A 225320-nucleotide genomic window follows, 5' to 3' on the forward strand; every position below is an offset into this window, starting at 1 on the left:
CGGGCCAGATCTCGACCACGGTCTTTGACGGAGTCACTCCGAAAAAGCCCAGCGTCTCGACCGGGTGGCGATACGCGTCGCGCGCGAGATTTGCCGGCGTGCGGCTGGGCGCCGCCACGGCTTCGCGGATCGACTGGCGCTGGGACTTGGGCTCGCCCGCAGCGACGCTTGCGACGGCGGCTACAGTGGTGACGATTGCAAGGATTGGTAAAACCTGGCGCATAGAATTTCCGTTCCTAGAGCTTCATAGCAGATGCGGGGGCGAATCGGTTCGATGCAACAGCAATTATGGAGCGGCGCGGTTGCCGCAATGTTACTGGCCGCGGGCAGCGGGTTGGCCGAGCACCGGCGACGACGACGACGCGACGCCGACCGCGTCGGCTTCATGCCGTGGACTATGCTCCAGGTCTTGGCAATGCTGGTTGCGATGATCCTTGCGAGTCTTGCGCTTAACTTGCGGGGTTGAGGGACGGCTTTAGCGCGCCGGTCAGTAGAAGTTCGCGAGAGTCACCCTCCGCTCGCGGCCATCGCACAGCGACAGCCGCACTGTGCGGCCCGGCGCGCCCGCGGTCCAGGCGACGAGTCCCTGCGCATCGACCTGTTCGGCGACCGCCACGCCGTCCGCAGCGCAGATCGTATCGCCGTCGCGCAGCCCCGCCGCCGCTGCGGGGGAGCCGCGCATGACATGGACGATGCGGAGCGCGGTGCCGGTGAAATCGAGCAAGAGGCCTGAGGTCGAGCGTATCGCGGACGTCGTGGCGGTGGGGCCGGGTGCGAGCACCATATGCCCGGCGGCGGGATCGAGCAGCACGCGGTAGCGTTGCAGCGTGCCCATGCCGAGCCGCGCGGCCACGCCGATCCGGTCGAGAAAGCCGCGCGGCGGCTCGATCCGCACTTCGCTTTCGCGCGGGGGGAGGGTGCCCAATTCCAGCGAGGGCAAGATGGCGGTGTCGGTGACGGTGGCGCCGCCGATGCCCCAGCCGATCGTGGTGGTAACCGCCGATCCGCGATAGCCGGTCGCGACCCAAGCCGGGGTCGCCAGTGTCAGCGAGGCGCCGTCGCCGGTATCGACAACCACGGGCGAAAGCCGCTTTCCGGCGAGCGTCGCCGTCGCGAAATACAGCCCCGACGTGCCGCGGCGCAACGGCACGCTGGTCCCAGCAAACGGAATCCGCCCGCTGGGCAGGATGCGGAACCGGCGGCGTTCGAAATCGATGTCGAGCGCGCAGCAACCGAGGATGTCGCTGCCGATCAGCGCGTCGATTTCGAAGCGCGTCTCGCTCTGTGGCGGGAGGATGCCGACGCGCCCGCCGCTGCGCGTCACCCCGCCAAAGCGGATCGCGGGCGCATCGGCCCAGGTCACCGCGACATCGCCGCCGATCGCCTTTGCGCGGACCTGACGCCGCGGCTGAAGGCCCGCAGCGGCGGCGAAGGCGCTGCTGACGACGCTGTCGCTTAGCCCGGTGTCGAGGATCGCCCGTGCCGGGCGCCCGCCAATATCGAGGGTGAAGCGGATCTGGTTATAGCGGTTCAGCGTGAACGCGACCCATTGCGCCTCGGCATCAGGGGCGAGCCGTGTAGTCGCAGGCGACTGGGCGGCGGCAAGCACGGGGAAAAGCAACGCAAACACACCAAGACCCTAGCCGATCCGGCGCCGCCGCGCGAGCGTCAGAGGCAGGCTTCGAGCAACGCCTGGTCGAAGCCATATTGCTTGGCCTTGTCGAGCGTATAGGGGCGCAGGCCCTGCGAGCGATATTCGCCGATGATCTTGCCGTCGGTGCCTTCGTCGAGATATTCGAACTTGAACAGTTCCTGCGTCACGATCACCGGGCCTTCCATGCCGATGACTTCGGTTACGTTGGTCACGCGGCGCGACCCGTCGCGCAGGCGCTTCACCTGGATGATGAGATCGACCGAATCGGCGATCTGGCGGCTGATCGCTTCCTTGGGCACCTTGATGTCCGACATCATCACCATGTTCTCCATACGCGCCAGCGCCTCGCGCGGGGAATTGGAGTGGAGCGTACACATCGATCCGTCATGGCCGGTGTTCATCGCCGAGAGCATGTCGAAACATTCCGAGCCGCGGATTTCGCCCAGGATGATGCGATCGGGGCGCATGCGCAGCGCGTTCTTGACGAGGTCGCGGATCGTGATCTCCCCCTGACCCTCCAGATTGGGGGGGCGGGTTTCGAGCGGGAGCCAGTGCGGCTGTTGGAGCCGCAGTTCGGCCGCGTCCTCGATCGTCAGCACGCGCTCGCCGGGGTCGATCATCTTGGACAGCGCGTTGAGCATCGTCGTCTTGCCCGAGCCGGTGCCGCCCGAAATGACGATGTTGAAGCGGCTGGCGCCCGCGATCTTGAGCATCGTCGCCATTTTCTGCGACATCGATCCACCCTGCGCCATCATGTCGAGCGTGATCGGCTTGGCGGAGAATTTGCGGATCGAGATGGCGGTGCCGCGCAGGGACAGCGGCGGCACGATCACGTTGACGCGGCTGCCGTCCTTGAGCCGGGCGTCGGCGAGCGGCGTGGTCTGGTCGACGCGGCGGCCGACCGAGTTGCAGATGCGCTGCGCGATCTGGAACAGATGCTCCTCGTCGCGGAACTGGATATTGGCGAGTTCGAGCTTGCCCTTGCGCTCGATGAAGGTCTGTTCGGGACCGTTGACCATGATGTCCGAGATTGCGGGGTCGGACAGCAGTTCCTCGAGCGGGCCGAGGCCCAGCAGTTCGTCGACCAGCACCTTTTCGAGCGCGAACTGCTCGCGGCGGTTGAGCGTCAGCTTCAGCTCGGCGAGCACTTCGCCGATGATCGGGCGGAATTCCTCGGCCAGCTCGTCCTTGGTCAGCGTCGCCGCCGCTTCGGGATCGACGCGTTCGAGCAGGCGCGGGAGGACCTGTTCCTTGATCCGGTGGATCGAGGCCTCGAACCCCTCCATCCGCGACGCGCCGGCGTCGCCCGACTGCGCCTGGCGATCGGCGAGGCGCTGGAGCGCTTCGCTGCTGGCGGGGCTGACGGATGGTGCGTCGATCCCTTGCGGGAAGGTGGCGGCGCCGGGCAGCGGGACGCTGCCGAGCGGCGGGAACTGATCGCCGCCGGGCAGGGGCTCGGGGCGAGCAGGGCCGGGACCCTGCATCGGCCGGGCGACGCCAAAGGCGGGGCGCGTGCCGGTGCCACCTCCAAGGCCGCTGCGTCGTCCGAAAGCGCTCATCTAAAACCCGATATCAAAGGCGAATTCGGAAGGGGTAGCGGGCAAGGCTTGAGAATTCGCTAACCGCATCGGGCGGCACGCGAAGGCGGCGTTAACCTTGTTCGGGTAGAAGTGCCGGCATGACGTTGCCGGTTCCGAATAGGGTCCCACCGACCATGCCGTTCGCTCGCCTCAGGGCATTGTCCGCAGCCGAGATGCTCGCGGTGGCAGTGGGGTTGATACTGCCGCTGGCCGCCGCATTGCTCTTTCGGACCTACACGCTGGTCGTCAGTCCGCCAGCGTGGGAAGTCGCCCGCCAGTTGGGACTGCCTTTCGTCCTCGCGGAGATCGGCTTCCTTCTCTGCGCGCGGCGACAAGGGATGGAGCTTTGGACGATCCTCGCGGAATGGCCGCGCTGGCTGCGTTGGGCGCTGTGGGTTTTCGTCGGCAGCTTCTGGATCAGTTCGGCCTTTGTTTCCCAGCGGCCCGCGACGTCACTGGCGTTTACGCTGATCTGGCTGGTGCACCTGCTTTTCGCTGCGGCGGCATTTCATCTGGTGCGCGCGGCGGGCGGAGTCGATCCGTGGCGATTTGGCGGGTGGCTGAGCGCCGGGCTGGCAGCGATGGTGCTGGCGATCGCGCTGCATTTCCTGATCCTGCCCGCCGACCTGATCGGGCATCAGGGCGTGATCGATTGGGGATCGGCGGTGCCGGGCTTCATTTCGAGCCGCCTGTTCGGGGCGTGGACGGGGGCAGTCGCCGCATTCCTGGCGGGGCTCATCTGGCTGCGCGAGACCGGCGGACGGCGCCCGGGCTGGCTGTATCCTGCGTTCGCGCTGGTCGCGCTGCTGATGATGTGGAGCGGCACCCGCGCGGCGCTGATGGGATGCGGCGTGGCAATGCTGGGCGGCTGGGCAGTCGCGGGGCCGCCGCCGGTGCGTGCGATGATGGTGAAGGCGCTCCCGATCCTCGCTGCTGCGGCGCTGCTGGCGATTCCGCTCGCCCCGTATGGCCACCCGCAATTCTATATGTACATGCCCGGCGACGGCGCGTCGGTGGCGGGTTTTAGCAGCGGGCGAAACATATTCTGGGCCTCGGCGCTGCGGGTGTTTGTGCAGCATCCGCTGTTCGGGACGGGAGCGGCGTCGAGCTGGTGGCTGGTGCCGCTGGATGGTTTCTACCATGTCCAGCCGCACAATGCCGTCGTGCAGTTCCTGCTCAATTGGGGGATCGTCGCGACCGTGGCGGCATTGGCGCTGCTGGCGGGCGCGACCTGGTTCGCCCATCGCGCGGCGCGGCGAAACCGCGACCTGCTGCCTATGGTGATGCTGCTCGATTGCCTGCTGGCGATGAGCATGGTGGACGGGATGCTGCATTTCGTGCGCTTCGTCATGCTGATCGCGTTCGCGCTGGCAGTGTGCCTGGCCACCCCACCCAAGCCGCCTGCCGCTCTCGCGATCTGAGCGACGGCGGTTGTGCGCGATCTCGCGATGTGGGAGCTTCAGGCTATGTTGAGCGCGCTTTTTTCGGTCATCCTCGCCTCCGCGCCGGTGCCGCTATGGATGGTCGGCACCTGGTGCACCGCACCCACCAACGGGCGGCAGATGTGCGAGCGGTGGGAGGGCGATCCGCAGGGCGGGCTTTCGGGAGTTGCCGAGGTTCGGCGCGACGGTGCGGTCAGCCCCGGCGAGACGATGCGGATTGCGCAGCAGGGCGGGGTGTTGGTGTTCCACGCCGAGCCGCGCGGGCAGGCGCCTACCGATTTTCGCGCGATCATGGTCTCGGCGGATGCGATAACCTTCGAGAACCGCGCCCATGATTATCCGCAGCGCGTGCGCTATTGGCGCGAGGGGGCTGCGCTGATGGCCGAAATATCGCTGGCCGATGGCAGCAAGCCGATGCGCTGGACCTTCCACCGCACCGGCGAATAGCGGCTTATTCGGCCTTTTCGGCCAGCACGGTGAGCCCGCGCGCATTGACCTCGGCGAAGCCGCCTTCGATGCGGATCGTCTCGGGCGTGGTGGCGCCGCTCTTGTAGATTTCGAGCGTGCCGTCGCGGACGGTGCTCATCAGCGGGGCATGGCCCTCCAGCACGCCGAAATCGCCCTCGGTGCCGGGGACGACGACCATGTGCACGTCCTCGGAGCGGACGAGACGTTCGGGGGTGACGAGTTCGAAGTGGAGGGACATCTTTTTTATCCTAAGGCTCTAATCGCCAGAGTTATAATCTGTTGATGGAGGAAGACGGTTGTCGATTTCCCACACCAACTGGTCAATTTTCTCGTGAAGACTGTGGTCCGCTTCCGGGCGATCAGAGAGTATTTCCATTTGCTCACGCAGGCTATTCAGCTGAAGTTGAATGCTGATGTTCTGCTTGTACACGTCGGAGAATTTTGAGCGGATATAAAGCCACCCTCCAACCGCCGAGAGTACAAGCAGCATCTCAACCACAGGCTTTACGCCTCGTCGGCCAGCTTCTTGGCCTTGGCGATGGCGTCGTCGATGCCGCCGACCATGTAGAAGGCGCTTTCCGGCAGATGGTCGTACTCGCCGTTCACCACGGCCTTGAACGACTTGATCGTGTCCTCGATCTGCACGAACGCGCCGGGGATGCCGGTGAAGACTTCGGCGACGTGGAACGGCTGCGACAGGAAGCGCTGGATCTTGCGTGCGCGGCTGACCGTGAGCTTATCTTCTTCCGAAAGCTCGTCCATGCCCAGGATCGCGATGATGTCCTGGAGCGACTTGTACTTCTGGAGGATCGACTGGACGGCGCGGGCCGTTTCGTAATGCTCCTGGCCGACGACGCGGGGTTCGAGAACGCGGCTGGTCGAATCGAGGGGATCGACCGCCGGATAGATGCCAAGTTCCGAGATCGCGCGGTTGAGCACGGTCGTCGCGTCGAGATGGGCGAAGGACGTGGCCGGCGCCGGATCGGTAAGATCGTCGGCGGGGACGTACACGGCCTGGACCGACGTGATCGAGCCCTTGTTGGTCGAGGTGATCCGCTCCTGCAGTGCGCCCATGTCGGTCGACAGGGTGGGCTGATAGCCCACGGCCGACGGGATGCGGCCCAGCAGTGCCGACACTTCGGCGCCTGCCTGGGTGAAGCGGAAGATGTTGTCGACGAAGAACAGCACGTCCTGGCCTTCGACGTCGCGGAAATATTCGGCGATCGTCAGGCCCGACAGCGCGACGCGTGCGCGGGCGCCCGGCGGCTCGTTCATCTGGCCATAGACCAGCGCGACCTTCGAGCCTTCGCTGATCGCATTGCCGTCGGCATCCTTCGCGATGACGCCCGCGTCGAGGAACTCGTGGTACAGATCGTTACCCTCGCGGGTGCGCTCGCCGACGCCGGCGAACACCGAGGTGCCGCCATGGCCCTTGGCGATGTTGTTGATCAGTTCCTGAATGAGCACGGTCTTGCCGACGCCGGCGCCGCCGAACAGGCCGATCTTGCCGCCCTTCGCATAAGGCGCGAGCAAGTCGATCACCTTGATGCCGGTGACGAGGATCGAGCTTTCGGTCGACTGGTCGACGAACAGCGGGGCGGGGGCGTGGATCGGCGAGGTCAGCTCGGCATCGACCGGGCCACGCTCGTCGATCGGCTCACCGATGACGTTGAGGATGCGGCCCAGCGTCTTGGGGCCGACGGGGACGCGGATCTGCGAGCCGGTGTCGCGGACGGTCTGGCCGCGGGTCAGGCCCTCGGTCGCGTCCATCGCGATCGTGCGGACGGTGCTCTCGCCCAGATGCTGTGCGACTTCGAGCACGAGGCGCGTGCCGTTATTGTCGGTCTCCAGCGCCGAAAGGATCGCCGGCAGCTCGCCCTCGAACGCGACGTCGACGACGGCGCCGATCACCTGGCTGATGCGGCCGACATTGTTGGTAGTACCCGGACGGGTGATTTCAGCGGCGGTTGCCATCGTCTGCTTCCTTGCGGCTTAGCTGTTTGCGGGGGCATTAGCCCCGGTTCTGGTGAAAGTCACGGTGAGGTGCTGCGGCGTCGCGTCGATCGCATAGCCGGTGCCCGCGAGTGTGCCCTTGGAAGGCGCACCCTTTTCGATTGCGGCATGGACGGGCTTGGCGTCGATCTTCGACTGGAACAGATAATCGCGGACGAGGTCCGCCATGCGAGTGCGGGCGAGCTCGGCGCTGTCCGCATCGTTGATCGCGAGGTCGAACGCGATCGAATCGACCTTGTCCGCCGCGCCACCGGTCGCCGCGAAGGCGATGGTGCTGGGCTTCTTCGCATAGCTGTTGGCGATCGTCACCGGCCCGCCGACGCTGGCAAAGCCCTGCTTGGCTGCGGTGTAGGCCGATGGGCGGAAGCCGAACTGGTTCGCGGCGCCCACTGCCACGTCGGGCTGGAACGCGCGATCCCAGCCGGTGGCCTTGGCGACTTCGGCAGCCCGTGCCTCTTCCTGCTTGCGCACCGCATCGCCCTGTGACGCGCGACCGCAGCCGGCGAGTGCCAGCGCAGCGAGGAAAAGGGCGGCGGGCAGGCGCATCAGAGCGCTTCGGCGCCCGAGATGATTTCGACCAGCTCGGTCGTGATCGCGGCCTGACGGGCGCGGTTATACTGGATCGACAGGCGCTTGATTAGATCGCCCGCGTTGCGCGTGGCGTTGTCCATCGCGGTCATCTTGCTGCCCTGCTCGGACGCAGCGTTCTCGCGCATCGCACGATAAAGCTGGACCGCGACGTTGCGCGGCAGCAGGTCGGCGAGGATCGATTCCTCGTCGGGCTCATAGGTGACGGCGGCGTCGGCGGTGGCGCCGACCGCGGGTGCGGCGGCGGCGGGGACCGCGACCGGGATGAGCTGCTGCTCGGTCGGCTCCTGGGTCAGCACCGACTTGAAGTTCGAATAGAAGAGCGTCGCGACGTCGAACTCACCGGCTTCGAAGCGGGCGATCAGGTCGTCGGCATAGCCACGCGCATCGGCGAAGGTCAGCTTGCCGAGATCGCCGGGCTCGATCGAATGGACGATGTTCTTGGGGAAGAGGCGGTTGAGCACCGCGCGGCCCTTGCGACCGATCGTGTAGATCTTGACCGTCTTGCCCTCGGCCTCCAGCTCCTGCGCGCGCCGGCGGGCCAGGCGGGCGATGTTCGAGTTGAACGCGCCGGCCAGACCCTTGTCGCTGGTCGCGACGACGAGCAGTTGGACCTGGTCCTTGCCGGTGCCCGCGAGCAGCTTCGGCGAAGATTCGCTCACCGTGACCTTCGACGCGAGGCTCGCGACGACGCTCTCGAGGCGCTGGGCATAGGGACGCCCGGCCTCCGCCGCTTCCTGCGCACGGCGCAGCTTCGCGGCGGCGACCATCTTCATCGCCTTGGTGATCTTCTGCGTCGACTTCACCGAGCCGATGCGGACCTTGAGTGCCTTGAGAGAGGCCATTTTCTTCCTTCTTCGTCATCCCGGCGAAGGCCGGAACCGCATTCCCCAGGCCGTGTGCGTGCGGCCCGAGGCCCCGGCTTTCGCCGGGGTGACGCATGGGTTACGCGAAGGTCTTCGCGAACGCCGTCAGCGCGGCCTTGAGCTTGTCGCGGACGTCGTCCTTGAGGTCCTTGCTCTCGCGGATCGCAGTCAGGATGTCGGCGTGGCTGGTGCGCATCTCGGTCAGCATCGCCTGCTCGTAGCGGACCACGTCCTGCACCGGCACGCTGTCCAGGAAGCCCTGGGTGCCTGCGAAGATCGACACGGTCTGCTCTTCGAACGGCAGCGGCGAAAACTGCGGCTGCTTGAGCAGCTCGGTCAGGCGCGCGCCGCGGTTCAGCAGGCGCTGAGTCGAGGCGTCGAGGTCCGAGCCGAACTGGGCGAAGGCGGCCATTTCGCGATACTGGGCGAGCTCGAGCTTGATCGAGCCCGAGACCTTCTTCATCGCCTTGGTCTGTGCCGCCGAGCCGACGCGCGACACCGACAGACCGACGTTGATCGCCGGGCGGACGCCCGCGAAGAACAGGTCGGTTTCGAGGAAGATCTGGCCGTCGGTGATCGAGATCACGTTGGTCGGGATATAGGCCGACACGTCGCCGGCTTGCGTCTCGATGATCGGCAGCGCGGTGAGCGAGCCGCCACCGTTCGCGTCGCTCATCTTCGCGGCGCGCTCGAGCAGGCGGCTGTGGAGATAGAAGACGTCGCCGGGATAGGCTTCGCGGCCCGGCGGGCGGCGCAGCAGCAGCGACATCTGGCGATAGGCCACGGCCTGCTTCGACAGATCGTCGAACACGATCAGCGCGTGCATCCCGTTGTCACGGAAATACTCGCCCATCGCAGTGCCGGTGTAAGGCGCGAGGAACTGAAGCGGGGCGGGCTCCGACGCGGTCGCAGCGACCACGATCGAATATTCCATCGCGCCGTTTTCTTCGAGCGTCTTGACGAGCTGTGCGACGGTCGAGCGCTTCTGGCCGACGGCGACGTACACGCAATAGAGCTTCTTGCTCTCATCGGTGCCGGCGTTGACGGTCTTCTGGTTGATGAAGGTGTCGATCGCGACGGCCGACTTGCCGGTCTGGCGATCGCCGATGATCAGTTCGCGCTGGCCACGGCCGACGGGGACGAGGGCGTCGATCGCCTTCAGGCCCGACTGCATCGGCTCGCTGACCGACTGGCGCGGGATGATGCCCGGTGCCTTGACTTCGACGCGGCTGCGCTTCTCGGCGACGATCGGGCCCTTGCCGTCGATCGGGTTGCCGAGGCCGTCCACGACGCGGCCCAGCAGACCCTTGCCGACGGGGACGTCGACGATGGTGCCGGTGCGCTTGACGGTGTCGCCTTCCTTGATCTCGGCGTCCGAGCCGAAGATCACGACGCCGACATTGTCGGCCTCGAGGTTGAGCGCCATGCCCTGGATGCCGTTCGAGAATTCGACCATCTCACCGGCCTGGACATTGTCCAGCCCGTGGATGCGCGCGATGCCGTCACCGACGCTGAGCACCTGGCCGGTTTCCGAAACCTGGGCCTCGGTGCCGAAATTGGCGATCTGGTCCTTGATGACCTTCGAGATTTCTGCGGCGCGGATATCCATTGTCTTAGCCTTCAGCCTTTCATCGCGTGCGCGAGGGAGTTCAAGCGGGTCCGGATCGACGAATCGATCATCTGGCTGCCGATCTTCACGACCAGCCCGCCGAGGAGCGAGGGATCGACCGACAGGTCGACGGTGACGTCACGCCCGGTGCGGGTGCGAAGCTGCTGCTTGAGCGCATCGACCTGGGCGGCGTCGAGAGGATGGGCGGAGACGACTTCTGCCGTGGTCTCGCCGCGATGCTGCGCCGCGAGCTGGCGGAAGGCGCGGATGATCGCGGGAAGCTGGTTCAGCCGGCGATTCTCGGCGAGGACGCCGAGGAAGCTGGTCGTCGTCGCATCGAGCCCGAGCACCGGCGCGGTGGCGGCGATCGCCTTGCCCGCGTCCTTGCGACCGATCAGCGGGCTGGACGTCAGCGCCTTGAAATCGGGCGACTCGTCGAGCGCCGCGCGCACCGTGGCGAGGCTCGCCTCGACCTGGGGCAGCGTGTGCGCGTCGCGCGCGAGCGCAAACAAGGCGGTTGCGTAGCGTCCGCTTAGGCTGGCCTGGATACCGCCGGAATTCTCCACGCGATTACGTTCCTCTCGGAGGGTTCGGAGTTGGCCCCATGCACGTACAGGGCAGCGCCGGGAGGCGCGCCCGATGGGTTGGCGGGCTGCTAGCATCGGGTGACCGCCTATGCAACCCGACTCGACGCAGCATCGGCAAGGTTCCGGGACCGGCCACAAGCTCTCCGGCACTGCAACGCGAGGCCGCAGGACGTTTGCCCCCCTTGCGCTCAGTCATAGATCCACGCCGCAAGGCTCCACAGCGTATAGGCAAGGACACCCCATATCGCGACGACGATGGCGATTCCGGCGACGCTCACCGGATATTGTGTCTCGGCCCGGGCGACGGCGCGATATTCGGCGAGCAGGGCGGGCGGGACCATCTTTTCGAACAGCCACACGCCAATGGGGATCAGCACGATGTCGTCGAGAAGGCCGAGCACGGGAATGAAATCGGGGATCAGGTCGATCGGCGAGAGCGCATAGGCCGCGACCAACAGGCCGAACAGCCGCGCCGGCATCGGCGTGCGGGGGTCGCGCACGGCGAGCCATACGGCATGGGCTTCGGTGCGGATGCGGTGCGCGAGCGATGGACCCATGCAGCGGGCATCGCGCGAGCGCCGCGCGCGGTCAATGGCGCGCGGCGCGTTTCAGCGATGGGGGATCAGGATTCCGCGGTGGTCGGCACCTTGGCATGGCTGCCCGATTCGCTGGCGCGGATCGTGCCGCCGAACATCATCTTGACCTTGCCGGTCAGCGATATGTCGGATTGCCACAGCTCGGCATCGTCGATGTCGAAGCGGATCAGCGCAAGGTTCGGGTCCTGCTTGCCTTCGGGAAACCAGGCCTCGACCTGGTTGTTCCAGAGCTTGTCGATCATCGCGCGGTCATTGTCGATTCGGACGGTGCCGGCGAGGCAGGCGAAATAGTCATGCCCTTTCGACACGAACTGCGCCATCGCCGGGCCGCCGGGTGCCAGCCGATTGTCCTTGCCGACGAAGAAGAACAGCGTGTCGACCTGATCGGGATCGAGCTGCGCGGTCAGCGGCTCGCTATGGCCGCCGCTGGTGAGGCCGACCATCAGGAACGGGCTGGCGGACATCCTGTCCCAGAGCGCCTTTTTGAGTTCGGTGGTGTCGGCCATGATCTTCTCCTGTCGAATGGGTTTCGGCAGGATAACGAACCGGGTCGCTTTGGTTTCCGCTATTTAGCTGCCCGCATATGCGGCGGCGGCGCCGAGCAGTTCCAGGTCGCTGCGGGTGACGAGCGCGACGGGGACTTCGGCGAGCTGGCGGCGGAACGCGGCCTTGGCTTCCATACGGCGGCGGAAACCGGGGTCCTTGAGCTGCGGGAGCAGCGCCCGGGCGATCGCCCCGGTCAGGAACACGCCGTCCCACGCACCGAATGCGAGCACCAGATCGCCGGCAAAGGCGCCGAGATGCTCGCAGAACATCCGCACCGCGGCGGTGCTCGCCGGATCGCGCCCGACGCCGCGGGTGACGTCTTCGGGCCGGGCGAGCATCTTGCCCCCCGACAGCGCGGCATAAGCGAGCTGGAGCCCCCTGGCGCTGAGCAGCGTCTCGACGTCCAGCGGGTGCCCGTTCGCGGCGCAATGGCGGGCGAAGGCGTGCTCTTCGGCGGTCTGCGCGGCAAAGGCCATGTGCCCGGCCTCGCTCTGCACCGGCAGCAGCCGGTCGTCCGCGCTGACCAGGGCCGCGACGCCCATGCCCGTACCCGGGCCGAGGACGAGGTAATTGCCGCCTGGCGCGACAGGCTTGGGGGCGGGGCCGTGGAGCGACAGGAAGGCCCCGCTTGGCAGCATCGTCAGCGCGAGTGCATTGGCGGCGCATTCGTTCAGCGCACGCGGCGGCATGCGCAGCACCGCCTCGACTCCGGCGAGCGAAATATACCAGCGGCTGCCAGTCAGGTTGATCAGGTCGCCGCGTGCCGCCCCCGCGACCGCCAGCACGCTGGGTAGCCGCGCGTCGCGCAGCCCCAGATCGGTGAGATAGGCGACCAGCGCGCTGGTGAAGGTCGGATGTTCGGCGGTCAGGAATTTGCGGACGTCGCGGGGAGCCTGCCCGGCGTCACCGCCGGTCAGTCCGAACTGAACCGATTGCCGACCAATATCGGCCAGCAGCGCCACGCCCTCGGCCATGTTGGCCCCCTCCAAACGGCCCCGTTTTCGGGGTTCGCGACTGGTATCGCTAACAAGTTGTGGAGAAGCAACAAGAACCGGCGGGGCTGCGGGCATGTATCCGGGCGCGCCGCGGCGGGCGCGCCCGAAACGCGGTTTACAGGACTTCGAACAACCCGGCGGCGCCCATGCCGCCGCCGACGCACATCGTGACGACGACATATTTCGCGCCGCGACGCTTGCCCTCGATCAGCGCATGGCCGGTCATCCGGGCGCCGCTCATGCCGTAAGGGTGGCCGATCGAGATCGCGCCGCCATTGACGTTGAGCAGTTCGTTCGGGATGCCGAGCGTGTCCTGGCAATAGAGGACCTGCACCGCGAACGCCTCGTTCAGCTCCCACAGGCCGATATCGTCCATCTTCAGGTTGAAGCGTTCGAGCAGCTTGGGGATCGCAAAGACCGGGCCGATGCCCATCTCGTCGGGCTTGGTCCCCGCCACCGCCATGCCGACATAGCGGCCCAGCGGCTGGAGCCCGCGCTTCTCGGCGAGCTTTTCCTCCATCAGCACGGAGGCGGAGCTGCCGTCGGACAACTGGCTGGCATTGCCCGCGGTGATCGTGCCGTTCGGCAGCACGGGGTTGAGCGACTGAAGCCCCTCCAGCGTGGTGTCGGCGCGGTTGCCCTCGTCCTTGGACAGCGTCACTTCCTTGGTGGTGACTTCCTTGGTTTCCTTGTTGACGAGGTTCATCGTCGCAGTGACCGGCACGATCTCATCGTCGAACTTGCCCGCTGCCTGGGCGGCGGCGGTGCGCTGTTGCGACTGGAGGGCATAGGCGTCGGTGCGGTCGCGACCGATGCCGTAGCGCTGCGCCACGACCTCGGCGGTCTGGAGCATCGGCATGTAGATGTCGCCGTGCATCGCGAGCAGTTCGGGGTCGGCGGCGACACGCATCTGGGGCGTCTGGACCAGGCTGATCGATTCGACGCCGCCGCCGATCGCGATGTCCATATTGTCGGTGATGATCTCCTTGGCGGCGGTGGCGATCGCCATCAGCCCCGAGGCGCATTGGCGATCGACCGACATGCCCGCGACCGATACCGGCAGCCCGGCGCGGAGCAGCGCGTTGCGGGCGATGTTGCCGCCCTGGTGCCCCTGTTGCAGCGCGGCGCCGAAGATCACGTCGTCGACTTCGCCCGGATCGATTCCGGCGCGCTCGACCGCGGCGCGGATCGAGGCGGCGCCCAGCGTGGGGGCGGGCAGATTGTTGAACGCGCCGCGATAGGCGCGGCCGATCGGGGTGCGGGCGGTGGAGACGATGACTGCGGAGCGCATGGGAGCTTCCTTTTCGTTGCTCCCCTCCCGCGTGCGGGAGGGGCTGGGGGTGGGCGCCCGCTATCCACGGGCGGTGATTTCGTGGAGGGCGGGTGCCCACCCCCCGACCCCCTCCCGCAAGCGGGCAGGGGGAGAAGGGTTAAACGTAGATCAACGCGATCCACTCGGCGATCAGCGCGGGCTTGTCCTCGCCTTCGATCTCGAGCGTATAGTCCTGGACCTGCTCCCACACGCCGGGCTTGCGCTCGACGAATTTGCGCAGCGTGAAGCGGCCGCGGACGCGCTTGCCCGAGCGGACGGGGGTGAGGAAGCGGACTTTGTTGCCGCCGTAATTGACTCCCATCGTCGCGCCCGTGATCGACGGCGCGCCGCTGCGCGCGGCCAGCATCGGCATCAGCGACAGCGACAGGAAACCATGCGCGATCGTCCCGCCGAACGGCGTCTGCGCGGCGCGTTCGGGGTCGACATGGATGAACTGGTGATCGCCGGTCGCATCGGCGAACGTGGCGATCATCGCCTGTGTCACCTCTACCCAGTCGGACACCCAAGTGGTGCCGACGCGTCCGGCCATCTGCTCGACGGTGATGCTCTCCACGCGATTCGACTCCCGTTCCGGCACGCCGGTTCGCCCATCTAGGGATGGAGGCACCGCCTCTGCAAGCCTGAGCCGACCGAAAACCCGAAACTACCGGGTTCCCTAGCGTAAGCCATGCCCCTGATGCCCAGACCCGATGTTCAAAAACCGGCGAAGGGGTCAGGCGGGGCCCGCGGTCAGCGGTGCGTCGCCGCGCTTTCGCAGGTCGGCCAGCAGCACCTCGACCGCCCAGCGGCAGGCGATCCCGATCGCGTCGCCGGTCAGGCCCCATTGATCGCGCATCTCGCGCCATGCCACCTCGCTCGACAGCAGCTGCACGGCTGCGACGGCCAGCGTGCGATCGGGTTCGGGCAGTGCCCGGCTGGGCGCGTCGAGCATCGCGCGATAGGCCGCGACGCGATCGGGCGTGACTGCGTTGCGGATCGCGCGACCCTCGGCACTGGCCATCGCCACGGTCATCGCAGGCGCATTGGCGTCGAACTGCGCGAAGCGCGCGCGCATTTCGCCGAGCAGCTGGTCGAGCGTTTGCGGTATCCCGCCGGCGGGGGCCAGCTGCTTCCAGGCGCCCTGACGCAGCGCCGTCTGGTCGGGGAAATAGCGATAGACGGTGCGACGGGAGATGCCGGCGCGCTCGGCGACGGCATCATGCGTCAGCTTCGCGCCGTCGCCCATCACCGCGACTGCCGCGGCCTCGATCCGGGCGCGGGTCTGGGGGTTGTCCGATACACTCTGGCTCAGCGGCCTGGCGGGCCGTGGCGCCGTATCGGGCTTGGCGGGCGGGGTGGGGGTGGCCGGCTCGGCGGGGTCGGCGAGGAGGAACTTCCGTTTGTACATGGCGGTCCCGGCGGCGCTATCGCTCGCCGGGCTCCTTGTCGACGCGCATCACCGGCTGGACATCGGGATAGGGCATGATGATCGTGCCGTCGGGGGCGGCGGCGTAGCTCGTCTGGGTGGGATAGGCGAAGGCGATGCCGGCGGCGGTGAAATGGCGCAGCAGGTCGGTCGCGATCCGATCGCGCGCGGCATGGGCGGTGGGCCAGTCGCCGCTAGGCATTTCGACGATATATTCATAGTCGAGCGTGCTCGCGCCGAACGCCGCAAAGCCCCCGCGCACGGCATTGCCGCCATGCGCCTCGGCGATCTGTCGCAGCATTTCGGGGATGCGGTCGAGCGTGTCGGGGGGCGTCTCATAGGCGACGCCGAGCATGAACTTCAGCCGGATATGGTTCCGGTCGGAGATGTTCTGGATTTCCTTGTCGAGCAACTGGCGGTTCGAGATGATCCGCAGCTCGCCGTCGAACGACCGGATGCGCGTGGACTTCAGCCCGATGCCCTCGACCGTCCCCGTCGTCTGGTCGTAGCTGATGTTATGGCCCACCCGGAACGGGCGATCGAACAGGATCGACAGCGCCGCGATCAGGTCGCCGAAAATGCCCTGCGCGGCCAGACCGATGGCGATGCCGCCGACGCCGAGACCGGCGACGAGGCCGGTGACGTTCACCCCGAGGTTCGACAGCACCATCACCAGCGCGATCGCGAACAGCACGAAGGTGACCAGCAGCCGGATGATCCCCAGCGCGCTGGCCAGCCCGGCGGCGCGTTCGTCCTCGCCGCTGGTGCGGTGCTCGATCAGCCCGAAAATGACTTCGCGCGCCCAGATCGCCGCCTGGAACACCGCGGCGATCGTGAACAGGAAGGTCGATGTGGTGACCACCGCGGCGGGCGGATCGGCATAGGTCGTTACCAGCCGGATCGCGACCATGATGATGAAGAAGTTGCTCGTCTTCGCGACGGCGCGACCGAAGATCGCATACCAGTTTGCGACGCCATGCCCCCGCCGGCACAGCCGCGTGCCCCAGGACCGGACCAGGTGGAGCAGCAGCACGATGCCGAACGCGACGCCCGACGCGATCAGGATCTGCAGCCAATGCTCCTCCACCCAGAAGGTGGAGTCGCGGAAAAAGGACTGGGTGTGCGTTTCGAGATCGACCTTGGGCAGGATCGGGGCCGTTTTGTTGGTCATGCGCGGTCAGGCTGCCTTTGCTTGCGGCGCGTGGGCCGTCTCGTCGTCCAGAAACGCGATCAACCCGCGTTCGAAGCGGCTCAGGTACCGCGTGGTGCGCGGTAGCCGCAACCCTTCGCGGAACGCCGCCTGTGCCCCCTTGTCCTTGGCCAGCGCCACCAGCAGCGGATGGACATAGGATTTGCGCGCGATCGACGGCGTGTTGCCCAGCGCGGCGGTCACGGGCTCCAGCATCGCCTTGATCCCGACATAGCCCTCGGCACAGGCCAGCGCCTCGAACGCCAGCACGCTCGCGCCCCAGGTGCGGAAATGCTTCGCGGAGAAGGCGTCGCCGGTCGCCTCGCGGATATAGCAATTGACGTCGGACGAGGTGACGGGGTGGCTCTCGCCCGCGTCGTCGAGCCAGCGGAACAGATGCTGGCCGGGCAGGTCCTGGCAGCGTTTGACGAAGCGGCTGAGCGTGCCGTCGGTGATCGTCATGACGCGCAGTTTGCCCGATTTGGCGCGGAACTGGAGCTTGAGCGCGCGCCCCGTGACGGTGGCGTGGCGCTTGCGCAGCGTCGTCGCGCCGAAGCTCTTGTTCGCCTGCGCATAGCTTTCGTTCCCCACGCGGATCGTGCCGAGATCGAGCAGCCGGACGACCGCGGCGACGGCCTTGTCCTTGCACAGCCCGCGGCGTTTCAAATCCTGTTCGACGCGGGCGCGCAGCCGCGGCAGGCGGCGGCCGAATGCGCCGCAACGATCGTACTTGGCCGCCTCCTGCGCCTCGCGAAAGCCGGTGTGGTAGCGATATTGCTTGCGCCCCTTGTCGTCCCAGCCGACCGCCTGGATATGCCCATTGGGATCGGGGCAGAACCATGCGTCGCGATACGCAGGCGGCAGCCCGATGCGATTGAGCCGGTCGATCTCGTCGCGGTCGGTGATCCGCGCCCCCGACGCATCCCAATAGCCCCAGCCATGGCGCATCTTGCGGCGGGTGATCCCGGTTTTTTGCCCGTCCTGTCGAATCTCGACATAGACGATGTCGTCGTTGGCCATGGACATCCTCGCAGGTGGGCGTGGAATGCATATGCGACCCGCTTCGTTCCGAGCCCTGTGCAGGACGGGCGGAGGAACCTGCGGGGATGTGCAGCCGTTCTTTGGGAAAGCTCCCCTATTCAAAGGAAATTCCCATGGCCGATTTGTCCAGCGCACGCGTGCTGATGATTGCAACCGATGGCTTCGAGCAGGACGAACTGTTCGAGCCGCGCCAGGCGCTGCTCGACGCGGGGGTCCGGCTGACGCTGGCATCGCTCAAGACCGATGCCATCACCGGCGAAAAGGGCGGCGAGAAGGGCGACAGCATCACCCCCGACACGACGATCGACCAGGTCGAGGCGGGGCAGTTCGATGCGCTGGTGCTGCCGGGTGGGGTCCATAATCCCGACACGCTGCGGATGGAGCCGCGCGTGATCGAGACCATCCGCGCCTTTGTCGATGCCGGCAAGCCGGTGGCGGCGATATGCCACGCGCCGTGGCTGCTGGTCGAAGCCGATGCCGTCGCCGGGCGCCGGGTGACGGGCTGGCCGTCGGTGCGGACCGACCTGGCCAATGCCGGCGCGCATGTGGTGGACGAGGAAGTGGTGGTCGACGGCAATTTGATCACCAGCCGCAATCCGGGGGATATCCCGGCGTTCAATCGTGCGGTGCTGGCGGCGCTGGAGGAGGCGATGGCTGTGGCTGCTTAATATCCTCGTCGCATAGTTTTTTTGAGATTTTTCTCACACAAAGCCACGAAGGCACGAAGTTAGGAAGGCTTTTTCTATTTCGTGTCTTTGTGACTTTGTGTGATTTTGAGAAGATTTTTTCGCGCAAAGACACAAAGGCGCTAAGATAGAAGAAGAAGGCGCAGGTCGTTAAGATGCCCTTTCTCTTTGCGCCTTTGTGTCTTTGCGCGAAAAATCTTTCTTTCTGACGTTCGAGGCGCTTCCGCTCAGCCAGCGCTGCGCGGGGCGTTCGACCAGATGGTAGAGCGTTATCGACGCGCCCAGCACGAGCAGCAGGTAGAGCCCGATCAGCGGCCAGCCTACGGCGCGCGGGTCTTCGACCAAGGCGAGTTTGAACGTGAACCAGAGCAGATAGTGGCTGAGATAGGTCGCGTAGCTGATCATGCCGAGATAGTGGAGCGCTGCGCCCTCCAGCGGGTTGCCCGTGCGCCCGGCGGTGAGCGCCAGTGCCAGCAGCGCGGCGGCGAAGGCGGCGGGCATCGCCAGCGTTTCGGGTAGCACGCCGCCGATCCAGCTCGTGGCGAGCAGGATCGCGACCAGCCCCGCCAGCGCGGCGGGGGTGCGCCACGTCGCTCGCCAGCGCAGCCACAGCGCGCCGACGATCGTCCCGCAGCCGAATTCGAGGATGCACCGCGCGACGCCGAGCCGTGGGATGGCCTGCCCCAATTGCGTCGCGCCGTGCGATGCGAAGAGGCCGTGCAGCGCCAGCAGCAGCGCGATGCCGATCGCTGCCAGCGCGATGCTGGGCACCCGCCGCCAGTCGATGGCGAAGGCGAGGAGTGGAAAGACCAGATAGGCGGCCAGCTCGCACGAGATCGACCAGGCGGGGACGTTCCAGGCGAGCGCATCGGTGAAGCCCCAATTCTGGAGCAGCAGCAGGTGCAGCGGCAGTTCGGCGAACGGGAAGTCGGGCGCCGCCCGCCCGGTCGCGCGCATCGCCAGCGCCAGCGCGACCGCGCCGCCCAGCATGACGAGGTGCAGCGGCCAGATCCGCGCGACGCGCCGCCGCAGGAATTGGGGCACCGCGGCCCAGCCGCCGCTGCGCACCCGATCGGCATAGCTCAGCCAGATCACCAGCCCCGAAAGCAGGAAGAAGAAATCGACCGCGAGATAGCCATGCGCGAACACCGCCATCAGCGGCGCGGGCACGCCGATCAGCGCGTGTCGGAGGTGGAAGAGCACCACCAGCCATGCGGCGATGCCGCGCATGGCGGTGAGCGCGCGCAACTCGCCCATCATGCCGGCGCCGCGCCGCGCCGGGGCGTGTGCCATCCTCCCGCTGTCGCTTCGGCGCGTTTGCGCGCGACATAGGTGTCGAGCCCGATCTGCGCGCCGATCAGCATATAGACAAAGGGCTGGAACGCGATCGCGATGAAGGTCGCGCCGAGCAGGTAGATGAGGTGCGCGCTCTGGAGCGCGGAGGCGAGCGGGGCGACCCATTGCTCGTCCGGGCGGGGGTGGCGATAGCGACGGCGCAGCACCTCCATCCGCACCAGCCCGGCCAGGTTGAGGACCAGCCACAGCGCGAGGCCCGGATAGCCCTGTTCGCCCAGCATCTCGAAATAGGCGCTGTGATAGGCGCGCGCCTTGTCGATCTCCATGCTGCGCTGGATCTCGATCTGGCCGCCGACTTCGCGCGCGCTAACCTTTTCGTAGCGGATGCGGTTCTGGCGATAGGCCTCGAACCCGCCGCCCATCGGGTGCGCGCGGGCATAGTCCATCGTCCATTGCCACACCGCGAGCCGAGTCGAGGCCGACGCATCGCCCTGATAGGTCTTGATCGTCCCCATCCGCTCGGTGAACGACGCGGGGAGGAAGGGGATGGCGAGCAGCCCGGCACAGGCCAGCGCCGTCATATAGGCGACCTTGCGCTTCGAATCGCGCAGCATCAGCAGCGCGAGCAGGACGATGCAGAGCAGCCCGGTGCGCGTCGAGGTGCCCACCGGGATCAGCAGGCAGGCGAAGACGAGCGCATAAGCGATCGTCTTCACGCGCCAATCGGGGGGGAAGATCGTGCCGTGGCGGGTGAACCACAGGATCAGCGGGATGATCGCGATCGCCACGGTCGAGATCGTCGACCCCTCGTACAGCCCCGAATTATTGGAGACCATCAGGTTCAACTCGCCATAGCCGCCGCCCGACAGCACGGTCTTCAAGCCCCCGGTGATGATGATCGATGCCGCCGACAGCGTCATGAACAGCAGCAGCGCCTCGATCCGCAATTTGGTGCGCAGCGTCAGGGGGAGGAAGGCGGCGAAAGCGAGCGCCTTCCACACCCAATCCCATTTGTCCTTGGCTTCCAAAGGAAAATCGGCGTGGATCGTCGTCCAGAAGCAATAGCCGAGGAGCGCGAGGATCAGCAACTGGCGCGGGGCGACGCGCACGTCGCGCTTGTCGTCGACCGCCAGCCACCCCGCCACCGCCAACCCGACTGCGATCAGCGAGATCGGCACCGAATTGAGCAGCAAATAGGTCAGCCGCTGGGGCGAGACGATGTCGATATAGGCATAGGCCAGCACGAACAGGAACGGCTTGCGAAAGCCCATGCCCAGCAGCGCGACGAGGAACAGGATGAAGGCATAGTCACGCACCGGGCTTGCCCCAGCGGCGCTTCCTTGCGGGCGGCCGATCGCGCGGGCTCGGCTCGTGATCGAGATCGGGGCGGCGCAGCAGCTGAATCGCAGCGAGCATCATCAGCCCATGGCTGACCAGCAGCGAGATATTGTCGATCATGCCCTGCGAACCGCTCCTTGTTCGCGCCGCTCTACTCTCTTGCAGTTGACGCGCCGTTAAGGGACTGCATGGCAGAGCGCAGCCATGCGCATCCTGCATATCCTCGACCACGGCCTGCCGCTCCACAGCGGCTATACGTTCCGAACGCGGGCGATCCTGAAGGCGCAGATCGCGCGGGGGTGGGAAGTGGCGGCGGTCACCGGGCCGCGGCATGGCGAGAGCCCGGCGACGGACGAGGTCGTCGACGGGCTGCACTTCCACCGCACTGCGCCGACCCGGCCCGCACCGCCTCCGCTCGGCGAGTGGCGCGAAGTGCGCGCCTTTGCGCGGCGCATCGAGGCGGTGGCGCGCGACTTTCGCCCCGACATCCTCCACGCGCATTCGCCGGTGCTCGACGCGATGGCGGGGCAGCGCGTGGCGCAGCGGCTGGGGCTGCCCTTGCTCTACGAGATTCGCGCATTCTGGGAGGATGCGGCGGTCGGCAACGGCACCGGGCGCGAAGCCAGCCTGAAATACCGAATCACCAAGGCGCTGGAGACGCGCGCGGTGCGCAAGGCGCAGGCGGTCGCAGTGATCTGCGAAGGGCTGCGCGGCGACCTGGTCCGGCGCGGGATCGACGCCGCCAAGATCTTTGTGTCGCCCAACGGCGTCGACCTGACGCTGTTCGGCGAGCCGCTGCCGCACGATGCCGCGCTGGCGGCGGAGCTGGGGGTCACGGGCGCCGAGACGATCGGGTTCATCGGCAGCTTCTATGATTATGAAGGGCTCGACAACCTGATCGACGCGATGCCCGCGCTGGTCGCGTCGCGCCCGTCGATGCATCTCGTGCTGGTCGGCGGTGGCCCGGCGGAAGCGGCGTTGCGCGCACAGGCCGCCGCGTCGCCGGTCGCCGACCGGATCAAATTCGTCGGGCGGGTGCCGCATCACGACGTCGAGCGTTACTATAGCGTGGTCGATGTGCTGGTATACCCCCGCAAGCGGATGCGGCTGACCGAACTGGTGACTCCGCTCAAGCCATTGGAGGCGATGGCGCAGCGGCGGCTGGTCGCGGCGTCGGACGTGGGCGGGCATCGCGAGCTGATCCGCGACGGCGACACCGGCACGCTGTTCGCACCCGACGACCCCAGGGCGCTGGCGCGGTCGATCGCGGCGCTGTTCTCGGGCCGCGACCAGTGGGAGGCGCGGCGCAACCGTGCGCGCGCCTTTGTCGAGGCCGAGCGCAACTGGTCGGTAAATGTCGCGCGTTATGAGTCTGTTTACCAAAGGCTCGCAATGTCCGGGGCGATGAACGACTCGCCGTCCCGAACGCCCGTGGTGAAGGCATGAGACTCCGCAGCGCGCCGCTTGCGGCGACGGTGCTGGGCGTGCTTGCGGCGATCGGCGTGGCGGCGATGCCGGGCGCGACGCTCGAAAGCCTGGTGACCGAAAGCGGGCTGCCCTCCGTGATCGCCGCCGCCGAGCCGCCGCTGGGGATGACCGCGCGGGCGCTGGTCGCGCTGGGCGTCGGGCTGTTCGTCGCGGGGTTTGCCTGGCTGCTGGTGGTCGTGGCGACGGGCGGTGGCGTAGCGGAAGCGCCGGACGACGACGTCCATTTCGGCGACCTGCCGACGCCGGTGATCCGCCGCGCGGATGCGCATCCCGATGCCCCGCCGCGCCCGCCGCTGCGGGCGATGCGTGACCTGGGGACGCCGTTTCTCGAGGTGCGCGCCGGAGGCGAAGTTTACGAAGTTGAGGCTTCTCGCGGTGTCTCGCCGGCCCCGTCCATTGACGCCGTCGCGGTGGCACAGGCTGTGCCGGAGCCGGTCGCGGTAGAGGCCATGCCCGCCGAGCAGGCGCTGCCCGACGATCTCGAACAGCCGCTGGCGGCGTTCGACCCGCAGGCGATCCCGGCGGTGCCGATGCCGCCGCCGCTGTCGCTCAAGCCGCTGCGCCCGACGCCCGCGCCCGCGCAGTATGACGACCGCGATCGTTTCGACATCTTCGCGCTGAGCCCGCCCTGCCGCCGCCCGTCGCCGCCGCCCTCGCTGCGGCCCCGCCCGCGCGACGAGGCGGTTGCGCGGCCCGAGGCGGAGGCTTCGGTCCATGCTTTGCTCGAACGGCTCGAGCGCGGCGCGGTCCGCCGGGGCCTCGCCACCGGGATCGAGAAGACGATGCCGCCGGCGCGCAGCCAGCCGCCCCAGCCCGAGCAGCAGCGCGGGCTGGAAGAGGCGCTGGTCACGCTGCGCAACCTCGCGCGGCGCGCCTGACACCGCGCGGGGAGCGGTCACCGTTCCTCCACGGTCAGCGCCTCGATCGGGATAGCGCCGTCCTGCGCCGCGCCGACGACCAGATCGGCGATCAGATGCCCGCGTAGCGGCACGTCGCTGCCCGGAAGCGCTGCGAGCCAGGCGTCGAGCGCCGCACCCGCCGGCCCGGCCAGCGACACTCGGTGACGCCCGCCGGTAAAGGTCGCGCTGGCCCAGCGGGTCGAATCGGCCAGGGTCACCACCACCGGGACTCCGGCGCGCGCCGCGCTTGCGGCCAGCGCGCGTACCAGCAGCGTCGCTGCATCCGGCCCGCGGCTCACAGCGAGTCGTCCTGCGCATCGAGGAACGCCTCGATCCGCGCGACCAGGGCCGGACGCGGCTCGCGCCCCCGGCGCAGGTCCTTGACCAGCCGCGGATCACCCGCCGCCAGCCGACCGAAGCGTGTGGCGGACATTTCGGATGCCCGCAGAAACTTCTCGATCTTCCATTGCACCGACATTGCCTGGGTCTCCTCCGCCGCGAGTCGCTCAATGTGATCCTGTTTTGTTCTCCAAATCCTACTTGTCTAGGAAAATTCCTATTGCTATTGGGACAAGCATGGATGGCGATGCGCAACGCACTGCATTGGAAGGGCTGATGGCCGCGCACGACGTGGGGTTCGCGGCGCTGTCGCGCGTCATCGGGCGCAACCCGGCCTATCTCCAGCAATATGTCCGGCGGGGCACGCCGCGCGCGCTGGCCGAGGTCGATCGCGCGCGGCTGGCGGCCTATTTCGGCGTGGACGAGACGGTGCTCGGCGGGCCTGCGCAGATCGCGCTGATCGCGGTCCCCCGGCTCGACATCGGCGCGTCGGCGGGGCCGGGGCGGATGGCCGAGGATGCGCGCGCGCGGCGCCCGGCGATGCTGGCGCCGTCGCTGCTGCGCGAACTGGGCGTGCGGGCGGAGGCGGCGTCGGTGATCCGAGTCGAGGGCGATTCGATGGAGCCGACGCTGGCCGATGGCGACGAAATCCTGGTCGACCGCGACCGGCGCGAGGTGCGCGGGGGCGGGGGCATCTTCGTGCTGCGGATCGACGGCGCGATCCTGGTCAAGCGGCTGCGCGCGTGCGTCGGCGGGGTGGAAGTGGCGAGCGACAATCCCGGCTATGCGACGCGGGTGTGTGCGCGCGGGGATGTCGAGGTGATCGGGCGGGTTGCTTGGATGAGCCGGGCGCTGGTGTAGGGGCTGGGTTGGGGCCTTAGTTTGAAGCCGTCACCCTTGCAGTCGTAGAACGAATGAGGTGGGCACCTCCATTTACCTCTCGCCAAATTGGCGCAGTGATGATTCACTGTCGGCGGTCAGCGGGAGCGGACGATGCGGCAGGTTGGGCTTTTCGGATTATCGGACCACATGAAGCGCCTTTCAGCGGACGGCGATCCGCTGGAGGTGCTGGCGCGGATCGTGGACTTTGAAGCGTTTCGGCCGACGCTGGTAGCTGCACTGGGCTATTCCGACGGTACCAAGGGTGGTCGTCCGCCCTACGATCCGGTGGTGATGCTGAAGGTGCTGGTGCTGGCGGCGCAGAACAACGTGGCCGACGGGCGAATGGAATGGCTGATCCGGGATCGGCTGAGCTGGCTGCGCTTCCTGGGCTTCGATCTTGGCGCAGCGACGCCGGATGCGAACACGATCCGCATGTTCCGCGAGCGGCTGACTGCGGTCGGCGCGCTCGATACGCTGTTTGCCGATTTCGACCGCCAGTTGAAGGCGCGGGGCTATCTGCCGATGGGGGGTCAGATTGTCGATGCAACGCTGGTCGCCGCGCCCAAACAACGCAACACCGAGGCCGAGAAGGCCGCGGTGAAGGCGGGCCGGAGCGCTGCCGAGATCTGGCCGGACGAACCCGCCAGGGGGCAGTGTCAGGAATTTCGTGTGCGGGTGGGCGGATTGAACATTATGCCGCCATGGCTCTGATGAACCGCTCACCGAAGATAACGGCGAACTGTGCCTTGGCCATGGACCATTCCCGTGGTGGCATTTTCCACTCTTTTTCCGACCGGTTCAAGATCAGGTAGAGCAGCTTGGTGGCGGCCTCGTCGCTGGGGAAGTGCCCCCTGGCGCGGACGGCCCGTCTCAGCTTCGAGTTCAAGGCCTCGATCGCATTGGTCGTATAGACGATCCGGCGGACCTCGTCGGGGAAGGCGAAGAATGGGATCACCTCGGCCCATGCGCGCCGCCAGCTTTGGCCGATGGCGGGATAGCGGGTGCCCCAAGGCCCTGCCTCGAACGCCGTCAGCGCCTGTTCGGCGGCCTCGGCGCTGGGGGCGCGGTAGATTTCCTTGAGCGCCGTCGCCAGGCCCTTGCGGTCCTTCCAGGAGACGAAATCCATCGAGTTTCGCAGCAGATGGACGATGCACGTCTGCACGACCGCGTCGGGGAATACGGCGGTGATCGCCTCGGGAAAGCCTTTCAGCCCATCGACCACGGCCAGCAGGATATCTTCGGTGCCGCGGTTCCTGAGCTCGTTCATCACCCGCAGCCAGAATTTGGCACCTTCATTCTGCTCCAGCCACAGGCCGAGCACTTCCTTCGCGCCATCGGCGCGGACGCCCAGCGCGATGTGGATCGCCTTGTTGCGCACCATGCCTTCATCGCGGATCTTCACCCGGATCGCGTCGAAAAAGACAAGCGGATAGACCGGATCCAGCGGCCGCTGCTGCCAGCTGGCGACCTCGTCGAGCACCGCGTCGGTCACCGTGCTGATCAGGTCCGGCGAAGCGTCGATGCCGTACAACTCCTGGAGATGGCCGGCGATTTCCCGCGTGCTCATGCCCCGCGCATACATCGACACGATCTTCTCATCGAAGCCGGGAAACCGGCGCTGGTACTTGGCGATCAACTGCGGATCGAAGCTCGACTGACGGTCGCGCGGCACCGCAATCGAAAGGCTGCCGGTGTCGGTTATCACGGTCTTGCGGCCATAGCCGTTGCGCGTGTTGCCGGCACCGTCCTCGCCGGCGAGGTGGTGATCCATCTCCGCGTTCAACGCGCGCTCGGCCAGCGCCTTCTTCAGCGCATCCAGCAAGCCGCCGTGTTGCAGCGCCGCTGCCGCATCCCCGCCGGCCAGCAATTGGTCCAGCACTTCATCTGGTATCGTTGGTTCTTTGCGTCGGGCCATATCGGGTCTCCTTCTTACCCACTATGCCCGCCCGCACACGAAATTCCTGACACTGCCCGCCAGGGCGCGCCAGAAGGATGTCGATGCCCGCTGGACGCTTAAATTCGCCAAGGCGCGACCGACCGCCGATGGCAAGCCGCAGCCGGATATCGCAATCCCAAGCTTCGGGTATAAAAGCAGCATCTCGATATGCCGGACCTTCGGCTTCATTCGTAAGGGCCAGGTCACCGATGGCGCGCGCTACGACGGGCGCATGCTGCGCGACGTGGTGACCAGCGACAACACCGCATCGGATGTCTGGGCCGATACCGCCTATCGCAGCCAGAGCAATGAGCGTTGGCTGAAGGCCCAGGGCCGCGTCAGCCGCATCCACCGCAGAAAGCCCAAGGGCAGGCCGATGCCCGCCCATGTCCGCCGCGGCAACGCCACCAAGTCGAAGATCCGGGCCCGCGTCGAGCATGTGTTCGCGCATCAGAAGGCCGTCATGGGCCTGTTCATCCGCACCATCGGCATCGAACGGGCCAAGGCCAAGATCACGCTCGCCAACCTGGCCTTCAACATCCACCGCCTGATCTTCCACGAGCGACGCGCCGCCATGGGATAATTGCGTCCGCGCTCTACGGAAGCCGCTGAAAATCCCGGCAAACCCAGCGCCAAACCCCAGGGCTACCCAAAGCGCCACCTCGAATCCTCAATACGATCGCATCAACGGGTAAATGGAGGCGCCCAGGTGAATGATGCTCTGTGAGCACGAAGCCCCTCACCACGACGCAGTTCTTCCGGCAGTTTCCGGATGACGAAGCCTGCCTATCGCACCTGTTCAATGTCCGTTTCGGGCAGGGCCTCTCCTGCCCCTCGTGCGGGTGTCCGTCGAATTGGTATCGTATCAAGACCGAGCGGCGTTTTCTCCGGAAGTTTGGGGCTGATCGTGAAAGCCATTTGCGTGATGTCGATCAGGACTAGCAGGTTGAACAGGACGATCAGAAGCGCCGCGCCATTCGCCAGCGACGTTGCCACATCCGAGGGCCCAAACCACGGCTTTGCGACGATGAGCGCGAGAGCAATCAGCAGCATCCCAATAAGCCAGTAAGCGGATTGCCGAAGGCGCAGCCTAGTCTTGGGGAATCCAGCGGAGCCCGCCGCCTCCTCCATTTTGTTGAACTCGAAATGGAGGTTCGCGGTTGATGCCAAGGTTATCGTGACCACGACGCCGAGGAAGCTCAGCATATCTGCGCCGACAAATTCTCTCAGGAACGGGTTCTTGTCACTCATCCATTTGGGCGCCGCCAGCGAGATCACGGCCCACGCCGCAACAGCGGCAATCATCGCGCATCGTGCGATCGTTCTATTCACGGCCCAATATCCGCGTTGCCAATCTGGCGAGCCTCACAAGCGAGGGCTCGTCGGGTAAAATATCGGTATCTAATGTAGAAGTTTCGACTTTTTTTGTCGAGTTAAATCGCTTGCCGTTCTTAGTTTTTGCCTTGATAGTTCCGCATCCTTGAACAGCATAGTCAACCGCTTCCTTGGTTCTATTTGTGGAGGTATCCAAACCTTCTTTGCTCTTTAAAACGATCTCAACTTTCTCAGCATTTTCATTATTTCTAAATGCGCGAAGCTCTTCAGTTAGGTCATCGGAGCCGCCAAACATATTAGGAGCGATAAACTCAAACGTCAGGGAAGTGATCATTCCCTTATTCTTCGCTGCAAACTCCCAGAACGATTGAGCGTTGACGATTGGTTCAACCTCAATGTCCCATCGCGCATCGGTCGATGTGGTGTTGATCGCATCCGCCAATTCTCGGATAAGGCCGGAGGGACTACCGACTTTCGGATCCACCGCTACCGCGACTTTTTGCCCGTCATCATGATGACGGGGGTCAATCACCACGACCGACGCCTTCCATCCATCGTGTACGGTTTCAGCTAGGCCCTCCTCTGGCGGCCGGTTTTCTTCCACAGTTACGGCACGGCCAATGCGAGCCATAATTACGTCCTCGCGCGACTGCTCAGGCTCCGGAACGAAGTGAAAATCAGTTCCATAAAAGACGAACTGGCGTTGCTGACCAAAAACCAATCTTAGATATTGTTCTCGCGTTTGCGCGACGTCGGCAAACAGGGGCGGTTGTCGGCGTTCCAATACCGACAGCCGGAATAATTCGAATCTCTCTGACATAGTATCCTCCCCGCGAGGTGAAGACGCTATGCGTGCCGTGGTTTACGGTCAATTCACGTATGCGGAGAATAGACGCTAGCTTGCTTCACGGGCCGTAGTGTCGAACGCACTGCATTCGCCTCTTGCACGTTGGACCCTGAAACGAGTTCAGGGTGACGAGAAGAGAAAAAGCAACGATCGCTCCCGACGCATTCCCCCCGAACCTCAAGGATGATCCACCACCGCGGTCGACGGGTGGTGGCGGTCGAGGTGGCGCTTGATGATCCGCAGGTTGCGGGTGTTCGAGCGGAAGAAGAAATCGGGTACCGCGCCGACGAACGGGATCAGGCCGAGCAGCCAGTCGAACCCGATATTGCCCGCCATGCGGACCATCGCGCTTTTGGGCATGCCGAGGTTGCGGGCCTCCCACACCATGTAGCTGCCCATTGCGGCGGCGATGAAGCTGCCGCCGACGGGGATGAAGTTGAGCAGCAGGTCGAGCCCGAATTGCTGGTTGGTGCCGGGGATGGTGAAGCCGCGTTCGAGCAGCTTCTCCATCGCGACGACGCGCCCGCGCACCGAGGCGGCGTCCTTGCCCAGCGACAAGCCGCCCAGTCCTGATGCCATTCGCGTCGTTTTTACCACAGCGCTACTCCGTCTCGTTTCGCAGGTGGTTCAACGGGTGCCACGCGCGCGTGTTCCGTTGCCACGCCTTCAGCCGAAGCGCGACGATAGACCATCGCAGCGGCTGGGCGATAGGGATGTATCCCGAATCGGCGGTGAGCGCCGCATCGGCCTCTGCAATGCGGTGCGCGCGGTTGTAGAGATCGGGGGCGTCGCGCGCGGCATCGACCAGCGTCGCGGCATCGCCGGTGCAGCCGCCGCACGCCGTCGCGAGGAACCACCGCCCGCTGTCATAGGGCGCGACCGCGTCGATCAGGCGGAGGTCGGCGGGGGCATCGTGCGCCACCCGCTCGGGCGCGATGCCGATCGTGATCAGCCCGGCGGCGACATGGGCCCAGACCAGATTGCCGCCGGGACCCGCGGGAAGCGCGATGCGCAGCGCCAGCGGACCCGGATGCTCCGCCTTCCACGCCGCGACGCGCTGGCGCGCGGCGGCGCGGCGCGCGTCGAGGCTGAGCGGCTGCCACGAAGGGACGGCGGGGGGCACCGCCGAATCGAGCTGGGCGGGCAGCACATTTTCGACCGGGGTCCAGTCGGGCATCACCGCCTGAGTCAGCGCAGTGCGATCGATCGCCATCGCCACGGCGGCGCGATCGGCAGGGTCGGCGAGGAACCCCTCGCGGCGCACAACCTCCAGCCCGAACAGCCCGGTGGCCGGATCGACCTGGATAGTGTCGCGCGCGATTCCGGCGATGGCGAGGAGCGGCCAGTCGACGAAGCTGCCGCCCAGCACCAGATCCGATTGCCGCGCCTGGAACCGCGCAATCGCCAGCGATGCGCGTTCGCCGAACAGCCGGACGGTCTCCTCGGGCGCGGGCGCCGATTCGGGCTGCATCGGATCGGGGATCGGGCGGAGCAGCGTGCTGCGCGTGCCGGCCTGCGCGCGCAGCGGGCCGCTGCCCGCGGTGCCGCCGGTGCGGAACACCGCCAGTTCGGGCTGGGCGAACAGCTTGAGCAGGTCGGGGCGCGGGCGTTTGAGCCGGACTTCGATGACCTGCGGGGTCATCTCGACGATCTCGTCGATCACCGCGAGGAACGGGGCAAGCGGGTTGCGGCTGCCCGGCGCCGCGGCGCGGCGGAGCACCGCGACGACCTGAGTCGCGGTGACGGGCGCGCCATCGGGCCAGGTCGCGGCGCGCAGGCGGAAGATGTAGCTGCGGCCCTCGTCGATCACGATCCAGCGCTCGGCCAGCCCGGGCTCGATCTGGCCGCCGGCGTCGAAGCGGACGAGGCCCTGCGCGGTGGCGCCGAGCAGCACGCGCTGGGGGAAGTCGAGCGTGCCCTTGCTCGGGTCGGCGGGCTTTGCCGCGGCGCCGATCGCGCTGACGATGACGGGGGCGTCGTCCTTGCGCTGACCCTGCGGGCCGCACCCGCCCGCGATCAGCGCGAGGCTGCACAGCAAGGGAAGGGCGGGGCGGATCATCGGTGCTTTCGCTAAGGGGCGAGAGGCCGGGTGTATGGGCGGGGCGGCCTCCTGCCAACCCCCGTGCGGGGCAGGTCGCCGCATCGGGGCGGGTCGAGGGCGGTTTTTCGCCGCAACGCACCCTCGATCATGGAACTAGCGCGCGCGCGGTGCGATTTCCGTTGTGGCACAATAGCCTATGGAGGTTCCACCGATGCGTATCCTAGCCAAGACCGCCGCCGCAATCGCGACGCTTTCGCTCGCGACTGCACCCGCACTTGCTGCACAAAGCTCGGCATCGTCGCTGTCGCTGCGCGCCGCGACGAAGGCCGACAAGTCCGAGGACCTCGCCGGCGCGCCGCTGATCGCGCTTATCGGCATCGCCGCGATCGTCGCGGGCGGCGTGATCATCGCCACCGACGACGACGAACCGGACAGCAACTAACCCCGCGCCGGAGCGGGCCATTTGGTGCGGACGGCGGGACTCGAACCCGCACGCCCCGAGGGGCAGAAGATTTTAAGTCTCCGGCGTCTACCGGTTCCGCCACGTCCGCATCGCGGCACGCAAGCCGCAAGCTGCGGCGGGCGTCAAGCCGGCATCACTGACCAAAGGCCCGGCGGGAGCGATTCCGCCGGGTTTTGTTTGCGTTTGTTGCGAAATTCGCGAACGATCGAGTTTCGCGGCGGCGCCGGCCCGCGCCGCAATGCGCCGTAAGGCGCATCGCTCACACGTTATCGCTCACACGTTGAGGCGGACGCGCATTTCCTTGCCCGGCTTGAAATAGGGCACGCGCTTGGCCTCCACTTCGACGGTTTCGCCGGTGCGCGGGTTGCGGCCGACGCGGCCGTCGCGTGCGCGGGTGGAGAATGCGCCGAAGCCGCGAAGCTCGACGCGACCATCGCTCGTCAGGCGCCCGACGATTTCGTCGAAGAACACCGACACGATCTTTTCGACCTCACGGATCGACAGCCCAGGATTTTCCTGCACCAACATTTGAACCAGTTCCGAACGGATCATTCCGCTCCCTCCCATAGCGTGCGGCCTGCAAACCATTCCGCGACGCATTCCCGCGGGGACATTAGCGCCGTTCCACAATCTTCATCAACCCGCAGATTTACGGAATAGCGTATAAATTTCAGACAAAAAGGGGGAGCGCCGCATCGCGGCACTCCCCCCAATTCCGATTCGGTCGGTTGTGACCGGTATCAGTTCTTTTCGTTGCGGGCCTTCAGCGCCTCGCCGAGGATGTCGCCGAGCGACGCACCCGAGTCGGACGAGCCGTACTGCTGAACGGCCTGCTTCTCTTCGGCGATCTGCATCGCCTTGACCGAGAAGGTCGGCTTCTTCGAACGATCGAAGCCGGTGACCATCGCGTCGAACTTCTGGCCCACCTGGAAACGCTCCGGACGCTGTTCGTCGCGGTCGCGGCCAAGGTCGGTGCGCTTGATGAAGCCCGTCGCGCCATCGTCGCCGACCTGCACTTCGAGGCCCGCGTCGCGGACTTCGAGGACGGTGACCGTAACGACGGCGTTCTTGTTGACGCGATCGCCGCCCGTGGCGCCGCCGGCAGCGGCAGCGGCCGAGGGGCCACCACGCTCAAGCTGCTTCATGCCGAGCGAGATACGCTCCTTGTCCGGCTCGATCGCGAGCACGACGGCCTGAACGGTCTCGCCCTTGCGATGCAGGTTGAGCGCGTCCTCGCCCGAGATGCCCCAGGCGATGTCGGACATGTGGACCATGCCGTCGACGTCGTTGTCGAGGCCGATGAACAGGCCGAATTCGGTCGCGTTCTTGACTTCGCCTTCGACCGTCGAACCCACCGGATGCTCTTCGGCGAAGCGCTCCCACGGATTGGCCTGTGCCTGCTTGAGGCCGAGGCTGATGCGGCGCTTTTCCTGATCGACTTCGAGCACGACGACTTCGACTTCCTGCGAGGTCGAGACGATCTTGCCCGGATGGACGTTCTTCTTGGTCCAGCTCATTTCGCTGACATGGACCAGGCCTTCGATGCCGGCTTCCAGTTCGACGAATGCACCATATTCGGTGATGTTGGTCACGCGGCCCGACAGCTTGGCGCCCAGCGGATACTTGGCGGCGGCGCCATCCCACGGATCGCTCTCAAGCTGCTTCATGCCCAGCGAGATGCGCTGCGTGTCGCGGTTGATGCGGATGATCTGCACCTTCACCGTGTCGCCGATGTTCAGCACTTCGCTCGGGTGGTTGACGCGCTTGTAGCTCAGGTCGGTGACGTGGAGCAGGCCGTCGATGCCGCCCAGGTCGACGAACGCACCGTAATCGGTGATGTTCTTGACGACGCCGTCGATCACCTGGCCCTCGGCCAGGCTCTGGATCAGGCCCGAACGCTGCTCGGCGCGGGTTTCCTCGAGCACCGCGCGACGCGACACGACGATGTTGCCGCGCTTGCGGTCCATCTTGAGGATCTGGAAGGGCTGGGGGATGTCCATCAGCGGGGTGACGTCGCGCACGGGGCGGATATCGACCTGCGAACCGGGAAGGAACGCCACGGCGCCCGACAGGTCGACCGTGAAGCCGCCCTTGACGCGGCCGAAGATGACGCCTTCGACGCGCGCCGACTTGGCGAATTCGGTTTCCAGCTTGTCCCAGGCGGCTTCGCGGCGGGCGCGGTCGCGGCTGAGCATCGCTTCGCCGTTCGCATTCTCGACGCGGTCGACATAGACTTCGACTTCGTCGCCAACCTTCAGGTCCGCCTTCTGGCCCGGCGCTGCGAATTCGCGCAGCGGCACGCGGCCTTCGGACTTCAGGCCGACGTCGATGACCGCGAGGTCGTTTTCGATGCCGGTGACGGTGCCGATGACGACACGGCCTTCAAAGCTGTCCGCCGCACCGAGGGTTTGTTCGAGGAGCGCCGCGAAATCGTCGCGGCTGGGGTTTGCCGTAGTGGCCATAAGAGGATCGTTCCTAAGGTTTCGTCATTTCCGGCCGGCCGGTTGAATCCGGCGGTCTTTTAGGCCGAAATTGCCACGGTGGCCGGACGCCGGCCGCAGCATTCCACGGACAAGGGTCGCGGGGCGTTTTCACAGCTATTCGTCGTGAAAAGCGGCGCGCATGGCCGAAACCCGCGCGCGTCCCCCGCAAACATCCGCTCGCAGAACCGGCGCGCCATAGCCGAGCGGGCGGCGAACCGCAAGGCCGGTCGCGCGGGCGGCACGATCGCGGCGGCACCCCTCTATAATGGAAACAGGGCGAGGCGCGGCTTTGCCGGCGCGGCAAGGCAGGCGATGCGGATACTCTTCTATCTCCCGGTGGTGACGCCTTTCTGGTTCGAGACGCTGCTGCTGCCGATGCTGGCTGCGCTGCACGATCATGCCGAGCTGCATGTGCTGGCCCCGGCGGAATGGCAGCATACCGGCATAGGGGCGCGCGAACTGGCGATGGCTGCGCATCTCGACCGGATTCGCTGGCACATCGTCGGCGACGGCGACCATGGGTCGCTGCGCACCCGGCCTTCGGACCCGGAGGGGCTGATCGCGTTCGTGCGCGATCTGGCGCCGGATCATGTCCTGTGCCGCAGCGCGGAGGACGCGACTCCGAAGCGATTTCCGGGGCGGGTGCAATATATCATGGAGACCGGCGCATCGCCGCTCCGCAGCGATGTGTGGCTGCGGCTCCAGGACGGCATTTTCGAGCATGGGGTGATGCCCGCGCTGGAGCCTGGGATCGCGCAGCGGCTGGACGCACTATTCGCGCCGCGCTGGCAGGCCGCAGTGACGCGGTGCCGGTCCGAAGGCGCCTTCGCGCTGGATCGCGCGGCCGCGTGCGCGGCGATGGGGCTGCCCGACGATCGCCGCATCGTCGCGGTGCCGCTGGAATATGCGCATCCGGAGAATTTCTTCGACATCCACCATCGCTTTCCCGACAATTGCGCGCTGATCGATCATCTCGTGGCGCAATTGCCCCCGGGCTGGGTATTGGCGGCGACCGATCATCCGCTGAACGAAGCCTATTGCGACACCACCGCGCTGCGTGCCTGCATCGATCGGCACCAGGGCCGCGTGCGGCTCGTCTCGGGCGAGGATGCGACCGGGCTGATGGTCAAGCATTGCGATGCGCTGGTGGTCCAGAATTCCAAGACATTCGCGGCGGGTGCGTTCTTCGCAAAGCCGATTTTGCGCCTGTCGCATTGCCGCTCCGCCGATTGGCTGAACCTGTTCGACGATGCGCCGTCGCTGTTCGCCGCCGTCGAGCGCGGCGATGCGCCGGTCGCCGATCCCGATCGGTTCCGGCTGTGGGTCGCCTATCACCTGCTCGACGAAGCCTTTCTGCCCGCGACGCTGACCGGCGCCGACCTGATCGGGCGGATGACGCAGCCGGTCGACCCGGCACGCTGGGCCGACGCCCTTGATCGCTATGACGCATTCCAGCCCCGGAGCCTGCACCATGCCTGACGCCCTCAATCCGTACCGCGATATTTCGGTTGTGATCCCCGTGCGCGAGGGCAGCAGCCGCGTGCGCGAGAAGATATTCCTGCCCTTTCACGAACAGATGACGCTGCTCGACTGGAAGATCGCGCAGTTGCTCGAAGTGCAGAGCCCCGACCGCATCTTCCTCAGTTCCAATTCGGACCGGGTTCGCGCCGCGGCCGAGCGGGCAGGCGTGGGCTTCCTGCCCCGCAGCGACTATCTGAGCACCGGGCATGACGCATCGTTCAGCGAAGTGATCACGGGCATCGTCAAGGACGTGCCGACCGCGCATTTCGCCTGGGTAACGGTGGTCGTGCCGCTGATGACGCCCGAAGAATATCGCGAGGGGTTCGACCTGTACCTGCGCGACGTGGCCGGCGCGGGCAGCCATGACAGCCTGGTCTCGGTCAATCTGGTGAAGGAGTATTTCTGGAACGCGGCGGGCGCGCTGAACTATCGCGCCGATCGCGGCCATACGATCAGCCAGGAACTGCCCGACTGGTTCCGCGTCACCAACGGGCTGTACATGCGATCGGTGGCGGACACGCTGCGCGAAGGCTATTTCCTGGGTCCGCAGCCGGTGATGCACCGCGTGGGCAAGGCATCGGGAATCGATATCGACGAATATGAGGATTACGAGCACGCCGTGGCGCTGAAGGCCCGGTATCTGGAGGGGCGCGGCGGCGCGGGCCATGGACCGGCGCGTATCGCCGCCTGACCCGGCGAAATTCCGGCGCGCCGCCGCCGCGCGGCTCCTGTCCGCGCTATAATATCCGGTAGGGCGACACCCGGTGCCGGAACAGGGCGGGAGCATGATGACGACAGGGACGATCCTTCTTCACTCGCAACGGCGCGTGTCGCGGACTCGGCGCTGAATGCTCAAGCGCATCTCTCCCGCCGAAGTGACGCTCGGCATGTATGTCCACTCGCTCCAGGGCGGCTGGCTGACGCATAATTTCTGGCGCCCGCGCTTCCTGGTGCGCCATCCCGAACAGATCGCGGCGCTGCGCCAGAGCGGCGTTTCCACGATCGTCATCGATCTCGAACGCAGCCGCCCGGCGCGCGCCAGGGCCGGGGGGCGGCGTTCGGCGGCGACGGTGCAGGCGCTGCCCCGCGCGGCGCAGCGCATCGAGGCCGATCGCCGCTTTGCCAACGAGGTCGCGACCGAAGCGCGGCGCGTGATGAAGACCGTGTTCGACGGCGCCCGCCAGGGCGAGCTGGCGTCCCCGGCGGATATGGAGGTGGTGCTCCAGTCGATCGCCGAGGCGCTGGACCGCAACCGGCCTATGCTGTTCGACGTGCTGCGGCTGCGGGGGCGCGACGAATATACCTATTATCATTCGGTCACCGTCGGTGCGCTGATGGTCAATTTCGCGCAGGAACTGCGGCTGGAAGACTCGCAGATCCGCCTGATGGGGCTGGCAGGGCTGCTCCACGACATCGGCAAGATGCAGGTGTCGCCCGAGATATTGAACAAGCCCGGCAAGCTCGACGATGCCGAATTCGAGGAGATTCGCGCGCATCCGGCGCGGGGGCACGCGATGCTGGAGCGGATGGCGGATGTTCCTGCCGAGGCGCTGGAGGTATGCCTGCACCATCATGAGAAGATCGACGGCACCGGCTATCCCTTTGGCCTGGCGGGCGACGCGATCGGGCTTGCGGCGCGGATGGGCGCCATTTGCGACGTGTATGACGCGCTGACCTCGGCGCGGGCCTATAAGGCCGCGTCCTCCCCGGTGGCGGCGATCACGATGATGGCGCAGTGGAAGGGGCATTTCGACCCGGCGCTGCTGTTCGCGTTCATGAAGAGCGTGCGGGTATTTCCGGTGGGGCTGCTGCTCCGGCTCCATTCGGGGCACCTCGCCGTGGTGCGCGACAATGGCAGGCGCGTCAGCCGGGCGCGGCTGACCTGCTTCTACGACATCGCCGCCGGGCGGCTGGTTACGCCGCGCGACGTGTATCTCGCCGATGTGGTGGGGGAGGATATTATCGCCGGGCGCGCCAGCCCTCGCGAGCATGGTCTCCCCAACTGGCCGGGGCTGCGCGACCTGCTGCTCGCCGGGCGCGACCCGACCAGCGTGGCGGGCAAGGCCTGACGCGCCGTCAGCCGGCGGCGCCGCGCCGCTGCACCTTTGCCTCGACCAGTGCGATCGCGCGCTGAGTCGCGGCGTCGATCGACAGGAAGCTGGTGTCGAGCAAGGCGGCATCGGGCGCCTGGACCATCGGCGCCTCCGACCGGCGCGAATCGCGATCGTCGCGCGCGCGGATATCGGCCAGCACCTTGTCGAGGCTGGTGTGGAGCCCGGCCTTGCGCAGTTCGAGGTGGCGGCGCTGGGCGCGGATCATCGGCGTCGCCTTGACGAACAGCTTCACCTCGGCGTCGGGCGCGATCACCGTGCCGATGTCGCGCCCGTCGAGCACGGCGCCGCCGGGCTGGTGCGCGAATTTCTTCTGCCGCTGGAGCAGCGCGAGCCGGACCAGCGGATGCGCCGAGACGATCGACGCCGCCTTGCCGACATCGTCGGTGCGCAGCCACGGATCGTCGAGCAGATAATCCTCGAAGCTGCACGACGACACCGCATCGGCTTCGCTCGAAGGGTCCAGCTCCTCGCGCAGCACCGTGGCGGCGACCGCCCGGTACAACAGCCCGGTATCGAGGTGCGGCAGGCCATAATGGCGCGCCAGGGCACGCGCGATAGTGCCCTTGCCCGATGCGGCGGGTCCGTCGACGGCGATGATCATGGCAGGCAAGGTGGCTTACTCGCTGAGCGCGTCAAGGGTGGCGAAGAAATCGGGATAGCTGGTCGCAACGGGGCTCACATCGTCGATCGTGACCGGCGACGCCGCCACGAGTCCAGCCACCGCCATGCTCATCGCGATGCGATGGTCGAGTTTCGAGGCGATCCGAGCGCCGCCGGGCAGGGGCGCGCCGCCGGTGCCGGTGATCGACAGCCCGTCGTCATGCTCCTCCAGCACCACGCCCGCCGCCGACAGCGCCGCCGCCATCGTCGCGATGCGATCCGATTCCTTCACCCGCAGCTCGTGCGCGCCGCGCGCAACCGTCGTGCCCTCGGCCAGCGCGGCGGCGACGAACAGGATCGGATATTCGTCGATCATACTCGGCGCGAGTTCGGGGGGCACGGTGATCGCGCGCAGCGGCGCGTGGCGGACGCGCAGATCGGCGACATCCTCGCCGCCCACTTCGCGGCGCGCCAGCTCGGTGATGTCGGCGCCCATCATCCGCAGGGCAGTGAGAAGGCCGGTGCGCGTCGGGTTCATGCAGACATTGCGGATCGTCACGTCCGAGTCCGGCACGATCGACGCCGCGACCATCCAGAACCCCGCCGAAGAGGGGTCGCCGGGGACGACGATGTCCTGCGGCTGCAACTCGGCCTCGCCGGTGATCGAGATGACCTTGCCCTCGGGGCTGTCCTCGACGGTCAGTTCGGCGCCGAAGCCGCGCAGCATCCGCTCGCTATGGTCGCGGGTCGGCACCGGCTCGATCACGCGGGTGATGCCCGGGGTGTTGAGCCCGGCGAGCAGCACCGCCGACTTGACCTGCGCCGAGGCCACGGGAAGCGTGTACGCGATCGGGATCGCCGGCGTGCGTCCGCGCACCATCAGCGGCAGCCGCCCGCCGGGGCTGGCGGTGATCTCTGCCCCCATCGTCGACAGCGGCTCGATCACGCGGCCCATCGGGCGGCTGGAGAGCGAGGCGTCGCCGGTGAAGGTGACGGTGATCGCATGCGCCGCGACCAGCCCCATCAGCAGCCGAGTCGAGGTGCCCGAATTGCCCATGTCGAGCGCGCCCTCGGGCTGGAGCAGCCCGCCGACGCCGACGCCGTGGACGCGCCACACCCCGTCGTCGCCGCGCTCGACGCTGGCCCCCATCGCGCGCATCGCGGCGGCAGTGGCGAGCACGTCCTCCCCCTCCAGCAGCCCCTCGATCCGGCTTTCGCCGACCGCGAGCGCCGAAAACATGATCGCGCGATGGCTGATCGATTTGTCGCCGGGAACGGCGATGGCGCCGCGCAGCGGACCGCGCGCGGACAGGGTGAGAGGGCGAGGGTTGGCATGCGTCATGGTGCGGCGGCTTTGACAGCCGCCTTGCGCCATGGCAAGGCGCCCACCACTTTCCGGGACGACTCCCGAAAATCACGATATTTTGAAAGGCAAGAGGCAACACATGGTGAAGCCGGAATGGGGCACCAAGCGCGCGTGCCCAAAGTGCGGGACGCGGTTTTACGATCTGACCAAGGACGAGCCCGTCACCTGCATCAACTGCTCGTTCTCGTGGGAGCCCGAGCCGATCCTGAAGTCCAAGCAGCCGATGCCGTTCGAAGCCGCCAAGGCCGACCCGGCCAAGCCGGTGACCGAGGATTCGGATCTGGGCGATGAAGATCTGGACATCGTTGCGGCCGACGACGAAGAGCCGTCGCCCGACGACGATGTCGACCTGGGCGGCGACGACGATCTGGGCGTCGAAACCGGCGGCGACGACGACGAGCATTGATGCGATTCCCGGTGCCGTGCCCTGGCGGGGCGGCACCGGATTTCGGGCGCGCAGGAAGCGGGTTCGGAAAAAATTCGGCGAGGCGTGCAAGCGTCCTTGCCAAACGGGCGAGGGTCTTCTAGTGGCCTCGCCTCCTACAGGGTTTGGGGCCGTAGCTCAGCTGGGAGAGCGCTGCAATGGCATTGCAGAGGTCAGGGGTTCGATCCCCCTCGGCTCCACCATTCCCCCGTTTCGCGATCGATATCGCTGCAATGCAGGTCGGGCAGGCGTGTCATATTCGCCAGCCGGGGCGGTAAGGATACGGGGGTAAACGGTCGCTCAGAACTGTTTGATTGCCCTCTCCCATATCTCTGTCATTTTCAGGCCGTAGGCGGGTAGGTTCGCAAGCCGAAGCGGGATGAGGGAGCGGTGTGTGCAAGGGCAATGGATTGGAGATATTGAAGGCGAAGTCGGGGGAACGCTGAGGGTCGAGCTAGAACGTCGAGGCGGTTTTGTGGTTGGTAACGCCTACATTTTCTACGAGCCTCAACATCAGCTTCCCGGCTTTAAGTTCTTGATCCGTATGCCGGACGTTTCCCCATACAAAGCAGAGGTGGTGACGAGCTACTGTTACTCGGATGGCGGCATCATGACCTATGATGACCGGGCTAAAGCCGAGAGAGACATAGCAGAGAGGTTTGGCGGGCCACCTGTTCCTACAAACATCCATGCTGTCTTCACGGAAAAGGAAGATGGTAGCCTTAAAGTCGATTGGAGTGGGCAAGGGCAATTCGGCTCTGAGACGATAGCCGCATCCAAGGCCACCGGTGACTCGCTGCTAGTAGGTCGAAACGACTTAAAGACATGGAGCGACTTTCGACAATGGGCTGTCGATCAAGACCCTAGGCGGTTTATATTCCGGGGGCAGTCGAAGCCATTCAAGCTTACCACTACGTTTCATCGAACGTGGCGGAGTGACTTGAGCGCATGGGTGCTTGATGACGTTAGAAGGCTCTACGGCGCTATCATCGAAAGAGTGTCATTCCCTCTCCAGCTTGGTAATCTCGAACATAACGCAGTGATCTGGAGCATCCTACAGCATCACGGATATCCAACACCGCTTCTGGATTGGTCTTTCTCGCCGTTTGTTTCAGCTTTCTTTGCGTTCCATACTGTTAAAGCAGATAGCGATTGCAAGCCGCGAATATTCATCTTCGACAAAGCCGCATGGGAGGAAAGCTATGGTCGGCAAGCCTTCATAGTCGATGCAGCGCCTCCCCAGCTTGTAACCATTGAGAACATGGCCGTTGGCAATCCTAGGTATGCTCCACAACAGGCTCTCGCTGCGGTGTCCAATGTGACCGATATTGAGGCGTTTATTCGCAAGCGGGAACAGGCGGACGGGAAAAGCTACCTAGAGGTTTGCGACCTACTGCCCGCCGAAGGCCCCCGCATCATGAAGGAGCTAGAGCTAATGGGCATCACGTTCGGTTCGCTGTTCCCCGGCCTCGACGGCATCTGCAAAGACCTCAAGGACCGGTTGTTCGCTGAGCCGGTGTGAGTCCCTGACGCACCCAAGTTGGCCAGCCCCTTGCCTCAGCTAGTACAAAGAGCTAATGCAACCGTCCCGACGCTCAGGAAAATATCCTTTTTTTGTCAATGCTTACGGGTTTGCGAGCCGATCCCCCTCGGCTCCACCATTCCCCCGTTTCGCGATCGATATCGCTGCGTCGTGACGGCGGGCCCGGGCTGGTTCCCGGGCCGCGCGCTTTTGTGCCGCCGGCGCCTGTCCCGGCGCCTTGCTCAGTCGCCGGTGACGGCCCGCCCCTTGGCCGCAAGGCTGCGCGAGCGGCCATAGGCGAGGTAGACTGCGGTCCCCAGGATATTCCAGGCGACGAAGCGCGTGAGCGTCGTCGTCGGCAGGCTGGAGATCAGGTACAGGCAGCCGGCGATCGCGAGGGTTCCCACGAGGTACGGTGCCGGGCATTTGAACACCCGCTTCAGTTCCGGCGCGCGGCGGCGCAGGATCATCATGCATGCGGCGACCGCGATAAAGGCGACCAGCGTGCCGGCATTGGCCAGTTCGGCGATCTCGTCGAGACGGAAGAAGCCCGCGACCAGCGCGACGAACACGCCGGTGACGCCGGTGACCAGCGCCGGGGAGCCGGTACGTGCCGACACCCGGCTGAGGCTGGGCGGGAGCAACCCGTCGCGCGACATCACGAAGAAGATGCGGCTCTGGCCGTACATCATCACCAGGATCACCGACGGCAACGCGATCAGCGCGCCGAGACCGATCAACCACGCCGCGATCGGGTGCTGGAGCGTGCGCAGCACGAATGCCAGCGGCTCGACCGATTTGCCGAGATCGACATAGCTGACCGCCCCGATCGCCGAGACGGCGACCAGCATGTAGATCAGGGTGCACATCGCCATCGAACCGATGATCCCGATGGTGAGGTCGCGCCCGGGGTTCTTCGCCTCTTCGGCGGAGGTGGCGACCGCGTCGAATCCGTAAAAGGCGAAGAACACGATCGCGGCGGCGGCCATGACTCCGCGGGTGGTGCCGTCGGCGGTCACATGGCTGGAAAAGCCATAGGGCATGAACGGCTCGAAATGGGCGCCGCTGAACGCGGGCAGCGCAAGCACCACGAACAGCGCGAGCGCCGCCATCTTGATGACGACCAGCACGATGTTGAGCGTCGCGCTCTCGCGCGTGCCGCCGATCAACATGCCCGCGACGCCGAGCGCGACCAGCATCGCGGGCAGATTGACGATGCCGCCGGCATGCGGCCCCGCCATCAGCGCATCGGGCAAGTCGATGCCCGCGGCTTCGATCCAGCCGACCAGATAGCCCGACCAGCCGACCGCGACGGTGGAGCATGCGAGCGAATATTCGAGGATCAGGCTCCACCCGACCAGCCACGCCACCGATTCGCCGATGACCGAATAGCTATAGGTATAGGCGCTGCCAGCTCTGGGGATCAGCGTCGCCATTTCGGCATAGGCGAGCGCGGCGCACGCGCAGACCGCGCCGGCGATCGCGAAGGCGAGGATCACCGCCGGCCCCGCGCGATCCGCGCCGACTCCGGTAAGCGTATAGATTCCGGTGCCCACGATCGCGCCGATGCCCAGCGCGATCAGATGCGGCCAGCTCAGCGTCTTGCGGAGCGCCTTTTCCGGGTCCCCGTGCATATCCAGGGGTTTCAGCGGCCCCAATATTCCCCGTGCCATAACGCGACTTTCCCCTGTTAATTGCCGTCAGGTGACGGTGAACCCCGCCCAGAACGGGTCTTCCCGGTCGATCCAGATCGTGTTGAAGCCCGTGGCCATTGCCGATCCTTCGATCGACGGGATGATCGCGGGCAGGTCGCCGAGCGACGTTGCCGCCTCGACGCGGCCGATGAAGCGGCTGCCGATATAGCTTTCGTGGACGAAGCGGTCGCCGACCTGCAACCGGCCCGTCGCGACGAGCTGCGCCAGCCGCGCCGAGGTGCCGGTGCCGCACGGGCTGCGGTCGATCGCGCGTTCGCCGTAGAACACCGCGTTGCGGCCATCGGCGCCGTCTCCGCTGGGCATGTCGGCCCAAAGGACATGGGTGACGCCGTTTATGCCGGGGTCGAGGGGATGTACGGGCGTATAGACCTCACGGACCATGGCCCGGATCGTGCGGCTGAGTTCGACGAGGCGCGCCGCGCCCAGCGCGTCGAGTCCGGCATAGCTGCCCTGCGGCTCGATGATTGCATAGTAGTTGCCGCCATAGGCGATATCGATCGACAGCGGGCCGAAACCCGGAACCTCGATCCGCAGCCCGCGCAGCGCGAGATAGGCGGGGACGTTGCGGATCCTGACCGAGGTGACCTTGCGACCCTCCGTCGCATAGTCGATCTCGATCCGGCCCGCGGGCACTTCGACGGTGAGCCGGCCCGGCTCACGCGGCAGGATCAGGCCGTTCTCCAGCCCGAAGGTGATCATGCCGATTGTCCCATGCCCGCACATCGGCAGGCAGCCGCTCGTCTCGATGAACAGGATGGCGGCATCGGCATCGCCACAGGGCGGGTAGAGGAAACCGCCCGACATCATGTCGTGCCCGCGCGGCTCGAAGCACAGCCCGGTACGGATCCAGTCGAACCGGGCGATGAAATCCTGCCGCCGCTCCGCCATCGTGGCTCCGCGCAGCAAGGGCGCACCGCCGGCCACGAGGCGGACCGGATTGCCCGCCGTATGGCCGTCGATGCAAAAAAAGGTGTGCCGCATCAAGCCGCCGCCAGCGCCTTTAACGGGCGGGTGGCCGCGCATTTCTCGACCATCGCGATCACTTCGGCGCGGCGCGCGCCCGCGAGCGGCATGCGCGGCATGCGGACGGTTTCGGAGCCGCGTCCCATGATCTGTTCGGCAAGCTTGATCGACTGGACCAGATCATGTTCGGCGTCGAGGTGGAGCAAAGGCATGAACCAGCGATAGATGCGGCGGGCCTCGATCCAGTCGCCCCGCGCGACGGCGTCCATCAGCGCGACCGATTCCTGCGGAAACGCGCTGGTCAGCCCGGATACCCAGCCGCTGGCGCCCAGCAGCATCCCTTCGAGCGCGATATCGTCCAGCCCGGCCATCACCTGATAGCGATCGCCATAGCGATTGATCATGTCGGTAAACCGGCGGGGGTCGGGGGCGCTTTCCTTCACGGCGACGATGTTCTCCACTGGCACCAGCTTGTCCAGCGTCGCGAAGTCGACCGACACGCGATAGGCGGGCGGATTGTTGTAGAGCATGATCGGCAGCGAGGTCGCCTCGGCGACGGTGCGGAAATGGGTGTGGAGTTCGTCCGGGGTGGGGACATAGACCATCGCGGGGAGCAGCATCAGGCCGTCGATTCCGATCGCCTCGGCATCGCGCGCGAACGCCGCCGCGCGTGCGGTGGTGAACTCGGACACCCCGGACACCAGCGGCACGCGTCCGCCGACCGCCTCGACTCCGGCGCGCAGCACCGCGCGCTTTTCCTCGGCGTCGAGCGAATTGTTCTCGCCGCACGTGCCGAGCAGGATCAGCCCGGTGACGCCGTCGTCGACAAGCGCGCTGAGCACCTTTTGTGTCGCCGGGAGGTCGAGCGATCCATCGGGGGCGAATTGGGTGGTCGCGGCCGGATACACACCGGTCCACAAAGGCGCTTTGATTTTCACTGGGAACCTCCGTTGAACTTTTTTTCGTATACGATATAAGATTTGGCATGCCAAACGGAAATTCGCAGTGCGGCGCCCTGGTGATCGGCGGCGGTATCGTCGGGCTCAGCTGTGCGCTGGCGCTCCAGTCGCGCGGCATCGCCACGCATCTCGTCGCGCCCGCGTCGATGATCGGGACCGCGTCCTGGGGCAATGCCGGGCATATCGCCACCGAGCAGGTGGAGCCGCTCGCCTCGCTGGGGACGGTTCGCAGCCTGCCCCGGCGGCTGTTCGCGCGCGGCGGCCCGGTGTCGCTGCCGCCGGGGGAGGTCGGCGCATGGCTTCCCTTCGCGCTCCGGCTGCTCGCCGCCGCGCGACCATCGTCGTTCCGGCGAGGCAGCGCGGCGCTGGCGGCGGGCCTGGCCGAGGCGATGCCCGCCTGGCGGCGGCTGGTGCGGCAGATTGGGGCGGAGGACCTGCTGGCCGAGGACGGCCATTTCGTCATGTGGGAAAGCGCCGCCAGCGCCGCGCGGGGGCGGGCTTCATGGGCCTCGGCACCCATCGGCACCGCCACGGTGCGCGATGCCACCGGGGACGAACTGGCGCGTATCGGGTCGCTCGTCCGCGTGCCGATCGCGGGCGGGGTGCGGTTCACGGGGAGCGGCCAGATCGCCGACCCGACCGCGCTGGCCGCGGCGCTGGAGGCGGCGCTGCTGGCTGCGGGCGCGACTCGACGGGCCGGGCAGGTGCTCGCCCTTGCGCAGCGCGATGACGGCAGCATCGAAGCCACATTGGCGCAGGGCGGGGCGATCGTCGCGAAGCGGGTGGTGGTCGCCGGGGGCGCCGCGTCGGGCGACCTGCTCCGCCCGCTGGGGCATAGGGTGCCGCTGATCGCCGAGCGCGGATACCATATCCAGTCGGAGGCGCCGGGATGGCCGGCCACGCTCCCGCCGGTGGTGTTCGAGGATCGCGCGATGATCGTCACGCGCTTCCGCACCGGGCTTCGCGCGGCGAGCTTTACCGAGTTCGGCGCGGTCGCGACGCCCGCAGACCCGCGCAAATGGGCGCGGCTCCACGCGCATGCGAGCGATCTGGGCCTGCCGATCGGCGAGGACGCCGCGCGCTGGATGGGCGCGCGACCGACGCTGCCCGACTATCTTCCCGCGATCGGGCGCAGCCGCCGCATGGCGAACCTGTTCTATGCGTTCGGGCACCAGCATCTGGGCCTCACGCTCGGGCCGCTTACCGGCGAGCTGATCGGGGCACTGGCCACCGGCGACGCGCCAGCGGTGCGGCTGGAGCCCTTCGACCTGGACCGCTTCGAACGGCGCTAGTCGTTCGCGGCGAGCTGTTGCCGCAGGTCGTCGAGCGTCTTGGCGATATGCGCGATGGTCAGCGCGCGCAGCCGTTCGGTGTCGCGCGCCAGCCACACGTCGAGCATCTCGCGATGCTCCTCGTTCGCGCGCTCGTCGCGACCCAGCGGCTCGAGGTGCTTGCGGACATAGCGTTCGGACAGGACGTGCAGCCGCTCGAGGATGTTGACGGTGATGAGCTGTCCGCTCGGGCGGAGCAGCGCGAGGTGGAACGCGCGGTTGAACGCGCCGACGCCCTCGCCGCCCGCGTCGGTCACCTGATCCATCGTCGCGAGGTGGTCGATCGCAAGCTGGTGCTGTGCGGGCGTCGCCAGTTCGGCGGCGAGCGCCACGGCGTCCGGCTCCAGCTTGAGCCGCAGCGCATAGACTTCCTCCGCCTCGCGCGTGTTCAGCGCGCGCACGAAGAAGCCGCGATGCGTGTGCGACTCGACGAGCCCTTCCTGCTCGAGCCGTGCCAGCGCCTCGCGCAGCGGGATCTTGCTGATGCCCAGCTCCTGGGCAAGCGCGTCCTGGCGAATGGCGCTGTCGGGCGCCACCCGACCGGAAAGGATGCGGTCCCGAACGAGATTGACGAGCTGATCGGACAGCGACTGGATGATCAGGCTCATGGGCCCCTCATGGTGAAATCGACGGTGGCGGGTGGCGTGCCTGGGGCATCTGGTTGGGGCGACCGGTAGAAGATAGGGACTGCGGTGCATCAGCGCCACGGTCGTCCGCGGCGTTGCGCGCGATCCGTCGCCTTGGCAAGCCGGAGGTCAGCCGAACGGATCGTCGATCGATGGCGGCGGCGCGGAGAAGAAGCGCGGGCCGGACGGAGTCATGTAGAAACAATCCTCGAGCCGGATCCCGAATTTGCCGGGAAGGTAGAGCCCGGGTTCGTTCGAGAAGCACATGCCCGGCGCCAGCACCGTCTGCTCGCCATGCACCAGATTGACCGGCTCGTGCACGTCCATGCCGATTCCGTGCCCCGTGCGGTGCGATAGCCCGGGCAGGGCATAGCGCGGGCCATAGCCCTGCGCCTCGTAATAAGCGCGGACCGCGTCGTCGACGCTGCCGCAGGTCCGGCCAAGCCGCGCGGCGGCGATCGCCGTCTGCTGGCCCTGATGGACCTGGTTCCAGACCTTGCGCTGCTCGGCGGAGGGCGCGCCGAGCACCATCGTCCGCGACACGTCCGAGCGATAGCCGCCCACGCCGCAGCCAATGTCCATCAGCACGACCGATCCCTGGCCGACATTGGCCGGGACGCGCGATCCGTGCGGCAGCGCGCTGCCGGGCCCGACCTGCGCACTGCCCCAGGGCTCCGCACCGCCCAGCGCGACCATCGCCGCGCGCAGCGCCGCGCCGATTTCAGGCCCGCCGATCCCCGGCACGATCTGTGCCGCGACCTGGCGATAGGCGGCGATGGTGATGTCGGTGGCGCGCTGCATCAGCGCGATCTCGGTCGGCGACTTGATCATCCGGATGCCGTCGACCAGCGCGCCGCCCGATGCGACGGCCGCATCCGGCGCGGCAGTCCGCAGGCCTTCGATGACGAAGGCGCGCACGGTCTGCTCGATCGCGATCGGGCCTGAGCCGAGCCTGCGCTCGCGCAGCCAGCCGCCCAGCAGCGCGAAGGGCGATTCATCCTCCTGCCAGGTGCGGACTTCCGCGGGGACGCCAAGCATCTCGCGCACGCGCGGTTCTTCGAAGAAGGGGGTGACGACCAGAATCTCGCCTTCGACCGGGAGCAGCGCCCCGGTCAGCCGTTCGCTGCGCCCCCAGCGCACGCCGGTGAAATATTCCAGCGTCGATCCCGCCTCGACCAGCAGCGCCGCGATGCCGCTCCGGCGCATCGCCTGCTGCACCCGTGCGAGTCGCTGCGCGCGCTCGGCGGCATCGATCGGCGCGGCATCGGCGATGGGCGTCCGCTGCGCGCGGGACAGCGCGCGCGGTGCGATCGTCGCGTGGCCGGCACATGCAGCCGCGCCCAGGCCGAGCCGCAACATGCACCGGCGATTGAACGCTCCATCCTGTCGAACCTGCATCGGCACACCCCTTCGCCCAAAGTTCGCCATTGACAGCGAAACATTTGCAATACTTAATACCGTATACGATTAGTCGGTTCGCACAAGGGGGCAGCGATGATGCGCGTGTTGGGAGCGATTTGCATGACAGCGATGATGATGCCGGGCGAGGCCGGGGCGCAGGCTGCGGCCTCCAGCGCGGCAGCCACGGCGACGCCCGCGAGCCACGCCGCGTTCCTGCGGCTGTTCCAGGAATGGCGGCAGTATCTGGTGCCGCCGATGAAGGACTATCTGCCTGACTACAGCGCCGCCACGATGCAGCGGAAGGCGGCGGAACTGCCGTCCTTCCGCGCGCGCCTGAACGCGATCGACCGCAGCGGGTGGACGGTGGAAGCCGATAACGACTTCCGGCTGGTCGAGGCCGAGATGAACGGCGCCGACTTCAACTTCCGCGTGCTGACGCCCTGGCGCCGCGACCCGACCTTCTACGCGAACGTCTTCGCCGACTGGAGCGACGTGCCGCTCCATGAAGGGCCCTATGCCGAGCCGCATATCGACCTCTACAAGTTCAAATATCCGCTGAACGCCGCCGACCAGGCCAAGCTGACGGCGATGCTCGCGGCAGTGCCCGCGATGCTCCAGGCGGCACGAGTCAATCTGAAGCCGAGCAACGCCAAGGACCTGTGGACCTATGGCGATCGCGCGTTCAAGGAACAGAGCGCGACGTTGCAGGCGCTCGAGGCCGGGACGCTCGTCCTGCGCACGCTCGACGGCCCAACCCCCGCCCCGATCACCGGCGCGAAGCCCGCGCTGCTGAAGGCGATCCGCGACGCACGCGCCGCCACCGATTCCTTCGCCGCCTGGGTCAAGGCGGAGGCGCCGGGCAAGACCGGCCCCGCCGGCGTCGGCAAGGAGAATTACGACTGGTTCGTCAAGAATGTCGAGCTTCTGCCCTATAGCTGGGACGAGCAGGAGGTGCTGCTGCGCCGCGAGCTGGAACGCTCGATCGCGGCATTGCGCGAGGAAGAGGTCCGCAACCGCGCGCTGCCGCCGATCCAGCCGATCGAGGACCCCGTCGCCTATCGCAAGATGGCCGAGGCCAAGGCCGAGAAGTTCGCGCGCTTCATCGTCGAGACCGGGCTCATCCCGGATCGCGCCTATGTCCGCCCCGCGGTCGACGGCCAGACGGGCAATTATGTCCCGCCGGAAAAGCGCAATTTCTTCTCGCACATCACGGCGCTCGATCCGCTGCCGCTGGTCTCGCACGCGATCCACTGGGTCGATCTTGCGCGCGCGCGGGCAGAGCCGCCCGCCAGCCCGGTGCGCAGCGCGCCGGCGCTGTTCAGCATCTATGCGAACCGTTCGGAGGGCTATGCCACTGCATTCGAAGAGATTGCGATGCGCGCCGGGCTGTATGACGATATCCCGCATGGCCGCGAGCTGGTGTGGATCGCGCTGGCCAATCGCGCCGCGCGCGGGCTGGCATCGCTCTATGTCCAGTCGGGGCAGATGGACCTGGCGCAGGCGGGGCGCTTCCATGCCGAATGGACTCCGCGCGGCTGGTCCGATCCCGAGAGCCCGCTCGTCGGGTTCGAACAACTGCTCTATGCGCGCCAGCCCGGATACGGGCCCAGCTATGTCACCGGCAAGCTGCAGCTCGATCGGCTGCTCGCCAACGCGTCGCACGCGGCGGAACAGGCCGGAAAGCCCTTCGTGATGTCCGACGTGCTCGCGCGGACCTATGCGGCGGGAATCCTGCCCTGGCCGCTGATCGAACGGGAAGTGAACGGGACCCCCGCAAAATAACAAACGGATCGGGTCCAGGAGAGGGGACTGCCTGATGGCGACCGCAAACAAGGCAACCAAGCCGGCGGTCGACGATCAATCTGAACAAAGGGGCAGAGACAATGACAGCACGACGGACCAAATGGCTGGTTTCCACAGCCATGATGATTTCTGCGTTCACGACAGCCAGCGCCTTCGCGCAGACCTCGGCTCCGGCGGACACGGTGCCGGAAACCGCATCGAGTGAGGCCGACCAATCGGACGGCGCGCCGATCATCGTTACGGGATCGCGCATCCGCCGCGACCCGCTCGACGCGCCATCGCCGGTCACTGCGCTCGACAGCGCGGATATCGCGCGCACCGGCCTGTCGTCGATCGGCGACGTCCTGCAACGGCTCCCCGGCAGCGCCGGCGGCCTGAATTCGCGCTTCAATCGCAGCGGCAACAACGGCAACCCGCCCGACGGCGGCGGCGTCGGCGCAGGGTCGGCCGAAATCGACATGCGCTATCTCGGCAGCCGCCGCACGCTGGTGCTGGTCGACGGCATCCGCTTCATCAACGGCGCTTCCGCCAGCGGCATTCCCGGCGCGGTCGATCTCAACGCCATCCCCGAATCCGCCATCGAGCGCGTCGAAGTGCTGCGCGACGGCGCGTCGACCATCTATGGCTCGGATGCGATTGCGGGCGTCGTGAACATCATCACCAAGACGCGCCAGAAGGGTTTTCTCGCGACCGCACAGGTCGGTGCCTTTGACGAAGGCGACGGCGTCACCCAGAATTACAATGTGAGCTGGGGCACGGGCGACGACGGCAGCGGCGTCTCGCTGGTCGTCGGCGGCAACTATACCAAGCAGGACAGCGTCTTCGCGAGCGATCGCCCCTATTACAGCTTCCCGGTGCCCGGCGCGACCGCGTGTACCGCGACGTGCAGCGGCACCACGCCGAACGGGCGCTTCCGCATCATCAACCCGGCGGGCGGCGGCACGCTCGACCTCACGCTCCGGAATGCGCCGATCACCGGCGTCGCGCGCTACAATCCGGCCGATCCCTATAACAGCCTCGACTTCAAGCGCTTCGCGACCGCCGACCGGTTCAACTATCGCCCGGTCAATTATCTGCTGACGCCCAACGAACGCATGGGCGGCTTCCTGAATTTCCGTGGCGAAGTGAACGACTCCTTCTACGTCGCCGCAAAGCTCATCTACAATCGCCGCACCTCGGTGAACCAGGCGGCGTACATCCCGGTGTCGATCGGTCCCGATGCCGGCAACGGCAATGGCAGCCTGCTCGACCGCATCTCGATCGACGTGACCAACCCGTACAACCCGTTCGGCTATACGCTCACCGCCGGCGGAAACGGCGTCGCGCCGAACTATAACTCGATCCACCGCCGCTTCGTCGAGGCAGGACCACGCCGGTTCAGCCAGGAAGTGAACACGATGTACGGCAATGTGACGCTGGGCGGCGAGTTCACCCTGGGCGGCGGCAGCTGGTATTGGGACGTCAACGGCGTCTATGCGATCAACGACGCCAAGCAGCGCATGACCGGCAACATCAACGCGGAGAAGCTGGCGCGCGCGCTCGGGCCGGTGTCGGAATGCACGGGCGAGTGCGTGCCGTTCAACATCTTCGGCGGCCTGGGCACGATCACCCCGGCGATGCTCAACTATGTGAGCTTCGTCCAGAACGACAAGAGCGAGCAGGAGCTGGGCGATTTCACGGCCAATCTGTCGGGCTCGCTGTTCAACCTGCCGGCAGGCCCGCTGGGCGTGGCGATCGGCTATGAGCATCGTCGCCAGTCGGGCTCGTTCACCCCGGACCCGATCGTCGCGGCGGGGCTGAGCTCCGACATCCCCGCACAACCGGGCGGCGGATCGTTCAACGTCAACGAAGTCTATGGCGAGCTGAATGCGCCGATCCTGCGCGACACGGCGTTCTTCCAGTTGCTCGAGGCGTCGTTCGCGGCGCGCTATTCGGACTATTCGACCAGCGGCGGCAAGGCGACGATGAAGGCCGGCCTCAACTGGAAGCCGTTCGCCGACCTGCGCCTGCGCGGCACCTGGGCACAGGGCTTCCGGGCGCCAAGCATCGGCGAGCTGTACGGCGCGCTATCGCGCTTCGACGGCGCGGCCAGCGGCATCGTCGATCCCTGTTCGAGCCTCAACACCGTGACCAATGCGACGACCCGCACCGTCTGCCTCGCGCAGGGCGTCCCCGCGAATGGCAGCTATGTCGCGAGCGGAACCGGCTTCGGCCTGTTGACCGGCGGCAACCGCGCATTGCGGCCCGAGACGTCGCAAAGCTGGATCTTGGGCGGCGTCTATTCCCCCGGCTGGGCGCGCGACGCCGGCTTCGCGCGCGCGCTGTCGCTCGAAGTCGATTACTACACGATCAAGGTCGACGACGCGATCGGCGTGCCCGACCCGAACGTCCTGGTCGACAGCTGCTACAACCGCGGCGACAGCATCGCCTGCTCGGCCTTCTCGCGCACGGCGTCGGGAGCGATCGCGCAGGTCCGCGGCACCCTGCAGAACCTGTCGACGGTGCGCAGCGAGGGGCTGGACGTCCAGTTCAACTATCGCTCGCCAACGGTGTGGGGCGGCAGCTTCGGGCTGAACGTGTCGAACAACTTCCTGTTCGACTATTCGATCGAAGTGCCCACCACGACGGGCACCCGGCTGACGCGCTATGCGGGGACCGAGACCGGGTCGCCACAGGCCTATCCGCGGTACAAGGGCACGGCGGTGCTCGATTTCTCGGCCGCTGCCTTCAATGCTTCGCTCACGGGTCGCTATATCAGCAAGGTGACCGAGCCCGCGGCGAACAACTATCATGTGATGAACAGCATCCTGTACCTCGATGCGCAGGTGGGCTTCTCGCCAGCCTTCCTCAACGATGCCTTCACGGTCACGCTGGGCGTCAACAACCTGCTGGGCAAGCGGGCGCCGGACTGCCTGGCGTGTGGCGGCTTCGATCCGACCACCTACGACATGCCCGACCAGTTCGGCTACGCGCGCCTTTCGGTGCGGTTCTGACCTGAACGGAGCGGCGGGTCCGGGGGCGCCCGGGCCTGCCGCTCCCCTTTCTTGCGCTTTCGACCGAGTAGACGGAGTTGCCGTACCCATGATGTCCTTGTTCGCGCGCTGGGCGGCGCTGCTGCTGCTCCTCGTCCTGGGCGCAGTGCAGCCTGTCCGAGCCGATCCGGGCGAAATGCCGCGGATCGCGGTTCAGTCCGACGGGCACCGGACGCTGATGGTCGATGGCCGCCCCTATTTCGTGCTGGCCGCGCAGCTCCATAATTCCAGCGCCTGGCCGATGGTGCTCGACCATGCCTGGGACGAGGCGCTGAAGATGGCGCCCAACACGATCGAGGCTCCGGTCTATTGGGAGCAGTTCGAGCCTTCGCCCGGCCAGTTCGACACCCGCAACGTCGACGCGCTGATCGCCAAGGCGCGCGCCACCGACACGCGGCTGATCCTGCTCTGGTTCGGCACCTGGAAGAACGGCGAGAACCACTATACCCCGAACTGGATGCGCAGCGACCCCGCGCGCTATCCCCGCATGCTCGATCCGCGCGGCGAGCCGATCGACGTGCAGAGCCCGTTCAGCGCCGCCAATCTGGAAGCCGACAAGCGCGCCTATGCCGCGCTGATGCGGCATCTGAAGGCAGTCGACGGCAAGACGCACACGGTGATCATGGTGCAGGTCGAGAACGAGCCCGGCTCGCTGGGCAGCGTGCGCGATCACGGCGCCGCCGCCGAAGCGGCGTTCCAGGCGCAGGTCCCCGCCGCGCTGGCCGCCAAGCTCGGCAAGACGGCGGGCAGCTGGCGCGAAACCTTCGGTGCGGACGCCGACGAAGCCTTTGCGGCATGGTCCACCGCCAGTTTCATCGAACAGGTCGCCGCCGCAGGGCGCGCGGTCTATCCGCTGCCGGTCTATGTCAATTGCTGGATGCGCTACAAAGGGTTCAAGTCCCCCGGCACCGACTATCCCAGCGGCGGCCCCGTCTGGACGATGTTCGATCTGTGGCGCGCGGTGACGCCCAGCATCGACCTGATCGGGACCGACATCTACACCAGCGATCCCGGCGAATATCGCCGCGTGCTCGATCAATATGCCCGGCGCGACAACCCGTCCTGGGTTTCCGAGACCGAGTTCAGCGCGCGGACCGCGCCGTTCCTTTACTATGTGCTCGCTCGGGGCGGCATCGGCTTTTCGGTGTTCGGCATCGACAAGACCCACCCGACGCCCGAGAACGAGGCCGCCACGCGCGCGCATGCCGAGAATTTCGCGCTGCTCGATCCGATCCGCGAGACGATCGCCCGCGCCGCCGCCGAGCGCCGCCTCCACGCCGCCGTCGAGGAACCGGGCCGCGCGCAGCAATCGTTGCCGCTCGCCGATGGCTGGCGCGCGATCGTGTCGTTCGGCCCGCCGCCCTGGGGCGACACCCCCGGCGTGGTCGCCAACACCGCCGACATGGCCGGGCGCGTCTTCATCGTGCAGCTCGGCCCGGACGAATGGCTGGTCGGGGGATCGCAGGTGCGCGTCGAATTCGAGCGATCCGACGGCAAGCGCGGGCAGCTGCTGCGCGTCGAGGATGGCAGCTATTCGGCGGGCGCCTGGCAAGCGCGCCGCTGGTTGAACGGCGACGAAACCGATTTCGGGCTGAACCTCGTCCGCCCGGGATTGCTCCGCGTGAAGACGGGCATTTTCTAGACACTGTTTCCGTGAAGCTGCCGGTGCAGTTTCAGCGTTGCTTCCTGGTGATGGTCGCAGTGAAATCGGGGTCTTTCTTCGCGACCCAGTCGACAAATTTGCGGATGTTGGGATTGTCCAACAGACCCGACACGTCCGTTCCGTGACGTTGCAGTTCGGAATTGGTGAAGTTTGCGATCAGCGTCTGTTGGCAGATCGCGTGCATCGGCACGACGTCGCGCCCGCCGCGACTCTTCGGCACGGGATGATGCCAGGTAATGGTCGCCCCCGTCGGGCGGCCGCACAGCCAGCAGGCCACCGCCGCCGCGGGAGCCTCCTCCTCGCGGTCCAAGTCCTGGTACGGATCGTGCTTCGAATGCTTGCGAGCCATGCGCTTCCCAATGCCAGCGGGGTGTATCGGTCCCCTACACGGCGAGGCCGTGATTACCAATCTCCACAAGGTGCGGGGCTCCGCGATTTGGCGGCGGCGTAAAACTCTGCTCTGGACGGCGCGCTTCTCTAAATGTTAGGCAGCAACTCCTGTAAATCGTTCGATTTACGGTCACGGGGGGATAGTAAATGCGGATGTTTTTGGTGGCTCGTGCCGGGCGGGCCCGGCGTTGTACGTTCGCATTCGGTGCCAGCGCCTTCGCCGTCGCGATAGCAACTGCGCCCCCTGCCGCAGCCCAATGCACCCCCGATCCCGTGACCGCGGGCGGCACCACCAATTGCACCGGGACCGACGGGGACGGGCTCGAGGTCGCCACCAGCAGCACGCGCGTCGTCGTCGAAGCGGGTGCACAGGTGCTGCCGGGCGGTGCCGCCGCCGCGATCGTCAACACCGGCTATTCCGACACCTATCTCGTATATGGCTCGATCGCCGGCGGAAGCGTGCCCGGAATGGTGCTGAGCAGCGGCCCGGCCAGACTGGTGCCGTGCGATCCCTATGGCGGGGTGGCGGTTCGCTATTGTCCGAGCCCGTACGAGCTCGCCTATCCGTTGGGCTCGGCGACGATCACGATTGCGGAAGGCGGGGCGATCAGCGGGAGTTCCGCGATCCTGCTTCGGCGCCGGAGCGACATTGGAAGCACCAGCACCAATTATGTCCAGGCGACGATCGACAATGCCGGATCGCTCACCGGCACCGCCGGCCCGGCGCTGGTCGCGGAGGCGGGCACGACCTTCGTGCGCATCGACAATCGCGCGACCGGCACGATCAACGGGATCAGCGGCACCTTTCAGAACATCGACAATGCCGGGCTGATCGATGGCGGCAGCGGCAGCGCGATCACCAGTGCCAGCCAGGCGCTGGTCAGCAATAGCGGCACCATCGCGTCGAATTCGAGCCTCGCCACGATCCAGGGCACCCCGGTCAGCGTCACCAACAGCGGCACGATCCGCAACAGCGGCAGCGGCGCGGCGATCGATTCGGTCGGCGTGCTCTATCTGGAGAACCGCACCGGCGGCGTGATCGCCACCAATGGCGGCGTCGCGATCCGTGCCAGCGCGCAGGTCAGCATCGTCAATGCGGGGACGATCACCGGATCGATTGTCGCCGGCGCGGGCCAATATTCGGGCAGCACGATCGACAATCTCGCCGGCACGATCGACGGCAGCATCCAGTTCGGCGGCAGCAACGACACGCTCAAGGTGCGGTTCGATTCGGCGACGGGCCGGGTCGCGGGGGTCACCGGCACGATCGACGGCGGCGCCGGCGTGGACCTGCTCCAGCTCGGGATCAGCGCCGACGCCACGCTGGGCCAGGGCGCGCTGCCGACGGGCTTCGAGCAATTGTCGCTTCAGATCGCCAATAATTCGACCGTGACGATCGCGAGCGCGAACGGCACCGCCAACGGCATCACCGCGACGGGATCGGGGCGGCTGATCAACACCGCCACGCTGGTGACGACCGGATCGGCGATCACGACCAACTGGTCGAACTATGACAGCCGCCTGGACGTCGAGAATAGCGGATCGATCACCGCGACCGCCACGAGCCCCTATCTCGCCGCGGTCCGGGTCTATCCGGGATCGTTCACCAACAGTGGCAGCGTCGTTTCGAACGGCGGCATTGGCGTGCAGGTCAGCGGCGGCAGCCAGACGGCGCAGCTCGTCAACAGCGGGACCATCACGGCCACCGGCACCGGCGCGTCGCTCGATTATGCGCGGCTCGCCAATAGCGGCACGATCACCTCGACCGGGGGCACCGGCGCTACGCTGTTCCGCGGGCATGACAGCGAAGCCTCGGTCAATAGCGGCACCATCTCGGGTGCGACGACCGGCGTGTCGACCTATTCGGTACGGCTGATCAACAGCGGCACGATCCAGGGCGGGACGGCGGGGATCGTCGCCGACGATCTCCGGCTCGACAATCTTGCGAGCGGCGTCGTGCGCGGTGGCAGCCTCGCGATCGATGGCCGCAATGCGACGAGCTATGGCTCGGTGGTCCGCAATGCCGGGACGCTTGCGGGGACCGTCGATTTCACGCGCAACGGCTATGACATGACCGGCGATATCTTCATCGATCGGGGCGGCGTGATCGAGGGCGCGCTGCGGATGGGCGGCGGCAACGACCTGCTCGTCGTCGATCTCGGTGGCGCGGCGGACCGGCCGCTCGCGGGGGCGACGGGCGGAGTCGATATGGGCGCGGGGGTCGACACGATCCGCTATGTCGCCGGCACCAGCCAGAGCGCGGCGATCGCCGTGCCCTCGGGCTTCGAGGCAGTGGCCTATGAAGTGCGCGATGGCGCGCGGCTGACGCTGACGGCGGCCGACACGCTGTCCGCCGGGCTGGGCTTCAGCGGCACGGGGACGATCGACTTCACTGCGACGCTGGCGACCGCGGGCACCGCTGCGATCGACCTGAGCGGCGCGACGTCCGAGGCTCTGCTCAACGGCATTGCCCCGCCCGGATACGGCGTGGGCGGCGACAATGCCGCGCTCAGCGTGATCAGCCGGGGCAGCATCGCCTTCGCGCTGGGGAACTCGCCCTATGGCGGCGGCAGCTGCGCGGTCGAGGCGGCGGGCGCGGCGTTCGAGAATGCCGGGTCGATCACGACCGCTGCCAGCCCAAATTCGTGGTACGCACCCACGGCGATCTGCGGCGGCGGCACGGTGACCAATAGCGGCACGATCCGGATCGACGGCGGACACGGCGTGTACGGCGCCGGCAGCTTCATCAATAGCGGGACGCTGAGCGATGTCGCCGGGTCGGGCGGGTACGGCGTGTATGCCGCGGAGACGATCGTCAATTCGGGCACCATCGTCACCGACGGGGTGGCGATCTCCGGCGGCTATGTATCGGCGGACATCACCAATAGCGGGCTGATCGAGAGCCGCGCCGACATCGCGATCCAGTTCGGCGCGGATGGCCGCGTGGTCAACGAGGCCGGGGGCATCATCCGCGCGTCCGAGACCGCGATCTGGGGCCTGAGCGGCGAAGTGATCAACCGCGGCGCGATCGTTGGCGACGTCGAGTTGCGCAGCAGCCTGACGCCCGCCGCCCCGGTCACGGGCCTGACCAGCCTCGCCGTCGCCGCGGCAGCGGCAGTGCCGGGCAGCCGCTATGTTGCGGACGGCGGCACGCTGGCGGGCAATCTCCGCTTCGGTCGCGGCGACGATGTCTTCGTGCAGACCGGCGCGATCACCGGCGTGAGCGGCGTCATCGACGGCGGCGCGGGCTATGACCGCATCGAGCTTTCGACCACGGGGCAGGGCCGGTTCGAGGGCGCCGCCACCGGGTTCGAACGGCTCGACGTCGTGGGCGGCACATGGACGCTGGGCAGCGCGCTGCCCGTCGCCGAAACCGGGATCGCCGCCGGGGCGACGCTGATCGGCACCACCATCTCGCTCACCGGCACAATTATCGACAGCGGCACGCTGCGCATCGAGCAGGATTTCGACGGCAGCTTCGGCGGCGCCCTGCAAGGGAATGGCGCGCTGGTGAAGGCGGGCACGGGCACCGTGACGATGGGGGACCAGCTTGGCTTTTCCGGCACCACGTCGATCCTCGGCGGCCGGTTGCTGCTATCGGGACGCTCGGCGGCGCGGCTGAGCGTCGTCGGCGGTACGCTGGGCGGCACCGGAACCGTTGGCGCGCTCAGCATCGGTAGCGGCGGGACGGTGGCGCCCGGCGATGCGGCGATCGGCACGCTCAGCGTCACCGGCAATTTCGCGCAGACCGCGGGATCGACCTATGTCGCGACCGTCACGGCATCGGGCCTGTCGGACCGCATCGTTATCGGCGGCACCGCGACGCTGGGGCAGGGCTCGCGCCTTGCGCTGGTCGGCAGTGTCGGCGGGATCGGGACGCGCTACACCCTGCTCTCCGCCGCCGGCGGGCTATCGGGCAGCTACAGCGTCGTCGAGCAGCCCGGCGGCAATTTCGAACTGCGCCTCGTCTATTCGTCGACCAACCTGTTCGCCGATGTCGCGCGCAGCGCGGTCGGGCTGACGGCGCTGGCGACCAGCGCCAACCAGCGCGCGACGGCGCGCGGCCTGACCGGGCTGACCGCCGCGAACGCCGCCTATGCCGCGATCACGCTCGAGCCGAGCGAGGCCGCAGCGCGTGCCGGGCTCGACCAGCTTTCGGGGCAGGTCCATGCCTCGCTGGCGACGGTCATGGTCCAGGATGCCCGGATCGTCGAGGACGCGGTGCTCACCCGCACGCTCGCCGACGGGGCCAAGTCCGGGTTATGGGGCGCGATGATCGGGAGCCGCGGCACCGACGATGGCGATGCCGGCGCGGCGGCGTTGCGCCGTGCGACCATGGGGGGCGTCGGCGGAGTCGATCTCGGGCTGGACGGCGCGCGGGTCGGGCTGGCGGGCGGCTATACCCGCACCGAGCTGAGCATGGCCCGCTATGGCAGCGAGGGGCGCAGCGAGACGCTGCACCTGCTCGGCTATGGCGGTGGCACTATCGGGCCGGTCACGCTGCGGGCCGGGATCGGCTATGCCTGGACCGATACGCGGATCGACCGGCACGTCGTGTTCGCAGGCGTGGACGAGCGGCTGCGCGCCGATTACGACGGAAGCACCTTCTACAGCTTCCTCGAGGCCGGGCATGGCTTCGCGGTCGGCGGCGGCTCGCTCCAGCCTTATGTCGGCTTCGAGAGCTATCGCGTGAAGACCGATGCCTTTGCCGAGACCGGCGGTTCGGCGGCGCTGCGCGGCGCCGCGCGGACCGCGAGCTTCACCTTCTCGAAGCTCGGCGCGCGGGCCGAGACGCCGATCGTCGAAGGGCTGAGCGCGCGCGCCAACATGGCGTGGCTCCGCCGGCTGGACGGCGCGACGCCGAGCCTGCGGCAGGGCTTTGTCGCCGGGGGCACGGGCTTCGACATCCGCGGGGTGCCGCTGTCGCGCGACGCGGCAGCCGCCGGGCTCGATCTCGTCTGGAGCCCCGTTGCAAATATCCGGATCGTCTCGGGCTATACGGGCCGGATCGGCAGCGGAAGCGGCGACAGCGGCTTCCGCGTGGCGGCCAATATCGGGTTCTGAGGGGCTGGTTGGAAATGCGCTTTGGCGCATTTCCCGGCACCTTCCCGCTCCCCCGCCCGGCCACCCGACGACGATATTCTAGGGGTGGCCGGGCGGGGGAGCGGGCAGGTGCCGCCCTGAAACTCGCTCTTTCGCGAATTTCCAAACAGGTTTCGCCCGCGCGTCAGGCGCCGAAGCGGCGGTGCGACACGCAGTTATTGTCGACCAGGTCCCAGTCGATATCGATCCCCAGGCCCGGCCCGGTCGGCGCGTGGATGTTGCCATCGGCATCCATGAAGTCGCGCAGGCTCTGCTTCATCGGGACCTGGAAGGTGTCTTCGGGCACGAACAGCTCGAAATATTCGGAGTTGCGCACCGCACAGGCGACATGGACGTTGGCGATGTCCATCGGGCCCATCGTCGTGGTGTGCAGCTCGCAATTCATGCCATGCGCCTCGGCGAGGTGGCAGACCTTGAGCGTGCCGGTGATCCCGCCCTTCCACGACACGTCGGCGCGAACCATGTCGACGGCGTTGTCGCGGATCGCCTGCGCCACGCCCCAGGGGCCGCCGCGCGTGGTTTCGGTGCCGACGATCGGGATGTCGACCGCGGCGCTGAGCTTGGCATATTTGTCGAGCTCATAGTCGCGGAACGGCTCTTCGAGCCAATAATAGTCGAGGCTCTCCATGTGCCGCGCGACCTTGATCGCCTCGTGCAGCGTATATTCGGAGACGGGGTCGCTCATCAGCACCATCTCGGGCCCCACTGCGGCGCGCACCGCGGCGTGGATTTCCATGTCGAGGCGGCTCGGCCCGCACGGATGGACCTTGTACGCCTTGAACCCGCGCGCCTTGTACGCCAGCGCCTCGCGGACATAGTCCTCGACGCCGGGCAGCCACAGGCTGCTGGCATAGACGGGCAGGCTGGTGCGGTAGCTGCCGATATACTGGTGCAGCGGCAGGCCCGCGGTGCGCGCCGCGGCATCCCATAGCGCGACGTCGATCGGGCCGGGCAGGAACACCGGGAAAAAGGCGCCGTGGCGATCGATGTTCCAGAAATCATGCCAGATCTTCTCGCGATCATGGATGCTGCGGCCCAGGATCACCGGTGCGATCACGTCGGAGAGATAGGCGTCGGTCACCGCGCCCGATCGCGCGGCCCAGAAGGTGGCGATGCCCTCGATCCCGTCCGATGTCGTGATCCTGCCGACGCCATAGCTCCACGGCATCGGCGCCGCGCCCTGGCGGTCCTCGTCGAACAAGCCCTTGGGGCGATTGCAGATCCAGGTCTCGAACGTCTCGATGCGCATCGCGCATTCCCCTCCCGATAAAACTTGTCTTACAGGATAGGGCGGCTACACCCGTGCGACAACCGCAAAATCGGGAGAGGACATCGTGGGCGCATCGCCATTGCTGCTGGCAAATGCAGAATTCGGCCGCCGCGCCGTGACCCTGGGGCTGGGCGCGGCCTTCGCCGCCGCCGCGATGCCGGTGCGCGCGAGCGGGGCGTTGCGCGGGTTTCACGACGTGCGCGACTATGGCGCGCGGGGCGACGGCAAGGCGATCGACAGCCCCGCGATCAACCGCGCGATCCTCGCCGCGGCGCGCGCCGGGGGCGGCACGGTGATCGTCCCGCCGGGGCGCTATCTCTGCTTCTCGATCCGGCTGAAGGACAATATCACTTTGGTCCTGTCCGCCGGATCGGTGATCGTCGCCGCCGACCCGGACACGCATGGCCGCCACTACGACCTGCCCGAAGCCGCGTTCGAGGAGCAGTTCACCGATTTCGGCGTGTACCATAACCACACCAGCCTGATTTACGGCGACGGCGCCAGCAATGTCGCGATTATCGGCAAGGGGATGATCCACGGGCTGGGGCTCGAGCGCGAAGGGCCGGGGCCGCGCTGGCACGGCATGCCCGGCTTCCGCTCGCCGCAATCGCTCGGCCTCACCCCCGAACAGGCGCGGCTGACCAACCCGGCGGAACGCGAGCAACAGGGGCGCGGCAACAAGGCGGTGGCGTTCAAGGAATGCCGCAACATAGTGCTGCGCGACTTCACCGTGCTCCAGGGCGGGCATTTCGCGGTGTATCTGCTCGGGTGCAGCAATGTGACGCTCGACAACCTCACCGTCGATACCGACCGCGACGGCATCGACGTGGACTGCTGCCGCAACGTCCGAATCTCCAATTGCGTCGTCAACGCGCACAAGGACGACGCGATCTGCCTGAAAAGCTCCTATGCGCTCAATCGCCGGATTGTATGCGAGGACGTGACGGTGATCGGGTGCAAGACGAGCGGCTATGCGCTGGGGTCGGTGCTCGACGGCAGCTATCGCATGTCCGATTACCTCTCGACCGACAAGGTCGGCGTGCTCGGGCGGATCAAGCTCGGCACCGACAGCGTCGGCGGTTTCCGAAACGTGCTGGTGACCGACTGCAATTGCGAGAACAGTCGGGGACTCCAGATGGGCGCGATCGATGGCGGCACGCTGGAGGATGTCACCTTCTCCAACATCACGATGCGCAACATCGTCAACCATCCGCTGTTCGTCCGGCTCTCCGCAAGACAGCGCGCGCCCGAGGGGGCGCCGGTGGGAACGGTGCGGCGCGTGCGCTTCTCCGACATCAATGTATCGGGCGCCGACGGGCGCTATCCGTGCGGGATCGTCGGCATCGAGGACAAGGCGATCGAGGACGTGACGCTCGCGAACGTCCATGTCCGCTGCTCGGGCGGCGGCACCGCCGAGGACGCCGCCCGCGTCCCGCCGGAGCGGCGCAATTCGAGCCTGGAGCCGAGCTTCATGGGAACGCTGCCCGCCTTTGGCCTGTACGTCCGGCACGCGCGGGGAATCGCCGCGACCGATGTGAGCTTCACGACCGAACGCCCCGACGCGCGCCCGGCGATCGTGCTGGACGATGTGAGGGGCGCGCAGATCGGGGGGGTGCGGACTTCCGCGCCTGTCGGCGGGGCGGTGAAGGCGATGGGGAGCAGCGACGTTGAGGTCGGGCGGGTCGCGTTGATCGGGTAGGGTGGGGCGTGAGGGTGTGGCAGTGATGGATTGCCGGCCGGCCCGCCCGGATCAGTCCGACTTGCGCACCAGCCATATCGTCCGCCCGCCGCTGGTCGGGTCCTCGTGCGCGAAGGCCACCTCCACCAGCCCTGCCTCGGCGAACCGCGCGCGATAGGCGGACGGGGCGAGGCTGGCATGGTAGAGCGGATCGCCGAACTGCGCGCCGACGACCTCGCCATGATCGGGGCCGGTGTTGAACAGGAACGGCGCGCCCGGTGCGAGCCAATTGCCGATCCGGGCGATCATCGCGACCTGGTCGGCGGGGGCGAGGTGGAACAGGCTGTCCCAGGCGAGCACCCCGGCGAAGTGGCCGTCGATCGCCGCCGTCCGCATGTCGGCGCAGAGCCAGCGCTGGGCCGGGAAGCGCGTGCGGGCGAGCGCAATCAGGCTATCGGACGCATCAACGCCCAGGACCCGGCGCCCGGCATCGATCAGGTGGCGCGCGACCGGCTCGCCGCCGCCGCACCCCAGATCGAGCAGATCCGCGCCCGGCGCGACCAGCATCAGGAACCGATCGAGCCACGCGCGTTCGGGGAAGCGGCGATCGCGCGCGGCGTCGAACGCTGCGGCATGACGTTCATAGTGGTCGGCAATCCGATCGGGCATCCGGAACCCCCTGGCAACATGGCCGTTCTATTCCTGACGGTACCACAGGCGCACCCCCCGCGTCTGTCCGCAACTTGGAGTAGATTTTCATGGGCGAGCTAACCGACAAGATCAAAGGCAATGTCAACGAAGCAATTGGCAAGGCCAAGCAGAACAGCGACAACCCCGAGACGCATGACGAAGGCGTTGCGCAGGAATTGAAGGGCAAGGGCCAGCAGCTCGGCGGCAAGGTCAAGGGCGCGCTTGGCGACGATATCTGATCCGCTGACCGGAAATACTAAAGGCGCCGACCGCGCCTAGCCTCAAGGGCCGTTCCGTGTTGCGGGGCGGCCCTTTCTTTTGGAATGCGCTTCCGTTCAGTCGGGAATGTAGAAGGCCCAGAGCTGGCTGGGCAGCTTGCTCGCGGCGAAGCGCACGCTGCGGCGGTTGGTGCCGGTCTCGCAGATCATGAACGACTGGACCTGCGCGGGTTCGAGCGGGTTGGGCAGGGTGACGGTCTTCGCGTCCATCCAGCGCCATTCGCTCTGCCACAGGCGCACGCCGTTGATCGCGACGCGATCGCCCTGCTTGCCGATATGGAAACTCCGCCAGCCCATGCACCCGCTCCTCTCTCCGCATTATAGCGGAGGCGCGGGGCGGTTAGGTTGTGGGGTGATAAAAGCGGTGTGTCGGCTACTGTCCAAGCGCAGTCTTTCCAATCCTTCCCCGCCAGGGGGCGGTGGCAGGCGCAGCCTGACGGTGGGGGCGGAAGCACGTCGCTATGTTGGTGCTTCCGCCCCCACCGACGCCTTCGGCGCCACCTCCCCCTGGCGGGTGAGGATTTCGTAACGACAACGTCCGCCCCATGTGTGGACGTTCGTTGAGGTGGTTCAGCCTCCGTCAGCGAAGAAATTGACTAGCTTGCGCACCCCCCACCACGTTCCTGCCAGCAGAAACGTTAGCGCAGCCAAAGCAACATAGAGAGCCGTGTCGTCCGGTTCACAGGGGCTCGGTCGTCCCTCGCATCCCCCTCCTGATTGTAGGACGATCACCATCATTGGAAACCCGATGAACAGGAAGACCGCGACCGTTGCAAGCACACCGGTCACCGCTCCGGCGCTTGGCAGCCAGCTTTTACCGGAACGATTCATGCGGAAAGTATGCGAGCCTCAGTGTTGATCGTCAACGACTGCCTTCCACCACACTCGCACGTTCGGCCCCTCGGCTAAAGCGGTCGTTTAGGGAATTACGGCCTAGCCGCCGCGCAGCCGCGAAATCGTCGTCGCGGGGGAGATGATCTCGACATCGGTCTTGAGGTGGAGCAGCCGCACCCCGCGTTCCGCCAGCGCGCGGTCGAGCGCGGGGGCGAAGTCGGCGGTGGTCTCGACGGTCTCGGCCCAGCCGCCATAGGCGCGGGCGAGCGCGGCGAAATCGGGGTTGCGCAGTGTCGTGCCCGACAGCCGCGCCGGATATTCGCGCTCCTGGTGCATGCGGATCGTGCCATAGGCGCCATTGTCGACCAGCAACACGATGAGGTTCGCGCCGTGCTGGATCGCGGTCGCCAGTTCCTGTCCGTTCATCAGGAAGTCGCCATCGCCCGCCAGCGCCACGACCTGGCGATCGGGGAAGCGCAGCGCGGCGGCGACGGCGGCGGGGACGCCATATCCCATTGCGCCCGCCGTTGGGGCAAGCTGCGACGGCTGCGCGCCATAGCGCCAATAGCGGTGCCACCAGCCCGAGAAATTACCCGCGCCGTTGCAGATCACGGTGTCGCCCGGCATCACCGCCCGCATCGCCGCGACGCACTGGCCGAGGTCGAGCGCGGCGCCTTCGCGCGGTTGCGGCGTCGACCATTCGAGCCATTCGGAATGCGCCGCCGCCGCCGCGCCGCCGCGTACCGGCGACACATCCTCCAGCGTCGCCGCCGCCGCGAAGCTGGCCATGTCGGCGCAGATCGCGACATCGGCGCGGTAGACGCGGCCCAGCTCGGCGGGGTCGGGATGGACGTGGATCAGCGTCTGCCCGGGATGATCGGGCGTGATCAGCGTATAGCCGTCGGTGGTCGCCTCGCCCAGCCGCGCGCCGACCGCGAGGATCAGGTCCGCGCCCTTGATCCGCGACACCAGCTTGGGATTGGGGCCGTAGCCCAGATTGCCCGCATAGACGGTGCAGCCGGGGGGCAGCGCGTCCTGGCGGCGGAAGGCGGTGGCGACGGGGAGCGCGATCCGCTCGGCAAAGGCGGCGAAGGCGGCGCCGGTGGCGGGGGTCCAGCCCGCGCCGCCGACGATCGCGACGGGGCGCTCGGCCTGCTTTATGAGCGCGGCCATCGCGTGCATCGCGTGGCGATCGGGGACCTGCGCGATGCGGGGGAGCGGCGGGCGGTCGGGCGTCGAGACCTCGTCGCGCAGCATGTCCTCGGGCAGCGCGATCACCACCGGCCCGGGCCGGCCCGAGGTGGCGACGTTCCACGCGCGCGCGACATATTCGGGGATGCGCGCGGCGTCCTCGATCCGAGTCGCCCATTTGGCGAGCGGGGCGAACATCGCGGGCAAGTCGATTTCCTGAAAGCCTTCGCGGTCGCGCATTCCGCGATCGACGTCGCCGATGAACAGGATCATCGGCTGCGAATCCTGCATCGCGACATGCACGCCGATGCTGGCATTGGTCGCGCCGGGGCCGCGCGTGACGAAGGCGATGCCGGGCCGCCCGGTCATCGCGCCGTCGGCGCACGCCATGAAGCCGACGCCGCCCTCCTGCCGGCACGTCACCACGTCGATCGCGGGCGTATCGTGCAGCGCGTCGAGCACCGCGAGAAAGCTCTCACCCGGCACATGGAAGATGCGGTCGCAGCCCTGTGCGACCAGAGTATCGACGAGGACGCGGCCCCCGGTACGTTTGGCGATCATTGGGCCTGTCTAGCGAGTGCGCGGACGCTTGCTAACCCCAAAGCGGGTATTGCGATCGCATGGATACGCGATAGATTGACGGCATGGGGGAACAACTAAAAGCGCTCGCCGGAGTTGCCATAGTATTTGGCATCGCCTTCCTGCTTATGCGTGCGATGTGGCGCCAGATGCGGCGTGTGAATTCGCACACCGCCGAGGTTGGCAGGCAGCGCGCCGAAGAAAACGCAGCGCCGCCCGTCGAGGAGTGGGATGCCGAGCGCGGGCAGTATGTCCGTGTCAAGGGCGACCCCAACGAGGAGTTGTTGCGCCACGGCGAGCGTGCTCGTTCGAGCGGCTGGTATCTCGAACCCTGACCGCAAGAGCGCCCGGGCCATCTCGATTCCGTCTCGATTCCGTGGGCTTGGATAGAAAAACCCGTGATTGCGAGGACGTGCGCGGCGCTCACGTCCGGGGTGAAGCCGTCGCGGCCATGCTCGCATGGTCGGTGTCCTCGCCACGCAAGGCGTGACGGGACCTGCCTTCGCCCATCGCGGTCGCTGTCCACTCCGCGTGGAACCCCCTGCGGCTTCGCTTGACCCCGCCGCGCGCGGGGGACTATCGCCCGGCGCAAGCTCAGGAGAATCGCGCATGAACAAGCTCTATCCCAACGCCCAGGCAGCGCTGGAAGGGCTGCTGTTCGACGGCATGACGCTCTGCGCCGGCGGTTTCGGGCTGTGCGGCATTCCCGAGCGGCTGATCGACGCGATCCAGGCTTCGGGGGTCAAGGACCTGACGATCGCGAGCAACAATGCCGGGATCGACAATGAAGGGCTCGGCAAGCTTCTCCGCAGCCGCCAGGTGAAGAAGATGATCTCTTCGTATGTCGGCGAGAACAAGGAATTCGAGCGGCAATATCTGGCGGGCGAGCTGGAAGTGGAATTCTGTCCGCAGGGCACGCTGGCCGAGCGTTGCCGCGCGGGCGGGGCGGGGATTCCGGGCTTCTACACCAAGACCGGAGTCGGCACCCAGGTCGCCGAGGGCAAGGAAGTAAAGACCTTCGACGGCGAGGACTATATCCTCGAACGCGGCATCCGCGCCGACGTGTCGATCATCAAGGGATGGAAGGCCGACGAAAGCGGCAACCTGATCTTCCGCAAGACCGCGCGCAATTTCAACCAGCCGATGGCGACCGCGAGCCATATGTGCGTCGCCGAAGTCGAGGAAGTGGTGCCGGTGGGCAGCCTGGACCCCGATACGATCCACTTGCCCGGCATCTATGTGAAGCGGATGATCGTCGGCAGCCCCTATGACAAGAAGATCGAGTTCCGCACCGTCCGGCCGCGCGAGGCGGCATGATCGCGCGCGCCGCCAAAGTGACGCTGGGCGCGGCAGTGGCTTCGATGCTGCTGTCGGGGTGCGTCGCGGCGGCGGTGCCCGCAGTCGCGGCGGCGGGGCTGTACAAGACGCGGCAGGACAGCCGCGACAAGGCGCGCAAGTCGCCCAAGCCCGCCGAGCCCGTGGCGGCGGGACAGGTCGTGACTGCGCCCGACGGATCGACGCTCCGGATCACCAGCCTCACCGCGCTGCCGCCCCCCGGCGGCCAACCCGTCGCCGGGCCGCCGCCCGAGATGCAGTATCTCTATGGATCGGGCGAAGCGGCGGCGCTGAGCGTCCAGGCTTATCGCGCGATGTATTCGTTCCTGCGGAACGAACTGGGCCATTTGCGCGACAAGCGCGATGCGCGATCGGTGGTGCTCGCGCCCGGATCGACGATCGAGGACCCCAGATTCTATCGCTGCGGCGCGTTGCCACAGGCTGTGGTGCTCGACATCGACGAGACGGCGTTGCTCAATTTGGGGTTCGAAGCCGATGCCGTGGCGCGCGGCGGCGGCTATGACGCGGCACGCTGGGCGCGGTGGGAACAGACCGGTGCCGACAAGGTCGCGGCGGTCCCCGGCGCCGCCGAGACGCTGGCAGCGCTGCGTCGCGACGGCTACACCGTGATCTTCAATTCGAACCGCGCGACGTCGAGCGCGGCGCAGACGGTCGCGGCGCTCGACCATGCCGGGCTCGGCCCCGCCGTGCTGGGCGACACGCTGTGGCTGCGCGGCGATGGCGAGGCCAGCGGCAAGGATACGCGCCGCGCGAAGATCGCCGAACGCTATTGCGTCGTCGCAATGGCGGGCGACCAGCTCGGCGATTTCACCGACCTGTTCAACGCCCCCGCGACGAGCGTGCGCGCGCGCCGCAACCTGACCAGCGAGACCGCGCTGGCGCCCTTATGGGGCGCGGGCTGGTTCATGCTGCCCAACCCGGTTTACGGCTCCGGCCTCAAGGGCGGGCTGGACGATATTTTTCCGCCAGAGACGCGCTGGACGGACCCGCAGGAGAAGAAATGATGCCCTGGACCCGTGACGACATGGCGGCGCGCGCGGCGCGCGAGTTGCAGGACGGCTTCTACGTCAATCTGGGGATCGGCATCCCGACGCTGGTCGCGAACCATATCCCGGAGGGGCATGAAGTGACGCTCCAGTCGGAGAACGGGATGCTCGGCATCGGTCCGTTTCCGTTCGAAGGCGAGGAAGACGCCGACCTGATCAATGCGGGCAAGCAGACCATCAGCGAATTGCCCAGCTCGGTCTATTTCAGCTCGGCGGACAGCTTCGCGATGATCCGCGGCGGGCATATCGACCTGACCGTGCTGGGCGCGATGGAAGTCAGCGAGGGCGGCGACATCGCCAACTGGATGATCCCGGGCAAGATGATCAAGGGCATGGGCGGGGCGATGGACCTCGTCGCCGGGGTCAAGAAGATCATCGTGGTGATGGAGCACACGTCGAAGAACGGCGACCCGAAATTCATTCCCGAATGCACGCTGCCGCTGACCGGCCGGAACGTGGTGGACATGATCATCACCGACCTGGCGGTGTTCCAGCGCGTGGACCATGCCAGCCCGTTCCGGCTGATCGAGCTGGCGCCGGGCGTGACCGCTGAAGAGGTCGCGGCGAAGACGACGGCGCAGTATGAAGTGGCGCTGGTCGCGGCGTGATTTGCGCTTCCGGGGCCGCGTTGACGCGTCCCCGGGGCGGGCCTAGCGTCCAGCGATGCTGACTGCGCTGCGCACCCGGTATCTCGACCTGCTCGGGTCGATCTACCTCTATAACGAGCATCGCGGCTATACGAGCATCGACCGCGTGCTGGCGGCAGTGCGCGCGCGGGCGCCGGGGGATGTGGCGCTGATCGCGGCGATCGAGAAGCACCGCGCCGACGAGCGCAAACATTATGCGATGTTCAAGCGCTGGTTCGAACTGCGCGGCGTGATGCCGCTGAAGGTCGACCGGATGTGCGGGCATATCGACCGCTTCGTCGAGATCGTGTTCGGGCGGACGATCGACGCGCTCGATACCAACCGGATCATCGCCGAGGACGCGCAATTCGAGAAGCTGTGCCGCGTGATCGCGCTGACCGAAAAGCGCGGTCACCGGCAGGTGCATATCCTGCTCCGGCACCCGATCGTGCGCGGCGACAAGATTCTGATGCGCATTTTCACGATCATCGAGAAGGACGAGCCGAGCCATTGGGCGCCCTATGACGGCTGGCTCGCCGCGCATGGGATGCGGGTTTCCAACTGGCGCGACCGGGCGATCGACCGCTTCATCCATTCCGAGCTGTTGTTCGTGAAGCTGCCTGCGCTGTTCGTGAGCCCGTGGCTGGCGCGGCGTAGCGATTGGCCCGATGCGGGGGATGGGGTGGAGCCGGCGGCTGCGGCGGTGCCGATCGCGGCGTGATGGGGCTTGTCCAGGCATTGCGCCCAGCTTCGAGGGGCTGGCGCCAATCGCAGACATGGGCCAAGTCGCTGTTATGGAAGTGACGGGGTTCATCGCTGCCGGCGAATCTGCAACGGCACTGGCCTACATTAAGGCGCGACGGGGTTTGTCGCCGCGCCAGATAATGCTGATCATTTTGATTTGTACCCTTGCGGTGGGTATCCCTGTGGGAGCGGGGTTATCGGGTTCTTGGTTCGCTGCTGCAGTGTCGGTCGAGTTTGCTTTCATCGGTACCTTGGTGGGCTCACTGATAGTCCAAAGGCTTACAGGCCCAATGATGCGACGGGCCCTCGCCGAGCGCGGGCAGGCATATGAGCACCCATTTACGTTTCGGTTGACGCCCGAAGCGCTGGTCTATGATTCGGTGGACCTCACCATGACCGCGCGTTGGTCTTGCGTCACGGACATCTATAAAACCCGGAAATACTGGGTTTTTCTCGTTCAAAGCAGCGCCATTATCCTTCCCCGTCGGTTTTTCAACACGCCTGAGGTTGAACGTGCCTTCATCGCCGAAGCTACGGCTCGGCTTACCGAGGCGGCACGTTTGCGCAGTCCAGACACTGCTGCGTTCCTGCGCGATTAACCTGGATTTCGAATGCGAAGCGCGATCGGGCAATCCAAGCGCCGGCGTTCCATCGACAGCATAAAATTGCGTTCAGCCTTGCCTCTGCGCACGATTGGACTAGATCGCGCGCATGTCTAGCCAACCGCGCACGCTGTATGAGAAGATCTGGGCCGACCATGTCGTCGAGCGCCGGGACGATGGGACCTGCCTGATTTATATCGATCGGCACCTTGTCCATGAAGTCACCAGCCCGCAGGCCTTTGCCGGGCTCAAGGCTGCCGGGCGGCCGGTGCGGCGGACCGATCTTACGCTGGCGGTGCCCGATCATAACCTGCCGACCACGGCGCGAGTCGATGCGGCGGGCAATGCGTTGCCGATCGCCGATCCGGCCAGCGCGCAGCAGCTTTCGATGCTGCGTACCAACGTCGCCGAATTCGGCGTGCCCTATATCGACGCGCTCGATGCGCGGCAGGGGATCGTGCATGTCGTCGGGCCGGAACAGGGCTTCACGCTGCCGGGCACGACCCTGGTGTGCGGCGACAGCCATACTTCGGCGCATGGCGCGCTGGGGGCGCTGGCGTTCGGGATCGGGACGTCCGAAGTCGAGCATGTGCTGGCGACGCAGACTTTGTTGCTGGCGCAGGCCAAGACGATGGAGGTCCGCGTCGACGGTGTGCTGGGCTATGGCGTCAGCCCCAAGGACGTGGTGCTGGCGATCATCGGGCGGATCGGCGCCGCCGGTGGCACGGGACATGTCATCGAGTTCACCGGCGACGTCATTCGCGCCATGTCGATCGAGGGGCGGCTGACCGTTTCCAACATGTCGATCGAGGGCGGCGCGCGTTCGGGGCTGATCGCGCCCGATGAGAAGACCTTCGCCTATCTGAAGGGCCGCCCGATGGCGCCCGAGGGCGAGGCGTGGGAGCGTGCCGTCGCCTATTGGCGGACGCTGCCCAGCGATGCGGGGGCGGTGTACGACAAGGTCGTCACGCTCCACGCCGACGAGATTGCGCCGTCGCTCACCTGGGGCACCAGCCCCGAGGATGTCGTGCCGATCACCGGCGCGGTGCCCGACCCCGAGAGCTTCGCCGATCCGTCGAAGCGCGTCGCGGCGCAGAAGTCGCTCGATTATATGGGGCTGACCGCGGGGACGCCGATGCAGGATGTCGCCATCGAGCATGTCTTTATCGGTTCGTGTACCAATAGCCGGATCGAGGATCTGCGCGCCGCCGCCGCCGTCGCGCGCGGGCGCCATGTCGCGGATCGCGTGCGGCAGGCGCTGGTCGTGCCCGGATCGGGGCTGGTCAAGCGCCAGGCCGAGGCCGAGGGGCTCGACCGGGTCTTTATCGAGGCGGGGTTCGAATGGCGCGAGCCGGGCTGTTCGATGTGCCTCGCGATGAATCCCGATAAAGTACCGCCGGGCGAACGTTGTGCTTCAACTTCCAACAGAAATTTCGTAGGACGCCAGGGTCCGGGCGCCCGGACGCACCTCGTCTCACCCGCAATGGCGGCGGCGGCGGCGGTGACGGGGCGGCTGACCGACGTCAGGGATTTGATGGCGGCAGCGGACGCATGAGGGGAATTGCCCGTGAAGAGCGTATTGATCGCCTTGATCGCCGGAACCGTGCTGAGCGGATTGGCGGCAGCCTATGCCGTGGCGCAAAGCCCGACGACACCCACCAGCGGCGCTTCGGGCGCACGCTGAATTCTCGCCGTAGCCCGGCGGGGCTGCACGAGAGGAGTTGCTGAATGGAACCCGTCCGCCAGGTTTCGGGGCGCGCCTATCCGTGGGGCGCCAAGAATATCGATACCGACATCATCATCCCCGCGCACTGGCTGAAGACCACGACGCGCGAGGGGCTGGGCAAGGGCGCGTTCGAGAGCGTGCGCGCGCAGCCGGACAATGTGTTCGACGATTCCCGCTACAGCGGCGCGCCGGTGCTGGTCGCGGGCGATAATTTCGGGTGCGGCTCCAGTCGCGAGCATGCCGCATGGGCGCTCGCCGATCTGGGGATCAAGGCGGTGATCGCGCCGAGCTTTTCCGACATCTTCTCGGGCAATGCGTTCAAGAACGGCATCGTCACCGTGGTGCTGCCGCAGGATGCGATCGACCGGCTGGTCGAGGTCGCCCGCACCGACGAGATTACCGTCGACCTCGAGACGATGAGCGTCACCACGCCGTTCCAGGATCGCTTCGTCTTCGACATGGACCCGTTCCGCCGCGACTGCCTGATGCAGGGGCTGGACGAGATCGGGATGACGCTGGCAAAAGATACCGAGATTTCGAAATACGAATCCGGTGTCGCCGCTTCGCGCCCCTGGATCACGGTGGGAGCAGGGCATGAAGGCGTTGTTGTCGAAGGCACCGGGCGGACCTGAAACCCTAAGCCTGGACGAGCTGCCCGATCCGACACCCGGCAAAGGTCAGGTCGTCGTCGCGGTGAAGGCGTGCGCGATCAACTATCCCGACGTCCTGATCATCGAGGACAAATACCAGTTCAAGCCGCAGCGCCCCTTCGCCCCCGGCGGCGAGATTGCGGGGGTGGTCGAATCGGTGGGCGAGGGCGTCGAGGGCTGGGCAGTCGGCGACCGCGTGATTGCGGTGCCCGGCCATGGCGGGCTGGTCGGCAAGATCGCGCTGGGCGCGGGGCAGCTCTATCGCCTGCCCGAGGGGCGTAGTTTCGAGGACGGCGCGGCGCTCCTGCTGACCTATGCCACCACCATCCACGCGCTGCTCGACCGCGGGCATCTGCGCGAGGGGCAGACCTTGCTGGTGCTGGGTGCGGCGGGCGGCGTCGGGCTGGCGGCGATCGAACTGGGCAAGGCGTTTGGCGCGACGGTGGTGGCGGCGGTATCGTCCGAGGAAAAGGCCGAGGCCGCGCGCGCGGCGGGGGCGGATCGGACGATCGTCTATCCGCGCGCACCGTTCGACAAGGACCAGTCCAAGGCGCTGGCCGAGGCGTTCAAGGCGGCGGTCGGGCCGAAGGGCGCCGATGTGATCTATGACCCGGTCGGCGGCGACTATGCCGAGCCGGCACTGCGCGCGATCGCGTGGGAGGGACGGTATCTGGTCGTCGGCTTCCCGGCGGGCATCCCCCGGCTGCCGCTCAACCTGACCCTGCTCAAGAGTTGCGACGTGTGCGGCGTGTTCTGGGGCGCGTTTGCGGCGCGTGATCCGCACGCGAATCAGGCGCATGTCGAGCGGCTGTTCCGGCTGTGGGGCGAAGGGCGGATCGCGCCGCGGGTGACCGACGTCTTCGCACTCGCCGATGCGGGCCAGGCGATTGCCCGGCTGGGCGGACGCGAGTCGATCGGCAAGCTGGTGGTGCGCATCGCCGAATAGCGTCCGCGGTTGCCTTGGTCGGTTGCGCCTCCTATCTCGGCGCAGACGCTTTCCAAGGGGCTATACGATAATGACCACTTTCGACGATCGCGAACGCGGGTTCGAAGCGAAGTTCGCGCATGACGAGGACATCGCGTTCCGCATCGCCGCGCGCCGCAACAAGCTGCTCGGCCAATGGGCCGCGGCGAAGATGGCGCTGACCCCCGAAGAGACCGACGCCTATGCCAAGGCCGTGGTCCAGGCCGATTTCGAGGAAGCCGGCGACGAGGACGTCATCCGCAAGCTGATGGGCGACCTGTTGGCCGCGAACGTCGAGATCGACGAAGCGACGGTGCGCCAGGCGCTGGCCGAGCAGACCGTCGAGGCGCGCCGCCAGCTGATGGAATCGAAGTAACATGGCGATGGCCGCGTCCGAGATCGAAGAGCTGATCCGCGCGGGCATCCCCGATGCGCGTGTCGAGATCACCGACCTGGCCGGCGATGGCGACCACTATGCAGCGCGGGTAATCGCCCCCATGTTCAAGGGCATGCCGCGGGTGCGCCAGCACCAGGCGGTCTATGCGGCGCTCGGCGGGCGCATGGGCGGCGTGCTCCACGCGCTCCAGCTGACCACCGAAGCGCCTGTCGAGGAGTAGAAGACATGACCGACGAAGTGCAGGATCGCATCCAGGGGCTGGTCGACGCCAGCCCGGTGTTGTTGTTCATGAAGGGCAGCCCGCTGTTCCCGCAATGCGGCTTTTCGAGCCGCGCGATCGCCATCCTCAACCATCTCGGCGTCGAGTTCGACAGCGTCGACGTGCTCCAGGACCAGGGCGTCCGCCAGGGCATCAAGGCGTTCTCCGACTGGCCGACCATCCCCCAGCTATATGTGAAGGGCGAATTCGTCGGCGGATCGGACATCATGATGGAGATGTACGAAAGCGGCGAGCTCGCGCAGTTGCTCGCCGACAAGGGCGTAGCCGCCTCGGCGTGATGCCGTTGGGCGGGCCCGCGCTCTGGCCCGCCCTCCCTTGCCGGTTGCAAGGGAGAAACAGTTGACGGGGCGCCCCCGCGCACCGCAAAGCACGCCCATGAAACGCCGTACCGGACAAGACCGCAGCATCACCCGCCACTGGAAGCCCGCAACGCAGGCCGTCCGCGGGGGAACGATGCGTTCGGAATTCGGCGAGACGAGCGAGGCGATCTTCCTCACCTCGGGCTATGCCTATGACTGCGCGGGCGATGCCGCGGCGCGCTTTGCCGGCGAGCAGGAGGGGATGACCTATTCCCGGCTCCAGAACCCGACGGTCGCGATGCTCGAGGAGCGAATCGCGCTGCTGGAGGGTGCCGAGGCGTGTCGGACGATGGCCACCGGCATGGCCGCGATGACCGCGGCGTTGCTGTGCCAGCTTCAGCAGGGCGACCATGTCGTCGCCGGGCGTGCCGCGTTCGGATCGTGCCGCTGGCTGACCGACACGCTGCTTCCCAAATTCGGCATCGAGACGACGATCATCGACGCGCGCGACCCGCAGCAGTTCGAGGATGCGGCGAAGGCGAACACCAAGCTGTTCTTTTTCGAGACGCCGGCCAACCCGACGATGGACGTCGTCGACCTGGAGGCCGTGTGCGGGATTGCGCGGGCGCGTGGCATCCGCACGCTGGTCGACAATGCCTTTGCGACGCCCGCGCTCCAGCGCCCGCTCGATTTCGGCGCGGACATCGTCGCCTATTCGGCGACCAAGATGATGGACGGGCAAGGCCGCGTGCTGGCGGGGGCGGTGACGGGGAGCGAGGACTTCATCACCAACACGCTGCTGCCCTTTACGCGCAACACCGGGCCGACGCTGAGCGCGTTCAACGCCTGGGTGGTGCTGAAGGGGCTGGAGACGCTGGACCTGCGCATCACCCGTCAGAGCGAGAATGCGCTCAAGGTCGGGCGCTTCCTGGAAGGGCGGGTGCCGCGGATCAACTTCCCCGGGCTGCCGAGCCACAAGCAGCACAATCTGGCGATGCGCCAGATGGTCGCGGCCGGGCCGATCTTCTCGTTCGAAGTCGATGGCGGGCGCACACAGGCGCATGCGCTGCTCGACGCGCTCGAACTGGTCGACATATCGAACAATATCGGCGATTCGCGCTCGCTGATGACGCACCCCTCGTCGACCACGCATTCGGGCGTCGCCGAGGAAAAGCGCATCGAGATGGGCGTGACCGAGGGGATGTTGCGGCTCAATGTCGGGCTCGAAGACCCCGAGGACGTCATCGCAGACCTCGATCAGGCGTTGGGGCGCGCGGGGCTGTGATCATGAAGGCGCTCTTCAGCGAGGACGCGGAGACCCGCGGCATCGTCGTGCGCGTCTCTGCCTCCTATCTCCCCGAACAATCCGAGCCGCAGCGGGGGCGCTGGTTCTGGTCCTATCACATCCGGATCGAGAATAGCGGGCCGGTGACCGTGCAGCTGCTGACCCGCCACTGGGTCATCACCGACGGGCGCGGTGCGCGGCACACGGTGGAAGGCGAGGGCGTCGTCGGCGAGCAGCCGATGATCGATCCGGGCGGCAGCTTCGACTATGTATCGGGTTGCCCGCTGTCGACGCCGACCGGGCATATGCAGGGCAGCTATCACATGATCGGCGAGGACGGATCGGCGTTCGACGTGGCGATCCCCAAATTCGCACTGGTCGCGCCGGCGGTCACCGGATGAAGCGGACCCACCTGCCGCTCAACGGCCTGCGCGTGCTCGATGCAGCGGCGCGGCATTTGTCGTTCACGCGCGCCGCCGACGAACTGGCGGTGACGCCCGCCGCTGTGGGGCAGCAGATCCGCGCGCTGGAGGATACGCTGGGCGTCGTGCTGTTCCGCCGCACGACCAAGGGGCTGGAGCTGACGCCCGAGGCCGAGGCGGGGCTCGCGGCGCTGCGCGCGGGGTTCCTCCAGTTCGAGGAATCGGTGCGCGCGATGCAGGCCGGGCAATCGTCCAAGTCGCTGACGATCGCGGCGCCGCGCGACCTGACCGCCAAATGGCTGATGCCGCAGCTGGCCGAAATCGCGCGCGCCGATGGCGACCTGCGCTTCATCCTGATCCCGTCGGACGAGACGATCGACTTTACCGAGGCGAATCTGGACCTTGCGATCCGCTGGAGCGAAGGTCCGGGCGAGCATGAGGGCGAGGCGCTGGAGAGCGACGGCATGGTGACGATCGAGCGTCCGGGCGGCGGCATCGACACGCGGATCGGCTGGCCCGGCTGCCTCGCCGAGGATGCCGCGTCGCAGGTGCGGGTATCGGACGCCGGACTCGCGCTGGACGCCGCAGCCGAGGGGCTGGGCCGCGCGACGGTGCCCGAATTGCTGGCGCGCGCCGACATCGCTTCGGGCCGCGTCGTCGTGGTCGGCGCGCCCAAATCGTCGCGCTTCGGCTATTGGCTGGTCGCACCGCTGCCGCAATGGCGGCAGAAAAAGGTCCGTGCATTGGTAGACGCGCTGGCCGCCTGATGGCGCAGCGAGACACGCCCATGCTGGAAAGCCCCCGCCTTTTGCTCCGCCCGCGGACGCCCGACGACGCCGAGGCGCTGCACCCCAGCTTCGCCGACCATGACCTGATGACCTGGTGGTCGAGCGGGCCGCATGAATCGCTGGCGGAGACGCGGTCCGATTTCGCGCGCAGCGGCGGCGACTGGCGGGTGTGGGCGATCACGGTCAAGGGCGACGATACTGCGATCGGGTTCGTCGCGGCGGGCGAGAAGCGCCAGGGCAATGTGTCCGAGATCGGCTATATGCTCGCGCGGACGCATTGGGGCACCGGGATCGCGATCGAGGCGGTGGCGCGGGTGATCGAGCAAATCTTCGCCGAGGGCCAGCGCCGCGTGTTCGCCGATACCGATCCGGAAAATGTCCATTCGCGTAGGCTGCTCGAACGGCTGGGGTTCCGGCTGGAGGGCGTGCTGCGGCAGGAGTGGGAGACGCATATCGGGGTGCGCGACACGACGCTGTACGGGATGCTGCGCGACGAATGGCAATGGCCGCGCCCGATCTGAACGATCCGGCCCAGCGCGCCGCCTATGCCCGCGAGCTGGCGGGGGTTGCGCGCCGGATTCGGCTGGCGGGGGTGGTGCTGGCTGTGATCGGGGCCGTGCTGATGCTGCTCCAACGGCGCGGGTTCGATGCGGTGCCGCTATGGCTTGCGGCCAGTGTCATGGGCGCGGGCGCGATGCTGATGGTCACGGCGATCGCGGCGCGGAGGCGCTATCACCGGTTGCGGATGCAGGGGTAGCCCCGGCGTTCAGGGAGCGGCCAGTTCCGCCGCCTTGCCCACCAGCCCGGCGAAGCGGCCATTTTCCACCGGCTGGGTCGGATCGTTCCAGCTCGCCGACCAGACATACCAGTCGCCATTCTTGCCCTGGAGCAGCAGCGTCATCGCCATGACGCCGGGTTCCGAACCGCCCTTATAGCCCACGAACTGCCATTTCGACGCGACCAGCGCGGGCACGCCCGGGTTTTTCGACAGGATTGCGCGGGCGTCGGCGCCCTTGGGGCCTTCGGTGTTGCGGCGAATCCAGTCCATCACGCGGACAAGGTCGTTGGGCGATTCGAACCATTCGAGCGTGTCCGGCGACAAAGGCTGCTTCGATCGGAACAACGCATGGTCGATCGCACTCAGCGGGGTCGTCGCGACCTCGCCGTCCAGCATCGCGCGGCGGCCCGCCTCGCCCTGTGCGAGATAGCGGCGGCGCAGATCGGCAATGCCCTTGAGCTTGAAGACTTCGGCGGTGCCCATGAAGGGACGGTTGCGCGCCGGGTCCTTGATCCCGATCACCGGCATCATCGCTTCGACCTTCGCACGGCCCAGCGTCTTGAGCAGGATGTCGGTGGCGCTGTTGTCGCTGATCGAAATCATCTGCGTGGCGAGTTCGCGCAGCGAGACCTGCGTGCCGGCGGGCTTGCCATGATAGCCGCCGCCGGGGAGTTCCTTGCCGTCCAGCGTGACGATGTCGTCCCATTTGCGCTCGCCGGCATTGGTCGCGCGGATCAGCTCGGCGAGGATCACCAGCTTGAACTCCGACCCGATCGCGAACGGCGTGTCGGCATTGTGCTGCATCAACACCTGCGGCGCCGGACCGCCCAGCTTGGCAAGGACATAGCCCGAGCTGCCCCGCAGCCCGCGGAGCGTCGCGCCGACGGCATCGAGCGACGCTTCGCGCGCCGTGGCGCCGAGGACGCGCAGCCCGATGACCTTGTGCTCGCCCGCAGGATCGGCGGCGATCGCCATATCGACCAGCGCGTCGCGATATTCGACGGTGATCACGCCCGACCAGGGCGTCTTGGCGTCGAGACGCTGGAGGTCGGAGAACGGGCCGTTCGCCGAGGTCAGTTGGGCGTTGACTTCGTCGAACTTTGCCTTGGGAATCTGGGCGCGAAATTCGTCAGAGAAATATGCGTCATAGTCGCCCTTTCCCGACAATATGTCGGCGAGCGCATCGACGCGGGCGCGAAACTCGGGCGCGGCGGTGACCGGGGCCGGGGAGACCGCGGGCGGCGCGGCGGGCGGAGTCTGTGCGGCGGCGGGCGCCGCGAGGAGCAGGGCGGGAACGCAGAGCAGCAGGCGACGCATCGAAAATCCCTCCATTGTATTATTTGACTAATACACCGCGGGGGGAATTGCAATGAGGCGCCGGCGCGCCCGTCAGCTGTTTGCCTTGGGCGCCTTCGGCTTGGTGGGCGCCTTGGGCGTGGCGCGGCGGGTCTTGCGTGGCTTGGGCGTCGCGGGCACCGGCACCTCGGTCGCCTTCGGCGCAGGAGCGGGTTCTGCGGGCTTTGCCGCGCGCTTGGCCGCCTTGGGCTTGGGCGCGGCGGGGTCGGCGGGTTTGCGCACGCGCTTGGCCGGCGGCGGGGCTGCGACCTCGGCGGCCGGGGGCTCGGCTGGAGCGGGGGCCGGTTCCTCGGCCTTTGTCTCGGGCTTCAGCCGCGCGGCGAGCGCCACGAGCCCTGCCGCGAGCAGATCTGCAACGGCGGGGTGTTTGGCCAGATCGGTCAGCTTGGCCCGGATCGCCTTGGGCAGTTTGATCCCCGAGACGCTTTTCGGCAGCGCCGTCGGCTTCGTATCGCCGCGCGCAGTGTCGTCTTTTTTCTTTTTCGCCGCCATTACCGTTTTCCTTCAGTCGCCTGCGATACTCTCAGGGACCAAAGCGCCCAGAGTCAATGGGCACCATAAGCGCGTTCCTCGACGTCGAACACGATTTCGAACGATGTGGGGGGATGCGGCGCGCGTTGCGGCGCGCGGGGGCGGTCTGCGATCCTGGGCGCGGAGTCGCCAGGAGCGGTGCGACGAAACACCGCGCGATGCTGGTCCAAGTTGAAAGGCGCCATTGCCGTTACTCCTGTCAGCCCCGCCCAGTTCAACCCGGCAACTGCGCAAGTCGTTCCACCTGCGCGCCGGATTGAGTGTCCGACGCGCCGGATGCACCGGCGACGAGCGTGTCCAGAAAGGCGTGGAGGCGCGCGCTGTTTGCGGCCCAGGTAAAGGGCTCGACGGTCGCGCGGACGTCCGCTGCCGCGGGTGGCGCCGCGATCAGTTCGGCAAGGGCACCGGCAAAGGCTTCGGGAGAGCGCGCCACGATGCGACCCGCGGCTGCGCTGCGCACGACCTGACGCGCGCCACCGACATCGGGGATCACCACGGGCGTACCACTGGCCAGCGCTTCGAGCCAGGCATTGGCTAGTCCTTCGCGCTCGGACGCCAGCGCCATGACGTCCGCCGCGGCGAGCATCGCCGGAAGCTCGGCATGCGGTACCGAGCCGAGCAGCCGGACGCGATCGGCGAGGCCGGTGCGCGCGATGTGGCGTTCGAGCGGGGTGCGGTGCGGTCCTTCGCCCGCGATCCACAGCGTCGCGCCGGGAATGCGGGCGACGGCGTCGATCACAATCTCATGCCCTTTTAGCGGGATGAGCGCGCCCACCGAGAGGACCAGTGGCCCCGACACCCCGAGCGCTGCCTTTGCGGCGACGCGATCGCGGGGTTCGAAGCGGGCGAAGTCGACGCCGGTCACGATGCACTGGATGCGCTCCGCGGGCATACCGAGTGCGATCATGTCGTCGCGCATCGGTTCGGAGACGGAAAGCAGCCCGTCCGCCGCGCGGCCTGCCGCCACGATCTGCTTACGGATCGCGGGGCGCTTGCCCCAGCCATGGATGTCCGACCCGCGCGCCTTGATCGACACGGGCACCCCGAACCGCCGCCCGAGCGCGACCGCGGCGACGCCGTCGGGAAAGAAGAACTCCGCGTCGATGACGTCGAAGGGAAAGTCGTCGCGCATCCGCGCAAGCAGCGGCGCGACCGACGCGGCCAGCGCGGCGGCGTGGAAGCGGCCACCCGTCAGGGGGAGATTGGCGAAGCACGGGCGATGCACCTCGACCCCCTTCCACTGCTCGTGCCGGGGGCGCGCCGCCAAAGCGCGATAGCGGGGCAGGTGGCTAAGCGGCCAGGGCGGAATGCCGAGCGGGGCGACGACGCGGACGTCGACGCCCTCGCGACTGGCGAGTCCGAGCGTCTGGCGTTCGACGAAAATGCCGAAATTGGGACGCGACGAATCGGGGAAGAGCGTCGAGAGGACGAGCACGCGGAGCATGATCCGCCCTTAGCAGGGCCGGGTTAACGCTCCGCGTGCATCGACCACGCCGTTAGCGGCAGCGACGGTTGTTGTTGCTGCCGCTACGCTCGATCTCGCGACCGGCCAGCGCGCCGGCTACTGCGCCGAGCACGGTGCCGCCGGTGCGGTCACCGCGGGTGTCGATCGTCCGGCCGACCAGCGCGCCGCCGACGGCGCCGACGACGAGGCCGGTCGTGCCATCGGACTTGCGGCAATAGCGCTTGCCGTCGCGACCGCGCCATTCGCGATAGGCGTGGCGCTTGCCGCGGCGCTGCTGGTCGTACTTATATTCGTAGGACTTCGCCTCCGCCTTGGCGGTCGGAAACGCGATGGCGACCGGCGCGAGGAGCGATGCGGCGCCGAGGGCGAGCATGAAATTGCGCATGGGGTGTTCCTTCAATGACGTTTCTGTTGCTGCTGGATGCGTAACGTCTCTGGTTTAGACGGGGTTGCATGAACCCAAAACTACACGATGGTCAGCCTGTGTAAGGATTTGGGAGAACGGGTTTGGATACGCCGCAAAGGATCATCGAGACGCTGGGGCTGGCGCCGCACCCTGAGGGCGGCTGGTATCGCGAGACGTGGCGGGCAGCGCCGAGCGGCGGCGCCGGGCGGTCGGCGGGGACGGCGATCCACTTCCTGCTGGAGGGCGGGCAGCGATCGCACTGGCACCGCGTCGACGCCGAGGAATTGTGGCTGTGGCACGCGGGCAGCCCGGTGGAGGTGCAGATCGCCGAGAGCGGTGCGCATCCGGCGCGCATGACGCTGCTCGGCGGGGACGTGCTGCTGGGGCAGGCGCCGCAATGCCGGGTGCCCGCGCAACACTGGCAGGCGACCGAGGCGCGGCTGGGGTGGGCGCTGGTGAGTTGCGTGGTGGTGCCGGGGTTCGACTTTGCCGGGTTCACGCTGGCACCGCCCGAGTGGCAGCCGGGACCATGACCGGCGTCCTTGTCCCCGTTTTCCACGTTATCCACAGCCAGCGCGCGCGATTCGTCGCTTTGTGCGACTCGGGATCGGTGAGACCATCAGACCTGTAGGAAGGCGGTTCGGTAGCGGGAAACCAACCCCGGATCAACCTCCTGCACGGACCGATCGAGCGCAGGTGCCTCCGGGAAACCGCAATCGACCGGGACGGGATACGGAAGCGCGGGCGAGCATGATGCCGGAGCCGGTGTGCAAGCACTCTGCCGAGGCGTTGGAGCGGACCCGTCAGGGCGGGCCGAAGCCGATGCGGCGCGAAAGCGGCGCGGTGGGCGGAGGACAGCCCCAGGGACTGGCACGGGTTTCCAAGGCGACGCGCGAGCGAAGGCCCTGAACACCGCCGGACCGGGAACCGTATCGCAAGGCTCCACGGACTCAGGTCCGATGGGCGGGCCGCCGATGGCCGGACACGACGCTCTTTCCGGGAGCGCATCGCCCGGCCCGGCGACCGACGCAAAGCCCGCATGCCCTTGCCGGCGCGGGTGGCGCATGCCGCCGAAACCAGGTCCATCGGCCCGTCCGGGCACTGGGCTGAAGTCAGGCGACACGGGGGCTGGCAGCGATGCCGGCCCCCTTTTGCATTTTGCGCTCCCCATTCGCCGCGGTGCCGCTATCCCGTCGCCGAGGAGGATCGACGATGGGACGCTTGTTCGAGCGATTGGCGCAACTGGTGGCAGGATGGGCGGGGCGACCGCCGGCGTTCGGGATCGCCTTTGCCGTCATCATTGGCTGGGGCGTCAGCGGGCCGGTGTTCGGATGGTCCGACACCTGGCAGTTGGTGATCAACACCGGCACGACCATCGTGACCTTCCTGATGGTCTTCCTGATCCAGAACGCCCAGAATCGCGATGCTGCTGCGATCCAGGCCAAGCTCGACGAAGTCATCCGCGCGCTCGACAAGGGGCGCAACGAGTTCATCGGGATCGAGCATCTCGGCGAGCGCGAGCTGATCGCGATCCGCGACCGGCTGGAGCGCGAGTTCGGGCGCGACGATCCGAACCTGCATCTGGGCATTGGCCGGGTGATCGGGCGCCGCTGACGACGCCCGTCCCCTGCGTCAGGCCAGCGTCCAGTCGAGGCTGATCTCGGCCTTGAGCAGTTTCGACACCGGACAATTCGCCTCGGCGCCCTTGGCCAGCGCCTCGAACTGGTCCTCGGCGATGCCGGGGATCGTCGCGGTGAGCTTCAGGTCGGAGCGGGTGATGGTGAAGCCGCCTTCGCCGTCGGAGTCGAGCTTGACCGCGGCAATGGTCTCCAACGAGCCTTCGTTGAACCCGGCGCGGGCCAGCGCGAAGCTGAGCGCCATGGTGAAGCAGCCGGCATGCGCGGCGGCGATCAGTTCTTCGGGGTTGGTGCCCTTTTCCTCGCCGAAGCGGGTGTTGAAGCTGTACGGGGTTGCCTCCAGCACGCCGGACTGGCTGCTGATCTGGCCTTTGCCGTCCTTGCCGAAGCCCTGGTAGCGGGCGGTTGCGGTGCGCGTGGTCATGGCGGATCTCCGTGGTGGTCGGGCGAAATCTAGGCGCGGCGGAGCGCCCGGCAAGCTACACTCTGGTATGAGGGGCACCGGCGGCGGGAACTGTCCACCGCCGGCGCGTACCTCAGCGGCAGCGGACGTCCTGGTTGTTGCGATCGACCGACGCGCCGACCGCGGCACCCGCGGCGGTGCCGAGCAGCGTCCCGATCGTCTCCGACCCGCCCGGCGCGATGATGTTGCCGAGCACGCCGCCAGCGACGCCACCGACGATCAGCCCGGTCGTGCCGTCGTTGCGGCGGCAGTAAAAGCGGCCGTCCTGACCACGATAGACGCGGTCGTTACGGCTCAGCCGGCGCTCGCGGTAGCGGCGATCGTCGCGGTAATAGCGGTCGGCATAATAGCCGTTGTACGAGGGATCGGGGCGGTTCCAGTCATAGTTGCTATAGCCGCCGCCCATGCCGCCGCGGGGGCCGTACCCGTCGCCGGTGCAGCCCGCCAGCGTCGCGGCGCCGAGCAATCCCATCAGGATAGCGCGCATCATGTGTCTCCCAGTCGTTTCAGATGCAGTGGGAATGCGCGACGGGCGGGAAAGTTGCCCTCAATTGGGCGCCTGGGCCCCGGCAAGCGCGGGGCGGAAGGCGTCGCGTTCGGAGGCCGGGATCGACGCGGTCGGATCGGGACGGAAATCAGCCGGAGCGCGGTCGTCCGCGCTCGGGCGGGTATCGCCCATCAGGTCGGTGGGGACATGCTCGCCGCCACCGGGCGCACGGCGGGCGAGGCGGCGGAGCCCGAAGACTCCGGCGGCCAGCACCCCGGCGATGGCGCCGAGCGACAGCGTTCCCGCGGCGATCGCGCCGGCGCGGCTGGGTTCGGGCGCCTTGGCGCGGCGTTTTGAAGCGGGAGCGGTCTTTTTCGCCATGATCTCAATTCCTTCACACTGTGAGGCGATCAACGGGCGGCGGCGACGCGTGTTCCGGGAAAGAGAGGCTCGCCTCAGCCCAGCACTTCGAGCACGGCGGCTCGGGCGATGCGGGCAGCCGGGCCGGAGCGGCGCGGCGAAGAGCTGCGGCGCGAATGCGGCAGCGAAGGCGAGGGAAGCAACGGCCGCGACAGGCGGCGGGTAATCTGAGTTTCGGCTATATTATTGAAAAAATTCACGTAGTTTCCTGTTCCAATGGTTCAAGCACCGCGGCGGAAGACGATCCTTCGCGGGTGGCGCGGGCGCGTTCGGTACGCTCCTGGCGATCGGCCATCTGCGTCCAGGCATGCGCCGCGCGCAGATTGCGGTCGCGGACATTGTCCAGCGTCGCGGCATCGGCATCGGCCTGGGCCTTTTCGGCATGGCTACGATAGGAATTGACCAGATCAGCCATGGTAATCTCCCGCAGGTGGTAGAGCGGGCGGCGCGCCCGGTTTGGCGCGCGCCACCCGTGGTAACGAAACCGCGAGGCTTATTCGGCCTGGAGGTTGGTCGCTGCCATCTTGCCCTTCTTGTCGGCTTCGAGCTCGTAGCTGACGCGCTGATTCTGGTTCAGCGTGGCAAGCCCGGCGCGCTCGACGGCGGTGATGTGGACGAATGCGTCCTGGCCACCGTTATCGGGAGCGATGAAGCCATAGCCCTTGTCGGCGTTGAAGAACTTTACGGTTCCCTGGATAGTCATGCGGAGTTTCCTTCTTATGCGGGAGTCCGAACGCCGGGCTCCCTCGTGCTGCGAGGGCATAGAGAAGGAAAAAGGGCCGCAAAGCGCCAGAGACCGTCAATTTGCGACTGTAGCAGACCTTCATATGGACCCGCTGCCCCGGAATTACAAGCAGCTAGCCCGGACGCGCGGCGGGGCGTTCAGCGCGGGCGGTGGTCCGTGCCCAGCCCCGGCGTGATGAACAGCGCGGTCGCGACGGTGCCCGGCGGCACGTCCGCAGTGTGCCACGTCCCCGGCGGATTGATCGCATAGTCGCCCGGCGCCAGCGTCACCGTCTCGGTCGACCCATCGGCATGTTCCTGGTGCAGCGTCAGCGTGCCCGCGGTGCAAACCACCATCTCCGCGCCGTGCGGATGGACCTCCCACGATTCCCAGCTCTCCGAAAAGCTGTAGAGCGAGACGAGCCGCCCCTCGGCGCCGTCGCCGGCATGGCGCGCGGCATAATCGGCATACCATTGCATGCCGTCAAAGGCGGGTTCGACCAGCGCCGTGGCGCCGGTGCCGAGATGCGCGGGGTGGGTGAACAGGCTGGGCATGATGCGATCCTATGCCGGGGGGTGGGGCAATGCCAGCGGAGCGTGCGGCTCGCCGTCCGGGGCCGGGGCCGGCTGTGCCAGCGCGGCTTCCTCCGCGAACCAGGCGTCGCGCTCGACTGCCTCGACCGCGCGGCGCGCTTCGCGTTCGGCGCGGATCGGCGCCTCGACCATATCGCGCTCTTCGTCGGTCAGCTCGCGCGAATAGCCGTCCTCGCCATAGTCACCCTCTTCCTCGCCGTAGAAATCCTCGGGCGGGGGGAAATCGGTGCGCCAATGGTCGCGGACCATGTCCCACCACACCGGATCGCCATCGGGGTTTTCGAGATCGCTAAGTTTAGGAAGTTTAGGCTCTGGCGGGGTGGGATCGGCGGGCGGCGGGGCGAGCGCGACCAGCCCGGCGGCCTCGGCGCGCGCCCATTGCTCCGCGGTCCAATCGGCACGGGCGGCGGGATCGAGATCGGCGGTGGCGAGCGGCTCCGCCATATCGGTATGCGTGCGCAGCCAGCGATCGGCGCGGGCCAGCGCGCGGACGGGGGCGAGATCGTCGGCATCGGCGGGCACCGCCTCCGCCCCCAGCCGCGCGCCGAGGAAGAGGCCTGCGCGCGCCGGCCCGCCATCGCGCGCGATCACGTCGAGAAACTGGTCGAACTCACCCGCGACCAGCCGCGCGGCAGCATGCGTCGCCTCGCGCTGCGCGGTATCGGCCATGCGATCCATGCGGGCGAGCATCTTGAGCGCGAGATGATTGTCATATTTGCAATAGCTGGTGTCGCTGCCGTCGGGGTGGAAGCGGATCTCCTGGGTGCCGTGAAGCGCCCGGTCCATCAGCGTATCGGCCAGCACCTCGCGCGCGAGCAGCTGCGCCGCCTGCCACCCCAGCGCGAACCCCGCCCCGCGCGCAGCCCGGCGAAAGGCATAGGCGGATTGGACCGAGAGGCCGACGATCTGGCACGCATGGCTGACGCTGCTCCCCTCCGACAGCGCCTGGAGAAATGCGCGCTGGCGATCGGCGGTCCAGCCGTCGTGGCGCTGGGTGCGGGCGGGATCGGCGGAGTCTTCGGGCGGCAGAATCTGGGCGGGGAAGGTCATGGCGTCGGCATCCTTTCGCGTGAGGGAGCGGTGCGACTCGCCAGATATGCCGGAAGGGGGCTTGTAGGACAGTGGTTTTTGTTGCTGGTTTGTTCTTTTTTGCGGGGGTGAGGTTTTGGGGTATCAGGGGTAGGGTTGGCGGGCGTGGAGGACGCCCATCACCTCGATATAGTCCGCGACGCGGTAAATCAGGATGTAATTGGGGTGGACGACCGCTTCCCGCGTGCCGGGCACGCGACCGGGGCGATGGACATAGGGGTGATCGGGCAGGCGATCGGCGGTGTCGCGGATCAACGCGCTGAGACGCTGCGCGGCGCGCGGATTACGCGCTTCGATGAAGTCGACGATGTGTTCGAGATCCTCCAGCGCCTCCGGGTGCCAGAGCAGCGGCAGCATCAGCCGGCTTTGCGACGATCCAGGATCACCTGTACCCGCGCCATCGCTTCGTCGTGCGGGATGCCGGGAGCCTTGGAAGCCATGCGCGCTTCGATCTTCGCGCGAAACCATGCGTCATAGGCGTCGGCGGCTTCGGTCGATTCGAATTCGGACTCGATGGGCGAGAGCTTGGCCATGGGGGGAATATAGCGCGGATGGGGGGAGGGGAGAAGGGTGCGCGGAACCCGCGAGGGCCTCAAGCGGGTTGCGCCACCATATGATCGACGGCGCGCGCGGCATAAGCGAGGCAGGCGTTAACGTCTTCGCGGACCAGAGTGGGGAAGTCGGCGAGCAGTTCCTCGACGCTGACGCCGGAGGCGAGCGCATCCAGCACGTCGCTGACGCGCATCCGGGTGCCGGCGACGATCGGCCGGCCGCCGCAGACTTGGGGGTCGATTGTAATGCACGGGGGCATGTGTGGAGGATGCGTAGTGGAAGGCGATGCGTCAAGGTAGGTAAGTAGAGTGGCGATCACCCGAGTTAGGTAGCGTGTCCCCGAAATTCTCGTTTGGGAATTGACGATATAGACGCGGGTAGCCAAAGTCTCTTGAGATAAAGCGACAAGGCAGGGGCGAGAAAATTGGAACGCGAGCAAGAAGAGTTTGTATACTACTTCTCAGTTAGAAAGAATGCAGGGAAAGGCGACATTCGAATTTTTCGAGTAGCTGCTAGCCTTGACGAGGCTGAGAGCTTTGTGGAGCCAAGTGAAGATCAAGACGATCTTTTTCCAGAACAAGGTGTCAGCGAGGCAATAGACTACAAAGAAAACTTGGATGAACTTTCACCTTTTGCATCGATGTGCGAAAAAAAGATGGAGAAGTTTTACGGCGCGCTCGCTCCCTTTCACGACCTCGTACAGGTGGCGAACTTCGTCAGGCCGTTGATGGTGAATGCGGGAATGGAGTCCGGAGTTCTCACGAAGGTTCGGGAAAAAGGTCACTTGCTACGCCAGACGGAGGACCTGGAGACATATGGGCTAAACGCGCAGACCGCTAGTGAAATCCATCTAATAGTTGATAGATTGAAGCAAATAGACAGTGGTCTGTCTATCCTGCCGTCGTCAGTACTGCTTAGCCTCGTTGCAACGTTTGATTCAATGATTGGCGATGGTATCAAGGAGCTTCTGAAAGCAAGGCCCGACAAGATCACCAGCAGTGACAAAACCGTCACGTACCGGGAATTATTCAATATCGGAAGTCTCGACGATGCAAAAGATAAATTTATCAATGATGAGGTGGATAAGCTTCTTAGAGGAAGTCATGACGATCAAATTTTGTATGTAGAAAAATTGACGGATACAAAAATCAGAGATCATTATCCAAGGTGGGCGAATTTTATAGAGGTATTTGAAAGAAGAAATATTATAGCGCATGCTAACGGTAACTATTCTCAATTGTACATTGATAGGTGTCGTAGTGCAGGCTACCCATGCGATAAAGTTGTTGTAGGCGATAAGGCGAGTTTACGATCGAAGTATCTTCACAAGTCTATCGATACTCTCACAGAATTTGGCATTTTAATTTGGTTTGTTGCGTGGAGGAAGCTTGATACCAAGTCTGAGGCAACGGCCTTCAGTCGTCTGAACATGATAGCGTTTGGAGCGATCAAAGGCTTTCGCTATGAATTGGCTATTTGGCTGCTAGACTTCGCATTGCATCGACAGCCGCGTAATGCTGACGAAATTACTACCAGAATGATGGTGATTAACCTTGCGAATGCATATAAAAAGACAAAGAAGATAGATAAATGTAAGGAAGTGCTGAATGCGATGGATTGGACTGCTACATCCGATCTTTTCGCACTGGCTCTCGCGTCCTTGAATGATGATGCTGAAGAGGCTGCTAAGCTCGTTCTAAATTTGGCCAGAAGTGACAAGCTCCGAGCTGAAGATTTTAGAGACTGGCCAATATTTGATTGGATTCGTAGTGAAATCGTTGTGGCAAAGGCTTTCGAAGAAGGCTTCGGACATCCTCTCGTTGTCAATATAGAAGAAAGGGCTTCCCTCCCGGGAAGTGAAATTATTTCGGGCGATCAAAGATCAGAAGATGCAATGGGGGACGTGGGCGAAAGGACAGACAATGAGGAAGCGAGAAAAGTCGTACATTGACGTCACCCGCTGCTAGTTCGCTCGGCGCGCCGGCTACTCCGTCATGCCCCACCCCATCCTCTTACCTGAAGGAGAGGGGCCAGCGGCGGATCGCTCCGCCACCAACTTCGCCTTCTTGCGCGGCTTCAACACCGGTACCAGATGCCGCCCGGTATAGCTGCCCGGCGCCTTCGCCACCTATTCCGGCATGATCTCGCCGTCCTTCATGCCAATTCAACCCACCGCTGAAGCCGCAGCTTGAGCAACGCCACCAACTCCGGCTGCATATACTGATAGTCGTCCGGTATCCCGAGCACGGCCAGTTCCTTGCCCTTGAGCAGCCCGCCAAACTTTTGCTGGATGCGCTTCTGGTGCGTGCGCTCCATCGAGAGGATGACGTCGGCCCATTCGATCAGGTCGCCGGTCAACGGCTGCTCGGCATCGTTATTGGTGCCGGCCGAGGTCGCCTCGATGCCCTCTATCCCCTGGCAGATCGCCTCCGCCGTGGGGCTTCGGAGCAAGTTGCGCGAACAGACGAACAAAAGGCGGCGGGTGGCGCGCTCCTTTTCGCCTCCGACGTCACCCCGCTTTACCACTTCCCCCCAGCCGCCTCGATCGCCTCGAGTAGCGCGCGTTTGCTGGCGGTGCGGCGGTTGCCTTTGTTGCGGGGGAGGTCGAGGGGGGCGCCCAGGGCTTCGCGGCGGGCGGCAAGGCGGGTGGCGAGTTCGGCCATGTCGATCACCGGCGCTTCGGCCTCAGGGGCCGGGGTGGATGTCTTGGACGCCGAAGTCACCGCCGCTTTCCTCTCTGATACGCCGCTCAAGATAGGCGAGATCGGCGTCGGGGTGAAGGGCGAGCAGGATTTGCGCCTGTCCGATGCGATCCGGGGCGGTTCCGGAGGCGTATTGGCCCATGCGATCGGCGATCAGATCCTCGACTGCGATCACGCGGAAGAGTGCGGTTTCGCCGATGGGCTGGACGAGGCGGATATGCGCGGCATCGACATTGCCGTCCATCGGCACGTCGGCGACGATTTCAAAGCCGAGCTGGAGTTCGGGGTGAATCCAGCCCTTTAGAAACCGCCCGCGCCCGCTGGGGCGGACGAAGCCGAGGCGCTGCATCTCGTCTTCCAGCTCGGGCTGGACGGGGGTGCAAAGGTCGAAGTCGCCGGTGCTGACCGCGCTGGCCGACCAGAATTCCGCCGCCGCGCCGCCGACCAGCACCGGGCGGGGCAGGCCGCGCAGGTGCATCGCCTCGCTCACCCGGGCGAAGAGGCGGAGGGCGGCTTCGAATTCCGGGCGGTAGCCGGATGGTGTGTCGCTCTCCGTCATGCCCCTCTCCCCGACCAGTTCGAGGTGAATATCACCCCGTGATATTCAGGTCGTGCCGGTGGCACGACCGACCTCGAACTCCCCGCGAGCGGGGAGAGGGAGACTTATTCCGCCGCCGCTTTCGCCTTCCGCTTTTCCAGCAACGGCGCCAGATACTTGCCGGTGTAGCTGCGGGGTTCCTTCGCCACCGCTTCCGGCGTGCCCTGCGCGACGATTTCGCCGCCCTTGACGCCGCCTTCCGGCCCCAAGTCGAGGACCCAGTCGGCGGTTTTGATGACGTCGAGATTATGCTCGATCACCACCACGGTGTTGCCCTGTTCGACGAGGGCGTGGAGGACTTCGAGCAGTTTGCGGACGTCCTCGAAGTGCAGGCCGGTGGTGGGTTCGTCGAGGATGTACAGCGTCTGGCCGGTGGCGCGGCGGGCGAGTTCCTTGGCGAGTTTCACGCGCTGGGCTTCGCCGCCCGAGAGCGTCGTCGCCTGCTGGCCGACCTTGACATAGCCGAGCCCGACTTCGGCGAGCATCGCCATGCGGTCGCGGATCGGGGGGACGGCCTTGAAGAACTCGACGGCGTCCTCGACGGTCATGTCGAGCACATCGGCGATGCTGCGGCCCTTGAACTTCACTTCCAGCGTCTCGCGATTGTAGCGCGCGCCGTGGCAGACGTCGCACTCGACATAGACGTCGGGGAGGAAGTGCATCTCGATCTTGAGCACGCCGTCGCCCTGGCACGCCTCGCAGCGGCCGCCCTTGACGTTGAAGCTGAACCGGCCGGGCTTGTAGCCGCGCGCCTGCGCCTCGGGGAGGCCGGCGAACCAGTCGCGGATGTTGGTGAAGGCGCCGGTATAGGTCGCGGGGTTGCTGCGCGGGGTGCGGCCGATCGGGGACTGGTCGATGTCGATGACCTTGTCGAGATGTTCGAGGCCCGTAATCTTGTCGTGCTTGCCCGCGAGGATGCGCGCGCCGTTGAGCGCGCGGGCGGCGGCGGCGTAGAGCGTGTCGATCGTGAAGCTCGACTTGCCCGAGCCGGAGACGCCGGTGATGCAGGTGAAGGTGCCGAGGGGGATGCTCGCGGTGACGCCGGTGAGGTTGTTGGCGGTGGCGTTGTGGACGGTGAGCTTCTTGCCATTGCCCTTGCGGCGCTTGGGCGGCACCGGGACTTCGCGGGTGCCGTTGAGGTAATCGGCGGTGACGCTGCCCTCTGTCGCGAGCACGTCGGCCAGGCTGCCTTGTGCGACGACCTGCCCGCCATGGACGCCGGCGCCCGGCCCCATGTCGATGACGTAATCGGCGGTGCGGATCGCGTCCTCGTCATGCTCGACCACCAGCACGGTGTTGCCGAGATCGCGCAGGCGCCGGAGCGTCGCGAGCAGCATGTCGTTGTCGCGCTGGTGGAGGCCGATGCTGGGCTCGTCGAGGACGTAGAGCACGCCCGAGAGGCCGCTGCCGATCTGCGACGCCAGCCGGATGCGCTGGCTCTCGCCGCCCGAGAGCGTGCCGCTGGTGCGGTCGAGATTGAGGTAATCGAGCCCGACATTGTTGAGGAAGCCGAGCCGCTCGTCGATTTCCTTGAGGATCGCGCGGGCGATTTCGCGGCCCTGTGGGGTCAGTGTGTCGGGGAGCGTCTTGAAGAAGGCGAGCGCGTCGACCACCGAGAGGTGCGTCGCGTGGCTGATATGCTGGCCCGCGACCTTGACCGCCAGCGCCTCGGGCTTGAGGCGGGCACCGTGGCAGGTGTCGCAGGGGTGCGAGGCCTGGTATTTGGACAGCTCCTCGCGCATCCACGCGCTCTCGGTCGAGAGCATGCGGCGGTTGAGGTTGCCGATAACGCCTTCGAACGGCTTTTTGACGTCATAGGATTTGCGGCCGTCGACGAAGGTCAGCGTCACGGGCTTGCCGCCGGTGCCGTGGAGGATGATCAGGCGGACTTCGGGCGGCAGTTCCTGCCACGGCGTATCGAGCTTGAACCCGAATTCGCGCGCGAGGCTGCCCAGCACCTGCATATAATAGGGCGAGGGCGGGTTCGACTTGGCCCAGGGGACGATCGCGCCCTTTTTCAGGCTCAGCTCGTGGTTGGGGACGACGAGGTCCTCGTCGAACACGAGCTTTTCGCCGAGCCCGTCGCAGGCGGGGCAGGCGCCCTGGGGGGCGTTGAAGCTGAACAGCCGGGGTTCGATCTCGGCGATAGTGAAGCCGGAGACGGGGCAGGCGAATTTCTCGCTGAAGACGATGCGGTTGTCGGGGATGCCGGTGTTTTTCATGCCCTTCTTGCTCCCCTCCCGCTCGCGGGAGGGGTCGGGGGAGGGCGTGTCTGGCGCTTCAACTGCGAACGTCTGGGGGGCCTCCCTTACAGTCCCTCCCCCGACCCCTCCCGCAAGCGGGAGGGGAGCGCTGATCTCGGCGACCGTCGCGTCCACCAGGTCCACATAGGCCAGCCCTTCGGCCAGCTTGAGCGCGGTCTCGAAGCTCTCGGCCAGCCGCGTCGCGATGTCGCCGCCGACGACCAGCCGGTCGACCACGACTTCGATGTCGTGCTTGAGCTTCTTGTCGAGCGCGGGGGCGTCTTCGATCAGGTGGGTTTCGCCGTCGATGCGGACGCGCTGGAAGCCGGCTTTCTGCCACTCGGCGAGTTCCTTGCGATACTCGCCCTTGCGGCCGCGCACCACCGGGGCGAGCAGCAGCAGGCGCGTGCCCTGCGGCAGCGCCAGCACGCGATCGACCATCTGGCTCACCGTCTGCGCGCTGATCGGCAGGCCCGTCGCCGGGCTGTACGGCACCCCGACGCGCGCCCAGAGCAGGCGCATATAATCGTAAATCTCGGTCACCGTCGCGACGGTCGAGCGCGGGTTGCGGCTCGTCGTCTTCTGTTCGATCGAAATCGCCGGGCTCAGCCCCTCGATATGATCGACATCGGGCTTCTGCATCATCTCGAGGAACTGGCGCGCATAGGCCGATAGCGATTCGACGTAGCGGCGCTGGCCCTCGGCATAGATGGTGTCGAACGCCAGGCTCGACTTTCCCGAGCCCGACAGCCCGGTAATCACGGTCAGCGTGTCGCGCGGGATATCGATATCCACGCCCTTGAGGTTATGCTCGCGCGCGCCGCGCACGCTGATATGGGTCAGGCTCATAGGACTGGTTTGTTCCAGATTTGTTCGTTAGGTCAAGGGGAAGCTCCAAGATGGTGGCGGACCGTGCAGGAGCAAGGGCGAACATGACGACCGATACCCCCAAGACGATCGACGACGCGCTGCTGGCATTCTGTGCGCGCATCTCCCCGGCGACTCCCGAGTTCGTCGAGGTGGTGCCCGGTGACGAGGCGCGCGTGGCCTATTGCTTCAGCAATTCCGCCGAGCAGGTGGCGCGCGCAGGCGGCGAAATCGCCTATGGCTGGGCGATCTGGCGCTGGCCGGGGCGCTATTTCGAAGCCGAGCACCACGCGATCTGGCGCAGCCCCGACGGCACGCTGCGCGATGTGACGCCGATGCTGTACGGCCAGACGCGCATCCTGTTCCTGAGCGATCCGGGCGCGGTGTTCGACCCCGAACGATACCGCCCCAACATATTGGGCGCCGAGCCGGGCAATGCCGTGGCGGAGGACTATGTCGCGCTCGCCGATGCGCGCAGCGCGATCCTGAACGCCTATGGCGAGCCCGGCGTCGACCATGCGATCACCCCGGCGGACCAGGCGCGGCTGGACGCGATCACGCCGCGGTGGATGGCGCTGTATGCGGAGTTGGAGCGGGGGTGAGGGGGGCTATTGCATAGCGAGCCGGATATCTCCGTTACTTCCCGTCATGCTGAACTTGGTTCAGCATCCACCGCGCAAAAGGCGATGTCTGAGCGGGCTGAAGGTTGGATGCTGAACCAAGTCCAGCATGACGGGCAGTAGGATGAGGAACGTCCGTCGGTTTCACAAGCCGTCGCATCGCGCTTCCAGCCGCTTGAAAGCGCGCACGATTCGACCATGATAGAGTGCATTCCGGGGGAGGGACGATGCCGACGATCGCCGAACGGGTGAATGCCCATATCACGCAGGCTCGCCCGAGCGCGCTGTGCGACGACTGTATCGCCAAAGAATTGCATCTGTCGCGACGCCAACAATCGGCGCGTGTGACCGGCGCGTTGGAGACCACCAGCGACTTTGAACGGGTCGAAGGCCTGTGCGCATTGCCACGAGAGCAAGAAAGTGATTCGTCGGACATGACCAACCGGCGCTATGGCGACAACCTCGACGTGCTGCGCACGCATATCGCGGGCGTGAGCGTCGACCCGAACATGGTGCGCGATCTGGGTCGGATGAAGGAGCGCGATAAACGCCCCATGGCCTGTCAGTGATGATCGGTCTGTCGACCAAGGCCATGCGCGTCGAGACACGCAAATCGCACCAGCCGGGCGCGCAGGGGAGCTTGTTGTGAACCCATTGAACATCCGCAAGGACGACTTTTATCTGCCGACGCTGGAGGTGTTGCGCGATCTGGGCGGCTCCGCTTCTATCGAGGAAATCGAAGAGAAGCTCATCGAGCGCTTCCGCTTCAAGCAGGGTGCGCTTGACGTCGTTTATGACCGGAGTGGGGACAATGTGATCACCGACAAAATGTCGTGGGCACGGAGTTACCTGAAATTCCCCGGTTTCGTTACGACCGAGTCGCGGGGCATATGGGTACTTACCGAAGCCGGGCGGGCGGCGCTCGATCTTCCGTTGGAGGACGTACGCAAGCAAATCCATGTTGCGAAGGCCAAGCGAAGGGCCGAGCAACTGGCGGAGCGAAAGGCGGTGGTGGAGGATCTGGATCGGCTGCTGATCGACGAGCCCGACGACACAAACGGAGAGGAATTAGAGGAAGCGGCGCTCGACTGGACCGACGCGCTGCTCGCCACGCTGCGGACGATGGACCCCGCCGCATTCGAGCGGCTGACCCAGCGGCTGTTGCGCGAGAGCGGGTTCGTGAAGGTCGAAGTGACCGGCAAGTCGGGCGATGGCGGGATCGACGGGTCGGGCGTGCTGCGGATGAACCTGATCAGTTTCCAGGTGCTGTTTCAGTGCAAGCGCTATGCAGGGTCGGTCGGCTCCTCCACGGTGCGCGATTTCCGCGGGGCGATGCAGGGGCGCGCGGACAAGGGGCTGATCATAACCACCGGCACCTTTACCGCAGAGGCACGCAAGGAAGCGACCCGCGACGGGGCGCCCGCGATCGACCTGATCGACGGCGAGGCGCTGTGCCAGTTGCTCAAGGAACGGCGGCTGGGGGTGCAGGTGCGCGAAGTGGTGCGCGAGGAAGTGGTTGTCGACACTGCCTTCCTCCTGTCGGTGTGACGCCACGGCAATCGCGTCTTGAGGGGCGCGCTCAAGGTGCTTCGTCCTGCCTGTTTCGGCATCCAACGCGCATGACGCGCTGTATTCGCCGGGGGCGCGTTGGACCCTGAAACGAGTTCAGGGTGACGAGAAGTAAAAGAAGCGATGTCCGGTCCAAATGCTATCGCCCCCTCCGGTCAGCCCCCATTCACCGCGCCCGTGAAATAATCGCGCAACATAGTCGGAGAGCGTGATGCGTGGGCGGTGGATGGCGTTGGCGGGCGGGGCCGTCCTGTTGGGCGCTGGGCTGGCCGGGCCGGTTGCGGCGCAGGCTCCGCAGGCGCGCGGCGGGGTGCGCGATGTGGCCGACGACTATGGCTTTATCGACAAGGCCGATTCGCTGTGGGACGCGATCGGCGATGCGCCGCCCGATTATGCCTTTCCGTTCGAGGGCAGCGAGCCCTGGGTATGGGAATCGAGCGACGGCTGGCGGATCGTCGTCGAGGATGCCGGGCAGGGCATTCGCAGCTATTATTTCGAGCCGGGCGCCAGCGGGCCGTTCCTTGCGGTCGAGCCGGGGGCGAGCTTTGGCTATCGCGGCGGATCGATCGTGGTGGTCTATGGCGCCGATGGCAGCGCGCTGCCGCGGGGGGCGCAGGCATCCTATCGGGGCGCCGGCATCGAATTGTACGAGCGCGGGCGGCGCATCCTGCGCGCGATGGTGCGCGGGCAGCAGGTGCAGGTGGATACGCGCGCCTGGGTCGACGCGGCGCCGTGGATATTGGGGTTCCGCCAGCTCTGGATCGAGGGGCAGGTGCGCAACGACGGCTGGCGGCGCTATCGCGGGGTTTCGGAATCGCGCGAATGGCGGCGGCGGCTGGAGCGCGAGCGGGCGCGGCGCGGGGGGCAGGCAGAGGCGTTCCGCCGCTGGCGCGAGGGCGGCTATCGCGGGCCGCCGCCGGGACGCTATGGCAGGCCCGACGCGGTGCGACCGGGCGGCGGCAGGCCCAACCAGCCGGGCGCGGGCGGTCCGCCGCGCCCCGATCGCCCCGGGCGGCCCGGCGGACCGGGGCGTCCGGATCGGCCTGATCGCCCCGACCGGCCTGATCGGCCCGAGGGCGGCAGGCCCGACTGGCAGAACCGTCCCGATCGTCCGGGCGTGCCGGGGCGCCCCGGTACTACGCGCCCGACGCCGCGCCCCGATCGCCCCGAGCGTCCGGGTGCCGAGGTGACGCTGCCCGATCCGATCGAGGCGGTGCCCGGTCGGCCCGGCGGGCGCCCCGGCAGGCCCGACCGGCCAGCGCCGGTGCCGAGCGCGCCGACGCCGCCGGTGGCGGCGCCAGCACCCGGCCCTGCGGTCCAGCCCGTGCCGACTCCCGGCACGCGCCCGGAGCGTCCGCGGCGCGGCTATGGCTGGCGCGACCGCGACCCGGCGACGCCGCGCCCGCCGCGCGGCGGGCCCGACCGCCCGGTGCCGCAGCCTGGGGCCGCTGCGCCCGGCGCGACGCCGCCCGCCGGCGCGCAGCCCCAGCCGCCGCGGCGCGACTTTGGCGGGCGCGACATGCGCTGGCGCAACCCGAGCGGCGAGATGCCGCGCGTGCGGCCCGAGCGGCCTGCGGTCCAGCCGGCACCGGCGGCGCCCGGCGCGACGCCGCCTCCCGCTGCACAGCCGCCCCGTCGCGACGGGGGCGGGCGCGACATGCGCTTTCGCACCCCGGGCGGCGAGGCGCCGCGCGCGCGGCCCGAGCGGCCTGCGACCGCGCCGCCGCCTGCGCCGCGTGCCGACCCGCGCCCTCCGCGCGCCGACCCGCCGCCGCGCGCGCCGACTCCAGCCGGGCGGAAGGGGCGCGAGCAGCCCGATAGAGTGGAGTGAGCCGCGCGATCAGGCCGGGCGGAAGGGCAGCAGCGTCTCATATTGCGCGAGCGGCGGCGCGCCGGCGATCACCGCGCGGTGACGCAGCAGGAAGGCGTGGCGGACGATCTCCGCCTGCTGCTCCAGCCCATAGCGGGCAAAGGGCTGGCCGGGCTTGAGCGCATAGCCGTAGCGGCAAAAGGGATGGCGGCGCAGCGGCAGGAAGATGCCCGACTGGTGCTGCCAGACATGCACCATCTCATGCACGAACAGCCCCTGCACCCCGAGCGGGGCGAGCGCGAAATCCTCGTGATAGATGCCGCTCTTCGGGTGGAAATGGATCGTGCCGAGCGGCGCCATCGTGGTGTTCGACGGCTGGAAGAACGCCCAGGCGCGGTTGGCGACGCGGGCGCGGGCATAATCGATCGCGTCGCCGAACACCGAGGCGCAGAGGTTGACCTCGGCGTGGGTGAGCGGGCGGGAGTCGCGGGCGGCCATGCGGTATCCTAGCGCCGAATCGGCAGCCGCCGCCAGTGTTGCATGGGCTTAACACACCGGATAGGCTGGCGACGAGGCCGGCAAGGGCCGCGAGGGGGAAGGCCGATGGCGGTTATATTGGGCGATGCGCGGGTGCTCCATCCCGGAAAGCTGCGCTGGCTGCGCGCGCTGGCGTGGATGGTGGCGCTCACTTTCCTCGTGGGGCTGACCTATATCGGCGTGGCGCAGGCCGCCATGCGGATCGCGGTGGCCGCCACCGGCGGGGTGTTCACGCTGCCGAGCGCAGTGCCCCCGGAATTGCGGCTGGTGGTGACCATCGTCGCGGCGGTGGTGGGGCTGGGCGTCTATGCGCTGGCGGTGCGCTATGGCGAGAAGCGGCGCGCGGAGGAGCTTGCGCTGCGGGCGATGCCGGGCGAGCTGATCGGCGGGCTGGCGGTGGGCGGCGCGCTGATGGTCGCGGCGATCGGGGCGCTGTGGCTGGCGGGATGGGTGACGGTGGCGGCGCAACCCCAGACACAGGTGCTGCGGGCGATCGCGGCATCGGTGGAATCGGGGGTGGTCGAGGAGACGATCTTCCGGCTGGTGATGTTCCGGCTGCTCTGGCGCGCCTGGGGCGTGTGGCCGGCGCTGGCGCTGTCGGCGCTGGTGTTTGGCGGGCTGCATCTGTTCAACCCCAATGCGACGCCCTTCGCGGCGCTGTGCATCGCGCTGGAGGCGGGGATTTTGCTCGCGTCCTTCTATGTGCTGACCGGGCGGGCATGGGCGTCGATCGGGGTGCATGCGGGGTGGAATTTCACCCAGGGCTGGGTGTTCGGCGCAGCGGTATCTGGGGGTAGCGGCTTTGCCGGCGGGCCGCTGGCGACGGGGCCGGTCGCGGGGGTCTCGCCGATCCTGTCGGGCGGCGGGTTCGGCCCCGAGGCATCGGTGCCCGCGCTGGTGATCTGCACCGCGGCGGGGGTGGGGGTGTTGTGGCTGGCGTGGCGCCGCGGGGCGATGGCTACGGTCGCGTGAGGAACTGCGCCGAATGGGCGCCCAGTATTCGGTCTTATGCGATAGCGCCAAGGCGCAGGTACACTTCGAAATAGTCCCAGAAGTAGAAGCACTGGCTGACGGCGCAAGTTCGACTCGTTACGCGAGGCAGCTATGGCAGGGTGACGCGGGGGGTGCCTTTCAAACCAGTCAGACCAAATCCCTTTTCTGCAATTTGCCGAGTGCCGCAGCTTGTGGCAAAAAATGCTCAACTCGATCAAGGAGGGGGGCCTTGGACCGATTTCGCAAACGCTTCGTTGCCTCGGGCCAATCGGCTTTGGGCTGCGGATTGCTCTTCGTTTTGGTGGTGGGATTTATCACCGTCTTGGATACCGCTCGTGATTTGATTGAGGGCCTTACTTACGGAAGACAGTTTATTTCCGCTATCCCGCTGCTGTTTGCTGCTGCTATTCTAGCTGCCATTCATTGGGCTATATCGGCTTCACGTGATCCTTACGTGTGGGCGGTAGTAGTCATTGATTGTGTACTGGTGATTGGCGCCGTTCACAGTGGAAACTACTGGGCAGTATTTCCTCGCGGAGAGGGATATTTCACGCTCAACCGCGCTACCGCCTACGGGTTCTTGCTGGCAGCTATATTCGTTCCTAACGGCATTCGCGCGTTGCATTGGCGTTTTGTCGAGCGCCGCCGCCTCGAAGCTGAGTGGCGCGCGCGGCACGATCCGCGACTCTAGAACGTGACCGGATTACGCCGAGGTATATCTGCGTTGACGGGGCAGTTGTCGCATCCGGCGCCGGTCCGGTCACGCCCAACCCCTACCCGTTGTAGGCCCGTGCCTTCCCGTCAGCAAATAGGCCCAAGCGCAGTAGGATCCGCTACGCCCCCATATCCTCGTGCACCATGTCGAACTCGCGCACCCCGCGCTGACGGCGGGCGGCGTTGACATGGTCGCGGAGCTGTTCGCGGCGGGCGCGGGCATGGGGGACGTCGCGGATGACGAGCGGGGCGTCGCGCGTCGTTTCGTCCGACGACGTGATCGTGATCGTGCCGATCCCGGCGATCTGGTTGATGATCGTGAAGTCGAGCCGGACGTCCTTGACGCGGTACAGCTCGATCTCGTCGATCGACTTGGACAGGATGCCCTTGTGCAGGATCAGCCGGTCGTCGGTCAGTTCATAGGTGACGGTCAGGTTGGCGAGCCATTTGACCAGCACGATCACCAGCCCGACGCCGACGAGGCACAGCAGCAGCGTGCCCCAGCCCGCCAGCGTGCCGCGCAGCCAGCCCCAGGTGGAGGAACGAAAACGATCCGTCTCTTGTGCCATGATGTGCTCCCCCCGCGTGTCCGACACTGCTATAGTCGAGTAGTACAGGCCGGGGAAGGTCCGACGCGCGGGTCGGCGGGTGGGGCGCGCATATGGGGTCGGGGGGGCTTTACTTGCCGTCATGCTGAACTTGTTTCAGCATCCAACGTGCCACAATATGCGGAAAGGCAAGTGGAGGGTTGGATGCTGAAAAAAGTTCAGCATGACGATGTAATAAAAAGTTCAATCCTGGGTGAAAACCTGATTCACGCCGGGAGTTATCAGAAGCGGAGGCTGATCCAGCTCGACAGATAGTGCGAGCCGGTGGTCTTGACCTTTGCCAGCGGGCCGGCGGGCTGGAAATATTCGTAGCGGGTGATCAGCGAGACGCGCGGCGCGATCTTCCAGCTTGCCTGGAAGCGGATGGCGTCGCCGATATGGCTGCCGGCGATCTTCTGCGTGCCCGTATAAGCGGTGCCATTGCCCTTATACACGGCGTCGCTTTCGGTCGCGCGATAGCTGCGCTGATATTCGGTGGTCAGGTCCAGCGTCTTCGCGGGCGAGATCGTGACGTTCGGCGAGATCTGCACCAGGTTGCTGGGGCTCAGCGCGCCCTGATAGCTGTACGCGATCGCGCCGCCGGTGACGAAACGCCCGTTGTGGAGCGCGCCCTTGTCATAGGCGCCGCCGCCGCTGCCGTAATCGACATGGACGCCGATCTTGGGCGCCAGCCCTTTCCTGCTGAGCTGATAGGTCTGGGCGATATAGGCCGACCAGGCATCGATGTCGCGCCCGGCAAAGTCGCCGGTCTGGCGATCGAGCGTCCAGTCGATCGTCAGGTCGTTCAGGCTGCCCCATAGCCGTGCGCCCCAGTGGCGGCGGACCTCGCGGGCGGTGGTGCTGCCCCAGCGCGCCTTGCTGTTGCGTTCGCGCCAGGCATAGGGATCGAGGAACAGCTTCCGCGTCTTGCTGTCGGCCAGCACGATTCCGCCGGTGACCCCCGAAAAGCGCGTGCTCTTGTCCGCGACATCGTCGCCGGTGCCGCCGGTGCCGAGCGTGACATGGTGGAAATCGAACATGTCGACGCGAAACCGGCTGAGCTGTGCCCAGGCGCGGACGCCCTGTTCGACGAACAGGATCGAGTTATCGTCGCGGATCGCAAGGATTTGCGGCGATCCGTCGGTAAAGCACTGGCGGCCATAGCGGATGCCGAGCGTCGCGCGACCGACCGGGCCGCCGAGTTCGCCGAACGCCTGTTGCACGATCAGCGTGTTGCGCGACTTGCCGGCAGGGGTGCCGTAATTGACCCCCGCGAGCCCGCCATGCGCCAGCTCGCCATAGGCGCGGAACGGGCCGACGTGGACGTCGGCACCGCCGACCAGCCGGAGCAGATCCTCGCGGCGATAGGGCGAGTCGACCAGCCCGGGATTGCTCACCAGCGTCGTGCGCAGGCGCATCTCGCCCGACAGCGTGACATACGCGTCGCCATCGGCATCGATCGGAAGATATTTCAGCCGATCGAGGATGTCGTCGCGCTTCTTGGGATCGCGCATCCCGCGCCAATCCTCGGCCCAGCGCGACGTGTTATAGCCGCTGAGCTTGATGCCATGGCCGTCCGCCTGTCGCGGATAGCTGCGGATCGCGGGATTGGCGGGGGCGCGTTCGGGGGTGCGTTCGCTGGGCGGGGTGCCCGGTTGCGCGGGGGGCGTCTGCTGCATGGCGCCATCCTGCCCGCGAGCAAGGCCGATCACGATGATCTGCGCGTCGGTCGACGCAGGCGCGGCTTCGGCGGCTGCCACCTTGGTCTGCGCCTGCGCCAGTTCGGGCGCGGCAGTGGCAGCGAGCAGGGACAGGCAGAGCGCGGTCAGGCGCGGCGGCTGGGGGTACATGGTTACGCTCCACGGCAGGCGAGCCGCCGGCGACGGGCCGGTTGCAGCACGGGTTCGGGGAAGGAGCGGGCGCCGCGCGGGCACCCGCAGGGAGGCGCCTAGAAGCTGGCCCAGTCGCCGCCGAAATCGTCCGATGCCATCATCGCGGGCGCCATCGCCGGAGCGGGCATTGCGGGCGTTCGCGGCACCGCCTCGGCATAGGGGCTCGGCTCGCGCCGCGCGGCGCGGCGCGTGGCGGCGGGCCCGACCTTGAACCGCGCCGATTGCGTCGAGAGCGTCGAAACCTCGGTCGCGAGGTTGCGCGCCGCCGCCGAGGTCTGTTCGACCATCGCCGCATTCTGCTGCGTCGACTGGTCCATGACGTTCACCGCCGTCGCGATCTCGGCGATCGTCGTCGATTGGGCGCGGTTGTCATTGGCCATCGTCTCGACGAACTCATGGACCTGCCCGACGCTGCCGGTGATTTCGGCGAGCGAGGCGTCGACTTTCTTGACCGCGCTGACCGCGACGACGATGTCGGCCTGAGTCGCGGTGAGCTGTTCGCGGGCGCGCTTCGATTCCTCTTCGGCGCGCATCGCCAGCGCGGAGACGAGGTCGGCGACGACCGCGAAGCCGCGCCCTGCCTCACCCGCACGCCCGGCCTCGACCGCGGCGTTCATCGCGAGGACGCGCGTCTGGAACGCGATCTTGTCGAGACCCTCGATCACGCTGTCGATGCCCTTCGCGCTGTCCGACACGCGATCCATCGCCGTGGTCGCCTGGACCGCGGTCGAGCGCCCGGATTCGACGATCCCGATCGCGTCCTGCGCGCAGCCGACGGTGCGGTCGGCGGCGTCGGCGCTGGAGCGGAGCCGCGCGTTCATCTGCGACAGCGCAGCCGAGGTCTCCTCCAGGCTCGCGGCGTTGCTTTCGGTGCGGCGCGCAAGATCGTCCGACGCGGCGGCGATTTCGCCCGATCCGGTCTCGATGCTCTGCGACGCTTCGGCGAGCGCGGCGATGAGGTCGCGCAGATTGCCCAGCGCCTTGTTGAAGTTGCCGGCCAGCGTGCGATAGGCGGCGGGGACGCCATCGGGAATGGTCGCGGTCAGATCGCCCTCGGACAGCAATTGGAGCTTTTCCGACAGGACCGACACGATCGCCTGCTGATCGGCGTCCGACTGCGCCTTTTCGAATTCGGCCTCGGCCTTGGCGATGGCGTTCTCGCGGAAGACCTGGAGGGCGGCGGCCATGTCGCCGATTTCGTCGCGGCGGTCGGTGCCGGGAATGTCGTCGCCGGTGCTGCCCTGCGCCAGATCGCGCATCCGGCCCGTGATCTGCGCCAGCGGGCGGGTGATCGAGCGGCTGACGATAACGATGACCGCGACCAGCGCGAGCAGGACGAGGATGACGACGGTGCCCAGCCGCCACGCGGCTTCCTGGACGGCGGTGCGGATCTCTTCGTTGAACACGCCGGTGGCGATGACCCAGTTCCACGGCTTGAACCCGCGAATATAGGAGAGCTTGGGCTTCACGCCCGAACCGTCGGGCATCTTATAATCATATTGGACGAAGCCGTCGCCGACGGAGTTCGCCTTTATGACCATCTCGCGATAGTGGAACTTGCCGCTCGCGTCGGGCTTTTCGAAGACGTTGGTGCCCTGAAGCTCCGGCTTGGCCGGGTGCATCAGCATGTTGTGCCCGGTATCGAAGACGAAGAAATAGTCCTTGCCGTCCTTGCCGAAGCGCATCGCGCGGACTGCGTCCTGCGCGGCCTTTTGCGCCTGGGCGCGCGTCATGCGGCCGGCCTGTTCCTCGGCATAGAAGCGATCGAACTGGCTATAGGCGACGTCGAGCGTCTGCTTGGTGCGGCTGTTGAAGCTCGCGTTGAGCTCGCTGTCGAGGCGCTGCACCGACAGCGCGAGGACGAGGATGAGCCCGATCAGCGACGCCGCGCCGATGACGAGGATGCGCGAGCCGATTTTCATGCGCGCCAGAAATGCCACTATCTCAAACTCCGCGATCCGTATCGCCTCGTTATAGGAGGACGTCGGATGCGGTCGTCGGCGCTAGGGGTTTTACCGGAGTGGCACGTTGCGGGGTTCGGCCTGCTATCGTGCGCCGGATCAGGGGATCAGTGGTGGTCCGAGCCCGGACCGGGATCGCCCGCGCCGACGACCTTCGCCTGCACCATGATCGTCTTGCCCCCCGCGAATGCGAGCGACAGCGGGACGCTCTGGCCCGGCTTCACCGCGGGGCCGAGGTCGTACAGCATCACATGCTTGCCCCCCGGCGCGAAGGCCAGCGTGCCGCGCGGCGGGACGGGCACGTCCTTGATCGGCGCCATCGACATCATGCCGCCGTCGCCCTTCATGCTTTCATGCAATTCGCTGCGCAGCGCGGCGGGGGTGGTGACGGCGAGCAGGGTGTCCGCCTTGTCCCCGCCGCTGACGCTGAAATAGGCGGCGCCCGGGCGCCCGGCGACGGCGGGGAGGCGCACCCAGGCGCCCTCGACCTTCAGCTCCGCAGGCTGTTGCTGGCACGCGGTCAGCAGTAACGCCGCCGTAACGATGCCTGAAAATCCGCGCATATGCCACACTCCCATTTCGAGAAACTCCCTAGAATCTCGTGGTTCTTGCGGCAAGCGGAACCGCACCTATATCCGCATCCACAACGCCGATCGCGTCGCCTGATTGCTGGGGCGCGAGAGGTTAAGTGTTTGATTTTTGAACTCTGGGGGCCACGAGGGACCATGGCAAAAGTAATCGGTATCGATCTGGGCACGACCAACAGCTGCGTCGCAGTGATGGAAGGCGGCAAGCCCAAGGTCATCGAAAATGCGGAAGGCGCGCGCACCACGCCGTCGATCGTCGCGTTCGCCAAGGATGGCGAGCGGCTGATCGGCCAGCCGGCGAAGCGCCAGGCCGTCACCAACGGCGACAACACGATCTTCGCCGTGAAGCGCCTGATCGGGCGCCGCTTCGACGACCCCGTCACCAAGAAGGACACCGAGCTGGTGCCCTATTCGATCGTGCGCGGTTCGAACGGCGATGCGTGGGTGAAGGCAGGCGGCGAGGAATATTCGCCGAGCCAGATCAGCGCGTTCATCCTGCAGAAGATGAAGGAAACCGCCGAAGCCTATCTGGGCGAGAGCGTTTCGCAGGCAGTGATCACGGTCCCTGCGTACTTCAACGACGCGCAGCGCCAGGCGACCAAGGACGCCGGCCGCATCGCGGGCCTCGAAGTGCTGCGCATCATCAACGAGCCGACGGCGGCGGCGCTCGCTTACGGCCTTGAGAAGAACGACGGCAAGACGATCGCAGTCTATGACCTTGGCGGCGGCACGTTCGACGTGTCGGTGCTGGAAATCGGCGACGGCGTGTTCGAAGTGAAGGCGACCAACGGCGACACCTTCCTGGGCGGCGAGGATTTCGACGCCAAGCTGGTGCAGTTCCTGGCGGAGGATTTCCGCAAGGCCGAGGGCATCGACCTGACCAAGGACAAGCTGGCGCTCCAGCGGCTGAAGGAAGCCGCGGAAAAGGCCAAGATCGAGCTGTCGAGCGCGCAGACCACCGAAGTGAACCTGCCCTTCATCACCGCCGACGCCAATGGGCCGAAGCATCTGGTGAAGACGATCAACCGCGCCGAGCTGGAGCGGCTGGTCGAGGACCTGATCCAGCGCACGCTGGAGCCGTGCCGCAAGGCGCTGGCGGATGCGGGCGTCAAGTCGGCGGCGATCGACGAAGTCGTGCTGGTCGGCGGCATGACGCGCATGCCGCGCGTCCGCCAGATCGTGAAGGACTTCTTCGGCAAGGAGCCGCACACCGGCGTCAATCCCGATGAAGTCGTGGCGATCGGTGCGGCGGTGCAGGCCGGCGTGCTACAGGGCGACGTCAAGGACGTGCTGCTGCTCGACGTGACGCCGCTGTCGCTGGGCATCGAGACGCTGGGTGGCGTGTTCACCCGGATGATCGACCGCAACACGACGATCCCGACCAAGAAGTCGCAGACCTATTCGACTGCCGACGACAACCAGCAGGCTGTCACCATCCGCGTGTTCCAGGGCGAGCGCGAAATGGCGGCGGACAACAAGATGCTGGGCCAGTTCGACCTGGTCGGCATTCCGCCGGCACCGCGCGGCGTGCCGCAGATCGAAGTGACCTTCGACATCGACGCCAACGGCATCGTCAACGTGTCGGCGCGCGACAAGGGCACCGGCAAGGAACAGCAGATCCGCATCCAGGCATCGGGCGGGCTGAGCGACGCCGACATCGACCAGATGGTCCGCGATGCCGAGCAGTTCGCCGAGGACGACAAGAAGCGCCGTGCGGCAGCCGAGGCGAAGAACAACGCCGAGAGCCTGATCCACACGACCGAGCGCCAGCTTGCCGAAAATGGCGACAAGGTGGACGAGAGCCTCAAGACCGAAATCCAGGCGGCAGTCGATGCGGCCAAGGCTGCGGTCGAGAGCGGCGACGCTGACGCGATGACGGCGAAGAGCCAGGAGCTGGCGCAGGTCGCGATGAAGCTGGGCCAGGCGATCTACGAGAAGCAGTCCGCCGCCGAGGCTTCGCCGGGTGCGCAGGGTGCCGCCGCTGGCGGTGCCGATGCGGGCGCCGAAGACGTGGTCGATGCCGAGTTCTCCGAAGTGGACGAGAACAAGGCGTAACGGACGCCCCTCCCTCTCCCCTTCAGGGGAGAGGGCCGGGGAGAGGGGGAGTCGGGGGATGTGCGCGCGTGTCGTCGACACCGCACTTCCCCTCTCCCAACCCTCTCCCCTGAAGGGGAGAGGGCTTTTTGATTATGACCACCGAAGTCGATTTCTACGAACTGCTCGAATGCGAGCGCACCGCCGATGACGCGACGCTCAAGTCCGCCTATCGGCGGCTGGCGATCAAATATCATCCGGACAAGAATGCCGGGTGCAAGGAGCATGAGGACAAGTTCAAGGCCATCAACGAGGCCTATGACTGTCTGAAGGACCCCCAGAAGCGCGCGGCCTATGACCGGTTCGGCCATGCCGCGTTCCGCAATGGCGGCGGCGGAGGCGGGGGCCATGGCGGGGCGCAGGACTTTGGCGGGTTCAGCGACATTTTCGAAAGCGTGTTCGGCGAGTTCATGGGCGGGCGCGGCGGGCGTCCGAACCTGCGCGGCGCCGATCTGCGCTATGACATGGAAGTCACGCTCGAACAGGCGTTCCACGGGCACGAGACCGAGATCACGGTCGATGTGTCGGGGGTGTGCGACACCTGTGACGGCACCGGCGCGAAGCCGGGGACGCATGCCAAGACGTGCCAGCAGTGCAACGGCCATGGCAAGGTGCGCGCGCAGCAGGGCTTTTTCATGGTCGAGCGGACCTGCCCGATCTGCCACGGCGCGGGCCAGGTGATTGCCGAGCCGTGCCGCGATTGCCGCGGCGAGGGTCGCACCGACAAGACCAAGACGCTCAAGATCAACGTGCCGCCGGGCGTCGACGAAGGCACCCGCATCCGCCTGACCGGCGAAGGCGAGGCCGGGGCGCGGGGCGCACCGTCCGGTGACCTGTACATCTTCCTCCACGTCAAGAAGCACGGGCTGTACCAGCGCGAGGGCACGTCGCTGTTCGCGACGGCGCCGATCAGCTTCACCACCGCGGCGCTGGGCGGCGAGATCACGATTCCGGGGCTCGACGGCGAAAAGCACGTCATCCGCATCGCGCCGGGCACGCAATCGGGCCGCGAAATCCGCCATCGCGGCGCGGGCATGCCGGTGTTGCAGGGGCGCGGGCGCGGCGACCTCGTCATCCGGCTCGACGTCGAGATGCCGAGCAGGCTGACTGCGCGGCAACGCGAACTGCTCGAGGAATTCCGCGCGACCGAGACGGGCGAGGAATGCCCCGAGGCGACGGGGTTCTTCGCCAAGCTCAAGGCGGCACTGGGATGAAGACCGGACGTCGGTGCGCGTTACCGCGCGCCGGCGACCGTTCCCGCGACAGTGAAGGTCGCGTCCGCCGGGCTTGACCCTATGCGTTCCAGGCGACTGAATACATAGGCGAATTCGGCGCCTTGCGGGCCGAAGAAGCCGCCATCGACGCGGATCGACTGGACCGTTACGCCGCCCGATCCGGGCAGCGGCGCCGGGCCGGGCGCTTCGGCCGGCCCGCCGATGAGCCCGGAAGTGGCCTCCATCAGGTTGCCGATAATGTCGTGCGTGCCGAGCGCGACTCTGCTGGCGCCGTTAGACCCGACGAGGGTAAGCCGCGACGTGAATTGGCCCGTGGTCAGGTCGACCGAGAGCGTGGCGCTGCTGGGTGCAAGATCATATTCGACCAGCGTCCCCGATCGCTTGTCGAAGGCGCGGCCACGAACTGCGATTCGCGTAAATGCGACGCTGGGGACGTTGGGAATGTCGGTGTTGAGCGTGGGTACGCCGAGCACGCAATAGCTGCCCTGCGATTGCCCCTCCACCAGCAGCGAAGTCGTGCGCGAATAGATGCCTGGCGTGGGCTGGACGACATCGAAGCGCGTCGTCACGCCACTGACCGAGTCGGTTCTGGTGTAGGCGGAGGTTGCGCTGGCGCTGCCCGAGATGCGGTTGGCAACGCCGAACGTCGTGCCCAGCTGGGTGAATGCTTCGCCCGTGGGATTGTACGACACCGATCCGCTATTCAGCGCGTAGAAGGGTGCATTCTGTAACCAAGGCGCACCACCGCCGACCGCTCCGCCGAAGGCGATACAGCCCGATGCGTAATTCTGGATGCCGGTGAGCGAGGCTAACGTCGCGTAGCTGGGGCTGGCAGATGGTGCGGGCGTCGGCGCAGAGGGCGATGGCGTCGGAGTTGAAGGCGTCGGCGTGACCGTGCCCACAGAACCGCCGCTGCCGCTGGTGCTTCCGCCACCGCCCGAGCAGGCAGCCAGAACCGCAAGGGCAGAAACGCCCATCCACTTTATCCCGATCATGTATCCCCCCCCGTCCGCCAGAATATGGCGGCCACACCAACCGTAGGGCAAACCAAAGCCGCGCAAAAGGCTAGTTTTACTTCGACTTTCGACCGAAGAGGGTTTCTACCAACTCCGAATTTGCGGCAACGCGCGTAGTTTTGGAGTAGGCGCGGGGCGGGCGCACAGGCCCAAGGAGCATCCATGACGACCGACAAGACCCCCGACCGCCGCATCGCGCTCCTGATCGACGCGGACAATGTCTCGCACGGCAAGATCGCGGCGATCCTGGCCGAACTCTCCAAATATGGCACGGCGAACATCCGCCGCGCCTATGGCGATTGGGGGAGCGACGGGCTGAAGGGGTGGAAGGCCAAGCTCCACGACTTCGCGATCCGCCCGATCCAGCAGTTCAGCTATACCAGCGGCAAGAACGCGACCGACATCGCGCTGGTGATCGACGCGATGGAACTGCTCTACACGCAGAAGCTCGATGCCTTTTGCATCGCGTCGAGCGACGCCGATTTCACCCCGCTGATCATGCAGCTCAAGGCCAATGGCCATGACGTGTACGGCTTTGGCGAGCGCAAGACGCCGACGCCGTTCGTCAATGCGTGTACCGCGTTCCTGTATCTCGACAGCATCGACAAGGCAGTGCCGGTGGCGCCGGCCGACGAGGGCGAGCCGGTGCCCGCGACCAAGGCCAAGCCGGCGGCGAAGGCCAAGCCGGGCGCCCCGGCAAAGCCCGCCGCCAAGGCCGTAGCGGCTGCGGCGCCTGCGAAGAAGACGCTGACGCAGGACGAGACGCTGGCGACGCTGCTCCGCGGGGCCGTGGAGGCAGCGGCGCGCGACGATGGCTGGGCCGAAATGGGCGCGGCGGGCAGTGCGGCGAAGCGGCAGGCGCCGATCGACCCGCGCAATTACGGGGTGAAGAACTTCCCCGGGCTGTTCGAGGCGACAGGGCTGTTCGAGATCGCCAAGACCAAGGCGGGGCATTTGTATGTCGCCGACAAGCGCAACAAGGACCGCGCGGCGGAACCCGGCGGCGAGGCGCGGCCCCCCGCGCTCGACGCATGGGGCTTTCCCGTGCGCGACGGGGGCTGACGCTGGCGAGGACCTGTGGCTTGTTCCACCGGTGCCATCTTTCCAATCCTCCCTCGCCGGGGCAGGGCAATCGCATATGGCATCGGGCCAACATAAACGCCGTCATCCCAGCGAAGGCTGGGTCCATTCAGCCACTCCGCTCGACCCAAAAGCCGCTACGTAGCACCGAATGGATCCTGACTTTCGTCAGGATCACTCGGGTTTTGTCAAATGCGATTGCCCGGCTTGGCGGGGAGGATTGCGTAACGACGCCCTCCGTTCAGTCGCGGACGTTCAGATCTTTGGCTGCCTTACTCCTGCGTACCAAAAGGTCGTGGCGGACAGCGACGCGACAGCGGCAAACGCCAGAAGGAATTTAATGACCACGCCACCCTGCATGTAGAGGCCGTGTGGGTTGACGGACGGCGCAGGCGCAGGAGCCAGCGGGAGCCAAACAGCGATCGCGCCAGCAAGGACCACGAAGGGCAAGGCGGCGCCGATCAGATAATAGACCAAAGCGCTTTTATGAAAACGCCGCAACGCGAGGTGAATCGGGAGGCCGACCGAAAGCGCGGCGCCATAGCCGAACAAAATCAAGACCGACATGATGAGGAGAATATCTGCGGCATTCGCATCTCCTCTATCTCCGATTACCGCTTTGAATCCGGTCCCAAGCAACAACGGAACAAGTATAGGCAGCGGAGCCAGCGCAAACGCCTTTATCTCTCGCTCGCCCATCGCCTTTCCCCTTCTTCGTGACACCTCAGCTCAAGCTATATCGTTCTATGCCCGCATTCAACTAACTACCAGCCGTTTAGGTACACCCTCGGGCCCCGAAGCCCCCCGCAACCCGCAACCCCCCTCACCCATGGTGCCGCGCCTCCGCCAGGTCCAGCTCGCGGGCGAGTTTTCGCGCGGTTTCGCTGCCGATTGCGCGGGTGCGGATGAGTTCGGTCAGGCGGGCGCGTTCGGCGCGGACGCCGACCAGGCGGAGTTCGGTGTTGAGCCGGTCCTGTTCGCGGCTCTGGCCGGGGGCGTTGGCGGTGCGCGCCTCGATCCGGTCGCGATAGACTTCCATCGCGCGGGCGCCGGCTGCGGCGTAGAGGTCCGGGTCGTCGTGATCCTCGGCCAGCGCGTGCTGGTGTCGCTCGATCGCGCGGATCGCGGCTTCGGCGGTGGCGATGCGGGCCATGTCCTCTTCGGCGAGCTTCGACGGTTCCTGCGGCATGGTCAGCCCCTTGAGCAGGATCGGCAGCGCGATGCTGGCGAGCAGCAGCGACGCGATGATCACGCCCGCCGCCAGGAAGATTGCGAGATCGCGCGCGGGGAACGGGCTGCCGTCGCCCATCGTCAGCGGCAAAGTGACGACGCCCGCCAGCGTGATCGCCCCGCGCACCCCGGCGAACGACATTGCCGCGACCAGCCGCCAGCCGGGATTGTCGGTATCGTCGCTGCCGCCGCGTTTGCGCAGGATGGTCAGGTGCAGCGAGGTCCACACCCACAGGAAGCGCAGTGCGCCGAGCCCGGCGACGATCGCCAGGACATAGGCCGCGAGCCACCAGGGCGAGCCATGGCCGGTCAGCGCGACGGTGCGCTGCGCGCCGCCGAGGATCGCGGGCAATTGCTCGCCCAGCAGCACGAAGATGATGCCGTTGAGCGCGAACTGGACGGTATCCCACACCGAATTGCGCCGCATCCGGGTGACCGCCATCGCCTGGCGCGAGATTTCGGCATAGGTCATCGTGACCCCGGCGGCGACCGCGGCGAGGATGCCCGAGGCATGGAGATGCTCGGCGAGCAGATAGGCGCCGAACGGGATCAGCAGGCTGACCAGGATCTGCGAGCCCGTTTCCTCGCCCCAGCGGCGCGTCACCCATGCCTTTGCCCGCGTCACCGCCAGCGTCACGAGCACGCCGGTCGCCATGCCCGCGCCGGCGACCCACAGGAAATTGAGCGCGGCGGTGCCTGCCGAGAAGCTGCCGGTCAGCGCGGCTGCAATCGCGAAGCGCAGGCAGACCAGCCCCGAAGCATCGTTGAGCAGCGATTCGCCCTCGAGGATGTGCATCATCCGCTTCGGGATCGGCACGCGCGCGGCGATTGCCGAGACTGCGATCGGATCGGTCGGCGAGACCACCGCTGCCAGTGCAAAGGCGACCGCGAGCGGCATTGCGGGGATCATCCAGTGGATGAAGAACCCCATGCCGATGACGGTGAGCAGCACCAGCCCCAGCGCCAGCTCGACCACGGTGGGAAGATCCTTGAGCAGTTCGTCCTTGGGGATGCGCCACCCGTCGAGGAACAGCAAAGGCGGCAGGAACAGGAACAGGAACAGCTCGGGATCGAGTTCGACACGGTACGAGGTCGACAGCCCGATCAGCGCGCCGAGCGCGATCTGGACGAGCGGGGTGGGAATCGCGACGGGCAGCATGCGCGCGCCCGCGCCGCTGACGACGACCGCGAGCAGGAGGAACAGGGCGATCGACAGCGATTCCAAGGCAGCTTCCCGATGGTTGCGCTGCGGTCGTAGAGGGCGGCGGCGGTGCGGGACAACCCCTTGAAACCAGACTTATTCGCTCAATGCCCGTCGTCGCTCCAGTGCGGCGGATCGCTGAGCAGCTTGAATACCCCATAGCTTTTGCCGATGCGGTGGAGATCGGCGTTGCTCTCGCCCGATCGCGGGGCGGCGAGGGGGCGGGGGGCGCCGGTGGCGTCGCGGACGGTGATGGTGCCGGTCCAGCCGATCGTCATGTCGACGGCGCGCCCCTCGATATGGCGCGAGGTGAGCGAGGGCTGGTAGGCGATGGCGAACAGGTCGACCATCTCCTGCGCGCCCCGTTTCGAGCGGGCGGTGTCGCCATGGTCCCAGCGGATCGCGCAGCCGGGGAGGGCGGGGACGGCACCGGGCGCGACATCGCCCTTCGCGATGCGCCAGCAATAATGCATCAGGTGCGCGCGGGTGCGGTTGCGCAACGTGGCGGAGAGCGTGACGCTGGCGCCGGCGTCGCGCATTGCCTGGACAAAGGCCTTTGCCTTGTCGCGAAAGGGCGGGGCGAGATCGGCCAGCGCCGCGCTGTTCGGGAAGCGCGCCTGGTTTGCGTGCCACCATGCGGCGCCGCTGAGCGGGGCGGGCGGGTTGGCGGCGGCGGTGAGCGCGGCCCAGGTCTGGCCGCCGGGATCGATGCGTCCGTCGGGCGCGGTGCGACCCATCACGCGCGACTGAAATCCCTTGATCGCGGCGATCGTCCTGGGGCCGCAGGTGCCGGCGGTGGGCAGCGCCTCCTGCCCGGTCGCGGTGAGCCACGCGTTGAGCAGATGCTGGACGACGATCACGTCCGCCAGATCGTTCGCCCCGCCCGTGCCGACCGATGCCGCGATAGCCATTCCGCTCTCCCCCGATAGCGTGTCGGGCAAGCCTAGGGCACGAGGTGAACTTTGGGAAGCCAGCGATGACCGCCAAAAAAAGGGCGGCGTTCCGAAGAACACCGCCCAGTCGCGAGGTAACCCAATCAGAACCGGAAGCGTGCGCCCATGGTAAAGGAGCGGCCAATCGGGTCGTAGATCGTCGGGAAGGTGTTGCCGCTATTGAACGCGGTGCCGCCGACGCCCGAACCGACTGCGGGTGGGTCCTTGTCCAACAGGTTGTTCACGGTGAGCGTGAAATCCACGTTCTCGACCGGGGACACCCGCGCCGTCAGGTCGAAATAATCATAGGCCGGGATGTTACGATAGGCCGGCAGGATCGTGCTGGGGTTGGGGCCGCCGGGCTGGGCCACGTTGCCGGGCAGGCGCGTGGCGCGGAACGGTTCGAGTTCGACCGCGCTGACATGGCTCCACAGCAGCGATAGGTCGAACCGCTCCTGACCATAGGTCAGCCGGCTGTTCCACCGCCACTTGGCGCGCGGATTGGTGCAGCCGCCCGCGCTGTAATAGCCGGTGCAATCGCGGTTGATCGCATTCGGCGTCGCCTGGAAATGCCAGTAGCTCAGCCGGGTGGCGTTGAAGTCGAACGAAATCGACCCGTCGCCGCCAAGGCCCAGATCCGCCGTGGGGATCCGCTGACCCACTGCGAAATCGATGCCCGCAGTCTCGATCACGCCGAGGTTCGAATAGGTCAGGATCACGCCGGGGGTCTCGCCCGCGCCGTTAAGGCTGCCGGTGAGCGGATTGCGCCCGATCAGCGCGCAGAACGCGTTGTTGGCGAAGCCGGGGTTCAGCGCCGACGAATAGCAGCCGTTGAGCACGTCGGCCTGGAGCGGCTGGGTGATCGCGTCTTCTACGCGGATGTTGAAATAGTCGATCTTGAAGCTGAAGCCGGGGATGTAGCTGGGGGCGAACACTGCGCCCAGCGTCCACGTCTTTGCGCGTTCGACGTCGAGGGTCGAGTTGCCCGAAGAGGTGTTGTTGATCTGGCCCGAGGTCGGCGAGGGGATCGATCCGATCGTGTTCGCCGGTGCGCCGGTGGCGATGCAGAGCGCCGCCAGCCCGCCGGAAACGGCGGAGCCCTGGCACGGATCGACCGTGAGGTTGCCCAGCCCCTGCACCGGCGACTGGTACAGTTCCTGGATGTTCGGCGAGCGGACCGCGACCTGATAGGTGCCGCGGAGGCGAAGGCCCTCGAGCGGTTCCCAGGTGCCGCCGGCCTTCCACGTCGTGCTGCCGCCCGTCGTGGTATAGTCCGAATAGCGGATGCCCGCCTCGACGGTCAGGTTGCGGATGAAGGGCACGTCCTCGACCAGCGGAATCGCGATTTCGCCGAAGACTTCCTTCACGCTGTATTCGCCGATGTCGGGCGGGGTGCGGGCGCCGGTGCCGAGCACTTCGCCCTGGATCTGCGAGGGGCCATCGGGTTGGCTCGCCGCCGTGAGCTTGCGATATTCGCCGCCGACTGCGATCGCGATCTTGTTGGTGGCGAAGGGCGAGGCGAACAGGTCGCCGGTGACGCTGCCCGTCACCACCGTCTGCGTCACGGTGCGGTTGATGATCGCATCCAGATCGATGAACGCGAGCTGGTCCGCCGTGATCGACCCATTGGGGCCGAACAGGTTGAGCGGCACGCAGTTATTGGCCGTGTCGACGCAGCGCACCGCGCCGGTGGGCGTGCGATAGGCGCGCAGCGCCTGCTGGACCTTCGAGAAGGAGCCCCAATTCTCGCGCGTCTGGTTCTGCGTGGTTTCGCCGTACTGGGCCGATACGTCATATCGGAAGCCGCTGCCCAGATCGCCGCGGAAGCCGCCCTGGAACTGGAACATGCGCGATTCGAACGCATTCACGCGCGGGCCATATTCGGTGAAGCGGCGCTGCGCGACCACCGGCACTTCGAGATAGCCCGTGGTTCCCGGCCCGCCCTGGACCGCCGCCGCCGCCGCGCAATTGGGCGCGGTGATCGACCGTGCCGCGCACAGCTGGTTGCGGACGCCGGTCGGCAGATAGGGGTTGTTCAGCGCGAGCTGATAGGTGTTGCCGAAGGTGCCCGACGAGGCGAGCTGGGTGACGATCTTGTTCCGGTTGAACATCGCGCTCGAATAGAATTCGATGCCGTCGGCGATCTCGTAGCGGCCCGATGCATAGAAGTTCACGCGATCGAGCGGCGTCTGGAAATAGGTGCCGTTGTTGGTGTTGTAGGTGTCCGCCGCGGTCGCCGCCTGGAGCAGCCCGGTGGTGGGGTTGACGACGGCGCCGAAGCTGCTCGCCGGTATGCCCAGCGCCGCGTTGGTCGGCGAGCCGAAGATCGTCACCTGTGCCGCAGTGGCGCCCGAGAACAGCCCCGTCGTCGAGCTGATCGGCTGTGCGCTGATCGCGCGCGACGTGTGCAGCAGCGGATCGACCTTGGTATAGCCCGCGCTCACGACGACATTGCCGCGACCGTCGGCGAAATTGCCGCCGATGACCAGATCGCCCCGGAAGCGCGCCGAATCGCCGCGTTCGGAAATGCGGTAGCTGGTCGAGGCATCGATCCCGCTGAAATCGCGGCGGGTGATGAAATTGGCGACGCCGGCAACCGCGTCCGCGCCATAGGTCGACGATGCGCCGCCGGTGAGCACTTCGATCCGCTCGAGCAGCGCCACGGGAACATTGTTGGTGTCGGTCAGGCCGTCGAGGCCATAGGGCACGACGCGGCGCCCATCGATCAGAACCAGGCTGCGCTGCGCCCCGATCCCGCGCAGATCGAGCGTCGACGACCCGTCAGAGCCATTGTTGACGCCTGCCCCGATTGCCGGGCGGACGCCGGGGAGGGTGCGCAGGATGTCGTCGGCGGTGCCGGGCTGGCGGAACTGGATTTCCTCGAGGCTGACGACATTGACCGGGCTGGCGAGTTCGAGATCCGGGCGCGTGATGCGCGATCCGGTAACAACAATGCTAGTATCCGAATCCTCCGTTTCGTTTTGTTGCGCAGAATCATAAGTAGTAGCGACTTGCGCATAAGCAGGGCTCATCGTCGCTCCAATAAAGAAGGTCGACGCGAGCAGAATCGTCCGCCTGTTTACGGTCATATATGTCCCCATTTTTATGGGGGCGCGCAGTTACGCTGCCCCAGCGACATGTTTGTCGCGATGCAGCAAGCTGACATATAAGGTTTGCGGCGCCAATAGAGTCGAAACATCTGGAAACAAAACGTCATCTACTGAAATTTATGAAATATTTCAGTGCGGTGACGTTCGTTTGACAGGCCTTCGACAGGCGATCGGGACGGGTAATTGCCGGGTGTTGCAACGAAGCAACAGATTTTGGGGTGCCGATTCAGCGGCGCTGAAAACGAGTCAAGCGCAGTACGGCGCCGTGCCGCGCCCAATCAGAGAGGTCTCTCAGTCGTCCAGCGCGCGGCGCAGGGCCTGGGCGATGCTCGCCAGCGTATAGGGCTTCTGGATCACTTCGACGCCGGCATGGTCATCGGGAAGGCGGAGCTGTTCGCCATAGCCGGTGGCGAAGACATAGGGGGTGCCGGTCGCGCGAAGGCGGTCGGCGATCGGGAGGCTGGTCTCATGCCCCAGATTGACGTCGAGCACGGCGATCTGGAACGCGTCGCGATCAATCTCGTCGAGCGCCTGGGCCACGCCCGAGGCGGTTACGACGCGCGCCGCCCCCAGCCGGGTCAATATGTCCTCGGCATCCATCGCGATGATCAGGCTGTCCTCGACCAGCAGCACCGCGCCCGAAAGCACGGGCCGGTCGTCGCCGGGGTCGACCGGGGAGGCGGCGGGAAGCGCAGGCGCGCGACCGTTCGCGTCGGGCTCGACATGGCGCGCGGGGACGCAGAAATCGGCTTCGAGCCCCGCCAGCGCATAGCGTACCACCGCATGCCCGCCGAGATCATAGGGGATCGACCGCTGGATGATCGTGGTGCCGAAGCCCTGGCGCGTCGGCGCCTGCACCGCCGGACCGCCGCGTTCGCGCCATGCGATGTGCAGCGCGCCTTCGTCGTCGAGGCGCCAGCCGACATGGACGGTGCCGCTGTCCGACAGCGCGCCGTACTTTGCCGAATTGGTCATGAGCTCGTGAAACACCAGCGCCAGCGTCGAAAACGCGCTGGGGTGGAGCAGCACGGGCGTCCCCTCGCACACCAGCCGCCGGCTCCTGCCGCCGAGATAGGCCGCCGCCTCGGTCTCGATCAGCCGGCCGAGCGGCGCGGCGCTCCAATTATCCTGGGTGATCTGGTCGTGCGCGCGGGCGAGGCTTTCGATGCGGCCTTCGAGCAGCGCGACGGTGTTGCGGGTATCGGCGGCGGGATCGAGCGACTGGCGGACGAGCCCGCGGATCAGGCTGAGGATGTTGCGGACGCGGTGGTTCAGCTCGGCGATGAGCAGTTCCTGGCGTTCCGAAAAGCGGCGGCGCTCTTCCTGCGCATCGTCGGACAGCCGCAGCACGACTTCGATCAGCGACGCGCGCAGCATCTCCGCCACGCGCTGTTCGAGCGCGCTGAACGGGTCGGAGCGGCCGCGCACTTCCTGGCTCCACAGCGCGAAGCTCTGGCGGGGGGAGAGGCGGGGGCCGTTTGGGCCATATTCCGCCGGCTTGTGCGGATCGCCCGCCCATTTGACGGTGCGGATCTTTTCCTGGCGGAACAGCAGGACATAGTCGCGCGGGGAGCGCGAGATCGGGATGGCGAGCATGCCCGCGGCGACATCGCTATAGTCCTCCGCCGCGGGCAGCGCGTCGGCAAGCCGGTCGGTCGCGAAGATGCGCCCCGCCGCCATCGCATTGAGCCGGCGGATGATGCCGGGCAGCGCCTCGGGCGGGGGAGTCATGCCGGTCGTCGCCGATTTGCCGTCCAGCCAGATCGCAATGCCGTCGGCGGGAACGGTCTCGCGCAGCATCGCGCCCAGCCATTCGGGATTGTCGAGCAGCGTCGCGTCGCCCGCAACCGCGGCGAGCAGCCGGTCGCTGTTCCCGCGCGCCGCGGTTTCATAGACCGCCATTTCCTCGCGCTCGCGGCCTTCGAGCTTGAGCGCGAACATCTGCCCGAAAAGTTCGGCGACCGAGCGGCGTTCGAAGCCGGGGCGGCGCGGCGAATAATGATGGCAGGCGAACAGCCCCCAAAGCCGCCCCTCGACGATGATCGAAATCGACATCGACGCGCCGACGCCCATATTCTTCAGATATTCGATATGGATCGGCGACACCGATCGCAGCACCGACAGCGACAGGTCGATCGGCGCGCCGGTCTCATCAAGGCGCGGCAGGATCGGAACCGGCACGGCATCGACATCGGCGATGATCCGGAACGGCGTGCGGATATACAGCGCGCGCGCCTGTTGCGGGATGTCCGATGCCGGATAGCGGAGTTCGAGGAAGCTGCCGATCCCGGCGCGCGCCACTTCCGCGACCACGACTCCCGAGCCGTCGGGATCGAAGCGATACACCATCACCCGATCGAAGCCGGTGAGCGCGCGAATCTGGCGCGCGCCTTCGCGATAAAAGGTCTGGCGATCCTCGGTCGCGTCGAGCCGCGCCATCATCGCGCGGATCGCCGAGCCGGCATCGGTATTGGCGTCGTCGGTGCTGTCCTCGCCTTCGAGGACGATGGCGTCGCCGAGCATGTGGAGCGCGAAATCGAAGCGGCGACCGTTGGCCACCTCCAGCCCGAACACGCGTTCGACGGCATCGGCGCCGCGGAGCACCGCCAGCCGGTTGCGCAGCGTGTGGACGGCATGCCCGCCGAGCAGGTCGATCGCCGAGCCGCCCAGCATTTCCGCCGCCGGGATGCCGAAAAAGGCCTCCACATTGGCCGACGCGCGGCGCACCAGCCAGTCGGTCGACAGCGACAGCAGGAAGCCGAACGGCTGGATCGCGCCCAATTGGTGAATCGGTTCCCGATCGCAATTGGTGAGGTCAACACTGACCTGATCGGTGTCCGTCAAGCTCAACCCTTTGCCAGCCACTCCCTTGCAGAATGCTCGAAGTGCGAAAATGCCGCAAGCGCGGCCTCCTCCGCCGCGCGGAGTTCAGACGCCTTGTGCAGCAGATCGTCGATACGTTCCAGTAAATGCTGCCATTTTTCCGCGCCTTGATCTGCGTTAAGATAGCCGCTGGGGAAATCGCCGGGCAGGCCGCGCGACAGGAAGCGTCCGCCGAGTCGCGATCCTTCGAGGACATAGAGCGTGCCGGCGATCGCGCCGTCGCCCGAAAGCGGGGGGAGCGGGGCGGCAAGCGGGGTGGCGTCGCTGCCCAATCTCGCCAGATCGGCGCGGAGCAGCGGCGCGCGGCGGCGCTGGGGCCAGTCGGGAAACAGCCGCTCGGCGCCCGCAGCGTCGAGCGCATCCTCCAGCGGCGCCAGCGCATCGGCATGCGCGTGGAGGAACGCGGCATAATGCGCGCGATCGGTGAGGTCGAAGGCGCCGAACGCGGCGTCGACGCGGGCATGCGCCCCCGCCGTCGCCGCGCGCAGCGCCTTGCGCGAAGGGGTCAAGCGAAGACGCGCTCGAAGATCGTGTCGACCTGGCTGAAATGATACGCGAGGTCGAACTTGTCCTCGATCTCTTCGACCGACAGCGCGGCGGTGACGTCGGCATCGGCCTTGAGCAGTTCGAGCAGCGAGAGCTGGCCGTCCGATTCCCACACCTGCATCGCGTTGCGCTGGACGAGCCGATACGCATCCTCGCGGCTGACGCCGGCCTGGGTGAGGGCAAGAAGCACGCGCTGCGAATGGACGAGGCCACCCATGCGATCCAGATTCTTCTGCATCCGCGCCGGATAGACGAGCAGCTTGTCCATCACGCCGGTGAGCCGGCCCAGCGCGAAATCGAGCGTGATCGTCGCATCGGGGCCGATATAGCGCTCGACCGAGGAGTGGCTGATGTCGCGCTCGTGCCACAGCGCGACATTTTCGAGCGCGGGGGTGACATAGCCGCGCACCATGCGCGCGAGCCCGGTGAGGTTCTCGGTCAGCACTGGGTTGCGCTTGTGCGGCATCGCCGAGCTGCCCTTCTGGCCGGGGGAGAAATACTCCTCGGCTTCGAGCACTTCGGTGCGCTGGAGGTGGCGGACTTCGGTCGCGAGGCGCTCGATCGAGCCGGCGATGACGCCGAGCGTGGCGAAGAACATCGCGTGGCGATCGCGCGGGATGACCTGAGTCGAGACCGGCTCGACGCTCAGGCCGAGCTTGGCGGCGACATGCGCCTCGACCCGCGGATCGATATTGGCGAAGGTGCCCACCGCCCCGGAGATCGCGCAGGTGGCGATGTCGGCGCGCGCGGCCTCGAGCCGATCGCGGTTGCGGCTGAACTCGGCATAAGCCTCGGCCAGCTTGAGCCCGAACGTGGTCGGTTCGGCATGGATGCCGTGGCTGCGGCCGATCGTGGGGGTGTATTTATGCTCGAGCGCGCGGCGCTTGAGCACCGCGAGCAGCGCGTCGATGTCGGCGAGCAGCAGGTCGGAGGCGCGGACGAGCTGGACCGACAGGCAGGTGTCGAGCACGTCCGAGCTCGTCATGCCCTGGTGCATGTAGCGCGCCTCCTCGCCGACATTGTCCGCGACCCAGGTGAGGAAGGCGATCACGTCGTGCTTGGTCACCGCCTCGATCGCATCGATTGCGGCGACGTCGATTTCGGGCTTGGTCGCCCACCATGCCCAGAGCGCATCGGCGGCGCTGCGCGGGACGACGCCGAGATCGGCGAGCGCTTCGGTGGCGTGTGCCTCGATCTCGAACCAGATGCCGAAGCGCGCCTCGGGCGACCAGATCGCCGTCATCGCGGCGCGGGAATAGCGGGGGACCATGAGTTTCCTTTGCAGGGCGCGCGTTGCAGCAAGGCAACAGCGCAAACGAAATGCGACGAGGCGCCACCTAGCAGAGGCAAGCCGTGACCGCAACGGCTGAAACCGGGAACTAGAGGCGCAGCTGAGCGGTTGATCCCGCACAGTTTATGAAATGCACGTACCGAAACTCCCTGTAAACCTAAAGAATAGTCAGGAGATACGATCATGTTGAAGACCATATTATTGGCTAGTTCGTTCCTGGTTGCTGCCCCTGCACTTGCGCAGGAGGCTCCGGCGCAGGATTCGATGCAGACCGCACCGCAGACGACTGCCCCCGATACGGCCACGCCGCAGACCACGCCGCCCGCGACCGCCGACGATCAGGCGCCGGGCACGCAGGGCGCGGGCACGATCGACGATGCCGCCGCGCAGCCGGCAGCCGATAGCGCGCCGATGCCCAACAGCAGCACCGCCCCCGCCGCCGAGGCGACGCAGCCGACGCCGAGCGCGGCGACTCCCGACGCTTCGGCGACGGCTGGTACGACCGGCGCCGGCGCCGCGACGTCGACCGCAGCGACTCCCGCCGCGAGCCCGGATCAGGTGAGTCAGGCGATCGGTCGCGACTTCGGCACTTATGATGCCGACGCGAACGGCGCGCTGAATCAGGCCGAATTCGGCACCTGGGTGAGCGCGCTCCGCAAGGCGTCGGAACCGACCTTCGCACCGGGTTCGCCCGAAGCGCAGACCTGGGTCGGCCAGGCGTTCGCCGCCACCGACACCGACAAGAACCAGTCGGTGACCAAGGAAGAACTGACGACGTTCCTGACGCCCAAGGCGCAGTGAGCCCAATACTTTCGCGCAGCGGCCGCCGGACTTAGGTTCGGCGGCCGTTTGGCGTGTGCGCTACAGGAGAAGGCGGATCGCCGCGGCGACCGCAGCGACTGCGAGGACGCCGCCCAGCCAGAGCAGCGCGAACCAGAGCAGGCGGGCGCGGAGCGGGGGCTCGGCGGGCATCGTCAGAGGCTCCGGTGCATCACGAAGGCGTCCACCAGCCCCAGCCGGGGGTGGTCGAACGCCGCCGGCAGCGTGCCGACGATCGCGAAGCCCAGCGCCTGCCAGAGATGGACCGCGGGCGCGTTGGTCGAGACGACGAAGTTGAACTGCATCGCGCGAAACCCCGCCGCGCGCGCCGCTTCGAACGAATGCAGCGCCATCGCGCGCGCCACGCCCCGCCCGCGCGCCGACGCGGCGGTGACATAGCCGCAATTGGCGACATGCCGCCCGCCGCCCGCCTGATTGGCGCGGAGATAATAGCTGCCGAGCAGCGCGCCTTCGTGCTCGGCGATGAAGGTCCGCTTGTCGGGTCCCGTCCAGTAGGCGAGCGCCGCTTCGGCGGTCAGGTCGCGGTCGAGCGCATAGGTCTCGCCTTCGCGGATCACCGGCAGCAGCATGTCGGCGAGCGCTGCGGCGTCGTCGGGGGTGGCGCGGCGGAGGTGCATGGGCGGGTAAAATACCAGGTCATAGTCCCATGCAAGCGGCCTTTCCAATCCTCACCGGCGAGGGAGCGACGAAGGCGCCGGAGGGGGAGGACGCACGAACGCAGAGATGTGCTTCCGCCCCCACCGTCAGGCTGCGCCCGCCACCTACCTGGCGGGTGAGGGCAATCGCATATGACAAAAACCGAGTCATCCTGACGAAAGTCAGGATCCATTCGGTGCTCGCTATGGGCTTTTGAGGCGAGCGGAGCGGCTGAATGGATCCCCCGGACTCACGGAACAAGTGCACCACCTGCTAAGGTGATTGCGCGATGGGACGACATTACAGGCAGCTCAGCCTCGACGAGCGGATCGAGATATGCCGCCTTCATGAAGGCGGTATATCTTGCCGACAGATTGCCACCGCGATCGGGCGTGATCACACGACGGTCGGTCGGGAACTCAGGCGCAATAGCAAGCCGACCAAGGTCTGGCCCGGCGGCTATGCGCCCGGGCGTGCCCATAGGCTCGCGATCAGACGACGACGATGGGACTGCCGTTTCAAGCTGGCGCGCCAGCCGGACCTGCGAGATATCGTGAAGAACGGCCTTGCGATGGGATGCTCTCCCGAACAGATCGCCGGCCGACTGGCGCTTGAGCACGGTCGCACCATGGTCAGCCACGAGTCAATCTATCGATACGTCTATCATCGCTCGGCCCAGAAGGACTACTGGCACCGCCTTCTGCCCCGCTGCAAGGCAAGGCGCGGCCGCTATGGCCGCCAGGGCGGAAGCCCGGCCAGCTTCATCAAACAGCGCAGGCCGATCGGCGAACGCCCCCTCGAAGCCCGGGATCGCGCACAGCCGGGCCATTGGGAAGCCGACTATATGCTGTTCGCCCGATATGGGCACAATGTCCTCGTCCTGCACGAGCGCCACACACGCTACACCATCCTCGACAAGCCACCCCACCGCAGAGCCGAGCTGACCGCACGCCGGATCACCCGCAGACTGCGCCATATCCCCCAGGATCTGCGCAGGACCATCAGCTTCGACAACGGCACCGAGTTCGCCGAACATCACCGCCTTCACGACAGCCTCGGCATCCAGACCTTCTTCTGCGATGTCCGAGCCCCATGGCAAAAGGGCGGTGTCGAAAACACCATCGGCCGACTGCGCCGAAGCCTGCCTCGCAAAACCGACCTCGACACCGTCAGCCACAGACAACTCCGTGCCTGTGCCGACCGGCTCAACAACATCCCCAGAAAATGCCTTGGCTTCCTCACACCCGCCGAGGCATTCTCCAAAATCTCAACCGGTGCACTTCAACCGTGAGTCCACATCCCAGCCTGCGCTGGGATGACGGCGTGTGTGTTTGCCCGACGCCATATGCGATAGCCCTGTCCTGGCGGGTGAGGATCGCGCAAGGACAGCTCGCGCCCATAATCGGACGTTCGTGCCGCTCCCTTGCGTGGCCTGAAACCTGCCAGTTGTTGAGCAGGCTAGCTCACTGGGCAAGACGATCACTCACGCGCTTACCAGCCCTGCCCCCCGGTCACGCCCGATAGAAGCGCTTCCGTGGCAGCACATGGGGGGCCTGAAAGCGTTCGGCCTGTCACGTGCAATGATAGAGGGGCATTCGGCATTGTGTCCCGCTGCATCCTCAACTCGACTATGTGGAAGCTAGTGGCAAAGCCACCCCGATAGTACCAGACTATTGTCTTATCTTTGAATACATAGCCGCGGACAAACTGGCGATGCGGTAAACCTCTCGACGAATCATCCGTCACGTCGAAGGGAATGAAAGGTTCTCCGACGTCTGCAACGTCTAATTTCAATCTGCGAAACTCAGCCGCTACATCTGGAAGATCACGCAGCGAGGTGACGGTGCGGGCGGGCTGCGAGAGAACGCAACTTGCGGGAACTGGTTGGCTGGGAGTTGTCGCTACCGTTTGAGCATCTGCGACTTGATAACCTAAGCTCAAACTGCACGCTAACGTCAGGACGGACACTTTTCTCTGTGGCACAGGCATCTCCGCTCACACCCATCAATGACGAGCTGCAAGGCTGGGCAGCTGACATGTCCATTTGCTAGCAGCGACCGCTACTGAGGGTAGATAGAAAATAGCGTTTCGTCCGCTTTCCACCAATTCCGGGCACTCGCGGCGAGCTTCGCCCGTACCGTCCGACGCACCGGCCGCCCCCTTGCAATCGCGGCAATGTTCCCCATATGTACCGAACTTGTCACCTTCCGGCGACCGCTCTTTGATCCCGTTAGTTACCCCCTCACGTGCACGAAGCGGCGCGCCTCGCGGGCTCGACTCATGTTCGGCTGGCGGTTCCCGCCAACGCTCCACGAGCCTAAACTTCCTCAACTTCGCATCCCCTCGCCGGCCCGTGGCGAGGCCTGCCGAAAGACGCGCATACGCCTAAACTTCCTAAACTTCGCTCGGTGGCCACCACCCCGGCGCGGTGGTTCTGCACCACTATCCGCCCGTCGGCCCCTCGCTCGAAAGCGGTCGCCTGTGGCTCCCAGCCCTAGATCAGACCCTGACCGCGCAGGCTGCTATGCCCCTGCGCGCCGATAATAACATGGTCGTGGACGACGATCCCCAGCCGCTTGCCCGCCTCCGCGATGCTGCGCGTGATCTCTATGTCGGCGCGGCTGGGGGATGGGTCGCCCGAGGGGTGGTTGTGGACGAGGATCAGCGCCGCCGAGCCGAGATCGATCGCGCGGCGGATGACTTCGCGGACATAGACTGCGGCCTGATCGATCGAGCCCTCGCTCATCAGCTCGTCGCGGACCAGCATGTTGCGCGAATTGAGGTGGAGGACGCGGAAGCGCTCGATCGTGTGGTGCGCCATGTCGGCGCGGAGGTAATCGAGCAGCGCCTGCCAGTTCGCCAGCACGGGCCGCTCCGCCACCTGTGCGCGGAGCAGGCGGAGTGCGGCGGCGTGTGCGGTCTTGAGCGCCGCTGCGCTGGTCTCGCCCATGCCGGGGACGCGGGCGAGGGCGGCGGCGTCGGCGGTGAGCAGTCCTGCGATCCCGCCGAATTCGTGGAGCAGCGCCTTGGCCAGCGGCTTGGTATCGCGGCGGGGAATCGCCAGCGCGAGAAGATATTCGATCAGCTCGTGATCGAGCAACGCATCGGGTCCGCCCTCGAATAGCCTCTGGCGCAGCCGCGCGCGATGTCCGGCACTATCGGGCGCTGGGGCGGGTTCGGTGGCCATGGCGGCGACTATAGCAGCGTTTCGGCGCGCGTCATGCCGTGCAGCACGTGCGATGTGTCGCAACGGTTGACTCGGACCCAACCCCTTCCTAAACGGCCCCTGCCTTGGCGGGCTCGCCCTTAGGCACATGCGCTAGGCCCTGCCGGTAACGGCGATCGGGAGGAGCACATGGCCGAAAACGAGCCCGGACTGGAACCCCTCCAAGAGGATGCCCGCATCACTTCGCTCGACGAGCGGCTGAAGCGGGCAAAATCGGAAGAGGCGGTCAGGAACGGCGCCGCGGAGAGCAAGGGCGATTCAAGCTACGCCCTGGGCAACCGCGTGCTCGCCGAACTGATCGGTAGCATGGTTGGAGGAGCAGTGATCGGCGGAACGCTCGATTGGCTGCTGGGTACCTCCCCCTGGCTCCTGCTTGTGCTGCTGTTCCTCGGAATTGCCAGCGCGTTCAGGAACATCATTCGGATTTCGAACCAGCGCTCGAAGTGACCTTCGGGCGCTTTGGCTAAATGAGGCGGGCAAACAAGCGTGGCGGCTGAATCAGGCAAGATCGACCCGATGCACCAGTTCGAAGTGCAGACGATCTGGGACGGCTTTTCCATTGCCGGTCACCAGATTGCCTTCACGAACTCGGCATTGTGGATGTGCGTCGCTGCGGTGGCGCTGTGGGCCTTCATGCTGATGGGCATGAAGCGTCAGGTCGTGCCGACGCGCGGCCAGATGCTGGTCGAGAATTTCGTCAGCTTCATCGATTCGATGCTGGCCGCGAATATCGGCAAGGAAGGGCGCAAATACCTGCCCTATATCTTCTCGCTGTTCATGTTCATCCTGTTCGCCAATGTGATCGGGCTGCTCCCCTTCGGGCTTGTGGGCATCCACCCGTTCACCTTCACCAGTCACTTTTCGGTGACCGGCGTGCTGGCGATCATGAGCTTCTCGATCGTGCTGATCGTCGGCTTCTGGAAGCATGGGCTGCACTTCTTCTCGCTGTTCGTGCCGCACGGTACGCCGATGTGGCTGATCTGGCTGATCCCGGCGATCGAGTTCGTCAGCTTCATGGTCCGCCCCTTCTCGCTGGGCCTGCGACTGTTCGTGGCGATGATCGCGGGACACATCCTGTTGAAGGTGCTGGCCGGCTTCGTGATCAACGCGGGCAATGCGGGCATCATCCCCGGCCTTGGCGTCGGCATCCCCAGCTTCGCGCTGATGATCGGCATCTCCGCGCTGGAGATCCTGGTCGCGGGCATCCAGGCCTATGTCTTTGCACTGCTGACGTCGCTGTACATCAACGACGCCGAGCATCTGCACTAAGCTTTTTCCAACCCAACCAACGATTACGAAGCAGGAGTTTTTGAAATGGACGCAGAAGCAGCAAAGCTGATCGGTGCAGGTCTGGCCGCCATCGGCGCCGGCATGGCCGCCATCGGCGTGGGCAACGTGTTCGGTTCGTTCCTCGAGGGCGCGCTGCGCAATCCGGGTGCGGCCGATGGCCAGCAGGGCCGCCTGTTCATCGGCTTCGCGGCCGCCGAGCTTCTCGGCCTGCTCGCGTTCGTCGTGGCGATGATCCTCATCTTCGTCGCCTAACAGTTCCGATCCGGGCGGGACGCGTTCCCGCCCGCATCCGGATGGGAAAACAATGCCTCAGATCTCCCAGCTAGCCGAAACCTTCGCGTCGCAGCTCTTCTGGCTGCTCGTGACGTTCGGCCTCGTCTTCTTCGTCATCGGCAAGGGCATGCTGCCCAAGGTCATGTCGACGATCGACCAGCGCGACCAGTCGGTCGCGGGTGACCTCGCGGCTGCCGAAGCCGCGCGTACCGCCGCCGACCAGGCGGAGGAGAACTGGCGCATCCAGGAAAATGCGGCGCGCGAAGCCGCCCAGCAGCGTGTCGCCGAGGCGCGCGCCAAGGGTGTCGCCGCCGCCGAACAGACGCTGGCCGCGGGCAACGCCGCCAGCGACGCCAAGATCGCCGCCGCCGAGGCGCAGATCGCCGGTGCGACCAGCGCCGCGATGGCGGAAATCGAAGACGTGGCGGCGGACGCCGCACGCGACATCGTCGCCCGCCTGTCGGGTGCCGAAGTCACCACGGCAGAGGCCCAGCAGGCAGTGAAGGCAGCGCTCAATGGCTGAGGCACAACAGGCGACCGGTTCGGAACTGGTTGCACAGAACCTGCACGAAGCGGAACATGGCGAAGGCATGCCGCTGCGCGAAACCGGCGAACATGCCGTGACCGCCGCAGAGGGCGGCGTCGGCCCGACCGGCGCGCACCATCCCGATCCCTCGATCTTCGGGCTCGACGCGACGGTGTGGGTGTCGATCGCGATGACCGCGTTCCTCCTGATCCTGTTGTGGAAGAAGGTCCCGGCGCTCGTCACCCGCGGGCTCGACAACCAGATCGCGGCGATCCGCACCCGGCTGGAGGAAGCCAAGCAACTTCGCGCCGAGGCCGAGGCACTGCGCGACGAATATGCGCGCAAGATCGCCGGTGCCGAGAGCGAGGCGCAGGCCATGCTCGCGCATGCCGATGAAGAGGCGAAGGCGGTGCTCGCCAAGGCCGAGTCCGACGCGCAGGAACTGACCGTGCGCCGCGCGCGCATGGCCGAGGACAAGATCGCCGCCGCCGAGCGCGCCGCGATCCAGGCCGTCCGCGCCAAGGCCGCCGATGCGGCGACCAAGGCCGCAGCCTCGATCATCGCCGCCAAGCATGGGGCCGAGGCCGATCGCGGGCTGATCGACGCGACCATCGCGGGGCTGGGCCGCCCGAACTGAGCCTGTGCCGCCGGGTTCGCCCCGGCGCGCGATAAAAAAGCCGCTCCCCGGTTCGTCCGGGGGCGGCTTTTTTGCTTTTGGCCAAGGGTTTGCGGTACGGGGGCGGGATCATGGTGCAGGACCCCCAATGAACGCCGATTCCGACACTCGCTGGCTCCGCATCGCGGGGTTCGTCACGCTGGCGCTCGCGGCGCTGGTGGCGCTCTATGCCTGGCACGAGGCGGGCGAGGCGAAGCGCACCCGCGAGGATGTCCGCACCCGCGCCGACGAGACGATGGCGCGGATCGAAGCCGAAGCGCGGCGGATGGAGAATGCGGCGGGGGCGTCGGAGTAGCGATGAAAATCCTCCCCGGAACGGGGAGGGGGACCGCGCCCATAGGGCGTGGTGGAGGGCGCCGCGCAGACGGCGGGGTCGCTTGCGGCACGCGGGTCCCGCGCCTGGCGGCGCGGCCCCTCCACCATGCTGCGCATGGTCCCCCTCCCCGTTCCGGGGAGGAGTTGCGTTTTCCTTATTCCTCCCCGTGCGCAGCTCGGGGAGGGGGACCGCGCCCGCAGGGCGTGGTGGAGGGGCCGCCGCGTAGACGGCGGGGTCGCTTGCGGCAGGCGAGTCCCGCGCCTGTGGCGCGGCCCCTCCACCGGCTTCGCCGGTCCCCCTCCCCGTTCCGGGGAGGAATTGGGTTACGGCTTGCGGAAGCGGTAGACGAACTGGTCGGTTTTGCCGCGGATTTCGGGGGCGAAGACGTTGGCGGTGTGGGGGTCGGCGGGGTTGGCGAGGACCGGGAGCGCGGCTTCGAATTTGAAGCCCGCCGATTCGATCTCGGCCCGCGCCTTGGCCGGATCGATGCGGTGGAGCGTGTTGGGCGCGTCGGCAGTGCCGACCGCCGCGACATGATCCGCGACCAGCAGCACCCCGCCGGGCTTGAGCGCGTCGTACAGCCGCTTCGCGCTCACCTTGCTGAAATCGGGCGTCGTGAAGCGCGGCGAGTGGAGGTCGTGCCAATTCTCGAAGGTCAGGATCGCGTCGAGCGGCTCGGCGAAGGCGACGTCGGCGGCGGGGGTCTGGACGATCGTGACGTTCGGATAGACGGCCGAGAGCGGGGCGTCGCCGGGCTTGGGCGGGCGGGCGAATTCGGCGGGCTGGAATCCGTGGACATGCCCCTTCGGACCGACCGCGACCGCGAGGATTCGCGTCCAATAGCCGCCGCCCATGAAGTAATCGCCGACCTTTGCGCCGGGCTCCACCCCGACAAAGGCGAGGATTTCGGCGGGGTGGCGGGCGGCGTCGCGGTCCTTGTCGGCCTGTGGCCGCGCGGGATCGGCGAGCGCGGTGGCGACGCTGGGCGCGGTCTGCGCGAGGACGGGGGTGGCGAACGCCACGCAGGCGGCAGCGGCGGCGAACAATGGTTTCATGGCGATTCTCTCCCTGTTATCGCGCGACTATGCGCCGGTTCGTTGACGGTGCAAGTTGCCGCGGGTGCGCCGCGCGCCTAAATCGCTCCCCAGATCATGTCAGACCCCAATTCCCCCGATCGCTTCAACGAGGAAAAGGCCACCTATGCCGTGCGCGGCGAGGGTGCGCCCGACATCGAACTGGGAGTCGCCGCGATCCGCAACGTCGTTGCGACCTTGCCGGTGCGCCCCGGCGTGTACCGGATGCACGATGCGCGCGGCGACGTGCTGTATGTGGGGAAGGCGCGCGCGCTGAAGAACCGCGTGACCAACTATACCCAGGTCGCGCGGCTTTCGAAGCGGTTGCAGCGGATGGTGGCGCAGACGCGGTCGATGACGATCGTCACGACCAACAACGAGGCCGAGGCGTTGCTGCTCGAGGCGCAGCTCATCAAGCGGTTTCGCCCGCCGTATAATGTCCTGCTGCGCGACGACAAAAGCTTCCCCTTCATCCTGTTGCGGCGCGACCATGGCTTTCCGCGCGTCCAGCTCCATCGCGGTGCGCGGCGATGGAAGGGCGATTATTTCGGGCCGTTCGCGGGCGCAGGGCAGGTGCGCATGACGTTGAACGCGCTCCAGAAGCTGTTCCTGCTGCGGAGCTGCACCGACAGCTTCTTCGCGACGCGCGACCGGCCCTGCCTGCTCTACCAGATCCGCCGTTGTTCGGCGCCGTGCGTCGGGCGGATCGACGAGGCTGGCTATGCCGAGCTGGTCAACGACGCGCGCGACTTCCTGATGGGCAAGTCGACCAAGGTCCAGTCCAAGCTGGGCGAGGCGATGCAGGCGGCGGCGGAGAATCTCGATTTCGAGCAGGCGGCGGTGCTGCGCGACCGGCTGAAGGCGCTGACCTTCATCCAGGGCAGCCAGGCGATCAATGCCGAGGGGGTGGGCGATGCCGACATCTTCGCGATGGCGCACCGCAACGGCGTGATGGGCATCCAGGCGTTCTTCATTCGCGGCGGCCAGAATTGGGGGCATCGCAGCTTCTTTCCCGCGCACACCAACGACGTGCCCGAGGACGAAGTGTTGAGCGCGTTCCTGATGCAGTTTTACGAGGACGTGCCGCCGCCGCGCAACGTGTTCGTCGATCGCGAGCTGGACGAGGCTGCGCTGCTCGCCGAGGCGATGGCCGAGCGGGCGGGGCACAAGGTCGCGCTGAGCGTGCCCCAGCGCGGGGCGCGGCGGCGGCTGATGGAACAGGCGCAGCGCAACGCCGTCGAGGCGCTCGACCGGCGGCTGGCGGAGAGCACCACCCAGGCCAGGCTGCTCGCCGAGCTGGCCGAGTTTTTCGATCTGCCCGAGCCGCCCGACCGCATCGAAGTATATGACAACAGCCATATCCAGGGCACCAATGCGGTCGGCGCGATGGTCGTCGCGGGGCCGGAGGGCTTCCGCAAGGGCCAGTATCGCAAGTTCAACATCAAGAACCCCGACACGATCCCCGGCGACGATTTCGGGATGATGCGCGAAGTGTTCGGGCGGCGTTTCGGTCGCGCGCAGGCCGAGGACCCCGACCGGACGCAGGGCGACTGGCCAGACCTGGTGCTGATCGACGGCGGGCGTGGGCAGCTGGGCGCGGCGCGCGCGGTGCTCGAGGATCTGGGGATCGAGGATGTGTGCCTGGTCGGGGTGGCCAAGGGGCCGCACCATGGCCGCGACGGGCGCGAGGTGTTTCATATGATGGACGGGCGCGAGCTGACGCTGCCGGTCAACGCGCCGTTGCTGTTCTACCTCCAGCGGCTGCGCGACGAAGTCCACCGCTTCGCGATCGGCGCGCACCGGGCGAAGCGCGCCAAGGCGATCGGCGCGAGCCCGCTGGACGATGTCCCCGGCATCGGCCCGGCGCGGAAAAAGGCGCTGCTGATGCATTTCGGCACCGCGCGCGCCGTGAAGGGGGCGAGCCTGGAGGATCTGCAACGCGCGCCCGGCGTGTCGGCAGCGGTGGCGCAGCAGCTTTACGATTATTTCCACGCGAATTGATCGCGCTATTGCCAGTTCCCCAGTAACTGACGAGGATTGTCCCGTAGTTGCGGGGAGTTCCGGATGTTGCGTTACGGTGTTGTTACGGTCTCCCTTCTTGCGGCAACCGCCGCGCATGCCGGGGATAAGCCCCTATACCAGCCCGCCCCCGGCTGGGTGCTTGCCGCGCCGGCGCCGACCGGCGCTGCGGATGGCGATGCGGCGAGCATGGTCACGTTCGACAACCAGCAGCGGATCGCCGCCGACGGCACGCTATGGGGCTATGTCGAGCGAGCGACGCGCATCCTGTCGGTCGCCCAGCTTAGCCAGGCGGGCACGGTCAGCATCGAATGGCAGCCGCAGCACGGCGACCTGATCGTCCATGCCGTCGACATCGTGCGCGGCGGGCAGCGGATCGACGCGCTGAAGGCGGGGCCGCAATTCACGGTGATCCGCCGCGAAAAGGGGCTGGAGGCACAGATGCTGGACGGCACGCTCACCGCGACGCTGGCGGTCGAGGGACTGCAGGTCGGCGACGTGCTCGACGTGCGCCACACGGTGACGCGCAGGGACCCGGCGCTGGCGGGCAATGCCGTCGCGATCGGGCCGATCCTGTCGCAGCCGCTCAAGCTCGGCTTTGGCCGCACGCGGCTGATGTGGCCGCAGGGGACGCCGGTGCAGTGGAAGGTCTATCCCGTCGGCGCCACCCCGCGCGAAAGCGATGCGGCGGGGTGGCATGTGCTGGAGTTCACGCTGCCGCTGGCGCGCCAGCCCGAGGCGGCGGCGATGGCGCCGGGGCGATTCCAGCGCCCGCCGATCGTCGAGGCGACGACCTTTGCCGATTGGGCGGCGGTTTCGAAGGTGATGGCGCCGCTGTACAAGACCGAGGGGCTGATCGCGCCGGGCAGCGCGCTGGCGACCGAAGTGGCGAAGATCGCCAAGGCCGAGAGCGATCCGGTGCGCCGCACCGCGCTGGCGCTCAAGCTGGTGCAGGGGCAGGTCCGCTATCTCGCCAAGGGAATGGACAACGGCAATCTGGTGCCGCAGACACCGACCCAGACCTGGTCCACGCGCTATGGCGACTGCAAGGCCAAGACGCTGTTGCTGCTGGCGATCCTCCACGGTCTGGGGATCGAGGCGGAGGGGGCGCTTGCCAATCTGGGCAATGGCGATGTGGTGACGGCACGGCTGCCGTCAATCGCGGCGTTCAACCATATCATCGTGATCGCCAAGCCAGGCGGACGGACGCTGTGGCTGGACGGTACCGCCACCGATGCGCAGCTCGACGATATCGACGATGTGCTGATCACCGGCTGGGCGCTGCCGGTGCGCGCGGAGGGCGCGACGCTCGTGGAGGCGCCGCGCCGCGTGCCGGGGCGACCGACGACGCTGGGGACCGTCGAACTCGACATGCGCGGCGGGCTGGACCTGCCAGCGCCGTTCGAGGCGACGGTCACGATCCGCGGGCGCAATGCCAGCATGTTGAAGACCGCCATGGCGCAAATGGGCAAGGACGAGCAGCGGCGGATGCTCCAGAGCTCGGCGCCGAGCGGCGCCGATGTGATCCTGGCATCGCACAAGGTGACGTTCGACGATGCCGCCAGCACCGCCAAGATCGTGCTGCGCGGATCGATAACCCCGCGCTGGAGCTATGCCGATGCGCGCTATCGCTATGGCCTGGCGCCGATCGGCGTCGGGACGCTGCCCGATCGCAGCCGCGCGATTTGGAAGGAGATTCCGATCCTGATGGGTGCCCCGGCCAATAGCGTCAACACGACTCGCATCCTGTTGCCCGATGGCGGCAAGGGTATCGTGCTGGACGGCGCGCCAGCGACCGAGATCGACTTGCCAGGCGGGCGCCATGTCAGCCGCACCGCGATGCTGGCGGGGGAGGTGCTCACCGTCGAGCTGCGCAACACCCAGACCGGCGGCGAGATCGCGCCCGCTGAAATCCCGGCGGCGCGCGCGCGGCTGGCCGAGGCGAGGAACCGGCTGTTGCGGATTGCGACGGTGCCCGGTCGGCCGGGGCCGTGGAACGCAGTGGCGGCGGCCAAGCGCGCCGGGCGCTACGACCGGCAACTGGCGGATTATGCGAGCTATATCGCCGACAAGCCCGAGGACGCGTCGCGGCTGGTCGCCCGCGCGCGGTTCCTGGAAGGGATATTCGAGCGCGAAAAGGCGGTGGACGACCTGGACAAGGCGATCGCGCTCCAGGCCGACGGCGCAACCTATATGCGCCGTGCGAGCCTGTTTGAGGAACTGGGCCGCCGCGATGCGGCCGAGGCGGACCTGGTCGCCGCGTATGATCTCGATCCCGCCGACACCGTCGCATTGCGGCGGCTGGCGATCGCCCGCGCCCAGCGGGGGGACAAGGACGGCGCGCTGGCGCTGGTCGACGCGCGCATCGATGCGAGCGCCGGGGGCGAGGACGAACCCGGCCTGCTGGCGATGCGCGCTTCGGTGCTGGCCGCTGCCGGCGATGCCAGCGCTGCGATCGCCGCCAGCGACAGCGCGATCGAGAAACGGCCGGGCAATGCGAATTTCCTCAACGGGCGGTGCTGGATCAAGGGGACGCTCAATGTCGAGCTGGACAGCGCGCTGAAGGACTGTACCCGCGCCGTGGAAATGGGCGGCACCGGCGTCGCGGCGGCGCTGGACAGCCGCGCCATGGTGTATTTCCGCATGAACCGGCTGGCGGAGGCCGCCACCGACATCAAGGCGGCGCTGGAACTGCGTCCTGGTGCTTCGGCAACGCTGTTCCTGAACGGCGTGGTGCAGCGCCGGATGGGCAGTGCGGCGGCGGGCGATGCCGCGCTGGCCGAGGCGCGGCTGCTCAATCCGCAGGTCGACGCCGAATATGCGCGGTTCGGGGTCGAGCCGTAACGAAACAGGGGCATTGCGGTGCCGCCGCCTTGCCTCGCGCCGGCAACTCGCTAGCTTTGGTTCCCTGTGGGGGGGAACTGCATGATTTTTAGAGTGGCGCTCGCGGGCGCGTTGTGTGTTGCTACGGCTGCGCGGGCGGGGGACAAGCCGCTGTACCAGCCCGCGCCGGCATGGGTATTGCCCGCGCCGCCGATCGACGCGACCAAGCTGACCGACGCCGATCCGGTGTTGCTCGTGCTCGACCAGCAGCAGCGGCTGGAGGGCGGGCAGCTCTGGGGCTATTCGGACCTCGCGATGCGGATCGCGTCGCCGCAGGTGCTGACGCAGATGGGGACATTGCCGCTGCCCTGGGACCCGAGCCTGGGCGACATCGTGATCCACAAGGTCGAGATCATCCGCGGCGCCGAGCGGATCGACGTGCTGGCCAGCGGCGCGCGGTTCAACGTGCTCCATCGCGAGGAGGGGCTGGAGCGCGCGATGCTCAACGGGATGCTCACTGCGACGCTGTCGGTCGAGGGGCTGCGCGTCGGCGACGTGCTGCGGCTCAATTTCTCGACCACGCGCAAGGACCCGGCGTTGAACGGCCATGTCACCACGGTCGCGCCGGTGGTGCCCGAGCCGATGCGGTTGCAGTTCGGGCGCATCCGCGTGCTGTGGCCCAAGGCGAGCAAGGTGCAGTGGCGCACCTATATGAAGGGCTTCACGGTCGCGCCGGTCGATACCGGCAACGGCTATACCGAGCTGACGGTGAAGCTGCCCGTCGCCAAGCCGGTGGAGATGCCGGGCGACGCGCCGCAGCGTTTCCAGCCGCTGCCGATCATCGACGTGTCGGACTATGCCGATTGGGCCGAACTGTCGAAGGACATGGCGCCGCTTTACGCGACCGAGGGGCTGATCGCGCCGGGCAGCCCGCTGGCCGCCGAAGTCGCGCGGATCGCGGCGGCGAGCGCGGACCCGCGCACGCGCACCGCGATGGCGCTGCGGCTGGTGCAGGACAAGGTGCGGTATCTGTTCAAGGGGATGGATGGCGGCAATTACGTGCCGCAGGCCCCGGCGCAGACCTGGACGGTGCGCTATGGCGATTGCAAGGCCAAGTCGCTGTTGCTGCTGGCGATGCTCCGCGCGCTGGGCGTCGAGGCCGAGGCGACGTTGGTCAGTGCCGATGCCGGCGACCTGCTGGCGATCCGGCTGGCGAGCCCCGGTGCGTTCAACCATGTCATCGTCCGCGCGACCGTGGGCGGCGAGACGCTGTGGCTGGACGGGACCGGCGGCGGCGCGCGGCTGACCGATCTGGGCGACGTTCCGCCGTTCCGCCACGCGCTGCCGCTGCGCATCGCGGGCTCCGCGCTGGTCGACATGCCGCTGCGCCCCGGCAGCCGCCCGGTGACCGAGGCCGAATATGACCTCGACGCCAGCGCCGGGGTGCTGTTTCCGGCACCCTATAAGGCGCGGATCGTGCTGCGCGGGGCGGGGGCAGAACAGATTCGCGTCGCATCGGCGCAATCGGGCAAGGAAGCCGTCGAGACGATGATCGACGGCATCCTGCAAAACCATCTGGGGGCCAACGAAGCCGTCGACCGCAGCTTCAGCTATGACGAGGAGAGCGCCACCGCAGTCGTGCTTGCGTCGGGGCTCGCCTATCCCGACTGGTCGCGCGACGAGCAGCGCTACAAGACCCAGCTCGATTCGAGCGTCGACGGCATCCGCTTCGCCCCCGATCGTGCGCGTCCGGCGTGGCGCGACGTGCCCGTGGCGAGCGGGGACCCCGCCGACGCGCGGGTGGTGACGCGGATGCGGTTGCCCGGCGGCGGCGCGGGGTTCGTGCTGGAGGGCGACCAGACACTGCCCCCCAGCCTGGGCGGCGTGCTGCTCCGGCGCAGCGCGTCGCTGACGGGGGGCGTGATCACTGTCGACGACCGCGTGATCAAGGGGATTGGCGAAGTCGCACCCGCCGACATCCCCGCGGCGCGCGCGCAGGTGAACCAGGCCAAGGCGCGCTTGCTGAAGGCCGTGGCGCCCGCCGACACGCCGCCGCTGTTCCGCATCGTCGAGGCCGCGAAGCGCAGCAAGGCGCTCGACCCGATCCTGAAAATCTATGCCCGCCAGATCGCCGAGGCGCCCGAGGAGGCGGGGAGCTATACCGACCGTGCCTGGTTCCTCGACCGCATCTATGACCGGGCGGGGGCGATCCGTGATCTCGACAAGGCGATCGCGCTCGATCCCGATGCGGACAATCATCTGTGGCGGGCGCGGCTATATGCGGCGCTGGGCGACGACAAGCGCGCGCTGGCTGACGCGCAGGCGGCGCTGGCGATCGATCCCGGTTCGACCAGCGCGATCGGGCAGGTCGCCCAGCTCACCGCCGATCTGGGCAAGCGCGACGACGCGATCGCGATGCTCGCCGAGCGGGTTGCCGAGGGCGGCGACAACAAAGTGGGCTATGCGACCGCGCAGGCCGATCTGATGGCCGATGGCGGGCAAGTGGACGAGGCGATAGCGCTGCTCGACGGCATGATCGCCAAGTCGCCGGGCAATCCCTCGCTGCTCAATTCGCGCTGCTGGATGAAGGGGACGCACAATGTCGCGCTCGACACTGCGCTCAAGGATTGCACCAAGGCGATCGAACTGAGCGAATCGCCCGCCGCGGTGCTCGACAGCCGGGCCATGGTCTATTTCCGGATGCAGCGACCGGACGACGCGATCGCCGATCTCGACGCCGCGCTGGAAGTGAGCCCCGACCAGGCGGCGAGCCTGTACCTGCGCGGGGTGATCCGGCGGCAAAAGGGCGACAAGACCGCCGAGGGCGAACTCGCGGCGGCACGGATGATCGCCCCGCGGATCGACGAAGTCTATGCGCGCTATGGGATCAAGCCCTGAAGCGGCGAGAAGGAAAACCTCCCCCGGTTCGGGAATTCTTCACGCCCGCGCGTTAACGCCTCGTCATGGCTACGCGCGTCTTCATCACGATCGATACCGAGCTGATGTGGCGGCACCACGTCGCCGGGCTCGACGCGGCGGAGGTGGTGCGGCGCTCGATCGAGCCGGCGGGCGTGGGCGTGGGCTGGCAGCTTGCCCAGCTTGCGGCGCATGGGCTGAAGGCGACGTTCTTCGTCGATCCGATGCCGGCGCTGGTCTATGGCCTCGATCCGATCAAGCGCATCGTCGGCGCGATCCTGTCGGCGGGGCAGGAGGTTCAGTTGCACCTCCACCCCAATTGGACCGGCGCGCATGCCGGGGACAAGGGCGCGAGCCATGGACCGTTCGAGCTGATCGACTATAGCCTCGCCGAGCAGGTCCGGCTGATCGCGGGCGCGGCGGAGATGCTGGTCGCGGCGGGGGCGCCCGATCCGATTGCGTTCCGTTCGGGCAGCTATTCGGCGAGCGACGATACGCTGGCGGCGCTTGCCGAGCTGGGATTCGCCTATGATTCGAGCCACAACGGCTCCGAGCATCCCTGGCCCAGCGCGATCGGGCTGGACCCGCGCCAGATCGCGCCGATCGCGCATCGCGGGGTGATTGAAGTGCCGGTGACTTTGATCGAGGACCTGCCCGGCCATCTGCGCCATTTCCAGATCTGCGCGCTGTCGAGCGGCGAGATGCGCGCGGCGCTGGACCATGCGATGCACGCGGGGCACGCGGCGGTGACGATCGTCGGGCACGGGTTCGAGCTTGCCAATCGCGCCGGTACGCGGCCTAACGCCGTGCATGTCCGGCGCTTCGAGCGGCTGTGCCGGATGCTCGCGGCGCGACGGGGGGGATTGGTGACCGAATTTTTCGCAGACCGGCCGGCGCTGGCGCTGGGGCAGGACGACGTGCCGCTGGCGCCCAGCGCGCTGCGCACGCGCTTGCGACAGGCCGAGCAGCTCTGGTCGAACCTGGTCGAGGAACGCGCGGCGTGAGCGACGGGATTACCGATTCCGCGCGTCCGACTCGGCTGAAGTTCGAGATCGGCGCGCGCACGCTGATGGCGATCCAACGCTCGCTGCTGCGCGTGCCGCTGAGCCTCGCCGATGCGCGGTCGGAGGCGGTGCCGGTGCTGCCGCGGCTGGCGCGCGAGGCGCATGGTTATGCGATCACGTCGCTGCCCGAGGCATTGGTGCCCGGCATGGTCAAGGCATCGGGCGACATGCTGCCCTTTATCCGCCAGCGCTACACGCGCTATTATTTGGACTTCGCCGGCGATTTTGAGGGCTGGTTCGCAGGGCTGTCGTCGAACGCGCGGCAGAATCTGCGGCGCAAGGCGAAGAAGATCGCGCAGGAATCGGGCGGGTCGCTCGACATCCGCCGGTTCGCGGCGCCCGATGCGATGGAGGCATTCCACGACGTCGCCCGGCGGATTTCGCTGCGCACCTATCAGGAAAGGCTGCTGGGTTCCGGCCTGCCCGACAGCGCCGAGTTCCTCCACACGATGCTGGCGATGGCGGCGGCGGGGCAGGTGCGTGCCTGGCTGCTGTATATCGCGGGCGAGCCGGCGGCGTATCTCTATTGCCCGGTGGTCGAGGGCACGGTGCTCTATGCGCATGTCGGGCATGACCCGGCGTTCAACGACCTGTCGCCGGGCGCGGTGCTCCAGATGATGGCGGTGCAGGACCTGTTCGACGAAGGCGCGTTCGCGACGTTCGATTTCACCGAGGGCGAGGGCCAGCATAAGCGCCAGTTCGCGACCGGCGGCGTGGCGTGCGTCGACCTGCTGCTGCTCCGCCCCAGCCTGGCCAACCGCGTGACGATGGCCGCGCTGGGCGGGTTCAACCGCGCGGTGGCCGGGGCCAAGCGCGTGGTGCTGGGCGCGGGCTGGGCGGGCTGGCGAAGCGCGTGCGGCGGGGCTGAGCATTTGGTTTTGTACGAAATAACTGGGCGCACCGGACCGCTCAGCGGCGCAGCCATCTACATTATAACCTGACCGTTTCAAACGTTTGGGCAGTGTGTCCACGGGCGGTGCCCGGGATGCGTGGGATGACTCTCGCCTGCCTTTGCTCGACGTTGCTCCTGACGGGCACGCCGCTTCCGGGCGGTACCGCGCCGGTTCTTGCTGCCGTCGAAGCCGCGCCGCCCCTTTCGGTACGCGACGCCGATAGCGACGCGCCGAGCGCCAGCGATGCGCAGTCCGCGCTGAAGCCGCGCCCACGGATCGAATGGCGCAACGGCGTGCCCGTGCTCGTCTCGGCGGATGGCGGCACCAGCTTCCGGCTGTTGGGGCAGTTGATCGTGGATGCCGCCTCCACCAGCGGCGCCGGCGATCGCTCGCGTAACCGGCAGGACAGCGACGTGCGCGCCGCGCATCTCGGCTTTGCCGGCACCGTCGCCAACACGCTGGTCTATCAAGTGGAGACCGAATTCGCGAGCGGGTCTGCCGACGTCCTGTGGGCCCATGTCGGCTGGCGCGGCAAGATCGGGGCGTCACTGCCGACCTGCTGGCGGGCAACCTCCAGAACGATCGCAGCGTCGAGGGCAGTTCGGGCGGCGAGGCGCTGCCCTTTGTCGAGGCCAATTTCGTCGCGAGCGCGATTGCGCCCGATCGCGGCGGTTTCGGTTTCGGGGCGCAGGCGCGGCTGATCGGGGCGAACTGGCACGCCTCGGTCGCGGTGACCGGCGACGACATCGACGCGGCGCAGCCGCGGAGCGACGATCGCACCCTTCTGGCCCGCGCCCATTGGAACCCCATCAAGCGCGACGGCACGATCCTGCACCTGGGGGCGTGGACCTTTGACGAGAAATTCATCGGCGGGACGCGCAATCTCAGCGCCGGAGCCAATGTCGCGCACGGGCTGAACCCGCGCACGGTGCTGCGATCGCCGCAGCTTGCCGGCGCCACGGGCAACCATGGCGGCGGCGTCGAAGCCGGCGCGGTGGTTGGTCCCGTCTGGGTGATGGGCGAGGCGGGTCGCCGCGTGATCGACCTGCCCCAATCGGACGCGCGGACTGTCGCCAAGAGCCTGTCCGCCGGATGGTTCGTGACCGGCGAGGCGCCTCCCTATGCGGCCGCCACCGGCGGCATCGGTCGCCCGATCGTCAAGCGATCGGTGTTCCAGGGGGGACGCGGGCAGGTGGAGCTTACCGCGCGCTATCAGGAAATCGATGTCCGTACGCCCGGTCTGCGCAGCACCGGTGCCAGCGCCACCGGCGGCGCCAACTGGTATCTGAGCGGCCTGATGCGCGTGATGGTCAATGCCACCGCGTGGCGCCTCACGCCCGACCGATCGCTGGTTGGCGCAGGCCGCCGCACCGATCGCGGCACGACCTTCGTGCTGCGCACCCAAATCGTCTTTTGAAGATCGCCCTAGAGGATCGCACAATGTCCATAATCAGTCGTTTGAAGTTATCCGGGAAGCTGGTCGCCGCGTTCGCGGCGGTGATCCTGGTCGTGATCGCCTCGGGCGCTTATACCTATTCGTCGCTGACCAGCCTTGCGACCATTTCGGAATCCAATGCGAACAGCATCCAGGTGGCGCAGGACGGCGAAGCCATGCTGGGCGCCATCATTCAGCAGGAAAACGCGCTGCGAGGCTTCGCCATGCTGGGCCGCGAGGAACTGCTGGAGGAGTATAAGGCGAACATCAAGGCGTTCGAGACCGCAGCGACGAACTTCGAGGCCCGCACGAAATTGCCGGACCAGCAGCAACGGCTCCCCGACCTGCGCGCCGAGGTGAACGACCTCAACAATCGCCGCTTCGCCGAACTGATTTCGCTGGCGCGCAACCCCGCGACGCGGGCCCAGGCGCAGGAGATTTCGGGTCTCAAACAGCTTCCCAAGGTCCGCGCGATCAGCGGCGAGATCAAGGAACGCCAGCAGAAGGCAGTCGCGGAACAGCGCGATGCAATGACAGCCGCCAAGAATGGCGCGATGATCGCGGTCCTTGTCGGGGCGGTGGGCGCAGTGGTGATCGCCGCGATGATGGCCTGGCTGCTCGCAGGCGCGATCGTCCGCCCGCTGGTCGGGATGACCGGCGTCATGACCCGGCTGGCCGATGGCGACACCAAGGTGGACGTGCCCGCGACCGATCGCGCCGACGAAGTGGGCGAGATGGCGAAGGCGATGCTCGTCTTCCGCGAGAATGCGCGCCAGAAGCAGATTGCCGATGCCGAAGCGGCAAAGGCGCAGGAGGATCAGAATTTCGTCACGGAGACGATTTCGCACAATCTCGACATGGTGTCGCGCGGCGACCTGACGGCGACGATCACCGTCGAATTTCCCGCCGCCTATGGCAAGCTGCGCCAGAACTTCAACGACGCGATCTCGAATCTCCGCGAGTTGCTCGGATCGGTCGTGGAATCGGCGGCGGCAATCCGGACCGGCTCGTCGGAAATCGCCCAGGCGAGCGAAGACCTCGCCCGCCGCACCGAAGCAAACGCCGCAAGCCTGGAAGAAACCTCCGCGGCAATCGCGCAGATGGACCAGCGGCTCAAGGCGACCGCCGCATCCTCCGGCATGACGCTCGAGCGCGCAGACGGTGCCATCACCACGGTTTCGGGCGGGCGCGCTATCGCCGACGACGCGATGCAGGCGATGAACCGCGTGTCGGACAGCGCCAAGGGCATCGACAGCGTGATCGAGGGTCTCGACAAGATCGCGTTCCAGACTCGGGTTCTCGCGATGAACGCCGCCGTCGAGGCGGGGCGCGCGGGTGAGGCGGGACGCGGCTTTGCGGTGGTTGCCGACCTGGTTTCCGCGCTGGCGATGCGCGCCGAGGAAGAGGCCGGCCGCGCCCGCGACCAGCTGACCGCCACGCAGAGCGACATTGGCTCGGCGGTGGGCATGGTCCAGCGCGTCGACGGCGCGCTGGCCAACATCACCGGCGATGTCGGCGAGGTCCATGCGCTGCTGAGCAGCATGGCCGCCGACAACCAGGCCCAGGCATCGGCAGTGACGCAGATTTCCGCCGCGATCGTCGCGATGGACACGGCGACCCAGCAAAATGCGGCGATGGTGGAAGAGACGTCCGCCGCCGCGCGGACGCTGAATTCCGAGGTCTTGACGCTGACCGAACAGGCGGAGCGCTTCAACATCGGCGCCGCCAACGGCGGGGGCAGCACCCGAGCGGTGCGTCAGCCCGTGACCCCCATGGTATCGAGCAGCCCGCGTCGGTCGAAAGTTGCCGCTGTTCCGATGGCGCAGATGGCGGGCGGGGACGACTGGACGACCTTCTGATCGTCCGTCCTGTAATCGGGAAGGGCCGGGATCGCTCCCGGCCCTTTTCTTTTGTGTTGCGCGCCCTCTTCCTCAGGAGGCGGCGCGGGGCGACGGTGCTATGCGTCACCCTCACCCTCCCACTCGGCTTTGCCGAGCGGGCCCCTCCCTCTCCCAATGGGAGAGGGGAAGATTGCATCGCCATTTGCCGCCCGCGCCCCTAGAACCCCTCCATGCACCTTCGCGCCGAAGCCATTGTCCTGAGCGTGCGCGCGCATGGCGAGCATGGCGCGGTGGTGCGTGCGTTGACCGAGGCCGACGGGTTGCAGCCGGGCTATGTCCCGGGCGGACGGTCGCGGGCGTTGCGCCCCGTCCTTCAGCCTTCGAACCTGGTGCAGGGCGAATGGCGCGCGCGGACCGATGAGCAATTGGCGTCGCTCACCGTCGAGCTGATCCACAGCCGCGCGCCGTTGTTCGGCGAGGCGCTGCCCGCGGCGGCGCTGAGCTGGGCGACGGGGCTGACCGCGGCGGCGCTGCCCGACGGGCTGCCCTTTCCGCGGCTGCACGCTGCGCTGGACGGGGTGCTTGCGGCGATCGAGGCGGCGCCGGCGGCGCGCGGATGGGCGGTGGCGATGGTACGGTACGAGCTGTTGCTGCTCGCCGAGCTGGGGTTCGGGCTCGACCTGGAGCATTGCGTCGCGACCGGCGCGCGCGAGGATCTGGCGTTCGTCAGCCCCAAGAGCGGGATCGCCGTGAGCCGCGCGGGGGCGGCGGGATATGAGGATCGGCTGTTGCGGATGCCGCCCTTCCTCACGGCGGGCGGCGCGGCGGAATGGGGCGACATTCTCGACGGGTTGCGGCTGACCGGGCATTTCCTCGCGCGCGACCTGCTGACCGGCAGGAGCGCCGATGTGCTGGCCGCGCGTGTCCGGCTGGTGGACCGGTTGCAGCGAGCAGTTGCGTAACGCGGGCCGGGGCGGCAAAGCAGCGCCAAATTCGCTAGCCACAGGAGCGGGAATGCCGCTGATTGCCATTCTTCCCGGCGACGGGATCGGACCCGAAGTCACCAGCCAGGCGCGCCGCGTCCTCGAAGCCCTTGGGCTCGACCTGCAATTCGAAGAAGCGCCGGTCGGGGGTGCGGGCTATCTGGCGGCGGGCAAGCCGCTTCCCGACGCGACGCTGGCGCTGGCCAAGCGCGCCGATGCGGTGCTGTTCGGCGCGATCGGCGACCCGCGTTTCGATGCGCTGGAGCGCCGGCTGCGGCCCGAGGCGGCGCTGCTGGCGATCCGCCGCGAGCTGGGGCTGTTCGCCAATCTGCGCCCCGCCACGCTGTTCGCCGGGCTGGAGGACGCATCGGCGCTCAAGCCCGAAGTCGTCGCGGGGCTCGATATCGTGATCGTCCGCGAGCTGACCGGCGACGTCTATTTCGGCGAGAAGGGCCATCGCACCACGATGGAGGGGCTGCGCCAGGGCTTCGACGTGATGTCCTATGACGAGGGCGAGGTCGAGCGGATCGCGCGCGTCGGGTTCGAGATGGCGAAGCGGCGCAAGAAGAAGCTGTGCTCGGTCGACAAGGCGAACGTGCTCGAGACGTCGCAGCTGTGGCGCGATGTCGTCAATGAAATGAGCGTGCAATATCCTGACATCGAATTGACGCACATGTATGTCGATAACGCCGCGATGCAGCTTGTCCGACGCCCCACCGATTTCGACGTGATCGTTACCGGAAATCTGTTCGGCGATATCCTGTCCGACCAGGCCAGCATGTGCGCCGGGTCGATCGGGATGCTGCCGTCCGCCTCGCTGAGCGCGTGGAGCGGCGCCAACGGCATGTACGAGCCGATCCATGGCAGTGCCCCCGACATTGCCGGGCAGGGCAAGGCCAATCCGTGCGCCGCGATCCTGTCCGCCGCGATGCTGCTGCGCCATTCGCTGGTCGACGAAGCCTCGGCGCTGCGGATCGAGGCGGCGGTTGCCGCCGCGCTCGCCAAGGGCGCGCGTACCGCCGACCTGGGCGGCAGTCTGTCGACCAGTGCGATGGGCGATGCGGTACTGACGGAGCTTCAGTGACGCCCGACCTGCTCGAGCTTGCCGTCGTCGTTCCCACGTTCAACGAGCGGGCGAACGTCGCCACGCTCGTCGCGCGGCTGGACCAGGCGCTGGCCGGGCGCAACTGGGAGGCGATCTTCGTCGACGACGACAGCCCCGACGGCACCGCGCAGGCGGTGCGCGAGCTGGGGCGGATCGACAAGCGCGTGCGCGTGATCCAGCGGATCGGGCGGCGCGGGCTTTCGTCGGCGTGCATCGAGGGGATGTGCGCGACCGCGGCGCCGATCGTCGCAGTGATCGACGGCGACATGCAGCATGACGAGACGCTGCTGCCGCGGATGCTCGACGCGCTCCAGGCGGACGAGGCGCTCGACGTGGTCGTCGGATCGCGCTTCTGCGCGGGCGGCGGCACCGGCGAATGGGACCATGACCGCGTCGCCAAATCGGCGCTGGCGACCAGGCTGTCGCGCCGCGTGCTCAAGGCCGACCTGGGCGACCCGATGAGCGGCTTCTTCATGATCCGCACCGAGATCGTCCGGCGGCTGGTGCCGACGCTGTCGGGGATCGGGTTCAAGATCCTGCTCGACATCCTGACCGCGGCGCCCAAGCCGCTCAACTTCATCGAAATGCCCTATGTGTTCCGCACCCGGACCGAGGGCGAGAGCAAGCTCGATCATGTCGTGGCGATGGAATATCTGATCGCGCTGTACGACCGGATGTTCGGCAAGGTGATCCCGGTGCGGTTCGCGATGTTCTCCGCGATCGGCGCGCTGGGGGCGGGGGTGCATTTCCTGGTGCTGGGGGTGCTGTTCCTGCTCGCGGGGATGTCGTTCGTCACCGCGACGGTGATCGCGACGGTGTTCGCGATGACCTTCAACTTCTTCCTGAACAACACGCTGACCTATCGCGAGCGGCGGTTGAAGGGGTTCAAGCAGCTGCTCGACGGATGGGTGATCTTCTGCGTCGTCTGCTCGGTGGGCGCGATCGCGAATGTCGGGATGGCGGCGTTCCTGCACAATGTGCAGCATGGCGACTGGCGGCTGTCGGCGATGGCCGGGATCGCGGTGGCGGCGGTGTGGAATTTCGTGCTGTCGTCGCGGTTTACCTGGGGGCGGTACTGACCGAGCGCAACGGTTCCCCTGCGCAGGCGGGGGGCCAGAGCCCCGAGCGGTTCGCCCGCGACTCTGGACCCCTGCCTGCGCAGGGGAACGGGGCCTCACCGCCAGCTCGTGAACCACATCCAGTGCGTGAACCCCTGCGAATCGCGTAAGGGCGAGGCGGCGAGGATCGGGTAGAAGTAGAGGAAGGCGATCAGCGCAGCGGCGGCGAACCATTCTTCGCGGCCCTTGTTCCGGCCTCGGTCGAAATGGTGGAAGGCGACTGCCAGCACCAGGCACAGGAAGATGCCCGACAGATGGTAGTAATAATAGAAGCCCAGCGATTTCGGGATGATCGCATAGAGCGCGACCGACGCCGTCCATAGCAGCGCCACCGCCAGCGGATAGGCGGCGCGGCTGCGGAACCAGGCCCAGTAGCAGGCGAGCACCGCGACGAGTCCGCCCCACATGATCACCGGATTGCCGATCAGCAGCACCCCGCGCTGCGCCCCGCGATCCCATTCGTAGAAATACCAGATCGGGCGGAGCATCAGCGGCCAGCTCCACCAGTCTGACTGATAGGTGTGGCCGCGCAGCTTCTGCGTCTGGAGCGCGTACATGTCGAATTGCTGGGGGAGCAGGCTGGACCAGGTGAGCGGCTGGTTCGCGTAGAAGAAGGCGGGATAGAAGGTCGCGAAATAGACCGTGATGCTGACCGCGCCGAGGATCAGCAGCCCGGGCACGACGCCGAGCCCCGGCCAGTGCGGCTGGTCCTTGCCCGAAAAGGCGCTCGCGAGCGGCCGCTTCGCACGGCGGGCGTCGCGCAGCCGGATCGCGACAAAGGCGAGTGCGGCAAGCGCGACATAGGGGATCGCCGCCCACTTCACCGCGACTGCCAGCCCCATCAGCGCGCTGGCGCCGATCCAGCGGCCCAGCACCCGGCCCGGCGGCGCGCGCATCGCCCACAACATGACGATCATCGCCCACAGCACGAAGGCGCCAAGGTACACGTCGAGCATCGCGGTGCGCGCCTGGACGAACAGCGTCTGGTTGAGCATCGCCAGCGCCGCGGCTACCAGCGCGGCGCGCATCGACCCGAGCAGCAGCCAGACAAAGGCGAAGGCCCCGACCACGGTGGCGGTCCCCGCCAGCGTCGCGGTGATCCGCCAGCCGAACGGATTGTCGCCGAGCGCGACGATGCCCGCGCCGATCAGCTCCTTGCCGAGCAGGGGGTGCTCGACATTGCGCGGCCCTTCGAGGTCGATCAGCGCCTGCGCGGCGGGCACATAATGCACTTCGTCGAACAGGATCCGACTCGGCTGGTCGAGGTGGAAGGTGAACAGCAACTGCGCGGCGAGGCCGATGAGGAGCGCGACGAGGAGGGGCCGGGTGCCAAGGGCCTGGAGGCGAGCGAGCATGGCGCGACGCTAGCCGATCGCGTAGCGGGCTGGAAGGCGGCAAAGATGCGGGATCGGGGAAGTCCGGGCGGGTGGGACGACCTGGGACCGGAGACCTTGGTCGACCCACCCTTTGGAATGAAGCGTCGAAACGCTTGCTGTGTTGATACTAGCACGCTGCGTGCCAGGCGCAAACAAAGATGCTATTACAAACTGTTGCGTGATTAATGGGCCATCGGACCCCGGCCAAAGTGTAAACTGTGCCGACAGGTGCGGCGCGCTACAGCCCCTGCGCCGCCAGCGAGAATTTCGATCCGTTGACCCAGCCTTGCCCCATCGCGATCGTGCCCTTGCGGTTGATCACGACATGCTGCCAGCGCGGATCGGCGGTCTTCGAGCGCAGATAGGTCATGCACAGGATCGGGAGCTTCTCCGCGTCGGTTTGGTTGCGCCACAGGGCCGCATTCTTGGCGGCGTCGGTGGCGTGGCCGCTGGTGCCCTTTATCCCCGCCATGAAGTCGCAGATCACGTCGTCGGCCTTGCCCGGCGCGCTCGCTGCGATGAAGGCGCGCATCTTGGCCGGAGTGAGGCCCTCCAGCGATCCGTTCTGCGTGACAATGTCGAAGAACCAGCAGAACAGCCGCTTGGTCGGCGCGGCGCCGCCGTCTTCCTTTGCCCATGCGGTCGCGCGGTCGAATGCCGTCTGCGCCTTGCCCGAAATGCGCTTGTCCTGTTCGGCGCGCATCTGCGGCGTGCCCATCAGCGCGCGCAGTTCGGCGAGCGGCGTGGCGCGCAGCCGGGTGCCGGTCTGCCAGCTGCGGACAATCGTCAGGCCCGAGCCGATGCCGCCGGTGCAGGCGGTCCACATCTGGGCGCCGATCGTCGGCATCGCCGCCAGCACGACCGGGCGCCCGACCGCGACCACCATCGGCTGGAGCGAGTTCTTGCCGATATTCCATTGCAGCGCGCCGCACGAAATCCCCATGCCGTCGAAATCGCCCGAGACGCCCTGATACGGGTCGCCCTGGGTTTCGAAATGCGGCGTGATCTGGACGGCGGCGGCGACCCAGTTGGCGGGCGGCGGGGGCATGGCGATTCTCCCAATGAGGCGGCCTCCGCCCGCATCGGGATGCGGCGGCGGGGCGGCTGGATTTTCGAAGACGCGAGTCACTAGCCCGCGGCTGCGACTCTCTCGCTGGGCGTGCCGAGTTTCGTGCAGCCTGCCCGGAAATGCAAATGTGGCCTCGCGCCGGTCGCAGGGGCGATTGCAGATGAACTCGCGCACTTATTTTTTACGTCGTCATGCTGAACTTGGTTCAGCATCCAACGCGCAAAACGCGCGGGATTCGCCCGTGGAAGGTTGGACCCTGAAACGAGTTCAGGGTGACGGGCAGTAGAGAAGGCGACGCCCGATCCTTATCGATTCCCCTGCGGCATTCACCCGCCGTTCAGCCCATTGACTACAGACGTAATCATCGATTACAGACGTAGTCAGCGAGGGACCGATGACCGAACGTATCAGTGACGCCGAACATGCCGTGATGGAAGTGTTGTGGGACGAATCGCCGCTGTCCGCGCAGGATGTCGTCGAGCGCGTGCCCGCCGATCGCGGCTGGAGTGCGAACACGGTCAAGACGCTGCTGGGGCGGCTGCTCGCCAAGTCGATCATCGCGCATGAGGAGGAGGGGCGGCGTTATCTTTACCGCCCGCTGGTGGCGCGCGGCGACTATGTCGCGGGCGAATCGCGGCGGCTGATGGACCGGCTGTTCGGGGGCAAGCTGACGCCGCTGGTCGCGCATCTGGCGGAGCGCGATGCGATCACCGACCAGGACATCGCCGAGATCGAGGCGCTGCTGAAGGATCTGAAATCATGATCGGCTGGGCAGTAGAGACGTTCATCGCCACCACGCTGCTGATGCTGCTGGTATTGGCGATCCGCGCGCCGGTGCGGCGCAGCTTCGGGCCGCATCTGGCCTATGCCTTGTGGCTGCTGCCGGTAATCCGGTTGCTGATGCCGCCGCTGCCGGGGGAGTGGCAGCTCAGCCGGCTGGTCGCGCCGCTCGCGCGCGATGCCGCCGCGGCGCCGGGGATCACGGTTGGGGTGATGAACCCCGCGACGCTGCCGCCCGAGGCGGCGAGCCACGCGGTGATCGCGCAGGTCGACCTGCTCGGCCATCAGGGCGGCGTCGCGCTGGTGCCGCCGACCGCGGTTGCCGACGGGCCGAGCCTGATAATGCTGCTGCTGGGGCTGTGGGCGATCGGCGCGCTGCTGTTCCTTGCCTATCATCTGGTCGCGCACCGGCGTTTCTGCGCCCGGCTGCTGCGCCGCGCGCGCGTCGACCGGACCGTGGCGCAGGGCAAGGTGCGCGTGATCGAGACCGACGCCGCGCATGGTCCGCTCGCCTTCGGGGTGTTCCGCAAATATGTGGCGTTCCCGCGCGACTTCGCCGAGCGCTATGACGCGCAGGAGCGCGACCTCGCGCTCGCGCATGAGCTGGGCCACCATGTCCGCGGCGACCTGATCGCCAATTGGGTCGCGCTGTTGGTGCTGGCACTGCACTGGTTCAATCCGGTTGCGTGGCGGGCGTTCCGGGCCTTTCGCGCCGACCAGGAAATGGCGTGCGACGCACTGGTGCTTGCGGGCCGCGCCCAGGCGCTGCGCCATGCCTATGGCCGCGCCATCGTGAAATCCGCGCATGGCGGCGCCGTCTCCGCCGCCTGTCACCTGCACACGATCAACGAAGTCAAAGGGAGGTTACGCATGCTTTCGAAGACCAACCGGCCGTCGCCCGCACGGATCGCAACCGGGCTGCTGGGCGTGAGCGCGCTGTCGCTTGCCGCGCTCGGGCTCACGGCATCGGGCACCCAGGCGGCGGCGGAAATCCGCACGTCGATGGGCAAGGGGATCGGCGCGATCGCGCAGAACCTGCCCGCGCCGCCCGCGCCCCCCGCCGCCGCCGCGGCGCCCAGCGCTCCCGCCGAGGCAGACGCCCCGGAAGCGCCGGCTGCACCCGCCGCCCCCGTCGGCGCACGCACGATCAGCACCACGACGACGACCACCGACAAGGACGGCAAGCGCGTCAAGAAGATCGTGCTCGTGCGCAGCGACGGCGAGCGCAAGGAAATCACGCTGCCCGATACCGAGGCGATGCTCGCGTCGATGCCCGAAGTGCGCAACGCCAAGTGCGGCGCCGGTTCGGAGGCGACGGTCGAGACGCAGAGCGCCGGTGGCAAGCGCATCATCACGATCTGCTCCGACCGGATCGAGCGGATCACCGCTAGCGCAAACGCGACGGCGATGCGGAGCAAGGCGTTCGGGCTCCAGACCGCGATGATGAGCCTGCGCCACGCGCGGATGTCCATCCAGAACGAAACGAGCATGACCGAAGAGCAGCGCGCCAACGCGCTGTCCGGCATCGACGAAGCGATCGCCGAAATCGCCGAGCAACAGTCCGAGAAGGACTGACGAGACGGGAGGGCGGCTTTTCGTTTTCGCGTTCACTCGGAAAGCCGTTCTTCGGCGGGGCCGGCCGGTCTCCAACTCCTTCGCGGCCGGCCCCGTCACCCGCTCTTGTGTTCTCGCGGCTTAGCCGCCATTTCGCAGGGCATGATCGATGCCCCAACTGGCGTGGCGCTCGCCATCGAGCCGCTGGTGACGCGGGTGCTGGCGCCCAATCCGTCGCCCTTCACCTATACCGGCACCCAGACCTATCTGGTCGGCACGAGCGACCTGGCGGTGATCGATCCCGGCCCCGCCGAGCCTGCGCATCTGGCGGCGCTGATGGCGGCGATAGGCGGGCGACCGGTGGCGGCGATCGTCTGCACCCATACCCACCGCGACCATAGCCCCGCCGCCGCGCCGCTAAAGGCCGCGACCGGTGCCCCGATCATCGGCTGCGCGCCGCTGTCGCTCGACGATGCCGGGCCGCGCGCCGATGCCGCGTTCGACACGAGCTATGCCCCCGATCGCGTGCTGGCCGATGGCGAGAGTATCGCGGGGGCGGGTTGGACGCTGACCGCGGTCGCCACGCCCGGACACACGTCCAACCATTTGTGCTTCGCGCTGGCGGAGACGGGGGCGCTGTTCAGCGGCGACCATGTCATGGGCTGGTCGACTACGGTGGTCGCGCCGCCCGATGGCGACATGGCGGCGTATATGGCCAGCCTCGCGCGGCTGATGGAGCGCGAGGACCGCGTCTATTACCCCGCGCATGGCGAGCCGATCGAGCGGCCGCAGCGCTTCGTGCGCGGGCTGATCGGGCATCGCAAGCAGCGCGAGGGGCAGATTTTGCGGCTGCTGGGCGAGGAATCGCGCCCGGTTCCGGCGATGGTCGAACGCATGTATGTCGGGCTGGACCCGCGGCTGACCGGCGCGGCGGGGCGATCGGTGCTCGCGCATCTGATCGACCTGCGCGCTCGCGGGCTGGTGTCGGAGGAGGACGGCGTGTGGAAGAGGGCCGCGTAAGAAACTGGGGCTGTGCCAAGTTCCTGCTGCTGCTCGTCGCGCTGCTGGTCTCGATCGGCGCGGGCTTCTGGTTCCTGGGCGATACGGTCAAGCGCCAGTTTTTGGGCGGCAGCGATCCGGTGACGGTCGCGCAGGCGAGCCTGGAGGGGCTGCGCGAGCAGAACCGGCTGTCGACCTTTGCCGCGCGCTATGTCGCGGTGGTGACGTCGAAACAGTCGCGGCTGGGGCTGACGGCGGAAAAGACGCTGATCATGCCGGGATCGGTGCGGTATGAGGTCGACATGTCCAAGCTCCGGCAGGAGGATCTGGACTGGGATGCAGAGGCCAAGAGGCTGCGCATCACGCTGCCCGCCGTCGAAGTGGTCGGGCCCGCGGTCGACCTCGATACCCTGCGCGAATATGGCAATGGCGGCATCCTGATGCGCGTCACCGACGTCGAAAGCGCGCTCGACGCCGCGAACCGCAAGGCGGGGCAGGCCGAACTGGTCCGCCAGGCGCGCGAGGCCACCCCGATGAAGCTGGCCAAGGACGCGACGCGCCGCGCGGTGGCGCAGAGTTTCGCGATGCCGCTCAAGGCGGCGGGGATCGACGCGACCGTGGAGGTGCGGTTCGCCGACGAAGCCCGCGGCCCCAGCGAGCGGTGGGACGTGTCGCGCCGCCCCGAAGAAGTTATCGCCAACAAGTGGTGACCCGTTGAGGCACTAGGCGAAAACATGTATCTTCCGGGTATCGCAGAATCCCGGGGGGTGATATGGCGACGATTGCAGATCCGACGATAACCGAACCGCTGCCGCGTGCAGGCAGTCGAGACCGCTTTTTCCTGTTTCTTTCGCTGGCGATGTGCGTCGTCATTGTCGGTGGCTTCTCGCTTAACCTGGCGATGGGCCGTTCGAGCTTCGGACTGCCGCTGATCTACCACGTCCACGCCTTTATCTTCATGGGATGGCTCGCAATCTATCTGGCGCAGACCGGGCTGGTCGCGTCGGAGAATGTGCGGGTGCATCGCCGGCTCGGCTGGATCGCGCTGGGCTGGGTGCCGCTGATGGTGGTGTTGGGGATGGCGATCACGCTCCATTCGGTGCGCACCGTCGGTGGACCGCCGTTCTTCGCGCTGCCCGAATTCGCGTTTGGGAACCCGGCGGGGCTGGTCTGCTTCGCGGGGCTCGTATTTGGGGCGATCGCGCTGCGCCGCCGGTCGGACTGGCACAAGCGGCTGATGATCTGCGCGGTGGCGGTGCTGACCGGGCCTGGTTTCGGGCGGCTGCTGCCGATGCCGTTCCTGATTCCCTGGTCCTGGGTGGTCGCGGCGCTGATTGCGCCCGCGATCTTTCCGGTCATCGGAATGGCCCGCGACTGGATGCGAACGCGCCGGGTGCACCCGGCGTGGCTATGGGGATGGGGCGCGATGATCGGGACGTTCGCGGTCGGCGAAGTCCTTGCATTTACGCCGCTCGGCACCGCCGCCGCGCAGGCGATCGTCGCGGGCACGCCGGGGGCCGAGCGCCCGTTCGCCGCCCATTTTCCCTGAGCCCCAGCCTTGATCCCACGCGCGGGGCGGGCCATGTGCCCCGCACGGCAAGGGAGAGCGGCACTATGGACGCGCGTAACGGTATCGGCGGAAGCCTGAGCGGGCTCGACCTGCGCGCGGAGATCGATCGGCTGCGCAAGGAGCGCAATGCGGTCATCCTCGCGCATTATTACCAGAAGCCCGAATTGCAGGACCTTGCCGATTTCGTCGGCGACAGCCTCGACCTCAGCCGCAAGGCCGCCGAGACCGATGCCGATGTCATCGCGTTCTGCGGCGTGCGGTTCATGGCGGAGACGGCGAAGATACTGTCGCCGGAAAAGATCGTGGTGCTGCCCGACATGGATGCCGGGTGCAGCCTCGAGGATAGCTGCCCGCCCGCGCAGTTCGCCGCGTTCCGCGCTGCGCACCCCGATCACATCGCGCTGACCTATATCAACTGCTCGACCGAGGTGAAGGCGCTGAGCGACATCATCGTCACGAGCTCGTCCGCCGAGAAGATCCTCAGCCAGATTCCGCGCGACCAGAAGATCATCTTCGGCCCCGACAAGAATCTGGGGGGCTATCTCCAGCGCACATTGGGGCGCGAGATGCTGTTGTGGCCGGGCGTGTGCATCGTCCATGAGGCATTCAGCGAGACCGAGCTGCTCAAGCTGCGCGCGCAGCATCCCGGCGCGCCGATCGCCGCGCACCCCGAATGCCCGCCGCATATCCTCGACCATGCCGATTATGTCGGGTCGACGCGCGGCATCCTGGAATTCGCCCAGTCCTTCCCCGGCCAGACGCTGATCGTCGCGACCGAGCCGCACATCATCCACCAGATGGAAAAGGCGCTGCCGGACAAGCAGTTCATCGGGGCGCCGGGCGCGGACGGCAACTGCAACTGTAATATCTGCCCGTATATGGCGCTCAACACGATGGAGAAGCTCTACCTCGCGCTGCGCGACCTGACGCCGCGGATCGAGATCGAAGAGGGGCTGCGGCTCCAGGCGAAGAAGAGCCTCGACCGGATGCTGGAGATGGCGAGCGGGACGGTGGGGCAGGGCGATCTGGGGCCGGTGCCGGTCGCCGAGCCAGCGGTCGGCGGGCCGGTCGACAAGGGCGATTGAGGGTCAGCGCCACACCGGATTGCTGGTCAGGCTGGCCGGATACATATTCACATAGTGCGCCATCCGGGGGCGGGCGGCGCGGTTCGGGCTGGCGCCGTGGGGCAGGTCGTTCCGCCAGATGATCAGGTCGCCAGCGCCGGCGGCGATCGGGACCGCCTCCGCGCTGAGGTCGATCGCGCGCGGATCGCGGTCGCCGAGCGTTTCCAGCCAGGGGCCGAGCCGATGGTGGAAACCCGGGACGAGCTGGAACGCGCCCTGATCGGCGGCGGTGTCGGTCAGGTACAATATCCCCTGCGTGGCGAAGGGGATCGGCGGCGCGAGGCTCACGTCCCAATGGAGATGCGGGCCGGGGAAGCGATAGTCGGGGCGCTCGGGCGGGTTGAAGCTCAGCCGGTCGACCCGCGACCAGAGATTGGCGGTGCCCCATAGCTGCGCGAACGCCTTGTGGACGCGCGCGCTGTAGCGGGGAACGTCCATCGCCGGGTGCTGGAAGATCTGGAGCATGATCCCGCCCTCGCGCTGCGGATACCAGCGGCTCGGATCGTCGGGCGATGCGTCCAGCGCGCGCCAGAGCACCGCCTCGATCGCGGTGGCTTCTGAGGGCGCGATCGCGTTGCGCAGGATGACATAGCCCTGCGCGTCCCACTGTGCGAGGTCGGCGGCGTCGAGCACCGGGGGCGCAGCGTCGATGGCGTCGAGCCACGCCTGCGTGGCGGGGGGCGGCGGTTCGCCGGCGATATATGCGTGGTAGCGCGCGAGCCGCTCGGGATCGGGAGGGCCGGCGGTTTCCGTCGTCCAGGCGGCGAATGCCTCCAGGCTGGGGCGCTCGGCCAGCTTGCGATAGGTCTGCTCCAGCCCGAGGCCGAGCATGTCGAGCATGATCCGCTGCCGGGTGGTCAGCGGGCTGCCGCCACCGTGAACCAGCTTCGCCCAGAACGCCTCGAATCCGTGAACGCCGATCATTCTGGTCCACCCCTTTGGCCAAGGGCTATTGCATTCGCACTGTGGTCACCCTCACCCTTCCGGCGCTTCGCGCCTCCCTCCCTCTCCCAACGGGAGAGGGAAGGGGCCCGCCGCCGTAGGCGGTGGGAAGGGTGAGGGTGACCACAGTGCAATGCGACTGCCCCTTTCCACTATCCTAACGCCTTCCCGGCATCGCTGGGAAGCGCAGGCTGACAATCGCGGATGGGAGGGCTAGAGCATCGGGCATGACCTTTGCGCTGCCCGGCTTCGACTTGCCCGCCTTCCTCGCCTCGACGCTTGCCGAGGACCTGGGCGGGGCGGGGGACATTACTTCTGCTGCGGTGATTCCCGCCGACGCCCGGTTCGATGGGGTGATGGACAGCCGCGACGCGATCGTCGTCGCGGGGCTGCCGATCGCCGAGGCGTTTTTCCGTGCGCTCGATCCCGGTGTCGCGATCGAGGCGCTGGTCCAGGACGGCGACAGCGTTGCGGCGGGCAGCGAACTGTTGCGGCTGCGGGGGACGGCGCGGGCGATGCTGACGGCGGAGCGATCGGCGCTCAACACCGTCCAGCATCTGTCGGGGATCGCCACGCTGACGCGGCGCTATGTCGATGCGATTGCGGGGACCGGGGCGGTGCTGCTGGATACGCGCAAGACGCTGCCGGGGCTGCGGATGCTGGAGAAATATGCGACGCGGATGGGGGGCGCGCAGAACCATCGCATGGGACTGTGGGACGCGGCGATGATCAAGGACAATCATGTCGCGGTCGCCGGATCGGTGGGCGAGGCGGTGCGGCGCGCGGTGGCGGCGGGGATTGCGCAGATCATCGTCGAGGTCGACCGGATCGACCAGATCGCGCCCGCGCTGGAGGCCGGCGCGACCCACCTGCTGCTCGACAACATGGCGCCGCCGATGCTGCGCGAGGCGGTGGGGCTGGTCGATGGGCGCGTGCCGACCGAGGCTTCGGGGGGCGTCACGCTCGACACAATCCGTGCCATCGCCGAGAGCGGCGTGACCTATGTCAGCGTCGGGCGGCTCACCCAATCGGCGCCCGCCGCCGATATCGGGCTGGATTTCACCGCGCGATGAAGGCGCCCCTTCTCCTCGCCGCCGCGATGCTGGGTGTGGTGCCGCAGGGTGCGCAGGCGCAGGCGCAGATGTGCCGCGTGCCCGCGCGGGTGCCCGCACCGCATCCCGATCTCCCGAGCGACCGCGAGCCGCGCCGGGTGCTGCCGATCGGCAGCTACACGCTCGCGCTGAGCTGGAGCCCCGGCTATTGCCGCGGGCATGGCGACGATCCGAAGGCGGCGTTTCAGTGCGGCGGGGGCAATCGGTTCGGCTTCACGCTGCACGGGTTGTGGCCCGATGGCGTGGGCAGGGAGTGGCCGCAATATTGCCGGGCCACGGGGATCGTGCCCGCGCCGGTGATCCGCCAGACTTTGTGCGCGACGCCCTCGGCGCAGCTGATCCAGCATGAATGGGCCAAGCACGGGACCTGCATGCCGGGCAGCCCGCAATCCTATTTCGCGACCGCGCGGGGGCTGTACGGCAAGGTCCGCTATCCGGACATGGCCGCGCTGTCGCGCGCGCCGCTGACCGTGGCGGGGTTCCGCTCCGCGATGGCGCGCGCCAATCCGGGGATGCCCGCCGACGCGATCCGCGTCACCGCGACGCGCGAGGGCTGGCTCGACGAGCTATGGCTGTGCCTGGACAAGGCGCTGCGCTATCGCCGGTGCACCCCCGGCAGCGGCGGGGCGCCCGATGGTGCGGCGCTGCGGATCTGGCGGGGAAATTAGCCGCCCGGTTTCAGTTTCGCTGAACTGCCCCCTTGTATCTGGACGAGCACGGCTCGTTTCTGCTGGAAGCGACTGAGCGCCGGTGTGGGTGGCCACCCACACCGGCGTGGCGGCGATGTCGCCCGTTCCCCCTCAGGTGCTCACCCGCGTCGGAGCCAGGGATCATCGCCGTTGTCACGCACGACCGAACAGTCGGTTGATTCTCAATCGCACAGACAAGTCAGGTTACCGTGATGCGCAACCTTTGTGGAGTGGATGTTTCCAAAGCCTGGCTCGATAGCTGGTCCGCCGGACGATATCAGCGTTTCGCCAACACGGCAGAAGGCGTCGCGCAACTGCTCGCCTTCTGCCGCGAACACAGTGTCGAACTGGTCGTGATGGAGGCGTCGGGAGGTGTTGAGCAAGCGGCCTTCCTGGCGCTGTGGAAGCAGGGTCAGCCCTGCGCCATCGCCAACCCCAGGGCCGTTCGCAGCTTCGCCGACGCCATGGGTAATCTGGAGAAGACAGATCGCATCGATGCCGAGATGATCGCCGGTTATGCCGATGCCAGACAGCTGGTCGCCACGCCTCCGCCGTCTGAGGATCAGCGCCGGCTGACGGCACTTACGGCCAGATTGCGCCAGGTTACCGCCGATCTCTCGGTCCAGAAGCAGCGGCTGCACAGCACCAGTGAGCCCACCGCATTGGCGAGCCTGAAGGAGGCGATTGCCTTTTTCAACCGCCAGACCAAGGCGCTTGCGGCCGAGATCGCGGCGCTGATCACCGCCGATCCGCTCTGGGCCGAACTCGACAAGACCATTCGTTCGATCAAGGGCCTTGCCGACAGAACCGTTGCCGTCCTGCTCGCCGACCTGCCGGAACTCGGCACACTCTCGAACAAGGCCATCGCCAAGCTCGCGGGCCTTGCTCCCCTCGCCAACGACAGCGGACAGCGCAATGGCCGGCGCCGCGTTCGGGGCGGAAGGCCTTCCGTCCGATCGATCCTCTACCTCGTCGCCGACGTCGCCAGAAAATACGACGACGATCTCGCCAGCTTCCGCGACCGGCTGCTCGCACAGGGCAAGGCGAAGATGGTCGTCCGCATCGCTCTTGCACGAAAATTACTCGTCAGGCTCAACGCAAAAGCCCGCGATGCACGCGCGCAAATGGCCCATGCCCTTTGACAAACCAGATAGTCGCTTCGACGACGCCTGCGGCGTCGCTCTGGACAGGCTTCGACAAGTTCAGGGCGAACGGGTGGGGGGATCAAGCCAACCTCGTGACGAAGTAGCGTTAGCGCCGCGCGCGATCGATCAGCCAGACGCCGATCGTCAGCGCCAGCCCGACGCCAAGCCCGCCGACGAAACCGACCGAGGGTTGTCCGGCGATCGCGCCGATCACCGATCCGGCGACCAGGCTGATCGCGAGCAGGAAGCCGCCGGCCAGCGGCGTGCGGGAGGGGGTGTTTGCCATGGCGGCCGCTTTGCCACGTCGCGGCGCGCGGCGCCACTGCGGCATTGCGGGCCGCTATCGTATCGGCGGACGGACCCGGAACCGCCCGGCGCGAGTTAAGGGCGTCTTCTCCTGATCTCGAGGCCCGATGACGCTCCCCCAAATCCTGTCGGTCGGCGTCCTTAGCGGGATGATGCTGCTCTTTATCTGGGGCCGGTTCCGATATGATGTCGTCGCCGTCATGGCGCTGCTCGCGGCGCTGGCGCTGGGCATCGTCAAGCCCAAGGAAGCGTTCACCGGCTTTTCCGACGACATCGTGATCATCGTCGGATCGGCGCTGGTGCTGTCGGGCGCGGTGCAGCGATCGGGGATCATCGAAAGCGCGATGCTGTTGCTGCAACGGCGGGTGACGCGGGTGCGGTCGCAATTGCTGCTGCTATGCGCCAGCGTCGGCTTCGCCTCGGCGTTGGTCAAGAATATCGGCGCGCTGGCGATGATGATGCCGGTCGCGTTCCAGATGGCGAAACGCTCCAAGGCGACGCCCGCGGTGTTCCTGATGCCGATGGCGTTCGCCTCCCTGCTGGGCGGGCTGATCACGCTGATCGGCACGTCGCCCAACATCATCGTCAGCCGCGTGCGCGAGGAGATGACCGGCGAGCCGTTCGGGATGTTCGACTATGCGCCGGTCGGGCTGGGGCTGACCGTGATCGGGCTGATTTTCCTGCGTTTCGGCTATCGGCTGTTGCCGCGCGATCGGCGGGCGGTGCCGACGCTGGGCGAGGCGCTCGACATCCAGAATTACGTCACCGAGGCGGAAATCCCGGCGGGATCGCCTGCGGTCGACGAGAGCGTGATGGCGTTTCGCGCGCGCCACGACAATGAAGTGACGGTCACCGCGATCCTGCGCGGGGGCATTCGCAGCACGCCGTTTCCGGACACGACGCTCCGCCCCGAGGATCTGCTGATCCTGGGCGGCGCGCCCGACAGCCTGGAGCGGGTGATCGCTGCCGATGGGCTGGCGCTGGAGGGGCAGGAGCGCGAGGCCCCGCAGGGTGGCGAAGTCGGCGTGCTGGAGGCGGTGATCGGCACCGACAGCGCGCTGGCGGGGCGCACCGCGGGGCGGCTGGGGCTGCATGAGCGGTTCGGCGTGAACCTGATCGCGGTGTCGCGGCGGGGCGAGCGGCTCGCGAAGCGGCTGGGCGAGATCGAGTTGCGCGCGGGCGATGTGATCGTGCTGCAAGGGCCGCTCGAGCTGTTGTTCGAGCGGCTGAGCGAGCTGGGGTGCCTGCCGCTCGCCGAACGCACGCTGCGGCTGGGCAGCGCGCGCAAGGGGTTGTTGCCGCTGCTGATCCTGGGGGCCGCGATGATCGCCACCGCCAGCGGCTATGTGCCCGTCACCGTCGCATTCTTCGCCGCCGCCGCGCTGGTGGTGCTGAGCGGGTCGCTGCCGGTGCGCGAGGCGTATAAGCATGTCGAGTGGCCGATCCTCATCATGCTCGGCGCGCTGATCCCGGTCAGCGATACGCTGCGCAGCACCGGCACCACCGACCTGATCGGCGAGCAACTGTCGCAGCTTGCGGCGACGCTGCCGCCCTGGGGCGCGGTCGCGCTGATCCTGGCGGCGGCGATGGCGGTGACGCCGTTCCTCAACAATGCCGCGACGGTGCTGGTGATGGCGCCGATCGCCGCAACCTTTGCCACTGGGCTCGGCTATCGGCCCGAGGCGTTCCTGATGGCGACCGCGGTGGGGGCGGGGTGCGATTTCCTGACGCCGATCGGGCACCAGTGCAACACCCTGGTGCTGGGGCCGGGGGGCTATCGGTTCAGCGACTATGCCCGGCTGGGAGCGCCGCTGTCGCTGCTGGTGCTGGTGGTGGGGACGCCGCTGATCCTGTGGGTGTGGCCGGTGTGAGGGCGGCGATGCGGCGAGCCGAGCGGAACCGGGCGTCGGGGTGCCGGGTTCCAGAGGTCAGGCTGCGCGCGCCCGTCGGGCGACACCAGCGCCGCCACCGAAGGAGAGGTTCATCGTGCTGCTCGCACGGATCGGAATGGCGCCGCAGCCCCGCCGCATGATGATCGTTCAGTAAAGGCGTACCCCCATGACCAACCTCGTGTTCCGCAAGGCACTGCTCGCCGCAGCCTCGACTTTCACCGCCGCCGTAGCCTATTCGGGCACTGCGCACGCCCAGGCCTTCTACCTTCAGGAACAGTCCGCGCGCGGCGCGGGGCGGGCATTTGCCGGCGAGGCGGCCGATACCGGCGCCGCCTCGATCTGGTGGAACCCCGCCTCGATCGCCGGGATCACCGAGGGCGAGGTCGTCGTCAACGCCACCGCGATCCTGCCGCGCGGCGAAGTGGTCGACACCGGCACGCTGATCGCGCGCCCGGGCCAGCCCTATGCCCCGGTCGGCGGCAATAGCGTGGCGCGCAATCCGATCAACAACGGCGTCGTCCCCTCGGGCGCAGTCGCCTATCCGATCACCGATCGGCTCGCGGTCGGCGTATCGGTGACGTCGCCCTATAGCTTCACCACCGACTACAGCGGCGATAGCTGGGCGCGCTATGGCGCCGCCACGACCCGGCTGCGTACCATCGACGTCCAGCCTTCGATCGCCTTCGCGGTGACCGACTGGCTGCGCGTGGGCGCCGGCCTGAATGTCGAATATACCGATGCGTCGCTGAGCAACGCGCTGCCCAACGTCCTCGCGACGCTCCCCGATGGCCGGCAGGAGCTGAAGGGCGATGGCTGGGATCTGGGCTGGTCGGCGGGGCTCCAGATGCACAACGAATTTCTGACGGTCGGCATCAGCTATAAGTCGGCGATCGAGCATAGGCTGAAGGGCAGCCTCACCGTTTCGGGGCTGGTCGGCCCGCTTGCCGCGTCGAACGAGGCGCTGAGCGGAGTCGAGGCGCGCTTCTACACCCCGGCGCAGGCGATGATCGGCGCGCGGGTGCGGCTGAGCGATCGGCTGACGCTTAACGGCCAGGTGACGCATTTCGGATGGGACAGGTTCGACGCGATCCGGCTGGGCGCGCCGATCAACGCCGCGATCCCCGAGAATTACCGCGAAAGCTGGAGCCTTGCGACCGGGCTCGACTATGCGGTGTCGCCCAAGCTGACCGTCCGCGCGGGCGTGCAGCGCGCGCAGACTCCGACGCAGGACGGCGAACGCGACGCGCGCGTGCCCGACGCCAACCGCTGGAACTTCGGGACCGGCGCCTCCTATGCGCTGTCGCCGCGCTTCACGATCGATGCGGGCGCCAATTACGTGACGTTCGAGGGCGAGACGATCGACCGCGTAACCGCTGCCTATGCCGGCACCCCGGCGCAGACGCCGATCCTGACGTCGGGCGAGTTGCGCGACGGACGGGCGTTCGTGTTTTCGCTTGGCGCGCGCGTCGGGTTCTGACGCAAAGACAAACATACTTGACTCAAAAGTCGCGTATGTTTTACATCGCTTCGTCCGAGAGGAGGAAGCGATGTACGAATTCACGCATGGCGGAATGTGGTTCGATTGGGCCAAGCTCGACGGCACGTCGAAGCGGCTGGCGCGGTGGAGCCTGATCAGTTCGGGGGTGGCGGCGCTGCCCGTGGGCGTGGTGGCGGGCGAGGCGGGGTATCGGTTCGGCTATGCGCTCGCGAGCGGCGCGCCCGCGACATTGCAGGCGACCGTGCCGCCCTGGGCCGCGATCTGGGTCGTCGTGTTCATGCTGGTATCGGGCGTGCTCTGGTGGCGGATGAGCCGGCGCCAGGACGAGATGTTCAACCGCATCCAGAATTGGGCGTTGGGTGCGGGCAGCGGGGGGAGCGCGGTGCTGCTCGCCTGCTGGGCATTCCTCGCGATGACGGGGCTCGTGCCCTGGGCCAGCCCGATGGCGACGATCCTGATCTTCTGGTGCGCGATCGTGCTTGCCTGGACGATCGCGTACCGCAGATGGGCGTAACCACGACGTTGCCCGAGCTGCGCCGCGAGCACCGGCTGACTCAGGCCGATCTCGCGGCGGCAGTCGGGGTGTCGCGCCAGACGATCAATTCGATCGAGACGGGGCGGTTCGAGCCCAGCCTGAGCCTCGCGCTGACGCTGGCGCAGCATTTCGAGACGCCGGTGGAGGCGATCTTCGCGCTGGCGGATGCCGGGGCAGGCTGAGCCCCGGCATCCCCCGTCTTATCGGTCGAGCCCCAGCGCGGCGGCGATGTCGTCCCACGCGACGAGCTTGAAGTTCTGCGCGCGTGGCGGGTTGATGCCGTCCTGCGCGATGAACAGCCCGCCGGGATAGCCGGGGCCGAAATCGCCGATGGCCAGTTCGATCCCGTCGGTCTCCTCGGTCGCCCCCAGCGCGCCCGCCCCGATGCGGAAGCGGCCCAGATAGGCTTCGTCCGAGAGCCGGTATACGGCATAGGCATTGTCGCCCTGGCTCGACACCAGCAGATAGCCGCCATTGTCCGGGCCGATCGCGGCGATCGCCACGCCTTCGGTATCCGCGACGATCTGGTAACCGTCGGCGGCGGCGATCTTGGTCGGCATGGTGGCGCCGTCCGGGCGCGCATCGAAGCGCCACACGCCGACATCCTCCTCGCCGACATAGAGCCGGTGGGTGCGTTCATCGGTGACGCAGCCTTCGGACTGGGTGGCGAGCTTCATCGTGCGGACGACGCGGCCCGTGGGCGTGGCGCCCGACAGGTCGATCGCAAGCTGGTGGATGGTGCCGTCCTTGAGCACGTTGAAGGCATAGAGCTGGCCGTCCTGCCGATACAGGCAGATGCCATAGGCCTCGCCCGCGCCGACCGGCAGCCGCGCCAGTTCGGTGAGCGTCGCGGTGGCGGTGTCGAGCCGGAACAGCGCCGCCTTTGCTGCCAGCCGATCGGTGCGGTCGCTGGCGGCGACGATCACGCCCCGCGTCCCCAGATCGCGCAGATCGACATTGTTGACGCGGCCCGCCGCGACGAACGCCCGGTCGCTGCCGTCCAGGCCATAGACGTGGAGTCCGGCCTTCTTGTCGGTGGCGACGATCAGGCTTGCGGAGGGATTGGCGGGGTTGCGCCAGATTGCGGGATCGTCGGCGGCGTCGGCATTGGCGGTCTCGACGGCGGCGGTTTCCCCCCGCGCCGTTACCGTGGCGGTGGGGCGGGGGAAAAGGCCGGCGCGGCGGGGGCGGTTCCCGTGGTCGCGCAGCCTGCCGCGCCCAGGGGCAGCAGGCCGGCGATCAGGATCGTGAGCGCCCGCATCAGAAGGCGACTCGTGCCATCAACTGGAACACCGGCCCGGCCTTTTCGGATTCGAGCTCATATTCGTCGAACGAGCGGGTGGTCTGATCGTCGATCGTATTGAACTTGTTGAACGTCTCGTTCTTCTTCGCGTCGAGAAGGTTCGATCCCACCGCGCGGATGGTGATGCTTTTCCCGATGCGCTTTTCGACGAAGACTTCCAGGTCGGCGCCATAGCTCGTGGTTACTTCCTCGCCCACCATGCGGCCATAGGCATCGCCCTGCTTGCGATAGCTGGCGCCGAACGCGGCGCCGACGCTGGGCAGGTTTTGGATGAAGCCGACGTTGAACACGAAATTCGATTGATCGTTGAAACGGCGCGTGCCGAAATCGTCGGTGATTTCGCTGTCCAGCAGCGAGAAGTTGCCGAAAATGCCGGTATTCGCCATCCCGATCACGGCCAGGTCGCTCGAAAGATCGAATTCGACGCCATAAACTTTCCCGTCGCCCATATTGCGCGGCTGGAGGACAACGGTGCCTTCGCCTTCCGATCCCTCATCGCCGGTGTTGGCCAGTTCGACCAGATCCTGCACCGATCGATAGAACACATTGATCCCGACGACGCCAGTCTTGCCGATGCGATGCTCATAGCCAAGATCGACGCCCCATGCGGTTTCGGGACGAAGGTCCGGATTTCCGAGCAGATCATTGTCGCCAAGCTCACCTTTGAGCAGCGCGGGCGAGATATAGTCGAAGCGCGGACGCCGCATCGTGCGTGCGCCCGAAAGCGTGATCCGATCGGCCGAGGTCAGCGCGAATTTCAGCGACGCCGAAGGCAGCAGGTAGTTATAGTCGGTCTTGCTGGTCGCATCCGCGGCATCGACCGTCGCATCATTGATGCGGACGCTGGTGTTTTCCCAACGCACACCGGCTTCCCATTTCAGCGGGCCGGAATCACCCTCGACCAGCGCGAACAAGTCGCGGCGATGTTCCCGGATGGTGTTCACGCCCCCCGCTGCCGCTTCGCTGGCATCGAATGCGGTTGCCAGGCTGGTCGGGTTGTTGGTGAACTGGTCCCAGCTGCTGCGGATGCTGTTGTCCAGATCCGGTTCCTGCTCCGCAGTCGTGATGTTCGATTTGCGGTTCTTGTTCTGGAGGAAGCTGCCGAATACGAAATCGATGCTGGGATTAAGCTCGATTTCATGGTCCAGCCCGACCGAAAATTCGCGATCGTCGATGCGGGTCTGGGTCAGCTCGCCGCTGAACTCGGGCACCTTCTTGTCGAACTTTATCTCGAATTCGGTCTCATATTGCTTGTCCAGGAACCGCGAATAGCCAAGACGCAGCGTCGTTTCGCCCAGCGCCCATTCCTGCTCAAGCTTGCTGCTGATCGTGTAGTTATACTGGTCGATCTCGTTGACGTTGGCATTATCGCTCAACAACCCGGGATCTTCGCTGCCCTTCTTCGACAACGGGCCATAGCTGCCGGTCTTGGTGTTATATTCGAACGAACGCTCGGTCTCGGTCCGGTCGGTGCGGACATAATAGGCGCTTACTTCGAAATCGGTGGTGTCGGTGTCGATCGTGTAGCTGCCGTTGAACGCATAATCGGTGCCGTCGCGCGTATCGGTCTGGACCTCGCGATTGTCGAAATCGTCGGCCGCATAGTCGGCGTTGTTTTCCGGCGAGTCCTTGTACCGCAGGCTGGTCTTCTTCTTGGGATTATACCGGCCCTGGACGTTGGCGCCGAGCAGGATGCGCCCCGGCCCGACCGCGCCGCCATAGACTGCGCCGAAGCTGGGCTTGACCTCGCCGTCGTCGAACAACAGCCCGCCGCCGCGAACATAGCCGCCGTCCAGCTGATACCCGTCGCGCAGCACGATATTGAGGGTACCCGCCATCGCATCGGCGGTGCGCCGTGCCGAGGAGGAGCGGACGATTTCGACCTGCTTGATCAACTCCGCCGGGATGCGATCGAGGAAGAAGGAGCGATCGGCGTTCGAACCCGGCACCTTCTGGCCGTTGATCAGTACCTGGGTATAGCCCGGATCGAGGCCGCGCAGCCGGGCGCCGTCGCTTTCGATCACGTCCGACAGGAACGTCACCGACGGCACCCGCTTGAGCGCATCGCCCGCGGTCAGCGGTTCGAAGCGCTGGAAATAGGCATTGTCATAGACGAGCACCGGCTCGGCTTCGTCCGAATGATTGCGATAGCCGATCCCGCCCTGGACGACGATTTCCTCGGAGCTCTGGATCGTATCGGTTTCGCCGGCATCCTGCTGCGCCGCAGCGGTCTGCGCCTGGGCGCCATGGGCAAGGCCCAGCGCGAGCGCGGCGAGCCCGGCGTTCATCAGCATCTTGAACTGCGTCTTCATTCTTCGCCCCCATGGGTGTGTGGGGCGGGCGTTAGGCGAAGAATAAGACGGTTCGACATCATTTCGATTGCGGAACGGTTACAGATGAGCGAGCGGTCCCGCGACAGTCCGGCGTGACCCAAAAGCTGCACCTCAGCGGAAATGCCGCGCCGCAACGCATTCGTCATCAACCGGGAGCAACGCCGCGGACAAGGGGCGCACCAAAGCGCTCCACCATTCGGGGGTTTCCATGTCCATTCGTACCGCGCTGCTCGCGCTTGTAAGCCCGCTCGCGCTCGTCGCGGCGCCCGCCTTCGCCCAGCAGGCGACGCCGCCTTCCGACGCCGAGCCCGATGGCGAGATCGTCGTCACCGCGCAGCTGCGCGAACAGAGCGCCACCGAAGTCCCGTTCGCGCTGACGGCGTATAACGGCCAGTTTCTCGACGATCTTGGGATTACCGAGTTCGATCGGCTGGGGCAGTTCGTGCCCGGCTTCGACGTGCAGAACCAGTCGCCCAACAACCCCGGCTTCGTGATGCGCGGGATCACCTCGGACTCGGGAGCGGCGTATAGCGAGCCGCGCGTGTCGGTTTTCCAGGACGGGGTGTCGATCTCCAAGTCGCGCGGCTCCTATGTCGAGCTGTTCGACATGGAGCGCGTCGAAATCGCCAAGGGGCCGCAATCGACTCTGTACGGTCGCGGCGCGCTGATCGGCGCAGTCAACCTGATCCAGGCAAAGGCCGATCCGACCCACGGCTATGGCTATGTCTATGGCCAGTACGGCAATTATAACGGCTATCGGATCGACCAGACGGTGAACCTGCCGCTGTCGGACGATCTCGCGGTGCGCGTCGCCTCGCGCTTCAAGGAGCGCGACGGGTTCGTCGACAACCTGCTGGGAGGAGACGATTATAACGGGATCAAGTCCGAAGCGGTGCGCGGTTCGCTGCGCTGGGCGCCGGGGGCGCTGACCTTCGACCTGATCGGCAACTACCAGCATGATCGCGCGACGGGCACGGCGTTCAAGTCGATCGCGTACAACCCCACCGATCCGACCACCGGCGTGGTGATCGGCGATCGCGGGCGCACTTCGGGAGCGGCGCTCGTGCCCGGCGCCAATTTCGAGCATAGCAAGCCGCTGGGCCTCGACCGCGACGTTTGGGGCGTCACCGGCATCGCCAATTATGCGCTGTCCGAGACGCTTTCGCTCAACGCGATCGGATCGTATCGCGAATTTGCCGGGATCGAGATATTCGACGCCGACGGCATCTCGCTCCCCGTGCTGACCGCCGCGGAGGATGCGCAGGGCGACCAGACGATGGGCACGCTGCGGCTGACCTACGCCAATGACCGGCTGACCGCCTTCGTCGGCGGCACCTATTTCCGCGAGAACGGCTTTCAGCGCACGCCGGGGCAGTTCGACGAGCGCGTCACGCTGGCGCGGCTGACCAATACGCTCAACGGCGGTGGCGCGATCCCGGGCCGCGCGGCGACCGACCCTGCGCCGCTCGCGCTGTTCTCGAACACCGCGTATACCGGGCAGCTGCTCCAGGGCGTCGCCGCCGCTTATGGCGTCGCGTTGCCGACCGCGCAGGCGCAGGCGATCGCCGCCAACCTCAAGTCGAATCATCTCGAGACCAACACCAATTCGGCGCGCACCAAAAGCTGGGACCTGTTCGCCGACGCGACCTACAAGCTGACCGACCGGCTGGAAGTCGGCGGCGGCATCCGCTGGAGCCATGACGACAAGACCACCGGATTCCAGTCCGCCATGGTCAATGGCCGGTCGATCCTCGGCGGGTTCGTCGCCGCGCTGGGCCAGCCCGCGGCGACGCGCACCGCGTTGCTTGGGGCGCTCGCGGTGCCGGGCGCGGCGAACATTCCGACCTCGGCGCTCTATCCGGTGCCGCTGTTCGGGCTGGGGCTCCAGCCGACCGGGACCAATGGCCAGCTCTATAGCCAGGATCACACCGATGACGGCATCACCTGGCGCGCCACCGCCCGCTACGAACTGGCGAGCGACGCGAGCCTCTATGCGACCTATGCCCGCGGGCGTCGTCCGGAGATCCTCAACGTCTCGGCGCCGTCGGCACCCGGCGGCGCGGCGCTGTTCAACATCCTGCCCGCGGAGACGGTGGACAGCTATGAGACGGGCGTGAAGGCCGCGCTGCTCGATCGCACGCTGTTCGTCGACGGATCGGTGTTCTACTATCGCTACTCGAATTTCCAGACGACCGAGCAACAGGGCACGACCTTCGTCACGATCAACGCCGGGCGCGCGCGCAGCTATGGCTTTGAGGGTCAGTTCCGCTGGAACGCGGCGGACTGGGTCTCGCTGTTCGGCAACTATGCCTATAACCACAGCCGCTTCATGACGGGCGCCCGCGACGGCAACCGCTTCCGCCTGTCGCCCGACCACAGCGCGGCGCTGGGGATGCTGCTCAAGGCGCCGGTCGGGCCGGTGAAGATCGACTTCACGCCGAGCGTGACGTGGCAGTCGTCGGTGTTCTTCGACGAAGATAACGACCTGCCCGCGCTTCAGGCCGCGAACCTGATCCCGGACACGGTACAGGACGAGAAGCAGGGCAGCTATGCGCTGGTCGATGCGCGGCTGGGCTTCGAGACCGAGAACGGGCGCTGGCGAGTCGAAGCGTTCGCGACCAACCTGTTCGACCGCGACTATATCAAGGATGCGGGCAACGCCGGCGACAGCCTGGGCCTGCCGACCTTCATCGCGGGCGAGCCGCGCATGTATGGTCTCGCGCTGAGCCTGAAGATCGGCAAGCGCTGAGCGTTCGCTTCGATTGAGCCCGGCTCGGCCACCGACTGCCCCGGTGGCCGAGCCTCGGGTGGCGGGCGCGCATCCGACTTCCTAGCTGGCTGCTTTGGCGAATGGAGCGGCGCGCATGGCGAAAACGGCATTGGTGGTTGGGGCAAGCGGGATCGTCGGCAGCGCGACTGCGGCGCTGCTGGTCGAACAGGGCTGGGCCGTGCAGGGGCTCGCGCGGCGTCCGGTGGCGCAACCCGGCGTCGAACCGGTGGTTGCGGACCTTCAGGATGCCGCCGCGACGGCATCGGCGCTGGGCGATGTTCGTCCGGATGCGGTGTTCCTCACCACCTGGCTGCGACAGGACAGCGAGGCGGAGAATATCCGCGTCAATGCGGCGATGGTCCGCAATCTGCTGGACGGGCTGGCAAAGCCCGATACGCCGCGCCACGTCGCGCTCGTTACCGGGCTGAAACATTATCTCGGGCCGTTCGAGGCCTATGGCAAGGGCGCGCTGCCGCAGACGCCGTTCCGCGAGGAGCAGGGGCGGCTGGACATCGAGAATTTCTATTATGCGCAGGAGGATGAAGTGTTTGCGGCGGCGGCGCGCGACGGCTTCACCTGGAGCGTGCATCGTCCGCATACGGTGATCGGCAAGGCGGTCGGCAATGCGATGAACATGGGCACGACGCTGGCGGTCTATGCGAGCCTTTGCCGCGAGACGGGGCGGCCTTTCACCTTTCCGGGTTCCGCCGCGCAGTGGAGCGGGTTGACCGACATGACCGATGCCCGCCAGCTCGCGCATCATCTGCTCTGGGCCACCGAGACCGAGGCGGCGCAGGACGAGGCGTTCAACGTCGTCAATGGCGACGTGTTTCGCTGGCAATGGATGTGGGGGCGGATCGCCGCATGGTTCGGGCTGGAGGCCGCGCCGTTCGACGGGGTGATCCGCCCGCTGGAGCAGCAGATGGCCGACGACGCGCCGCTTTGGCGCGCGCTGGCGGAGCGGGAGGGGCTTGCCGAACCCGACCTCGCGCGGCTGGCGTCGCCCTGGCACAGCGATGCCGATCTGGGGCGCCCAATCGAAGTGGTCACCGACATGTCGAAGAGCCGGCGGATGGGATTCACCCGCTACCAGCCGACCGACGATGCCTTTTTCGCGCTGTTCGAGCAATTGCGGGCGGACCGGCTGATCCCCTAGAGTCGGATGACATCAGCTTGATCCATCCCCCACCGTTCGTGCTGAGCTTGTCGAAGCACAGTGAGTCTCACTGCCCTTCGACAAGCTCAGGGCGAACGGGTTTATTTCTCGTCATCATCCTCTAACGCAATGTCCATGAGAAAGGGCGCCCGGATCGCTCCGGACGCCCCTTTCTCGGCAATGATCCGCTGGATCAGCCCGAATAATACATGTCGAACTCGACCGGGCTGGGCGCCATTTCCCAGCGATACACTTCGGGCCATTTCAGCTCGATATAGGCATCGATCTGGTCCTGGGTGAACACGCCGCCGCGCAGCAGGAACTCGTGATCGGCGATCAGGCTTTCCAGTGCCTCGCGGAGCGAACCGCAGACGGTCGGAACCTGCGCCAGCTCTGCCGGGGGCAGGTCGTACAGGTTCTTGTCCATCGCTTCGCCCGGATGGATCTTGTTCTGGATGCCGTCGATGCCCGCCATCAGCAGCGCCGAAGTGGCGAGGTACGAGTTGGCGAGCGGATCGGGGAAGCGGAACTCGACGCGCTTCGCCTTGGTGCCGGCACCATAGGGGATGCGGCACGATGCCGAACGGTTACGCGCCGAATAGGCGAGCAGCACCGGCGCTTCGAAGCCGGGGACCAGCCGCTTGTAGCTGTTGGTCGTCGGGTTGGTGAAGGCGTTGATCGCCTTGGCATGCTTGATCACGCCGCCGATGAAGAACAGGCAGGTGTCCGACAGGCCGGCATAGCCATTGCCCGCGAAGGTGTTCTTGCCTTCGTTCCAGATCGACATGTGGGTGTGCATGCCCGAGCCGTTATCGGCCTTGATCGGCTTCGGCATGAAGGTCGCGGTCTTGCCATAGGCCTGGGCGACCATCTTCACGACATACTTGTAGACCTGGATGCGGTCGCAGGTTTCGACCAGCTTGCCGAAGGTCAGGCCCAGCTCGTGCTGGCTGCCCGCCACTTCGTGATGGTGCTTGTCCATCGGCAGGCCCATCTCGATCAGCGTCGAGACCATTTCGGCGCGGATATCGGTGGTGACATCGACCGGGCCGACCGGGAAATAGCCGCCCTTGGCGCGCGGACGGTGGCCGAGGTTGCCGCTCTCATATTTGGTGCCGGTGTTGGTCGGCAGCTCGACATCGTCGACCTTGTAGAAGCTCGACGAGTAGGTGTTGTCGAACTCGACGCTGTCGAACATGAAGAATTCGGGCTCGGGCCCGATATAGACGGTGTCGCCCAGCCCGGTCTGCTGCAGATAGGCCTCGGCGCGCTTCGCGGTCGAGCGGGGATCGCGCGAATAGAGCGAGCCGTCCTCGGGCTCGACGATGTCGCAGATCAGGATCAGCATCGGCGTCGCGCTGAACGGATCGATATAGACCGCGTCCAGATCCGGCTTCAGGATCATGTCGGATTCGTTGATTTCCTTCCAGCCCTCGATCGAGGAGCCGTCGAACATCAGGCCGTCGCCCAGCTCGTTCTCGCCGATCACGCTGGCGCACATGGTCAGGTGATGCCAGGTCCCCTTGGGATCGGTGAAGCGGACATCCACCCACTCGATCTCATTCTCCTTGATCATCTTAAGAATGTCATTGGCCGAATTCGCCATGGAAGTCCCCTTTCGCTCTCAATTCAGAACCCGACGAATCGGGCAATAAAATTACCTGTGCACGCGCAACAATCACATCATGTTGCGTTGCGTCAAACGGCGTTTTCGTTGCGCTCGCCGGTACGGATGCGCAGCGCGGTCTCGACCGGGATCACGAAAATCTTGCCGTCGCCGATGCGGCCGGTCTGCGCCGCGGCGGCCACCGCCTCCACGACGCGGTCGGCCAGCGCGTCCTCGACGACGACTTCCAGCTTCACCTTGGGCAGGAAATCGACGACATACTCCGCGCCACGATACAGTTCGGTATGGCCTTTCTGGCGCCCGAAGCCCTTGGCTTCGGTCACGGTGATGCCGCTGACACCGACTTCGTGCAGGGCTTCCTTCACTTCATCGAGCTTGAATGGCTTGATGATGGCTTCGATCTTTTTCACGTCTTCCCCCAGGTACGAGGTGGTTCCCGTGCCGCGCGACTGGCAACTTCCGTGCCAGTACGGGACTCGGGGTTTTGGCTGCGTTACACGCTGCGGCCGGGTTCACAAGTGCCTAGCAAATGGGCAGCGACCGCCGCGATGCCCGATTGGGCGGCAAGCGCGCTGCGCCCGGCACCGGAACCGCAGCCGTACATTCACGTTCCTGAAGGTGAACGAATGTGCGAGTTCCCAATGTACCCTGCCATGTCTGCCCCCGCCGAATTGCGCCGCCGCGTCGACGACGCCGCTGTCGGTGCGGGGGACGACGTCCTCGTCGCGCAGGGGCCGCTGATCATCATGGCCTATGCACTGACGTCGATGCCCGATGCCGCGCGCGAGGCTTGCACGATCGCCACCGCCGTGGGGGACTATAGCGCCAGTGAGGCCGCGGCGCTGTTGCGGCACTGGTCGCTGAGCCCGCAGGGCTGATCGCGCGCCGAACTCCACACCGAAGGGGTGGCATTTTGCGGATGCGAATCTCCGACCGTCTTCCGTGCGGACCGCTTCTGACATTCGAGGAATTTCAACATTTTGCCGAAGTTTCGGATGTTGTGCAGTGCAATGCAACTAGTCATTGGTAAATATGTAAGTAAGTACTGTAATAATACTTATATGGTCCTGCGTTGACACCGGCAGTAATTGATGAGCAATTGTAAGGAACGAGCCTGACTCGATAATGCGCTTCAGGAGGATGTCATGGGCGACGCTGTCGGATATTACATTGTCAAGCTGCTGGTGGAGCGCGCCGGGCTGCTGGGGGCACCCGCGCTCCGGCTGAACCTCGGCGTCGATGCGGGGGCCGGAAAGGTGACGGGGTCCGGCGAGATCACCCAGTCGCTGCCGCCGCCCTATGGCGAAATCACCATCCACCAGCTCGCCGGAGACGTGCTGCACACCGGCTTTGGGCAGGATACGCGGCTGGTTCACCTGACCGGCCAGTATCTCGTGTCGGTACCGCCGCCCGCGATCGGAACCTATCTCGCGCAGTTTAGCGCCGCGCTGGCAGTCGATGCCAGCTGGAACGGATCGGGCAGCTTCCAATATGGCACGAACACCGTTTCGGGATGCACCGTGACCAATGTCTCGGAAGAAGCGAAACCGCTGATCGGCGCGTCGGCCACTGCCAGCGCCTGACGCTTTTTGCTTGGGTGCGGTGCGCCTGCCACTCCCTGTCACCGCGCCCTGCGATGCACCCGCATCGCCGCCCGCCCGTCGGCCATGACCCCCGGCCGGCGGGCGCCGTGCGTCCTGCGCCGTTGACGCGCGCCGCCGAATCGAGCTAATGCGAGTTATTCGCAATAACTCCCGAGGCCGGCGTGTATCGATTTCTCGACCGCCCGGTGGCCAGCCTGGCCCCCGGCGAACAGATACTCCTCTGGTCGATGCGCGGCTGGGTGACGGCGATGGCGACGCGGCAATGCCCCGCCCGGGCGCTCGGCCCGTTCTTCGAACGCTGGCGGCTGGCGGACATCCTGCCCGATTTCAACATGGCGATGGCGCTGCTCAACTGCGAGGGGCAGGAGCGGCTGCACTTTTGCGGCCAGCAATGTCCCCAGGCCAATGACGATGAAGCGCGGCTGCTCGCAATGTTCCATGCCGCGGCGGCGGACGACTATCGCGTCCTGCGCCCGCTGGTAGATTTGACCTTAAAACCGCAGGCAGTACCGCCTTTCCTTGCAGCGATCGGTCAGGCAGCCGATATGCTGCGCCGCACGCCCGTTCCGCGGGCATCCTGAACCTGCCAAGGACCCTGACGATAATGACCCTGCTTACCCGCCCGCCGGCGCTGCTTCCCGCGCATGGCTCGTTCCTCACCAGCGGCGTGCGCTGGGTGCGGCACTGGAACGAACATCTGTTCAGTTTCGCGATCGAGCGCCCCGCCAGCTTCCGCTTCCGTTCGGGCGAGTTCGTGATGATCGGGCTGCTGGACGGCGAACGCCCGCTGATGCGCGCCTATTCGATCGCCAGCCCGGCCTGGTCCGACGAGCTGGAATTCCTGTCGATCAAGGTGCCGGACGGGCCGCTGACGTCGCGGTTGCAGATGATCCGCCCCGACGATCAGGTCTATCTCGGCCGCAAGCCCACCGGCACGCTGGTCGCCGACGCGCTGCTGCCGGGCAAGCGGCTGTTCATGCTGTCGACGGGCACCGGGTTGGCGCCGTTCCTCAGCATCGCGCGCGATCCCGAAATCTATGACCGGTTTTCGCAGGTGGTGCTGGTCCATTCGGTGCGCCGGGTGAGCGACCTTGCCTATTATGACGAGTTGACCGCGCAGCTGGCGTCCGATCCGCTGGTGCAAGAACAGGCACTGCTCCAGTTCCACTATATCCCGACGGTGACGCGCGAGCCGTTCCACACCACGGGCCGAATCGACGCGCTGGCGGCGAGCGGCGCGCTGTTCGCCCCGCCGGTGCTGGGCGAGCGCCGCTTCGACCCGGAGACCGACCGTGTGATGCTGTGCGGGTCGACCGCGATGATCCGCGACTTCGCGGCGATGCTGGAAGGACTGGGGTTCGACGAAGGCTCGAACGCGGCGCCGGGGCATTTCGTGATCGAGCGGGCTTTTGTGGGGTAGGGGGCGGCCGTTCCATGGCGAATGCGCGGGGCTATCACGCAGCGATGCATTCGCCCTCTTCATACCGCTGTCATGCTGAACTTGGTTCAGCATCCAACGTGCAACAAGCTGCGGAGAGGCAAGTTGGGGGTTGGATGCTGAAACAAGTTCAGCATGACGGGAAGTAAAGAGAAGACCTGCGGCTCATATGCGATTGCCTCACGCAACGCGGGAGCCCGGGGTAACGGGCGGTGCGCTTGGGACCCCGGGGTCCCCGCTTTAGCGGGGAAGCCGGAGGGCTGCCGGTCGCATGCCCTGAATTGGCCACAGGGCGCGCGGACGCTGGGTGCAGGAGGCCAAGATGATCCTGCCCTTGCTGATCGGTGCATTGCTCCAGCCCATGCCCTCGCCGGAACGGCGCGATGCGCGCGGCCTGCTCGACACGCCCTGCGATTTGGGCGCCGGGACCGTCACGGCCACCACGCTCGCGGCGCTGCCCCGGCCCCTCTCGGAGGCAGTGGAGCAGTTCTTCGCGCCTAGGCGCGGGATCGCGGATGCGGGTGGGGCTTATAACGCGACGGATGTAGTCGATAGCCGCCTTCCCAGCCGCCGTTTCATCCGGGCCTATCGCGTCGGTCCGATCTGGGTGGTCTGGTATGTGCGGGGCGGGGGCATCGTTTCCTCGCCCCAGACTATTGCGTTTCGTCCGGACGTGGGGCCGGGCGGCGTCGATGCGGGCTTTGTGGCGATGCCCGGCACGGTCTTCGCCGGGGAAGACCTGTGTACCGCGACCAAGGCGATCGTCGCGGGCGTCCGCAACGGAACGCCGTGAGGCTCAATAAGGCGGCTTGTCCAACCCCTTGGGACTGGTCGTGAAAATCTCGCACCCGGTCTCGGTGATCCCGATCGAATGCTCGAACTGCGCCGAGAGCGAGCGGTCGCGGGTCACGGCAGTCCAGCCGTCGTCGAGCAGCTTCACATCGGGGCGACCGATGTTGATCATCGGTTCGACAGTGAAGATCATGCCGGGGCGCAGTTCGGGCCCGGTGCCGGGGCGGCCGACATGGACGACTTCGGGCGCGTCATGGAACATCCGGCCCACGCCATGCCCGCAGAAATCGCGGACGACGCCATAGCGATGCTTCTCGGCATGGCTCTGGATCGCGTGGCTGATGTCGCCCAGATGGTTGCCGGGCCGTGCCTGTTCCAGCCCGAGCATCAGGCATTCATAGGTCACGTCGACCAGCCGTCGCGCCTTGATCGGCACGTCGCCGACCAGGAACATCCGGCTCGTATCGCCGTGCCAGCCGTCGAGCAAAGGCGTCACGTCGATGTTGACGATGTCGCCGTCCTTGAGCGTGCGATCGGACGGGATGCCGTGGCACACGACATGGTTGATCGAGATGCAGCAGCTATGCGTATAGCCGCGATAGCCGAGCGTCGCGGGCACGCCGCCGCCGCCGATCGACATGTCGCGGACGATGTCGTCGAGTTCGGCGGTGGTGACGCCGGGCACGACATGCGGCACGAGCGCGTCGAGAATTTCCGCCGCCAGCCGCCCGGCGGCGCGCATGCCTGCAAACCCCTCCGGCCCATGGAGCTTGATCGCGCCGGTGCGCGCCTGTGGCATGTCCTCGGTTACGGCAACATATTCGGTCATGCTTGCGATATAGGAAGCGCGGGCGCAAAGGGCGAGAGGGTTTTGGAAGGCGTGCGGATGCAGGAATCGGGGACGGAGTGGCTGGACGGCGGGTGCGCATGCGGCGCCGTCCGCTATCGCGTCGCGGCCGATCCGATCTTCGTCAACAACTGCCATTGCACGCTGTGCCAGCGCCAGACCGGCGGGCCCAGCGTCGTCAACCTGTTCATCGAAGCCGAGCGGCTGGAGCAACTGTCGGGGGAGACCGTCAGCCATGTCGTGCGGGCGGGATCGGGCGGCGATCACGAGATCGTGCGCTGCGCCGCGTGCGGCACGGCGCTGTGGAGCTTTTACCCACGGCTTGGGCGGCTGGGCGCGGGCGTTCGGGTGACGACGCTCGACGAACCGGCGCGGGCGCGGCCCGATGCGGCGATCTACACCGACGATCGCCTGCCCTGGGTCGCACTGCCCGAGGGAATCCCGCATTTTGCGGGGCCGTACAACCCGGCGGAGTTGCTGCCGCCCGAACGCATGGCACGCCTGCGCGCGCTTGCAGAACGCAGCGCCGCATTGCGTGAGGCGCGGAACTGATGGGCGAGCGTATCTGGACAGCCGCGCTGATCGTCATCGGCGACGAGATCCTGTCGGGCCGGACGCAGGACAAGAATGTCGCGCAACTCGCGACCTGGCTCAACGTGCAGGGCATCCGCCTTGCCGAAGTGCGGATCGTCCCCGATGTCGAGAGCGCGATCGTCGAGGCGGTGAACGCGCTGCGGGTACGCAATGATTATCTGTTCACGACGGGCGGCATCGGCCCGACGCATGACGACATCACTGTCGACGCGATCGCCGCCGCGCTGAGCGTGCCCGTAGTCGTCCACCCCGGCGCGCGCGACGTGCTGGAGCAGCATTATGCGACGCGCGGCGGGCTGACCGAGGCGCGGTTGCGGATGGCGCGGGTGCCCGAGGGGGCGTCGCTGGTGCCCAATCGCATGTCGGGCGCGCCGGGCATTCGCTGGGGCAATATCTTCATCCTCGCGGGCGTGCCGCATATCACCGCGGGGATGCTCGATGCGCTGACCGGCACGCTGGAGGGCGGGTTGCCGGTGCTGTCGCGCACGATCGGGAGCTGGGTCGCCGAAAGCGAGATCGCCGACCTGCTTCGCGAGACCGAACGCGCGCATGACGGCGTGTCGATCGGCAGCTATCCGTTCTTCCGCGAGGGGAGAGTGGGCGCGAACTTCGTCGTCCGCGCGACCGCACAGCCGCTGGTCGACGCCTGTATCGCGGCGCTGGTCGCGGGGCTGAAGGCGACGGGGCGCGACGTGGTCGACGGCGGGATCTGATGGACCCGGTCCGCGCGCTGCTCGATGCGGCGGGGCAAGCGATCGGACGGGGCGATTTCGATGCCGCAGGGCGCGCGCTGCGCCGGGCCGAGGCGATCGACCCCGCGCCTGCGGGCGCATGGCGCGCGATCGGCGATGCGTGGCACGCGGCGGGGCAAAGCGAGCCGGGCGGCGCCGCGCATCTGAAGGCGGTGCAGCGATCGATCCACGATCCCGACCTGGTCGCCGCAGCCGCCGCGCTGGGCCGCGACGCGCTGGGCGAGGCCGAGCCGATCCTGCGCGCCCGGCTGAAGGCGCTGCCCACCGATGTCGCGGCGATCCGCATGCTCGCCGAGCTGGCGACGCGGCTCCAGCGCTATGGCGATGCTGAGACGCTGCTGCTCCGCGCGCTCGACCTCGCGCCGGGCTTCCTGCCCGCGCGGCACAATCTGGCGGTGGTGCTGTACCGGCAGGCGCGGTCGGAGGCGGCGCTGGATCAGGTCGAGCGCTTGCTGGCGGCGGACCCGGCGCATCCCGGCTATCGCAATCTCAAGGCCGCGATCCTCGTGCGCATCGGCGATTATCCGCAGGCGATCGCGCTGTATCGCGGCGTGCTGGCCGATCTGCCCGAACAGCCGCGGGTGTGGATGAGCCTTGGCCATGCGCTCAAGACCGTGGGGCAGATGCCCGAGAGCATCGCCGCCTATCGCACCAGCATCGCGCAATTGCCGAGCCTGGGCGAAAGCTGGTGGAGCCTCGCCAACCTCAAGACCTTTCGCTTCGCGGATGCCGATATCGCGGCGATCCGCGAACAGCTCGCGCGCGACGATTTGGGCGACGAGGATCGCTTCCACTTCGATTTCGCGCTGGGCAAGGCGCTGGAGGATCGCGCCGACTATGCCGCGTCGTTCGCGCATTATGACGCGGGCAACCGGCGGCGGCGCGCGGGGCTGGCCTATGATCCCGACGAGCTGACCGAACAGGTGGCGCGGGCGCGGGCGCTGTTCTCGCCCGATTTCTTCGCGGCGCGGCCCGGGGGCGATCCGGCGCCCGATCCGATCTTCGTGGTGGGGCTCCAGCGATCGGGATCGACCCTGGTCGAGCAGATATTGTCGAGCCACCCGCTGATCGAGGGGACGATGGAGCTTCCCGATCTCACCGGGATCGTCCGGCAACTGGCGGGGCGGCGGCTGCGCGGCGAGGGGAGCTATTATCCGGAAGTGCTGGCCGAGCTGACCCCCGATGCGCGCGCGGCGCTGGGGCGCGAGTATCTCGCGCTGACGCGCATCCAACGCAAGACCGACCGGCCGTTTTTCATCGACAAGCTGCCCAATAATTTCGCGCATGCCGGGCTTATCCACCTGATCCTGCCCAATGCCCGGATCATCGATGTGCGGCGGCACCCGATGGGGTGTTGCTTCTCCTGCTACAAACAGCATTTCGCGCGGGGGCAGGGCTTTGCCTATGACCTGACCGAGCTGGGCCGTTATTATGCCGATTATGTAGCGATGATGGCGGTGGTCGACGCCGCGCTGCCGGGGCGGGTCCACCGCGTCATCTATGAGCGGCTGGTTGGCGATCTGGAGGGTGAGGTGCGGCGGTTGCTCGCCTATGTCGGCGTCGATTTTGACCCCGCCTGCCTGGCGTTTCACCAGACCGATCGCGCGGTGCGCACCCCCAGCGCGGAACAGGTCCGCCAGCCAATCTATGCCGATGCGGTCGAGCAATGGCGGCATTTCGCGCCATGGCTGGGGCCGCTGCGCGACGCGCTGGGCGACGTCGTCGACCACTATGCTGATGCGCCGGAGCAACACACAAAACCTTCCTGATCGTGCATTGTGCGCTGCGGTGTGAAACGCCTTGACACAATTCCGGCCCCGTAACAGCTTGGTAACACAGCAGGGGGAACGGCCATGGTGACGCGCGTGCAGACTTCGTCCAGGGCTCTTATCGGGGCTTTGCTCGCCTCCACCGCGATCGCCGCGACGCCCGCCTTCGCGCAGGACAGCGGCGTCGTCGACAGCAACGAAATCGTCGTGACCGCGCAGAAGCGCGAACAGCATCTCCAGGACGTGCCGCTGTCGATCGTCGCGCTGGGGACCGAGAAGCTTGACGAGCTGCAGATACAGGATTTCGACGATTATGCGCGCTATCTGCCCGCGCTTTCGTATCAGACCGCGGGGCCGGGCGCGTCGGTGGTCTATTTCCGCGGCATCGCGTCGGGCGAGACGATCAACCATTCGGGGCAATTGCCCAGCGTAGGCACCTATCTCGACGAAGCGCCGATCACCACGATCCAGGGCGCGCTCGACCTCCATATTTACGACGTCGCGCGGGTCGAGGCGCTGGCCGGGCCGCAGGGCACGCTGTACGGCGCCTCCAGCCAGGCGGGCACGATCCGCATCATCACCAACAAGCCCGACACCAGCGGTTTCTACGGCGCGGTCAATGTCGAGGGTAACACCGTCAGCCATGGCGGCCAGGGCTATGTCGGCGAGGGCTTCGTCAACCTGCCGCTGTCGAGCAGCGCTGCGCTGCGCGTCGTCGGCTGGTACGACAAGGATGCCGGCTATATCGACAATGTCGCCGCGACCCGCGTCTTTCCGACGCTGGGGCCCGATTTCGACATCCCCGGCACCAATACCGTCAAGAACACCGCCTATGCGAAGGACGATTACAACGACGTCGAAACCTATGGCGGCCGCGCGGCGCTCAAGCTGGAGCTGGACGACAGCTGGACGGTGACGCCGCAGATCATGGCGCAGAAGCAGAAGAGCAACGGCTCCTTCGCCTATGAAATGGATCGCGGCGCCTACAAGACGGCGCAGTATAATCCCGAGGGGCTGCAGGACGAATGGTTCCAGGCGGCGCTGACGATCGAGGGCAAGATCGGCAGTTTCGACGTGACCTATGCGGGCAGCTATCTGAAGCGCAAGGTCGAGACGCAGAGCGACTATTCGGACTATGCCTATTATTACGACGCGCTGTTCGGATACGGCGCCTATTATGTCGATAACGCCGGCAATCCGGTGTCGAACCAGCAGGTGATCGGCGTCGATCGCTTTACCAAGCAGAGCCACGAGCTGCGCTTCGCCTGGGAGCAGGGCCCCGCACACCTGATCTTCGGCGGTTTCTACCAGCGCCAGACGCACAATATCCAACAGGACTATGTCATCCCCGGCCTCGCCGACGATCTGGAGGTGCCGGGCTGGGCCGACACGATCTGGCTGACCAAGCAATATCGCGTCGACCGCGACTATGCCGGGTTCGGCGAACTCACCGTCGACATCACGCCCAAGGTTTCGGCGACGATGGGCACGCGCATCTTCAAATACGACAATTCGCTGGTGGGCTTTTTCGGCTATGGCGCCGGTTTCGGCAACACCGGCGAGCGGCAATGCTTCGCGGCGGCCAAGGTGGCGGGAAGCCCGTGTACCAATCTCGACAAGCGCGTGAAGGACTGGGGCTTCACCCACAAGCTCAACCTGACGTGGCGCCCGGTCGACGGGGTGATGCTGTATGGCACGATGTCGCGCGGCTTCCGCCCCGGCGGGATCAACCGGCGCGGGACGCTGCCGCCGTTCGGATCGGACTTTATCGACAATTACGAGATCGGGTGGAAGACGAGCTTCCTCGACAAGCATGCGACGTTCAATGGCGCGATCTACCAGCTCGACTGGACCGACATGCAATTCTCGTATCTCGGTGCCAACGGGCTGACCGAGATCCAGAACGCCGGCAATGCGCGCGTTCGCGGCGTGGAAGCGGAATTGACGGTGCGCCCGGTGACGGGGCTTAGCCTGTCGGTGTCGGGGGCGTATAACGACGCCAAGCTGGTCTCGCCCTATTGCCGGGTGCTGTCGACCGATTGCTCGGTGCCAGAGGGCAATAGCGAGCAGGCGCCGGCGGGAACGCGGCTGCCGATCACGCCGAAGTTCAAGGGCAATGCCCAGGCGCGCTATGAATTCCCGGTGGGCGGGGACGCAGTGGCGCATGTGCAGGGCGCGATGGTGTATCAGGGCGATATATTGTTCGACCTGCGCACCGACGCCCGCGCCGCATTCGGCACGCAAAAGGCGTTTGCAACGGCGGATTTCGCGGCGGGCGTGGCGTTCGCCGACTATACGATCGAAGTCTATGCCCGGAACGCCTTCGACGTCGTCGGCGGCCAGTTCCGCACCGCGCAGTGCGGCGTGGGTACGTGCGGGGGGACGCTGTACAGCTATCCGATCCAGCCGCGGACGATCGGGGTGCGGCTGGGGCGGAAATTCTAGGGGCTGGTTCGCGCTGGGGTAAACTGATGCCAGCGCCGTCTTTTTCGACGTCATGCTGAACTTGTTTCAGCATCCAACGCGCCACAAGCAGCTGCGGTGCGGGCTGAGGGTTGGATGCTGAAACAAGTTCAGCGACTGTCTTTGGCGTCAAGCGGCGAGCCATGGGGATTTGCTCCTCAGGATGGCGTTTGCGAAGGTGAGCAGGCGGCGGGCGAGGGCGATCAGGGCGACCTTTTTGGGTTTTCCGCTGGCAACGAGGCGCTGATAGAGCGCCTGGAGCACGGGATTGTAGCGACTGGCGACGAGTGCGGCCATGAAGAGGGCCGAGCGAACGGTGGGGCGTCCTCCGCCGATCATGGCCTTTCCGCGCCATTGGCCGGACTGGCGGGTCCAGGGCGCGACGCCAGCGAGCGCGCTGATCTGGCGGCGTCCGAGCTGGCCGAGTTCGGGCAGTTCGGCGAGCAGCGTGCGGGCGGTGGTCGGGCCGACGCCTGGGATCGAGGTCAGCAGCGCTTCCTGATCGCGCCACAAGGGCGAGCCGCGCACGGCCTCGTCGATCGTCCGTTCGAGGTCGGACAGTTCCTTTTGCAGCGCAGCCAGCAGGCGCTCGATGCTTTTGCGCAGCGGCAAAAGCGTTGCGCGCCGCAGCCGCTGGCGCTCGCTCACCATCATCGCGATGATCTGCCGGCGCCGCGCCACCAGGTCGGCCAGCGCGCGCGTCTCGGTATCCGCCAGCGCGCGCGGCGGCGGGCGCGTCGCCTCGACAAAGCGCGCAATCACTGCCGCATCGATCGGGTCGGTCTTGGCGCGCTTGCCCAATGCGCGCGCAAAATGGCGGATCTGCGCGGGATTGATCACCGCCACCGGCAAGCCTGCGGCCCCCAGCGCGGCAGCCACCACCGTTTCATAGCCGCCGGTCGCCTCCAACCCGATGCACAAAGGTGCCGATACGCCCAGTCGCGCGACCAGCGCCTCCAGACCCTCGGCATCGCGCCCGACCGTCCAGGCCTCGCCCGCGGGCGAGACATGGACGTCCAGGCGATCCTTCGAAACATCGATACCCACATACGTCATGGTCATCGTCTCCCGGGCTTGCGCAATCGGGCTTGCCTTGCAGAGGCCCAAGCGACTGTTCGGGTTCAATGACCTTACAGCGGGCTGTTCACGCTGAACTACGGGCTCTGCGACCCTTGCATGATTCGAACTTCCCGCCGAAGCCGCACCGCATTCTTCATGCAATGCTGCATTTGGCAAGTTACAAGCATGACGGCAAGTAAAGGAGGAGACCCCGGCTCCATATGTGATAGTCGTGCGGTGAGGGGCTCCGACAATGGACGAAACCAAACGCCCGTTCGGCTTCTGGATGGCGACCGCGCTGGTCGTCGGCGGGATGATCGGGTCGGGCATCTTCGTGATGCCGGGCCAGCTCGCGCCATTCGGCTGGACCGGGGTGGCGGCGTGGATCGCGGCGATTGGGGGCGCGGCGATCATTGCGCTGGTCCTTGTCCGGCTGGCGGCGGCGATGCCCGAGGCGACGGGGGCGGTGGCGATCTGCGCCGCGGCGCTGGGCCCGTTTCCCGGCCTGCTCGTCGGGTGGAGCTATTGGGTCAGCGTGTGGAGCGCCAATGCGATCATCGCGCTGACCGCGGTGCGCTATCTCGCGGTGTTCTGGCCCCCGCTGGCGGCGACGCCGGTGGCACAGGCGGTGTCGGCGGTGGCGCTGATCTGGCTGATCACGCTGCTCAATCTGCGCGGCGCGCGCGCGGCAGGGCGGTTCCAGGTTCTCACGACCGTGCTCAAGCTCGCCCCGCTGGTCGCAGTGGTGCTGATGCTCGCGGCGTTCGTGCTCGGCGGCGGCCATCAGTTCGCCAACCATCCGCAGCCGCCCTTTGCGCTGGGCCAGCTCACCCCGGCGCTGACGCTCGCCTTTTTCGCGCTGGTCGGGTTCGAAGGCGCGAGCATCGCCGCCGAGCGTATCCGCGACCCCGCGCGCAACGTCGTGCGCGCGACGATGACCGGGCTGATCCTCACCGGCGCGCTGTACCTGATCGTATCGACCGGGATCGTCCTGGCGATGCCCGGCGGCGCGCTGGCCGCATCGACTGCGCCGGTCGCGCTGTTCGTCCAGACCTATCTGGGCGAGGGCGCGGGGCTCGCGGTCGCGGGCTTTGCCGCGATCGCGACGATCGGCTGCCTCAATGGCTGGGTGTTGTTGCAGGGCGAAGTGCCGCTCGGCATGGCGCGCGCGGGCGTGCTGCCGCGCTGGATCGGGCGCACCAGTCGCCGCGACGTGCCGGTCGCCGCGCTTCTCGCCGCCAGCGTGATCGCGAGCATCCTGGTGCTCAGCAACACCGCGCGGACCACGGCGGGGCTGGTCGATTTCATGCTCCGCCTGACTGCCGCGGCAAGCCTGTGGCTGTATATCGGCGCGTGCGTGTCGGCGCTGGTGATGGGCATTGCGCGCCCGCTGGCGCTGGCGGGGATCGCGTTCAGCCTGTGGGCGATGTGGGGCTCCGGCGTCGAGGCCGGCGGGCTCAGCCTGGTACTGATGCTGACGGCGATCCCGCTCTACCTGCTGCGCGGGGCAGCGCGCGCGGTGCCCGCCGTTTAGCCGAACAGACGCCCCAACAGGCTGCGGTCGCGCAGGATTTCATGCGCGGCATTGTGCCCCGGAGCGCCGGTGACGCCACCGCCGGGATGGGTACCCGCGCCACACATATACAGTCCCTTGATCGGCGCGCGGTAATCGCCGTGGCCGAGCACCGGGCGCGCCGCCCAGAGCTGGTCGAGCGACATATGCCCGTGCATGATGTCGCCACCGATCAGCCCGAACTTGCGCTCCAGGTCGAGTGGCGAATGGATCTGCACGCCCAGGATCGAGGCGCGGAAATTGGGCGCGTGCTGCGTCACCGTATCGATGATCGCCTCCGCCGCCGCCTCGCGCGCGTCGTCCCAGCTCCGGCCATCGGGCAGGACGGGGGCGAATTGCTGGCAGAACAGGCTGGCGATGTGCATTCCCGGCGGGGCGAGGCTGTTATCGACGCTGGTGGGCAGCTTCATCTCGACGATCGGCGCCTTCGACCAACCGAACGCCTTCGCGTCGGTGAAGGCCTGGTCCATATAGTCGAGCGTCGGGGAAATGATGATCCCGGCGGTGTGGTGTTCGGCCTTTTCCTTGCCCGGCAGCACGGTGAAGTCGGGCAGTTCGGACAAAGCGACGTTCATCCGGAAGGTGCCCGATCCCGCCTTGAAATGATCCATCCGCCGGGCGAATTCGGGCGTCAGGTCGGCACGATCGACGAGCTGGCGGAACAGCAGCGCGGGGCCGGCATTGGACGCGACCACCCCTGCTGCAATCTCCTCGCCGCTCTCCAGCCGCACGCCCGCGACGCGATTGCCGTCGACCAGCACGCGCGCGACGGGGGCCTCCAGGCTGATCTCGACTCCCGCCTCGACGCACGCTTCCGCCATATATTGCGTGATCGCGCCCATCCCGCCGACGCTGTGGCCCCAGGTGCCCTTCTTGCCGTTCACTTCGCCAAAGACATGGTGGAGCAGCACATAGGCGCTGCCCGGCGTGTCCGGGCTGGCATAATTGCCGACCACCGCGTCGAATCCGAACGCGGCCTGGATATACGGATGCTCGAACCAGCTATCGAGGAAGCTTCGCGCGGACTTGACGAACAGGTCCATCACGTCGCGCTGCGCCTCGATGTCCATCCCCGCCAGTTGCTTGCCCTGCATCGCCGCCGACAGCAGCGCGCGGATGCCGCCGCCGGCATTGGGCGGCGTTTTGAGCGAGAGGTCGCGCAGCACTTCGGCAACGCGCTCAAGCGCCGCTTCATAGGCGGGGAAGGTGTCGGCATCCTTCTGGCTGAAGCGCGCGAATTCGGCCTGGGTCCGCGCCTGGCCGCCGCCCAGCTTCAGATAGCCGCCGTCATGCGGGAAGAAGTTGCTGATCGTCCGCTCGATGATCCGCCAGCCGCGCTCGTGCAGCCGCATGTCCTTGATGACCTTGGGCCGGAGCAGGCTGACGGTGTAGCTGGCGGTGGAATTGCGGAAGCCGGGGTGAAACTCCTCGGTCACCGCCGCGCCGCCGACGATCGCGCGGCGCTCCAGCACGCGGACCTTCAGCCCCGCGCGGGCGAGGTAGAAGGCGCAGACCAGGCCGTTATGGCCGCCGCCGATGATGAGTGCGTCGTAGTGGGTGGTCATTTCCGTACCTTTCTCCCCTCCCGCTTGCGGGAGGGGTCGGGGGTGGGCCCCCGCCATCCTCGAAACGCCCGGTCGAGAGTTTCACCTGAAACTCGCAAGCGGGCAGGGGGCTAGTCCGCCAGCGCTCGCCCCCGCCGCGACCACCCCGGCGCCGGCGCGCGGTGCAGCCGTGCCTCGGGGATCAGCCCGCGTATCTTGCGCGCGAAGCTGCGCAGGCAGACTTCGCTGTCGCCGATCGGGCCGACGGTATAGCTTTGCGAGGCCATGCCCTGCTGGACATTGGTGATCAGCCAGGTGTCCTCGGCATTGACCATCCGGTTGATCCGCCAATTGGCATAGCGCACCAGCTTCATCTCGCGCCGGTCGTCGGGCAGCGCGAACGCCATTTCCCGCAGCACGCAGCTTGTCGGGCCGGTTGGCAGCCATTGCATGAAGTCGATCTGGTCCGAATAAATGTCGAACGCCTGGTTGGGCCACAGCTTGTAATAGAGCCACAGCTTCTGGTTCTCCGGCGGTAGGTGCGGCGCGTGCGGCAAATGGCGGCGGTAGAATTCCTCCCACAGATTGCCGGGCCGGTCGGTGAGGTACCCCGACATCTTGTCGACCCAGGGCTGCGCCTCGATCGCATAGCTTTTGCCGAACAGCCGGGTCAGCCCCGGATGCGCCACGGGGATGTGGAGCCCGTCCGAATAATTGTCGCCGACATTCTTCCAGTTGACCGCCCGATCGCGCAGCCGCACCGGGCTGATCGTGCGCATCTCCTCAAAGCGATAGGGCGCGATCTCGGCATCATAGGGCGCCATCATCGCCGCGACCGATGGCCCGCCATCGTCGCGCAGACGCACGAACACGAAGCCGCGCCAGACCTCGACATCGACCGGCGCGAGCCCGTGCTGCGCCGGATCGAGCGTGCTGTAGTCGGCGCGCATCGGCACGCCCGACAGCCGCCCGTCAGTCTCATAGGTCCAGGCGTGATAGGGACAGACCAGCTTCTTCGCGCACCCCGCCGGCCCCTCGACCAGCCGCATCGCGCGGTGGCGACAGACATTGGTGAAGGCGCGCACCGCCCCGTCCTGCCCCCGGATCGCGAGGACGCTTTCGCCGATATAGTCGAGCGTGTGATAATCGCCGGGCGCCGGAATGTCGCTGACATGGCAGACGATCTGCCAGGACGGGCGGAACACGCGGTCGATCTCGACGCCCAGGAATTCGGGATCGGTATAGAGCCAGCCGGGCAGGCTGAGCCCGTCGTCGGGATCGGCCCGCTCTGCCTCTGCGAAACGATGCGCCATGCGCGGCTCCTGGAGTTGTTGCACGAGTGTATAATAGCAAGGGGTGTCGCGCAAGCGGTGCCGGTGTAGAACCCGACCGCATGACCCGCAGCTACACCCGTGCCGAACCCGACGCCCGCCGTGCCAGCCTGATCGCGGCGACGGCGGAGGTGCTGGGCGAGCGGGGGGCCTCCGGCGCCTCTGTCCGCACCATCTGTGCGCGCGCGGGGGTGTCGCCGGGGCTGCTGCGCCATTATTTCGAAGGCATCGACGCGCTGATCGCCGAGACGTATCGCGCGACGGGCGAGCGGGTGACGATCGCGCTGGCCGATGCCGTTGCCGGGGCGGGCACCGATCCGCGCGCGCGGCTGCTCGCCTATGTCTCGGCCAGTTTCCGCGACCCGATCGCCGATCCGCGGCTGCTGGCGACGTGGATCGCCTTCTGGTCGCTGGCCAAGGCGAACCCGGACATGGCGGCGCTCCATGCGCAGGTTTATGGCGAATATCGCGCGGGGCTGGAGGCGCTGATGGCGGAGTGCGGGGTTCCGGCGGGCGAGGTCCGGCTGGCGGCGATCGCGCTTACTGCGCTGGTTGACGGGCTATGGCTGGAACTGTGCCTCGCGCCTGAGGCCGTGAGCGCGGAGGATGCCGCGACGATCGCGGAGCGCTGGATTGCAGTGCTGCTGGGGTAACCCAATTCCTCCCCGGAACGGGGAGGGGGACCGCGCCCGCAGGGCGTGGTGGAGGGGTGCCGCGCAGACGGCGGGGTCGCTATCGGCTCGCGAGTCCCGCGCCTGCGGCGCGGCCCCTCCACCATGCTGCGCATGGTCCCCCTCCCCGTTCCGGGGCGGAATGGGCTATTTTGCCAGCGCGGTCAGCACCCTTTTGTAAAACACGATCGACGGCGCGATTTCGCCCAGCGACGTGCGTTCGTTCAGACCATGCGCGAAGCTGTCCGATGCCTTGGAGAATACCGGGCTGATGCCATAGCTCGGCACGCCCTTTGCCCGGAACCACATGCTGTCGGTCGCGCCCGAGGACATGACCGGCACCACCTGCACGCCCGGAAAGCGGGCATGGACCGCGCCCGTGACCGCCGCCATCAGATCGGGGCGCAGCGGCGATGCGTCGCTGGCGACGCTGCCGCTCTCCAGCGTCTCGATCTTCATCGCGGGATCGCCGACCACTTCGACCAGCTTTGCCGCGACGGCGGCGACCGGGGTGCCGGGGAAGATGCGGCAATTGATGTTCGCGGTCGCGCGCTGGGGCAGCGCGTTGAGCGCATGGCCGGCATTCACCATCGTCGCGACGCAGGTCGTGCCGGTCTGCCCCACCAGCCCCGGCTGTGCGCGCAGCGTGGTCCGCGCCGACGCATCCTCCGGGTTGGCGGCGAAGCGGCGCATCGCGTCGGCCAGCCTGGGGTCGGCTTCGGTGCTCGCGCTGGCGAGCAGGCTGGCGCGGGTGATCTCGTTGACTTGGCCCGGAAATTCATAGGCGCCGATCCGCTCCAGCGCGCGGGCGAGCTGGGTGATCGCATTGGTCTTGCGCGGCGCGCTCGAATGGCCGCCGGGATTGGTGAAGGTCAGCGCGAAATCGGCATAGGTCTTCTCCGCGCCCTGCACCCCGAACAGATGCGGCTTGCCCGCCTCGTCATAGTCGCCGCCGCCGCCATCGATGTTGAGCAGCAGCTCGGCATCGGGAAACTGATCGGCGAGCGCCATCGTCGTCTTCATCGACGTCTCTTCATCGCCCGAGAACAGCAGCACGATGTCGCGCCCCGGCTTGAACCCTTCGCGCTTGAGCTGGAGCATGGTGGCTACCATCGTCGACAAATCATATTTCATGTCGCTGGCGCCGCGACCGAAGATATAGCCATTCTCGATGACCGGGGTGAACGGATCGCGCTCCCAATCGGCGGGCTTGGCCTCCACCACGTCCATATGGCCGGAGACGAGGATCGGCTTCTTCGCCTTGCCCGTGCCGCGATAGCGCGCGACCAGATAGGCGGTGTCGTCGACCGTCTCGACGCGCACATCCTCCGCCGCAAAGCCCCCCGCGACCAGCACGCCCTTCAGATAGGCGGCATAAGCGGGCGTCTGGTTGCCCGGCCCGGCAACGGTGCGAAAGGCGATGCCGCGCTTCAGCAGGTCGAGCGCCTCCGCCTCGGCCTGCGGATTGCCCTGCGCGAAGGCGGCATGGGGGGCGGCGGTCGCCAGCGCCAGAAGTGCAGCATATCCGAGCGCGCGCATCGGCTTGTCTCCCTGTTGAACGAGCGTAAAACTAGCCCGCATCGGCGGTGGGTCAACGGGGGCGCGGGGGATATGCGGAATTTTGTGAAGCGCGTTGTGGTGGCGGCGTTGCTGCTGGTGCCGGGCGTCGCGGCGGCGCAGGTCCGCTATGTCCATGCCGGGCATCTGGTCGACGTGGTGGCGGGCCGCGTGCTCGACGACCAGCTCGTGCGGATCGAGGGGGAGCGCATCGCATCGGTCGCGCCCTGGACGGGCGCGCCCGGCGACGGGCCGGTGACCGACTGGACCGCCTATACCGTGCTGCCCGGACTGATCGACATGCACACGCATCTGGCCGACTTCGCCGATTCCAACCCCGCGACGCCCCTTCTCCATTCGCAGGCCGAGACGGTGCTGAAGGGCGCCGACAATGCCCGCGCGACGCTGCGCGCCGGGTTCACCAGCGTCCATGACGTCGGCACCTATCGCGGCCTCAGCGACGTGGCGCTGCGCGATGCGATCGCGGCGGGATGGGTGCCGGGGCCGCGGATGAACGTGGTCGGCGCCTATATCACCGTTCCCGGCGGCGGCGGCGACGTCACCGGCTTTGCGCCCGATGTGACGATCCCCGCCGACATGCGGATGGGCGTGGTCCGCAGCCCCGAAGAGGCGCGCGAGCGGGTGCGGTATCTATTCCAGCACCGCGTCGACAGCATCAAGCTGCTCGCGACCGGCGCGGTGCTGGCGGTCGGCACCGAGCCCGGTCGGCTGGAGCTGTCCGAGCCCGAGATGCGCGCGGCGGTGGCGGAGGCGGCTGCCAATGGCGGCTATGCGACGGCCCACGCGCACGGCGCCGAGGGCATCAAGGCCGCGATCCGCTCCGGGGTTCGTTCGATCGAGCATGCCTCGCTGATCGATGCCGAGGGGATCGCGCTGGCCAAGGCGCGCGGCGTGTGGCTGGTCATGGACATCTATAACGGCGACTATATCGATACCGAGGGGCGCAAGGCCGGCTGGCCCGCCGAATATCTGCGCAAGAATCTGGAGACCACGGTCGCCCAGCGCGAGGGGTTTCGCGCCGCGGTGAAAGCCGGGGTGAAGATCGCGTTCGGCACCGATGCCGGAGTGTATCCGCACGGGTTCAACGCCCGCCAGTTCGCGTACATGGTCCAATGGGGGATGACCCCGATGCAGGCGATCCAGTCGGCGACGACGGTCGCGGCGGAATTGCTGCGCTGGGACAAGGACGTCGGCGCCATCGCGCCGGGGCGCTATGCCGATATGGTCGCGGTGCCGGGCGATCCGCTGCGCGACATCCGCGTGCTGGAGCGCCCGGCGGCAGTGATGAAGGGCGGGGTGGTCGTCGACTGACCCTGGCACTCCGGGGGCGGTGCGCCGCAGGCAGATTTTTCTCACACAAAGCCACGAAGGCACGAAGAGGAAGGGTGCAGGGGCGTTTCTTCCTTTGTGCCTTCGTGGCTTTGTGTGCGCTAAAACTTCAAGAATATTTCTCGCGCAAAGACGCAAAGGCGCAAAGAAAAGAAGTCAGGCCGCGCCGCCGGGCGTATTTCTTCTTTGCGCCTTTGCGCGAAAAAATCTTACTTTTATCCCAGGAATATCGACTGGGGCCGCACCGATCGCCGTACGGGCTGGTTTTTTAATTCGTGGCTTCGTGGTTTTGTGTACAAAATTCAAGCATACGATAAGTCCTCCCGCGCCATTGCTCACGCAACCAGCCGCAGGCAGATTATTCTCACACAAAGCCACGAAGGCACGAAGAAGAATTGTGCTGGGCGTTTCTTGCTTCGTGCCTTCGTGGCTTTGTGTGCGCTAAAACTTCCAGAATATTATCGCGCAAAGCCGCAAAGAGAAGGACATCAGGCTGCGCCGCCAGGCCCTCTTCCTTCTTTGCGGCTTTGCGTCTTTGCGCGAGAAACCTTCTTTCTTTTTCCCCGGATGGCGCGGGTATAGCTCACGCCACCAGCGACACGGCCACGGCCCCCAGCACCGCCGCCGCCGCATTGGGATCCAGCCGGACCTGCAACCCGCGTTGCCCGCCGTTGAGATAGACCAGCGCCTCGGCAAGCGCCGTCGCCTCGATCACCGTCGGCACGCGGCGGCGCTGCCCGAAGGGGCTGATCCCGCCGACGCGGTATCCGGTCATCCGCTCGGCATCGGCGGGCTTCATCATCGCCGCCGCCTTGCCCCCGAACGCCGCCGCGAGCTTCTTCATCGCGACTTCGCGGTCGGAGGGCAGGATGGCGCAGACCGGCTTGCCGTCGACCAGCGCCATCAGCGTCTTGAGCACGCGCTGCGGCGCCTCGCCCAGTGCCTCCGCCGCCTGCAACCCGACGCGCTCGGCGCCGGGATCATAGCCGTAGCGGTGCAGCGTGAAGGCCACTCCGGCGGCGTCGAGCGCCTTGGTCGCGGGGGTGGTGGCTGCCATGGCCCGGCTATAGCGAGCGAGCGGGAGCGGGTGAAGCCAGCCCCTACGCATCTGGCCCGGCTCCCGTCGGGAAGCCGGGCCAGGGAGATTATTGCGCGTTCAGCGTCGGGGGCGCCGCAACCGCAACGGGCGCCGCGACGGGAGGGGCGGGGCGCCCGGCGCGGTGCCCGGCTGCGGCGCGGCAACCCCGCAGCCCGCGGGCGCGGGCGGCGGCGCGGGCTCAGGCCGATCACGCGGGCCTCCCGGCGGTGGCGGCGGGCCGTCGGGGCGAGGCCCGCCTGCCGGACCCATCACGCTGACCTTGCCATCCGGGCCGACCAGATAGGCGGCGTGCAACTGGCCCTCCTCGAAACGCCCCTGCACGGTGACGGTCTGGCCCACGACCGGGCTCGCCCCGGTTTCGCGACCGGCGTCGATCATCGTGCGTCCGGTCTGGTCCTGGAGCACGAAGCGGTCGCCATAGACTTCCGCAATCCGGCCCTTCACGGTCACGATGCCGCTGCTCGCCGCCAATTTGGCGATCGGGGTGTTCACCATCGGCGCCATCTGAACCGAGGGCCGCGTCAGCGACACCGCGCCTGCGCCGCCCGCGGCGCCCAGCGCCAGCAACACCGCCGCGCCGATGCCCAGTCCGCTGCGCCGTCCAAGCTGCGGCAACCTGTCCTTGAAACCCGTCATCGTCTTTCTCCTTCACATGTCGATGAAGAAGCTTCTACGCAGGCAGTGCCCACACCCCGCTGAACCCGCGCGTTCAGTTTCGGTTTAAGCAGCGGAGCTAGTCAGCCGGCATGCGCATTCTGCTCGTAGAGGACGATCCCGACCTGGGGCCCGCGATCGCCCAGGCGCTTCGGCAGGAAAATTGCGCGGTCGATCTGGTCGCGAACGGAATCGACGCCGCGCATCTCGGCGATACCGAACATTATGACGCGGTCGTGCTGGACCTCGGTTTGCCCGGCAAGGACGGCGTGACGGTGCTGCGCGACTGGCGCGCGGCGGGGCGCAGCGTGCCCGTGCTGATCCTGACCGCACGCGATGCCTGGTCGGACAAGGTGGCGGGGTTCAAGGCGGGCGCCGACGATTTCCTGACCAAGCCGTTTCGGATCGAGGAACTGACGATGCGGCTCCGCGCGCTGGTGCGGCGTTCGGCGGGGCACGCCGCGACGCGGATCGAAAGCGGCCCGCTCGCTTTCGAATCGCAGACCGGGCAGTTCGAACTCGACGGCCTGCCGCTGCGGCTGACGGCGCTCGAATGGCGCGTGCTGTCGGCGCTGATGCTGTCGAAGGGCGCGGTCATCGAGCGTCTCGCGCTGCTCGAGCGCGTCTATGAAGGCGATGCTGATGTCGATTCGAACAGCCTCGAGGTCATTGTCGGGCGGCTGCGCAAGAAGATCGGCGCCGACCGGATCGAAACGGTTCGCGGGCGCGGCTATATGCTGAGGGACGGCACGGCATGAGGCTGGTCCCGCACTCGATCCAGGGGCGCATGCTGCTGTTGTCGGCAGTCGCGACGGCGATCGCGCTGGCCCTGGCGGGGGCGCTGATCGCGGGCGTGCTGGCGCGGTTCGTCACCCAGGGGATCGACCGGCGGCTGGATGCCGAACTGGCGCTGATCGCGAGCGCGGTCGGCAATGACGGGTCGATCGATCGCCCCCGCTTGGCTCGGCTGCAAGGCGCATTGGAGGCGGGGCCGGGCTGGCGATGGCGCATCGAGACGCCCTTGGCCGGTTTCGGGTCGGACGACATGCCGGTCGCCGACATCGCGCCGCCGCGGCCCCGGCGGGAGCACGATGCGGGCGCCGAACCGGTGCGGCCGATCGACGGGCGCGATGCCAGGGGAGAGCGGGTGCATGCGCGCCAGCTCCGCATCCAGACCAGCGCGGGCGTGGTGCTGTTGACCGCCGCGGCCCCGCGCGACGTGATCGAACGACCGGTGCGCGATACGCTGTTGCCGCTCCTGCTGACGCTGGCGGCGCTGGGGCTGGTGCTCGGGGCGGCGGCGTGGCTCCAGATCCGGCTGGGGCTGCGGCCCGTGCGGCGCCTGCGCGATGCGGTGGTCGCGATCCGGGCGGGCGGCGCGCATAGCATCGGCGGCGCCCAGCCGAGCGAGCTGCGCCCGCTTGCCGACGAACTGAACGCGCTGGTTCGCGACAACGAAGCCGCGCTCGCCGCCGCGCGGGGCTCGGCGGCCAATCTGGCGCATGCGCTGAAGACGCCGGTCGCGACACTGGCGCTGGCGCTCCGCGGCGATCCGCGTGAACAGCAGGTCGAGCGGATCGACCGGACGATCCGCCATCATCTCGCCCGCGCACGAATGGCGGCGGCATCGACTCGCGCGGCGACCCCGCTGGACGCTGCGGTGCGCGCGTTGCTGGAGGTGATCGCGCGCCTCCACGCGGATCGCCGGATCGCGATAGCGGTCGACGTCACCCCCCATCTGATGGTCGCGATCGACCCGGCGGATTTCGACGAACTGCTCGGAAACCTCCTCGACAACGCCATGCGCCATGCCCGTTCGCGCGTTGCAGTCCGCGCGCGGGCCGAAGGCAGGGTTGCGCGCATCACGATAGCCGATGACGGCCCGGGCATCCCCACCGAGGATCGCGCGCGCGCCACCCAGGCCGGGGTGCGGCTGGACGAGCGCAGCGACGGTCACGGCTTCGGCCTCGCCATCGCGCGCGAACTCGCGACGCTCCATGGCGGTGCGCTTACGCTTGACGAAGCGGCAGGCGGCGGACTGGCGGCATCGGTGACGGTTCCGCTTTCGAGGGGTGGCGAAGGCGCCTGAGGGCTTTCCTGAAATCCCGCGCGATCCAGTGCGCCGGAAACGCCATTTCGACCATCTTTGGGGCGGCGAGCAGCTTGTCACCGATCAGGATCGGTTGCTGGTGAGAATGCTGGCCAAGGACCGCCCGCTCGAATTCATCCGCATGTTCCTGCTGTTCGACCGGAAGGCGGAGAAGATCGCGGTGCGCTATCCGCAGGCGTTGGGCATCAAGAAGGCCATGATCTACCTTGCCGCTGCGGTCATCAATTCACGGCGAATCCCCACGGGCCCTAAGGTGCGAGCCAGGCGCGCAGCATCGCCGAGCAGTGCTCGAGCCGCTCGGCCCGCCATGCCGGGCTGGTCAGATCCTGGTCGAGCCCGATCGCCAGCGACCAGGCATTGGCGAGGTGGAACCGGCTGAGCCCCGCGATCGTGACATAGAGCTGGAGCGGGTCGACGCCGGGCCGGATCGTGCCTTGTTCGACGCCGGCGGCGAGCACCGCCTCGATCCGCGCGCGCAGCCCCTGGCCTTCGCCCAGAACCTGGCGCGATTGCCGGATGAAGCGGCCCTGAAACGCGTTCTCGACGCGCAGCAGGCCGTCCAGGTCGGGGTTGGCTTCGAAATAGGCGAAGTTGAAGCGCAGCAGCCGGTCGATGCAGCCTAGCGGGTCGGCAAGGTCGTATTCCAGTTCGGCCTCGCGGGCGCGGAGGTCGGCATAGGCGGCCTCGATCGCGGCGCGGTACAGGCCCTCCTTGCTCTCGAAATGATGGTAGAGCAGCCGGATATTGCACTTGGCGGTGGCGGCGATGCGCTCGGTGCGCGCGCCTGCGAAGCCGTTTGCGGCGAAATCGCGCGTTGCCGCCTCGAGCAATGCCGCGCGGGTGCGGGCCGGATCGCGCTTCGCCGTCTCGCTTGCCATCCCGGCCAGTGTAGCGCGGTGCGCCCGAGACGGTAAGTAAGTAATTACTGAATTCGATGTTGCGCTGCGAAAGGGGCGTGATAGGCTGGTGGGCAGGAGGTTTGATGCGCCACGCCGACGCCGATGCACGGGGGGACTGCCGCTGATGCTGCACAGCGTCCGGGCACGCCGCGGCGTGGTCACCGCGCCGCATCACCTCGCGGCCCAGGCAGGGCTGGGGGTGCTTCAGGACGGCGGCAATGCGATCGAGGCGATCGTTGCCGTCGCGGCGGCGCTCGCGGTGGTCTATCCGCACATGACCGGGATCGGCGGCGACGGCTTCTGGCTGGTCGCCGAACCCGATGGGACGACCTGGGCTATCGATGCGTGCGGCGCGGCTGCGGCCAGCGCCGACCTTGCGCTCTATGCCGGGCTCGGCGCGGTGCCCAGCCGCGGTCCGCTCGCGGCGAACACCGTGGCGGGGACGATCTCGGGCTGGCAGGCGGCGCTGGAGCGCGGCGGCGGCGCGCTGCCGCTCGACCGGCTGCTGCGCGACGCGATCCACTATGCCGAGCACGGCGTCGCGGTTACGCGCGGCGGGGCGGAGATCGTTGCCACCAAGCGTGCCGAACTGCGTGACCAGCTCGGCGCATGGGCGACGACCTATGACGGTTGTCGGGAAGGCGATCTGCTCCGACAGCCCGCGCTCGGCACCACGCTGCGGCGGCTGGCGGCGGAGGGGCTCGGCAGCTTCTATCGCGGCAGCCTGGCCGCGGACATTGCGCGCGCGCTCAGCGATCTGGGCAGCCCCGTGGCGCTCGCCGATCTCCAGCGCCATGCCGCCGCGACGCCCCACCCGCTGCGCGTCCGCGTCGGAAACGCCACCTTGTTCAACACCGCGCCGCCGACTCAGGGTATTGCCTCGCTGCTGATCCTTGCGCTCGCGCATCGGCTGGCTGCGGGCGCGGCGGACGGATTCGCGCATGTCCATGGGCTGGTCGAGGCGACCAAACAGGCATTTCTCTACCGCGACGCACAGGTCGGCGATCCGGCCTATATGGATGTCGATCCGCAGGCACTGCTCGATGATGCCGCCGCGCTGGATGCGATGGCGGCGCGGATCGATGCAGCGAAGGCGCTGCCCTGGCCGCACCCGCCGCAGCCCGGCGACACCTGCTGGTTCGGCGCCGCCGATGCCGAGGGGCGCGTGGTGAGTTGCATCCAGTCGACCTATTTCGAGTTCGGATCGGGCGTGGTGCTGCCCGACACCGGCATCACCTGGCAGAACCGCGGCAGCAGCTTCCGGCTCGCCCCTGACGGGTGGAACGCGCTCCGGCCCGGGCGCAAGCCGTTCCACACGCTCAACCCTGCGCTGGCGCGGTTCGAGGACGGGCGGGTGATGGCCTATGGCACGATGGGCGGCGAGGGCCAGCCGCAGACCCAGGCGGCGCTCTTCTCGCGCTATGCCTGGCTCGGCGTGCCGCTGCAGGAGGCGATTACGCGACCGCGCTGGCTGCTGGGGCGCACCTGGGGCGCCGAGAGCGTGAGCCTGAAGCTGGAGGATCGCTTCGATCCGGACCTGTATGCGCGGCTGCGCGCGGCGGGGCACCAGGTCGAGCTGGTCGATCCGTTCACGTCGATGATGGGGCATTCTGGCGCGATCGTGCGCCATCCCTCAGGCATGCTCGAAGGCGCCACCGATCCGCGCAGCGATGGCCAGGTGGCGGCATGGTAGGCGGGGCGCGGGCGGTCGCGCGCTGCGACGAACTGGGCGCCGCACCCTATAGCGACGCGCGCGGCATGCTGTTCCGCGCGTACCTGACGCCCGGCTTCGCCGCGACCCAGCGCGCGCTGGCGGGGTGGATGCAGGAGGCGGGGATGGCGACGCGCATCGACGAAGCCTGCAACCTGATCGGTCGCTACGAAGGCTCCCGGCCGGACGTGCCCGCGCTGATCCTGGGCAGCCATATCGACAGCGTCCGCGATGCCGGGCGCTATGACGGCCCGCTCGGCGTGATGCTGGCAATCGAGGTGGTAGCCGCGCTCCATGCGGCGGGGCGGCGGATGCCGTTTCCGATCGAAGTCTATGCGTTCGGCGACGAGGAAGGCTCGCGCTTCCCGGTCGCGATGCTGACCAGCCGGGCAGTGGCAGGCAGCCTCGATCCCGCGATGCTCGAAACCGAGGATCGCACCGGGCTTTCGCTCGACGAGGCGCTTGCCCCGTTCGAGCTTTCGACGCTGCGCTTCGCCGAGGCGCGGCACCCCGGCGCGCTCGGCTATCTGGAGGCGCATATCGAGCAGGGGCCGACGCTGGAGGCGGCGGGGCTGCCGGTGGGGATCGTGAGCGGGATCGCCGCGCAGTTGCGCTACAGCGTCGCGGTCACCGGCATTGCGGGCCATGCCGGCACCACGTCGATGGGCCTGCGCCGTGACGCGCTGGCCGCCGCCGCGGAGATGGTGCTCGCGGTCGAGGACGTCGCGCGGCGCGACGCATCGGATCTGGTGGCGACGGTCGGCAAGCTCGACGTGGCGCCCGGCGCGGGCAACGTGATCCCGGGACAGGTGACGTTCACGCTCGACATCCGCGCGGGCGACCAGGCCCGGCGCGACGCTGCGGCAGAGGCCATTCTGGACCGGATTCACGCGATCGCCGACATACGCCACGTCGACTTCGATATTCAGCGTACGAACGATCTTGCTGCCGCACCCTGCGATGGCCGGTTGTCCGGCCTGCTGGAAGCATCGGTCGCCGCGCTGGGGATTGCGCCGTTCTCGCTGGTGAGCGGGGCGGGGCATGATGCGATGATCCTGGCGGCGCTCTGCCCGACTGCGATGCTGTTCATCCGGTGCCGGGGCGGTGTCAGCCACAACCCTGCCGAGCATGTCGCCCCCGAAGACGCGGAAATCGCGCTCCAGGTGATGCTTGGCTTCCTCGATCGCCTGGGAGCGCGATATGCCGCCTGACCTGTTTGGCGAGATCGATCCGCCGCACCGCCTGTTGATGGGGCCCGGCCCGGTCAACGCGCATCCGCGCGTGCTGCGGGCGATGTCGGCGGACCTGCTCGGCCAGTTCGATCCCGAGATGACCGGCTATATGGAGCAGGTGATGGCGCTCTATCGCCCGATATTCGGGACGCAGAACCGCTGGACCTTCCTGATCGACGGCACCGCGCGGGCGGCGATCGAGGCGTCTCTCGTGTCGCTGCTCGCGCCCGGTGACACGCTGCTGGTGGTCGACTTCGGGCGTTTCGGGCTGTTGCTGCGCGAGATTGGCGAGCGGATCGGCGCGAAGATCGAGATGCTGTCGGTGCCCTGGGGCGAGACCGTGCCGATGGACCGGATCGCCGCGGCGATCGAGCGCGTGGCGCCAAAGGTGGTCGCGAGCGTCCATGGCGACACCTCGACCACGATGGCGCAACCGCTCGAAGGGTTGGGCGCGCTGTGCCGCGCGGCGGGCGCGTATAGCTATGTCGATGCCACCGCGACGCTTGGCGGGATGGCGATCGAGACCGACAAATGGGGCATCGACGTCGTCACCGGCGGGCTCCAGAAATGCCTGGGCGGGCCATCGGGATCGGCGCCGATCACGATCTCGGACCGTGCCGCCGCCCACATCCTGGCGCGGCGCCATGTTGAGCGGGGCATCGCGCGCGACGATCTCGCCAACGGTGCGGGCAGCCGGATCGGCTCCAACTATTTCGATCTTGCGATGGTGATGGACTATTGGTCCGAAAAGCGGCTGAACCACCACACCGAGGCCACGACGATGCTGTACGGCGCCCGCGAATGCGCCCGCGTCGCGCTGGGCGAAGGGCTGGAGGCGCGGTTCGCGCGCCACGCCGCGGCGGGCCGCGCGGTGACGGCGGGCGCGCGCGGGCTGGGGCTGACGGTCTATGGCGACGATCGCTTCCGGATGACCAATGTCACCGGGATCGTGATTCCCGAGGGCGTCGACGGCGAGGCGGTGCGCCGGCGGATGCGCGACGATTTCGAGATCGAGATCGGCACCGCCTTCGGCCCGCTCACCGGCAAGGTTTGGCGGATCGGCGCGATGGGCTACAACGCGATGAAGCATAAGGTGCTGATTACGCTGGGCGCGCTGGAGGCGGTGCTGCGCGCGGAGGGCTTTGCGTGCGAGGCGGGGGCCGGCGTCGACGCGGCGTTGCGGAGCTATGAAGCGTGATGCGGGCGGACGACCGCACCTCCTCCTTGCGGGAGCGCGAAGGATGAGCCGCGACCTTATCGGCTATGGCGCCACGCCCCCTGATCCGCGCTGGCCCGATGGCGCGCGCGTGGCGGTCAATTTCGTGATCAACTATGAGGAAGGCGCCGAGAATAGCGTCCTCAACGGCGACGAACGCAGCGAGGCGTTCCTCTCTGACATGGTCGGCGCGGCGAGCCATCCCGCGCGCGCGATGGCGATGGAGAGCCTCTACGAATATGGCAGCCGCGCCGGCTTCTGGCGGCTGCACCGGCTGTTCACCGGGCGCGGCGTTCCGGTGACGGTGTTCGGTGTCGCCGCGGCGATGGCGGCGAACCCCGCGGCGGTGGACGCCATGCTCGCCGCCGGATGGGAAGTCGCCAGCCATGGCTATCGCTGGATCGACTATCAGACCGTCCCCGAAGCCGTGGAGCGCGAGCATATCGCGCGCGCGATCGAACTCCATGCGCGGCTGACCGGCGAGCGCCCGCTCGGCTGGTATCAGGGGCGGACCTCGCCCAATACCGCGCGGCTGATCGCCGAGGAGGGTGGCTTCGTCTATGACGCGGACAGTTATGCCGACGACCTGCCTTATTATGCGGGCGGGCAGCTGATCGTGCCCTACAGCCTCGACGCCAACGACATGAAGATGGTCGCGCTCAACGGCTTTACGGAGGGGGCGCAGTTCTTCCGCTACCTTGTCGACAGCTTCGAGCAGCTGCGCGAAGAGGGCGGGCGGATGATGTCGGTCGGTCTCCATGGCCGCATCGCCGGACGTCCCGGACGCGCGATCGCCGTCGCCCGCTTCGTCGACCATGTGCTCCAGAGCGGCGACGCCTGGATCGCGCGGCGCATCGATATCGCGCGCCATTGGCAGGAGGTGCATCCGCAATGACCATCGACGACCCGCAGGCACTCGCCGAAGTCACCGCCGCTTTCCACGAATATGAGCGCGCGCTGATGGCGGACGACATCCCGGCGATGGACCGGCTGTTCCACGATGCGCCGACCACGGTGCGCTATGGCGTGGGCGAGGTGCTGTACGGCATCGACGAGATCCGCGAATTCCGAAAGGGGCGCGGCGGATCGCCCCAGCGCCGGCTGGGTCGCGTCGCGATCACCACCTATGGGCCCGACCTCGCCACCGCCAATGCCGAGTTTTTCCGCGAGGGATCGGAGCGCCGCGGTCGCCAGAGCCAGAACTGGGTGCGCTTCGCCGATGGCTGGAAGGTCGTCGCGGCGCATGTCTCGCTGGAAGGCACCAGTTCGTGACTGCGACCGCCGACCGCGATGCCTTTGTCGCGCGCCATGCCGCGCTGTTCGAGCATAGCCCCTGGGTGGTGGAACGCGCCGCCGCGCGGCTGCCGCTGGCCGACCTCCATGCCGGGCTGATGCAGGTAGTTCATGACGCGACGCCTGCCGAGCAGCTGGCGCTGATCCGCGCGCATCCCGAGCTTGCCGGCAAGGCCGCAGTCGACGGCACCCTGACCGCGGCTTCGGCGGCCGAGCAGGCGAGCGCCGGGCTCGACCGGTTGACGCAGGCGGAGTTCGATCGCTTCCACGCGCTCAACACCGCCTATGTCGCAAAGTTCGGCTTCCCCTTCATCATCTGCGTGCGGTTGACCGACAAGGCGGGGATACTCGCGGCGATGGAGCAGCGGCTGGGCAACGACCGCGCGACCGAGATCGCCAACGCGCTGGAACAGATTGGCGAGATCGTCCGGCTCCGGCTGGAAGCGGTGGCGTGAGCCTGACGGACCTGGGGGCGCGGGTTGCGCACGACCTCGACTGCCTCGGTTTCGGCGAGGCCGACTGGCTGGCGCCGCGCCGGCAGGCCGGGGCCCCGATGGTCGACGTCGCGATCGTCGGCGGCGGGCAATCGGGGCTGGGTGCGGCATTCGGGCTGCTGCGCGAGCGCATCGCCAATCTGGTGGTGCTCGACGAGAATCCTGCCGGCTATGAGGGCCCGTGGGACACCTATGCGCGCATGGCGACGCTGCGCACTCCCAAGCATCTCGGCTCGATCGAGATGGGGGTGGCCTCGCTCAGCTTCCGCGCCTGGTGGGAAGCGCAGCACGGGGCTGCGGGCTGGGAGGCGCTGGGCAAGATCCCGCGGCGCGAATGGATGGCGTATCTGCGCTGGTATCGCGCGGTGCTGCGACTGCCCGTGCGCAACGATGCGCGGGTGACGCTGGTCGAGCCGATCGAGGGGGGGCATCGGCTGCATTTGGCCGGGGGGGAGACTTTGCTCGCGCGCAAGGTGGTCCTGGCCACCGGAATTCAGGGCGGCGGACACTGGCACACGCCGCCGATGGTCGCCGAGGCGCTCGGGCGCCACCGCTACGCCCATACTGCCGACGCGATCGATTATGCCGCGCTGGCGGACAAGCGCATTGCGATATTGGGCGGCGGCGCCTCGGCGTTCGACAATGCGCATGCCGCGCTGTCGGCGGGGGTTGCGGCGGCGCACGTCTTCATGCGTCGCGCGGAACTGCCGCGGATCAACCCCATCCGCTTCATGGAGCGCGCCGGAATCATCCCGCGCTATCCGGTGCTCGACGATGCCGCGAAATATGCGCTGATGGCGGCCTTTTTCCGCCATAACCAGCCGCCCACGGTCGACATGTTCGAGGCAGCGGCAGCGTTTCCGGGTTTCGATCTGCACCTCGGCAGCCCGTGGCTGTCGGTCGAGGAGACCGGCAGCGCGGTGCGCGTCACGACGCCGCACGGGACGTTCGACTATGACTTCCTCGTGCTCTCGACCGGGCTCGTCACCGATCCGGCGCTGCGCCCGGAACTCGCGCTGGTGCAGGACAGGATCGCCCGCTGGGCCGACCGGTATCGCGCGCCCGAGCCGCATCCGCTGCTCGACGCGCACCCCTATCTGGGCCCAGGCTTCGAGCTGCTGCCGCGCGATCCCGCCGATCCGTCGCTCCATGGGCTGTTCGCGTTCAACTATTCGGCCTTGATCAGCCTGGGGTTGTCGGCCTCGGCGATCTCGGGATTGAAGCACGCGCTGCCCCGGCTGGTGGGCGGAGTCGCCGACCAGCTTTTCCTCGACGACAAAGCCGAGATCCTCGCGGATTTCCACGCCTTCGCCGAACCCGAATTCACTGTGGAATGGCCGCCCGCATGACGCTTAGCACCCATGTCCTCGACACCACGCATGGCCGCCCCGCGGCGGGCGTCGCGCTGCGGCTGCAAAGGGGCGATGCGCTGCTGTTCGAAGGCGTGACCGATGCCGATGGCCGCTGCGCCGGCCTGCGCGACGTCGCGGCTCCGCCCGGCGCGTACCGGCTCGAATTCGCCGTCGCAGACTATTTCCGCGCGGCGGGGGTGGCGCTACCCGAGCCGCCGTTCCTTGACCGCGTCGGGATCGACTTCGGGATCGCCGGGAACGGGCATTATCATGTGCCGCTGCTCGTTTCGCCGTTCGGCTATTCGACCTATCGGGGCAGCTGAGATGGACAATGCCATCCGCTTCCTGCTCGACGGCGAAGTGATCGCGATCGAGGCGCCCGACCCCACCGGCACGCTGCTCGACCTGTTGCGCTATCGGATGCGGCGCACCGGCACCAAGGAAGGCTGTGCCGAGGGCGATTGCGGGGCATGCACCGTTGCGCTGGGCAGCCTGCACGGCGACACCGTGCGCTGGCGTGCAGTCAATGCGTGCATCCTGTTCCTGCCGATGCTCGACGGCAAGGCGCTGATCACCGTGGAGAGCCTTTCGAAAGGCGGCGCGCTCCACCCGATCCAGCGGGCGCTGGCGGATGGCTATGGCTCGCAATGCGGCTTCTGCACGCCGGGCTTCGTGATGTCGCTCTATGCGCGCAGCATCGCCGCCGAGGGGACTGAGGACCTGCCGGTGGGCGACGTGCTCGCGGGCAATCTGTGCCGCTGCACGGGCTATGGACCGATCCTCGCGGTCGGGGAGGCGCACCCGCCCGCGGCCCCCGCGGCGGACCCGGCGCTCGTCGTCGCGCTGAGGGGGCTCCAGCGCGACGCGCCGCTGACGTTGCGCCACCCCGGACGCACGGCGTTCGTCCCGCGCACCTCGGACGAGCTGTCCGCCTTCGTCGCCGACAATCCGGCGGCGCGGATCGTCGCGGGTGCCACCGATGTCGGGCTGTGGGTCACGAAGCAGCTGCGCGAGATCGACAGCCTCGTCTTCGTCGGCGACGTCGCGGACCTGAAGATCATCGACGAGACGCCCGACGGCATCACGCTGGGCGCCAATGTCCGCTATAGCGAGGCGCGTGCGGCGCTGGCGCGGCTTCACCCCGATCTGGGCGAGCTGGTGCGGCGGATCGGCGGGCTCCAGGTCCGCAACGCCGGGACGATCGGCGGCAACATCGCCAACGGCTCCCCGATCGGCGACATGCCACCCGCACTCATCGCGCTCGGTGCCACGCTGACGTTGCGCCACGGCGACGCGCGCCGCACGCTGCCGCTCGCGGATTTCTTCCTCGCCTATGGCAGGCAGGATCGCGTGCCCGGCGAATGGGTGGAGCGCATCCATATCCCGCAGCCCCCGCCCGGCGCGCTGCTGCGCATCGTCAAACTGTCGAAGCGGTTCGACAGCGACATCTCCAGCCTGTGCGCCGCGTTCCTGCTGCCGATCGCGGATGGCAGGATCGGCGCGGCGCGCGTGGCGTTCGGCGGGATGGCGGGCATTCCGTCGCGCGCGCCGGCGTGCGAGGCGGCGCTCAGCGGCCAACCCTGGAGCGCGCAGACCCTCGACGCTGCGGCAGAGGCGCTGCGCGACGATTTCGCGCCGCTCGACGATCTGCGCGGGTCCGCCGAGTATCGCCTCGCCGCCGCGGGCAATCTGTTGCGCCGGCTGTGGCACGAGCAGGCCGACATCCCGGCGCTCGCGCATGTCTGAGGGCGATCCGATGCCGCCCGGCGCGGTCCACCGCTCGCTGCCGCACGACAGCGCCGACCTCCATGTCGCGGGCACGGCGCTCTATGTCGACGACCTGCCCGAGCCGCCGGGGCTGCTCCACTGCGCCTTCGGCCACGCGACCGATGGCCATGGCCGGCTGGTCGCGCTCGATCTCGACGCGGTGCGCGCGGCGCCCGGCGTGGTCGCGGTCTATACCGCCGCCGATATTCCCGGCGACAATGACGTCAGCCCGGTGGCGGGCGACGACCGACTGCTCGCCGAGGCCGAAATACTCTATCCCGGCCAACCGCTGTTCCTGGTCGCCGCAACCAGCACGCGCGCCGCCCGCGCCGCCGCGCGCCTGGGCCGGGCGGTGATCGAGCCGCTGCCCGCGCTCGTGACCATCGCCGATGCGATCGCCGCCAATTCGCTGATCGAGCCGACCCAGGTCATGCGCCGCGGCGACGCCGATGCCGCGCTGTTCGCTGCGGCGCACCGCATCGCGGGCCGGGTCGAGATGGGCGGGCAGGAGCATTTCTACCTGGAGGGACAGGCGGCGCTCGCCACCCCGGGCGAGCAGGGGGAGATCCACATCCTCAGTTCGACGCAGCACCCCAGCGAGATCCAGCACCTGGTCGCGAAGATGCTCGGGCGCGCGCACGCCGACATCACCGTCGAGGTCCGGCGGATGGGCGGTGCGTTCGGCGGCAAGGAGACCCAGGCCGCCGCCTTCGCCGCCGCCGCCGCGCTGGTCGCCGCCACCACCGGGCGCGCGGCGAAGTTCCGCGCGGCTCGCGACGACGACATGGTCGCTACCGGCAAGCGCCACGAATTCGAAATTCGCTATGACGTGGGGTTCGACGATGCGGGCCGGATCGAGGGCATCCGCCTCGACCTCGCCTCGCGCTGCGGCGCCACCGCCGATCTGTCGCCCGCGATCAACGACCGCGCGATGTTCCATTCGGACAATTGCTATTTCCTGCCCGCGGTCGAGATCGTCAGCCGCCGGCTGAAGACGCACACCGTCTCGAACACCGCGTTCCGCGGCTTTGGCGGGCCGCAGGGGATGCTGGGAATCGAGCGCGTGATGGACGCGATCGCCGCGCATCTGGGGCACGATCCGCTCGCGGTGCGCCGGGCCAATTTCTATGGTCCGGGCCGCGACACTACGCCCTATCACATGCGGGTCGAGGACAATGTCGCGCCCGAGCTTGTCGGGGCGCTCGCCGACCGTGCCGGCTATGACCGCCGCCGTGCCGATGTCGCAGCGTTCAATGCCGCCAGCCCGGTGGTCAAGAAGGGGCTGGCGCTGACTCCGGTGAAGTTCGGGATCAGCTTCACCACCACGCATCTCAACCAGGCCGGGGCGCTGGTGCTCGTCTACGCCGACGGCTCGATCCATCTCAACCATGGCGGCACCGAGATGGGGCAGGGGCTCCACACCAAGATCGCGCAGATCGTCGCCGACGTGTTCGCCGTGCCGGTCGACGTCGTGAAGGTCTCGGCGACGCGCACCGACAAGGTGCCCAACACCTCGGCCACCGCCGCCTCCTCGGGCGCGGACCTCAACGGCATGGCTGCGTACAACGCCGCGAATACGATCCGCGACCGCCTCGCCGCTTTCGCCGCGGGCAGGTTCGGCGTCGCTGCGGCGGACGTGCGCTTCACGCGCGGCGGCGTGATCGCGGGCGGCGACGTGGTGGCGTTCGCCAGCCTGTGCCGGATGGCGCATTTGGGGCGCGTCTCGCTGGCGTCGACGGGCTTCTACGCCACCCCCGACATCCATTATGACCGCGCCACCCACACCGGACGCCCGTTCCTCTACTTCGCCTATGGCGCCGCGCTCAGCGAAGTCGCGATCGATACGCTTACCGGCGAGCACCGTGTGCTGGCGGTCGACATCCTCCACGATGTCGGTCGCTCGCTGAACCCCGCGATAGACCTTGGCCAGATCGAGGGCGGGTTCATCCAGGGTATGGGCTGGCTCACGACCGAGGAGCTGGTCTATGATGATTGCGGGCGGCTGCGCACCCATGCGCCGTCGACCTACAAGATCCCGACCGCCAACGATCGCCCGCGCCACATGCAGGTCGAGATATGGGAGCGCGGGCACAACGCCGCGCCGACCATCCATCGATCGAAGGCCGTTGGCGAGCCTCCCTTCATGCTCGCCCTCTCGGTGTTCAGCGCGCTGACCGCCGCAGTCGCCGCCGCGGTGCCGGGCAAGGGGATGCCGACGCTCGACGCCCCCGCCACCCCCGAGCGCGTCCTTGCCGCGCTGCGCGACCTCCGCGCGCGATGACCGAGTGGCTGGAGGCGTTGCGCGCGGTGCGCGGGCGCGAGCCGGTGGCGCTCGTCACGATCCTGTCGACCGAAGGCTCGTCGCCGCGCGGGGCAGGCACGCGGATGGCCGTCACTGCGGGCGATGCCGCGGGCACGATCGGCGGCGGCGCGCTCGAACTGCGCGCGACCGAGCAGGCGCGCGCGATCCTGGCGCAGCCGCCGGGCACGTGGCGCGTGCAGGATTGGCCGCTCGGGCCGTTGCTCGGGCAATGCTGTGGCGGGCAGGTGCGGTTGCTGGTCGAGCATGTCGAAGCCGATCCTGCGCAATGGGACTGGGCCGAAGCTCTCGGGCGCGGCGAGCCGGTGGTCGCGCGTTTCGGAGGCGATGCGGCGCCGATCCTGCGCACCGCTGCCGAAGCTGGGGCGGGCGTCGAGCCGCCGGCGCCGCCGCGCGGGCCCAGGCCGGGCGAGGGCACCGCTTTCGTCGAGCCGGGCGATCACGGCGCGCACCGGCCGCTGATGATGTTCGGCGCGGGGCATGTCGGCGTGGCGATCGCGCAGCGGTTACCGCGGCTGCCCTTCAGGCTTGCCTGGTTCGATACCCGCGACAATCGCGGCTTTCCCGGCGTGTCGGTGCAGGACGAAGCGGCGCTGGTCGCGTGCGCGGGCGATGCCGCGCCGGGCGCGGCGGTGCTGATCTTCACGCACGATCATGGCCTCGACTATCGGCTCGCCGCCGCCGCGCTGCGCTCGCAGGCCGGATTTGTCGGGCTGATCGGGTCGCAGACCAAGCGTGCGCGCTTCCTCTCGCGGCTCGCTGCCGAGGGAGTCGATACCGCGCGGCTTACCTGCCCGATCGGGTTGCCCGGCATCGTCGACAAGCGCCCCGACGTGATCGCGATATCCGTGATCGCGCAGTTGCTCGCGCTGGATAGTGCCGCATGAAGGCGTTTCGCGGCGAAATTCTCAGCGTTCCCGACGATCCCGCCCGTGCGGGGCCGGAGGCGATCCGGCATTTCGCCGATGGGCTGCTCGTGGTCGAGGACGGGCTGGTCGTCGCGTGCGGATCGCATGCCGAGCTTGCCAACGCCTTCGCCACGGTGCCGGTCGAGGCGCTGTCCGGGCTGATCGTCCCCGGTTTCGTCGATGCGCATGTCCATTATCCGCAGACCGATCGCATCGCGTCGCATGGCGAACAACTGCTCGAATGGCTCGATCGGCACATCTTTCCCGCCGAACAGGCGTTCGCCGATCGCGCGCACGCCGATGGCGTCGCGGCCTTCTTCCTCGACGAATTGCTGCGCAACGGCACCACCAGCGCGCTGGTGTTCGCGACCGTCCATGCCGCGTCGGTCGACGCATTGTTCGATGCGGCGCTGGCGCGCGACATGCGGATTATCTCGGGCAAGGTGTTGATGGACCTCGGCCCGCCGGGCCTGTCCGACACGCCCGAACAGGGCCGCGCGGAGAGCGAGGCGCTGATCGCGCGATGGCGCGGGCGCGGGCGGCTTGGCTATGCGGTGACGCCACGCTTCGCGCTGACCTCGTCCGACGCGCAACTGACCGGCGCGGGCGAACTGCTCGCCGCGCATCCCGACGCGCTGATGCACACGCATCTCTCCGAGAATCCCGGCGAAATCGCCGCAGTGGCCGGACGTTTCGGCCAGGCGCAGGATTATCTCGACGTCTATGACCGCTTCGGGCTGGTCGGTCCGCGCTCGGTGTTCGCGCATTGCATCCATATCGACGCGCGGGCGCTGGGACGGATGGCGCAGGCGGGGGCGGGGATCGCATTCTGCCCGACAAGCAACCTGTTCCTCGGCTCGGGGCTGTTCGATCTGGCCGGCGCCCACCGCCATGGAATCGCAGTCGGAATCGGCACCGACATCGGCGCGGGAACCAGCTTCAGCGTGCTCCACACCCTCGGCGAGGCGTATAAGGTGTGCCAGTTGCGCGGGTGCAGCCTCGATCCGTTCCGCGCGCTCCACCTCGCCACTGCGGGCGGGGCGGCGGTGATGGGGATCGCCCAGCGGGTCGGCGGATTGCTGTCCGGACAGGAGGCGGATTTCGTCGTGCTCGATTGCGCGTCCACCCCGCTGCTCGCGCGGCGCACCGCAGGGGCCGACCTTCACGACCGGCTGTTCGCACTTCAGATGCTCGGCGACGATCGTGCGATCGGCGCGGTCTATCTGCGCGGTCGGCTCGCACACCGCAGGGACTGAACCGGGCCGCGCGGGTCCTCGCGGTGCCGATGGGACCGGCTCAACGGTCTTTGCGGAACGCGTACGTCGCGTCGAGCCGCTCGGTCAGATATTGCGCCGTGGTCACCGGCGGATAGCGCGCCGGGCGATCGGGGCTCTGGCAGGTCGGCAGGCATTCGATGACTGCATCGGGATTGGGATCGAAGAAGAACGCGACCGAATAACGCTCGCGTCCGCTGATGTTGGCGACGCGGTGCGGCGTCGAGACATAGACGTCGTTGCTCCACCGCATCAGGCAATCGCCGATGTTGCACACATAGGTGTCCGGGATCGGCGGTGCGGAGACCCATTGGCCGGCGCGGGTGCGCACTTCGAGCCCGCCGACCGCGTCCTGCGACAACAGCGTCAGATTTCCATAATCGGTGTGCGCCCCGGCGCCATAGCGGCTGCCGTCGAATATGCCGGGATGCGGCGGATAGCGCAGCAGCCGCAGCGTCGCGAGCGGACGATCGACCTTGTCGGCGAAAAAGCCGGGCGGCAGCCCGAGATCGAGCGCGAAGGCGGTATGGATGCGCTCCGACAGGCGCCGCATCGCTCCGTAATAGCCGAGCATCGCGGCGCGGAAGCCCGGCAGATCGGGCCATTGGTTGCGCCCGACCGACGGCATCGCCGGATCGGTGACTTCGCCCGGCTCCGGGTCGCGCCCGATGTTGAATGCCTCTTTGGCGTCGGAAAGCTTGCTGGGATCGAGGCTTTCGGATTCCATTCCGGCATAGCCGCGATTGTTCATCGAATTGGCGATCGTCAGCGCGCTCTTCTGGGCGAGCGGCAGCGCGAAGAATGCCGCCGAGCGCGCGTAGATGTCCTCCAGCATCGCGTGCGAAATGCCGTGGTCGCGGATATAGAAGAACCCGATCGTGCGGCACGCCCGCCCGATCTCCGCCGCGACATGCGCGAGCCCCTCCGGCCCTTCGCCCAGCGGGGACAGATCGATAACCGGAAGCGATTCGAGTGCAACAGACGCCGTGGCGGTCATCCCGCTCCCTCTCTAAAACATATATTGTGCGGCGGGGCCCGCGCGGCCCCGCCGCCGCCGGTCTCAAAAGCGCGCAGTGACCTTGAAGATCGCGGTCCGGCCTTCGCCCGGCATGGCCGACCCCTCGGTCTCGGTGCTGCGCTGCGGGATGTAGTATCTCTGGTCGAGGATGTTGTTGACGTTGACTGCGAAGCGCAGCTTGCCGACGTCGTAATGGACCGATCCGCGCAGCAGGAAGTAGCTCGGGAACACGACCGCGCCGGGAAGATGGCCGCTGGTCTCGTCGACCCAATTGCCGCCGAGCGTCGCGCCCATGCCGTTGCCGACTTCGTAATTGCCGAACAACCCGAACACATATTCAGGCTGCGTCCGGTCGGTATAACCGGTCGACAGGCCCGGAAAGCCTGCGGTCGAGGCCTGGTAGATCAGGCCCCAGCCATCGGTGTTGGCCAGCCCGAAATTGGCCGGGGTCACGACCAGAAAAGACCCCCCGGCGATCTTCGTCTTCTGTTTGGTGGCGACGGCCGACAGGCCGAAATGGCGGTCGACCGCCCAACGGAGTTCGCCTTCGAGTCCTTCGGTCTTCGCGCCGACGAAATTGCCGCTGAGCAATTCGGACTGGACGCGCTTCTGGCGATAGGCCGACAGTCCAACGAACAATTTGTCGCCGAAGAAGCTGCCCTTGATGCCGGCTTCGGTCAGGTCGGTCGGCGACAGGAAGGTACCATTGCGGACATTGCCCGGCGTAACCGCGCCGCCCTGCGTGGTCTCCAGCGCATAGGAGCGCCCGCGCGTGACATAAGGGACGACTCCGAACGGCAGGATGTAGCTGACGCTACCCGACCAGCTGACCGCATCCTTGTTGTTGCTGTAGCTGATGTTGAGCGGCACCGAATAATCGAGCAGCCCGGTGTTGATCGAGCGGACCTGATAATCATCGTAGCGCGCGCCGCCGGTGATCTTCAGCCCGCCGAATAGCGAGACATCGGCGTTGAAGAACACGCCCATGTCTTCGACGGTCGAGTGATATGCCTGGTCCCATGCTTCGCCGCTGACATAGAGCGGATTGAAGATCGAATCGGGCGTCGCGCCGACGCTCAGATCCTGCCGGTCGAGCACCAGATAGCCGCGCGCGAAGACATAGCCTTCGGTTGCGGTGTAGTGCCGATAAGTGGCGCCCGCGACGTAATTGGCGTTGAACCAGGGCGCCGGCGTGATCTTGCCGGTAAGCGAGACCCGCCCTTCGATCGCCTGGTCGCGCAGCCGCTTGGCGAAACCATAGCCGTTATAGCTGTCGGCGTTCAGGTCGTCGATAAAGCCCTGGATCTTGAGCTTGCCGGGACCGACATCGTGCGAGAGATCGACATAGGCGGTCGTCGTCTCGGCATCGCCGAAATCATAGTCCGAAGTGTAGACGGTGCGCCGGTCGAGCTTGACGGTCTTGATCGTCGCCGGATCGAGCTTGCTGTAATTGTTGACCGCGCCGTAATATTTGGTGACGCCGCCGACCCGGACGATATCCGCCGGCGTGATATAGTTTGCGCCGGGCGAGACGATCTGGGCGATCGGCGAGCCCGAGATGTAGTTCCCGTTATCGACCAGATCCTGGGTCAGGCGATTGACGCCGGTCGAGCCCTGCATGCCGCTGGCTTTGTAATATTGCGCGCCGATCGCGATTTCCCAGCCGCCGGGCAATTCCGACGCGAAGCCGATCTGGCCCAGCGTATGTTCGGGTTCGATGCCGTAGAAATAGCGCGAAGCCTGGACGCGCTCGACATAGAGGTCGATCCCGGCACTATAACCGCCGATCTTGAGCGGCGCGCCATATTCGCCCGAGGCGCGATAATAGCCATAGGTGCCGATCGAGCCGACGACTTCGCCCGATGCCTCCTGGCCGTTCATGAAGCGCGTCGCGCGATCCGAACGCGGGCTGAAATTGACATAGCCGCCCGCGCGCCCGGTGCCATAAGCGGGCGATGCGATGCCGCGCACGATCTCCAGCCCGAGCGCGGATTCGATCGGCGTGACATAGGTGCCCTGGTTCTCCACACGCTTGAAGTCGCGGAAGAAATTGTCGGCATATTCGCCGCGGACGTTCACCGTCCCGTCCACGCCATAGAAGCTGGCGGTAAACACGCCGGGGGTGACCGCGATCAGATCGCGTACCGTCGTCAGGCTATACTGGTCGATCATCGCCAGCGAGACGGTGGAGGTCGAGCGCGGGGTCTCGACCTGGCTCTGGCCCAGCCCGAAGGCATCGGTCTCGGTTGGCAGTATCGCCGATTTACTGCGGCGGCCGGTCACCACCAATATGCCCTGTTCGGGTTGCTCGGCCCCCGACGGAGCGCTTTCGTCCGCGCGCGCATCGGCGCCCGCGCTCTGCGCGGATGCCGGCATTGCCATAAGCAAAGCGGTAGCGATCGCGGCGCACCCGGCGCCGCGCTGCAGTGTCTCGACCCTCATTTTTTTGCATCCCTGAATTAGTTGCGGCTGCCCAGGCCCGATGCCGGCCCTCTCCCTGAGGTATTCATTCGACAAATCGCATTGTTGGGACTCGATACAGGGTCGTGGCCACCAAAATCGCCGTTCCCCGTTTCGTTTACTGCTACGCTTTACTTGAACATCGTGTCGTAGAACTTGCCGAAGAACCGGCGCATATACTCGTCGTTCGAGAAGGGTTCGTACCGCGCAGGGTTTTCCTTCGTAACGAACCGGTCGATGGGGCGCACCACAACCTCCCGATCCGGATTCATGAACATCGTTGCCGAGAAGCGATCGACGGGCTTGCGGCTGACGACGCGGTGGAGCGTCGAGACGAACTCGCCGTTGGTCCATCCCATCATCGTGTCGCCGATGTTGATGACATAGGCGCCCGGCACATGGGGCGCCGAGATCCAGCGCCCGCCCGAATCGCGCACCTCCAGTCCGCCGACATCGTCCTGAAGCAGCACGGTGAACGACGAGGCGTCGCAATGCGCCCCGACCCCGACATCGGCGGAGGGCTGCCCCGCCACCGGCGCGGGATAGAAATTGAGCCCGAAGGTGGCGAGGGGGCTCCGGTGCATGCCGACGAAGAAACCCTCGTCGAGCCCGAGCGCGAGCGCGAACGCCTGCATCAGCGAGGTCCCCAGGCTGCGCAGCGCGCGCTGGTTGACGATCATCGTCTCGACAAAGCCCGGCGCGTCGGCAGGCCAGCGGTTGCGCTGGTAGATCGGGTCGCGGGCGTCGTAATTGACGTCGTCGGCGTCGCGCACGCGCATCATGTTGAACTGTTCGAGCGAGCCGCCCGAGACCTTGGCCTTGGTCGCACCGGGGAGCAGCGATCCGCCCGGCTGGGTGCCCTCCGCCGCGCCGCGCCCGGGCAGGTAGCCGCACCATTGCCCGTCGAGCAGCGGCGCCGTTTCCATCTTGGCCGCGCGCGACCGCGCGAAAAAGGTGCGCGCTTCCGAAAGCACCGCCTGGCGCAGGCTTTCGGGAACGCCGTGATTGACGATGTAGAAGAAGCCGATGCGGCGGCATGCTTCGCGGATCGACTGTGCCACGCGGGCGCGATCCGCGGCCCCGCCGTGAAGGAACGGCGCGAAGTCGATGATCGGGATTTCCTCGATCGCGACAGTCTCGGCCTGTTCGTAGCGCAGTTCGGCGGTCGGCGTCATGATACGCTCCTGAAGGGATGAGACGCGCGGGTCATGCGGCTTCCGCGTCGCGGTCGAGCCCGCGCAGCCATTCGGCGATGGCACCATCGGGGCGCAGATAGGGTTCGACTCCGGCGGCAAGCACGATCAGCACGCCGACATAGACCTGGACCCAATTGCCCTGGACGCCGAGCAGGACGAGCCCGGTCTGGAGCATCGACACGATGATCGCGCCGATCAGCGTGCCGGTTGCGGTGCCGACGCCGCCGCTGAGCGCCGCGCCGCCGATGATCACCGCGGCGATGATCGCAAGCTCGCCACCCGCCCCGGTATTGGGCGAACCCATCCGCAGCCAGCCCGCGGTGAGCGCACCGGCCAGCCCGCAGGCGAGCCCGAGCACGGCGAAGGTGATGATCTTCACGCGCCCCGGATTGACGCCCATCTGAAGCGCGGCGCGGGCATTGCCGCCGGTCGCGTAGAGCCGCGCACCGAACAAGGTGTAGCGCAGCACCAACCCGCTGACGATGAACGCGCCCAATGCCCACAGCACCTGCACCGGCACCGGTCCTGCCATGCCCCCGGCTGCCGAGAAGAAGCTGCTTTCGATCGCCGCGGGAATGTCGATCGACAGCCCCATCGTGATCACCAGCGCCAGCCCGCGCAACAGGCTGAGCATGCCGATCGTGAGGATGAACGACGGCACCTTTAGCTTGACCACGGCCACTCCGTTGAACAGCCCGATCGCGCCGCCGAGCAGCATCGCCAGAAGCGCCGCGGCCCAGGGATTCCAGCCCCAATCGACGATCGCCAATCCAGTCAGCACGCTGCACAGGCCGTAATTCGATCCGATCGACAGATCGACTTCGCCGGCGATCACCAGCCAGGTCAGCGGCAGCCCGATCAGCAGGGTGAAGGCGGCGATGCGCAGGATCTCGAATTGCGTCTGCGTCTCGAGGAAATGCGGTGCGTTGCCGGCAAATCCTGCGAACAGCGCGAGCGCAACGATCAGCATCGCAGTCTGGCGGTTGAGCAGGAGAGGGATCAGCGACGATAGCCTGGCGGTCATGCCGCTTCTCCCCGGCGCGGCGCATCGGCGCTGCCGACCACCAGCCCGACGATCTCGGCCTTGCTGGTCTCCGCGATCCGCAGGTCGGCAACCTTGCGACCAAGGCGGAAGATCACCGCGCGATCGGCAACGTCGAAGACATTGTCCATGTTGTGGCTGACCAGCAGCACGGCGGTCCCCTCCGCGCGGAGCTGGCGGATCAGATCGAGGACCTTGCCGGTTTCGCGCACGCCCAGCGCCGCGGTCGGCTCGTCCATGATCACGATCCGGCTGCCGCGCAGGATGGTGCGCGCGACGGCCACGGCCTGGCGCTGGCCGCCCGAGAGATAGCGTACCGCCGTGCCCACCGGCGGCAGGTTGACCTTGAGCCGGTCGAGCACTGCCTGTGCCTCGCGCGCCATCCGGCGGCGATCGAGGATGAAGCCGAAGCGGACCGGCTCGCAGCCGAGGAAGAGGTTCTCGGCGATGCTGCGATCCTCGACCAGCGAGAGATTCTGGAACACGGTCGCGATCCCCGCGTCGCGCGCGGTGACCGGGGAGTCGAAACGCACCGACCGGCCATCGACGAGGATTTCGCCGACGCTGGGGCTTGCCACCCCCGACACCAAAGACACGAATGTCGATTTGCCGGCGCCATTATCGCCGAGCAGCGCGGTGACTTCGCCCGCAAACAGATCGAGCGTCACATCCTCGAGTGCCGAGACCTTGCCGAAATGCTTCGACAGGCCCCGCACGCCCAGGATCGGAACGCTCATGGGCGCTCCCCGGATCGGCACGACGTCATGAGAGGCCATATGCCGCCGCCGCCTTCTTGCGGGTCTCATAGCTCTGAATCATCGCCTCGACATTGTCGGGCGTGACCCAGATATGGCCGGGTGCCATGCTGACCGCCGGCATGCCGCGCTCGATCATCGACCAGGCGAGCAGCACCGCGAAGAAACCCTGATAATACAGGCATTCGTCGATCGCGAAGCGCATTACGCCGCTCTTGACGAGGTTGAGAACCTTGAGGCTCGAAACGGTGCCGACCACCAATATGCTGCCCGGCGTTTCGCCGAGTTCGGCCAGCGCCTTGGCGAGCGGTACCGCGGACATTTCCCCGCCCGCCGCGGCATGCGCGACGACGTCGCCGACTTCCCGGATCTTGGCCTTGTACAGTCCCACCGCGGTTGCCGCATCCGCCGCCGAACCGTCGGGAAAGCTCACCAGCCTGAGCCCGCCGCTGCCCAGTCCGTCACGCACGCCGAGGATGCGCTCCTCGACGTTGAGCGATCCCGGAAAGGGGTTGCCGACCAGCACCGAGCCGCTGGTCACGCCCCCGGCCTTGAGCGTGGCAGCGATGCGTTCGCCGATCATCCGCCCGGCGTCGCGTGGCTGCTGCCCGACGAACGGCACGTTGAGCGGCGCCAGTGTATCGGGATTGTTCGCCGAATTGACGATCGCGAAATGGCTGCCCTGCTTCTGGCCCTTGGCGACCTCGTCGATCACCGCCTGATACCAATCGACGGTGAGGATCACGTCCGAGCGGGCAGTGATCGCCTGGCGGATCGCATTGATATGCGCGTCGGGCGAAGGCTGTGCGTTGAGGATGCGATTGAATTTCCACCCGACCATCTCGGCCGCGTCGGCGGCGCCCAGCGAAATTTCGAGGACGAAATCCGAACCCGGCGTCCCCACGGCCCAGGCAACGCTGCGCTGTCTGCCGAGCTTACCGCCAGTCTCACTGCCCGACCCGCTTTTGCTGCAGGCAGCCAGCGCGAGCAACGCACCCGCGATCGGGATGCCACTCAACACGCCACGCCTGCCAGTCTCGACGGTCACCTGCGTCTCCCCCGCACCGGCAGAACTCCGGCCCGAATGTCATGTTGCAGGTGCGAAATGATCAAATCCAGTTCAATTTTTCGGGTAGCGCGTTCGAAAAAAGGCAACACCTAGCCGACATGCGGTGCAGGCTCGTCGCGCATTGCCAGCGCAAGATGCTGAAGAAGCAGCGAAGCGACGGTCGAAAGCTGCCGTCCCGATGCGCTGATCACCGACAGCACGGATAGCGGTATCCTGCCGCCGGTCAGGGGCACGAAATGGAGCAGGCCCTGTTCGGCCTCGGCGACGATGTCGATTGGCGTGAGCAGCCCGACGCCCATTCCGCCGAGTACCAGCGCCTTGATCAGCTCGACGCTGTTGACGCTGGCGGCGAAGCGCGGGCTGCCGCCGACATTCGCCGCCCAGGCGCGATCGAGCACGGCACGAAGAGAATGGCCTTCGTCGGGACCGACCAGCGAATATTCGGCGCATTCGTCGAGCGTGATTTCGGACCGTCCCGCAAGGGGATGCCCCGCGGGCACCACCGCCCCGACCTGATAGATCAGCGCCCGCTCGACGCGCAGCTCGTGCCGCTCGGGCGGATTGAAGGTGAGGCCGATATCGACCTCGCCGCGCAACACCATGTCCACCACCGCCTGTGACCCGGCGATGTGGAGGCGATAGACGATGCCCGGATAGCGGCTGCCGAAGCTGAGCAGGTTGCGGGTGACGAGTTCGCCGCTGCCCTCCGCCAGGGCGATGGTGACCTCGCCGCGGCGCAACCCGCGCAGTTCGTCGATCCGCACCTCCAGGTTGCGCAGGTCGCGCCGCCAGCGCCGCACCACGCCGATCATCAATTCGCCGGCGGCGGTCAGCCGCAGCCCCTGCGACGTGCGATCGAACAGCGCGACGCCCAGTTTCTCCTCCATCCGCAGGATCTGGCGATCGACCGCGGAAGGTGCGATGTTCAAATATTCGGAAGCCCGGCGGATCGATCCGCGCTTGGCGACTTCGTCGAAATAGAGCGTGAAGCGCGAGAGCATCCGGTGGGTATAGCCGCGATTCCGGAGTCACACGAGCGGATGATCGGCCGGCGGTAGCGCGCCTATAGCTCCTTGAGTTCGCTCACGAATTCATAGCGGTCGCCGCGATAGACCGAGCGTGTGAACTCGACGATCCGGCCGTCGGGGATGCGCGTGACGCGTTCGATGCGCAGCACTTCGGAGTTCTGCTTGACGTTGAGGATGCCTGCCTCGGTCGCCGTCGCCAGCGAGGCGCGCACCCGCTGCGTGCCCGAACTGGGGCGGAAGCCATGATGGTCCAGAGCGTGGTAGAGCGAATCCCCCAAAGCATCGAGATCCGGCAGAAAGGTCGCCGGGATCACCGCGTGCTCGATCGCCAGCGGCTCTCCGCCCGCAAGGCGCACGCGGCCCAGGCGCGCGACACGCGATGCAGGCGAAACATCGAGCGCGTGGGCCTCTTCTTCGGTGGGCTGGGCGTACGAGCGATAGATCCAGACGACGCCGGGAGATTCACCCCGTTGCCGGGTTTCGTCGCTGAAGCTGCTGAGCTTGCCGCCGGAAGCCTCGATGCGCCGGGCAACGAACGTGCCGGAGCCCTGGCGACGCACCACCACGCCTTCCTCGATCAACTGCTCGATGCCCTTGCGCACCGTCACGCGCGAGAGGCCCGCCATCTCGCTGAGATCGCGCTCGGAAGGAAGCGCGCTGCCCGGACCGATGCCGCCGCTGCTGATATGCTCGCGCAGGGAGCGCGCGAGTTGCAGGTAGAGCGGTGTACCCTCGTCGCTTCGCGTCCAGGCAATGTCCCGTATCACAGCTCAGCTTGGCCTTTCAGCATCATCAGGGCCTTGCGCAGATCGCCACCACAGGCACGCAGCAACGCTTCCCCTTCCGCGACGGGGCGATCGAGCGCGACGAGCACGCCCAACCGGATTTCGTTGCCCGCCGCTTCCAGAGCGCGCGCCGCCGTATCGGCATCCACTCCGGCGATATCCTGAACCATGCCGCGCCCGCGCTGCAAGAGCTTAGCGTTGGATATCCGCATCGCCACCATGCGCCCTTCATACACGCGTCCCAACCGGATCATGATCGCGGTGGAGAGCAGGTTGAGCATGGCCTTCTGCGCCGTCCCCGCCTTCATGCGGGTGGACCCGGCGACGATCTCGCCACCGGTGACTGCGCAGAGCGGATATTCGCTGGCGTCCAGCAGCGCCGACCCGGCATTGTTGGCGATGCCCACCGTCAGCGCGCCCGCGCGACGCGCCTGTTCGATCGCGGCCAGCGTATAGGGTGTGCGGCCGCTGGCGGCCACGCCGATCACCACGTCATTCGGGCCGGCCCCCGCCGCGACGATATCGGCGCGCCCTGCATCGGCATCGTCCTCGGCGCCTTCCTGCGCCTCGCTCAGCGCGTCGCTGCCCCCCGCCATCAGGAACACCATGCGCTCCATCGGCCAGCCATAGGTCGGGTGCAACTCGGTGCCGTCCTGCACGGCGAGGCGGCCCGACGTCCCCGCGCCGACGAAGATCAGGCGTCCGCAATCTTCAAGGCGCGCGGCAGCAGCCTCGGCGGCCAGGCCGATCGCCTGAGTCTGCGATTGAATAGCGGCGACGGCGGCCATCTGCCCTTCCAGCATGGCTTCGACGGCAAGCGTCGTGGGCCAGAGGTCGAGTTCTCGGTAACGGGGATCGAACGCTTCGGTCTTCATGAGATACCTTGGATTAAGTTTCGTTCGTTGCCAGTGGCTTACTGGATCCGGCCGGTAGGACGCAGACGATGAAGGCCACCAGCGTGGCAATGCAAAGCTGAAACGGAAACGACAGGCCGCTGAGCACTCCCGGCAGTCCGATGACATGGGCGATAGCAGGCTGAAGAAACAGCACCGTGACGAAGCCCACGATGAGCGACGCGATCACCGAGCCGGTCGTCCCGCGCGTAGTGAACAGCGCAGTGAAGTAGACGCCGAGCAGGCCCGCATAGGTAAATACCATCACCTGCAGCGCGAACTCCAACAGCCCCATGTCGGTATAACGCTGCCAGTAGAACGAGACGACAGCCATCACGAACATCGCGAAACCGATCACGACCATCCCGGCGCGCCCGGCCTGCACATAATGATGCTCGGGCGGGCTGATGCGCTTTTCCTTCCACGGGCGATAAAAGTCCTGCACCAGCACCGAGGACATGGCGTTGAGCGCGGAATTGGTCGTGGCCACCGCTGCCGCGCAGATGCCGATCGTAACGAGGCCGCGCAGGCCGCCTGGTAGCTGCGTCAGAATGTAATGCATGAAGATGCTGATCTTCTCGCCGCCGAACTGCGTGCTGGCCGACGCGGTGGCGCCGCCCATCAGGTCCGGCCTGTCGTAGAGGATGTATAGCAGCAGGCCGATGACAATGAACATGCCCACGGTCGGGACCGTGGCCAGCACCGAGAGATAGAGGCTCTTCGCCCCGGTCTTCGCGTCCTTGCACGACAGCAGGCGCTGCGTGGTGTCCTGATCCATTCCGGAATTGGCGATGTAGAGCAGCGAGAGCCCGGTCACGATCGCCAGCATCGAGAACGGGCGCGACGGATCCATCGAGAAGTCGAACAGCTTGAGCTTATTGACGCCTTCCGGCGTGTGCATCAGCCCCTGCACGATCTCGGAATTCGAGGCCGGGATAGACAGGCGCAGGAACACCAGCACCGCGATGGCCGAGCCGAGATAGACCACGAACTGGATGAGATCATTCCACAGCACCGACTTGAGGCCACCGACGAACGTGAACAACACGCTCGCCACGATCAGCACAAGGGCGGCGATCATGATGCCCTGTGCATCGACAGTACCGGTGATCACCATCGCCAGCGCGATCGCCGCGAGATAGACGCGCGCGCCGCCCGCGAAGACCCGTCCGACGAGGAACGTGCCACCCGCCCAGCGCGTCGCCTTCTGGGAGAAGCGTATAGTGAGCAGTTCATAGGCGGTAGTGGCCTTGATCGCGTAGAAGCGCGGGATCATGACGTGCGCCACGAAGATCGCGCCGATGAGACCGCCGATGTTGCCGGCCAGATAGGTGAGGTCGCCGTGATAGCCATAGTCCGGCCCGCCCAGGAACGTTGCCGCCGACTGGGTGGCCGACAGCACCGAGATCGCGGCGAGCCAGGCGGGCACGCTGCCGCCGGCAAGGAAATAGTCATGCGCCGAGGCGGTCTTGCGCGGCGTGAATATCCACCCGCCCGCGACGAGCAGCACGAGATAGGCGGCGATCACCAGCCAGTCCGCCATGGAAAAGGGCAGCGTCATCGCGATAGTCTCCGAATGGGGTGACGCCGGGCCATGAGGGCCGCTCCCGAAGAAACGGCAGGCGCCCGGCCAGAGGATCGCTGGCCGGGCGCCCCGTCAGGGAAGCTCCTCAGATTCGCGCGGTAAGCGAGAAGCCGAACGTGCGCCCGAGGATTTCATACGTGTCGGGGAAGGTGTTGAACACGCCGCCGGTGGATACGTAGGGGGGGTCTTTGTCGAAGAGGTTGTAGATTCCTGCGGTCACCGCGATGCCGTCCGCGAGTTCATGCGAGGCGGACAGATCGAAGGTATTCTGCGCCGCGATGGTCTCGGTCGAGCCGGAGGCGCTCGATTTCACCTTGCCGATGCGCTGCCAGTCGAACTGAATCGTGCTGCGACCGAACGACAGGCCGACGCCCGCGGTGTGGCGATAGTCGGGCTGCACCAGCGTGGTGCCGTCGCTCGAGCAGGTGGCGCCGAACGTGCCCTTGCACTGGATCGGGGCGACGGTGGGGTTCGCCTGGATCGTGTAGGACGTAACGATGTTGCCCTGGTAGCTGAAGCGCACGCCCATGCCGCCCAACCATTCCGGACGCGCGGTGTAGCTCGCCGAGATGTCGAGGCCGCGCTGCACGATGCTGCCGAGGTTCTGATTGTTGACATAGGCGTCCTTGAAGCTGCCGTCCGCGTTGCGCGTCACCAGCTGGCACAGCGGATTGCTGGCAGAAGGGTTGGTGATGTAGCAGCTCGTGATCGCCGCGATCGGCTGGATCACGCCGACAGCGCCCTCGAGGTTCATCTCGTACCAGTCGAGCGTGACGTTCAGGCCCGGCAGGAAGGTCGGCGTCAACACCGCGCCCACGGTCTTGGTCTTGCCGGTTTCCGGCTGCAGGTCGGGGTTGCCGCCGTAATAATAGTTGCCGGTGAGGTAGCTGGCCGCGGTCGAATTGGCCGAACCCGCCGCCGGGGCGCCGAACCGCGCGCACTGCGCCGCATTGCCGGTACCCAGCACGCACGGGTCGCCGCCATAGCGGGGCTTGAGGCGGTCCACGGTCACCAGGCTGCTGAACGGCAGCGACGAGACGCCGCCGGCGAATTCGCCGAAATTGGGCGTGCGCAGCACGCGCTGGAAAGTGCCGCGCAGCCGCAGGTTACGGTCGACCTTCCAGTTCGCCTCCATCTTCCACGTTCCATGGGTGCCCCACAGATCATATTTGGACAGACGATAGGCGCCGCCCAGGTCCAGCTTCTGGATCAGCGGCAGGTCATGCAGTACGGGGACCAGGACTTCGCCGTAGAGCTCGGCCACGTCGAATTCGCCCTTGTAGGCGGCCTGCACGCCTTCCTTGTAGGTATTGCCGGTCAGCAGCGCGCTGTCCTGGCCGATGCTGGCGGTCTCGCGGCGATACTCGACACCGACCGCGAAGCCGATCGGGCCGGCGGGCAGCGAGAACAGTTCCTCTGACGTACCGCTGAGCGTGGCGGCAGTGACGAACTGGTCGCGCTTGCGGTGAAAGCTGGAGATGTCGCTGGTCAGGCCCTTGGTCAGGCCGGCGCTGGAGAAGATGTCGCCCATCGAGGCGAGCGTGGCGAAATTGTTGGCGCCCGTCGCGCTGGCGACGAGGCCGTCGCCGGTGATCCGGGTGCTCTCGTCCGAGCGGCCATATTGGGCGTAGACATTCCAGTTGATCGCGCCGGTAACGGCCCCCCGGAGGCCGGTCTGGACCTGGTAGGTGTCGCGTTCGGTGTGATACATGATGATTTCGTCGAGCGAGCGCGCCACGTTCACCTGGGCCGCACCGTTCACGAACGTCAGCTGGTTGCGAATGTCGTTGGTCAGATACGGATTGCTCGCGCTGACCGAGACGGTGCGGTTGAGTGCGACCGGCGTGGCGCCGACGGTGCCGGTCTCGGTGGTGCGCGAGTTGTTGAACATCGCGCGGCCATAGACCTCGATGGCGGGCGACAGCTCGTATTTGAACAGCGCGGCGGCGTTGATGCGCTTGAGGCCCGACACCAGCGGATAGCTGCTGCTGATGTTCGACG

General features: G+C 67.0%; 212 protein-coding genes, 2 tRNA genes and 1 pseudogene (2 of these 215 cut by a window edge). 112 read left to right on the forward strand and 103 right to left on the reverse strand.

Annotation, left to right across the window (positions count from 1 at the left end; all coding sequences use genetic code 11):
- From TS85_RS02670 to TS85_RS02685, 3 genes are all read right to left on the reverse strand, one after another.
- On the reverse strand, positions 1-223 hold the start of the coding sequence (locus TS85_RS02670) for a class I SAM-dependent methyltransferase (protein WP_044330278.1). 581 nt of this gene lie to the left of the window's left edge; only the first 223 of its 804 coding nucleotides appear in the window; it begins with the start codon at positions 221-223; its stop codon lies off the left edge, out of view.
- Positions 224-487: 264 nt separating this feature from the next.
- Positions 488-1630 (reverse strand): aspartyl protease family protein, encoded by a 1143-nt coding sequence (locus TS85_RS02680; protein WP_044330280.1) that lies wholly within the window; start codon positions 1628-1630, stop codon positions 488-490.
- Between the two features lie 38 nt (positions 1631-1668).
- Positions 1669-3213, reverse strand: coding sequence for a CpaF family protein (locus tag TS85_RS02685; RefSeq protein ID WP_044330282.1), 1545 nt, complete (start codon positions 3211-3213; stop codon positions 1669-1671).
- A gap of 179 nt (positions 3214-3392) precedes the next feature.
- Between TS85_RS02685 and TS85_RS02690 the strand changes: the two genes are divergently transcribed.
- Together TS85_RS02690 and TS85_RS23915 are read left to right on the forward strand one after the other, a co-directional pair.
- Positions 3393-4655 (forward strand): O-antigen ligase family protein, encoded by a 1263-nt coding sequence (locus tag TS85_RS02690; protein WP_162184681.1) that lies wholly within the window; start codon positions 3393-3395, stop codon positions 4653-4655.
- Positions 4656-4700: 45 nt separating this feature from the next.
- Complete coding sequence (locus TS85_RS23915) at positions 4701-5123, forward strand: DUF6265 family protein (protein WP_052507692.1); 423 nt, start codon at positions 4701-4703, stop codon at positions 5121-5123.
- A gap of 4 nt (positions 5124-5127) precedes the next feature.
- On the opposite strand, the gene TS85_RS02700 is transcribed toward TS85_RS23915, so the two are convergent.
- The 15 genes from TS85_RS02700 to TS85_RS02765 form a co-directional block, all read right to left on the reverse strand.
- Positions 5128-5382, reverse strand: coding sequence for an ATP synthase F1 subunit epsilon (locus tag TS85_RS02700; RefSeq protein ID WP_044330285.1), 255 nt, complete (start codon positions 5380-5382; stop codon positions 5128-5130).
- An 18-nt stretch (positions 5383-5400) separates the two neighbouring features.
- Entirely contained in the window at positions 5401-5643 is a 243-nt protein-coding gene (locus TS85_RS25165; protein ID WP_155006277.1) for a hypothetical protein, read from the reverse strand.
- 5 nt (positions 5644-5648) lie between these two features.
- On the reverse strand, positions 5649-7118 hold the full coding sequence (atpD, locus tag TS85_RS02705) for a F0F1 ATP synthase subunit beta (protein WP_044330286.1): 1470 nt from the start codon (positions 7116-7118) through the stop codon (positions 5649-5651).
- A gap of 18 nt (positions 7119-7136) precedes the next feature.
- Positions 7137-7703: a hypothetical protein gene (locus TS85_RS02710; protein WP_044330287.1), complete on the reverse strand. Its 567-nt coding sequence runs from the start codon at positions 7701-7703 to the stop codon at positions 7137-7139.
- Positions 7703-8590, reverse strand: a complete 888-nt coding sequence (locus TS85_RS02715; protein WP_044330289.1) for a F0F1 ATP synthase subunit gamma — start codon at positions 8588-8590, stop codon at positions 7703-7705. Before TS85_RS02715 ends, TS85_RS02710 begins: the two co-directional genes overlap by 1 nt.
- Before the next feature lie 100 nt (positions 8591-8690).
- The gene (gene atpA / locus TS85_RS02720; protein ID WP_044330291.1) at positions 8691-10220 is read right to left on the reverse strand and encodes a F0F1 ATP synthase subunit alpha; all 1530 of its coding nucleotides are present in this window, start codon (positions 10218-10220) and stop codon (positions 8691-8693) included.
- Between the two features lie 11 nt (positions 10221-10231).
- The gene (locus TS85_RS02725) at positions 10232-10786 is read right to left on the reverse strand and encodes a F0F1 ATP synthase subunit delta (RefSeq protein WP_044330292.1); all 555 of its coding nucleotides are present in this window, start codon (positions 10784-10786) and stop codon (positions 10232-10234) included.
- 209 nt (positions 10787-10995) lie between these two features.
- Positions 10996-11364 (reverse strand): YkvA family protein, encoded by a 369-nt coding sequence (locus TS85_RS02730; protein WP_044330293.1) that lies wholly within the window; start codon positions 11362-11364, stop codon positions 10996-10998.
- A gap of 65 nt (positions 11365-11429) precedes the next feature.
- A complete protein-coding gene (locus tag TS85_RS02735; protein WP_044330294.1) occupies positions 11430-11909 on the reverse strand; it encodes a pyridoxamine 5'-phosphate oxidase family protein in 480 nt (159 codons plus the stop codon).
- Positions 11910-11972: 63 nt separating this feature from the next.
- Positions 11973-12923, reverse strand: a complete 951-nt coding sequence (locus TS85_RS02740) for a glucokinase (protein ID WP_044330295.1) — start codon at positions 12921-12923, stop codon at positions 11973-11975.
- A 136-nt stretch (positions 12924-13059) separates the two neighbouring features.
- The gene (locus tag TS85_RS02745; protein WP_044330296.1) at positions 13060-14235 is read right to left on the reverse strand and encodes an acetyl-CoA C-acyltransferase; all 1176 of its coding nucleotides are present in this window, start codon (positions 14233-14235) and stop codon (positions 13060-13062) included.
- A gap of 139 nt (positions 14236-14374) precedes the next feature.
- Entirely contained in the window at positions 14375-14830 is a 456-nt protein-coding gene (locus TS85_RS02750; protein WP_044330297.1) for a MaoC family dehydratase, read from the reverse strand.
- Positions 14831-14989: 159 nt separating this feature from the next.
- Complete coding sequence (locus tag TS85_RS02755; protein ID WP_052507693.1) at positions 14990-15664, reverse strand: TetR/AcrR family transcriptional regulator; 675 nt, start codon at positions 15662-15664, stop codon at positions 14990-14992.
- A gap of 16 nt (positions 15665-15680) precedes the next feature.
- Positions 15681-16853 carry a mechanosensitive ion channel family protein gene (locus TS85_RS02760; protein ID WP_044330298.1) on the reverse strand — a complete coding sequence of 391 codons (1173 nt, stop codon included), beginning with the start codon at positions 16851-16853 and terminating at the stop codon, positions 15681-15683.
- 6 nt (positions 16854-16859) lie between these two features.
- A complete protein-coding gene (locus TS85_RS02765; RefSeq protein ID WP_044330299.1) occupies positions 16860-17891 on the reverse strand; it encodes a DNA topoisomerase IB in 1032 nt (343 codons plus the stop codon).
- Between the two features lie 134 nt (positions 17892-18025).
- On the opposite strand from TS85_RS02765, the gene TS85_RS02770 reads away from it, so the two are divergent.
- Entirely contained in the window at positions 18026-18580 is a 555-nt protein-coding gene (locus TS85_RS02770; protein WP_044330301.1) for a type 1 glutamine amidotransferase domain-containing protein, read from the forward strand.
- Positions 18581-18748: 168 nt separating this feature from the next.
- Here the strand turns inward: TS85_RS02770 and TS85_RS02775 are convergent, their stop codons facing one another.
- Genes TS85_RS02775 through TS85_RS25825 form a run of 3 tightly spaced genes read right to left on the reverse strand, consistent with a single transcriptional unit; the run spans position 18749 to position 21352 of the window.
- Entirely contained in the window at positions 18749-19891 is a 1143-nt protein-coding gene (locus tag TS85_RS02775) for an acyltransferase family protein (protein ID WP_227698638.1), read from the reverse strand.
- Positions 19855-21210 carry a putative O-glycosylation ligase, exosortase A system-associated gene (locus TS85_RS02780; RefSeq protein WP_044330302.1) on the reverse strand — a complete coding sequence of 452 codons (1356 nt, stop codon included), beginning with the start codon at positions 21208-21210 and terminating at the stop codon, positions 19855-19857. The genes TS85_RS02775 and TS85_RS02780 overlap by 37 nt, the downstream gene beginning before the upstream one ends.
- On the reverse strand, positions 21203-21352 hold the full coding sequence (locus TS85_RS25825; RefSeq protein WP_173426210.1) for a hypothetical protein: 150 nt from the start codon (positions 21350-21352) through the stop codon (positions 21203-21205). The genes TS85_RS02780 and TS85_RS25825 overlap by 8 nt, the downstream gene beginning before the upstream one ends.
- 84 nt (positions 21353-21436) lie before the next feature.
- Here TS85_RS25825 and TS85_RS02785 point away from each other — a divergent pair, with 84 nt between their 5' ends.
- Positions 21437-22678: a TIGR04063 family PEP-CTERM/XrtA system glycosyltransferase gene (locus tag TS85_RS02785; protein ID WP_044330303.1), complete on the forward strand. Its 1242-nt coding sequence runs from the start codon at positions 21437-21439 to the stop codon at positions 22676-22678.
- On the forward strand, positions 22675-23598 hold the full coding sequence (locus TS85_RS02790) for a hypothetical protein (protein ID WP_052507694.1): 924 nt from the start codon (positions 22675-22677) through the stop codon (positions 23596-23598). Before TS85_RS02785 ends, TS85_RS02790 begins: the two co-directional genes overlap by 4 nt.
- Positions 23599-23615: 17 nt before the next feature.
- Here TS85_RS02790 and TS85_RS02795 read toward each other — a convergent pair whose 3' ends face one another.
- Together TS85_RS02795 and TS85_RS02800 are read right to left on the reverse strand one after the other, a co-directional pair.
- Positions 23616-23918, reverse strand: a complete 303-nt coding sequence (locus TS85_RS02795) for a hypothetical protein (protein ID WP_044330304.1) — start codon at positions 23916-23918, stop codon at positions 23616-23618.
- The gene (locus TS85_RS02800; protein ID WP_044330305.1) at positions 23915-24097 is read right to left on the reverse strand and encodes a hypothetical protein; all 183 of its coding nucleotides are present in this window, start codon (positions 24095-24097) and stop codon (positions 23915-23917) included. The genes TS85_RS02795 and TS85_RS02800 overlap by 4 nt, the downstream gene beginning before the upstream one ends.
- A 98-nt stretch (positions 24098-24195) precedes the next feature.
- On the opposite strand from TS85_RS02800, the gene TS85_RS02805 reads away from it, so the two are divergent.
- Together TS85_RS02805 and TS85_RS02810 are read left to right on the forward strand one after the other, a co-directional pair.
- Positions 24196-24819 (forward strand): S24 family peptidase, encoded by a 624-nt coding sequence (locus TS85_RS02805; protein WP_044330306.1) that lies wholly within the window; start codon positions 24196-24198, stop codon positions 24817-24819.
- Between the two features lie 168 nt (positions 24820-24987).
- Positions 24988-25551 carry a transposase gene (locus TS85_RS02810; RefSeq protein ID WP_227698639.1) on the forward strand — a complete coding sequence of 188 codons (564 nt, stop codon included), beginning with the start codon at positions 24988-24990 and terminating at the stop codon, positions 25549-25551.
- Here the strand turns inward: TS85_RS02810 and TS85_RS02815 are convergent.
- Positions 25532-26755, reverse strand: coding sequence for an IS256 family transposase (locus TS85_RS02815; RefSeq protein ID WP_044329672.1), 1224 nt, complete (start codon positions 26753-26755; stop codon positions 25532-25534). The two genes, TS85_RS02810 and TS85_RS02815, sit on opposite strands and share 20 nt — an antisense overlap.
- Between TS85_RS02815 and TS85_RS02820 the strand changes: the two genes are divergently transcribed.
- Positions 26742-27359: a transposase gene (locus tag TS85_RS02820; RefSeq protein ID WP_227698640.1), complete on the forward strand. Its 618-nt coding sequence runs from the start codon at positions 26742-26744 to the stop codon at positions 27357-27359. The genes TS85_RS02815 and TS85_RS02820 overlap by 14 nt on opposite strands.
- A gap of 140 nt (positions 27360-27499) precedes the next feature.
- Complete coding sequence (locus tag TS85_RS26385; protein ID WP_077228410.1) at positions 27500-27718, forward strand: transposase; 219 nt, start codon at positions 27500-27502, stop codon at positions 27716-27718.
- Positions 27719-28100: 382 nt separating this feature from the next.
- On the opposite strand, the gene TS85_RS25170 is transcribed toward TS85_RS26385, so the two are convergent.
- The 3 genes from TS85_RS25170 to TS85_RS02835 form a co-directional block, all read right to left on the reverse strand.
- Positions 28101-28931 carry a hypothetical protein gene (locus TS85_RS25170; protein WP_155006278.1) on the reverse strand — a complete coding sequence of 277 codons (831 nt, stop codon included), beginning with the start codon at positions 28929-28931 and terminating at the stop codon, positions 28101-28103.
- A gap of 204 nt (positions 28932-29135) precedes the next feature.
- Positions 29136-29537, reverse strand: a complete 402-nt coding sequence (locus TS85_RS02830) for a DUF4112 domain-containing protein (protein WP_044330308.1) — start codon at positions 29535-29537, stop codon at positions 29136-29138.
- Between the two features lie 22 nt (positions 29538-29559).
- Positions 29560-31017, reverse strand: a complete 1458-nt coding sequence (locus TS85_RS02835) for an ABC transporter substrate-binding protein (RefSeq protein ID WP_044330309.1) — start codon at positions 31015-31017, stop codon at positions 29560-29562.
- Positions 31018-31210: 193 nt separating this feature from the next.
- On the opposite strand from TS85_RS02835, the gene TS85_RS02840 reads away from it, so the two are divergent.
- Positions 31211-31441, forward strand: coding sequence for a hypothetical protein (locus tag TS85_RS02840; RefSeq protein ID WP_044330310.1), 231 nt, complete (start codon positions 31211-31213; stop codon positions 31439-31441).
- Between the two features lie 22 nt (positions 31442-31463).
- Here TS85_RS02840 and TS85_RS02845 read toward each other — a convergent pair.
- From TS85_RS02845 to rpsA, 3 genes are all read right to left on the reverse strand, one after another.
- Positions 31464-31550, reverse strand: a tRNA-Leu gene (locus TS85_RS02845).
- Positions 31551-31735: 185 nt separating this feature from the next.
- A complete protein-coding gene (locus TS85_RS02850) occupies positions 31736-32014 on the reverse strand; it encodes an integration host factor subunit beta (RefSeq protein WP_044330311.1) in 279 nt (92 codons plus the stop codon).
- Positions 32015-32202: 188 nt separating this feature from the next.
- Complete coding sequence (gene rpsA, locus TS85_RS02855; protein ID WP_044330312.1) at positions 32203-33924, reverse strand: 30S ribosomal protein S1; 1722 nt, start codon at positions 33922-33924, stop codon at positions 32203-32205.
- Positions 33925-34068: 144 nt separating this feature from the next.
- On the opposite strand from rpsA, the gene TS85_RS02860 reads away from it, so the two are divergent.
- From TS85_RS02860 to TS85_RS02870, 3 genes are all read left to right on the forward strand, one after another.
- Positions 34069-35424 (forward strand): hypothetical protein, encoded by a 1356-nt coding sequence (locus TS85_RS02860; RefSeq protein WP_052507695.1) that lies wholly within the window; start codon positions 34069-34071, stop codon positions 35422-35424.
- Positions 35417-36157, forward strand: a complete 741-nt coding sequence (locus tag TS85_RS02865) for an acylneuraminate cytidylyltransferase family protein (protein WP_044330313.1) — start codon at positions 35417-35419, stop codon at positions 36155-36157. Before TS85_RS02860 ends, TS85_RS02865 begins: the two co-directional genes overlap by 8 nt.
- A gap of 157 nt (positions 36158-36314) precedes the next feature.
- Positions 36315-37535: an HD-GYP domain-containing protein gene (locus TS85_RS02870; RefSeq protein ID WP_052507696.1), complete on the forward strand. Its 1221-nt coding sequence runs from the start codon at positions 36315-36317 to the stop codon at positions 37533-37535.
- Between the two features lie 7 nt (positions 37536-37542).
- Here TS85_RS02870 and cmk read toward each other — a convergent pair whose 3' ends face one another.
- Entirely contained in the window at positions 37543-38181 is a 639-nt protein-coding gene (gene cmk / locus TS85_RS02875; protein ID WP_044330314.1) for a (d)CMP kinase, read from the reverse strand.
- A 15-nt stretch (positions 38182-38196) separates the two neighbouring features.
- Positions 38197-39522, reverse strand: a complete 1326-nt coding sequence (gene aroA, locus TS85_RS02880) for a 3-phosphoshikimate 1-carboxyvinyltransferase (RefSeq protein WP_044330315.1) — start codon at positions 39520-39522, stop codon at positions 38197-38199.
- A gap of 103 nt (positions 39523-39625) precedes the next feature.
- Between aroA and TS85_RS02885 the strand changes: the two genes are divergently transcribed.
- From TS85_RS02885 to TS85_RS24480, 3 genes are all read left to right on the forward strand, one after another.
- Complete coding sequence (locus tag TS85_RS02885) at positions 39626-39952, forward strand: TIGR02300 family protein (protein ID WP_044330316.1); 327 nt, start codon at positions 39626-39628, stop codon at positions 39950-39952.
- A gap of 145 nt (positions 39953-40097) precedes the next feature.
- Positions 40098-40173: transfer RNA gene (locus TS85_RS02890), tRNA-Ala, on the forward strand.
- 191 nt (positions 40174-40364) lie between these two features.
- Positions 40365-41492, forward strand: coding sequence for an FRG domain-containing protein (locus tag TS85_RS24480; protein ID WP_162184682.1), 1128 nt, complete (start codon positions 40365-40367; stop codon positions 41490-41492).
- Between the two features lie 242 nt (positions 41493-41734).
- Here the strand turns inward: TS85_RS24480 and TS85_RS02900 are convergent, their stop codons facing one another.
- Genes TS85_RS02900 through TS85_RS02910 form a run of 3 tightly spaced genes read right to left on the reverse strand, consistent with a single transcriptional unit; the run spans position 41735 to position 45108 of the window.
- Positions 41735-43165, reverse strand: coding sequence for an amino acid permease (locus TS85_RS02900; RefSeq protein ID WP_044330318.1), 1431 nt, complete (start codon positions 43163-43165; stop codon positions 41735-41737).
- Between the two features lie 27 nt (positions 43166-43192).
- Entirely contained in the window at positions 43193-44188 is a 996-nt protein-coding gene (locus tag TS85_RS02905; RefSeq protein WP_044335741.1) for a 4-hydroxyproline epimerase, read from the reverse strand.
- Positions 44188-45108: a dihydrodipicolinate synthase family protein gene (locus tag TS85_RS02910; RefSeq protein ID WP_227698641.1), complete on the reverse strand. Its 921-nt coding sequence runs from the start codon at positions 45106-45108 to the stop codon at positions 44188-44190. The genes TS85_RS02905 and TS85_RS02910 overlap by 1 nt, the downstream gene beginning before the upstream one ends.
- Before the next feature lie 47 nt (positions 45109-45155).
- On the opposite strand from TS85_RS02910, the gene TS85_RS02915 reads away from it, so the two are divergent.
- Complete coding sequence (locus TS85_RS02915) at positions 45156-46421, forward strand: NAD(P)/FAD-dependent oxidoreductase (RefSeq protein ID WP_044330319.1); 1266 nt, start codon at positions 45156-45158, stop codon at positions 46419-46421.
- Here TS85_RS02915 and TS85_RS02920 read toward each other — a convergent pair.
- Entirely contained in the window at positions 46418-47068 is a 651-nt protein-coding gene (locus TS85_RS02920) for a GntR family transcriptional regulator (RefSeq protein ID WP_044330320.1), read from the reverse strand. The genes TS85_RS02915 and TS85_RS02920 overlap by 4 nt on opposite strands.
- Positions 47069-47215: 147 nt before the next feature.
- A complete protein-coding gene (locus TS85_RS02925) occupies positions 47216-48445 on the reverse strand; it encodes a M24 family metallopeptidase (RefSeq protein WP_044330321.1) in 1230 nt (409 codons plus the stop codon).
- A gap of 162 nt (positions 48446-48607) precedes the next feature.
- On the opposite strand from TS85_RS02925, the gene TS85_RS02930 reads away from it, so the two are divergent.
- The 3 genes from TS85_RS02930 to TS85_RS02940 all read left to right on the forward strand — a co-directional run bounded on the left by TS85_RS02930 (position 48608) and on the right by TS85_RS02940 (position 54964).
- On the forward strand, positions 48608-50269 hold the full coding sequence (locus tag TS85_RS02930) for a DUF885 family protein (RefSeq protein ID WP_162184683.1): 1662 nt from the start codon (positions 48608-48610) through the stop codon (positions 50267-50269).
- A gap of 101 nt (positions 50270-50370) precedes the next feature.
- Positions 50371-53283, forward strand: coding sequence for a TonB-dependent receptor domain-containing protein (locus TS85_RS02935; protein ID WP_052507697.1), 2913 nt, complete (start codon positions 50371-50373; stop codon positions 53281-53283).
- An 88-nt stretch (positions 53284-53371) separates the two neighbouring features.
- Positions 53372-54964 (forward strand): DUF5597 domain-containing protein, encoded by a 1593-nt coding sequence (locus TS85_RS02940; protein WP_044330324.1) that lies wholly within the window; start codon positions 53372-53374, stop codon positions 54962-54964.
- A gap of 31 nt (positions 54965-54995) precedes the next feature.
- Here TS85_RS02940 and TS85_RS02945 read toward each other — a convergent pair whose 3' ends face one another.
- Positions 54996-55334 (reverse strand): hypothetical protein, encoded by a 339-nt coding sequence (locus TS85_RS02945; RefSeq protein WP_044330325.1) that lies wholly within the window; start codon positions 55332-55334, stop codon positions 54996-54998.
- A gap of 314 nt (positions 55335-55648) precedes the next feature.
- On the opposite strand from TS85_RS02945, the gene TS85_RS02950 reads away from it, so the two are divergent.
- On the forward strand, positions 55649-60439 hold the full coding sequence (locus TS85_RS02950; RefSeq protein ID WP_044330327.1) for an autotransporter domain-containing protein: 4791 nt from the start codon (positions 55649-55651) through the stop codon (positions 60437-60439).
- A 163-nt stretch (positions 60440-60602) separates the two neighbouring features.
- On the opposite strand, the gene TS85_RS02955 is transcribed toward TS85_RS02950, so the two are convergent.
- On the reverse strand, positions 60603-61727 hold the full coding sequence (locus TS85_RS02955) for an enolase C-terminal domain-like protein (protein ID WP_044330329.1): 1125 nt from the start codon (positions 61725-61727) through the stop codon (positions 60603-60605).
- 85 nt (positions 61728-61812) lie between these two features.
- On the opposite strand from TS85_RS02955, the gene TS85_RS02960 reads away from it, so the two are divergent.
- Complete coding sequence (locus tag TS85_RS02960; RefSeq protein ID WP_227698642.1) at positions 61813-63447, forward strand: rhamnogalacturonidase; 1635 nt, start codon at positions 61813-61815, stop codon at positions 63445-63447.
- Positions 63448-63498: 51 nt separating this feature from the next.
- Here the strand turns inward: TS85_RS02960 and TS85_RS02965 are convergent, their stop codons facing one another.
- A complete protein-coding gene (locus tag TS85_RS02965) occupies positions 63499-64095 on the reverse strand; it encodes a class I SAM-dependent methyltransferase (RefSeq protein ID WP_044330331.1) in 597 nt (198 codons plus the stop codon).
- 89 nt (positions 64096-64184) lie between these two features.
- Here TS85_RS02965 and TS85_RS02970 point away from each other — a divergent pair, with 89 nt between their 5' ends.
- Positions 64185-64355 (forward strand): CsbD family protein, encoded by a 171-nt coding sequence (locus tag TS85_RS02970; protein ID WP_044330332.1) that lies wholly within the window; start codon positions 64185-64187, stop codon positions 64353-64355.
- A gap of 96 nt (positions 64356-64451) precedes the next feature.
- On the opposite strand, the gene TS85_RS02975 is transcribed toward TS85_RS02970, so the two are convergent.
- A complete protein-coding gene (locus TS85_RS02975) occupies positions 64452-64691 on the reverse strand; it encodes a hypothetical protein (RefSeq protein ID WP_044330333.1) in 240 nt (79 codons plus the stop codon).
- Positions 64692-65327: 636 nt separating this feature from the next.
- Positions 65328-66980 carry a thiamine pyrophosphate-binding protein gene (locus TS85_RS02980; protein WP_044330334.1) on the reverse strand — a complete coding sequence of 551 codons (1653 nt, stop codon included), beginning with the start codon at positions 66978-66980 and terminating at the stop codon, positions 65328-65330.
- An 83-nt stretch (positions 66981-67063) separates the two neighbouring features.
- Between TS85_RS02980 and TS85_RS02985 the strand changes: the two genes are divergently transcribed.
- From TS85_RS02985 to TS85_RS03065, 17 genes are all read left to right on the forward strand, one after another.
- Positions 67064-67333 carry a hypothetical protein gene (locus TS85_RS02985; protein ID WP_044330335.1) on the forward strand — a complete coding sequence of 90 codons (270 nt, stop codon included), beginning with the start codon at positions 67064-67066 and terminating at the stop codon, positions 67331-67333.
- Between the two features lie 274 nt (positions 67334-67607).
- Positions 67608-68315, forward strand: coding sequence for a CoA transferase subunit A (locus TS85_RS02990; RefSeq protein ID WP_044330336.1), 708 nt, complete (start codon positions 67608-67610; stop codon positions 68313-68315).
- The gene (locus TS85_RS02995; protein ID WP_227698643.1) at positions 68312-69358 is read left to right on the forward strand and encodes an HAD family acid phosphatase; all 1047 of its coding nucleotides are present in this window, start codon (positions 68312-68314) and stop codon (positions 69356-69358) included. Before TS85_RS02990 ends, TS85_RS02995 begins: the two co-directional genes overlap by 4 nt.
- Positions 69358-70008: a CoA transferase subunit B gene (locus TS85_RS03000; protein ID WP_077228788.1), complete on the forward strand. Its 651-nt coding sequence runs from the start codon at positions 69358-69360 to the stop codon at positions 70006-70008. The genes TS85_RS02995 and TS85_RS03000 overlap by 1 nt, the downstream gene beginning before the upstream one ends.
- A 55-nt stretch (positions 70009-70063) precedes the next feature.
- A complete protein-coding gene (locus TS85_RS03005; RefSeq protein ID WP_044330338.1) occupies positions 70064-70747 on the forward strand; it encodes a hypothetical protein in 684 nt (227 codons plus the stop codon).
- Positions 70748-70802: 55 nt separating this feature from the next.
- Positions 70803-71369: a YcxB family protein gene (locus TS85_RS03010; RefSeq protein ID WP_227698644.1), complete on the forward strand. Its 567-nt coding sequence runs from the start codon at positions 70803-70805 to the stop codon at positions 71367-71369.
- A 112-nt stretch (positions 71370-71481) separates the two neighbouring features.
- On the forward strand, positions 71482-72927 hold the full coding sequence (gene leuC, locus TS85_RS03015) for a 3-isopropylmalate dehydratase large subunit (protein WP_044330339.1): 1446 nt from the start codon (positions 71482-71484) through the stop codon (positions 72925-72927).
- A 173-nt stretch (positions 72928-73100) separates the two neighbouring features.
- A complete protein-coding gene (leuD, locus tag TS85_RS03020; protein WP_044330340.1) occupies positions 73101-73730 on the forward strand; it encodes a 3-isopropylmalate dehydratase small subunit in 630 nt (209 codons plus the stop codon).
- Positions 73693-74694 (forward strand): NADPH:quinone oxidoreductase family protein, encoded by a 1002-nt coding sequence (locus TS85_RS03025; RefSeq protein ID WP_173426211.1) that lies wholly within the window; start codon positions 73693-73695, stop codon positions 74692-74694. The genes leuD and TS85_RS03025 overlap by 38 nt, the downstream gene beginning before the upstream one ends.
- A gap of 70 nt (positions 74695-74764) precedes the next feature.
- Positions 74765-75088 carry a DUF1476 domain-containing protein gene (locus TS85_RS03030; protein WP_044330341.1) on the forward strand — a complete coding sequence of 108 codons (324 nt, stop codon included), beginning with the start codon at positions 74765-74767 and terminating at the stop codon, positions 75086-75088.
- Between the two features lies 1 nt (position 75089).
- Positions 75090-75329 carry a BolA/IbaG family iron-sulfur metabolism protein gene (locus tag TS85_RS03035; RefSeq protein ID WP_044330342.1) on the forward strand — a complete coding sequence of 80 codons (240 nt, stop codon included), beginning with the start codon at positions 75090-75092 and terminating at the stop codon, positions 75327-75329.
- A gap of 5 nt (positions 75330-75334) precedes the next feature.
- Positions 75335-75667, forward strand: a complete 333-nt coding sequence (gene grxD, locus TS85_RS03040) for a Grx4 family monothiol glutaredoxin (protein ID WP_044330343.1) — start codon at positions 75335-75337, stop codon at positions 75665-75667.
- A gap of 97 nt (positions 75668-75764) precedes the next feature.
- The gene (locus TS85_RS03045; RefSeq protein WP_044330344.1) at positions 75765-76973 is read left to right on the forward strand and encodes a trans-sulfuration enzyme family protein; all 1209 of its coding nucleotides are present in this window, start codon (positions 75765-75767) and stop codon (positions 76971-76973) included.
- 2 nt (positions 76974-76975) lie between these two features.
- Positions 76976-77374 (forward strand): Co2+/Mg2+ efflux protein ApaG, encoded by a 399-nt coding sequence (apaG, locus tag TS85_RS03050; protein ID WP_044335749.1) that lies wholly within the window; start codon positions 76976-76978, stop codon positions 77372-77374.
- Complete coding sequence (locus TS85_RS03055) at positions 77371-78162, forward strand: LysR family transcriptional regulator (protein WP_044330345.1); 792 nt, start codon at positions 77371-77373, stop codon at positions 78160-78162. The genes apaG and TS85_RS03055 overlap by 4 nt, the downstream gene beginning before the upstream one ends.
- A 20-nt stretch (positions 78163-78182) precedes the next feature.
- Positions 78183-78704 (forward strand): GNAT family N-acetyltransferase, encoded by a 522-nt coding sequence (locus tag TS85_RS03060; protein WP_227698645.1) that lies wholly within the window; start codon positions 78183-78185, stop codon positions 78702-78704.
- Complete coding sequence (locus TS85_RS03065) at positions 78686-78940, forward strand: hypothetical protein (protein ID WP_044330347.1); 255 nt, start codon at positions 78686-78688, stop codon at positions 78938-78940. Before TS85_RS03060 ends, TS85_RS03065 begins: the two co-directional genes overlap by 19 nt.
- A gap of 9 nt (positions 78941-78949) precedes the next feature.
- Here the strand turns inward: TS85_RS03065 and TS85_RS03070 are convergent, their stop codons facing one another.
- The 4 genes from TS85_RS03070 to TS85_RS03085 all read right to left on the reverse strand — a co-directional run bounded on the left by TS85_RS03070 (position 78950) and on the right by TS85_RS03085 (position 82698).
- Entirely contained in the window at positions 78950-80278 is a 1329-nt protein-coding gene (locus TS85_RS03070) for a serine hydrolase (protein ID WP_044335751.1), read from the reverse strand.
- 72 nt (positions 80279-80350) lie between these two features.
- Positions 80351-80809, reverse strand: coding sequence for a hypothetical protein (locus TS85_RS03075; protein WP_044330348.1), 459 nt, complete (start codon positions 80807-80809; stop codon positions 80351-80353).
- 253 nt (positions 80810-81062) lie between these two features.
- Complete coding sequence (locus TS85_RS03080; protein WP_044330349.1) at positions 81063-82292, reverse strand: glycosyltransferase; 1230 nt, start codon at positions 82290-82292, stop codon at positions 81063-81065.
- Positions 82293-82344: 52 nt separating this feature from the next.
- Positions 82345-82698: a glycine zipper 2TM domain-containing protein gene (locus TS85_RS03085; protein ID WP_044330350.1), complete on the reverse strand. Its 354-nt coding sequence runs from the start codon at positions 82696-82698 to the stop codon at positions 82345-82347.
- Between the two features lie 122 nt (positions 82699-82820).
- Here TS85_RS03085 and TS85_RS03090 point away from each other — a divergent pair, with 122 nt between their 5' ends.
- Both TS85_RS03090 and TS85_RS03095 read left to right on the forward strand, forming a co-directional pair.
- Positions 82821-83252 (forward strand): cupin domain-containing protein, encoded by a 432-nt coding sequence (locus tag TS85_RS03090; RefSeq protein ID WP_044330351.1) that lies wholly within the window; start codon positions 82821-82823, stop codon positions 83250-83252.
- 679 nt (positions 83253-83931) lie between these two features.
- On the forward strand, positions 83932-84333 hold the full coding sequence (locus TS85_RS03095) for a low affinity iron permease family protein (protein WP_044330352.1): 402 nt from the start codon (positions 83932-83934) through the stop codon (positions 84331-84333).
- An 18-nt stretch (positions 84334-84351) separates the two neighbouring features.
- On the opposite strand, the gene TS85_RS03100 is transcribed toward TS85_RS03095, so the two are convergent.
- From TS85_RS03100 to TS85_RS03145, 10 genes are all read right to left on the reverse strand, one after another.
- The gene (locus TS85_RS03100) at positions 84352-84780 is read right to left on the reverse strand and encodes an OsmC family protein (RefSeq protein ID WP_044330353.1); all 429 of its coding nucleotides are present in this window, start codon (positions 84778-84780) and stop codon (positions 84352-84354) included.
- 112 nt (positions 84781-84892) lie between these two features.
- Positions 84893-85306 (reverse strand): glycine zipper 2TM domain-containing protein, encoded by a 414-nt coding sequence (locus TS85_RS03105; protein ID WP_077228790.1) that lies wholly within the window; start codon positions 85304-85306, stop codon positions 84893-84895.
- Positions 85307-85366: 60 nt separating this feature from the next.
- Complete coding sequence (locus TS85_RS03110; RefSeq protein ID WP_044330354.1) at positions 85367-85687, reverse strand: hypothetical protein; 321 nt, start codon at positions 85685-85687, stop codon at positions 85367-85369.
- Between the two features lie 235 nt (positions 85688-85922).
- Entirely contained in the window at positions 85923-86141 is a 219-nt protein-coding gene (locus TS85_RS03115; RefSeq protein ID WP_044330355.1) for a hypothetical protein, read from the reverse strand.
- 78 nt (positions 86142-86219) lie between these two features.
- Positions 86220-86429 (reverse strand): cold-shock protein, encoded by a 210-nt coding sequence (locus tag TS85_RS03120; RefSeq protein ID WP_044330356.1) that lies wholly within the window; start codon positions 86427-86429, stop codon positions 86220-86222.
- Between the two features lie 179 nt (positions 86430-86608).
- Positions 86609-87004, reverse strand: a complete 396-nt coding sequence (locus TS85_RS03125) for a cupin domain-containing protein (RefSeq protein WP_044330357.1) — start codon at positions 87002-87004, stop codon at positions 86609-86611.
- A 9-nt stretch (positions 87005-87013) separates the two neighbouring features.
- The gene (locus TS85_RS23920) at positions 87014-88093 is read right to left on the reverse strand and encodes a hypothetical protein (protein WP_052507699.1); all 1080 of its coding nucleotides are present in this window, start codon (positions 88091-88093) and stop codon (positions 87014-87016) included.
- Between the two features lie 123 nt (positions 88094-88216).
- Positions 88217-88489 (reverse strand): type II toxin-antitoxin system RelE/ParE family toxin, encoded by a 273-nt coding sequence (locus TS85_RS03135; RefSeq protein ID WP_173426212.1) that lies wholly within the window; start codon positions 88487-88489, stop codon positions 88217-88219.
- Positions 88489-88665 (reverse strand): type II toxin-antitoxin system RelB family antitoxin, encoded by a 177-nt coding sequence (gene relB, locus TS85_RS03140; RefSeq protein WP_044330358.1) that lies wholly within the window; start codon positions 88663-88665, stop codon positions 88489-88491. Before relB ends, TS85_RS03135 begins: the two co-directional genes overlap by 1 nt.
- Before the next feature lie 59 nt (positions 88666-88724).
- Complete coding sequence (locus TS85_RS03145) at positions 88725-88943, reverse strand: DUF433 domain-containing protein (protein WP_044330359.1); 219 nt, start codon at positions 88941-88943, stop codon at positions 88725-88727.
- A 165-nt stretch (positions 88944-89108) separates the two neighbouring features.
- Between TS85_RS03145 and TS85_RS25175 the strand changes: the two genes are divergently transcribed.
- The gene (locus tag TS85_RS25175; protein ID WP_155006279.1) at positions 89109-90635 is read left to right on the forward strand and encodes a hypothetical protein; all 1527 of its coding nucleotides are present in this window, start codon (positions 89109-89111) and stop codon (positions 90633-90635) included.
- Positions 90636-90838: 203 nt separating this feature from the next.
- Here TS85_RS25175 and TS85_RS03150 read toward each other — a convergent pair whose 3' ends face one another.
- From TS85_RS03150 to uvrA, 4 genes are all read right to left on the reverse strand, one after another.
- A complete protein-coding gene (locus TS85_RS03150; protein ID WP_227698646.1) occupies positions 90839-91135 on the reverse strand; it encodes a low molecular weight protein tyrosine phosphatase family protein in 297 nt (98 codons plus the stop codon).
- 68 nt (positions 91136-91203) lie between these two features.
- Entirely contained in the window at positions 91204-91356 is a 153-nt protein-coding gene (locus TS85_RS25180; RefSeq protein ID WP_162184668.1) for a hypothetical protein, read from the reverse strand.
- Between the two features lie 13 nt (positions 91357-91369).
- Positions 91370-91945 (reverse strand): hypothetical protein, encoded by a 576-nt coding sequence (locus TS85_RS03155; protein WP_044330363.1) that lies wholly within the window; start codon positions 91943-91945, stop codon positions 91370-91372.
- 104 nt (positions 91946-92049) lie between these two features.
- Complete coding sequence (uvrA, locus tag TS85_RS03160) at positions 92050-95076, reverse strand: excinuclease ABC subunit UvrA (RefSeq protein WP_044330364.1); 3027 nt, start codon at positions 95074-95076, stop codon at positions 92050-92052.
- An 83-nt stretch (positions 95077-95159) separates the two neighbouring features.
- On the opposite strand from uvrA, the gene TS85_RS23925 reads away from it, so the two are divergent.
- The 4 genes from TS85_RS23925 to TS85_RS03180 all read left to right on the forward strand — a co-directional run bounded on the left by TS85_RS23925 (position 95160) and on the right by TS85_RS03180 (position 99114).
- On the forward strand, positions 95160-95696 hold the full coding sequence (locus tag TS85_RS23925) for a hypothetical protein (RefSeq protein ID WP_052507700.1): 537 nt from the start codon (positions 95160-95162) through the stop codon (positions 95694-95696).
- 245 nt (positions 95697-95941) lie between these two features.
- The gene (locus TS85_RS03170) at positions 95942-96283 is read left to right on the forward strand and encodes a hypothetical protein (protein ID WP_044330365.1); all 342 of its coding nucleotides are present in this window, start codon (positions 95942-95944) and stop codon (positions 96281-96283) included.
- A gap of 76 nt (positions 96284-96359) precedes the next feature.
- Positions 96360-97262, forward strand: coding sequence for a restriction endonuclease (locus TS85_RS03175; protein ID WP_044330366.1), 903 nt, complete (start codon positions 96360-96362; stop codon positions 97260-97262).
- Positions 97263-97494: 232 nt separating this feature from the next.
- Positions 97495-99114: a hypothetical protein gene (locus tag TS85_RS03180; RefSeq protein ID WP_044330367.1), complete on the forward strand. Its 1620-nt coding sequence runs from the start codon at positions 97495-97497 to the stop codon at positions 99112-99114.
- Positions 99115-99123: 9 nt separating this feature from the next.
- On the opposite strand, the gene TS85_RS03185 is transcribed toward TS85_RS03180, so the two are convergent.
- Positions 99124-99591, reverse strand: coding sequence for a hypothetical protein (locus TS85_RS03185; protein WP_044330368.1), 468 nt, complete (start codon positions 99589-99591; stop codon positions 99124-99126).
- Between the two features lie 105 nt (positions 99592-99696).
- Here TS85_RS03185 and TS85_RS03190 point away from each other — a divergent pair, with 105 nt between their 5' ends.
- Together TS85_RS03190 and TS85_RS25185 are read left to right on the forward strand one after the other, a co-directional pair.
- On the forward strand, positions 99697-100602 hold the full coding sequence (locus tag TS85_RS03190; protein WP_044330369.1) for a CPBP family intramembrane glutamic endopeptidase: 906 nt from the start codon (positions 99697-99699) through the stop codon (positions 100600-100602).
- A gap of 250 nt (positions 100603-100852) precedes the next feature.
- Positions 100853-101314, forward strand: a complete 462-nt coding sequence (locus TS85_RS25185) for a hypothetical protein (protein ID WP_155006281.1) — start codon at positions 100853-100855, stop codon at positions 101312-101314.
- A gap of 142 nt (positions 101315-101456) precedes the next feature.
- Here TS85_RS25185 and TS85_RS03195 read toward each other — a convergent pair whose 3' ends face one another.
- The 4 genes from TS85_RS03195 to TS85_RS03210 all read right to left on the reverse strand — a co-directional run bounded on the left by TS85_RS03195 (position 101457) and on the right by TS85_RS03210 (position 106340).
- Positions 101457-101906, reverse strand: coding sequence for a PH domain-containing protein (locus TS85_RS03195; protein ID WP_044330370.1), 450 nt, complete (start codon positions 101904-101906; stop codon positions 101457-101459).
- A gap of 260 nt (positions 101907-102166) precedes the next feature.
- Positions 102167-103774, reverse strand: coding sequence for an alginate export family protein (locus tag TS85_RS03200; RefSeq protein ID WP_227698647.1), 1608 nt, complete (start codon positions 103772-103774; stop codon positions 102167-102169).
- Positions 103775-103872: 98 nt separating this feature from the next.
- Entirely contained in the window at positions 103873-105738 is a 1866-nt protein-coding gene (locus TS85_RS03205; protein ID WP_044330371.1) for a methyl-accepting chemotaxis protein, read from the reverse strand.
- Between the two features lie 146 nt (positions 105739-105884).
- Positions 105885-106340 (reverse strand): copper chaperone PCu(A)C, encoded by a 456-nt coding sequence (locus tag TS85_RS03210; RefSeq protein WP_044330372.1) that lies wholly within the window; start codon positions 106338-106340, stop codon positions 105885-105887.
- A 162-nt stretch (positions 106341-106502) separates the two neighbouring features.
- Between TS85_RS03210 and dnaK the strand changes: the two genes are divergently transcribed.
- Both dnaK and dnaJ read left to right on the forward strand, forming a co-directional pair.
- On the forward strand, positions 106503-108419 hold the full coding sequence (gene dnaK, locus TS85_RS03215; protein WP_044330373.1) for a molecular chaperone DnaK: 1917 nt from the start codon (positions 106503-106505) through the stop codon (positions 108417-108419).
- A gap of 134 nt (positions 108420-108553) precedes the next feature.
- Positions 108554-109672, forward strand: coding sequence for a molecular chaperone DnaJ (dnaJ, locus tag TS85_RS03220; RefSeq protein ID WP_044330374.1), 1119 nt, complete (start codon positions 108554-108556; stop codon positions 109670-109672).
- 20 nt (positions 109673-109692) lie between these two features.
- Here dnaJ and TS85_RS03225 read toward each other — a convergent pair whose 3' ends face one another.
- Entirely contained in the window at positions 109693-110670 is a 978-nt protein-coding gene (locus tag TS85_RS03225; RefSeq protein WP_162184684.1) for a hypothetical protein, read from the reverse strand.
- Between the two features lie 201 nt (positions 110671-110871).
- Here TS85_RS03225 and TS85_RS03230 point away from each other — a divergent pair, with 201 nt between their 5' ends.
- On the forward strand, positions 110872-111771 hold the full coding sequence (locus TS85_RS03230; protein WP_044330376.1) for an NYN domain-containing protein: 900 nt from the start codon (positions 110872-110874) through the stop codon (positions 111769-111771).
- A gap of 273 nt (positions 111772-112044) precedes the next feature.
- Here TS85_RS03230 and TS85_RS03235 read toward each other — a convergent pair whose 3' ends face one another.
- The 7 genes from TS85_RS03235 to purB form a co-directional block, all read right to left on the reverse strand.
- Positions 112045-112488: a hypothetical protein gene (locus TS85_RS03235; RefSeq protein WP_044330377.1), complete on the reverse strand. Its 444-nt coding sequence runs from the start codon at positions 112486-112488 to the stop codon at positions 112045-112047.
- Between the two features lie 124 nt (positions 112489-112612).
- Entirely contained in the window at positions 112613-114244 is a 1632-nt protein-coding gene (locus TS85_RS03240) for a Na+/H+ antiporter (protein WP_173426213.1), read from the reverse strand.
- Between the two features lie 80 nt (positions 114245-114324).
- Positions 114325-115131 (reverse strand): peptidoglycan-binding domain-containing protein, encoded by an 807-nt coding sequence (locus tag TS85_RS26015; RefSeq protein WP_052507703.1) that lies wholly within the window; start codon positions 115129-115131, stop codon positions 114325-114327.
- 125 nt (positions 115132-115256) lie between these two features.
- Positions 115257-118184, reverse strand: coding sequence for a TonB-dependent receptor domain-containing protein (locus tag TS85_RS03250; protein WP_227698648.1), 2928 nt, complete (start codon positions 118182-118184; stop codon positions 115257-115259).
- Positions 118185-118553: 369 nt separating this feature from the next.
- Complete coding sequence (locus TS85_RS03255; RefSeq protein ID WP_044330379.1) at positions 118554-121106, reverse strand: HWE histidine kinase domain-containing protein; 2553 nt, start codon at positions 121104-121106, stop codon at positions 118554-118556.
- A 2-nt stretch (positions 121107-121108) separates the two neighbouring features.
- Positions 121109-121654 (reverse strand): biliverdin-producing heme oxygenase, encoded by a 546-nt coding sequence (locus TS85_RS03260; RefSeq protein ID WP_044330380.1) that lies wholly within the window; start codon positions 121652-121654, stop codon positions 121109-121111.
- On the reverse strand, positions 121651-122961 hold the full coding sequence (gene purB / locus TS85_RS03265) for an adenylosuccinate lyase (RefSeq protein WP_044330381.1): 1311 nt from the start codon (positions 122959-122961) through the stop codon (positions 121651-121653). The genes TS85_RS03260 and purB overlap by 4 nt, the downstream gene beginning before the upstream one ends.
- A gap of 204 nt (positions 122962-123165) precedes the next feature.
- Between purB and TS85_RS03270 the strand changes: the two genes are divergently transcribed.
- Entirely contained in the window at positions 123166-123783 is a 618-nt protein-coding gene (locus TS85_RS03270; protein ID WP_077228415.1) for an EF-hand domain-containing protein, read from the forward strand.
- A gap of 173 nt (positions 123784-123956) precedes the next feature.
- On the opposite strand, the gene TS85_RS03275 is transcribed toward TS85_RS03270, so the two are convergent.
- The gene (locus TS85_RS03275) at positions 123957-124439 is read right to left on the reverse strand and encodes a GNAT family N-acetyltransferase (protein ID WP_044330382.1); all 483 of its coding nucleotides are present in this window, start codon (positions 124437-124439) and stop codon (positions 123957-123959) included.
- Positions 124440-124747: 308 nt separating this feature from the next.
- Here TS85_RS03275 and TS85_RS24490 point away from each other — a divergent pair, with 308 nt between their 5' ends.
- A complete protein-coding gene (locus tag TS85_RS24490) occupies positions 124748-125749 on the forward strand; it encodes an IS30 family transposase (RefSeq protein ID WP_077228416.1) in 1002 nt (333 codons plus the stop codon).
- Between the two features lie 1203 nt (positions 125750-126952).
- On the opposite strand, the gene radC is transcribed toward TS85_RS24490, so the two are convergent.
- Positions 126953-127645, reverse strand: a complete 693-nt coding sequence (gene radC / locus TS85_RS03285; protein WP_044330384.1) for a RadC family protein — start codon at positions 127643-127645, stop codon at positions 126953-126955.
- 168 nt (positions 127646-127813) lie between these two features.
- Here radC and TS85_RS03290 point away from each other — a divergent pair, with 168 nt between their 5' ends.
- The 6 genes from TS85_RS03290 (at position 127814) to TS85_RS03315 (ending at position 130744) form a co-directional block, all read left to right on the forward strand.
- A complete protein-coding gene (locus TS85_RS03290) occupies positions 127814-128131 on the forward strand; it encodes an AtpZ/AtpI family protein (protein WP_044330385.1) in 318 nt (105 codons plus the stop codon).
- A 39-nt stretch (positions 128132-128170) separates the two neighbouring features.
- A complete protein-coding gene (locus TS85_RS03295; protein WP_044330386.1) occupies positions 128171-128953 on the forward strand; it encodes a F0F1 ATP synthase subunit A in 783 nt (260 codons plus the stop codon).
- A 45-nt stretch (positions 128954-128998) separates the two neighbouring features.
- Positions 128999-129226 (forward strand): F0F1 ATP synthase subunit C, encoded by a 228-nt coding sequence (locus TS85_RS03300; protein ID WP_044330387.1) that lies wholly within the window; start codon positions 128999-129001, stop codon positions 129224-129226.
- Between the two features lie 52 nt (positions 129227-129278).
- Positions 129279-129770, forward strand: coding sequence for a F0F1 ATP synthase subunit B family protein (locus TS85_RS03305; RefSeq protein WP_044330389.1), 492 nt, complete (start codon positions 129279-129281; stop codon positions 129768-129770).
- Positions 129763-130410, forward strand: a complete 648-nt coding sequence (locus TS85_RS03310; protein ID WP_044330390.1) for a F0F1 ATP synthase subunit B family protein — start codon at positions 129763-129765, stop codon at positions 130408-130410. The genes TS85_RS03305 and TS85_RS03310 overlap by 8 nt, the downstream gene beginning before the upstream one ends.
- Positions 130411-130537: 127 nt before the next feature.
- Positions 130538-130744, forward strand: a complete 207-nt coding sequence (locus TS85_RS03315; RefSeq protein WP_044330393.1) for a hypothetical protein — start codon at positions 130538-130540, stop codon at positions 130742-130744.
- A 344-nt stretch (positions 130745-131088) separates the two neighbouring features.
- Here TS85_RS03315 and TS85_RS03320 read toward each other — a convergent pair whose 3' ends face one another.
- Entirely contained in the window at positions 131089-131820 is a 732-nt protein-coding gene (locus TS85_RS03320; protein ID WP_044330394.1) for a class I SAM-dependent methyltransferase, read from the reverse strand.
- Positions 131821-131916: 96 nt separating this feature from the next.
- Here TS85_RS03320 and uvrC point away from each other — a divergent pair, with 96 nt between their 5' ends.
- The 11 genes from uvrC (at position 131917) to TS85_RS03370 (ending at position 147996) form a co-directional block, all read left to right on the forward strand.
- Positions 131917-133839, forward strand: a complete 1923-nt coding sequence (gene uvrC, locus TS85_RS03325; RefSeq protein ID WP_044330395.1) for an excinuclease ABC subunit UvrC — start codon at positions 131917-131919, stop codon at positions 133837-133839.
- A gap of 63 nt (positions 133840-133902) precedes the next feature.
- The gene (locus TS85_RS03330) at positions 133903-136701 is read left to right on the forward strand and encodes a DUF3857 domain-containing protein (protein WP_044330396.1); all 2799 of its coding nucleotides are present in this window, start codon (positions 133903-133905) and stop codon (positions 136699-136701) included.
- An 81-nt stretch (positions 136702-136782) separates the two neighbouring features.
- Positions 136783-139578 (forward strand): DUF3857 domain-containing protein, encoded by a 2796-nt coding sequence (locus TS85_RS03335; protein WP_044330397.1) that lies wholly within the window; start codon positions 136783-136785, stop codon positions 139576-139578.
- Positions 139579-139643: 65 nt separating this feature from the next.
- Positions 139644-140600 (forward strand): polysaccharide deacetylase family protein, encoded by a 957-nt coding sequence (locus tag TS85_RS03340; RefSeq protein WP_044330398.1) that lies wholly within the window; start codon positions 139644-139646, stop codon positions 140598-140600.
- The gene (locus TS85_RS03345) at positions 140597-141601 is read left to right on the forward strand and encodes a GNAT family N-acetyltransferase (protein WP_227698649.1); all 1005 of its coding nucleotides are present in this window, start codon (positions 140597-140599) and stop codon (positions 141599-141601) included. The genes TS85_RS03340 and TS85_RS03345 overlap by 4 nt, the downstream gene beginning before the upstream one ends.
- Before the next feature lie 53 nt (positions 141602-141654).
- Complete coding sequence (locus TS85_RS26020) at positions 141655-142254, forward strand: hypothetical protein (protein WP_227698650.1); 600 nt, start codon at positions 141655-141657, stop codon at positions 142252-142254.
- Positions 142170-142970 (forward strand): porin, encoded by an 801-nt coding sequence (locus tag TS85_RS03350; protein ID WP_227698771.1) that lies wholly within the window; start codon positions 142170-142172, stop codon positions 142968-142970. The genes TS85_RS26020 and TS85_RS03350 overlap by 85 nt, the downstream gene beginning before the upstream one ends.
- Positions 142971-142993: 23 nt before the next feature.
- On the forward strand, positions 142994-144847 hold the full coding sequence (locus TS85_RS03355) for a methyl-accepting chemotaxis protein (protein ID WP_044330399.1): 1854 nt from the start codon (positions 142994-142996) through the stop codon (positions 144845-144847).
- Positions 144848-145059: 212 nt separating this feature from the next.
- Positions 145060-145791, forward strand: coding sequence for a DNA repair protein RecO (gene recO, locus TS85_RS03360; RefSeq protein WP_044330400.1), 732 nt, complete (start codon positions 145060-145062; stop codon positions 145789-145791).
- Positions 145792-145843: 52 nt separating this feature from the next.
- On the forward strand, positions 145844-146896 hold the full coding sequence (leuB, locus tag TS85_RS03365; protein ID WP_044330401.1) for a 3-isopropylmalate dehydrogenase: 1053 nt from the start codon (positions 145844-145846) through the stop codon (positions 146894-146896).
- On the forward strand, positions 146893-147996 hold the full coding sequence (locus TS85_RS03370; protein WP_044330403.1) for a glycosyltransferase family 2 protein: 1104 nt from the start codon (positions 146893-146895) through the stop codon (positions 147994-147996). Before leuB ends, TS85_RS03370 begins: the two co-directional genes overlap by 4 nt.
- Positions 147997-148091: 95 nt before the next feature.
- Here TS85_RS03370 and TS85_RS03375 read toward each other — a convergent pair whose 3' ends face one another.
- Positions 148092-149390: a phospholipid carrier-dependent glycosyltransferase gene (locus TS85_RS03375; protein ID WP_044330405.1), complete on the reverse strand. Its 1299-nt coding sequence runs from the start codon at positions 149388-149390 to the stop codon at positions 148092-148094.
- Positions 149391-149649: 259 nt separating this feature from the next.
- A complete protein-coding gene (locus TS85_RS03380) occupies positions 149650-150459 on the reverse strand; it encodes a hypothetical protein (RefSeq protein WP_044330406.1) in 810 nt (269 codons plus the stop codon).
- Between the two features lie 415 nt (positions 150460-150874).
- Here TS85_RS03380 and TS85_RS03385 point away from each other — a divergent pair, with 415 nt between their 5' ends.
- The 6 genes from TS85_RS03385 to nadA all read left to right on the forward strand — a co-directional run bounded on the left by TS85_RS03385 (position 150875) and on the right by nadA (position 156468).
- The gene (locus tag TS85_RS03385; RefSeq protein WP_044330407.1) at positions 150875-151243 is read left to right on the forward strand and encodes a BlaI/MecI/CopY family transcriptional regulator; all 369 of its coding nucleotides are present in this window, start codon (positions 150875-150877) and stop codon (positions 151241-151243) included.
- On the forward strand, positions 151240-152835 hold the full coding sequence (locus TS85_RS03390; RefSeq protein ID WP_044330409.1) for a M56 family metallopeptidase: 1596 nt from the start codon (positions 151240-151242) through the stop codon (positions 152833-152835). Before TS85_RS03385 ends, TS85_RS03390 begins: the two co-directional genes overlap by 4 nt.
- Positions 152836-152976: 141 nt before the next feature.
- Positions 152977-153834 (forward strand): MBL fold metallo-hydrolase, encoded by an 858-nt coding sequence (locus tag TS85_RS03395; protein ID WP_044330411.1) that lies wholly within the window; start codon positions 152977-152979, stop codon positions 153832-153834.
- Positions 153816-154523, forward strand: a complete 708-nt coding sequence (locus TS85_RS03400; protein WP_044330414.1) for a DUF4230 domain-containing protein — start codon at positions 153816-153818, stop codon at positions 154521-154523. The genes TS85_RS03395 and TS85_RS03400 overlap by 19 nt, the downstream gene beginning before the upstream one ends.
- A 62-nt stretch (positions 154524-154585) precedes the next feature.
- Positions 154586-155362, forward strand: a complete 777-nt coding sequence (locus TS85_RS03405; protein WP_044330415.1) for a hypothetical protein — start codon at positions 154586-154588, stop codon at positions 155360-155362.
- Between the two features lie 65 nt (positions 155363-155427).
- On the forward strand, positions 155428-156468 hold the full coding sequence (nadA, locus tag TS85_RS03410) for a quinolinate synthase NadA (RefSeq protein ID WP_044330416.1): 1041 nt from the start codon (positions 155428-155430) through the stop codon (positions 156466-156468).
- A gap of 3 nt (positions 156469-156471) precedes the next feature.
- Here nadA and TS85_RS03415 read toward each other — a convergent pair whose 3' ends face one another.
- Complete coding sequence (locus tag TS85_RS03415; protein ID WP_077228418.1) at positions 156472-157431, reverse strand: phytanoyl-CoA dioxygenase family protein; 960 nt, start codon at positions 157429-157431, stop codon at positions 156472-156474.
- 245 nt (positions 157432-157676) lie between these two features.
- Here TS85_RS03415 and nadC point away from each other — a divergent pair, with 245 nt between their 5' ends.
- From nadC to TS85_RS03430, 3 genes are all read left to right on the forward strand, one after another.
- The gene (nadC, locus tag TS85_RS03420) at positions 157677-158522 is read left to right on the forward strand and encodes a carboxylating nicotinate-nucleotide diphosphorylase (protein WP_044330417.1); all 846 of its coding nucleotides are present in this window, start codon (positions 157677-157679) and stop codon (positions 158520-158522) included.
- Entirely contained in the window at positions 158519-159229 is a 711-nt protein-coding gene (locus TS85_RS03425; RefSeq protein ID WP_044330419.1) for a ribonuclease T2, read from the forward strand. The genes nadC and TS85_RS03425 overlap by 4 nt, the downstream gene beginning before the upstream one ends.
- Before the next feature lie 233 nt (positions 159230-159462).
- Positions 159463-160392, forward strand: coding sequence for an IS110 family RNA-guided transposase (locus tag TS85_RS03430; RefSeq protein WP_044330421.1), 930 nt, complete (start codon positions 159463-159465; stop codon positions 160390-160392).
- A 109-nt stretch (positions 160393-160501) separates the two neighbouring features.
- On the opposite strand, the gene TS85_RS03435 is transcribed toward TS85_RS03430, so the two are convergent.
- Complete coding sequence (locus tag TS85_RS03435; RefSeq protein ID WP_044335764.1) at positions 160502-160681, reverse strand: hypothetical protein; 180 nt, start codon at positions 160679-160681, stop codon at positions 160502-160504.
- A gap of 127 nt (positions 160682-160808) precedes the next feature.
- Here TS85_RS03435 and TS85_RS03440 point away from each other — a divergent pair, with 127 nt between their 5' ends.
- The 4 genes from TS85_RS03440 to TS85_RS03455 all read left to right on the forward strand — a co-directional run bounded on the left by TS85_RS03440 (position 160809) and on the right by TS85_RS03455 (position 164808).
- Positions 160809-162572 carry an SLC13 family permease gene (locus TS85_RS03440; RefSeq protein WP_044330423.1) on the forward strand — a complete coding sequence of 588 codons (1764 nt, stop codon included), beginning with the start codon at positions 160809-160811 and terminating at the stop codon, positions 162570-162572.
- Positions 162573-162759: 187 nt separating this feature from the next.
- On the forward strand, positions 162760-164070 hold the full coding sequence (locus tag TS85_RS03445; RefSeq protein ID WP_044330426.1) for an OmpP1/FadL family transporter: 1311 nt from the start codon (positions 162760-162762) through the stop codon (positions 164068-164070).
- Positions 164071-164140: 70 nt separating this feature from the next.
- The gene (locus TS85_RS03450; protein WP_044330427.1) at positions 164141-164605 is read left to right on the forward strand and encodes a hypothetical protein; all 465 of its coding nucleotides are present in this window, start codon (positions 164141-164143) and stop codon (positions 164603-164605) included.
- Positions 164596-164808: a helix-turn-helix transcriptional regulator gene (locus TS85_RS03455; RefSeq protein WP_044330428.1), complete on the forward strand. Its 213-nt coding sequence runs from the start codon at positions 164596-164598 to the stop codon at positions 164806-164808. Before TS85_RS03450 ends, TS85_RS03455 begins: the two co-directional genes overlap by 10 nt.
- 18 nt (positions 164809-164826) lie before the next feature.
- Here TS85_RS03455 and TS85_RS03460 read toward each other — a convergent pair.
- Together TS85_RS03460 and TS85_RS03465 are read right to left on the reverse strand one after the other, a co-directional pair.
- A pseudogene (locus tag TS85_RS03460) lies at positions 164827-165887 on the reverse strand (phytase).
- Positions 165887-168241 (reverse strand): TonB-dependent receptor plug domain-containing protein, encoded by a 2355-nt coding sequence (locus TS85_RS03465; protein ID WP_044330429.1) that lies wholly within the window; start codon positions 168239-168241, stop codon positions 165887-165889. The pseudogene TS85_RS03460 and the gene TS85_RS03465 overlap by 1 nt, the downstream one beginning before the upstream one ends.
- 229 nt (positions 168242-168470) lie before the next feature.
- Here TS85_RS03465 and TS85_RS03470 point away from each other — a divergent pair, with 229 nt between their 5' ends.
- Both TS85_RS03470 and TS85_RS03475 read left to right on the forward strand, forming a co-directional pair.
- Positions 168471-171011 (forward strand): TonB-dependent receptor, encoded by a 2541-nt coding sequence (locus TS85_RS03470; RefSeq protein ID WP_044330430.1) that lies wholly within the window; start codon positions 168471-168473, stop codon positions 171009-171011.
- A 115-nt stretch (positions 171012-171126) separates the two neighbouring features.
- On the forward strand, positions 171127-172188 hold the full coding sequence (locus TS85_RS03475; RefSeq protein WP_044330431.1) for an SDR family oxidoreductase: 1062 nt from the start codon (positions 171127-171129) through the stop codon (positions 172186-172188).
- A gap of 193 nt (positions 172189-172381) precedes the next feature.
- Here the strand turns inward: TS85_RS03475 and glnA are convergent, their stop codons facing one another.
- Complete coding sequence (glnA, locus tag TS85_RS03480) at positions 172382-173794, reverse strand: type I glutamate--ammonia ligase (protein WP_044330432.1); 1413 nt, start codon at positions 173792-173794, stop codon at positions 172382-172384.
- Between the two features lie 92 nt (positions 173795-173886).
- Positions 173887-174225, reverse strand: a complete 339-nt coding sequence (locus TS85_RS03485; protein WP_044330434.1) for a P-II family nitrogen regulator — start codon at positions 174223-174225, stop codon at positions 173887-173889.
- Between the two features lie 243 nt (positions 174226-174468).
- Between TS85_RS03485 and TS85_RS03490 the strand changes: the two genes are divergently transcribed.
- The 5 genes from TS85_RS03490 to TS85_RS03510 all read left to right on the forward strand — a co-directional run bounded on the left by TS85_RS03490 (position 174469) and on the right by TS85_RS03510 (position 177650).
- Positions 174469-174693 carry a hypothetical protein gene (locus tag TS85_RS03490; RefSeq protein WP_044330436.1) on the forward strand — a complete coding sequence of 75 codons (225 nt, stop codon included), beginning with the start codon at positions 174469-174471 and terminating at the stop codon, positions 174691-174693.
- 267 nt (positions 174694-174960) lie between these two features.
- Positions 174961-175398, forward strand: a complete 438-nt coding sequence (locus tag TS85_RS03495; protein ID WP_044330438.1) for a DUF1842 domain-containing protein — start codon at positions 174961-174963, stop codon at positions 175396-175398.
- A gap of 182 nt (positions 175399-175580) precedes the next feature.
- Positions 175581-176000 carry a hypothetical protein gene (locus tag TS85_RS03500; RefSeq protein WP_052507707.1) on the forward strand — a complete coding sequence of 140 codons (420 nt, stop codon included), beginning with the start codon at positions 175581-175583 and terminating at the stop codon, positions 175998-176000.
- A 23-nt stretch (positions 176001-176023) separates the two neighbouring features.
- Positions 176024-176839: a ferredoxin--NADP reductase gene (locus TS85_RS03505; protein ID WP_044330440.1), complete on the forward strand. Its 816-nt coding sequence runs from the start codon at positions 176024-176026 to the stop codon at positions 176837-176839.
- 340 nt (positions 176840-177179) lie between these two features.
- Complete coding sequence (locus tag TS85_RS03510) at positions 177180-177650, forward strand: hypothetical protein (RefSeq protein ID WP_155006283.1); 471 nt, start codon at positions 177180-177182, stop codon at positions 177648-177650.
- Between the two features lie 3 nt (positions 177651-177653).
- Here TS85_RS03510 and map read toward each other — a convergent pair whose 3' ends face one another.
- Positions 177654-178478, reverse strand: a complete 825-nt coding sequence (gene map, locus TS85_RS03515; protein WP_044330443.1) for a type I methionyl aminopeptidase — start codon at positions 178476-178478, stop codon at positions 177654-177656.
- Between the two features lie 57 nt (positions 178479-178535).
- On the opposite strand from map, the gene TS85_RS03520 reads away from it, so the two are divergent.
- The 4 genes from TS85_RS03520 to TS85_RS03535 all read left to right on the forward strand — a co-directional run bounded on the left by TS85_RS03520 (position 178536) and on the right by TS85_RS03535 (position 184056).
- Positions 178536-179048, forward strand: coding sequence for a GFA family protein (locus tag TS85_RS03520; RefSeq protein WP_044330444.1), 513 nt, complete (start codon positions 178536-178538; stop codon positions 179046-179048).
- Entirely contained in the window at positions 179048-179803 is a 756-nt protein-coding gene (locus tag TS85_RS03525) for a competence/damage-inducible protein A (protein ID WP_044330445.1), read from the forward strand. The genes TS85_RS03520 and TS85_RS03525 overlap by 1 nt, the downstream gene beginning before the upstream one ends.
- A complete protein-coding gene (locus TS85_RS03530) occupies positions 179803-181611 on the forward strand; it encodes a tetratricopeptide repeat-containing sulfotransferase family protein (RefSeq protein ID WP_052507708.1) in 1809 nt (602 codons plus the stop codon). Before TS85_RS03525 ends, TS85_RS03530 begins: the two co-directional genes overlap by 1 nt.
- Before the next feature lie 84 nt (positions 181612-181695).
- Positions 181696-184056 carry a TonB-dependent receptor gene (locus TS85_RS03535; protein WP_044330446.1) on the forward strand — a complete coding sequence of 787 codons (2361 nt, stop codon included), beginning with the start codon at positions 181696-181698 and terminating at the stop codon, positions 184054-184056.
- A 147-nt stretch (positions 184057-184203) separates the two neighbouring features.
- Here TS85_RS03535 and TS85_RS03540 read toward each other — a convergent pair whose 3' ends face one another.
- Positions 184204-185136, reverse strand: a complete 933-nt coding sequence (locus TS85_RS03540) for an IS110 family RNA-guided transposase (RefSeq protein ID WP_044330447.1) — start codon at positions 185134-185136, stop codon at positions 184204-184206.
- 250 nt (positions 185137-185386) lie between these two features.
- Here TS85_RS03540 and TS85_RS03545 point away from each other — a divergent pair, with 250 nt between their 5' ends.
- Positions 185387-186667 (forward strand): APC family permease, encoded by a 1281-nt coding sequence (locus TS85_RS03545; RefSeq protein ID WP_044330448.1) that lies wholly within the window; start codon positions 185387-185389, stop codon positions 186665-186667.
- On the opposite strand, the gene TS85_RS03550 is transcribed toward TS85_RS03545, so the two are convergent.
- Positions 186664-188271: a phytoene desaturase family protein gene (locus tag TS85_RS03550; protein ID WP_044330450.1), complete on the reverse strand. Its 1608-nt coding sequence runs from the start codon at positions 188269-188271 to the stop codon at positions 186664-186666. The genes TS85_RS03545 and TS85_RS03550 overlap by 4 nt on opposite strands.
- Before the next feature lie 110 nt (positions 188272-188381).
- On the reverse strand, positions 188382-189563 hold the full coding sequence (locus TS85_RS03555) for an aromatic ring-hydroxylating oxygenase subunit alpha (RefSeq protein ID WP_044330451.1): 1182 nt from the start codon (positions 189561-189563) through the stop codon (positions 188382-188384).
- Positions 189564-189643: 80 nt separating this feature from the next.
- On the opposite strand from TS85_RS03555, the gene TS85_RS03560 reads away from it, so the two are divergent.
- Positions 189644-190234, forward strand: coding sequence for a TetR family transcriptional regulator C-terminal domain-containing protein (locus TS85_RS03560; RefSeq protein WP_044330453.1), 591 nt, complete (start codon positions 189644-189646; stop codon positions 190232-190234).
- 165 nt (positions 190235-190399) lie between these two features.
- On the opposite strand, the gene TS85_RS03565 is transcribed toward TS85_RS03560, so the two are convergent.
- The gene (locus tag TS85_RS03565; protein ID WP_052507709.1) at positions 190400-191791 is read right to left on the reverse strand and encodes a M20/M25/M40 family metallo-hydrolase; all 1392 of its coding nucleotides are present in this window, start codon (positions 191789-191791) and stop codon (positions 190400-190402) included.
- Positions 191792-191863: 72 nt separating this feature from the next.
- On the opposite strand from TS85_RS03565, the gene TS85_RS03570 reads away from it, so the two are divergent.
- Positions 191864-193141, forward strand: a complete 1278-nt coding sequence (locus TS85_RS03570) for a Xaa-Pro dipeptidase (RefSeq protein ID WP_044330456.1) — start codon at positions 191864-191866, stop codon at positions 193139-193141.
- Between the two features lie 601 nt (positions 193142-193742).
- Here the strand turns inward: TS85_RS03570 and ybaK are convergent.
- The gene (gene ybaK, locus TS85_RS03575; RefSeq protein WP_044330459.1) at positions 193743-194216 is read right to left on the reverse strand and encodes a Cys-tRNA(Pro) deacylase; all 474 of its coding nucleotides are present in this window, start codon (positions 194214-194216) and stop codon (positions 193743-193745) included.
- A 99-nt stretch (positions 194217-194315) separates the two neighbouring features.
- Positions 194316-194894, reverse strand: coding sequence for a hypothetical protein (locus tag TS85_RS03580; protein WP_052507710.1), 579 nt, complete (start codon positions 194892-194894; stop codon positions 194316-194318).
- A 110-nt stretch (positions 194895-195004) separates the two neighbouring features.
- Between TS85_RS03580 and TS85_RS03585 the strand changes: the two genes are divergently transcribed.
- Both TS85_RS03585 and TS85_RS03590 read left to right on the forward strand, forming a co-directional pair.
- Entirely contained in the window at positions 195005-195670 is a 666-nt protein-coding gene (locus TS85_RS03585; protein ID WP_044330462.1) for a response regulator, read from the forward strand.
- A complete protein-coding gene (locus TS85_RS03590; protein ID WP_044330465.1) occupies positions 195667-197001 on the forward strand; it encodes a sensor histidine kinase in 1335 nt (444 codons plus the stop codon). Before TS85_RS03585 ends, TS85_RS03590 begins: the two co-directional genes overlap by 4 nt.
- Before the next feature lie 269 nt (positions 197002-197270).
- On the opposite strand, the gene TS85_RS03595 is transcribed toward TS85_RS03590, so the two are convergent.
- A complete protein-coding gene (locus tag TS85_RS03595; protein WP_044330468.1) occupies positions 197271-197900 on the reverse strand; it encodes a TetR/AcrR family transcriptional regulator in 630 nt (209 codons plus the stop codon).
- A 145-nt stretch (positions 197901-198045) separates the two neighbouring features.
- Between TS85_RS03595 and TS85_RS03600 the strand changes: the two genes are divergently transcribed.
- Genes TS85_RS03600 through guaD form a run of 12 tightly spaced genes read left to right on the forward strand, consistent with a single transcriptional unit; the run spans position 198046 to position 211470 of the window.
- The gene (locus TS85_RS03600) at positions 198046-199614 is read left to right on the forward strand and encodes a gamma-glutamyltransferase family protein (protein ID WP_044330470.1); all 1569 of its coding nucleotides are present in this window, start codon (positions 198046-198048) and stop codon (positions 199612-199614) included.
- Entirely contained in the window at positions 199608-200843 is a 1236-nt protein-coding gene (locus tag TS85_RS03605) for an allantoate amidohydrolase (RefSeq protein ID WP_044330471.1), read from the forward strand. Before TS85_RS03600 ends, TS85_RS03605 begins: the two co-directional genes overlap by 7 nt.
- On the forward strand, positions 200833-202062 hold the full coding sequence (locus TS85_RS03610) for a pyridoxal-phosphate-dependent aminotransferase family protein (RefSeq protein ID WP_044330472.1): 1230 nt from the start codon (positions 200833-200835) through the stop codon (positions 202060-202062). Before TS85_RS03605 ends, TS85_RS03610 begins: the two co-directional genes overlap by 11 nt.
- A 43-nt stretch (positions 202063-202105) precedes the next feature.
- Positions 202106-202975, forward strand: coding sequence for an allantoinase PuuE (puuE, locus tag TS85_RS03615; RefSeq protein ID WP_044330473.1), 870 nt, complete (start codon positions 202106-202108; stop codon positions 202973-202975).
- Positions 202972-203352, forward strand: a complete 381-nt coding sequence (gene hpxZ, locus TS85_RS03620) for an oxalurate catabolism protein HpxZ (RefSeq protein ID WP_044330475.1) — start codon at positions 202972-202974, stop codon at positions 203350-203352. Before puuE ends, hpxZ begins: the two co-directional genes overlap by 4 nt.
- Positions 203349-203828, forward strand: coding sequence for a 2-oxo-4-hydroxy-4-carboxy-5-ureidoimidazoline decarboxylase (uraD, locus tag TS85_RS03625; protein ID WP_044330478.1), 480 nt, complete (start codon positions 203349-203351; stop codon positions 203826-203828). The genes hpxZ and uraD overlap by 4 nt, the downstream gene beginning before the upstream one ends.
- The gene (locus tag TS85_RS03630; RefSeq protein ID WP_044330480.1) at positions 203825-205216 is read left to right on the forward strand and encodes an FAD/NAD(P)-binding protein; all 1392 of its coding nucleotides are present in this window, start codon (positions 203825-203827) and stop codon (positions 205214-205216) included. The genes uraD and TS85_RS03630 overlap by 4 nt, the downstream gene beginning before the upstream one ends.
- Positions 205213-205542, forward strand: coding sequence for a hydroxyisourate hydrolase (uraH, locus tag TS85_RS03635; protein ID WP_044335771.1), 330 nt, complete (start codon positions 205213-205215; stop codon positions 205540-205542). Before TS85_RS03630 ends, uraH begins: the two co-directional genes overlap by 4 nt.
- A gap of 1 nt (position 205543) precedes the next feature.
- Positions 205544-206965, forward strand: coding sequence for a xanthine dehydrogenase small subunit (gene xdhA / locus TS85_RS03640; protein ID WP_044330483.1), 1422 nt, complete (start codon positions 205544-205546; stop codon positions 206963-206965).
- On the forward strand, positions 206958-209267 hold the full coding sequence (gene xdhB, locus TS85_RS03645) for a xanthine dehydrogenase molybdopterin binding subunit (RefSeq protein ID WP_044330485.1): 2310 nt from the start codon (positions 206958-206960) through the stop codon (positions 209265-209267). The genes xdhA and xdhB overlap by 8 nt, the downstream gene beginning before the upstream one ends.
- Entirely contained in the window at positions 209264-210193 is a 930-nt protein-coding gene (gene xdhC, locus TS85_RS03650) for a xanthine dehydrogenase accessory protein XdhC (RefSeq protein WP_044330486.1), read from the forward strand. The genes xdhB and xdhC overlap by 4 nt, the downstream gene beginning before the upstream one ends.
- Positions 210190-211470 (forward strand): guanine deaminase, encoded by a 1281-nt coding sequence (guaD, locus tag TS85_RS03655; protein WP_044330487.1) that lies wholly within the window; start codon positions 210190-210192, stop codon positions 211468-211470. The genes xdhC and guaD overlap by 4 nt, the downstream gene beginning before the upstream one ends.
- 40 nt (positions 211471-211510) lie before the next feature.
- On the opposite strand, the gene TS85_RS03660 is transcribed toward guaD, so the two are convergent.
- The 11 genes from TS85_RS03660 to TS85_RS03710 form a co-directional block, all read right to left on the reverse strand.
- A complete protein-coding gene (locus tag TS85_RS03660) occupies positions 211511-212485 on the reverse strand; it encodes an isopenicillin N synthase family dioxygenase (protein ID WP_044330488.1) in 975 nt (324 codons plus the stop codon).
- 63 nt (positions 212486-212548) lie between these two features.
- Entirely contained in the window at positions 212549-214888 is a 2340-nt protein-coding gene (locus TS85_RS03665; protein WP_044330489.1) for a TonB-dependent siderophore receptor, read from the reverse strand.
- 209 nt (positions 214889-215097) lie between these two features.
- Positions 215098-216141 (reverse strand): isopenicillin N synthase family dioxygenase, encoded by a 1044-nt coding sequence (locus tag TS85_RS03670; RefSeq protein ID WP_162184685.1) that lies wholly within the window; start codon positions 216139-216141, stop codon positions 215098-215100.
- A 31-nt stretch (positions 216142-216172) separates the two neighbouring features.
- A complete protein-coding gene (locus TS85_RS03675) occupies positions 216173-217186 on the reverse strand; it encodes an ABC transporter permease (protein WP_052507711.1) in 1014 nt (337 codons plus the stop codon).
- Entirely contained in the window at positions 217183-217941 is a 759-nt protein-coding gene (locus TS85_RS03680) for an ATP-binding cassette domain-containing protein (protein ID WP_044330491.1), read from the reverse strand. Before TS85_RS03680 ends, TS85_RS03675 begins: the two co-directional genes overlap by 4 nt.
- A 25-nt stretch (positions 217942-217966) precedes the next feature.
- Positions 217967-219007 (reverse strand): substrate-binding domain-containing protein, encoded by a 1041-nt coding sequence (locus TS85_RS03685; protein WP_077228420.1) that lies wholly within the window; start codon positions 219005-219007, stop codon positions 217967-217969.
- A gap of 110 nt (positions 219008-219117) precedes the next feature.
- Complete coding sequence (locus TS85_RS03690; RefSeq protein WP_044330493.1) at positions 219118-220029, reverse strand: LysR family transcriptional regulator; 912 nt, start codon at positions 220027-220029, stop codon at positions 219118-219120.
- A gap of 62 nt (positions 220030-220091) precedes the next feature.
- On the reverse strand, positions 220092-220820 hold the full coding sequence (locus TS85_RS03695; RefSeq protein WP_044335773.1) for a GntR family transcriptional regulator: 729 nt from the start codon (positions 220818-220820) through the stop codon (positions 220092-220094).
- The gene (locus tag TS85_RS03700; protein WP_044330494.1) at positions 220820-221716 is read right to left on the reverse strand and encodes an N-acetylmuramic acid 6-phosphate etherase; all 897 of its coding nucleotides are present in this window, start codon (positions 221714-221716) and stop codon (positions 220820-220822) included. Before TS85_RS03700 ends, TS85_RS03695 begins: the two co-directional genes overlap by 1 nt.
- Positions 221717-221729: 13 nt before the next feature.
- Positions 221730-223295, reverse strand: a complete 1566-nt coding sequence (locus tag TS85_RS03705) for a sodium:solute symporter (protein WP_044330495.1) — start codon at positions 223293-223295, stop codon at positions 221730-221732.
- A 109-nt stretch (positions 223296-223404) separates the two neighbouring features.
- Positions 223405-225320, reverse strand: partial view of a TonB-dependent receptor domain-containing protein gene (locus TS85_RS03710; protein ID WP_052507712.1) — the 3' portion only. 802 nt of this gene lie beyond the right edge of the window; the window shows 1916 of its 2718 coding nt (coding positions 803-2718); its start codon lies beyond the right edge, outside the window; the stop codon is at positions 223405-223407.

This window comes from Sphingomonas hengshuiensis (genome assembly GCF_000935025.1).
GTDB lineage: Bacteria > Pseudomonadota > Alphaproteobacteria > Sphingomonadales > Sphingomonadaceae > Sphingomonas > Sphingomonas hengshuiensis.

Excerpts from the sequence above, each read along its gene's own strand:
- TS85_RS02685 (WP_044330282.1), bottom strand. The coding sequence starts at position 3,213 with ATGAGCGCTTTCGGACGACGCAGCGGCCTTGGAGGTGGCACCGGCACG.
- TS85_RS23915 (WP_052507692.1), top strand. The coding sequence starts at position 4,701 with ATGTTGAGCGCGCTTTTTTCGGTCATCCTCGCCTCCGCGCCGGTGCCG.
- TS85_RS02700 (WP_044330285.1), bottom strand. The coding sequence starts at position 5,382 with ATGTCCCTCCACTTCGAACTCGTCACCCCCGAACGTCTCGTCCGCTCC.
- atpD (WP_044330286.1), bottom strand. The coding sequence starts at position 7,118 with ATGGCAACCGCCGCTGAAATCACCCGTCCGGGTACTACCAACAATGTC.
- TS85_RS02710 (WP_044330287.1), bottom strand. The coding sequence starts at position 7,703 with ATGCGCCTGCCCGCCGCCCTTTTCCTCGCTGCGCTGGCACTCGCCGGC.
- TS85_RS02715 (WP_044330289.1), bottom strand. The coding sequence starts at position 8,590 with ATGGCCTCTCTCAAGGCACTCAAGGTCCGCATCGGCTCGGTGAAGTCG.
- atpA (WP_044330291.1), bottom strand. The coding sequence starts at position 10,220 with ATGGATATCCGCGCCGCAGAAATCTCGAAGGTCATCAAGGACCAGATC.
- TS85_RS02730 (WP_044330293.1), bottom strand. The coding sequence starts at position 11,364 with ATGGGTCCATCGCTCGCGCACCGCATCCGCACCGAAGCCCATGCCGTA.
- TS85_RS02735 (WP_044330294.1), bottom strand. The coding sequence starts at position 11,909 with ATGGCCGACACCACCGAACTCAAAAAGGCGCTCTGGGACAGGATGTCC.
- TS85_RS02740 (WP_044330295.1), bottom strand. The coding sequence starts at position 12,923 with ATGGCCGAGGGCGTGGCGCTGCTGGCCGATATTGGTCGGCAATCGGTT.
- TS85_RS02745 (WP_044330296.1), bottom strand. The coding sequence starts at position 14,235 with ATGCGCTCCGCAGTCATCGTCTCCACCGCCCGCACCCCGATCGGCCGC.
- TS85_RS02755 (WP_052507693.1), bottom strand. The coding sequence starts at position 15,664 with ATGTACAAACGGAAGTTCCTCCTCGCCGACCCCGCCGAGCCGGCCACC.
- TS85_RS02760 (WP_044330298.1), bottom strand. The coding sequence starts at position 16,853 with ATGACCAACAAAACGGCCCCGATCCTGCCCAAGGTCGATCTCGAAACG.
- TS85_RS02765 (WP_044330299.1), bottom strand. The coding sequence starts at position 17,891 with ATGGCCAACGACGACATCGTCTATGTCGAGATTCGACAGGACGGGCAA.
- TS85_RS02770 (WP_044330301.1), top strand. The coding sequence starts at position 18,026 with ATGGCCGATTTGTCCAGCGCACGCGTGCTGATGATTGCAACCGATGGC.
- TS85_RS02775 (WP_227698638.1), bottom strand. The coding sequence starts at position 19,891 with ATGGCACACGCCCCGGCGCGGCGCGGCGCCGGCATGATGGGCGAGTTG.
- TS85_RS25825 (WP_173426210.1), bottom strand. The coding sequence starts at position 21,352 with ATGATCGACAATATCTCGCTGCTGGTCAGCCATGGGCTGATGATGCTC.
- TS85_RS02785 (WP_044330303.1), top strand. The coding sequence starts at position 21,437 with ATGCGCATCCTGCATATCCTCGACCACGGCCTGCCGCTCCACAGCGGC.
- TS85_RS02790 (WP_052507694.1), top strand. The coding sequence starts at position 22,675 with ATGAGACTCCGCAGCGCGCCGCTTGCGGCGACGGTGCTGGGCGTGCTT.
- TS85_RS02800 (WP_044330305.1), bottom strand. The coding sequence starts at position 24,097 with ATGTCGGTGCAATGGAAGATCGAGAAGTTTCTGCGGGCATCCGAAATG.
- TS85_RS02805 (WP_044330306.1), top strand. The coding sequence starts at position 24,196 with ATGGATGGCGATGCGCAACGCACTGCATTGGAAGGGCTGATGGCCGCG.
- TS85_RS02810 (WP_227698639.1), top strand. The coding sequence starts at position 24,988 with ATGAAGCGCCTTTCAGCGGACGGCGATCCGCTGGAGGTGCTGGCGCGG.
- TS85_RS02815 (WP_044329672.1), bottom strand. The coding sequence starts at position 26,755 with ATGGCCCGACGCAAAGAACCAACGATACCAGATGAAGTGCTGGACCAA.
- TS85_RS25170 (WP_155006278.1), bottom strand. The coding sequence starts at position 28,931 with ATGTCAGAGAGATTCGAATTATTCCGGCTGTCGGTATTGGAACGCCGA.
- TS85_RS02830 (WP_044330308.1), bottom strand. The coding sequence starts at position 29,537 with ATGGCATCAGGACTGGGCGGCTTGTCGCTGGGCAAGGACGCCGCCTCG.
- TS85_RS02835 (WP_044330309.1), bottom strand. The coding sequence starts at position 31,017 with ATGATCCGCCCCGCCCTTCCCTTGCTGTGCAGCCTCGCGCTGATCGCG.
- TS85_RS02840 (WP_044330310.1), top strand. The coding sequence starts at position 31,211 with ATGCGTATCCTAGCCAAGACCGCCGCCGCAATCGCGACGCTTTCGCTC.
- TS85_RS02850 (WP_044330311.1), bottom strand. The coding sequence starts at position 32,014 with ATGATCCGTTCGGAACTGGTTCAAATGTTGGTGCAGGAAAATCCTGGG.
- rpsA (WP_044330312.1), bottom strand. The coding sequence starts at position 33,924 with ATGGCCACTACGGCAAACCCCAGCCGCGACGATTTCGCGGCGCTCCTC.
- TS85_RS02865 (WP_044330313.1), top strand. The coding sequence starts at position 35,417 with ATGCCTGACGCCCTCAATCCGTACCGCGATATTTCGGTTGTGATCCCC.
- TS85_RS02870 (WP_052507696.1), top strand. The coding sequence starts at position 36,315 with ATGCTCAAGCGCATCTCTCCCGCCGAAGTGACGCTCGGCATGTATGTC.
- cmk (WP_044330314.1), bottom strand. The coding sequence starts at position 38,181 with ATGATCATCGCCGTCGACGGACCCGCCGCATCGGGCAAGGGCACTATC.
- aroA (WP_044330315.1), bottom strand. The coding sequence starts at position 39,522 with ATGACGCATGCCAACCCTCGCCCTCTCACCCTGTCCGCGCGCGGTCCG.
- TS85_RS02885 (WP_044330316.1), top strand. The coding sequence starts at position 39,626 with ATGGTGAAGCCGGAATGGGGCACCAAGCGCGCGTGCCCAAAGTGCGGG.
- TS85_RS02900 (WP_044330318.1), bottom strand. The coding sequence starts at position 43,165 with ATGGCACGGGGAATATTGGGGCCGCTGAAACCCCTGGATATGCACGGG.
- TS85_RS02905 (WP_044335741.1), bottom strand. The coding sequence starts at position 44,188 with ATGCGGCACACCTTTTTTTGCATCGACGGCCATACGGCGGGCAATCCG.
- TS85_RS02915 (WP_044330319.1), top strand. The coding sequence starts at position 45,156 with ATGCCAAACGGAAATTCGCAGTGCGGCGCCCTGGTGATCGGCGGCGGT.
- TS85_RS02920 (WP_044330320.1), bottom strand. The coding sequence starts at position 47,068 with ATGAGCCTGATCATCCAGTCGCTGTCCGATCAGCTCGTCAATCTCGTT.
- TS85_RS02925 (WP_044330321.1), bottom strand. The coding sequence starts at position 48,445 with ATGTTGCGGCTCGGCCTGGGCGCGGCTGCATGTGCCGGCCACGCGACG.
- TS85_RS02930 (WP_162184683.1), top strand. The coding sequence starts at position 48,608 with ATGACAGCGATGATGATGCCGGGCGAGGCCGGGGCGCAGGCTGCGGCC.
- TS85_RS02935 (WP_052507697.1), top strand. The coding sequence starts at position 50,371 with ATGACAGCACGACGGACCAAATGGCTGGTTTCCACAGCCATGATGATT.
- TS85_RS02940 (WP_044330324.1), top strand. The coding sequence starts at position 53,372 with ATGATGTCCTTGTTCGCGCGCTGGGCGGCGCTGCTGCTGCTCCTCGTC.
- TS85_RS02945 (WP_044330325.1), bottom strand. The coding sequence starts at position 55,334 with ATGGCTCGCAAGCATTCGAAGCACGATCCGTACCAGGACTTGGACCGC.
- TS85_RS02955 (WP_044330329.1), bottom strand. The coding sequence starts at position 61,727 with ATGCGCATCGAGACGTTCGAGACCTGGATCTGCAATCGCCCCAAGGGC.
- TS85_RS02965 (WP_044330331.1), bottom strand. The coding sequence starts at position 64,095 with ATGCCCGATCGGATTGCCGACCACTATGAACGTCATGCCGCAGCGTTC.
- TS85_RS02970 (WP_044330332.1), top strand. The coding sequence starts at position 64,185 with ATGGGCGAGCTAACCGACAAGATCAAAGGCAATGTCAACGAAGCAATT.
- TS85_RS02975 (WP_044330333.1), bottom strand. The coding sequence starts at position 64,691 with ATGGGCTGGCGGAGTTTCCATATCGGCAAGCAGGGCGATCGCGTCGCG.
- TS85_RS02980 (WP_044330334.1), bottom strand. The coding sequence starts at position 66,980 with ATGATCGCCAAACGTACCGGGGGCCGCGTCCTCGTCGATACTCTGGTC.
- TS85_RS02985 (WP_044330335.1), top strand. The coding sequence starts at position 67,064 with ATGGGGGAACAACTAAAAGCGCTCGCCGGAGTTGCCATAGTATTTGGC.
- TS85_RS02990 (WP_044330336.1), top strand. The coding sequence starts at position 67,608 with ATGAACAAGCTCTATCCCAACGCCCAGGCAGCGCTGGAAGGGCTGCTG.
- TS85_RS02995 (WP_227698643.1), top strand. The coding sequence starts at position 68,312 with ATGATCGCGCGCGCCGCCAAAGTGACGCTGGGCGCGGCAGTGGCTTCG.
- TS85_RS03000 (WP_077228788.1), top strand. The coding sequence starts at position 69,358 with ATGCCCTGGACCCGTGACGACATGGCGGCGCGCGCGGCGCGCGAGTTG.
- TS85_RS03005 (WP_044330338.1), top strand. The coding sequence starts at position 70,064 with ATGCTGACTGCGCTGCGCACCCGGTATCTCGACCTGCTCGGGTCGATC.
- TS85_RS03010 (WP_227698644.1), top strand. The coding sequence starts at position 70,803 with ATGGGCCAAGTCGCTGTTATGGAAGTGACGGGGTTCATCGCTGCCGGC.
- leuC (WP_044330339.1), top strand. The coding sequence starts at position 71,482 with ATGTCTAGCCAACCGCGCACGCTGTATGAGAAGATCTGGGCCGACCAT.
- leuD (WP_044330340.1), top strand. The coding sequence starts at position 73,101 with ATGGAACCCGTCCGCCAGGTTTCGGGGCGCGCCTATCCGTGGGGCGCC.
- TS85_RS03025 (WP_173426211.1), top strand. The coding sequence starts at position 73,693 with ATGAAGGCGTTGTTGTCGAAGGCACCGGGCGGACCTGAAACCCTAAGC.
- TS85_RS03030 (WP_044330341.1), top strand. The coding sequence starts at position 74,765 with ATGACCACTTTCGACGATCGCGAACGCGGGTTCGAAGCGAAGTTCGCG.
- TS85_RS03035 (WP_044330342.1), top strand. The coding sequence starts at position 75,090 with ATGGCGATGGCCGCGTCCGAGATCGAAGAGCTGATCCGCGCGGGCATC.
- grxD (WP_044330343.1), top strand. The coding sequence starts at position 75,335 with ATGACCGACGAAGTGCAGGATCGCATCCAGGGGCTGGTCGACGCCAGC.
- TS85_RS03045 (WP_044330344.1), top strand. The coding sequence starts at position 75,765 with ATGAAACGCCGTACCGGACAAGACCGCAGCATCACCCGCCACTGGAAG.
- apaG (WP_044335749.1), top strand. The coding sequence starts at position 76,976 with ATGAAGGCGCTCTTCAGCGAGGACGCGGAGACCCGCGGCATCGTCGTG.
- TS85_RS03055 (WP_044330345.1), top strand. The coding sequence starts at position 77,371 with ATGAAGCGGACCCACCTGCCGCTCAACGGCCTGCGCGTGCTCGATGCA.
- TS85_RS03060 (WP_227698645.1), top strand. The coding sequence starts at position 78,183 with ATGCTGGAAAGCCCCCGCCTTTTGCTCCGCCCGCGGACGCCCGACGAC.
- TS85_RS03065 (WP_044330347.1), top strand. The coding sequence starts at position 78,686 with ATGGCCGCGCCCGATCTGAACGATCCGGCCCAGCGCGCCGCCTATGCC.
- TS85_RS03070 (WP_044335751.1), bottom strand. The coding sequence starts at position 80,278 with ATGCGTCGCCTGCTGCTCTGCGTTCCCGCCCTGCTCCTCGCGGCGCCC.
- TS85_RS03075 (WP_044330348.1), bottom strand. The coding sequence starts at position 80,809 with ATGGCGGCGAAAAAGAAAAAAGACGACACTGCGCGCGGCGATACGAAG.
- TS85_RS03080 (WP_044330349.1), bottom strand. The coding sequence starts at position 82,292 with ATGCTCCGCGTGCTCGTCCTCTCGACGCTCTTCCCCGATTCGTCGCGT.
- TS85_RS03085 (WP_044330350.1), bottom strand. The coding sequence starts at position 82,698 with ATGCGCAATTTCATGCTCGCCCTCGGCGCCGCATCGCTCCTCGCGCCG.
- TS85_RS03095 (WP_044330352.1), top strand. The coding sequence starts at position 83,932 with ATGGGACGCTTGTTCGAGCGATTGGCGCAACTGGTGGCAGGATGGGCG.
- TS85_RS03100 (WP_044330353.1), bottom strand. The coding sequence starts at position 84,780 with ATGACCACGCGCACCGCAACCGCCCGCTACCAGGGCTTCGGCAAGGAC.
- TS85_RS03105 (WP_077228790.1), bottom strand. The coding sequence starts at position 85,306 with ATGCGCGCTATCCTGATGGGATTGCTCGGCGCCGCGACGCTGGCGGGC.
- TS85_RS03110 (WP_044330354.1), bottom strand. The coding sequence starts at position 85,687 with ATGGCGAAAAAGACCGCTCCCGCTTCAAAACGCCGCGCCAAGGCGCCC.
- TS85_RS03115 (WP_044330355.1), bottom strand. The coding sequence starts at position 86,141 with ATGGCTGATCTGGTCAATTCCTATCGTAGCCATGCCGAAAAGGCCCAG.
- TS85_RS03120 (WP_044330356.1), bottom strand. The coding sequence starts at position 86,429 with ATGACTATCCAGGGAACCGTAAAGTTCTTCAACGCCGACAAGGGCTAT.
- TS85_RS03125 (WP_044330357.1), bottom strand. The coding sequence starts at position 87,004 with ATGCCCAGCCTGTTCACCCACCCCGCGCATCTCGGCACCGGCGCCACG.
- TS85_RS23920 (WP_052507699.1), bottom strand. The coding sequence starts at position 88,093 with ATGACCTTCCCCGCCCAGATTCTGCCGCCCGAAGACTCCGCCGATCCC.
- TS85_RS03135 (WP_173426212.1), bottom strand. The coding sequence starts at position 88,489 with ATGCTGCCGCTGCTCTGGCACCCGGAGGCGCTGGAGGATCTCGAACAC.
- relB (WP_044330358.1), bottom strand. The coding sequence starts at position 88,665 with ATGGCCAAGCTCTCGCCCATCGAGTCCGAATTCGAATCGACCGAAGCC.
- TS85_RS03145 (WP_044330359.1), bottom strand. The coding sequence starts at position 88,943 with ATGCCCCCGTGCATTACAATCGACCCCCAAGTCTGCGGCGGCCGGCCG.
- TS85_RS03155 (WP_044330363.1), bottom strand. The coding sequence starts at position 91,945 with ATGACGGAGAGCGACACACCATCCGGCTACCGCCCGGAATTCGAAGCC.
- uvrA (WP_044330364.1), bottom strand. The coding sequence starts at position 95,076 with ATGAGCCTGACCCATATCAGCGTGCGCGGCGCGCGCGAGCATAACCTC.
- TS85_RS23925 (WP_052507700.1), top strand. The coding sequence starts at position 95,160 with ATGACGACCGATACCCCCAAGACGATCGACGACGCGCTGCTGGCATTC.
- TS85_RS03170 (WP_044330365.1), top strand. The coding sequence starts at position 95,942 with ATGCCGACGATCGCCGAACGGGTGAATGCCCATATCACGCAGGCTCGC.
- TS85_RS03180 (WP_044330367.1), top strand. The coding sequence starts at position 97,495 with ATGCGTGGGCGGTGGATGGCGTTGGCGGGCGGGGCCGTCCTGTTGGGC.
- TS85_RS03185 (WP_044330368.1), bottom strand. The coding sequence starts at position 99,591 with ATGGCCGCCCGCGACTCCCGCCCGCTCACCCACGCCGAGGTCAACCTC.
- TS85_RS03190 (WP_044330369.1), top strand. The coding sequence starts at position 99,697 with ATGGCGGTTATATTGGGCGATGCGCGGGTGCTCCATCCCGGAAAGCTG.
- TS85_RS03195 (WP_044330370.1), bottom strand. The coding sequence starts at position 101,906 with ATGGCACAAGAGACGGATCGTTTTCGTTCCTCCACCTGGGGCTGGCTG.
- TS85_RS03200 (WP_227698647.1), bottom strand. The coding sequence starts at position 103,774 with ATGTACCCCCAGCCGCCGCGCCTGACCGCGCTCTGCCTGTCCCTGCTC.
- TS85_RS03205 (WP_044330371.1), bottom strand. The coding sequence starts at position 105,738 with ATGAAAATCGGCTCGCGCATCCTCGTCATCGGCGCGGCGTCGCTGATC.
- TS85_RS03210 (WP_044330372.1), bottom strand. The coding sequence starts at position 106,340 with ATGCGCGGATTTTCAGGCATCGTTACGGCGGCGTTACTGCTGACCGCG.
- dnaK (WP_044330373.1), top strand. The coding sequence starts at position 106,503 with ATGGCAAAAGTAATCGGTATCGATCTGGGCACGACCAACAGCTGCGTC.
- dnaJ (WP_044330374.1), top strand. The coding sequence starts at position 108,554 with ATGACCACCGAAGTCGATTTCTACGAACTGCTCGAATGCGAGCGCACC.
- TS85_RS03225 (WP_162184684.1), bottom strand. The coding sequence starts at position 110,670 with ATGGGCGTTTCTGCCCTTGCGGTTCTGGCTGCCTGCTCGGGCGGTGGC.
- TS85_RS03230 (WP_044330376.1), top strand. The coding sequence starts at position 110,872 with ATGACGACCGACAAGACCCCCGACCGCCGCATCGCGCTCCTGATCGAC.
- TS85_RS03235 (WP_044330377.1), bottom strand. The coding sequence starts at position 112,488 with ATGGGCGAGCGAGAGATAAAGGCGTTTGCGCTGGCTCCGCTGCCTATA.
- TS85_RS26015 (WP_052507703.1), bottom strand. The coding sequence starts at position 115,131 with ATGGCTATCGCGGCATCGGTCGGCACGGGCGGGGCGAACGATCTGGCG.
- TS85_RS03250 (WP_227698648.1), bottom strand. The coding sequence starts at position 118,184 with ATGAGCCCTGCTTATGCGCAAGTCGCTACTACTTATGATTCTGCGCAA.
- purB (WP_044330381.1), bottom strand. The coding sequence starts at position 122,961 with ATGGTCCCCCGCTATTCCCGCGCCGCGATGACGGCGATCTGGTCGCCC.
- TS85_RS03270 (WP_077228415.1), top strand. The coding sequence starts at position 123,166 with ATGTTGAAGACCATATTATTGGCTAGTTCGTTCCTGGTTGCTGCCCCT.
- TS85_RS03275 (WP_044330382.1), bottom strand. The coding sequence starts at position 124,439 with ATGCACCTCCGCCGCGCCACCCCCGACGACGCCGCAGCGCTCGCCGAC.
- TS85_RS24490 (WP_077228416.1), top strand. The coding sequence starts at position 124,748 with ATGGGACGACATTACAGGCAGCTCAGCCTCGACGAGCGGATCGAGATA.
- radC (WP_044330384.1), bottom strand. The coding sequence starts at position 127,645 with ATGGCCACCGAACCCGCCCCAGCGCCCGATAGTGCCGGACATCGCGCG.
- TS85_RS03290 (WP_044330385.1), top strand. The coding sequence starts at position 127,814 with ATGGCCGAAAACGAGCCCGGACTGGAACCCCTCCAAGAGGATGCCCGC.
- TS85_RS03300 (WP_044330387.1), top strand. The coding sequence starts at position 128,999 with ATGGACGCAGAAGCAGCAAAGCTGATCGGTGCAGGTCTGGCCGCCATC.
- TS85_RS03305 (WP_044330389.1), top strand. The coding sequence starts at position 129,279 with ATGCCTCAGATCTCCCAGCTAGCCGAAACCTTCGCGTCGCAGCTCTTC.
- TS85_RS03310 (WP_044330390.1), top strand. The coding sequence starts at position 129,763 with ATGGCTGAGGCACAACAGGCGACCGGTTCGGAACTGGTTGCACAGAAC.
- TS85_RS03315 (WP_044330393.1), top strand. The coding sequence starts at position 130,538 with ATGAACGCCGATTCCGACACTCGCTGGCTCCGCATCGCGGGGTTCGTC.
- TS85_RS03320 (WP_044330394.1), bottom strand. The coding sequence starts at position 131,820 with ATGAAACCATTGTTCGCCGCCGCTGCCGCCTGCGTGGCGTTCGCCACC.
- uvrC (WP_044330395.1), top strand. The coding sequence starts at position 131,917 with ATGTCAGACCCCAATTCCCCCGATCGCTTCAACGAGGAAAAGGCCACC.
- TS85_RS03330 (WP_044330396.1), top strand. The coding sequence starts at position 133,903 with ATGTTGCGTTACGGTGTTGTTACGGTCTCCCTTCTTGCGGCAACCGCC.
- TS85_RS03335 (WP_044330397.1), top strand. The coding sequence starts at position 136,783 with ATGATTTTTAGAGTGGCGCTCGCGGGCGCGTTGTGTGTTGCTACGGCT.
- TS85_RS03340 (WP_044330398.1), top strand. The coding sequence starts at position 139,644 with ATGGCTACGCGCGTCTTCATCACGATCGATACCGAGCTGATGTGGCGG.
- TS85_RS26020 (WP_227698650.1), top strand. The coding sequence starts at position 141,655 with ATGACTCTCGCCTGCCTTTGCTCGACGTTGCTCCTGACGGGCACGCCG.
- TS85_RS03355 (WP_044330399.1), top strand. The coding sequence starts at position 142,994 with ATGTCCATAATCAGTCGTTTGAAGTTATCCGGGAAGCTGGTCGCCGCG.
- recO (WP_044330400.1), top strand. The coding sequence starts at position 145,060 with ATGCACCTTCGCGCCGAAGCCATTGTCCTGAGCGTGCGCGCGCATGGC.
- leuB (WP_044330401.1), top strand. The coding sequence starts at position 145,844 with ATGCCGCTGATTGCCATTCTTCCCGGCGACGGGATCGGACCCGAAGTC.
- TS85_RS03375 (WP_044330405.1), bottom strand. The coding sequence starts at position 149,390 with ATGCTCGCTCGCCTCCAGGCCCTTGGCACCCGGCCCCTCCTCGTCGCG.
- TS85_RS03380 (WP_044330406.1), bottom strand. The coding sequence starts at position 150,459 with ATGCCCCCGCCGCCCGCCAACTGGGTCGCCGCCGCCGTCCAGATCACG.
- TS85_RS03385 (WP_044330407.1), top strand. The coding sequence starts at position 150,875 with ATGACCGAACGTATCAGTGACGCCGAACATGCCGTGATGGAAGTGTTG.
- TS85_RS03390 (WP_044330409.1), top strand. The coding sequence starts at position 151,240 with ATGATCGGCTGGGCAGTAGAGACGTTCATCGCCACCACGCTGCTGATG.
- TS85_RS03395 (WP_044330411.1), top strand. The coding sequence starts at position 152,977 with ATGATCGATGCCCCAACTGGCGTGGCGCTCGCCATCGAGCCGCTGGTG.
- TS85_RS03405 (WP_044330415.1), top strand. The coding sequence starts at position 154,586 with ATGGCGACGATTGCAGATCCGACGATAACCGAACCGCTGCCGCGTGCA.
- nadA (WP_044330416.1), top strand. The coding sequence starts at position 155,428 with ATGGACGCGCGTAACGGTATCGGCGGAAGCCTGAGCGGGCTCGACCTG.
- TS85_RS03415 (WP_077228418.1), bottom strand. The coding sequence starts at position 157,431 with ATGATCGGCGTTCACGGATTCGAGGCGTTCTGGGCGAAGCTGGTTCAC.
- nadC (WP_044330417.1), top strand. The coding sequence starts at position 157,677 with ATGACCTTTGCGCTGCCCGGCTTCGACTTGCCCGCCTTCCTCGCCTCG.
- TS85_RS03425 (WP_044330419.1), top strand. The coding sequence starts at position 158,519 with ATGAAGGCGCCCCTTCTCCTCGCCGCCGCGATGCTGGGTGTGGTGCCG.
- TS85_RS03430 (WP_044330421.1), top strand. The coding sequence starts at position 159,463 with ATGCGCAACCTTTGTGGAGTGGATGTTTCCAAAGCCTGGCTCGATAGC.
- TS85_RS03435 (WP_044335764.1), bottom strand. The coding sequence starts at position 160,681 with ATGGCAAACACCCCCTCCCGCACGCCGCTGGCCGGCGGCTTCCTGCTC.
- TS85_RS03440 (WP_044330423.1), top strand. The coding sequence starts at position 160,809 with ATGACGCTCCCCCAAATCCTGTCGGTCGGCGTCCTTAGCGGGATGATG.
- TS85_RS03445 (WP_044330426.1), top strand. The coding sequence starts at position 162,760 with ATGACCAACCTCGTGTTCCGCAAGGCACTGCTCGCCGCAGCCTCGACT.
- TS85_RS03450 (WP_044330427.1), top strand. The coding sequence starts at position 164,141 with ATGTACGAATTCACGCATGGCGGAATGTGGTTCGATTGGGCCAAGCTC.
- TS85_RS03455 (WP_044330428.1), top strand. The coding sequence starts at position 164,596 with ATGGGCGTAACCACGACGTTGCCCGAGCTGCGCCGCGAGCACCGGCTG.
- TS85_RS03465 (WP_044330429.1), bottom strand. The coding sequence starts at position 168,241 with ATGAAGACGCAGTTCAAGATGCTGATGAACGCCGGGCTCGCCGCGCTC.
- TS85_RS03470 (WP_044330430.1), top strand. The coding sequence starts at position 168,471 with ATGTCCATTCGTACCGCGCTGCTCGCGCTTGTAAGCCCGCTCGCGCTC.
- TS85_RS03475 (WP_044330431.1), top strand. The coding sequence starts at position 171,127 with ATGGCGAAAACGGCATTGGTGGTTGGGGCAAGCGGGATCGTCGGCAGC.
- glnA (WP_044330432.1), bottom strand. The coding sequence starts at position 173,794 with ATGGCGAATTCGGCCAATGACATTCTTAAGATGATCAAGGAGAATGAG.
- TS85_RS03490 (WP_044330436.1), top strand. The coding sequence starts at position 174,469 with ATGTCTGCCCCCGCCGAATTGCGCCGCCGCGTCGACGACGCCGCTGTC.
- TS85_RS03495 (WP_044330438.1), top strand. The coding sequence starts at position 174,961 with ATGGGCGACGCTGTCGGATATTACATTGTCAAGCTGCTGGTGGAGCGC.
- TS85_RS03505 (WP_044330440.1), top strand. The coding sequence starts at position 176,024 with ATGACCCTGCTTACCCGCCCGCCGGCGCTGCTTCCCGCGCATGGCTCG.
- TS85_RS03510 (WP_155006283.1), top strand. The coding sequence starts at position 177,180 with ATGATCCTGCCCTTGCTGATCGGTGCATTGCTCCAGCCCATGCCCTCG.
- map (WP_044330443.1), bottom strand. The coding sequence starts at position 178,478 with ATGACCGAATATGTTGCCGTAACCGAGGACATGCCACAGGCGCGCACC.
- TS85_RS03520 (WP_044330444.1), top strand. The coding sequence starts at position 178,536 with ATGCAGGAATCGGGGACGGAGTGGCTGGACGGCGGGTGCGCATGCGGC.
- TS85_RS03525 (WP_044330445.1), top strand. The coding sequence starts at position 179,048 with ATGGGCGAGCGTATCTGGACAGCCGCGCTGATCGTCATCGGCGACGAG.
- TS85_RS03530 (WP_052507708.1), top strand. The coding sequence starts at position 179,803 with ATGGACCCGGTCCGCGCGCTGCTCGATGCGGCGGGGCAAGCGATCGGA.
- TS85_RS03535 (WP_044330446.1), top strand. The coding sequence starts at position 181,696 with ATGGTGACGCGCGTGCAGACTTCGTCCAGGGCTCTTATCGGGGCTTTG.
- TS85_RS03540 (WP_044330447.1), bottom strand. The coding sequence starts at position 185,136 with ATGACCATGACGTATGTGGGTATCGATGTTTCGAAGGATCGCCTGGAC.
- TS85_RS03545 (WP_044330448.1), top strand. The coding sequence starts at position 185,387 with ATGGACGAAACCAAACGCCCGTTCGGCTTCTGGATGGCGACCGCGCTG.
- TS85_RS03550 (WP_044330450.1), bottom strand. The coding sequence starts at position 188,271 with ATGACCACCCACTACGACGCACTCATCATCGGCGGCGGCCATAACGGC.
- TS85_RS03555 (WP_044330451.1), bottom strand. The coding sequence starts at position 189,563 with ATGGCGCATCGTTTCGCAGAGGCAGAGCGGGCCGATCCCGACGACGGG.
- TS85_RS03560 (WP_044330453.1), top strand. The coding sequence starts at position 189,644 with ATGACCCGCAGCTACACCCGTGCCGAACCCGACGCCCGCCGTGCCAGC.
- TS85_RS03565 (WP_052507709.1), bottom strand. The coding sequence starts at position 191,791 with ATGCGCGCGCTCGGATATGCTGCACTTCTGGCGCTGGCGACCGCCGCC.
- TS85_RS03570 (WP_044330456.1), top strand. The coding sequence starts at position 191,864 with ATGCGGAATTTTGTGAAGCGCGTTGTGGTGGCGGCGTTGCTGCTGGTG.
- ybaK (WP_044330459.1), bottom strand. The coding sequence starts at position 194,216 with ATGGCAGCCACCACCCCCGCGACCAAGGCGCTCGACGCCGCCGGAGTG.
- TS85_RS03580 (WP_052507710.1), bottom strand. The coding sequence starts at position 194,894 with ATGACGGGTTTCAAGGACAGGTTGCCGCAGCTTGGACGGCGCAGCGGA.
- TS85_RS03585 (WP_044330462.1), top strand. The coding sequence starts at position 195,005 with ATGCGCATTCTGCTCGTAGAGGACGATCCCGACCTGGGGCCCGCGATC.
- TS85_RS03590 (WP_044330465.1), top strand. The coding sequence starts at position 195,667 with ATGAGGCTGGTCCCGCACTCGATCCAGGGGCGCATGCTGCTGTTGTCG.
- TS85_RS03595 (WP_044330468.1), bottom strand. The coding sequence starts at position 197,900 with ATGGCAAGCGAGACGGCGAAGCGCGATCCGGCCCGCACCCGCGCGGCA.
- TS85_RS03600 (WP_044330470.1), top strand. The coding sequence starts at position 198,046 with ATGCTGCACAGCGTCCGGGCACGCCGCGGCGTGGTCACCGCGCCGCAT.
- TS85_RS03605 (WP_044330471.1), top strand. The coding sequence starts at position 199,608 with ATGGTAGGCGGGGCGCGGGCGGTCGCGCGCTGCGACGAACTGGGCGCC.
- TS85_RS03610 (WP_044330472.1), top strand. The coding sequence starts at position 200,833 with ATGCCGCCTGACCTGTTTGGCGAGATCGATCCGCCGCACCGCCTGTTG.
- puuE (WP_044330473.1), top strand. The coding sequence starts at position 202,106 with ATGAGCCGCGACCTTATCGGCTATGGCGCCACGCCCCCTGATCCGCGC.
- hpxZ (WP_044330475.1), top strand. The coding sequence starts at position 202,972 with ATGACCATCGACGACCCGCAGGCACTCGCCGAAGTCACCGCCGCTTTC.
- uraH (WP_044335771.1), top strand. The coding sequence starts at position 205,213 with ATGACGCTTAGCACCCATGTCCTCGACACCACGCATGGCCGCCCCGCG.
- xdhA (WP_044330483.1), top strand. The coding sequence starts at position 205,544 with ATGGACAATGCCATCCGCTTCCTGCTCGACGGCGAAGTGATCGCGATC.
- xdhB (WP_044330485.1), top strand. The coding sequence starts at position 206,958 with ATGTCTGAGGGCGATCCGATGCCGCCCGGCGCGGTCCACCGCTCGCTG.
- xdhC (WP_044330486.1), top strand. The coding sequence starts at position 209,264 with ATGACCGAGTGGCTGGAGGCGTTGCGCGCGGTGCGCGGGCGCGAGCCG.
- guaD (WP_044330487.1), top strand. The coding sequence starts at position 210,190 with ATGAAGGCGTTTCGCGGCGAAATTCTCAGCGTTCCCGACGATCCCGCC.
- TS85_RS03660 (WP_044330488.1), bottom strand. The coding sequence starts at position 212,485 with ATGACCGCCACGGCGTCTGTTGCACTCGAATCGCTTCCGGTTATCGAT.
- TS85_RS03665 (WP_044330489.1), bottom strand. The coding sequence starts at position 214,888 with ATGGCAATGCCGGCATCCGCGCAGAGCGCGGGCGCCGATGCGCGCGCG.
- TS85_RS03670 (WP_162184685.1), bottom strand. The coding sequence starts at position 216,141 with ATGACGCCGACCGCCGAACTGCGCTACGAACAGGCCGAGACTGTCGCG.
- TS85_RS03675 (WP_052507711.1), bottom strand. The coding sequence starts at position 217,186 with ATGACCGCCAGGCTATCGTCGCTGATCCCTCTCCTGCTCAACCGCCAG.
- TS85_RS03680 (WP_044330491.1), bottom strand. The coding sequence starts at position 217,941 with ATGAGCGTTCCGATCCTGGGCGTGCGGGGCCTGTCGAAGCATTTCGGC.
- TS85_RS03690 (WP_044330493.1), bottom strand. The coding sequence starts at position 220,029 with ATGCTCTCGCGCTTCACGCTCTATTTCGACGAAGTCGCCAAGCGCGGA.
- TS85_RS03700 (WP_044330494.1), bottom strand. The coding sequence starts at position 221,716 with ATGAAGACCGAAGCGTTCGATCCCCGTTACCGAGAACTCGACCTCTGG.
- TS85_RS03705 (WP_044330495.1), bottom strand. The coding sequence starts at position 223,295 with ATGACGCTGCCCTTTTCCATGGCGGACTGGCTGGTGATCGCCGCCTAT.